Origin of the sequence: Streptomyces chattanoogensis (assembly GCF_001294335.1) — a bacterium.
Lineage (GTDB): Bacteria > Actinomycetota > Actinomycetes > Streptomycetales > Streptomycetaceae > Streptomyces > Streptomyces chattanoogensis.
Genome location: NZ_LGKG01000001.1, coordinates 113,328 through 339,671, shown reverse-complemented (window position 1 = coordinate 339,671; position 226,344 = coordinate 113,328). Strand labels below are relative to the sequence as shown.

Below are 226,344 nucleotides of genomic sequence, written 5' to 3'. Positions count from 1 at the left end.
CATTCCGGCGACGGCGAAGTTGGAACCGCCGAGGAAGACGCCCTCGGGCTTGCCGGCGGTCTCCCCGGGAATGGTGAAGAAGCCGATGTCCTTCTTGATGCCCGGGTTGGCCTTGACCGCCTCGGCGGCCTCGTAGCCCATTGCGATAACGGCGCCGGTCTTCCCCTTGGCGAATACCTCGGACTGCTGCGGAGTGGCTTCGTCCTTGTTCTTCGGGGCGGTGCTGAAGGACTGGTAGGTCTTGTAGATGTCCATGGCCTTGGCGACTTTGGGGTCGCCGAGGTTGGAGACCCACTTGCCGCCCTGCTTCTTCACCAGGTCGGCGCCGGTGCCGATGGTCAGGCCGTCGAGGAAGTACCAGTTCTGGCCGGGGAGATAGAGCGGTTCGGCGTCGGTCTTCTTCTTGATGGTGTCGAAGGCCTTGAAGAGCTCACTGCGGGTCCTGGGGGTGCCTTTGAGGCCCGCCTGTGCCCAGATCTTCTTGTTGTACATGACGACGCGGTTTCCGGCGAACCACGGGAGCGCGTACTGCTTTCCGTCCACCAGCGCCGCCTTGTTGAACGCATCGTTCCAGTCGGCGCCGATGGCCTTCTTCAGATCGCCGAGGTCGGCCAGGGCTCCCGCCTTGGCGTAGGCGGCGGTCTGGGTGTTGCCGATTTCGACGACGTCCGGCGGGGTGTCCTCGGACAGTGCGGTGCTCAGCTTCTGCTGAATTCCGTTCCACTGCTGGACCTTGAACTCGACGGTGGCGCCGGTCTTCTTCTTGAATTGCGCGGAGACCTGTTCGGTCCACTGCGCGGGATTCGAGCCGCTCATCACCCATACGGTGAGCTTCTGTCCCTTGAAGCCGTCCGCGCCGTCGCCTGAACCACAGGCGGCGACGCCCACCAGCATTCCCGCGACCATCGTCGCCGCTATGAGCCCACGCTTCATTGCGCTCTCCCCCAGAGGACGGGTGTGGTCTTGCATGGCCAACGATTAATGGTTTAGACCAGCGCCCGCAGCTTGGCCTAGACCTTTGGGGGTGTCAAGGGTGTATAAGAGTCGCTGTCAGGTCCGTTACCGGACCGACATCTGGCGGGCCGGGACCTGCGAGGGAGCGCGGGGGATCCACTCGTGCCACGATGTGAGCCGCTACGTACGGAGGAGCCGGTGACGGCAGCGCGAGACGAGTCGGAGAGGCGGGCCATGGAGACCGAAGGCGGCAGTGCCGAGAGCGGCGGCGGCGCACGCACCGCTCGGGTGCCCAAGTACTACCGCCTCAAGCGGCACTTGCTGGAGATCACCGAGACGCTGCCGCCCGGCACCCCGGTACCCCCCGAGCGCACCCTCGCCGCGGAGTTCGACACCTCCCGCACGACGGTCCGCCAGGCCCTCCAGGAGCTCGTCGTCGAGGGCCGCCTGGAGCGCATCCAGGGCAAGGGCACCTTTGTCGCCAAGCCCAAGGTCTCCCAGGCTCTGCAACTGACCTCCTACACCGAGGACATGCGCGCCCAGGGGCTGGAGCCGACGTCCCAGCTGCTGGACATCGGCTATGTCACCGCCGACGACCGGCTCGCCGGTCTGCTGGACATCGTCACCGGCGGCCGGGTGCTGCGCATCGAACGGCTCCGGCTGGCCAGCGGCGAGCCCATGGCCATCGAGACCACCCACCTGTCGGCCAAACGCTTCCCCGCACTGCGCCGCAACCTGGTCAAGTACACCTCCCTGTACACCGCGCTGGCCGAGGTCTACGACGTCCGCCTGGCGGAGGCCGAGGAGACCATCGAGACCTCACTCGCCACCCCGCGCGAGGCCGGCCTCCTGGGCACCGACGTCGGCCTGCCGATGCTGATGCTCTCCCGGCATTCGGTGGACGCCCAGGGGCAGCCGGTGGAATGGGTCCGCTCGGTCTACCGCGGCGACCGCTACAAGTTCGTCGCCCGGCTGCGCCGCCCCGCCGACTGAGTCCCCGCGGCCGCCGCGGCCCGGTCCGTGACACCGGTCCGTAACTCACGTATGCCATACCGATATACGGACACCTAGTGACGCGTGCCACGCCCCTGGCTTAGATTTCCAGCCCATTACCAGGAGAACTTGCCACGGACGGAGCTTCGCCATGTCAGAGCCGGAGTCGGCAGCCGAACCGCCGGAGCGGGGACCGATCGTCACGCCCACCCGTGTGGTGGCCGGGGTGTGTCTGCTCGCACCGTTCGTGGCGATGCTGTGGGTGAGTTCGTACGCGAGGATCGAGCCGAAGCTCATCGGGATCCCGTTCTTCTACTGGTACCAGATGCTGTGGGTGCCCGTCTCGACGGTGCTGACGGCGGTTGCGTACAAGCTGGTCCAGCGTGAGCAGCGCGCCCGCAAGGGGGGTGTGGCCAAGTGACCGCCCACTCCTCCTCCGCCGCGCTGGCGGCCCCCTCGGCCGAGGGAGTCAACGGCGTCGCCCTCGCCGTCTTCGTCTTCTTCTTCGTGGCCGTGACGGTCATGGGCTTCCTCGCCGCCCGCTGGCGCAAGGCCGAACAGTCCGCCAGCCTCGACGAATGGGGCCTGGGCGGGCGCAGCTTCGGCACCTGGATCACCTGGTTCCTGCTGGGCGGTGACCTCTACACCGCGTACACGTTCGTGGCCGTCCCGGCGGCGATCTACGCGGCGGGCGCCGCCGGCTTCTTCGCCGTCCCCTACACCATCCTCGTCTATCCCCTGATCTTCACCTTCCTCCCCCGCCTGTGGTCGGTCTCGCACAAGCACGGGTATGTCACCACCTCCGACTTCGTGCGCGGCCGCTTCGGGTCCAAGGGCCTGTCGCTGGCCGTGGCGCTCACCGGCATCCTCGCGACGATGCCGTACATCGCCCTCCAACTCGTCGGCATCCAGGCAGTTCTGGACGTGATGGGCGTCGGCGGCGGCGAGAACACCAACTGGTTCGTCAAGGACCTGCCGCTGCTGATCGCGTTCGCGGTGCTGGCCGCGTACACCTACTCCTCGGGGCTGCGGGCGCCCGCACTGATCGCCTTCGTCAAGGACGGGCTGATCTATCTGGTCATCATCGTCGCGATCGTCTACATCCCCATCAAGCTGGGCGGTTTCGACCATATCTTCGATGCGGCGGGCAAGGCGTTCGCGCAGCCCGGCGCCGTCCCCGGCAAACCGCGCGGCGAGCTGACCAGCGGCCCCCACGCCCAGTGGGCGTACGCCACCCTGGCGCTGGGCTCCGCGCTGGCGCTCTTCATGTACCCGCACTCGATCACCGCGACGCTGTCCTCGCGCAGCCGCAACGTGATCCGCCGCAACACCACGATCCTGCCGCTGTACTCCCTGATGCTGGGCTTCCTGGCGCTGCTCGGCTTCATGGCGATCACGGCCGGTACGGACATCAAGGGCAACCCGCAGCTGGCGATTCCGCAGCTGTTCGAGGACATGTTCCCGAGCTGGTTCTCCGGCGTCGCCTTCGCCGCGATCGGCATCGGTGCCCTCGTACCGGCGGCCATCATGTCGATCGCCGCGGCCAACCTCTTCACCCGCAACGTCTACAAGGACTTCCTCAAGCCGGGCGCGACCGCGGAGCAGGAGCACAAGGTCGCCAAGCTGGTCTCGCTGCTGGTGAAGGTGGGTGCGCTGGTCTTCGTCCTGACCATGGACAAGACCGTCGCGATCAACTTCCAGCTGCTGGGCGGTATCTGGATCCTGCAGACCATGCCCGCGCTGGTCGGCGGCCTGTTCACCCGGTGGTTCCACCGCTGGGCGCTGCTGGCGGGCTGGGCGGTCGGCATGATCTACGGCACGCTGGCGGCGTACGGCGTGGCCAGCCCCACCCAGAAGCACTTCGGCGGCTCGGCGGCCGAGATCCCCGGCATCGGCGAGATCGGCTACATCGGCCTGACCGCGTTTGTGCTGAATGTGGTGGTGACGGTCGTGCTGACCTTCGCCCTGAAGGCCGCGAAGGCTCCGGACGGTGTCGACGAGACCAGCCCCGGCGACTACACGGCCGACATCGGCGACAAGGGCGTCACGGCGGACCTGCCTCAGGCCCCTGCGGAGGCGCCGGCGGAGCACTGAGCCCGCCGGCCGGCTCACGGGTACGGGCCGTCGCATCCTTCGGGGTGCGGCGGCCCGTTCACGTTATCCACAGGCCCCGCCGCCGATCGGGCCCGCCCGGCACACTGAAGCGCATGGACATCACGATCAGGCCCGCGCGGCCGGCCGAGTTCGCAGCGGTGGGTGACCTCCTGGTGGAGGCCTATCTGGCCGATGGGCTGCTGGCGTTCGGGGAGAGCGATCCCTACGCCGCCGTCCTGCGCAGGGTCGCACACCGGGCGGAGCATGCCGAGGTGCTGGTGGCCGTGGAGCCGCGGCGCGGGGCGGTGCTCGGGACCGTGACGTTTGCCGCGTACGGGAGTCCGTACGCGGATCTGGCGGGGCCCGGGGAGGGGGAGTTCCGGATGCTGGCGGTGCAGTTCGAGGGGCGCGGGCAAGGAATTGGGGCGGCGTTGGTGACGGCATGTATGGAGCGCGCCCGCGCGCTGGGGCTGCGGGCGCTGGTGCTCTCCAGTCAGCGGCAACTGCTGCCCGCCCACCGGCTCTACCGCCGCCTGGGGTTCGAGCGCGCCGAGGAGCGGGACTGGGATCCGATACCTGAGGTCACGCTCTGGGCCTTTGCGCGGGAGCTGGTCTGAAGGGCGTTCCGGGCGTCGTTCCGGGCGGCACTCCCCGCGCGCCCGGGCCGTGATCCGGGCGACATTCCGGGCCTCACCGGGGCCGTTGGCCGTTCGCACACCTGTGGGAGTGGTATGGGAGAACATCAGGCAGCGACACAACATGTGGGGGTGCGCGCGGGGAGCAGCACAAGATGTATGCTCTTGCTCGCTGTCGCCGCAGGGGAATCCGGTGGGAATCCGGAACTGTCCCGCAACGGTGTACGAGTGCGCCCGGATTGCCGTACGGCCGTCTCGCGCGCCCCTGAAGTCCGAGGACCTGCCGACAGTACGCCCGCACCGCCATCGGTGCGGACGTCGATACGTCCGGGCCCCGAGGGTTGGGCTGATGGATGCCGCGCGGTGTGCCCGCGCACCCCTGACCGTCACGGGGTGCCGCACGCCCGCGCGCGCCCGTCGCGCGCCCCTCCCGGCCCCCGCCGAGTGAGGGAGAGCATCACGTGACCATCGCGCCAACGGAGCCCGCGTCAGACGCCGAGGTCGTGCAGCCTGCGGTGGCTGCGCCTGCCGCCCCCGCCGACGGCGGGAAGGGCGAGGTCGGGCAGGACGGTCCGGGCGTTGCCCTGCTGCGCACGCTGACCGACCTGACCGTGGACCTGACCGCGACCGACCCCGGAAAGGTGGCCGCCGCCGCGCTGCGCGGCCGGCACCCGGGCTCGGACGAGGCCGAGTTGCGCGCGCTGGCCATCGACGCCGCCGCCGGACTCATCGGTGACGAGCCGCAGTACTCCCGGCTCGCCGCCCGTCTGCTGACCCTCTCCATCGCGGAGGAGGCGGCCGGACAGGGGGCGGTCGCCTTCTCCGCCTCCGTCGAGGTCGGCCACCGCGAGGGCCTGATCGCCGACGCGACCGCCGAGTTCGTACGGACCCATGCGGAGCAGCTGGACGCCCTGGTCGAGAGGGCTCTCCAGGACGGCGCCGACGACCGGTTCGGGTACTTCGGACTGCGGACGCTGCACTCGCGCTATCTGCTGCGGCACCCCACCACCCGTCAGGTCATCGAGACGCCCCAGCACTTCCTGCTCCGGGTGGCCTGCGGTCTGGCCGAGGACCACTCCGCACGGGCGCTGGCGGATGTCGCGGAGCTGTACCGCCTGACCAGCACGCTCTCCTACCTGCCCTCCTCCCCCACGCTCTTCAACTCCGGCACCCGCCACCCGCAGATGTCGTCCTGCTATCTGCTGGACTCCCCGCTGGACGAGCTGGACTCGATCTACGGCCGCTACCACCAGGTGGCGCGGCTCTCCAAGCACGCCGGCGGCATCGGTCTCTCGTACTCCCGGATCCGCGCACGGGGGTCGCTGATCCGGGGCACCAACGGCCACTCCAACGGCATCGTGCCGTTCCTGCGCACCCTGGACGCCTCCGTCGCCGCGGTGAACCAGGGCGGCCGGCGCAAGGGCGCCGCCTGTGTCTACCTGGAGACCTGGCACGCCGACATCGAGGAGTTCCTGGAGCTGCGCGACAACACCGGTGAGGAGGCGCGCCGTACGCACAACCTGAACATCGCGCACTGGATCCCGGACGAGTTCATGCGCCGGGTGGAGGCGGACGCCGACTGGTCGCTGTTCTCCCCCTCGGACGTTCCGGAGCTGGTCGACCTGTGGGGCGACGAGTTCGACGCCGCCTACCGCAAGGCCGAGGCCGACGGCCGGGCGCTCAAGCAGATCCCCGCCCGGCTGCTGTACTCGCGGATGATGCGCACCCTGGCGCAGACCGGCAACGGCTGGATGACGTTCAAGGACGCCGCCAACCGCACCGCCAACCAGACCGCCGAACCCGGCCAGGTCGTGCACTCCTCCAACCTGTGCACGGAGATCCTGGAGGTGACCAACGACGGGGAGACCGCGGTCTGCAACCTGGGCTCGGTCAACCTCGCCGCCCACCTGGGTGACAACGGTGAGATGGACTGGGAGCGGCTGGACGCCACGGTCCGCACGGCCGTCACCTTCCTCGACCGCGTGGTGGACATCAACTTCTACCCGACCGAGCAGGCCGGGGCCTCCAACTCCCGCTGGCGCCCGGTCGGTCTGGGCCTGATGGGCCTGCAGGACGTCTTCTTCCGGCTGCGGCTGCCCTTCGACTCGCCCGAGGCGCGGGAGCTGTCGACCCGGATCTCCGAGCGGATCATGCTCGCCGCGTACGAGGCCTCCGCCGATCTCGCCGAGCGGCACGGCCCGCACCCGGCCTGGTCCGCGACCCGTACCGCCCGCGGTGTGCTGCACCCCGACCACTACCCGGACGCCGAGCCCCGCTGGGCCGACCGCTGGGCGGCGCTGCGCACCCGGATCGCGAAGACCGGGATGCGCAACTCCCTGCTGCTGGCGATCGCGCCGACCGCCACCATCGCCTCCATCGCGGGGGTGTACGAGTGCATCGAGCCGCAGGTCTCCAACCTCTTCAAGCGCGAAACGCTGAGCGGTGAGTTCCTGCAGGTCAACGCCTATCTGATCGAGGAGCTCAAGGCGCTGGGCCTGTGGGACGCGCGGACCCGTGACGCGCTGCGCGAGGCCAACGGCTCGGTCCAGGAGGTGAGCTGGATCCCCGAGGAGGTCCGGTCCCGTTACCGCACCGCTTGGGAGATCCCGCAGCGCGCCCTGATCGACATGGCCGCGGCCCGTACGCCGTACCTCGACCAGAGCCAGTCCCTGAACCTCTTCATGGCGTCGCCGACCATCGGCAAGCTCAGCTCGATGTACGCCTACGCCTGGAAGCGCGGCATCAAGACGACGTACTACCTGCGGTCACGCCCGGCGACCCGGATCGCCCAGTCCGCGCGCGCCGCGACCGTTCCCGCACAGCTGCCGGTGGCCGACTCCGAGGCCGTCGCCTGCTCCCTGGAAAACCCCGAGTCCTGCGAGGCCTGCCAGTAATGACCACCGAAACGAACACCGCCGCGGCCACGCACACCGCCACCACCGGTGAGAAGAACCTCCTCGACCCGGGCTTCGAGCTGACCCTGCGCCCCATGCGGTACCCGGACTTCTACGACCGCTACCGCGACGCGATCAAGAACACCTGGACCGTGGAGGAGGTCGACCTCCACTCGGACGTCGCCGACCTCGCCAAGCTCTCCCCCGGCGAGCAGCACCTCATCGGCCGGCTGGTCGCCTTCTTCGCCACCGGCGACTCGATCGTGGCGAACAACCTGGTCCTGACCCTCTACAAGCACATCAACTCCCCCGAGGCGCGGCTGTACCTGAGCCGTCAGCTGTTCGAGGAGGCCGTGCACGTCCAGTTCTATCTGACGCTGCTGGACACCTATCTCCCCGACCCGGACGACCGCGCCGCCGCCTTCGCGGCCGTGGAGAACATCCCGTCCATCCGGGAGAAGGCCCAGTTCTGCTTCAAGTGGATGGACTCGGTCGAGAGCATCGACCGGCTGGAGTCCAAGGCCGACCGCCGCCGCTTCCTGCTCAACCTGATCTGCTTCGCGGCCTGCATCGAGGGCCTGTTCTTCTACGGTGCCTTCGCCTACGTCTACTGGTTCCGCTCGCGCGGTCTGCTGCACGGCCTGGCGACCGGCACCAACTGGGTGTTCCGCGACGAGTCCATGCACATGGACTTCGCGTTCTCGGTGGTGGACACGGTCCGCCAGGAGGAGCCCGACCTCTTCGACGACAAGCTGGAGCAGCAGGTCACCGAGATGCTCGAGGAGGCCGTCGAGGCGGAGCTGCAGTTCGGCCGCGATCTGTGCGGTGACGGCCTGCCGGGGATGAACACCGAGTCGATGCGCGAATACCTCCAGTGCGTCGCCGACCAGCGGCTGCAGCGCCTCGGCTTCGCGCCCGTCTACGGCTCGGAGAACCCGTTCTCCTTCATGGAGCTGCAGAACGTCCAGGAGCTGACCAACTTCTTCGAGCGCCGGGCCTCGGCCTACCAGGTCGCCGTGGAGGGCTCGGTCTCCTTCGACGACGACTTCTAGCCGACGGCAGCACCCGTCCGGCCACCGGCCGCCCGCGGATTATGAGCATCCTGTTAGCGGGCGGCCGGTGCGGCAACCGGAGCGCCGTTTCCTACTGTCTACGGGAGCATGAAGGGGAACAGGGTGCGTCGCCTGCTGCGTCGCCTGCCGCGCCGTCTTCCGCGCCGTCTTCCGCGCCGCCGGATCATCGACTATCCGCGTCAGGGGCGAGCGGGGCTGCGCCGCTGGCTGCCGTCGTGGCGTCTGGTGCTCGGCACCGTCGGGACGTGCATCGGCGGCCTGGTCGGCCTGTTCGTCGTCGTCTACATCAGCGTCGACATCCCCAACGAGAACGAGCTGGCCGCCCAGGAAGCCTCCATCTACTACTGGGCGGACGGCAGTCAGATGGTCAGCGTCGGCGCCGTCAACCGCCAGAACGTCACGCTCGACAAGGTCCCCGATTCGGTCGAGAACGCCGTGATCGCGGCGGAGAACGCCACCTTCTACAGCGATTCCGGTGTCTCTCTCAAGGGCATCGGCCGCGCCGTGGTGAACATGCTGTCCGGCGGGGACACCCAGGGCGGCTCCACGATCACCCAGCAGTATGTGAAGAACACCTATCTTTCGCAGGACCAGACGGTCACCCGTAAGGCGAAGGAATTCATCATCTCGCTGAAGGTGAACAACCAGAAGTCGAAGCGGGAAATTCTGCGCGGCTATCTCAACACCAGCTGGTTCGGCCGGAGTTCCAACGGAATCCAGGCGGCCGCGCACGCCTATTACGGTATCGACGCCGAGAAGCTCAACCCGAGTCAGGGAGCGCTGCTGGCCGCGCTGCTGAAGGGTTCCGAGCAGTACGACCCGACGCTGAGCAAGGCCAATCACCAGCGGGCCGTGGCGCGCTGGAAATGGATCCTCGACCGGCAGGTCGCCACCGGCAAGATGAGCGCGTCGGAGCGGGCCAGGTACACCAAGTTCCCCGAGCCCCGCGCGCTGGCGAAGCCCACCAGCCAGGCCGGCCAGACCGGTTATCTCGTCGACGTCGCCAATAAATTCATCCAGAGCAGTACGGGACTGACCGACAAGGACCTGGCGAGCGGCGGCTACCGCATTCACACCACCTTCGACAAAACGCTCACCCGCCGCCTGGAAAAGGCGGTCACCAGCGTCCGTCAGCAGACCATCGACCCGAAGAAGCGCACGACCGACACCTTTGTGCAATTCGGCGCGGCCTCGGTACGTCCCAAGGACGGGGCGATCGTCGCGCTGTACGGCGGCGCGGATGCGACGAAGCACTTCGGCAACAACGCCGATACCAGCGCCGTTCCGGCCGGATCGGCGTTCAAACCGTTTGTGCTGGCGGCGTCGCTGGAGCAGCAGACCGAGGCATGGGGGGCCGAGGCGAATCCGGGCGACTGGGACAGCACCGTGGGTGATCTGCGCGGGGCCCTGATGAACGCCCAGAGCCCGCCCTTCGTGCAGGCCGGGCAGCGCATCGGGCTGGAGCGGATCCGGGACCTCGTCGTGAACGCCGGGCTGCGCGAGGAGAGCCTGGCGCAGCTGGAGCCGACCTTCCCGCTCGGCACCTCCGCCCCCAGCGCGATCCGGCTGGCGAGCGCCTACACCACCTTCAGCAACGGCGGGGTGCACGCGGAACCGTACGCGGTGTCCAAGATGACCCTCGACGGCAAGCCCCTCGACGGCTTCGACCACCCGGAGCCGGCGCAGGTCCTGTCGCCCGATGTCGCCCAGCAGATGACCGGGATCCTGGAGGGGCTGGGCTGGCGCACGCTGGGCACCTCCGACGGCCGGGGCCCCTTCCGGCCGGTCGCGGCGGGCGTCAGCGAACCCGGTGACCGGATGAAGTCGGCGTGGTTCGTCGGCAGCCCGTCCGGTGCCCCCTCCACCGGCGCCGCGCCAGGCGAAGCGGGGAGCTTCAGCAAGGGGAGCGCGGACGACGGGCCGACCACCGCCATCACGATGTTCCGCAACAAGCCGGGCGCGCCCGAACTGCTGCCGATGAACGGCGTGGGCGGTCCGGACTCGGGGCTGGGGACGACCATCCCGCCGAAGATCTGGACCGCCTACCAGGACACGCCGCCCCAGGACACGTCATCCCGGGACACGTCATCCCAGGACACATCGCCCCAGGCCACGCCCTGAGGCCCGCCGCGGGCCCCGTCCGTCAGTCGTTGGCGACGACGGGGTACCGCGGCTCCCGCTCCGCCATCTGCTTCAGCGCGTCCTTGCGGTCCCGCTTGGAGAGCCGGTCGATGTAGAGGTAGCCGTAGAGGTGGTCGGTCTCGTGCTGGAGGCAGCGCGCGAAGTAGCCGGTGCCCTCGACGGCGATCGGCTCACCCTTGGCGTTCCGGCCGCGCACGACGGCGTAGTCGGGGCGGGCCAGCTCGGCGTAGGCGCCGGGCACCGACAGGCAGCCCTCGTTGGAGTCGTCCAGCACCCGGCGCTCGGCCGGCAGCTCGTCCAGGACGGGGTTGCAGACCGCGCCGACGTGCCGCACGCCCGTGTCGTCCATGCAGTCGTAGACGAAGACCTTCAGGTCCACACCGATCTGGTTCGCGGCGAGGCCGACGCCCTCGGCGGTGCGCTGGCTGGCGAACATGTCGTCGATGAGCTGGGCGAGCTCGTCGTCGAACGCGGTGACGTCCTTGCACTCCTGGTGGAGCACGGGGTTGCCGACGACCGTGATCGGCCGCGAGGTGCCGCGCTCGCGGTGCGCGGCCTCACGCTCGGCCGCGTCCGTCACATCGTCGATGAACTCGCGGTCCACCTGCTGCTCACCGTCTTGATCAAACACAGGCTGCTGCGCCATGTCCGCCGTATGCCTTCCTGAAAACCCTGAAACCCTGAAAACCCTGATGAGTCGCCCTACAGCCTACGGGGACCGGGGGCGTCGCTCAGCAGACCTCTTCGAGATCGCGCCACTCCCGGGTGTCCGGGCTGTCCGCGACCCAGCCGTCGAGGAGGCCGCGGACCAGGGCGGCGGGCGCCGCGATACCGCATTCGCGCTCGGGGACCCACAGCGAGCCCGAGCCCGCGGTGCGGTGGCCGAGCGGGCCGGGATGGCCCGGTTCGCTGTGGTCGTGCGGGTCGAGGTGTTCGCCGTCGCCCTCGTCGCTGGGCATCCGGCTCTCCGAGCAGGTGCGGCACAGCAGGCGTACGGACGAGGACCAGTCCTCGGCGGCGAAGCCCGCATCGGCCGCCAGCCGCTCCAGGGCGTCCCGGTCGGCCTCCGAGGCGGCCTCCAGGAGGACCACCCACGTGGGGACCGGTGAGGGCGCCCACAGCTCGATCTCGTCGAAGACCGGATAGGCCCGTGTGGCGCCGTCGGCGCCCGCTGCGGTGGTCCGCTCGCCGTGCGGGACGCCGTCGTGCAGCACGACCTCGCCCCAGCGGCGCCCGGAGGACGGCAGCGGGATGGACAGCACCTCGATACGGGCCGGGTCCAGCCGGCGGCCCCAGACCACCTCGGCCTCGCCCTCCGGGGAGAGCCGCACGGCGGCGCTGCCCAGGGCCATCCCGACCGGCTCACCGGACGGCGAGCCCTCGCCGGGGACCCTGAGGCCGTACGCCTGCCAGGCGCGGCGGGCCAGCGGCCAGTCCTGCAGGGCGGTGGCGGCGATGCCGACGTTCCACCAGTCGGGCGCCCCGGTCCCGCGGTCCAGCAGGGCCACGGCGCGCAGACCGGCGGCCCGCGCCTGCTCCCAGTCGTGCCGGAACTTGTGCAGCAGCGCGAGGTTGAACCAGGACTCCGACAGCCACGGCTCCATGTCCGCGGCCCGGGTCAGCAGCGCCCCCGCGTCCTCGTAACGGCCGTCGCCGATCAGCGTGAAAGCGCGGTCGGTCGCCTGCCGCCACGAGGCGGAGGGCCGGTGCCGTACCTTGCCGAAGATCCTCACGATTCCCGCCTGCTGGTTGCTCTCGATGCCGCTGCCGGGGGTGTCCCGCGCGGCGCCCTGGGCCCTTGTGGGGGCCCACTCGACAACCTGCCACAGATTGCCGTCGGACTCAGCCCGATTGCTGCGCCCCCTGCGGCTCCCCTGCGGCTTCGTGCCCTGCGCCGGCCCCCTGAATCCCCCTGGGACATGTCCTATGGGGCTTCCTTCGCATCCAACCATGCCCATCTCACAGGGCGCTCATTACCCATGGGTTCCACGACGGACGACGGACCGCACCCGCCGCTTCTCTCACCTTGTGTGATGCCGTCGACACCGCGCGCACCGCACCGCGGGGTCCGCGCTCCCCGCTCTCGCCGGCACTCCCTCCGTCACCCGCCGCACGCTGCCCGCCCCGGCACCCGCCCCGCCGCCAGGACCCGGGCGAGCGCCTCGACGACCCGGGGCTCGTGGTCCTGCGCGGTGGACAGCCGCAGCCGCTCCAGGGCGCGCAGCGGTCCGCCGGGGCCCGCGGTCCCCCGCGCCAGGTCGTCGTAGGCGTTGACCGTACGGACGATACGGGCGGTGACCGGCTGGTCGCGGAACGGATCGGCCTGCCGCTCGACGATCACCGCGACCTGCGCCGGGGCGCCGGTCTGCCGGACAACGGCGCCGCCCAGCAGCGCGATCCGGCGCTGTTCGTCGGGTGGCAGCGGTGCGGTCGCGCCGGCCGGGACCGGGTCCAGGAGCGAGAGCTGGCCGATGTCGTGCATCAGCGCGGCGTATTCGAGGACATCCAAGTCCGGTTCGCTCAGCCCCAGTTCGCGGCCCACCGCGCGGCTGAGCGCGGCCACCCGGCGGGCGTGGCCGGGCGGGGTGTATCCGGCGATCTCGGTGGCGCGGGCCAGCGAGGCGATGGTCTGGCGGTAGGTGGCCCGTACGGCGGCGAAGCGGCGGAAGGCGAACTGCGTCAGCAGCAGCGGCAGGGCGCACACCGGCAGCGCCCAGAGGCCGGCGACGGCGGTGGTGAGCGAGATGACCACCCCGGTGGCACAGATGGCGGTGCCGATGCCGAGCAGCGCCCGCAACTCGTCGCGCAGCAGCGGACCGTACGGCCAGCCGGTACGGGCGCGGGCGAGGGCGGCGGCCAGCACCGCGTCGCACAGCATGGTGAGCACCAGCAGCCCGACCAGCAGGAGCGGGTGGAGCCGGCCGTCGGCGCCCCACTGCACCAAGGTGCCGGTGTGGTAGAGGGGTTGGAAGCAGGTGGCGGCGAAGCCGGCGGTCAGCACGCGGCGGGCGAGGTGGTCGCGGGCATGGGCCCGGCCGAGCGCGAGATGCGGGACGAGTCCCACCAGGACGGCGGCGAGCACGACCGAGACGGTCCCCGCCACACCGTGCGCCGTCGGCCGCCCGCCCGCCTCGCCGAGCAGCGCATACGCGAGCGCGCCGGCCGCGCCGAGGGGGGCGCTCTCCCGCTCGCCGGGGCCGGTGGTGCGGTCGGGCCCGCGGCGCAGCAGCTCGCCGGCGGCGATCAGCACCCCGAAGGCGAGCGCGGTCCCGGGCTGCGCCAGACCCTCCCACAGCGTCCGCCCGAGGCCCCAGACGGCGAGGACGGCGGCCGCGGTGTGGACTGCGGTGACGAGGGGGGCGCCTGCGCTGCGGGGGAGGGTCATGGCGCACCGTCCCGGCGGCCCGGGGGCGCCGCTTCGGGCACCGTCGCGCGCGGCCGCGGAGGAGTGACGTTTCCGCTCCCGGGCTCCGCCGCCGTCACCAGGCCGGGGTGCCAGCCGTGCCGCTCCAGCGACGCGGCCAGCGCCGCCACCATCCGCGGGTCGAAGTGCGTCCCGGCACATCTGCGCAGCTCCGCGACGGCGGCCGGGACCGGGCGGGCGCGGCTGTAGGAGCGGTTGGAGGTCATCGCGTCGAAGGCGTCGGCGACCGCGACCACCCGGGCGGACTCCGGGATGTGGTGGCCCGACAGGCCGTAGGGGTAGCCCCTGCCGTCCAGCCGCTCGTGGTGGTGCAGGATCGCCGCGCGGGCCTCGCCGAGGAAGCCGATGCCGCGGACGATCTCATGGCCGTACTCGGGGTGCAGCTCGATCACCCCGCGCTCCTCGGGCGTCAGCGGTCCGTCCTTGCGCAACAGCCGGGTGGGGACGCCGAGTTTGCCGACGTCGTGCAGGATCCCGGCGAACCGGAGCATCTCCGTCCGGTCCTCCGCCATGCCCAGCTCCCGGGCGATCATCACCGAGGCCCGGCCGACCCGTTCGCTGTGGCCGCGGGTGTAGCGGTCCTTGATGTCCACGGCCTGGACCAGGGCGCGGATGGTGGCCTGGTGGGCGGCGCGTTCACGGTGGTACTGGGCGAAGACCCAGCACGAGAGGTACATCGGCAGCAGCACGAGCAGCGCCGCCGGCGGTCCGTACGCGCTGCGCCACAGGACCGCCATCATCAGCCCGGCGAGCCCGTGGACCAGATACGGGCCCAGCGAGGAGGTCAGCAGTCCGCGCCAGGCGGTGCGGGCCGGGTGGCGCTCGGCGGCGATGAGGATGCCGCCGTCCAGTGCGGCGAGCACGGCGCAGAAGGCGAGGGCGGCGGCCGCGGCCGGGAGCAGGACGAGCGGGAACTGCGGCGCGGACAGCGGGTGGTGGCCGAGGGCGTCGGTGAGGACATGGCCGAGCCGGGAGGCCGCGCAGCAGGCCAGGGCGAGTTCGGCGGCGTGCCAGATCCTGCGGGCGAGCGCGGAGCGGGGACCGGCCGGGGCGGTCAGGGCTCCGGGGACGGCGACCAGCGCGGCCAGGTGCGGCGGCAGCAGCAGGGCTCCGGCCAGGAGGACGGGGCTGGCCCAGCCCGCGGGGAACGCGCCGGAGGCGGCCGTCAGGGGGCAGCGGCGCAGCTGTTCGCACAGTCCGTAGAGGGTGGTCAGGGCCAGGGTGCCGGCCCAGGGGGCTGCGGCGCCGGTCCGTAAGGCGGGGGCGGCACACAGCGCCGCGGCCAGGGCGGCGCAGCCGATATACCCTCGCGCGGCCGCCGGAAGTCCCCGCATCGCGCCTCCTCACGCTGCCCCGTGGCGCCGCGTCCGCGGCACGCCTGGGTTCGGTGAGGATAGAGGCGCCGGAGCGCCGGGGACGGCGCATCAGCGGATCGGGCGGGACGAATCACCCCGCCCCTCACCCCTTGGGGTGAGGTACCGCGTTATTCGCCCCGCGCGGCCTCGGCATGTGCATCGGCCGCATCGGCGGTGCCGGACGACGGCTCCCGCTGCGCCTGTTCCTTCCGGGCCTGTGCCTGCTCGCGCTCGGCCTGCTCGTTCTTGGCCTGTTCGAGCACGCTGACCTCGGGCACGGTCTCCCCGGCCCGGATCAGATCGATCCGGCCCATGACCTTGGAGCGCAGGTCGGTGGGGACGTCGTCATGGCCGCAGCAGCGCTTGACCAGCTTCTTGACGGCCTGCTCCAGTCCGTACTTCTCCAGGCACGGCGAGCATTCGTCCAGATGCACCTGGAACTCCGCGCACTCCCCGGCGGGCATCTCCCGGTCGAGATACTCGTAGAGGTGGTCAAGGACCTCTGAGCAGTCCTTCTCGTGCGGCTCTCCGCAGCTCATGATCCCGCGCCTTTCCGGTCGTGCGACCCCGATGTCCGCGCGGCCTGCGGGTCCGCGGCCGTCGCACCCGCGGGGACCAGCCCGCGTTCGCGGGCGTAATCCTCCAGCATGCCGCGCAGTTGGCGGCGGCCGCGGTGCAGACGGGACATCACCGTGCCGATGGGTGTCCCCATGATGTCCGCGATCTCCTTGTACGCAAAGCCCTCGACGTCCGCGAGGTAGACCGCAATGCGGAATTCCTCCGGGATCGCCTGGAGTGCGGCCTTCACGTCCGAGTCGGGGAGGTGGTCGAGGGCCTGGGACTCGGCGGACTGCAGGCCGGTCGACATATGCGACTCGGCGCGCGCCAGCTGCCAGTCCTCGATCTCGTCGGCGGCGCTGCGCTGCGGCTCCCGCTGCTTCTTGCGGTAGGTGTTGATGAAGGTGTTGGTGAGGATGCGGTACATCCAGGCCTTGAGGTTGGTGCCCTCCCGGAACTGGCGGAAGGACGCGTACGCCTTGGCGTACGTCTCCTGCACCAGGTCCTCCGCATCGGCCGGATTGCGCGTCATGCGCAGCGCGGCGGAGTACATCTGGTCCAGGAAGACGAGGGCGTCCCGCTCGAAGCGCGCGGTGCGCTCGGCGTCGCTCTCCTGCCGGCCCGCGGTCCTGTCCTCAGCCGTGCCGTCGGTCCCTGCGCCGGTACCGGTGACCGGACCCACCTCCTCCAACACCGTGACGGATCCGGATACGGACCCCCTCGAATCGGAGAATAGACGACGATCAGGGGCCGCCGCCGCTCCAGCCGGGGCAGGCTGTGTCACCTGCATCTGCGACCACGGCAGATCGGCGGCCGGGCGGGTGGCGCAGGCGATTCCCATGCGGCGGACTCCCATTCCTCGTGCTGCGTGCGCTGGACGTACTGGATCCATACGCCAGGCACAACAGCCGCGGGCGGCGCCGCATTCCCCGTTCGCGGAGTTGTTTCACAGATATCGATGCAGCCGCCGGCCCGCACGAGGCCACCGCGGCCTCGCCCTCAGCCGAACATCCCGTCGAGCCACTCCGCCACCGCGTCCGTGATCACGGCCATCGACGCCGCCTCGGCGACCCCCGCCGACTTGGGCACCGCGAACCCGTGGTCCCCGTACGCCACCTCGGTGATCTCCGTGTCCGGCGGGAACTCCTCCGGCCGGCCGAACGGGTCGCGGCCGCCCTGGACGACCAGTGTGGGCACCCCGGCACCGGTCAGCTCGTCCGCACGGGACTTCTCCGGCCGGCCCGGCGGGTGCAGCGGGAAGCTGAGGGCCAGGACGGCGTGCGCGCCCAGTTCGCGGGCCGTACGGCAGGCCACCCGGGCGCCGGCGCTGCGGCCGCCCGCCACCACCGGCAGGCCCGGCTTCTCCAGGGCGGGCCACAGGGCCGTCCATCCGGCGTCCAGCGTCCTGGGCGCGGGCGCCACCTTCTTCCCGGCCACCCGCCACGGCTGCTCGACCAGCGCCACGGGGTAGCCGCGGGCGGGCAGCACGGCGGCCAGGGCACGCAGGTCGCGGGCCTCGATGCCGCCGCCCGCGCCATGGCTGACGGCGATCACGGCCCGCGCCGGCTGCACATCACGGAACCAGGTGATGCGGGCGTCGCCCGCCGGGGTCGCGACCGTCTCGCTCTCGTTCGCCCTCGTACTCATACGTCCATCCTGCCCCGGCCGGGCGGCCGCTCCGGAATCGGCTCTCAGAACAGCGTGCCGACCTCCGGGGCCGCGAGCTCCTCGAGCAGTTCGGGCCCGTTGTTGCGGACGTTGCTGACCTCCGTCCGCACCGGGTAGGCGCGCATCAGCCCGGCCGGCGGCGGGGCCAGCAGGGCGCGCAGGTCGTCGGGGTCCGTACGGGCCGGGTCGAGCCAGGCGTCCCAGCGGTCCGGGGTCAGCACCAGCGGCATCCGGGGGTGGATGTCGGCCAGCGACTGCGGGCCCTCGCCCCCGGTGGCGCCGGCCAGCGGCGTGGTCTCGGCCTCCGTGGTGACGACCGTGCAGGTCACCCACCAGGCCAGCGAGTGGTCCGGCGGCAGCGTCGGGTCCCGCCAGAACTCGTACAGCCCGGCCATCGCCATCACGGAGCCGTCGGCGGGCGTCACGAAATACGGCTGCTTCCGCGGCCGCTTCTTCCTGCCCTGCTCCTCCAGCTGCCGCTCGGCGGCGGCGGTGACCCACTCGAAGTAGCCGTCACCGGGCAGCAGGCACCGGCGGGCGCCGAAGGCGCGCTTGAAGGACGGCTTCTCGTGCAGCGTCTCGGCCCGCGCGTTGATCATCTTCGCGGCGCCCTCGGGTGATTTCGACCACGACGGGACCAGGCCCCACTTGAGCGTGCGCAGCTGGCGCACCGGTCCGGGCGGGAACGCGGCCGCCGCCTCGCCCTTGACGGGCCGCTCCAGCACCGCGTGCACACCGGCCGTCGGGGCGACGTTCCAGCTGGGGGCCAGGGTCTCCTGCGGTTCCCACTGCCGGACACCGAAGGTGCTCACCAGGTCCTCGGGCTGACGACTCGCTGCATACCTACCGCACATGCGTGCCACACTGCCATGCCACACGAAGGGGAGACATGGATACCGACCACATCTCGGACGTCTGGGACCGCGTTTTCGGGGTCCAGCCCGACCCCTCCCTCTGGCTGGTGATCGCCACCGGGGTGGTGGCGCTGGGCGCCGTCGTCCCGCACACCGCCTGGCGGCTGTCGCGGAATGCCGTGACCATCGCGCACGAGGGCGGGCACGGGCTGGTCGCCCTGGTGATGGGCCGCCGCCTGCAGGGCATCCGGCTGCACTCGGACACCTCGGGGCTGACCGTCTCCCGCGGCAAGCCGACCGGGCTGGGCATGGTGCTGACCGCCGCGGCGGGCTACACCGCCCCGCCCCTGCTGGGCCTGGCGGGCGCGGCGCTGCTGGCCGCGGGGCACATCACGGCGCTGCTGTGGGGCGCCACGGCGCTGCTGATCGCCATGCTGGTCATGATCCGTAACGCGTACGGCGTGCTCACCGTCGTCCTGGCCGGTGCCGCCTTCCTCCTCGTCTCCTGGCTGACGACTCCGTACGTCCAGGCGGCGTTCGCGTACGCGGCGGTGTGGTTCCTGCTGCTGGGCGGCGTACGTCCGCCGTTCGAGCTGATGGGCAAGCGGCGACGGGGCGGAGCCGTGGACTCCGACCCGGACCAGCTGGCCCGTCTCACCCACGTCCCGGCGGCCGTCTGGCTCGGCCTCTTCCACGTGGTGTCGCTGTGCTCCCTGATAGGCGGCGGGCGCTGGCTGCTCGGGATATGACGAGCCCCCGAGAGCTCCAGCGCACTACCAGGGCCATGTTTCGTCTGGGTTGCGCCACTTTTGATCAAGATGGGAGTCCTTGCCCAGCCATTAAAGTAAGGGCATGACCGAGAGCCCCGCACTCCCTGCCCTGTGGCCCGCCCCGCTCGCCCCGGGGGCCGTCGATGCAACCGTCACCGTGCCCGGCTCCAAATCGGTCACCAACCGCGGCCTGGTCCTGGCCGCCCTCTCCTCCGAGCCGGGCTGGCTGCGCCGCCCGCTGCGCTCCCGCGACACCCTCCTGATGGCCGAGGCGCTGCGCACCATGGGCGTCGGCATCGAGGAGACCGCCTCCTCCAGCTCGGCCGGTTCCGCGGGCGCCGACGCGCTGCCCGGCGGCGGCGAGGCCTGGCGCATCATCCCGGCGGGGCTGCACGGCCCGGCCACCGTGGATGTCGGCAATGCCGGAACGGTTATGCGCTTCCTGCCGCCGGTCGCCGCGCTCGCCGACGGCCCCATCCGCTTCGACGGCGACCCCCGTTCGTACGAGCGTCCGCTGGGCGGCGTCATCGACGCGCTGCGTGCCCTGGGCGCGCGGATCGACGACGACAACCGCGGCGCGCTCCCGATGACGGTGCACGGCGGCGGTGCCCTGGAGGGCGGCGCGGTCGAGATCGACGCCTCCTCCTCGTCCCAGTTCGTCAGCGCCCTGCTGCTGTCCGCCCCGCGCTTCAACCAGGGCGTGGAGGTCCGCCACGTCGGCGCGGCGCTGCCGTCCATGCCGCACATCCGGATGACCGTCGACATGCTGCGCAGCGTCGGCGCGCAGGTGGACACCCCCGAGTCCGGTGGGGAGCCCAATGTGTGGCGGGTCACGCCGGGCGCGCTGCTCGGGCGCGATCTGGTCGTCGAGCCGGATCTGTCCAACGCCCAGCCGTTCCTGGCCGCCGCCCTGGTGACCGGCGGCCGGGTCACCGTCCCGGACTGGCCCGAGCACACCACCCAGCCCGGTGACGCGCTGCGCGAGATCTTCACCGCCATGGGCGGCTCCTGCGAGCTGACCGAGCACGGGCTGACCTTCACCGGCAGCGGCAAGATCCACGGCGTCGACGTGGATCTGGGCGAGGTCGGCGAGCTGACCCCGGGCATCGCGGCCGTCGCGGCCCTGGCGGACTCCCCGTCCACCCTGCGCGGCGTGGCGCATCTGCGGCTGCACGAGACCGACCGGCTGGCCGCGCTCACCAAGGAGCTCAACGAACTCGGCGGCGATGTCACCGAGACCGCGGACGGCCTGCACATCCGGCCTCGCCCGCTGCACGGCGGCATCTTCCACACCTACGAGGACCACCGTCTGGCCACCGCCGCGGCGATCATCGGCCTGGCGGTCGAGGGCGTGGAGGTGGAGAACGTCGCCACCACCGGCAAGACCCTGCCCGACTTCCCCGCGATGTGGACGGCCATGCTCGACCCGGCCGCCGTCCCCGCCCGGAGAGCTTGAGGGTTACGCCGCCATGCGCCGCTACGGCAAGAACCCCGACGAGGACGACATCCGTGTCCGCCCCAACCCCAAGGGCAACCGCCCTCGCACCAACATCCGCCCCAAGCATCTGGACGCGGGCGAGGGCCTGGTCCTGACCGTCGACCGCGGCCGGCTGACCTGTCTGGTCGAGGGCCGCACGGTCACCGCGATGAAGGCCCGCGAACTGGGCCGCAAGAGCGCGGTGGTCGGCGACCGCGTCGCCGTCGTCGGCGATCTGAGCGGCGCCAAGGACACCCTCGCCCGGATCGTCCGGGTCGAACCGCGCACCTCGACGCTGCGCCGTACGGCCGACGACGACGACCCGTACGAGCGGGTGGTGGTCGCCAACGCCGACCAGCTGGCGATCGTCACCGCGCTGGCCGACCCCGAGCCGCGCCCCCGTCTGATCGACCGCTGTCTGGTCGCGGCGTACGACGCCGGTCTGGATCCGCTCCTCGTCCTGACCAAGTCCGATCTGGCCTCCGCCGACACCCTGTTGGAGTCGTACGGCGCGCTGGGCGTCCCGTACGTCGTCACCAACCGCGAGGAACTCGCCGACGGCAGCGCCGCCGAACGCGTCCGGGAGCAGCTGACGGGCCGGATGACCGCCTTCGTCGGGCACTCCGGGGTGGGCAAGACCACGCTGGTCAACGCCCTGGTCCCGGAGCGCCGCCGGGCCACCGGGCATGTCAATGCGGTCACCGGCCGGGGCCGGCACACCACCACTTCGGCGCTGGCGCTGCCGCTGCCGGACGACTCGGGCTGGGTGATCGACACCCCAGGCGTACGGTCCTTCGGGCTGCACCACGTCGACCCCTCGCGGGTCATCCACGCCTTCCCCGACCTGGAGCCGGGCACCGAGGGCTGCCCGCGCGCCTGCAGCCACGACGAGAAGGACTGCGCGCTGGAGGAGTGGGTCGCCGAGGGGCACGCCGATCCGGCCCGCCTCTACTCCCTGCGGCGGCTGCTCGCCACCCGGGAGCGACGCGAGGGCGACTGATCCCGCGAATCGGCTGCCGCCCGTCCGGGGTAACTGCATAATCGCCCCGAGACGGCGGAAGAACAGGCGAAAAGGGCGGCCACACGGCCATTGGGCGTCACCGGGCCGAAGTGGTCAGCGACCTGACGGAGGCAATGGGACATGGCGTGGCTGCTGGTCGTGGTGGCGGGGATCCTGGAGACGGGGTTCGCGGTCTGCCTCAAGCTCTCCCACGGCTTCACCCGCCTCTTCCCCACCATCGCCTTCGCGGCCTTCGCACTGGGCAGCTTCGGACTGCTGACGCTGGCGCTGCGCCGGCTCGACGTCGGCCCGGCCTACGCCGTGTGGACGGGCATCGGCGCGGCCGGCACCGCGATCTACGGCATGGTCTTCCTGGGCGATGTGGTCTCCACCCTCAAGCTGGTCTCCATCAGCCTGGTCATCGTCGGCATCATCGGACTGCAGCTGTCCGGCTCCGCCCACTGAGCCACACCGCCCCGGCGGTGTCCCCGGCTCCCCGCCCCGCACCCGTACGAACGCCCCCCGCACGAGCCGTGCCACCGCCTCCGGCCCGGTCCGGTCCGCTGTGCCCGCGGGGGCGACGACGCAGGACAGGGCCAGCCGGGCGGCGGTCTCGCAGGCGGTGCCGAGGGCGGGCAGCTCCTCCTCGGGCCAGTCCGGCTCCAGTGCGGCGACGGCCCGGTCGCAGAAGCAGCCGACCAGTTCGGCGGGCCGCGGCCGCGGCGGGGTGGGCAGCCGGCCGCCCCAGCAGCCCGTCAAAGCGGCCCTGACCAGCGGATTCCTGCGTGCGGTACGGACCGTCCAGGCGGCCGCGGCCACCACCCGGCCCGCCGCGTCGCCGCCGGCGCCGACCGGGGGCCGCCGGGTCAGTGCCCGTTCCACGCCCGCCAGATAGTTGTCGGTCTCCCGCCGTACGAGCGCACCGGCCAGCCCCTCCTTGCTGCCGAACTCGTTGTAGAGGGTCTGCCGGGAGACCCCGGCGGCGGCCGCGACGTCCACCATCCGGACGTCGGCCCACGCCCGGCGCGTCAGCTCCGTGTACGCGGCGTCCAGCAGGCACTCCCTCGCTGCGGGCATCCGTCGCCTCCCCGGCAGGTGGCCCAAAGGGCCGTCGTGCGCACAGAATTGACGGGGCACCAGGGGCTGTCAAGGGTCGTCGCACACCCCATCGTCACGTCCTTCGTGCGCCGCGCGGGGGTCGCCCGGCGGCGATTGCGCGGCCAGTGGAATGACCCCGCGCGCGGGCCGGGCATGGCCAGGTGGCTCCCGCGTATACCAGTAGATACTGTTCGCACATGCCCGACTATCACGATGATCTCCGCCTCGGCCATGTCCTCGCGGACGCCGCCGACGCCGCCACCATGGAGCGGTTCAAGGCCCTTGACCTCAAGGTCGAGACCAAACCGGACATGACGCCGGTGAGCGAGGCGGACAAGTCCGCCGAGGAGCTGATCCGCAGCCAGCTCCAGCGGGCCCGGCCGCGTGATGCGGTGCTGGGCGAGGAATTCGGCAGCGAGGGCGCCGGGCCGCGCCGCTGGATCATCGACCCGATCGACGGCACGAAGAACTACGTCCGCGGGGTCCCGGTCTGGGCCACACTGATCGCCCTGATGGAGCGCGGCGAGGGCGGCGACCGCCCGGTGGTCGGCATCGTCTCCGCGCCGGCCCTCAACCGCCGCTGGTGGGCCGCCGAAGGCCTGGGCGCCTTTACGGGCCGCAGCCTGACCTCCGCCACCCGGCTGCAGGTCTCGCAGGTCGGGCGCATCCAGGACGCGTCGTTCGCGTACTCCTCGCTGACCGGCTGGGAGGAGCGCGGCAAGCTGCCCGGTTTCCTCGATCTGAGCCGGGACTGCTGGCGCACCCGGGCGTACGGCGACTTCTGGCCGTACATGATGGTCGCCGAGGGCACGGTGGACATCTGCGCCGAACCGGAGCTGTCGCTGTGGGACATGGCGGCCTGCGCGGTGGTCGTCCAGGAGGCGGGCGGGCAGTTCACCGGCCTGGACGGCAAGCCGGGCCCGCACAGCGGGAACGCGGCGGCGTCCAACGGCCTGCTGCACGAGGATCTGCTGACCTATATCGGCGACGCGCGTCACTGACCTGCGAAGGGGCAGTTTTTCGGACAGGCGTCCAGCACTTGCCCCTTGAAGCATCTTGTTGTGCCGGGCGAAGGCATGTGAACATGAGAATCCCCCCGTTTGTGAACTTGTGAATCCGTTCGCAAGGCGGATTCACAAGGCGCATGCGCAAGGCACATGCTTCAAGGAGGTGGCTCCGCTCCATGCCCATGCTCGTCAAAGACGCCATGAGCACGGTGGTCCTCACCATCGGGCCCGCTCACACCCTCCGCCAGGCCGCACAGCTGATGGCGGCCCGCCGGGTCGGCGCGGCCGTCGTCCTCGACCCCGATACCAGCGGGCTCGGCATTCTCACCGAGCGCGACATCCTCAACTCCCTCGGCGCGGGCGAGAACCCCGACCGGGAGACCGCCCAGCTACACACCACCTCCGACGTGGTCTTCGCCGCGCCGGACTGGACCCTCGACGACGCCGCGGATGCCATGGTGCGCGGCAACTTCCGCCATCTGATCGTGCTGGACGACCGCGAACCGGTCGGCGTCGTGTCCGTACGCGACATCATGCGCTGCCGGTCGACCGTACTGGTGCGGGCCGACGCCGTCCCCGCCTGAGCCCTCATCCGGGCACCACGAAGAGGCCGGAGCCCCTTGGCATCCGGCCTCTTCGCTTTTACGGCAGCGACGCTTGAGCAACCCCCACGGCGAGCAACCACGTCCGCGAGAGCGGCGGCGGTTCAGCCGCAAAAGGGGGCGGCGTTAGCCGCGCAGGGCCTGGACCGCGGCCTCGAGCCGCTTGCCGTAGTCTGCGTCCGCCTTGCGGAAGTTCTCGATCGCGCGCTGGGCGATGTCGTCGCGGGAGACCTGGGCGATGAAGCCCGCCAGGTTGCTGATCAGGCGGTCCTTCTCGTCCTCCGACATCAGGCGGTAGAGATTGCCGGCCTGGACGAAGTCGTTGTCCTCGGCATGCGAGGGCGCGGCGGTCTCGCCCGTGGCGCCGGTGACGGCGGCCGGCTGCCACAGCGGCCGGCCGGTCTCGACGGGCCCGCCGAAGCTGTTGGGCTCGTAGTTCTTCCGTCCCCCGTGGCGGCCGTCGTAGAGCGCACCGTCCCTGCCGTGGGTGCGCGCCTCGGTGGCGTGCGGGCGGTTGACGGGCAGGTGGTCGGCGTTGATGCCGACGCGGTAGCGGTGGGCGTCGCCGTAGGCGAAGAGGCGGCCCTGGAGCATCTTGTCGGGGGACGGGCCGATGCCCGGCACGAAGTGGTGCGGGGAGAAGATCGACTGCTCGACCTCGGCGAAGATGTTCTGCGGGTTGCGGTTGAGCTCCAGCTTGCCGATCTCGATCGGCGGGTAGTCCTCGTGCGGCCAGACCTTGGTCAGGTCGAACGGGTTGAAGCGGTAGTTCGCCGCCTCGGCCGCCGGCATGATCTGCACCTGCACGGTCCAGGTCGGGAACTCGCCGCGCTCGATGGCCGTCCGCAGATCGCGCTGGTGGCTGTCGGGGTCCTCACCTGCGAGCTTGTTGGCCTCGTCCTGGGTGAGGTTCTCGATGCCCTGGTCGGTCTTGAAGTGGTACTTGACCCAGAAGACCTCGCCCGCCTCGTTGTTCCACTGGAAGGTGTGTGAGCCGTAGCCGTTCATGTGGCGGTACGACGCCGGGATGCCGCGGTCGCCGAACAGCCAGGTCACCTGGTGGGTGGCCTCGGGCGACAGGCCCCAGAAGTCCCAGACGTTGTCCGCCTCCTGCGAGCCGGAGTACGGGTCGCGCTTCTGGGTGTGGATGAAGTCGGGGAACTTCATGGCGTCCTTGATGAAGAACACCGGGGTGTTGTTGCCGACGAGGTCGTAGTTGCCCTCTTCGGTGTAGAACTTCAGGGCGAAGCCGCGCGGGTCGCGCACCGCGTCCGCGGCGCCCAGGTTGCCCGCGACCGTCGAGAAGCGCAGGAACGTCTCGGTCTGCTTGCCGACCTCGGAGAGGAACTTGGCGCGGGTGTACCGGGTCACATCCGCGGTCACCGTGAAGGTGCCGTACGCACCGGCGCCGCGGGCGTGCACGATGCGCTCCGGGATGCGCTCGCGGTTGAAGTGGGCGAGCTTCTCGATCAGGAGCTGGTCCTGGATGAGGCCGGGTCCGCCGATGCCGGCCGTCTCGCTGTTCTGGTTGTCCGCGACCGGGGCCCCGGTCTCCGTGGTCAGCGGTCCGGTGCTGCTCTCTACCGACACGTGCGCCTCCTGAAGTGATCTCCACCTGTCCCTTGGCTTGCGCCGGTCACGATCCTACATTGGACATTGTCTAAGTCAAGAAGTACCCGAAACTCGTACCCGATCCGGTGAAGGACGGGTCGCTGCTACCCTGGCCTTATCTGACTGATAGGTGATTGGCATGAGTGACCTGCTGGAACGGCTCCGGGGACGCGGCTGGCGGCTGACCGCGCAGCGACGCGTCGTCGCCGAGGTCCTCGACGGGGACCACGTCCACTACACCGCCGACGAAGTGCACGCCCTGGCGACCGAGCGGCTCCCCGAGATCTCCCGCGCCACGGTCTACAACACGCTGGGCGAGCTGGTCTCACTCGGCGAGGTGCTCGAGGTGAGCACGGACGGCCGGGCGAAGCGCTACGACCCCAACGCCCATCACGATCACCAGCACCTCGTCTGCTCCCGGTGCGGCACGATCCGCGACGTCCACGTCCAGGGCGATCCGCTCTCCGCCCTCCCCGAGCCGGAGCGCTACGGCTTCGACATCTCCGAGGTCACGGTGACCTACCGGGGCATCTGCCCCCACTGCAGCGGCCATCACTCCTGAGCTCCGGGACACCCGAGCCCGCGCCCTCCATGGCGGCGGGCTCCTTCGCGTGCCCGCCTGACGGCCCGTCACCTCGTCGGTGAGCGACACCATCCGGCCATCGGCGGAGGGAAACGCAAGCACGACAAAGGCCCGGATCCTCAAGGAATCCGGGCCTTTGCCTTCAGTAGCGGGGACAGGATTTGAACCTGCGACCTCTGGGTTATGAGCCCAGCGAGCTACCGAGCTGCTCCACCCCGCGTCGTTGTGCCCTTACTCTAACCCCGCGCCGACGACCAGCGCAAATCCCTTTCCCGACCCCTGGGCCCGGCCCGTGGGACCGGCCCAGGACCGGGCTCATGGCCCCGGCCCTGGCCCCCGGGGCGCCACTACGCGCTGAGCTCCTCCTGGAGCACCGTACGCAGCCGGGCGGCGCGCTCGGCGACCTCGGGCGGGCCCAGCTCGACGGCGCGCGCACACCAGCTCTGCGCCTCGGCGAGCGCCCCGCGCCGGGCGGCGAGCAGCGCCAGGCGCAGCGCCGCGCGGCCGTGCCCGTCCTCGGCGGCTTGCTGCCACCACATGGCGGCCTCGGGGAGGCTGCCCTCCCGGGCCAGCAGCAGGCCGAGGTTGAAGGCGCCGTTACGGCTGCCGGCCTCCGCCGCCGCGCGGTACCAGGACGCGGCCTCGACCACATCGCCCTGGGCCGCCGCGAACATGCCAACCCGGACCTGGGCGCGGCGGTGCCCCTGCCGCGCGGCTCGCTCGTACCACTGGGTGCTCTCGTCCTCCGCGGTCCGGTCGCTGTCCGCCAGCCCCTCGCCCGCCGCCGCGGACCTGCGGTCCAGGAGATCCGCGAGCCGGAAGGCCGCCTCGGCGCTGCCGCCGCCGGCCGCACAGCGCAGATTGCGCTCCGCGTCCTGAAGTTCACCGTCGCGCAGCTGCACGATGGCGACCTGGAGCGCCGCCTCGGTGTGCCCGGCCGCCGCCGCCCGCTCGTACCAGGCGTGCGCGGTGCGCTCCTCGCCGCGCCCGGCGAAGAGGATGCCGAGGTTGAAGGCGGCGTCCACGCTGCCGGCCTCGGCCGCCTTGGAGAACCACGGTTCGGCGCCGGCGGCGTCGCCGCGCTGGAGCAGCAGGATGGCGAGGGCGTTGGCGGCCTCGCGGTGCCCGGCGTAGGCGGCGCGGCGGTACCACTGCTCGCCGCCTTCGGCCCGGCCCTGTTCGGCGCAGAGCAGGCCGATGTTGTAGGCGCCGTTGACGTCGCCGGCGTCCAGCGCGACGCGGTACCAGCGCTCGGCGGTCTGGAGTTCACCGCGGTCGGCGTGCAGCGCCCCCAGGGCGTTGGCGGCGTTGCCGTCGCCGTCCTGGGCGGCCCGGCGCCACCACTCGGCGGCGCTCTCCTCGTCCCCGGCGTCGCGCAGCAGGAATCCCAGCGCGCAGGCGGCCCGTGCCTCGCCGTCCTTGGCGGCGGACAGGTACCAGCGACCCGCCTCCTGGATGTCGCCCCGGTCCTCCAGGAGCGCGCCCAGCTGAAGGGCCGCCCGCCGGTGGCCGCGCGCGGCGGCCTGGCGGTACCACTGCTCGGCCTCGGCCTGCCGGGTCAGCTCGCCGTAGGCGGGCACCGTACGGCGGTCGCCCTCACGGCCGTCCTCGATGATCCGGGCGAGGCGGTAGGCGGCCTCGCGGTGGCCGCGCTCGGCGGCCGCGCGGAACCAGCCCTCGGCGCCGATGTCGCCGCGGTGCTCGAGGAGGTCGGCGAGGGCGTACGCGCCCAGGCAGTGGCCGGATTCGGCGGACTGGCGCAGCCAGTACTCGGCGGCCGGCTCGTCGCCGCGCTCGCGGTAGTGCCGGCCGAGGGCGTGGGCCGCGGCGGCGGAACCGGCGACGGCCGCGATCCGCCACCAGCCGGCCGCCTCGTCCCCGTAGCCCCGCTGGTGGAGCAGTACGCCGAGGTTGTTGGCCGCGGCGCGGTCGCCGGCCGCGGCGGCGGAGCGCAGATGCGGCTCGGCGCCGTCCAGGTCGCCGCGGCGCAGCAGCATCGCGCCGAGCGCGCTCATCGCGGCGGTGTCACCCGCCTCGGCGGCCCGGCGGTGGCCGGTCTCGGTGACCGCCTCGGATGCTTCGCCGGCCTCCGCGGCCTCCATCGCATCCATCGGCACCTCGGATTCGCGCCCGTCGTCGGGCGCATGCACAAACCGGTCCGTCTCCAACAACCTTGCCTTGTCCCCCATAACAGCCATCGTCGCATCACCTGTAACCCGCGTACACCTGGTATACCGCAGCCAGTGAGGTCACTTCAGCGGTTTGTCGACTTCCCGACACGGCGACTTGTCAAACTCAAGCACACAGGTTCGCCACATCGGTCGTTCGACGCGGCCTTGCCCAGCACCTACCGAAAACGCCCACATCACACATGACGAAGGCCCGGATCCTGAGATCCGGGCCTTCATCTTCCGTAGCGGGGACAGGATTTGAACCTGCGACCTCTGGGTTATGAGCCCAGCGAGCTACCGAGCTGCTCCACCCCGCGTCGTTGTGTCCTCACGCTATCACGATGCGGGTGGGGCGTTTCGCCACCGCTGTCGTGCGGCCGACCGGCATATTCACCGGCGGCCGCACGGACCGCAGTTGACGCGGGGCCCTTCGGCCGGGCGGTTCAGTCGCCCGATGTGCCGCCCTTGCGCGACGACTTCGCCTCCTCGGACGCCTTGGCCGCCCGGTCCAGCGCCGCCTTGAGCTTCTTCTTGGCCGCGTCGTACGCGCCCAAGTCCTTGCGCTCGAGGGCCTTCTCGCCGTCCTCGTAAGCCTTCTCGGCGTCGTTCAAGGCCTGCTGCACCGTCTGGTTGGCCGGCGGCTCCTCGCCCGTCCCGCCGCCGGGCGGCTTGGTGCCCGTGCCCGGCGCCTTCTTGCCGAAGACGACATCCAGCGCATCGTCGAGGGAGTCCCCCAGCACCGGCTTGTTGTCGCCGTAGCTGACCAACACCTTCTTCAGCAACGGGTAGTTGGTGCCGGCGCCGCGCAGATAGACCGGTTCGACGTACAGCAGCCCGCCGCGCAGCGGCACGGTCAGGAGATTGCCGTACTCGATCTCCGAATCGCCCTTCTTGAGGATGTTGAGCTCATTGGCGATCGTGGGATCGGAGTTGAAGTTCGACTGCGCGAGCTTGGGACCGGGCACCGGTGTCTGCGCGGGCAGTTTCAGCACTCTGATCTTGCCGTAGTCGGGACTCGTCGCATTGGCGTCGACGGCCATGAACGCGCCCAGGTTGTCCTTCTTACTGGGCGTGAAGGTCGTCGTCAGCGAGAAGGCCTGGCCCTTCTGGTCCGGCATCTTCATGCTCAGGTAGTACGGCGGCACGGCGTTGCCCGACTTGTTCGTCGGGTCGCTCGGGACCTGCCAGCGCTCCGAACCGGAGTAGAACGTGCCCGGGTCGGTGACGTGGTACGTGGTCAGCAGCTGCCGCTGCACCTTGAACAGGTCCTGCGGATACCGCAGATGCGCCTTCAGATCGGGGCTGATCTCGCTCTTCTTCTTGACCGTGCCCGGGAAGGACTTCATCCAGGTCTTGAGGACCGGGTCCTTCTCGTCCCACTGGTAGAGCTTGACCGAGCCGTCGTAGGCGTCGACCGTCGCCTTGACGGAGTTGCGGATGTAGTTGACCTGGTTCTGCTGGGCCACCACCGCCCGCTGCCCGTCGGTGAGCGAGTCGGCCGTGGTGTCGCCGAGCGTGGTGCGCGAGGCGTACGGATAGCCGTTGTTGGTGGTGTAGGCGTCCACGATCCACTGCAGGCGGTGGTTGATGACCGCGGGATAGGCGTCGCCGTCGATGGTCAGCCAGGGGGCGACGGCCTCGACCCGTTCCTTGGGGGTGCGGTTGTACAGGATCCGCGAATCCTTGCCGATCGCACCGGAGTAGAGGATCTGCGGCTCCCCGAACGCCACCGCGTACGCGGCGCGGTTGACCGGGTTGTCGAGGTTCACCCCGCTCTTGCCCGTGTAGCGGTAGCTCTTCTCCCCCTTGTCGTCGGAGTAGTCCAGCTCCTTCTGCGGACCGCCGACGATGGAGTACTGGGTGGTCTTCTCGCCGTAGTACACCCGCTGCTGGTACGTGCCCAGGTGCCCCTTGGCCGGGAGGTCCGACTCGCTGTACACCGGCGCACCGCCGGCGTCGGTCTCGGTGCCCTTCGCGGCGACCGCACCGTAGCCGTGGGTGTACTTGAAGTGGTCGTTGATCCAGTTGTGGTCCGGGATACCGGCGATGTTCAGCTCGCGCAGACCGATGACGGTGTCCTGCTCGGCACCGTCCTTGTCCTTGTACCGGTCGACGTCGAGGGTGGACGGGAACTGGTAGTAGGCCCGCACCTGCTGCTGTTGCTGGAAGGCCGGCGAGACCACATTCGGGTCCAGCATCCGCATGCTGGCCGTGCTGCCGGCCTCGTCCCGCAGCCGCTGGCTGTCCTCCTTGTCGGCGGGCTTGTAATTGCCCTTGTACGCCTTGACCTCGGAGTCCTGGATGTCGTACGCGTCCCGGGTCGCCTTGATGTTCTGCTTGATGTACGGCGCTTCCTTGCTGGCCTCGTTGGGCTGCACCTGGAACTTCTGGACGATCGCCGGATACAGCCCGCCGATCAGGACCGCCGAGAGCACCATCAGGCCGAAGCCGATCACCGGCAGCTGCCAGGTGCGGCGCCACAGGGTCGCGAAGAACAGCACCGCGCAGATCGCGGCGATGAAGAACAGGATGGTCTTGGCCGGGAGATAGGCGTTGGCGTCCACATAGCGCAGGCCCACCCAGTTGTCGGCCGACTTCAGACCGCTGGACTTCACCGCCAGGCCGTACCGGTCGAGCCAGTACGCGACGGCCTTGAGCGAGACGAAGAGGCCCAGCAGCACCGACAGATGACCGGTGGCGGCCGCCGTCGCGCGGGAGCCGGGGCTGGTCACCCGCAGCCCGCCGTAGAGGTAGTGGGTCAGGGCGGCGGCGACCAGGCACAGCACCGCGCAGGCGAAGCCGAAGCTCAGCAGGAAGCGGTACCAGGGCAGATCGAAGGCGTAGAACGAGACGTCCAACTTGAACTGCGGGTCTTTTTGCCCGAACTGCACACCATTGACCCACTGGAGCCAGGTGCGCCACTCACCGGACGCCGAGGCGCCCGCGATCAGCCCGACCACCGCGGTGATCGCGATCAGGGCCCATTTCTTGAAGGGCGCGATGCCCATCCGGTAGCGGTCCAGGCTCTGCTGTTCCATGGACATCGCGCTCAGCGGCGGTCGCAGCCGGTGTGCCAGCCAGATGTTGACGCCGACGGCGACCGCCATCACGGCGCCGAAGGCGAAGAACAGACCGATCTTGGTCCACAGAGTGGTGGTGAAGACCGAGGAGTAATGGACCGAGCGGTACCAGAGCCAGTCGGTCCAGAACCCGGAGAACATCACGAAGAGCATGGCCAGCACGGCCAGTGCGCCCAACGTCATGAGGAGGGTCCTGGCCCGCCTGGACGGTCGGCCGACTCTGATCCGTGGCCCGGAAGGGCCGGAGCCGCGGTCCGGCATCTGGAAAGCCAAGGTGCGCACCTCGAAGTTCGCTGTTGTGTGGAACAGGCCCGGCGATAGTAGGACCCAGTGATGCAACTTACGAAGGCTTTACTCGGTTCCCGATTTCCGGGACGGACAAGGCACGATGTGAGGCATGACCAACCTCCCCGTTGACGGCACCCCCCTCGCCGGCGACCCGCTGACCCGCGCGGTACTCGAAATCGACGAGTACGCCGCCGGGCTCGGCTGGGACCAGCCGGCCCGACTGTTCGCCCTCGTCGACACCGCCAAGCTGCGCGAGCAGGAGCCCTCGCTCGCCGCCCAGCTCGGCATCGACGACTCCACCACCGCTTCCCTGACCCCCGTCGAGCAGGACGAGATCCCGGCCGGCGCCCCGCTGGACGAGTTCCTCGCCACCATCGCCTGGCCGGACGCCGTCACCGGCTGCGCGCTGACCGTGGAGCGGCTGATGCTGCCGCCGTCCGCCGAGGACTCCGTGCCCGAGGGCATGGACGAGGCCCAGCTCGCCAAGTGGGTCGCCGAGCACCCGGACCGCCAGGAGGTCCGGATGACCGTGGCCGTACTGCGCGACGGCAAGCGGGAATCGGCGCTGCGGCTGCGCGAGAAGGACTCCACGTCCGAGGTGCTCACCGGCTCCGCCCTGGTGCCGGGCCTCGCGGACGCGCTGTCGGCGACCTTCGAGGCGTAGGCCCCCACCGCACCCTTGGGGTGCCCCCTACGACCGGCCTGCCGGGCTGCAGCTCGGCAGGCCGGCGGTGTCTCCCGAACTGATCTTTTTCAGCGCCTTGACGGCGTCGCCGATGGTGCCGACCTTCACCAGGGTCAGGCCCTTGGGAGTGTCCTTGGCGGCGGCAGCGCAGTTGGCCTTGGGCGTCAGGAAGAACTGCGCGCCGTTGTCCCGGGCGCCGACCGTCTTCATCGAGATGCCGCCGATCGGGCCGACATTCCCCTTGTCGTCGATCGTGCCCGTACCGGCCACGAACTTGCCGCCGGTCATGTTCCCGGGCGTGAGCTTGTCGACGATGCCGAGCGCGAACATCAGACCGGCGCTGGGCCCGCCGACATCGGCCAGCTTGATGTCGATGGGGAACGGGAAGATGTGGTCCACCCCGGCCTGGATGCCCACGACGGCCCGGCCGTCGTCCGCCTTGGCCGTGGTGATGGCGATCTGCTTCTGCCCGCCGGCGGGCTTCTTGCCCTTCTTCTCCGTGGCGGCCGCCACCTTGGCGGGGATGACCGTGAAGACCGTCTTCTCGCCCGGCTTGTGCCGGGTGACGAGCTTGGCGACATCGCCGGCCGCCTTGATCTGCTTGCCGTCCACCGCCTTGATCACATCGCCCGCGTGCAGCAGCCCGTCGGCCGGCTTGTCCTTCACGACGGAGGCCACCACCGTCTGGCTCCCCACCGGGATGTGCAGCTGCCCCAGCGCCGCGGCCTTGGCGCTCTCCTGGGACTGGCTGAATTCCTCGGCGTTCTCCTGGTCGGCCTGCTCGGCCGTCTGCCCCTCGGGGTAGAGCGTCTTGTGCGGCACCACGGTGGCGTCGTGGTCGAGCCAGCCGGCGAACGCCTCGAAGAGGTTCATGGTGTAGTCGGGGCCGGTGACCCGGACCGTGGTCATGTTGAGATGCCCGGTCGGCTGGCCGTGCTCCGGATACGTCGGGTGTCCGGAGATCTGCAGCACCGGCTCGTTGTCATGATCGCCGAGGGTGTTCACGGTCGGCCCGGGCGACATCTCGGCATACGGCACGGGGATCAGCACCCCCGCGCAGAGCAGCGCTATCAGCATCAGGGTCGAGGCGAGCAGCGTGGCGGTGCGGCGTGGCATGGAACGACAGTACGGGACGAGTATGACAACCGGCCCGCGGGGCCGTCCGTAAGGGGACGGGCACAGGCGGCGGTTGCTGGTGCGTATGCCCGGAGAGGGTCAGGCGGCGTCCGAGGCGGGGTCGGAAGCGGAATGCTCTCGCTCCATCGCCTCACGGAACCGGGCGTAGCCGGCGAGCTCCGCGCCGTCCCCGGATTTGCGGGTTCGTTGGGTCCAGGTGCTCCACACCGTGGCGATGAGCGCAGCCAGAACCGGAACCAGCAACCACAGGAGCGCACCCACAGCGACCTCCCAACCCCTTGTACGACCGCAAGCGACGATTAGCAGATTAACCATCCGATAGGTCAACGCTTACGCCAGGGGGCGGGTTACGCAACCGGAGCAATGGCGGCCGGCGCCCCCGTTAAACCCCTACCCACTCCTCTGCACCATCAGTGAACGTCTGGTGCTTCCAGATGGGAACCTGGTGTTTGAGGTCGTCGATGAGCCTGCGACACGCCTCGAACGCCTCGCCCCGGTGCGGGCAGGAGACCGCCACGACGACCGCCAGATCGCCGATGGCCAGATCACCCACTCGGTGTACGGCGGCCAGCGCCCGGACGGGGTAGTCGGCGACCACCTTCTCGGCGATACGGCGGATCTCCGCCTCGGCCGAGGGGTGCGCAGAGTAGCCGAGCCCTTCGACGTCCGCACCGCCGTCGTGCGAACGGACCGTACCGACGAACAGCGCCGTGCCGCCCGCCGCGGCGTCCCCGACGGCCGCGAAGACCTCGTCCACGGACAGCGCGGTGTCACGGAGCGCGATGAGCCGGATCGGGTCCGCGGCGGCCCGCTCGCCGGGGTGGTCGCGGCCGGTGGCTGGTGTATCGGCTGACATGCCCCCATCGTGCCGCACCGGGGGCACGCGCGGAAATGGCCGATTCCACCGGGCGTACAGGTCGGCGTATGGAGGCTCGCACAGGTGCGGACCGGCCGGCCGCGATCAGATACGGCGGCGGGCCTTGCGGGCGCGGCGGACCAGTGCGGCGGTGCCCAGGAGGGCGACGGTGGCGCCGGCGGCACCGGCGGCGGTCGCGTCCTTGCGGCCCAGGCGTCGGCCCGCGACGGTGTGCCGCCCGGAGACCTCCTCCAGGAGCTCGGCCAGTACCTCCTCGTTGGTCCACTTCGGCCGCCAGCCCGCCTCGTGCAGTCGGCTGCCGCTGACCACCCAGGGGTGCATGGTGTACGCGAGGTCCCCGGCGGGCGACGGGGTCAGCCCGATGCGGTGCAGCCGGGCGGCGGCCCCCAGGGCCACCGAGGACGGCAGCTCCATGCGCCGGATCCCGGACAGCTCCTCGACCTCCTCCTGTTCCAGCCAGCCGTCGCAGCCGACCGCCAGCTCGCCGTCGACCTTCTCCAGGGCGGCGTACTCCAGGGCGCTGACCAGGTCCTCGACATGGCAGAACTGCCAGGCGGGGCGGGATCCGGCGACGACCAGGAGGCGGGGCGACTCGAAGTAGCGGGTCAGCGCGGTGTCGGTGCCGCCCACCAGGACGGTCGGGCGCAGCACCGTGACGTTCAGGCCGGGGTGGGCGCGGGGCGCCCGGTGGGCCAGGTGCTCGATCTCCAGGAGGTCGCCGACACCGGTGGCGTCCGCGGTGGCCCGCAGCTCGGCGTCCTCGGCCAGCGGAACATCGTTGTCGGGCAGCGCGCCGTAGACCATGGCGGAGGTGCACAGCACCACCCGGTGGACGCCGGCGGCCGCGGCAGCGGTCAGGACGGTCTGGGTGCCGCGCACGTTGTAGGCGGTGCGGGCGGCGGCGTCGGTCTCCAGGTCGAGATCGAGCGCCAGGTGGACGACGACGTCGGCGCCGCGCAGTTTGTCGGCAATGGCCGGGTCCCGGACGTCGAGGACATGCCAGTGGGCCTCGGCGACGTCGCCGCGCCGCTCGTCGATGGCGACGACCTGCTTGATCTCGTCGGATGCCACCAGGGCACGGGTGAGCAGCGCGCCGACCCCGGAGGCGGCTCCGGTGACGGCCACGACGGGCCGCCGCAGCGGCCGGTCCGTGGCGCCGCCTGTGCCGTCGCCGGCCGGCTCGGGCTTGGCCGCAGCGTTTCGCGCTGCGCGAACGGTCGGATCTGGGGAACTCACCGGGCGTCTCCAGCGGTTGAATTCAGTACGCACGCGACATGACGCGTACGTACCAGGTGCGTCCATCCTGCCGCAGGCACCGCTCCGGCGAAGCACCGAGCCCCGAAGCGGGCGGGGTGTCTACGCTGGAGGTGATGTCGGGCAGCCGCCGTCGGCCCTGTGCCGGTGGCCCTACGAGCCGAGGAAACCCGTGAGTGACACCCCATTTGGATTCGGCCTTCCGCCGGAGGAGCCGGAGGACGGCGACAACGGCAAGAAGAAGGGCGGCCAGGGAGGTAGCCAGGGCCCCGCGGACCCCTTCGGGTTCGGCGGCGGGAGCGGCGGCGCGGACAATCCGTTCGCGGCGCTCTTCGGCGGCATGGGCGGCCCCGGCGGCGAAATGAACCCTGGCGATCTGGGCGCCGCCTTCCAGAAGCTCGGGCAGATGCTCTCGTACGAGGGCGGCCCGGTGAATTGGGAGATGGCCAAGGACATCGCGCGGCAGACCGTCGCGCAGGGCGCCGAGGACGGCAGCAAGGACGCGAGCCTGTCGCCGGGCGAGCGCTCCGCCGTCGAGGAGGCCGTCCGGCTGGCGGACCTGTGGCTGGACGGTGTGACGTCGCTGCCGTCGGGGTCCGGCACGGTGGTGGCCTGGAGCCGCGCCGAGTGGGTCGAGGAGACCCTGCCGGTGTGGCAGGACCTGGTCAACCCGCTCGCCGAGCGCGTCGGGGCGGCCATGGGCGATGTGCTGCCCGGCGAGATGCAGGCCATGGCGGGTCCGCTGCTCGGCATGATGCGCTCCATGGGCGGCGCGATGTTCGGCACCCAGATCGGGCAGGCGCTGGGCGTGCTGGCCGGTGAGGTCGTGGGGTCCACGGACATCGGGCTGCCGCTGGGCCCGGCCGGGAAGGCGGCGCTGCTGCCCGGGAACATCGCCGGGTTCGGCGAGGGCCTGGGCGTCCCGGAGGAGGAGGTGCGGCTGTATCTGGCGCTGCGCGAGGCCGCCCACCAGCGGCTGTTCGCCCATGTGCCGTGGCTGCGCTCGCATCTGTTCGGTGCCGTCGAGGGCTATGCGCGGGGTATCAAGGTCGACACGACCAAGCTGGAGGACGTGGTCGGCCAGATCGACCCGCAGCATCCCGAGGAGCTGCAGAACGCCCTCCAGCAGGGCATGTTCCAGCCCGAGGACACCCCGGAGCAGAAGGCCGCGCTGGCCCGTCTGGAGACCGCCCTGGCGCTGGTCGAGGGCTGGGTGGACGCGGTGGTGCACGCCGCCGCCAAGCCGCATCTGCCGTCGGCCGACAAGCTCCGCGAGACGCTGCGGCGCCGCCGGGCGAGCGGCGGACCGGCCGAGCAGACCTTCTCCACGCTGATCGGCCTCCAGCTGCGCCCGCGGCGGCTGCGGGACGCCTCGCGGCTGTGGGCGCTGCTGACCGACGCCCGGGGTCTGGACGGCCGCGACGGCCTGTGGGCGCACCCCGACATGCTGCCGACGGCGGCCGACCTGGATGATCCGGACGCTTTTGTCCACCACGAGCAGCTGGATTTCTCCGAGCTCGACAAGATGCTGGGCGAGGCCGCGAGCGGCGGAAAGCCGGATGCGGGCACTCCGGATGCGGGCAAGCCCGCCGAGGGTGAGACGGACTCCGGTGACGGCAAGGGTGACGGCGACAAGTGAGTCTGCGCGAGGACGCGGCGCGGGTGCTCAAGGAGTGGCCCGCGCCGTCGGCGGATCAGGAACGGCTGCGGCTGGCATATCTCGACCATCTCGCCGCCCATCAGGACGGTATGTGGAAGCCGTGCAAGGACGGGCACATCACGGCGAGCGCGCTGGTGATCGATCCGGCCGGCGGACGGGTGCTGCTGACGCTGCACCGCAAGCTGGAGATGTGGCTCCAGATGGGCGGGCACTGCGAGCCGGAGGACGCCTCTCTGGCGGACGCGGCGCTGCGTGAGGCGCGCGAGGAGTCCGGGATCGCCGAGGGGCTGACGCTGCTGCCCGGCGGTCCGGTGCGGCTGGACCGGCATCACACGCCCTGCGCCTGGCATCTGGACGTGCAGTACGCCGCGCTGGCGCCCGCGGGCGCGGTGACGGCGGTCAGCGACGAGTCGCTGGATGTGCGCTGGTTCCCGTACGACGAGGTGGCCTCCGTCGCCGACGGGTCGGTGGTGCGGCTCGTGGAGCGCACTCGCGCGCTCCTGTAGCAGTGCGCACCCGCGCACTGCTCTGAACGGCAGCCGACCGGCAGCGGTCTTACGCGTCCGGCGCCCGTCCCTTCCCGGGACGGGCGCCGGATGTCTGTCCGCGGCGGGTCAGTTGGTGAAGATGTTGCCCTGGTTGGCTCCGTGGGCACCGTGCTGGCCCATGCCGAACTGGGCGGCCATACCGGAACCGATCACGGCGTTCTGCGGCGGCAGCAGCTCGCTGGGCTGCACCAGCGCGTACCCCTGCCCGAGGAAGCTGAGCTCCCAGCCCTCGCCCGTGTTGCCGCGCCGCCGCCACACACCGGAGGAGTGCGTCTGCGCCTGCATCTGCACCCGCAGCGACTTGGACCAGGCGACCACCGCATCGGCGTCGGCGTTGACGTACTTGTCCGGCGTGACCTGCATCATCAGCGGCTGGCCGGAGGTCATCAGCACGACCTTGCCCTGCCCGGAGATGTTGAGCTGGTACTTGCCGGTGCCGGAGATGCCGTACTGGCTGTCGATGGAGACGACATCCCAGTGGAGGGCGGAGTCCAGCGCCAGGACGTAGCTGCCGTCGACGGTCAGGCCCTGGTGGTCGACGTCGACGACATGGATGTACTGGGCGAGGTTGGCCAGGTAGACCGTGCCCTGCCCGGAGACCCGCATGAGGTCGAGGCCCTCGCCGGACATGGCACGGGCGTGGTGCTGCCCCTGGGTCTGGTAGTTGCCCTCGAATTCGAGCAGTCCCTGGTAGGCGACCATGGTGCCCTTACGGGCGAGGAGGTCCTCGTGGCCCTCGAGGGTGACCCGCAGCAGCTGTTCGTTCTGCAGGGCGTAGCGGTCCTGGGTCTGTGTCTCGGTGAAGGCGAAAAGCGGACTCTGCATGACGGTTTCGGTCCTCCCCCTCAGCCCCGGGCCCGGAGCCGGTCGGTGCTGTCCTCGCTGGGCTGGACGACGACGAACCCCTGGCCGGAGAAGCCGAGTTGGTACGCCTCGCCGCTGCCGCGCCCGATCATCGAGGACGCCTTGAAGCTGCGCTTGCCCTTCATCTTCAGGTTGGTGGACCAGGCGACGAGGGCATCCGGGTCCACATAGGTCTCGTCCTCGCCGCGGCCGCAGTCGACGACGATGGGTGTGCCCCGGGAGGTCAGCGCGACCCAGCCGGTGCCGGCGATGCCGACGTTGAACAGGCCCTGGCCGGCGAACTTCGCCATCCCCTTGACGCGCTGCACGCCCCACTGGAGGTGGGCGTCGAAGGCCAGGATGTTGGTGCCGTTGACGGAGAGCGCGTCGTCGTTGAGGTTGATGCAGACCACGTCGGCGCCGTAGTCGGCGAGGAAGAGCAGGCCGTCGCCGGAGCACTTCATCAGCGGGGCGCCCTCGCCGGTGAGCCACTGGGAGGCCATCTGGCGCACTGCGGGCGGGTTGGGCTCGTACTGGACGAAGCCTTCGTAGGCGACCATCGAGCCGGTGCGGGCGAAGACGTCCTGGCCGCTCTGCATGGCGATCTTCACCATGGCGTTGCCGTGGTTCTCCATGCGGGCGGCGGGCGGGGTCGGGGCGTAGCCCGACAGCTGCTGCTGGGTCATGATTACGGGCTCCCTCAGACCTCGTAGGGCTGGACGACGATGAAGTTGCCGGGCGCACCGCGGAACTGGAGGTTCACGGTCTCGCCGGAGTGGCCGGGGTAGGCCTGCCGGCGCACGCTCACCTGGCTGGAAATGATCACCTGGGAGGCGGCGGACCAGGCCACGATGGCGTTGGCGTCGGCGAAGGTGGTCGGGGTGACCGGCAGCACGACGGGCGTGCCCTGGGTCTTGACGACGATGGTGCCGGTCCCCTGGAACTGCATGGTGAACAGGGCGCCGCCGGGGATGCCGTGGCCCTCGATCCGGCGGACCTCGTGCTGCAGCGACTCGTCGAAGGCGAGCACGGCCTCGGCGGAGACGCAGATGGCGTCGCCCTGCAGCTCGATGGGGTGGACATGGGCGCTGTTCTCGGCGAAGAACACCTGGCCCTGGCCGGTGCAGCGCATCAGCTGCATCTCCTGGCCGGTGGCGTTGCCGGTGATCCGGCCGCGGAAGCCGGCGCCCTTGTAGCCGAAGTCGACCTTGCCCTGGTAGAGGACCATGCTGCCCTGCTTGGCGAGCACCGGCTGGCCGTCGACGCCGAGGTCGACGCGGATCAGCTTGGCGTTCTGCGGGGTCCAGCGCTGGCCGTTGGGGGCTTCCTTGTACTTGTCCAGTACGACGCCGAGGCCGGGGCCGCCGCCCTGGGGAGCGGCGGGGGCCTGGCCCGGGTACGGGACGCCGGGGGGCTGCTGGCCCGGCTGGCCGTACGGGGCGGGCTGGCCGTAGGGGGCCTGCTGGCCGGGGAACTGGCCGGGGGCCGGCTGGCCGGGCGCGGGCTGGCCGTACGGCGGTGCCTGCGGGGCCTGCGGGGCCTGCTGGCCGGGGTAGCCGCCGGGCGCCGGCTGGCCGTACGGCTGCTGCGGTCCGGGCTGGCCGGGCACTCCGGGCGGCGGCGGCATCTGGCCACCGGGCGGGACCATGGGCGCGGCGATGGTCGGGGCGTTGTGCACCTGGGGGGCGACCGGCTGCTGGGGCTGCTGCGGGGCGGCCGGGGGCGCACCCTGGGGCGGGCCGAAGTCGGGCGCGGGCTGCTGCGGGGCCACGGGAGCGGGAGCCGGTGCGGGCGCGGGGGCCGCCGGGGCGGGGGCGCCGAAGGACGGTGCGGGCGCGGGTGCTCCGCCGCCGGGCGGCGCGAAACCGGGTGCGGCCTGGGCCGCGGCGGGCGCCTCGGGCTGGGCCGCCGCCTCTTCGGCGACCTCGCCGCCGAAGTTCTTCAGCAGCGCCTCCAGGCCGCCGTCGAATCCCTGGCCGACGGCGGCGAACCGCCAGACGTCCTTGAGATAGAAGTCGCCCAGCATCACGGCGCGTTCGGTGGAGAACTCGCTGCCGTTGAAGGAGTAGCGGGCGACCTCCTCGCCGCCGGCCACGATCCGGATGTAGCCGGGGCCGATCTGGGAGACCTGGCCCGCGCCGTCGAGCGCCGCCGTGAAGGACAGCTTCTGGATGTGCGGCGGGATCTTGTCGAGGGTGACCCGGAAGGACTCGGCGTCGCCGGCCTGCGCACCGAGCAGCTGGATGGACTCCTCGGGTGACTTGGGCTGGTTGAAGAAGATGAAGTAACGGTCGTCGGACAGCCGTTCCGCGGCGTCCAGACCGAAACAGCTGATGTCGAAGGTCAGCCCGGGACCGCCGATCTGCACGCCGACGTACAGATCCGTGCCCCCGGTCAGGTCACTGATCTTGGCCTTGTGGCCGCGCTGGAATTCCCTGGCCATACGTTACGACCGTCCCCCGCTCCCGCTGTGAGTTCGTCTCGCGCCAGGCTAACCGCTGTCACCGACAGCGGGCGATGCCGGGGCACCGGCCGGCTCACCGGGCGCGGGTCATTCACGGCGAGCGGCGGGCAAATGCGGCAACCTGTCGGCCGCGACCACGCCTTCGAGATAGCCACGGGCCCGTTCCGTACGCGGATAGGACTCCAACAGCTCCCAGAACCGCGGGCCGTGGCCGGGGACGAGGAGATGCGCGAGCTCGTGCAGCAGGACGTAGTCGATGACGTACTCCGGCATGCCCTGCAGCCGGTGCGACAGACGGATGCTGCCCTCGGCCGGGGTGCACGAGCCCCAGCGGGTGTTCTGGTTGGTCACCCAGCGCACCGACGCGGGCCGGGCCCGGCCCTCGAGGAACTGCCCGGACAGCCGCTCGGCCCGGTCGGCGAGCTCGCCGTCGCCCAGGATCCGTTTGCTTTCCTGAGCGGCCAGCTTGTCCAGCATGACGACGACCCAGCGCCGTTCCTCGGCCTCGGACATACGGGCCGGGATCAGGACCACCGTACGGTCGCCCTCGCGGTACGCGGAGACCGTTCTGCGCCGCCGTGAGCTGCGGCGCACCTCGACCGCGCTGGTCGCCGGCCGTCGGGCCTCCGGGCTCGGGGCAGCCCTTCGCGAGGTGTCTGCGGCGCGGCGCAGGGGGGTCTCTCCGGAGCCGCGTGGGGAGGGGTCGGCGGGCACGCGCCCGACGTTACCCGCTGGCACTGCGCGAAGTCCCGCCCGCCGGACGGTTCGCCACCGAAACACCCCATGGCGTGCACGACCGGTATGACCAACACCGCACCCTGTCCGCGGCCTGTGGATAACTCCCCGCCGGTTCCGCATCCACGGCATGCTGAGGGCAGGACGACGGACGACGGGGGCGGATCGTGCATCCGATGCTCAAGCCCGCGCTGCGGCGCGGCTGGCGGGACAGGGAAACGGTACGGATCGGTGTGGCGCCGGCCCATGCGAAGGTGGTGGGCCCGGTCGGCCCCGCGACCGGCTGCTTTCTGGACCTGATCGACGGCACGCGGAGCATACGGCAGCTGGTCAGGGCGGCCGGGGCGCTCAGGCTCGGGCCCGCGCACGCGCGGGGTGTGGTCGCACGCCTCGGCGCGGCCGGGCTGCTGGAGACCCCGGCGGCGGGGGGCCCGGCGGCCGATGCCGTGCGGGCGGACGGCCCGGGGTTCGACCGGCTGCGGGCGGATCTGGCGTCGCTGTCGGTACGGCATCCCGAAGCCGCGGGCGCCCTGGGGCGGATGGGGGCACGCCGGGCGGTCCGGGTGCGGGTGTGCGGGGCGGGCCGGGTGGGGGCCGCGGTCGCGGCGCAGCTGTCGGCCGCGGGGATCGGCGGGGTGGAGGTGCTGGACGGCGGCGTTGTCGCGGCGTGGGACGTCACACCGGGCGGGCTGTCTGCCGAGCGGATCGGTGAGCGGCGCGATGTCTCCGCGCGGCAGCTGGTGCGGCAGTCCTCGCCCTGGAGCCGCGCCCCACGTCCGCGGGGCGCGGGGAGCGGTTCCGGCGAGGCCGGACTGTCCCTGGTGGTGCTCGCCCCGCGCGACGGCCTCGGCGCATACGCCCCCGACCCGGTTCGCTCCGCGCCGCTGGTCACGGCCGGCATCCCGCATCTTTACGCCGGGGTGATCGAGGGCACGGGTGTGGTGGGTCCGCTGGTGGTCCCGGGCGCTTCGGCGTGCGCGCGCTGCGATGAGTTACGGCGTACGGATGCGGAGCCGGCCTGGCCGCGGCTGCTCGCCCAGTGGCGGTCCGGGCGCGCGTCCCGGGCGGTGCCGGCCTGCGACACCGCGCTGGCGGCGACGGTGGCCGGGCTCGCCGCCGTACAGGCACTGACGTTCCTCGACGGTGAACTCCCGCCCTGCACAGGGGCGCGGATGGAGCTCGCCCTGCCGTGTGCGAGCGTGCGCACAGCGGTGATCGCGCCGCATCCCGAATGCGGCTGCGGTGCCTCCGCCTCATCGATGGAGCGGGCGCCTCGGATTTTCGAATACGAGACGCCACAATGACGGAGTAACCCCGGTAGGGGACAGTGTGAGTTGGAGGGGCGCATGTCTGATCTTCCCCGCAAGGCGGTCACCCGCACCGCCAAGCTGGCCGCGCTGCCACTGGGGTTCGCCGGCCGTGCCACCTGGGGCCTGGGCAAGCGGATAGGGGGCCGATCGGCCGAGCTCGTCGGCCGTGAGCTGCAACAGCGCACCGCGGAGCAGCTCTTCAAGGTGCTCGGCGAGCTGAAGGGCGGTGCGATGAAGTTCGGGCAGGCGCTGTCCGTGTTCGAATCCGCGCTGCCCGAGGAGATCGCCGGGCCGTACCGTGCCGCGCTGACAAAGCTGCAGGAAGCGGCGCCGCCGATGCCCACCAGCACGGTGCACTCGGTGCTCGCCGAGCGGCTCGGTGACGACTGGCGGACGCTGTTCGAGGAGTTCGAGGACAAGCCGGCCGCCGCCGCGTCCATCGGGCAGGTGCACCGGGCCGTATGGCACGACGGCCGCGAGGTGGCCGTCAAGGTGCAGTACCCGGGGGCCGGTCAGGCACTGCTGTCGGATCTCGCCCAGCTCAGCCGGTTCGCGCGGCTGTTGGGGCCGCTGATCCCGGGCATGGACATCAAACCGCTGATCACCGAGCTGCGCGACCGGGTCTCCGAGGAGCTGGACTACGCCCTGGAGGCCGAGGCCCAGCGGGCGCATGCCGAGGAGTTCGCCGAGGACCCGGACGTGGTCGTGCCGGCCGTCGTCCATCAGAGCGACCAGGTGCTGGTGACGGAGTGGATGGAGGGCGTACCGCTGTCGGAGGTGATCAAGGACGGCACCGAGGAGCAGCGGGACCGGGCCGGTCAGCTCCTGGCCCGGTTCCTGTTCTCCGGCCCGGCCCGCACGGGCCTGCTGCACGCCGACCCGCACCCGGGCAACTTCCGGCTGCTGCCCGGGGACGACCCGGACGGGCCCGCCGGACAGTGGCGGCTGGGGGTGCTGGACTTCGGCACCGTGGACCGGCTGCCCGAGGGCCTGCCGCCGACCATCGGCACCTCGCTGCGGATGACGCTGGACGGCGAGGCGGACGCGGTCTATCAGCTGCTGTGCGAGGAGGGCTTCGTCAAGGAGACCATCGAGCTGGACCCGGACGCGGTCCTGGACTATCTGCTGCCGATCATCGAACCGGCGCAGGCGGAGGAGTTCACCTTCACCCGCGACTGGATGCGCCGTCAGGCGACCCGGGTCGGCGATCCCCGCTCCCCCGCCTATCAGTTGGGCAAGCGGCTCAATCTGCCGCCGGCGTATCTGCTGATCCACCGTGTGACCTTGAGCACGATCGGGGTGCTGTGCCAGCTGGGGGCGACGGTCCGGCTGCGGGACGAGCTGGAGGCCTGGCTGCCCGGGTTCGTGGCGGAGGAGGCCACGGCGGAGGAAGCGGACCCCGGCGCGGACATCGAGGCGGACCTCGACGGGAATCTCGACGGGGGTCTCGACGCGGAGACCATCGCGGAGACCGCCGGGGATAGCCGGGCCTGAGCGCGCCGGGCCACAGCAGCGGGCGGCGCGCCGGTCACCGCCCGCTCCGGCCGCCCGCACTCACCACCAGCTGGAGTCCAGGCGGCCCTCGATGGCCCGGATGTTCTCCCGCGCGCAGGCCTCGCAGAAGTATCGGCGCTCGCCGTTCTCGACGGAGCAGGTCCAGGTCGGCGGTGTGCCCTCGGCGACCGCGCCGCAGCCGGCGCACACGGTGTGGTCGCCGGTCAACTCCGCCCGTTCATGCGTCTTCTGTTCCACCATCCGACGATATCCCCGCGAGCGGCATCAACCGGGACACAACGCCGCACGGGGCCCGCCCTGTCGGACGGACCCCGTGCGAAGGATGCAGACCCCCGTTACTGCATCACGACCGTTACTGCATCACGGCCATGGCCAGCGCCCGGCGGGCACGCAGCGACGCGCGCTCGGCACGCCGCTGCATACGCCGCGCGGCGGCGAGCCGATGCGCCCTGCGTTCGGACTCGGCCTCCCGCAGGCGTTCATGCATATGCGCACGTGCCAGGGCTTCTGGGATGAGTTGCATGGCGTGGTTCCTGTTCTGACGCGACTCGATCGCGTCGGCGTTCACGGGGACGGGTGTGTGGGTGAAGGTGGGGTTCATCGTGGGGTCCTGCTTCTTGGGATCCCGTGTGACGGGACGGTCGATCGTTCCTGTGCCGGTGGTGTTCATGCCGCGACCGGGTTCTTGCGCGGACGGCCACGCGGACGCTTCCGGGGCACGACAACGCCCTGGACGAAGAGCTCGCCGCCCCAGACGCCCCACGGCTCGCGGCGGTCCTTGGCGCCGGCGAGGCAGGCCTCACGGACCGGACAGCTCTGGCACAGGGTCTTGGCGTACTCGACGTCGGCCGGGGACTCGGCGAAGAAGACCTCGGGGTCGTAGGTGCGGCACGGAACAGCGGCGCCGAGGCGGTCGATCTCGTCGTCGAGCTCGGTGAGGGGCAGCAAGGAGTTCTCCTGGGGGTCGGGCGGAGGGATCAGGTCGGTGGCTACGGACGGGGTGTGCGTCTGGAGTTGCACGGTGTGTGTTCCTCGTCTGTGGTGGCCCGCTGGTGGCAGGCGTGTGGGGCAAACAAAAGGGCCGCGGATCCCGGTGTGGGTTCCGCGGCCCTGGAAGGTGCCGACCTGATCTGCCGATCAGGCTGGATCTCTCCAGGGTTCGAGGCCGCGGTAGGCCCACATTTCATGCTGCTTCTGGTACTGCTTCCGGGATTCGGCACCGTTGGCCGCCGCGAAGGCAAAGGCATTCGCCCCAGCCGCCACTGCTACTGCCGCAGGTGCCTCGGTCGGTCGCTCGGTGCGCTCACTGCGCGTCAGCACAGGGAGAATCTCGGGGCGCGCGACCAGGGAGCCGGAAAGGCGGCCGGAGCCGGACAGACCGGTGCCCAGGAGCGAGGAGCCGAGGGTGCAGGTGGCGACGACCGAGAGATCGGTCATTTTGTTGGTCTCGATGAAGCTGATCACTGGGCTCGCCTCCTCTCGGCGTCTCGGTGGACCGGGAAATCCCGTTCCAGGCTTGTTCAAGTACAGCACGGATCCATCGGATCTCGGAAGATTCCGTTGTCTCCGTTGCTTGTGAAGGCTATGGGGCTGTGCTCCACACACGCAAACTATTTTTCCGACGAGTTTTCCGCGGCGCCTTCGGATGCCTCCTCCGGCACGTCCACGAGTTCCTCGCCGGCGCAGAGTGCCAGCACATCTGCCCCGTAGCGGTCCAGCTTTCGCCGTCCCACTCCTGAGATGCCGGCAAGCTCCGCTTCGGTTCCCGGAACCGCCTCGGAAATCGCCATCAGGGTCTTGTCGGTGAAGACGCAGTACGCCGGCTGCCGCGTTCGGGCGGCCTGTTGGGCGCGCCAGTCCCGCAGCCGCTCGTAGAGCTCCTCGTTCATCTCCGACGGGCAGTCCTCACAGCGCATCAGCTTCATCTCGCCGGCGTCCGTCAGGGTCTTGTTGCAGACCCGGCAGCGGGCCGGACGGCGGTCCCTGCGCCGGCTCGCCCCGGCCCCCGGCGCCGCGCCGCCGCGCTCGACACCGCCTGCGGCGCCACCGGGCGCCCGGCGCCCGGCCGTCGGCCCGGAGCCGGGCCGCAGCCCGCTGAGGAACCGGCTGGGGCGGCGCACGGCACGGCCGCCGGGCGAGCGGGCCAGCGACCACGACAGCGCGAGATGGCGGCGGGCGCGGGTCACTCCCACGTACAGGAGCCGGCGCTCCTCCTCCAGCTGCTCGTCGGTCTTGGCGTAGGTGATCGGCATCATGCCTTCGGTGAGGCCCACCAGGAAGACGGCGTCCCACTCCAGGCCCTTCGCGGCGTGCAGCGAGGCCAGCGTCACGCCCTCGACGGCCGGGGCGTGCTGGGCGGCGGCCCGCTCGTCGAGCTCGGCGACGAGGTCGGCGAGGGTGGCCCCGGGGCGCGCCGCGGCGAACTCCTCGGCGAGCCGTACCAGCGCCGCCAGGGATTCCCAGCGCTCGCGCACCGCCCCGGACCCGGCGGGCGGCTCGCTCGTCCAGCCCATGTCGCTGAGCACCGCCCGCACCTCGGACGGCAGGCCCACCGCGTCGTCGAGCAGCGCGTCATTGCCGCCGAAGCGGGCGGCGCCGCGCAGCTTGACCCCGGCCTCGCGCACCTCGGGCCGTTCGAAGAACCGCTCGGCCCCGCGCAGCTGGTAGGGCACGCCGGCGTCGGCCAGCGCCTGTTCGTAGACCTCGGACTGGGCGTTGATACGGAAGAGGACGGCGATCTCGCCGGCCGGGACCCCGGAGGCGATGAGGTCGCGGATGCGGCGGGCCGTGCCCTCCGCCTCGGCCGGCTCGTCGGCGTACTCCACATAGGCGGGCTCCGGTCCGGCCGCGCGCTGCGAGACCAGCTCCAGGCGGTGTTCGGCGGCGCGGCCCCTGGCCTGGGTGAGCAGGCCGTTGGCGAGGTGGACGACCTGCGGGGTGGAGCGGTAGTCGCGGACGAGCCGGACGACCGTGGCGTGCGGATGGCGGGTACGGAAGTCGAGCAGATGGTCCGGGGTGGCGCCGGTGAAGCTGTAGATCGTCTGGCTGGCGTCGCCGACCACGCAGAGGCTGTCGCGGTCCCCCAGCCACAGCTCCAGCAGCCGCTGCTGGAGCGGGCTGACGTCCTGGTACTCGTCCACCACGAAGTGCTGGTACTGCGCCCGGACCTGCTCGGCGATGTCCTGCCGGTCCTGCAGCACTCCGACCGTGAGAAGCAGCACATCCTCGAAGTCGATGACGCCCCGGTCGCGCTTGAGCTGCTCGTACGTCCCGTAGATCTGCCCGATCTCGGCCGGGTCGCGCGGGGCCTGGCGCCCGGCCTTGGCGACCGCGGCCGGATAGTCGGCGGGCACGGTCTGGGTGACCTTGGACCACTCGATCTCGGCGGTGACGTCCCGCAGCTCGCTGCGGTCGAGCCGGATGCGGCAGCGGGCAGCGGCCTCGGCGACGGACTGGACCTTGCGCTCGAGCAGCCGCGGGACCTCCCCGCCCACGGCCTTGGGCCAGAAGAACTGCAGCTGCCGCAGGGCCGCGGAGTGGAACGTCCGGGCCTGGACGCCGCCCGCGCCCAGCTGCCGCAGCCGCCCCCGCATCTCGCCGGCCGCGCGGGCGGTGAAGGTGACGGCGAGCACACTGGCCGGCTGCAGGATCCCGGCCCGGACGCCGTAGGCGATCCGGTGGGTGATCGCACGGGTCTTTCCCGTCCCGGCTCCGGCCAGCACGCACACCGGACCGTGCAGGGCCGTCGCGACCTCGCGCTGCTCGGGGTCGAGCCCGGCGAGCACCGCGTCGGCCCCCTCCGGCATCGCCGGAAACTGGGACGCCGCGGGGACCTGCGGGAAAAGAGACGAGTGCGTTGCTGGTGTCACCCCGCCATGCTGCCAGGTCCGCGAAGCGGTGCGGAAAGTTGTCCACAGGCCCCGGCACCGAGGGGGCGGGAATGGTTCGGGGCCCCCGAGCGTTGACCCCCCAGTCGCCGCCCTGGGCACCGGGTCCGGGGCGGCTTGCACGACGAGATGTGAGGAGCGCGGGGCGCATGGCGGGCACGGTGACGATGTACAGCACGACCTGGTGCGGATACTGCCGTCGGCTGAAGAGCCAGATGGATCGCGAGAAGATCGCGTACACCGAGATCAACATCGAGCAGGATCCGGAGTCGGCGGCCTTCGTGGAGAAGGCGAACGGCGGCAACCAGACGGTGCCCACCGTCCTGGTGGTCCCCCCGGGCGGCGGCGAGAACATCGTGATGACGAACCCGAGCCTGGCCCAGGTCAAGCAGGCCCTCGCGGTCTGACCCGCGCACGCCACGCCCCCTCCGGCCGGCTCACCGGAGGGGGCGGCGTCGTCAGGGCTTGGGCAGCGGCTTGCCGTACCAGAGCTCGATGAGCCGGGCGGCGATGGAGATGCCGTACGGCGGGAGGACCTCGCCGGATTCGAAGGCGGCGCGCAGGTCCTCGCGGGAGAACCAGCGGGCCTCCTCGATCTCCTCGCCGTCGACCTGGATCTCGGAGGACGTGGCGCGGGCCATGAAGCCGAGCATCAGGCTGGAGGGGAAGGGCCAGGGCTGGCTGGCGATGTACTCCACGTCGCCGACGACGACGCCCGCCTCCTCGAAGACCTCGCGGGCGACGGACTGCTCGATGGACTCGCCGGGCTCGACGAAGCCGGCGAGGGTGGAGAAGCGGCCCTCGGGCCAGTGGACCTGGCGGCCCAGGAGCGCGCGGTCCTCCTCGTCCGTCACGAGCATGATCACGGCCGGGTCGGTGCGCGGGTAGTGCTCGGCGCCGCAGGCCGGGCAGCGGCGGATATGGCCCGCGGCCGCGATGACGGTGCGCTCGCCGCAGCGTGAGCAGAAGCGGTGCAGACGCTGCCAGTTCTCGAGGGCGACGGCGTGCACGAGGAGTCCGGCGTCGCGGGGGGACAGCAGCAGTCCCGCCTCGCGCAGGCCCGCCGGGCGGGCGGACTGGTCCATCCGGCCGGGAAGGGCGTCCTTCTGGAGGGCGAAGTAGCTGACGCCGTCGTCGTCGGTGCCGAGGTAGTAGCGGTGGGCCTCGGTCAGCGGCGCCTCGAAGGACGGCGTCATGATCAGTTCGGTGCGGCCGTCGGGGGTGTCGTCGATCAGCGCCTGGCCTCCGGACACCACGAAGACACGGGTCGTCGGGTGGCTCCAGGCCGCCGCCAGCCACGCCTCGTCCAGGCGGTGGTGAGCGGCCCGGTCGATTCCGCTCGGTGCGCTGAAGGTGATCGGCCGGTCGGTGCTGTGGTCGGTCCAGGTGGTCACTGCTGTTTCCAACTCCCCCTGTGGCGTGGGTGATTGCTGCATACGGCGCGGAGCGGGGCGGCGGGGCGCGCGGTCAAGGCCTGCGCCAGGTCTCCGCCAGGTCGCCCCACAGGTGGGCGGCGGTCTCGACGCCCTTCATCAGCAGGTCGAGCTCGACCTTCTCGTTCGGTGCGTGCCAGCCGTCGGACGGGACGGAGATGCCGAGGAAGAGGACCGGGACGCCGAGGACGTCCTGGAGGTCGGCGGCCGGGCCCGAGCCGCCCTCACGGGTGAAGCGGATCTTCCGGCCGAAGGCCCGTCCCATGGCGCGGACGACGGACTGGAGCGCGGGGTGGTCGAGCGGGGTCAGACAGGGGCGGGTGGCGCCCCAGAAGGTGATCTCGTGGCGGATGCCGGCCGGGAGGCGGGCGGCGGCCCAGTCGCGTACGGACTGCTGGACGGCGGCCGCGTCCTGCCCGGCGACGAGGCGGAAGGAGAGCTTGAGCTGGGCGGCGGACGGGACGATGGTCTTGCCGCCGGGGCCCTGATAGCCGCCGGCGATGCCGTTGACCTCGGCGGTGGGGCGGGCCCAGATGCGCTCCAGGGTCGTGCTGCCGGCCTCGCCGAGGGCGGCGTGGGAGTGCGCGGTGCGCAGCCACTGCGCCTCGTCGAAGGGCAGCTCGGCGAAGAGTTCGCGCTCGCGGTCGGTGAGCTCGACGACGCCGTCGTAGAAGCCGGGGATCGCGACGCGGCGGTCATCGTCGTGCAGCGCGGCGGCCAGCCGGGCGGCCTCGGTGGCGGGGTTGGGCACCGCGCCGCCGAAGGAGCCGGAGTGGATGTCCTGGTCGGGGCCGTAGAGATCGATCTGGCAGTCCGTCAGACCGCGCATGCCGGTGCAGACCGTGGGGGTGTCCGCGGCCCACATGCCGGTGTCGGAGACGATCACGGCGTCGCAGGCGAGGCGGTCGGCGTGCTTCTGGACCAGGGCCGGGAAGTTCGGGGAGCCGGACTCCTCCTCGCCCTCGATGAGCAGCTTGAGGTTGACGGCGGGGGCACTGCGGCCGGTGGCGGCGAGGTGCGCGCGGACGCCCAGGGTGTGGAAGAACACCTGGCCCTTGTCGTCGGCGGCGCCGCGGGCGTAGAGCCGGCCGCCGACGGTCACCGGCTCGAAGGGGTCGGTGTGCCAGCCGTCCTCACGGGCGGCGGGCTGGACGTCGTGGTGGCCGTAGACGAGCACGGTCGGCGCGGCCGGGTCGCCGGAGGGCCACTCGGCGAAGACCGCGGGCAGGCCGTCGCCGTCGGTTTCCCAGATCTCGGCGACGGGGAAGCCCGTGCCGGTCAGCTTGGCGGCGAGCCATTCGGCGCTGCGGCGCACATCGGGGGCGCGGTCCGGGTCGGCGGACACGGAGGGGATGCGCAGCCAGTCGGCGAGGTCGTCGAGGAACGCTTCGCGGTGGCCGGCGATGTACGCGCGGACGGCGCTGTCCGGGGTGGTGCTCATACGGCCGAGCCTATCGGCCCTCCGGGGGAGGACGGTCGTCGGTCTCACCGAGCAGGATGCGCTCGAGCCCGGCCCGGCCGGGCAGCCGCCGGGGCCGGACGACCTCGCCGCTGCGGACATAGACGAAGGCGGCGCCCACGGCGGAGGGCGGCAGGCCGTGGCGCTCGGCCCAGGCAAGGCGGTAGATGGCGAGCTGGAGGGGGTCGGCGCCCGGGGTGCGCAGGGGGCCCCGGCCGCGGGGCTGGGCCCGGCTGGTCTTCCAGTCGACGATCTCGAAGCGGTCCCGGCCGCCCGCACCGCGCTCCTTGTAGACGGCGTCGATACGGCCGCGGATGACCCGGCCGGCCAGGGTCAGCTGGAAGGGGGCCTCGACGCGGTACGGGGTGCGGTGGGCGTACGGGGTGCGGGCGAAGGCCTCCTTCAGGGCCTCCAGCTCGTGTTCGTCGGCGATCTCGGCGTGGTCCGGTTCGTCGCCGGGGAGCTCGTCGGGGCCGAGCAGCGGCAGGGTGAGCTCCTCGAAACGGGACTCGACCCAGGCGTGGAAGCGGGTGCCCCGGCGGGCGCCGGGCTGCGGCGGGCGCGGCAGGGGACGGGCCAGCTCACGGGCGAAGCCGTCCGGGTCGCGGGCGAGGTGGAGCAGCTGGGTGGCGCTGAGGGAGGGCGGCAGCGGGACGTCGCGGACCGTGGCCCGGGAACGGCGCAGCTCGTCGGCGAGGGCGTCGAGATCGCGGTCCCAGGAGGCCACCGTCCGGCGCTCCTCGGGGAGGAGGGCGCGGGCGGTGTCCTCGAGGGCGGCCGGTGGGGCGGTGCGCTGGGCGATGATGCGGGGGGCGGGGTGTGGATCTTCGTACGGCCCGGCGTCCTCGCAGGGGTCGCGGGGAGCGTCGTACGGCTCGTCGAACGGCTCCTCATACGGCTCCTCATACGGCTCGTCGTACGGCGGCGGGGGCCACTCCGGGTCGTCGGCGAAGAGGGACCCGGGGGCGGGGACCGAAGGCACCGCTTGCTCCGGCCGCGCCAAGTGGCCCCGGACCCTGGCCGCCGCGGCCCGCCGCCGGGCGGTGGCGGCGGGGTCCAGGGGCAGCGGCCAGGCCTGTTCGGCGGCGGCCTCGGTGAGGGCGGGGTTCTCGGCGTCCTGCTCCGGGGCGTCGGCCCAGGCCTCGATCTCGCCGTGGCCGGCCTCGCAGTGGGCACGGAGGGCGTCGAGGAAGGCGGACGGGCCCCGGGGGCGCTTCTGGCTGGGGCCCCACCAGTGGCCGGAGCCCAGGAGGAGGGAGCGGGGGCGGGTGAAGGTGACATAGCCCAGGCGGAGTTCCTCGGTCTCCTGGTGGTCCTTCATCGCCTCCTTGAAGGTCTTCAGGCCGCGGGCGGCCCATTCCCCGACGTCGGGGAGGGTGGCGGCGTCGCCGCGCAGGGCGTGCGGCAGGACCTTGGGCTGGGTGATCCAGGACTCGCGGGACTGCTCGCTGGGGAACTGCTTGGCGACCAGCCCGGGGACGGCGACGACGTCCCATTCCAGGCCCTTGGACTTGTGGGCGGTGAGCACCTTGACGGTGTTGTCGCCGCCGGGGAGGGAGCTGTCGAGGCCCTTTTCGTGCTGGACGGCCGTGCGCAGGAAGCCCAGGAAAGCCAGCAGCGAGGCCTCGCCGTCGAGGGCCGTGCCGCCCTGTCGGGCGGCGAAACCGGCCGCGATGTCGAGGAAGGTGCCGAGGGTTTCGCGGCGGCGGGCGGCGAGGGCGTGCGGCGAGGCGGAGAGCTCGACCTCCAGGCCGGTGGTGGTCAGGACCCGGTGGAGGACGTCCATCAGCGGGTCGGCCAGACAGCGGCGCAGGTCGCGGAGCTCGGTGGCCAGGCGGGCGAAGCGGACCCGGGCCTCGGCGGAGAAGGGCAGGCCGTCGTCGGGGCCGTCGGCCTCCAGGAAGGTGTCGAGGGCGTCGGCCAGGGAGAGGGTCTCGGCCGGGTCGGTGCCCTCGACGGCTTCGGCGAGCCGCTGGTCGGGGTCGCCGGAAGGCGCGCCCTGGTGGACGAGCGTGCGGGCGCGGCGGCCCAGGAGGGCGAGGTCGCGGGGGCCGATGCGCCAGCGGGGGCCGGTCAGGAGGCGGACCAGGGAGGCGTTGGCGGTGGGATCCTGGAGCACCTCGCAGACGGCGACGAGGTCGGCGATCTCGGGGAGGTGGAGGAGTCCGGAGAGGCCGACGACCTCGACGGGGATGTCGCGGGCGACCAGTTCGCCCTGGATACGGGCGAAATCGCCGGCGGTGCGGCACAGGACGGCGATCTCGCCGGGCGGGGTGCCCGTCCGGACGAGGTGGGCGAGGGAGTCGGCGAGCCAGGCCAGCTCCTCGGCGTGGGTGGGCAGCAGGGCGCAGCGGACCGTGCCGTCGCGCTCGGCGCCGGGGGCGGGGCGCAGCGCTTCGACGCCTTCGTGCATCCGGCGCAGCGGAGCGGCGAGGCCGTTGGCGAGGCCGAGGAGGCGGCCGCCGCTGCGGCGGTTCTCGCTGAGGGCGAAGCGGCGGGCGGGGGTGCCGTCCCGGAAGGGGAAGTGGCGGGGGAAGTCGTCGAGGTTGGCGACGGAGGCGCCGCGCCAGCCGTAGATGGCCTGGCAGGGGTCGCCGACGGCGGTGACGGCATGCCCGGTGGGGCTGCCGCCGCCGGTCCCGGCGCCGAACAGTCCGGACAGCAGGAGCCGCTGGGCGACGGAGGTGTCCTGGTACTCGTCCAGGAGGACGACGCGGAAAGTGTCGCGCAGGGCCTGGCCGACCTCGGGGCGGGTGGTGGCGAGGGTGGCCGACAGGGCGATCTGGTCGCCGAAGTCGAGCAGATCGCGGCGGCGCTTCTCGTCGCGGTAGGCGCCGACGAGACCCAGGAGCTCGCGGCGGGCGCGGGCGGTTTCGGGGACCTTGCGCAGGTCGGCGTTGGTGAGCCGGATGCCGTCCAGGGTGGCGAGGAGGTCGCTGTCGTACGCATCGAGGCGGGCCGGGTCCACCAGGTGTTCGGCGAGCTCGCCGTCCAGGGCGAGGAGGTCCTCCACCAGCGCGGGCAGGGATTTGGTGAGGGCCGGATACGGGCCGGGGGCGGCGCGCAGGACGCGGGCGGCGAGCTGGAAGCGGGTGGCGTCGGCCAGGAGGCGGGCGCTGGGCTCGAGGCCGATGCGCAGGCCGTGGTCCTTCAGGAGCTGGCCGGCGAAGGCGTGGTAGGTGGAGATCCGGGGCTCTCCGGGCGGCTGGTCCGTGCCCGGGACGGCTTCGGGGTCCGTGACGCCCGCCTTGAGCAGGGCGGCGCGCACCCGCTCGGCGAGCTCGCCCGCGGCCTTGTTGGTGAACGTCAGCCCGAGAACTTCCTCGGGGGCGACCTGGCCGGTGCCCACCAGCCACACCACCCGCGCGGCCATCACCGTCGTCTTGCCGGATCCGGCTCCGGCCACGATGACCTGCGGGGCGGGCGGGGCGGTGATGCACGCCGTCTGCTCCGGAGTGAACGGGATGCCGAGGAGCTCCTTGAGCTGCTCGGGGTCGGTGATGCGGGCTGGCACATCCGAAACCGTAACGGGCGGCACTGACATTCGCGGCGGGCCGGGTCCCGTACGGCCTCCTCCGGCTCACTCCACAATGTGCCGGCCCTCCGGCTGGGCGCTGCACGAGGCCCGGAAGGCGCAGTGCGTGCAGTGCGTCCCGGTCGTAGGTGTGAACCGTTCCTCCAGGACCCGGCCGGCGGCGGTGGCGAGCAGCTCACCGACCCATTCGCCGTCCGGCGGCGGCTGCGTCTGTACGGCGGGCAGCGCGTCGCCGCCCTCCTTCTGGGGCGCGCCGAGGCGCAGATGGACCAGCTCCGCGCCACCGGGGTCGGGGGTGCGTCCCTCGAAGGCGTCGTCGACCGCGCCCTCGCGGACCGCGAGCTGGTAGACGGCGAGCTGGGGGTGGCGGGCGACCTCGGGGCCGGTGGGCTTCTGTTTGCCGGTCTTGAAGTCGACGACGTACGCGCGGCCCTGGGCGTCCCGCTCCACGCGGTCCATGCTGCCGCGGATGCGGACCTCGTAGGCACCGGCGGCGAGGGTGACGTCGAAGGCGTGCTCGCTGGCGACGGCGTCCCGGCCCTGGGTGTCGCGTGCCATGACGTGCCAGTGCAGAAACCGTTCGAGGGCGGCCCTGGCGGCGTCCTTCTCCTGGCGGGACTTCCAGGGGGCGTCGAAGGCGAGGGCCTCCCAGACGGAGTCCAGGCGCTCCATCAGGACGCCGAGGTCGGCGGGGCTGCGCCCGGAGGCGACCTCGTCGGCGAGGACGTGGACGACGTTGCCGAAGCCCTGGGCGGCGGTGGCGGGCTTGTCCGCCTTGACCTCGCGGCCCAGGAACCACTGGAGGGAGCAGGTGTTGGCGAGCTGGTCCAGGGCGCTGCCGGAGAGCACCACGGGCCGGTCGCGGTCGCGCAGCGGGACGCCGCTGTGGGTGGGCTCGTGCAGGCCCCACCAGCTGTCGGGGTGGGCGGCGGGCACCAAGGGGTGGCCGTCGTCGTCGGTCAGCGCGGCCAGTTTGGCGAGGCGCCGGGCGGCGGCGTCGCGCAGCGCCTCGGTGGCGGCCGGGTCGACGGTGGTGGCGCGCAGCTCGGCGACCAGGGCGGCGACCGAGAGGGGGCGGCGGGGGCGGCCGGTGACGTCCTGGGGGGTGACGCCGAGCTCGGTCAGAAAGCCGGAGGGCTGGTCGCCGTCGTCGGCGGCGGCCTTGACGGCGGTCACCACCAGGCGCTCGCGGGCGCGGGTCGCGGCCACGTAGAACAGCCGGCGTTCCTCGGCGAGCAGCGCGCCCGGGGTGAGGGGTTCGGCCAGGCCGTCGCGGCCGATCCGGTCCGCCTCCAGGAGCGAGCCGCGGCGGCGCAGGTCGGGCCAGAGGCCCTCCTGGACCCCGGCGACGACCACGAGGTGCCATTCCAGGCCCTTGGCACGGTGGGCGGTCATCAGCCGTACGGCGTCGGGCCGTACGGTGCGGCGCGTCAGCGTGTCCGCGGCGATGTCCTGGGCGGCCAGCTCCTCCAGGAAGTTGAGGGCGCCGCGGCCGCCGGTGCGCTCCTCGGCGCGGGCCGCGGTCTCGAAGAGGGCGACCACGGCGTCCAGGTCGCGGTCGGCGTTGCGGCCGGCCGCGCCGCCGCGCCGGGCGGCGCGCTCCAGACGGCCCGGCCACGGGGTGCCGTCCCACAGCTCCCACAGGGCCTCCTCGGCGGTGCCGCCGCCGGCGAGCAGCTCGCGGGCCTTGCGCAGCAGCAGGCCGAGCCGCTGGGCGCCACGGGCGTACGCCGGATCGTGCGCCACCAGGCGCTCGGGTTCGGCGAGTGCGCGGGCGATCAGCTCGTCGGAGGGGCGGGGCAGCGCCTCGCCGGCCGCCCGCTCCTCCTCGCGCAGCGCGCGCCCCAGGCGGCGGAGGTCGGCGGAGTCCATGCCGCCCAGGGGGGAGGTCAGCAGGTCGAGGGCGGTCTCGGTGTCGAGAGAGCCGACATGGACAGCCGGGTCGTCGTCCAGGACGGCGCGCGCCGCCGTCCGCAGCGCCGTCAGGAGGGGGCCGACGGCCGGTTCGTGGCGCAGCGGGAGATCGTCGCCGTCGATGTCGAGGGGCACCCCGGCGGAGGTGAGCGCCCGGCGCACGGCGGGTATCGAGCGCCCTCCGGCGCGGACGAGGACGGCCATCTCGCGCCAGGGCACACCGTCCTCCAGGTGGGCGCGGCGCAGGATGTCGGCGATGTTGTCGAGCTCGGCGCCCGGCGTCGGGTAGGTGTATGCCTCGGCCCGGCCGCCGTCGCGTACCGCGGTCAGCTCGCGGTGCGCCCGTACCTTCTGCGCGGGCAGGCGGGTGAGCGGCATCCGGTGGGTGAGCAGCCGCGTCGCGGCCAGCAGGGCGGCGCCCGAGCGCCGGGAGGTGCGCAGGACCTCCACCGGGGCGGGGGTGCCGTCGGCGCGCCGGAAGGCCTGGGGGAAGTCGAGGATGCCGTTCACATCGGCGCCGCGGAAGGCGTAGATCGACTGGTCGGGGTCGCCGAAGGCGAGGAGCGTACGGCCCGGGGAGCCCGGTGTGCCGGGCGCGCCCCGGTGGCCGGCCAGCGCGTGCAGCAGCCGTGTCTGGGCGACGTCGGTGTCCTGGTACTCGTCGACGTAGACCGCGTCGTAGGCCGCCGCAAGCTGCGCCGCGACGCGGGGTTCCTCGGCGAGCAGGACGGCGCGGTGCATCAGTTCGGCGTAGTCCAGCACGCCCTGGCCGTCCAGGACGTCGAGGTATTCGGCCAGGAAGGCCGCGGCGGCGCTCCAGTCGGGGCGGCCGGTGCGGCGGGCGAAGGCGCCGAGGGCGTCCGGGCCCAGGCCCAGTTCGCGGCTGCGGGCGAGCACCGCGCGGACCTCGTCGGCGAAGCCCCGGGTGGTCAGGCAGGCGCGCAGCTCGTCCGGCCAGCCGATCCGGGCGCGGCCGTCGCCGGCCAGCTCGGCCTGGCCTTCGAGGAGTTCGCGGACGACGAGGTCCTGCTCGGGGCCGGAGAGCAGGCGCAGCGGGTCGGCGAAGAGGTCGGCGTCCTGGTGGGCGCGGACCAGGGCGTAGGCGAAGGAGTGGAAGGTGGTGGCCTGGGGGGCGCGGCCGGCGCCCACCCGGGCCGCGAGCCGGTCGCGGAGCTCCACGGCGGCCTTGCGGCTGAAGGTCAGGACGAGGATCCGCTCCGGGTCGGCGCCGTCGCCCACCCGGCGGGCCACCGACTCCACCAGGGTCGTGGTCTTTCCGGTCCCGGGCCCGGCGAGCACCAGGAGCGGGCCGTGGCGGTGGTCAACCACGGCGCGCTGGGCTGCGTCCAAGGCAGGAGGGTCCACCGGCACCGGCGGGGTGCGCACCAGTCGGTACGCGCCGGGGGCATCCCGCCGTGCCGCCCGGTGCGGCGGCGTCGACGGGACGGCCGAGAACGCCGGGAAAGAGGAGCTCACGTGGATCGCCGGTCCTGGTGGGGTTGCTGATCTTGATGGGGTGGGTGACGGCAGTGCCGGACGACGCTACGCCAGACGGCTCAGGTGCCGTCCCATCGGGCCCGGCGCATGTCCAGCTTCGGTATGTGGCCCTCGGCCGCCGTCGACGCCGCCCGCAGCGGTGTGCCCTCCTCGCGGTAGTGCGCCAGCGCGCGCAGCTCATGGCCGGGCAGGAGCACGCCGTCCGAGCGGACCACCCGCCACCAGGGCACCGCACCACCGTAGAGCGCCATGACCCGGCCGACCTGCCTGGGGCCTCCCTCTTCGAGCCACTCCGCCACGTCCCCGTACGTCATCACCCGCCCGGCCGGGATCAGCTCGGCGACGGCGAGGACCCGTTCCGCGTATGCGGGCAGCTCCGGGGGTTCGCCGCCCGCTGCCGTATCTCCGGTCCCACTCATTCGGTCCATCCTGCCGCACGGCACCGACAATGGGATCGGACACACGCTCCGGGACCGCCGTGGAGGTCCGCCGGCACGGTGTCGGCGGCGCGGCGCAGGGCAGGGGCGGGGGAGGCCGTTCCGCTTCCCGTGCCCCCGAAATGCACCCTGATGCCCCCCGCCGCTGGTCGGCCGTGCCACCATCTTCCGGACGGTGACTGGTGATACGAGATCAAGAAGAGACGGCCGAGCAGCAGGGTGCGGCGCCTCCACGGGAGGCGGGCGCCCCTGACGCGCTGGCCGTCGGCGCCCCCAAGCCGACGGAAAAGGCGAGCACGATCAAGAAGGCCGAACCACCCGAGGCGTCCGAGAGGCCGGAAGAGCCCGCGGACCCCGCATCGCGCACGCGGCACGAGGAGGAGCCGCAGCCCAGGGACAAGGAGCGAGAGCACCACGAGCGCACGCAGACCGAGGGCACGCAGTCCGAGGGCGGCGGGCCGGCCGCCGGCGCGCCCCGCACGGGCTCGCACCGCGACGGCCTGACCGCCGACGAGCGCGGCGAGTTCCACGTCGACCGGGTCTCCGGCGACGAGCCGCTGCTGCCTGCCCGGGTGCACCGCCCCTCCGACCTGCTGCGGCTGCTGCTGGGCATCGTCGGGATCGCGGTGGTGCTGGCCCTTGCCACCTTCGCGCACGGCACCACCCAGGGCCTCAAGAGCGATATCGGCAAGGGCTTCGGGGCCGCCCCCGAGCTGCTGATCAACCTGGCGGGGCTGACGTCCAGCATCGCGGTGCTGATCGTCCCGGTGGCGTTCGCCGTCGAGCGGCTGATCAAGCGGGACGGGCTGCGGATCGCGGACGGTGTGCTGGCGGCCGTACTGGCGCACGGCGTCTCGCTGGCCACCGATCTGTGGGTGGCCGAGGCGGCGCCTGCGTCCATCAGGGCGGCGCTCACCCAGCCCCTGGAGAACGGCTCGCTGTCGGCGCCGGTGCACAGCTATCTGGCGCCCGTGATCGCCTATATGACGGCGGTGGGCATGTCCCGGCGGCCGCGCTGGCGGGTCGCGATGTGGGTCGTGGTGCTGCTGGACGTCGTCGCGGTGCTGGTCGGGCGGTACTCCACGCCGTTCGCGATCGCCACGACCCTGCTGATCGGCTGGACCGTCGCCTACGGCACGCTCTACGCCGTCGGCTCCCCCAACGTCCGCCCCACCGGCCAGAACCTCCTCGCGGGGCTGCGCCGGGTCGGCTTCCACCCGGTCAGCGCGATGCGCGCGGAGGACGCCGCCAGCGCGGAGCAGAACGAGCACACGGACCGCGGCCGCCGCTACCTCGTCACCCTGGAGGACGGCCCGCCCATCGACGTCACCGTCGTGGACCGCGAACAGCAGGCACAGGGCTTCTTCTACCGGGTCTGGCGGCGGCTGTCGCTGCGCGGCATCAACCAGCGCCGCAGCCTCCAGTCGCTGCGCCAGGCCCTCGAGCAGGAGGCGCTGCTGGCGTACGCCGCGATCGCGGCCGGCGCCAACGCCCCCAAGCTGATCGCCACCTCCGAACTCGGCCCGGACGCGGTGATGCTGGTCTACGAGCACATCGGCGGCCGCACCTTCGACTCACTGGCCGACGAGGAGATCACCGACGCACTGATGCACAGCGCCTGGCGGCAGGTCGCGTCGCTCCAGTCGCGGCGGATCGCGCACCGGCGGCTGGTGGGCGACGCGCTGCTGGTGGATCGTTCCGGCAATATCGTTCTGACCGAGCTGCGCGGCGGCGAGATCGCCGCCGGCGACCTCGTCCTGCGGATGGACATCGCCCAGCTGCTCGCCACCTGCGGGCTGCGGGCGGGGGCCGAGCGGGCGGTCGCCGCGGCCGTCGAGGTGCTCGGGCCGGACGCGGTCGCCGACAGCCTGCCGCTGCTCCAGCCGATCGCGCTCAGCCGCACCACCCGCGCCACGCTGCACCAGCTGGCCCGCGAGCGCTCCAAGCGGGAGCGCGAGGCCGTACTGGCCGCCTCGCAGGCCGCCAAGGAGGCCCGCGAGGCCCGCGAGGCGGAGGGCCCCAAGGACCGCAAGACGCTGCGGGCCGAGCGGCACGCCGCGAAGAACGCCGAGAAACGCGCCCTGGAGGAGGCGTCGGAGGAGGCCCGCGAGGAGGATCTGCTGGCCCAGATCCGCCGCCAGGTGCTGCTGATCCGGCCGACCGCGGTGATCGAACCGGCGAAGCTGGAGCGGCTGAGCCCGCGCATCCTGATCAGCTGGATCGCCGGTGCGGTGGCGGTATATCTGCTGCTGTCGCAGCTGGCCAACTTCAACATCGGCGATGTGATCAACAGGGCCCAGTGGATGTGGGTCCTGGTGGCGATGTTCTTCTCGGCGCTGACGTACCCCGCGGCGGCGATGAGCCTGCTGGGATTCGTCACCGAGAAGGTGCCGTTCGCCAAGACGGTCATCGCGCAGATCGCGGGCAACTTCGTGAAGCTGGTGGCGCCCGCGGCGATCGGCGGTGTGGCGCTGAACACCCGCTTCCTCCAGCGCGCCGGGGTCCGGCCGGGCCTCGCGGTGGCCAGCGTCGGCGCGTCCCAGCTGTTCGGGCTGGGAAGCCACATCACGCTGCTGCTGGCCTTCGGCTATCTGACCGGCACCGAGCACGCACCGCAGATCTCGCCGTCCCGTACGGTCATCGCCGGGCTGCTGACGGTGGCCGTACTGGTCCTGGTGGTGACCGCCGTACCGGCGCTGCGCAAGTTCGTCTCGACGCGGGTGCGGTCGCTGTTCGCCGGGGTGGTCCCGCGGATGCTGGACATCCTCCAGCGGCCGCGGAAGCTGATCATGGGGATCGGCGGAATGCTGCTGCTGACGGCGGCGAACGTGATGTGCCTGGACGCCTCGATCCGGGCGTTCGGCGGCGGCGACCAGATCAGTTACGCGAGCATCGCGGTCGCCTTCCTCGCCGGTAACGCACTGGGCTCGGCCGCCCCGACACCGGGCGGTCTGGGCGCCGTGGAAACCGCGCTGCTCGGTGCGCTGACGGTCGCCGGGCTCGCCGGCAGTACGGCGCTCCCGGCAGTGCTGCTGTTCCGGCTGATGGTGTTCTGGCTGCCGGTGCTGCCGGGCTGGGTGGCGTTCAACTATCTGACCCGCAAGGGTGAGATCTGAGGGAACATCTGCCCAGGCCCAGCACGGGGCACGCGAGGCGGAGCACCGCACGGTGGGTGCGTTGCACCGAACGAGCCGGCCGTGGCCGGCTCGCCATGGGGGGCGGCTGGTGGTCACTTCGATGCGGTGACGATCTGGCTCCAGATCGTCACCGCGGTCGCCAGTTGGGCGACGAGGAAGGCGATCTGCCCCGAGAGGCCGTGCACCTGGTAGACCGATGTCAGCAGGTTGAGGCGCTTTGTCTTGTAGTGCCTTTCACGGCGGAATGTGTCGGTGTCCATCCACATGCTCGTCAGCGTGAGCACCATGAGCATCAGGACGACGTTCAGGACCGCCAGGCCCAGTTCCGTGCGGTCGATGCCGCGCTTGACCACGGCAAGCACGCCGATCGGCACGAGCCAGGCGATGAAGAGGTTAAAGGCACGCACTGGGCCGCGCTCTCCGGGCAGTACGCGCCACAGCGCCCCCAGGACCAGCCCCGCACCAGCGAAGGAGATCTCACACGAGAGGAACGTCCCGACCATATCCGGAATTCCCGTCGGCGAGCTGAATGTGAACATCCACTTGTCACCGTATGCCTTGTCGTACCAGGCGGTGACCAGGCCGGGGAGAATTCCGAAGATGAAGGCCCAGCCCGCGGCTTTGACGCCGTTCTCCCACCAGTGCGTGCGCGGCCCCCAGCTGAGGGCGACATCGACCACGGAAACAGGGTCTGGCAGGCAGTCGTCGCGGCATCCGGTGGGCCGCCACCGGTGCAGCGAGTCAAGTTGTTTCTCCAGGCGCTGTCTCTTCTTTTCCTTCACGTGCCCGCGATCGACGAGGTGCAGCCGATGGAGCAGATAGCGGCAGCGGCGGGCATCCTCAAGCAGCTTCTCGCACTTTGCCGAGTTGCTCAGTTCTGTTACGACACAATGTGTCGCTGTCTTTCGATCCACTCGGCTCAGCACCGACCATCTACGCCCCGCCTGCACCATGCCATAGAGCGCGACCATATTCAGAGGGACCCAGAGGCCGTACACGGCTGCAGCATTTCCCGCAAAAGGCGCATTCCCCCTCACCGCCACGGCGATGGCGAAGATGGCGGCCACCAGCAGTAGATCAGCCCCCCGCGGCCCAAGGCGCTTTTCCGGTTCGTTTCGGCAGCTGATGTGGAGTAGCGCGACAAGGGCAATTCCCGCCAACGCCCATGTGTAGGCGTACACCCATTGTGGACCCCTGGAGGCGAAGTCCGCGAGCGCTTGCCCCAGGACGATTCTGTGATCGGCATCGAAAAACGCGGTTGCTTCCCTCATCCAGTTTGCACGTTTCCAAAGGGATTCAAAGGCCAACACACGGCAGGCCACCACCAGGGCCGCGACCACGGCAAACGCGAATCCGATGGCAGCGATGCGGCGGAGGGGATGCTCAGGTTCGCCTTCGCTCGATGGTTGAGGATGCTCGGGCTTGGTTCCGTTCGACGAACGGCCCAGCTCTCCCTCGCGCGCGAAGCGCCAGGCCCAGGCGACCACGGCAGCCAGCCACAACCACAGCATGGACAGGTCCAGCAGGGCCAGCCCGGCAATTCCCATGACTGACGGTGGGGATGTCGGCGCAAGATTCGGCGGCAGGCCGAAGAGGTCGTGCCCCAGGATCACCAGCAGGCCGCTCAGCGCCACTGCGGAGGCGACGACGACCATCACCTTCCTCTTCTGTTTTCTGCGACTTGCACCCTTCTGCTTTCTGCGACTCTCGCCGGAGTCCGGCACCAATGGACGCCACGGCCACGCGAGGAGGACGAGAGCAAGACCCGAAGAAATTCCGATGAAGGCACGCCAAGAAGTCGCACCGGGGGAGGGACGCAGCAGCAGCAGTAGCGTCAAGCCGAGGGCCACACTCATTCCGGCCCACAGAAAAGCCGTGAAGGCCAACAATCTGTTGGTACCCTTCTTGGAGTCGCCGGTGGCCTTCAGGCGGTCAAGGAATCGCCATGCTGATACGGCGATCACCACCGAGGCACTGACCCACCAGGAAATGACGCCCAGATAAGAAGCCCAGAGACGAGAAGGAGCCCGTGGTAGCTCTATTTTGACCCAAATTTCCTCCGGCCTGTATTCCCTCCATACTCTAATCCTGCCTTTATCTGTGCCCGTCACCCAAGGGTCGACGCTGCTGATTTTCAGATCACGTGGATCTACCTTGATTTCCCTCCACGAGAATTTACTCAGCGCACCCTTCAAGGGGAGCACAGCACGCCACCCATCTTGTGCGGTCCTGACCTCCCACGGACCCACTTCGAATACGCCGGGACCATTTGCATCGACTAAATTCTCCGACTCGTATCGCACCGTGACCAGGTCCCCATCTTTGGTGCCCCGAGTCACGCCCGACTTCCACTCCGGGTGCCACTGATCGAACTTTTCCCGCTGTTGTTTACTTTTCCCGTGCAGCAGGCAGTACATGGCATTTCGGAAGTTGGGGGCGTCGGCGCTGAGCGTCAAGTCGCCCGCGAGCGGCAACTGCCGCTCCGGCACCTTGATGATTGTCGTCTGTCGCACCTGGACGAAATCGCGATACTGATCATCGAAGATAAGCGTGGAAGTGACATCGGCTTTTGTGAGTGGCGCCGACGGGCAATCAACCACATCGGCGGCTTGTGCCTGCGCCGGTTGCGCGGCCCACCACCCGAGCGTCACGAAGGCGAGTACGATCCACCGCCATACCGCGGAAGTCATTTCCGAGGAGGGCATCCGCTATAGGGGTCGCACACCAGGATGACCTCATAGGGCTCGTCGGCGAATTCGGCGCGGCGCGAGCGGTGGGTGCCAGGCAGGAAGCGCCACTGGGAGGGCTTGCTGTGCCTGGTCCGACTCGCTTCCTCCACGCGGGTTTGGAATGCGCGGCTCTCCGCGTCAGTCGTCTCGACCAGGATCTCGTCCGCAGCCAGCGGGAAGTGCTCGTGCAGCAGGCACAGGCCGAAGCGCTCCAGATTGCCGTGCTTTTCCAGGACCGCGACCAGATCTTGGACGAATGCCGCGTCCCGCGGTCCGAGAGGTTCGGCCTCCTCGAATCGCGGGAGACTCGACCGCGGGTTCCTCTCGTGAGCATCCATCATTGCCTCCACCACTGAAAGTATCGACATGATCACCATAAGTGCCCATGTGGTGGTCGGCAACAGGAACGGAAGGCGTGAGTGCGTGGAGATATGCGCAGGTCAGAGGCCATGAGCCCAGACTCGGGCCCCAGAAGTCGCCAGCACCGCCGCCCACACGAGAAAGCCGTTCGTGAGCCGCTCAAGGAGCGCCGAAGACAACCAACGGCGACGGTCGGAAACCAGGCTCAGGCAGCACAACGGCGGACCACGACACATCGCCGCAGCCCGCCGAAGTGGTGGGAGGTAGGTGTCTAGTAGACCGGCTTCTCCGGCTCGACCGTGTTGACCCAGCCGATGACACCGCCGCCGACGTGCACCGCGTCCGCGAAGCCCGCGGACTTCAGGACGGCCAGCACCTCGGCGGAGCGGACGCCCGTCTTGCAGTGCAGGACGATCTTCTTGTCCTGGGGGAGATCCTGGAGGGCGTTGCCCATCAGGAACTCGTTCTTCGGGATCAGGCGGGCGCCGGGGATGGAGACGATCTCGTACTCGTTCGGCTCGCGGACGTCGATGATGTCGATCTTCTCGTCGGCGTCGATCCACTCCTTGAGCTGCTTCGGAGTGATCGTGGAGCCGGCCGCCGCCTCCTGGGCCTCCTCGGAGACGACGCCGCAGAAGGCCTCGTAGTCGATGAGCTCGGTGACCGTGGGGTTCTCCCCGCAGACCGCGCAGTTCGGGTCCTTGCGGACCTTGACCTGGCGGTAGGTCATCTCCAGGGCGTCGTAGATCATCAGGCGGCCGACCAGCGGGTCACCGATGCCGGCCAGCAGCTTGATGGCCTCGTTGACCTGGATCGAGCCGATGGAGGCGCACAGCACACCCAGGACGCCGCCCTCGGCGCAGGAGGGGACCATGCCCGGCGGCGGGGGCTCCGGGTACAGGCAGCGGTAGCAGGGACCGTGCTCGGACCAGAAGACCGAGGCCTGGCCGTCGAAGCGGTAGATCGAACCCCAGACGTACGGCTTGTTCAGCAGCACACAGGCGTCGTTGACCAGATAGCGGGTGGCGAAGTTGTCCGTGCCGTCCACGATCAGGTCGTACTGCGCGAAGAGCTCCATGACGTTCGTGGAGTCCAGGCGCTCTTCGTGCAGGTTGACCGTGACGTACGGGTTGATGCCCAGGACGGAGTCCTTGGCGGACGCGGCCTTGGAGCGGCCGATGTCCGCCTGGCTGTGGATGATCTGGCGCTGCAGGTTCGACTCGTCGACCTCGTCGAACTCCACGATGCCCAGGGTGCCGACACCGGCCGCGGCGAGGTACATCAGCGCCGGCGAGCCCAGGCCGCCGGCGCCGACACACAGCACCTTGGCATTCTTGAGCCGCTTCTGCCCGGCCATCCCGACATCGGGGATGATCAGGTGGCGGGAGTACCTGCGGACCTCGTCGACGGTGAGCTCGGCTGCGGGCTCGACCAGGGGTGGCAGCGACACGGAGACCTCATCAATGGGGTTGGTCGGTATTTCAGTACGGGGACCGTCCCCGCCGATGCGGGGAGCATCTCTCGTAACACTGCCACGCCCTTCTTCATTCCGAGACACCCATTCCGGTGTGCGAGACGAATGCGTCCCAGTAACCGGGCAGCGACTCCCAGGCATCACCGGCTGCCTCTGCCGCCCCGGCGGAACGGCGGTCGGTGAAGTACACCGTGCCCGCGCCCTGCCAGCGGGCGATCCGCAGCGCCTCGTCCAGATGCGTGCGGGGAACGCCGTGCACGAGGTGGCAGAACCGCTCGGGCGGATGGTCGGCGGTCCACTCGGCCACCTGGGAGAAGCGGTAGTCGGCCCAGGAGCCGGCGAACGTGACGAGCTGGTCGGCGGCCTCGGCGTAGCCGGGGCAGGGGTGGCTGCCGTGGCCGAAGACGAGGTAGGTGTGCTCGCGCAGGGTCCGCAGGCAGGTGGCGACCCGCCGGATCGCGGGCAGCAGTGTCCGGTCCGTGGGACAGCGGTCCAGCCAGAAGCCGTCGACCCGGTACCACTCCAGGAAGCGGTGCGCATCGGAGATGAGCTCGCCGAACGGACGGGTGCCGCGGCCCGTGTCCAGGTGGCCGAGCACCGCGGCGCCGGTCTCCCTCAGGCGGGCGACCGCGGGCATGCAGTGCGGGTCGGGACGGGCCCCGGGGCCGTTGGAGACATTGAGCACCGCCCAGTGGAGCGGCGCGGCTCCCCGGGGCCCGGCGCTCCGGGAGCAGCGCAGCAGTTCGGCCCATTCGGTGGGTGCGAGCAGCGGATGGGCGAAGCCGGGGACGCCGACGCCGAGGGGGGCGGCCCCGGTGGGGGCGCGGGTGAGGTCCCTGGGCGTGGTCAGATACGACATGCCGCCTCCATCCAGATGTCGGCGAGGGACTCCTCCAGGCCGATCCGCGGGCGCCAGCCGAGCCGGTCGCGGGCGGTGCGGACGTCGGCCTGCTGCCAGGTGCCGCAGCCGTCCGGGTACGGGTAGGTGGCGGGCCGGTCCACCGGGTGGTCGGGGCCGCTCCCGGGGCCGGGGATGACCAGCCGGGCGGGCGGCGAGTCGAGTTCGTGCAGCGCACCGCCGAAGCCGGCGACCCTGGCCAGTACGGAGGCGGCCTCGCGCAGCCGTACGGCGCGGCCGGTGCCGATGTTGACGACGCCCTGTGCCGCGGAGAGCGAGGCGGCGTGCACGGCCCGCGCGACGTCCCGGACGTCGACGAAGTCGCGCTGCACGCCGAGCCCGCCGAGCTTGAGCTCGCTGTCGCCGGACTGCATGGCCCGGCGCATCGCCTCGGCGAGCCGCCCGAGCGGGGAGCCCGCCGGGGTGCCGGGGCCGACCGGCGAGAAGATCCGCAGGACGACGGCGTCGAGGCCGGAGCCCAGGACCAGTTCGGTGGCGGCGAGTTTGCTGACGCCGTAGGGGCCTCCGGGGCGCGGCACGGCGTCCTCGGCGGTCGAGGAGCCGGGCTGGGAGGGGCCGTACTCGGAGGCGCAGCCCAGCTGGACGAGGCGGGCACCGCAGCCGCTGCGCCGCAGGGATTCGCAGATGGTGGCGACCGCGACGGTGTTGTGCCGGGTCAGCTCGCGGGCGCCGCCGCGGGTGGCGCCCGCGCAGTTGACGACGACGCCGGGGTGGACGGCGTCGAGGAAGCGGGTGAGCGCGCCCGGGCTGCCGGTGGCCAGGTCGAAGCGGACGTCGGCGTCGTCGCCCCGGCCGAGGGCGGTGAGCTGGACGGCGGGGTCGGCGAGCAGGCGGTCGGCGACATAGCGGCCGAGGTAGCCGTTGGCTCCGATGAGCAGCACCCTCATCGTGCAACCCCCCGGTGCCCGTGGTGTGCGGTCGGCTGGACGTTCATGGTCGTGCTCCTAAGACGGGTCGGGGGAAGTGAGTCGGCTTCGTCCGCGGGGGCGGCGTCCGCCCGGGGGGCGGGGGCCACGTGGGGGGTGGAGTTCGCGGCGAAGGGGCCGAAGTGGCCACAGGGTCCGAAGCGGCTCTTTCGGGGTGCCGCTGCGGGGGTGGTGCGTGGTGCGAGGGGGCTGTGAGGGGCGATGAAAGCTGCCGCGCGGAGCGTGCCGTTGAGGGGTGGTGGCCGGGCGACGGCTGGGCGGATATCCGGAGGGTCACGGCTGGTCCGCCTCCGGCTCCGCCGACAGGGCGGGCGAGTGCGCCCGGGCGCCGGTCAGTGCGCGCAGGCCGTACGCCAGGAGGCCGAGGGCCGGGGCCGCACAGGCGAGGGCGGGCACGGCGGCCGCGCCGGCGTGGCGGATCAGCAGCTCCACCGGGGCGCCGGCCGGTGCCAGGCCGGGGAGCCGGGCGATGAGGACCAGGGCGGGGGCGAGCGCCTCCAGGGCGGCGGCCGTGGCGAGACCGGCCGCCGCGGCCCCGGGGAAGCCGTGGACGGCCAGCAGCCGGGCGAGGAAGAGCAGCACCCCGAGGACGGCGGCCGCGGTCAGGTCCACTTCTCCCATGCCGCCGAGCATGGCACCTGCGCCGATCAGCACCGCCACCAGGGCGGCGAGGAACAGGGCGGTCGCTGCGAGCAGCAACGGCCGTACCCGGGCGGCGAGTTCGGCCAGTCCGCGGCTGGCGGCCAGGCCGCGCCGCCCGCGGACCGCGAACCAGCGGGCGCACCAGGCGGCGGGCGCGACGGCGAGGGCCAGCCCCACGGCGGTCGCGGCGGCGGCCCTCGGGTGCGGCGGCAGATCGGGGCCGCCACTGAGCAGCTCGGCCAGCAGCCAGTCGCCGTAGACCGCGTGGCCGACGATCCAGCAGACCCACGGGACCGGCAGACCGCCGGTCCGCGCCCGCAGCGGTCCGGTCCGTACGGCCAGCCGCAGGGCGAGGGCGACCAGAACGACGCCGGCGATGCCGACCGCCGGCCGGACCAGGGACGCCGGCAGGGCGATCGGCAGGACGGCCGACGCTCCGGGAGGCACCGGCTCGACGGCGGCGAGCGCGGCGACGGCCGCGGCGCACACCGCACCGGGCAGCAGCTGCAGCGCCGCCCGCACGCCCCGCGACCGCGGTACGGACTCGGGTGCGGGCGCGGCGCCCGGTTCCGGTTCGGCCCGCGGCACCCGGGCGTAGAGCTCCTCGGCCAGCGAGAAGACGTCCCGGTGGCGGAAGCGGGCGGCGGTGCGGTCGGTGACGCCGTGCGCCTCCAGGCCGGCGGCGATCTCCAGCGGGTCGACGGCGTGGGCGCACAGCTCCTGGTGGCGGTGCATCAGGGCCCGTACGGGGTCGGCGGGACCCCGGCGCACGGGGCGCGCGGCGGTCTCCTTGCGGGTGGGCGCGGTCATGATCCCTCTCCTCTCCCGGTACACGGGGCACCGGCCGCCGCGCCGGCCGGCACACCGGCGTCGTCGGGCCCGTCCCCCGCCGCCCAGCTGGGCGTGTGCCCCGCGGGTGCCGCGGCCCAGTGGCCGGGCACCTGGGACTCGGCGGGGCTGTCGAACGGCCGCGGCACACCGTCCGCGTACGCGGCGCCGGAGGCGGCCGGGCGGCCCGGGGCGTGGGAGATCAGCTCCAGGTAGATGCCACGAAATGCCGCGATGTTCTGCTCCACGGTGAACAGTTCGAGCGCCCGTGCACGGGCCGCCGCGCCCAGCCGGACCCGCCGGCCGGGGTCGCCGAGCAGCGCGCGGCAGGCCTCGGCGAGGGCGTGCGGATTGCGCGGCGGGACCACCAGCCCGGTGCCGCCGATGACTTCGCAGACCGCCCCGGCGTCGGTCGAGACCGTGGCGCGACCGCAGAACATCGCCTCCACCAGGGAGCGCGGGAACCCCTCGACGACGCTGGAGAGCACCAGGACGGCGGCCGAGGCGTAGGCGTCCTCCAGGGTGGGCACCTCGGGGCCGCCGATCTCCTCGAAGCTGACCGGGTTCTCGCCGACGGTGTGGTCGTCGGCGGCCTCGTCGGGGAAGAGCTGGGCGGCCAGCGCCCGGCAGTGGGCGCGGTAGCCGGGCGCCCGGGGATCGTGGCCGTCCCCGCCGATGATGCGCAAGGTGGCCGCCGGCTCGGCCCTGCGGATCTCCGCAAAGGCGTGCAGCAGGCCGATGAGGTCCTTGTCGGGCTCGATCGCCCCGACCCACACCAGGGTCTTGGGGTCGTCCGCCGCGGCGTCCGCGACGGCGGCGAAGGGAGCCGCGTCCATGCCCTCGTAGACCGTGCGCAGCCGGCCGGGGTCCGCACCGCAGCGCTGCTGCCAGCGGCGGGCATGGATGTTGCCGGGGGTGATCAGCGCCGCCCGCGCGTAGGTCTCGGCGGCCAGCGCCCCGTGGAAGGCGGCGAGCAGGGCGCGCACCGGCGCGGTCAGGGGTGCCGCGGCGTGCGCGAGGTAGTGCTCGCGCAGCCGTACGCCGTATTCGGTGACCAGCAGCGGGGTACCGAAGAAGCGTTTGGCCAGCAGTCCCGGGAGGGCGGCCGCACCACCGGAGGTCGCATGGCACAGGTCGGCGCCGCCCAGGCCGTCGGGCGTCTCCCCGTACCAGTCCAGCGACAGCGGCCGCAGCGCGCGTTCGAGCTGTTCGGTGACGGTGAGGAGGTCCCGTACCTGGGCGCCGTGGACGGCGGGCAGCGCGCGGGGGCCGCGGCAGGCGGCTTCCAGGATGCGCACGGCGTCCTCGGAGCACAGCAGCGCGGGCAGGCCGCCGTGGGTACGCGCGAGGTCGGCGAGCCCGTAGAGACCGGCGGCGAAACGGTCCGCCTTGTCGATCATGAAGCCGTCGGGGCCGGCCGTCCGGTCCGCGGTCAGCGCCGTCGCGAGGTCGGCGAAGTGCTCGGCGAAGCGGCGCCGTTCGCGGCGTGCGGCGGTGCGGGTCCGGCGCTCCCCGGCGGGGCGGAGGTGCGCGCCGGAGAGGGCGCCCCACAGCGGTGCGGTGTGCGCCAGGCGGACATGCGCGGGCAGTTCGGGCGGCTGCCCGGCCTCCTGGCGGGGGTGGGTGGTGAGGGCATGCACCGCGAATTCATGGCCGGTGAGCCCGCGCACGAGCCGGTCGCACCACGCGTGCGACTCACCTGTCGCATACGGATAGCCACCCTCGGTGAGCAAGGCGATGCGCACGAGTGCACCCCCGTCCTCTCTGTCGGCGTCCCTGGCGCGACGGCACAGCCGTCACCTGCAGGAAGAAGCTATGCAAAGCGCCCGGTGGCGCGATGGACGGTTGTCCATCGCGCCACCGGAAGGGGTGAACGCGCGTAACTTTCCACCCCTAGGGGCGTTTCGACGCGCTATGTGAGCCTCACGCGGCGCTGCGCACCCGTCGCATGTCCCCGGCAACCCGGGGGTCGAGCACCGGTACGGCCGCCAGGAGCCCCTTGGTGTAGGGGTGTTCGGGACGCTCGTACACGGTGTCGACCGGGCCCTCCTCCACGATCCGGCCGGCGCGCATCACCGCGACCCGGTCGCTGACCGCCCGGACGACGGCCAGATCGTGCGCGATGAAGATCATCGACAGGCCCAGCTCCCGGCGCAGCTCACCGAGCAGGTCCAGCACCTGCGCCTGGGTCGTGACGTCCAGCGCGGAGACCGGTTCGTCGCAGACCAGCAGCCTGGGCGAGGGGGCCAGCGCCCGCGCGATGCCGACCCGCTGGCGCTGGCCGCCGCTGAATTCATGCGGATAACGGTGGTACCAGGCCGGATCGAGCCCGACCCGCTCCAGCAGCTCTTTGGCCCGCCGTACGACACCCGCGTCGTCCAGTTCCCCGGCGGCGCGCAGCGGGTCGGCGACCGATTCGCCGATGCTGCGGCGCGGATTGAGGGAGGACACCGGGTCCTGGAAGACCATCTGCAGCTCGCCGCGCAGCGGCCGCAGTGCGCGTTCGCCGAGGGCGCCGAGATCGCGGCCGCGATAGCGCACGGTGCCCGCGGTGGGGCCCAGGAGGCGGACCAGCATCCGGCCGACGGTCGTCTTGCCGCTGCCGGACTCGCCGACCAGGCCGAGCGTCTCACCGGGCCGTACGGTCAGTGAGACGTCCTCGACGGCGCGGGTGCGCGCCCCGCGGCGTACGAACTCCCGCCGCAGGCCGCTGGCTTCGAGCAGCGGCGGCTCGTCGGGAGCGGCCCGTACGGCGGCGGCCGGACGGGGCTCCCGGACGGCGTCCACCCGCGGCACCGCCGCCAGCAGCTGCTGGGTGTACCCGGCCGCCGGCGCGCTCAGCACCTCCCCGACGGGCCCTTGCTCGACGGCCCGCCCGGCCCGCATCACCAGCACCTCGTCCACGCTCCCGGCGACGACCCCGAGGTCATGGGTGACCAGGATCAGCCCCATGCCGGTCCCCTCCCGCAGCTCGTGCAGCAGGTCCAGGATCTGCGCCTGGACCGTGACGTCCAGCGCCGTGGTCGGCTCGTCCGCGATCACCAGCCGGGGCTCGCACACCAGCGCCATCGCGATCAGGGCGCGCTGGCGCATCCCGCCGCTGAACTCGTGCGGCCGGGAGCGGGCCCGGCGGGCGGCATCCGCGATGCCGACCCGGTCCAGCGCCGCGACGGCGCGGGCGCGGGCCTCGCGCCGGGAGGCGTCCGGCCGGTGCACCCGGTAGACCTCGGCGATCTGGTCCCCGACGGCGTAGTACGGGTCCAGGGAGGAGAGCGGGTCCTGGAAGACCATCGCCGCCGTCCCGCCGCGCAGCCGGCGCAGCTGCGGCTCCGGGGCGGCGAGCACGTCCAGCCCGCCGACCCGGACCGTGCCCGCCACCCGGGCGCCGGTCCCCCGGTGGAGGTCCAGCAGGGCGGCGGCCACGGTGGACTTGCCGGAGCCGGACTCCCCCACGATGCCCAGCGCACGGCCGGGCGCGAGGGTGAACGAGAGCCCGTCGACGGCCCGTACGCCGCCGTCGCCGGAACCGGCGCCCGGGAAGGTGACCGCCAGACCGTCCACCTCCACCAGAGGTGCGGTCGCGGCCCGGCCCGGCGTCGCGTCCAGTTCTGTGGTCACGTGAGGGTCACCCTTCGGTCGGCGAGCGCGTACAGCACATCCGCGACGGCGTTGGCGAGGACGACGGCCGTGCCGATCCCGAGCACCGTGCCGACGACCACCGGCAGGTCCACGGTCCGCACCGAGTGGACCAGCAGCTGACCCAGGCCCGGCAGGCCGAAGAGGGTCTCGGTGAGCATCGCGCCGCCGAACATCGTGCCCAGGTCGATGGCGTTGAGGGCGATGACCGGCGGCAGCGCGCCGCGCAGGGCGTGCCGTCCGATGACCGTGCGCTCGCGCACGCCGTAGGCCCGGAAGGTACGGATATGGTCCTCGGCCAGCGTCTCCAGCGTCGAGGAGCGGGTCAGCCGGGCGTATTTGGCGGATTCCAGCAGGGCCAGCGCCGTCCAGGGCAGCAGCAGGTTCCAGGCCCACTGCTCGGGGTCCTCGGACAGCGGTACGTACGACGGGAACGGCAGCCACTGCAGATACGCGCAGAAGACCATCAGCAGCAACAGCCCGGTGATGAAGACCGGGGTGGCGGAGCCGGTGAGGGTGAACACGGTCAGCACCCGCTCGGTCAACCCGCCGCGGCGCAGCGCGGACAGCAGCCCGGTGCCGACGCCGAGCAGCAGCCACAGGACCATGGCGCCCCACGCGAGCGAGGCGGTGACCGGCAGCCGGGCGGCGAGCAGCTCGGTGACCGGCTGGTCGTTCTGGTACGAGAGCCCGAAGCAGGGCGCGTCGCAGTGCAGTACGCCGGTGCCGGTGGAGTAGTCGCGGCCGGTGACCAGCCCTTGGAGGAAGTGCAGGTACTGCGTCAACAGCGGCTCGTTCAGGCCCAGCTGACCGCGCACCTGACGGATCTGCTCCGCGTTGCAGCGCGGCCCGCACGCCAGCTTCGCGGGGTCGCCGGGGGCGACGTAGAACAGCAGATAGACGAGCGCAGAGAGCAGGAACAGCACGATCAGCGCGCCGCCCAGCCTGCGCAGGACGTAGCCGGTCATACGGCGGCACCTCTCGGCTCGGCGGCCCCCCGGGAGCCGTCCCGGGTGCCGACCCGCAGCCGGGACCGCTCGCGCGGGTCGAGGGCGGTGCGGACCGCGTCACCCGCCACGGTGAGGGCGAGCACGGTCACCAGCAGGAAGGCCGCGGGCAGCAGGACGTACAGGGGGTCCGCACGGAACCAGGTCGTGGCGGTGGAGAGCATCTGGCCCCAGGACGCGGTGGGCGGTTTCACGCCGATGCCGAGGAAGGACAGCGAGGCCTCGGCCACGATGTTGACGGGGACCCGGACCGCCGCATAGGTGATCACCGGGGCGGCGAGCGCGGGCAGCAGCTCGCGCCGGGCCACCCGCCAGGGCGGCGAGCCGCCCAGCCGGGCCGCGGCGACGTAGTCCAGCTTCTTCAGCGACAGCGTCTGGGCCCGCACGATGCGTGAGGTGCCGCCCCAGTCCAGCAGCCCGATGACGAGGATCAGCAGCAGCGGACGGGGGAAGCCGGCCGGGACGACGGCGGTCAGCGCGACGGCGAAGACCAGCGTCGGCAGGGACAGCATGACGTCGGTGAAACGGGACAGGACGGAATCGGCGAACCGGCTGCCGAAGCCGGCCGCCAGTCCCACCAGGACGCCGATCAGCACCTGCACGACGGTGGCGCCCAGGGCGACCAGCAACGAGACCTGCGCGCCGTACAGCAGCCGGGCGAACAGATCGCGGCCGGTGCCCGGTTCGACGCCCAGCCAGTGGTCGCCGCTGATGCCGCCGTACGCGCCCAGCGGCACCCCGCCGCGCGCCGAGTCGATGAGCCGGTCGTGATAGGTGGTGGGGTCCTGGCCCTCCAGCGCCGCGAGCAGCGGGGCGCCGAGGGCGAGCAGGGCGAGTACCGCAAGGACGGCGGCGGCCGCGACGGCCGACGGGCGCGCTCTCAGCCGCCGCCGGATCCCTGCCTCGTGCTGGTTCGTCACTTGACGGATACCTGCGAGATGTCGAGAACGCCGTCCCAGTCGCTGATCACGATGTTCTTGACGTCCTTGCCGTAGAGCCGCTTGTAGACGGGGTGGAAGAGCGGCACGGACAGCGCCTTCTCGCCGATCCTGTTGTCCAGGGCGCCCCAGCGCTTGGCGGCGGCCTCCAGGTCGGTCAGCTTGTTGATCTCGTCGATCTCGTGGTTGACGGCCGGGTCGTCCAGCTGGGCGTGGTTGAAGTTGGAGGCGTCCTTGACGATCTGCCGTCCGTCGAAGATCGGCGCCAGGAAGGGCCCGCCGGACGGCCAGTCGGCGCCCCAGCGGCTGATGAAGAAGCCGGGCTCGTCCTTGATGCTGTGGATCTTGTCCTTGTAGTCGTTGTCCTCCAGACCGGCCAGTTTGACGGTGATCCCGGCCTTCTTCAGGGCTTCCTGGACGGCGGTGGCGACTTCCGGGCTGGTCTCGAAGTTCTTGGCGGTGTTGTGCGTCAGGGTGACGGTCAGGCCCTTTCCGTACCCGGCCGCCTTCAGCAGTTCCCTGGCCTTGTCCGGATTTCCGGTCCGGCCGGCCGGGAAGGGGTCGGCGGGCGTATAGCCGAAGGACTTCTGGTTCGGCAGGAAGGTGGTCGCGGGCTCGGCGAGCGAGGAGCCGCCGGCCGCGTTCACCACGCTCCGCCGGTTGACGGCATAGGAAATGGCCTGGCGCACCTTCGGATTGTCGAAGGGCTTCACCTTCGGGTTGAAGGCGAGATAGGTGGTGTAGCCGAAGTGGCCGGTCCCGATCCGCTTCCCGAGTTCCCGGTCACTGCCGATCTGGGCGAGTTCGGCGGGTCCGAGATTGGTGTCGGTGGTGACCGCGGCGGAGTCCGCGCCCGATCCGGTGGACAGCCGCTGGTTGATGACGGCCGGGTCCAGCCCGGACTTCACGTCGATGGTGTCGGGATAGGCGTGCCGTTCCTTGTCGGTCTTCTCCGACCAGTGCGGATTGCGCTCAAGGAGGAGATGTTCGCCGTCACCGGTGTTCCTGACGACCTTGTACGGGCCGGAGGAGACCGGGTGTTCCTCGTATTTTGTGCCGGTGTCCTTCTTCCGCGGCACCGGCGCGAACTGGGTCTGCGTCGCCAGCAGCGGGAATTCGCCTTCGGGCTTGCGGAGATGGAAGACGAGGGTCTTCTCGTCGGGCGTCCGGATCGATGTCAGTCCGTCCTTGGACTTGTCCTTGTACGGCCCCTGATACGTGTCGCCGCCGACCAGCCAGTCCCGCAAATAGGGGGCGCCGCCGGAGAGTTCCGGGGCGAAGGACCGCTCGATACCGTATTTGATGTCGGCGCTGGTGATCGGCGAGCCGTCCTCGAACTTCAGCCCGTCCTTGAGGGTGTAGGTCCATACGGTGGCGTTCTTGCTGGGCCGTCCGGTGTCGGTGGCGAGATCCGGTACGGCCTTGGTGCCGGCCGCGCCGTTCTCCCGGTTGCGGGTGGTCAGCGTGCGGAAGACCAGGGTGGGGACCTTGCCGCCGCCGGAGGTGTAGAGGCGGGCGGGGTCGAAGTCGCTCTGCGGCTCGGAGTTCAGGACGGTCAGCGTGCCGCCCTTCTGCGGCGCGCCGCCGCTCTTGGCACCTTCGTCCTTGGGCCCGCAGGCGACGGCGCCGCCGGCGAGGACGACGCTCACCGCGGCCGCGGCCACTCTGCGGGCGGTGCGGGTGAGATGACGGGAGGGGCCCGGCTCAGCCATGACGGGGGTGCCTTTCGCAGCAGGATGCACCCGCACGAGGCGGCAGGGAGGGCGCGGGACCGCGCGAGGCCGCCCCCTGCGGACACGTAAGGAAGGTGAACTACGCGGAATGCGCGGGGGGACGTGACCCCGGTCCGGCGGAAGGCACTCTGGGCCGCGCCGCTACGGAACCGGGTGGGCCTCAGCGACAGTCGATGTCGGCGACGCTCTGCACGGACACGCCGATCAGCGCCAGCTCTATGGCGGCGAGATCGGTGACGTGGCGGTGCGGCATGCGCAGATGATGGAACGAAGGTTCGCCACCTGGCAAGAAATCTCAGGATGCGGGACGGCCTGTCTCACGGTTACCGGCTGCCGAGGGCCGCGGCGGCTCATCCCGCAGCGGGGAACGGCCAGGAGTTGGGCCGGCAGGTCACACCGTCCGTCGTCAGGAACTTCGTCTGCTGCATCATCACCGGGGCCAGTGCGCCCTGCTTGCTGCATGCCTCGTGGTTGTGCCCGAGGCGGTGGCCGACCTCGTGGTTGATGAGCATCTGGCGGTAGGCGTGCATCTTGTCGGGGCCGTACGTCTTGGCGCCCTGCGCCCACCGGTAGGCGTTGATCATGACGCGCTCGGTCGCCGCCGAGTCGCAGGAGACGTTGTCCTCGGTGGTGTCGAGACCGGACTTGGCACACCACGTGGCGGTGGTCCCCGGGCTGGCCAGCGTGATCACGAAGTCGGCGGGGCCGGAGGCCACCCTCTGGAAGGTCCGCTGCCCGTCGTGCGCCCAGCTCCGGTCGTCGTTGAGGGTCTTGTGCACCGCCTCGGCGAAGAGCTTGCCGTCCAGCGGCAGCCCCTCCTCGATGTCGACGCGGTAGCGCAGCACCTTGCCGTGCCCCGGCGCCTTGGCGTCCCCGCCGACGGGCCGGAACTTCCCACTGGCCGTCAGCTTGGCATCCAACGGGAAGACCTGCGCCATCTGCGCCTCGTACGAGGCGGGCTTGGCGTCCTGGGTGGGCCGCGGGTGCGACCGGGAGGCCTCGCCGTCGACGCCGTCCGCATGGTCGGGACCGCTGCGCGGCTGCGGCGAGGCGCCGTCCTTCTTCTGCTGGTCGGCGACCTGGCCCGCGATGACCACGGCCAGCACCGTCGTCACCGCCGCGGCGGCCGCGCCGGTGAAGGTACGGCCCTTGGTGCCCTTACGGGCGCCGTCCTCCGTCTCGGCGTCCGACAACTCGTCATATCCGTCGTCATACGCGTCGCCCTCGGCCGCGGGGCCGCCCTGCCGGTCCGGCTCGTCGATCCCCTCGCGGTCGAACACCACCGACCGCCCGGTGAAGCGGCCGCCGGGCGGTATCCCGGGCGGTATCCCGTCCGCCATGGCACCCGCCGGGGCGTCCGCGCCGGGGCCGTACGGTGCGCCTCCCTGGCCACCGCGTCCGGGCGCGCCGGCCCGGAAGACGTCATCGTCATCCAGGGCGCCGTCGAAAGCGCCGTCGAAGGCGTCCACATACTCCGGCCGCGGTCCCCGCCCGCCGGCCGGTCCGCCGAGGACTCCCTGGAACGTTCCGGTGCCCGGAGCACCCGGGCCGCCCACGGGCCCGCCGGCCGGCTCGGCCGCGCGCGGCCGGGGAATCCGCGCCCCGCCCGGCGGCGGCACCGGGGGGAACGCGCCCCAGGCACCGCCCGGTTCGCGCTGTTCCGGGTGGCCGCCGCGCACCTCGCCGGCGGGATCGCCGGTGGGTGCCTGGCGGCGACGGCGTCCGGATCCCGGTCCCGGCGGGGGGACCGCGCCGGGCGGAGCGGCCGTCCCCGGGAAATCGTCTGCGGTCTCCGGCCGGCCCCGGCGGCTATGGCGTCCCACGGTGCGTGTCAGCTCCTGCCCGCATCGGCGGTCACATCGGTCACTGCGGCAGCACCGGCCGCAGCGTCGGTATCGGTCGTGGTGTCCGTGTCCAGCAGCTCGCGGACGGCCCGCGCCACCGCCTCGGGGTATTCCATCATCGCCACATGCCCCGCCTCCGGCAGCGTCAGCAGCCGCGAACCACGGAACGCCGCGGCCGCCCGCCGCGCCATCCGGTAGGAGACCAGGCGGTCGCGCCCACCGTAGACGAGAAGCGTCGGTGCGAGTACCCGTTCGGCCTGACGCCACAAATTGTGCTGTCCGCCGAGCGTGTAGGCGTTCACCAGCCCGCGGGCGGAGCGCTCCATCACGTCCCAGAAATAAGGGAGTTGGAGCCGCCGCGCGTATTCCTCGGCCGCGGAGCGGAAACCTTCGACGGTGACCCGCGCGGGATCGCCGTAACACAGGGCCAGCACCTCGCGGGTGCGGCGCTCGGGCGTCCAGTCCTGGGTCAGTCGGCTGAAGAGCCGGGCCACCCCGGGCACCGCGAGCAGCGCGGTGGGCACCGCCGTCAGCTGCGGCCGCAGCTCGGGCAGGGCCGGTGAGATCAGAGTGAGGGTACGGACCAGATCCGGGCGGACGGCCGCCACCCGGGTCGCGGCGGCGCCGCCCATGGAGTTGCCGATGAGGTGGACGGGGCCGCGTCCGGCGGCGTCGAGATGGTCGAGATAGCGGATGACCGCGCGGGCCTGCGCGGAGACGGAGTAGTTGCCGTCGTCCGGGGGCGGCGACTGGCCGAAGCCGGGCAGATCGAGCGCCTCGCCGTCGACCCGGTCGGCCAGCAGCGCCATCAGCGCGGACCAGTTCTGCGAGGACCCGCCGAGGCCGTGGACGTAGAGCGCGGGCGCCCGGCCGGGGGCGTCCCGGCCGGCGCGCGGAACCGGCGTCCGCACCGTGAGCGTGAGGCCCGGCAGGGTCACGGAGCGCACCGTCTCCGCCGCCCCCGCGCCGCTTCCGGGGCCGGGCGGCGCCACCGGAAGGACGGTGGCGCGGGTGTCCGGCGAGTCGGTCGAAGACATGCAGTCGATGTTACGAGACGATCACGCCCCCGCTTGTGTGTTCGCGGTCACACACCGCATCGCGCTGCCGGTGCGGCTCTCCTAGGCTCGTATCAAGGGCAGCCGCCCCGGCCCCTGCCGCGAGAAAGGGAGCCACCATGCCTGCCGACCCGACCGAACCGGACACGTTTGAGGATGAAGCGAACGCCATGACGGAGATCGACGTGGAGGCGCCGGTGAACGACGCCGCGGAACAGCATGCCGAGGTCTCACCGCAGCACGACGACCCGATGACCGGCGTCGATCCCGGCGTCGCGAACGAGGCGGATCTCGTCGAGCAGGCCCGCGTAGTGGAACTCAACGAAGACGAATACCGATGACCTGGGCTGTTATGTCGGCTTCGGCCTGCGTTCCGGGGCAGAAATTCTCCCCTGGGACCACGCACAGCCGCGTTACCCAAAAGTACGATGGCGGGCGCGGTGCGCCACCTTGTGCGTATCGCGTACGGAACAACTTCTGGGAGGCAGCGTGAGCGCCATCGAGCAGACCGAGGCGACGCGCCCGCGGGGCACACGCCTGCCACGCCGTGCCCGGCGCAACCAGCTTCTGGGCGCTGCCCAGGAAGTGTTCGTCGCTCAGGGCTACCACGCGGCCGCGATGGACGACATCGCCGAGCGGGCGGGCGTCAGCAAGCCGGTGCTCTACCAGCACTTCCCGGGCAAGCTGGAGCTGTATCTCGCACTGCTGGACCAGCACTGCGAGGCGCTGCTGCACGCGGTGCGCACGGCACTGGAGTCGACGACCGACAACAAGCAGCGGGTGGCGGCCACGATGGACGCCTACTTCGCCTACGTCGAGGACCCGGGCGGCGCCTTCCGACTGGTCTTCGAGTCGGACCTGACCAATGAGCCCGCCGTGCGCGAGCGGGTGGACAAGGTCTCGCTGGAGTGCGCCGAGGCGATGGCCGAGGTGATCGCGGAGGACACCGGGCTGGCACGCGACGAAGCGATGCTGCTGGCGGTGGGCCTGGGCGGGGTCTCGCAGGTGGTGGCGCGCTACTGGCTGTCGTCGGGGAGCGCGGTGCCGCGCGACACCGCGGTGCAGCTGCTGACCTCCCTCGCCTGGCGGGGCATCGCCGGTTTCCCGCTGCACGGCGTCGAGACGCACTGACGGGACGCATCGGGCGTCGCACTCACGAGCGGCGCCGTCGCCCGGCGCCGATGATGTTCGCTGCGGGCGTGTTCCACGGCGGCCTGTCCGTCCCCGGGCCGGGCTAATGTTGCTCCGTACGGCGCGGACGGCCGCGCACCCTCCCCCTGGCCGGGCCAGGGGGAACCCCAGACCGTCGGAGGGACATAAAGCCGTGGAGGTCAAGATCGGCGTGCAGCACGCGCCCCGCGAGATCGTTCTGGAGAGCGGGCAGTCTGCCGAAGAGGTCGAGAGCGCGGTGGCCGATGCGCTGAGCGGTAAGTCGACGCTGCTGAGCCTGGTGGACGACCACGGCCGCAAGGTCCTGGTTCCTTCGGACCGGCTGGCCTATGTGGAGATCGGCGAGCCGACCGCCCGTAAGGTCGGATTCGGCCAGGCCTGAGCGGCGGGACGCCGCATGCGGCGTCCGCAGACGGTGAAGGGGCGGTGCCCGGAGTTTCCCCTCCGGACACCGCCCCTTCACCGTTCCCGCCCTCCGTCTTTCCGTCCGTCCGCTCACATGGCGCACGGGAGGGTTGCCAGAGGTGCCCTCTGGGTACGACCGTGGCAACCGACGCGTTCGTCCGGATTGTTCGTCCGGTCGGCCATGTCAGAGGTTGTCCGGCTTGTCACGCGGGAGGGAACGGCATGATCTGGGAAGCACTGGGCGCCGTCTTCATCGGACTCGTCATCGCCCTGTCCGCGACGCACTGGCTCGCCGACCGCTTCCCGTCGCGCACCCTGACGCTGGCCACGGGCCCGGTCGCCACGCTGTTCGGCGCGCTGCTGGCCCGCTCCATCCTGGGGCCGGGGTACTCCGTCCAGGTGATGGTCGCCGCGCTGGCCATGGGCACGGCCCTGCTCTCGCTGCTGGTCCGCCCGCCGCGCCGCCGGGTGCGCCGGCCGGCCGCCCCCCTCAAGGGGCACCGGACGGCCTGACGCAGCACCCGGAGGCCGGGCGGTGGCCGGATTCCGTGCGTTACGCCGCGAGCCCCAGCGCCGCCATCCGCTTGGTGTGCGCCTCGGTGATCCGCGAGAACATCCGGCCGACCTCGGCCAGGTCGAAGCCGTCGGCCACGCCGCCCACCAGCATCGTCGAGAGCGCATCACGGTCCGCGACGACCCGCTGCGCCTGCGAGAGGGCCTCGCCCATCAGCCGCCGCGCCCACAGCGCGAGACGCCCGCCGACCCGCGGCTCGGCCTCGATCGCCGCCCGGACCTTCTCCACGGCGAACGACGCGTGCCCGGTGTCGTCCAGTACGGCGAGCACCAGATCCCGGGTGTCGGAGTCCAGGCGGGCCGCGACCTCGCGGTAGAAGTCACTGGCGATCGAGTCGCCGACATACGCCTTGACCAAGCCCTCCAGCCAGTCCGACGGCGCGGTCTGGCGGTGGAACTCGTCCAGCGCCGCGGCGAACGGCTCCATCGCCTCGTTCGGCTCCGCCTCGATCTGCGCGAGCCGCTCCCGCAGCCGCTCGAAGTGGTGGAATTCGGCCGAGGCCATCTTGGCCAGTTCGGCCTTGTCGTCCATCGTCGGGGCGAGCTTGGCGTCCTCGGCCAGGCGCTCGAAGGCGGACAGCTCGCCGTATGCGAGCGCGCCGAGCAGGTCGATCACGGCGGCCCGGTATTGCGGGTCGGCGGATGCCTGCTCCCAGTTCTGGGCGGCGATCCCAGTGAGTGCTTGCGCGTCCGCGGCGGTGTCAGGCGTCTCCATGACCGGCACAATAGCCCGCTCGGCGGCCCGGGGAAGGGCCTGGTCAGCCACTGCGCGCCGAGGCGTTCGGGCGAGCCGCCCGACCCGTGCGCCCGGGGTACGCCGGGGGTGACGTATTTCTCACTCAGACAAGCCTTCGGATGCGGAGCAGTATCCGGGGTAGAGTGATAAAGGACCTGCCGAGGAGTCGGTGGGTCTCTCCACGAAAGCGGATGCCCGGTCGGTGGCCCGATCGGCTCCAACCGACCGCCCTCCCCCGCGGCGCGTACGCGATGGACGTACGCACAGCAGGAGGCACACCGCTCGCGGCATGAGTGCCTGAGCGTTGGCAGTGGTCCCGCGCCATCCGGCTTATCCAGGTCGGCCCCCGTACGAACAGGTACGACGGCACGGTACGACCCCCTTCGCCGCCTCACGCCGCGTCTCACAGAAGAGGCAAGATTCTGTCTACGTTCCGAGAGCTCGGGATTTTCCCCGAGACCGCCGAGGCCCTTGAAGCCGTCGGCATCGTTTCCCCCTTTCCCATCCAGGAGCTGACGCTCCCCGTCGCCCTCTCCGGCAGCGACGTCATCGGCCAGGCCAAGACCGGCACCGGCAAGACCCTGGGCTTCGGCCTGCCGCTCCTCGAGCGCGTCACGGTCCCCGCCGATGTCGAGGTGGGCCGCGCCAAGCCGGAGCAGCTGACCGAGGCGCCGCAGGCCCTCGTCGTCGTTCCCACCCGCGAGCTGTGCACCCAGGTCACCAATGACCTGCTCACCGCCGGCAAGGTCCGTAACGTCCGGGTGCTGGCGATCTACGGCGGCCGCGCGTACGAGCCCCAGGTCGAGGCGCTGAAGAAGGGCGTCGACGTCGTCGTCGGCACCCCCGGCCGTCTGCTCGACCTGGCGGGCCAGAAGAAGCTCAACCTCTCGCAGGTCAAGAGCCTGGTCCTGGACGAGGCCGACGAGATGCTCGACCTGGGCTTTCTGCCCGACGTCGAGAAGATCATCCAGCTGCTGCCGGCCAAGCGCCAGACGATGCTGTTCTCCGCGACCATGCCCGGCCAGGTCATCTCGCTGGCCCGCCGCTACATGTCGCAGCCCACGCACATCCGTGCCACCGCGCCGGACGACGAGGGCCACACCGTCGCCAACATCTCCCAGCACGTCTTCCGCGCGCACTCCATGGACAAGCCGGAGATGGTCGCCCGGATCCTGCAGGCCGAGGGCCGGGGCCTGGCGATGGTCTTCTGCCGTACGAAGCGGACCGCGGCCGATATCGCCGACCAGCTCGCCCGGCGCGGCTTCGCGTCCGGCGCGGTGCACGGCGACCTCGGCCAGGGAGCCCGTGAGCAGGCGCTGCGCGCCTTCCGCAACGGCAAGGTCGATGTCCTGGTCTGCACCGACGTCGCCGCCCGCGGCATCGACGTCGAGGGTGTGACGCATGTCATCAACTACCAGTCCCCCGAGGACGAGAAGACCTATCTGCACCGCATCGGCCGCACCGGCCGCGCGGGCAACAAGGGCACCGCGGTCACCCTCGTCGACTGGGACGACATCCCGCGCTGGAAGCTGATCAACAAGGCGCTGGACCTGAAGTTCGACGAGCCGGAGGAGACCTACTCCACCTCGCCGCACCTCTTCGAGCAGCTGAACATCCCCGAGGGCACCAAGGGCGTCCTCCCGCGCGCCGAGCGCACCCGGGCGGGGCTCGCCGCCGAAGAGGTCGAGGACCTCGGCGAGACAGGTGGCCGTGGGCGGGGTTCCCGTAAGGGCGCCGGCCAGGAGGCGACGGAGGAGCGCCCGCAGCGCACCCGTACGCCACGGCAGCGCCGCCGCACCCGCGGCGGTACGCCGCTCGACGGCTCGGCCACCTCGGAGGCGAAGGCGACCGAGTCGCTGAACGCCGCCGAGGGTTCCGCGGCCGCCGAGGACACCGCCGGGCCGCGCCAGCCCCGCCGCCGTCGCCGCACCCGCGGTGCGGCCGCCGGGACCGCGGTCGCGGGCACCACCGCCGCACCGGCCGAGGAGGCCGCCCCGGCGGCCGAGGCTCCGGCGGCTCCGGCCGAGGCTCCCGCCGAGGCCGCTGCCAAGCCGCGCCGGCGCCGCACCCGGGCCGCCCGGCCGGTGGCGGCGGAGGCCGCCGCCGAGGCCGTGGCGACGGCGGAGGGCACGGCCGTTGCGGCCGAGGCCGCCGCCGTGACGGAGCCCGTCGAGGCCACCGCTCCCGCCAAGCCGCGCCGTCGCACCCGTAGCGCGGCGAAGGCCGCAGTGGCACCGGCCGCCGGGCCGGCCGAGCCGGAGGCGTCGCCTGCCGCCGCTCCGGTGAAGACTGTCGCCACGGCCCCCTCAGCGCCCGCCGAGGCCGTGGCCCAGGCCGTCGACACGGCGGAGGCTGCGGACGCGGCCCCCGCCAAGCCGAAGCGGACCCGCAAGACGGCCGCCGCCAAGGCCGCCGAGGCCGCGGTGGACACCGCCGAGGCGACCGAGGCCAAGCCCAAGCGCACCCGCAAGGCCGCCGCGGCCAAGCCCGCCGCCGACGCAGCGGACACGGCGGAGGCTGCCGACGCGGCCCCCGCCAAGCCGAAGCGGACCCGCAAGTCCGCTGCCGCCAAGGCCGCCGACGCGGCCGAGGCGACCGAGGTCAAGCCGAAGCGCACCCGTAAGGCCGCCGCGGCCAAGCCCGCCGCCGACGCAGCCGGCGCGGAGGCGGAGGCCAAGCCGGTCCGCCGCCGTACCCGCGCCAAGGCCGCCGTCTCCGAGGCCACCCCGGATAGCTGACCCCCGGCACACCGACGGCCCGGCCCCGCACCGCGCGGGAGCCGGGCCGTCGGCGTTCACCGCACCGGGCCGTCCGTTAGCCTCGCGCCATGAGCACGCCACCCACCCTCAAGCTCCCCCCGTGCGCCCGTGCGTACCGCCTCGACACCGCACGCGGGGCGTTCGCCGTGCACGACGCCCGGCCCGACGGACACCCCGCCGGGACCGCCCTGCTGGTGCCGGGGTTCACCGGGAGCAAGGAGTGCTTCATCGGCCTGCTGGAGCCGCTGGCCGCGGCCGGCTTCCGGGTGCTCGCGGTGGACGGCCGGGGACAGCACGAGTCCCCCGGCCCGCGTGAGGAATCCGCTTACGCACAGCGGGAGTTGGCCCTCGACGTCCTCGCCCAGGCGGAGGCCCTCGGCGGCCCCGTACATCTGCTGGGCCACTCCCTCGGCGGCCTGATCACCCGCGCCGCCGTACTTCTCGACCCGGCTCCGTTCCGCTCGCTCACCGTCCTCAGCTCGGGACCGGCCGCCATCGACGAGACCCAGCAGGTGCGGGTCCGGATGCTGATCGAGGCGCTGGGCACGCTGGAGATGGAGGCGGTCTGGCAGGCGATGCGCGAGCTCGACCCGGTGGAGGCGGCGGACGAGTCGACCCCGCCCGAGATCGGCGCATTCCTGCACCGTCGATGGCTGAACACCGTCCCCGAGCAGCTGACGGTGACCGGCCGTCAGATGCTCTCGGAGCCCGACCGGGTGGCGGAGCTGGCGGCCGTGGCGCTGCCCAAGCATGTGATCTCCGGCGCCGTCGACTATGCCTGGCCGGTGCCGCTGATGGACGCGATGGCCGAGCGGCTGGCCGCCCACCGGACCGTCATCGAGGGCGCCGAGCACTCCCCCAACGCCGAGCAGCCGGCGGCCACGGCGGCGGCGTTGGCGGGATTCTGGCGCGGGGTGCGGTAGGTCTGGTCGTATGACGGAGAATCCTCAGCCCGGCATCGCGCTCACCCGCACCTTCGACGCCCGCCGTGAGCGGGTGTTCCAGGCATGGACGACGCCCGCACACTTCGCGTACTGGTTCGGCGGCGAGCTGACCGTCCCGGTCGACCGGATGACGATGGACGTCCGTCCGGGCGGCACCTGGAGCCTGGTACTGCTCACACCGGACGGCGGCGAGATGCCCTTCTCCGGCGCATACCGCGAGGTGGCACCGCCGGAACGGCTGGTGCTCACCCTCAAGGACGCCACCGCCCCCGAGGGCGCCGAGGGAGAGACCGTCCGCGTGACCCTCACCGAGCTCACCGGCCACCACACCGAGATGGCGTTCCGTCAGGACGGCGGCAACCTGACCGCCGAGCAGTACAAGCAGGCGGAGGCGGGCTGGGAGGGCTTCTTCGACCGCCTCACGGAGATGCTGGCGAGGGCGTGAGCGGGGCATCGCCCACGGGAGTTCCCCTACGGGCATTCCTCTAGGGGTTTTCCCCTAACGGTTGGGAGCGCCCCTGGCCTAATACTGCCCCTGGACGTGGTCCCAGAACCCGTCGCGCAGGACCCGGCGGAGGTCGGCGTGGCCGCGCAGCGAGTGGTGGAGCAGCGCCTCGGCGGCGGTCAGCAGTTCCTGGTCGACGGAGCCGGGCAGATACGGATGGCCTGGCAGCAGCGTCGCCACCCAGTCGCGGCCGCGTTCCGAGAGCCACTGGGCGGCGACCCGCGCCCCCACGAAGCGGACCTCGTCGCGGGCGGGCACCGGCGGCTCGCCCGCCACCGGTTCGAGGCATTCCGCACCGGTCCGCCGGGTCACATACGGCTTGCAGAAGTCCAGGTCGAAGGTGCGCTGGCTGTCGACCTCCCACAGCAGCGGCTCGGCCTGGTTGCGCCCCCCGGCGGCCTCGATGCCCCACAGGTGCACCCGCGCGCCGTACCCCTGTGCCGCCTCCACCGCCGACACCAGGTCCTCGTCGCCGCCGATCAGCACCGCATCGCTGATCGCGCGGTGCCGGGCCAGCGACTCCAGGTCGCTGCGTATCAGCGAGTCGACGCCCTTCTGCTGGTTGTTCGCGTTCAGATTGCCGAGCCGGACCTTGACGTCGGGCAGCTCGGCGATGCGCTGCTGCTCCTGGGTGTGGATACGGCGGCGGGCACCGTCGTACCAGTACACCCGCAGCAGCCGGCTGTCCGGGAAGATCATCCGCGCCTTGTCGATGAAGGCCTCGATGATCCCCTCCGCATCCAGATCGAACGCCCTGCGGTCCTCCGTTCCGGCGACCAGCCGCCCCGTCGCGGCGTACACATAGCCCGCGTCCACGAAGGCCGCATGGGTGGAGGGGGTCGTGGCGACCTCGGCGAGCACACGGGTGAGCAGCTCGTTGGTGCGCTCGATTCCGGCGGCGAGCGCGGCGAGGTCGGTGGGGCCCAGGGGCTGGACGTCGTTCATACAGGCCCATTGTCCGGGCGGTCACTCTGTGAGCACAAGCGCTCTACCAGCAAGTACTTAGTTCGGCGAAAATTTTCGTTAGCGTAGGGAATGACTGCAGGGTGCGGGTTGTTGTACCCATACGGAACACCGGCAACGAAGCCGCGTCATCCACACCACTCAGTTCTCCGCAGGAGGATCAGACGAAGGGAGAAGCCTTATGCGCTTCGAGATCATGCGCCTGGACGACGTCGACGGCAACGCCGTGGACAGCACCGTCGTGGACGCCGCCTCCGTCAACCGGATCGTGCAGCAGGCCGCCGCCATAGGCCAGCGCATCTACATCCGCCCGGCCGACACCGCCGCCCGGTAACACCGACGCCCGGTGGCACCGACGCCGTCGCCCGGACGGCCGGTGACACCGACCGAACGCCGCAGCGCCCCCGTACGAACACGTCGTACGGGGGCGCTGCGGCATTCCGGGCGGAGGGCTCAGGCCCCCTCGATCACCTGCAGCACACCGTTGATGATCTGCTGCACGGCCAGCGCGGAGAGCATCATGCCCGCCAGCCGGGTCACCAGGACCACCCCGCCGTCCTTGATCACACGGATGATCACCAGCGAGAAGCGCATCACCAGATAGAGCACCACATGGATCGCGACGATCGCCGCCCAGACGGAGAGCTGGGCCGCGGCCCCGTGCGCGTGCTGGACGGCGAGGATCACCGACACGATCGCGCCCGGCCCCGCCAGCAGCGGCATGCCCAGCGGCACCAGCGCGACATTGACGTCCTTGGTCTGGGTGGGCTCCTCCGACTTGCCGGTCAGCAGGTCCAGCGCGACCAGCAGGAGCAGCAGCCCGCCGGCGATCATCAGCGCGGGGGTGGAGATGTGCAGCCGCCCCAGGATCTGCTCACCGAAGAGGCCGAAGACGGCGATGACGCCGAAGGCGACGGCGGCCGCCTGCCAGGCCATCCGGCGCTGCACCTTGGCCGGGCGCCCGGAGGTCAGGGCCAGAAAGATCGGGGTGATCCCAGGGGGATCCATGATGACAAAAAGGGTGACAAAGAGCGTACTGAAGACGGCGACGTCGAACACGGTGATGGCCTTGCAGGAGGTGGTACGGACGAGCGGTCACGGGCCGGCACGGTGTGCGCAGGTCCGCAGGGAGAAAGGGGGAGCGGGGGAAGGGGAGGGAGCGGAGCGGCGCTCAGCCGCCCGCGCCGGGCACGGGGAAGGCGCCGGTCGCGCGGCGCACGATCTCGCCGTAGATCTCGGGGTCGGTGGTGCAGTCACCGAGGCGGCAGGTCTTGCGGCTGCCGTGGTAGTCACTGGAGCCGGTGGTCAGCAGACCCAGTTCGGCGGCCAGGCCGCGCAGCCGGGCGCGGGTGGGCGCGTCGTGGTCCATGTGGTCGACCTCGATGCCGTCGAGCCCGGCCGCGGCCAGTTCGCCGATCACCGGCTCCGGTACGCAGCTGCCGCGCTTGACGGCCAGCGGGTGCGCGAAGACGGTGACCCCGCCGGCGGCCTTGACCAGCCGGATCGCGTCGAACGGGTCCAGCTCGTGCTTCTCGACATAGGCCCGGCCGTCGTTGGCCAGCCACTGCGAGGTGAAGGCGTCGGACACGGAATCGATGACGCCCAGCTCGACCAGGGCGGTCGCGATGTGCGGGCGCCCCACGGCACCGTCCCCGGCTATCTCCGCGACCCGCTCCCAGGTGACGGGCACGCCGAGCTCGCGCAGCTTGCCGACCATGGCCTGCGCCCGCGGCACCCGGTCGTCCCGTACGAGCTCCCGCTCACGGGCGAGGCCGGGCTCCTCGGGGTCGAAGAGGTAGGCGAGCATGTGCAGGCTCACCCCGTCGATCCGGCAGGACAGCTCGGCGCCGGTGACCAGCGTCAGCCCCGCGGGCAGCGCGGCCCGCGCCTCGGCGTATCCGCCGACGGTGTCGTGGTCGGTCAGCGCGACGACGTCGAGACCGGCGGCCGCGGCGTTCCGCACCAGCTCGGCGGGGGTGTCCGTACCGTCGGAAGCGGTGGAGTGGGTGTGCAGATCGATACGCACGACGCGGACTCCAGACTGCTGCGGGACGGACGGGGGGCCAGGGCGGCCTCAGGATGCTCCCGAGGTGCTCCCGGGCTGTTCCGGGGGCGGCTCCCGGGGTGAACTCAGGGGGTGCCCCCAGAAGGATACCGGCCACCCGGACATGCCCCCGTCAGACGGCGTACGGGCCCGCCCCGGCCTCAGCCCAGGATCCGCGGCGACAGCGCCCCGCACGGCAGCAGGTCCACCTCCGCGCCCGCCTCGCGCAGATCCGTCAGCACCAGCTCGTCGTACATCATCAGCCCCGAGCTCTCGGGCCAGGCGATGGCCCACAGCCACAGCCCGCGCGCCTCGCCGGCGAAGACCGCGCGGTCGCCCGGAGAGCCGTCGACATGCCACATGGCGGTCGGGCGCCCGGCGGCCAGGACCTTGCCGTGCGGCGGTTTGTCCACGGACATATGGGGGCCGGGGTCGAGGCCGTCTATCCCGGCGTAGCGCGCGCCGAGGCCGACACCCAGCTCCTCGGCGATCAGCAGGAGTTCACCGGGGCCGCCCAGCGGTCCGGGCCCCGAGCAGGCCACCGCGGTCGCACGCCCGCCGCTGCGGTCGTCGCCCGCACACGCCACGCCGGTGAACAGCCAGCCGACGGGGAGCGGCCACGGCATCCACACGGGCACCTGCGCACGGTGCACGACGACGCCGAGCGCCTCAACGCTCGGCGGGACGACCGGCTGGAGTGGATGCACGACGCCGTGCATCGCGCACTGCCAGGAGTCGGAGAAAAGACCGGGCGCCCGCACCCGGCCTCCGCACTTCGGGCAACTGGGTTCGCCCCTCATAAGGACCAACGGTCCTCCAGGCCCGCGCCCGCGTCAAGGACGATCACCCGTCCGGTGTGCCCGGAGTCACGCACCCGGACGCCCGGCGGCCACTGCGCCTCCAGCGGTGAGGGGCCCGACGCGTGCGGCGCGTCCGTCCCGCGCCGGCCGACGGCGGTGTGGGCCATGGTTCGCCTTGCGCCGGGTTCCTGGTTCCGCCCCACGTCGGTGGGGCCCTCGGCCACGGCGGTCTCGCCGCCGGGTGGTCACGGCCGGTGCTGCGGTGCCCGGCGCGGGCATCATCGCCGTCCGCCGCCGGGAACGGCGTCACGGTTTCGCCGGATGCTGCCGTCTTCGCCAACCGGCGCCCCCCGCAGGCCCCGTCCCGCTTCTCTGACGCCTCGTCCGTTCGGACGGGGCGTCAGATCTGCCGGGCGACGGCACAGCCCGGCTCTTCCTTCTCCCCCATGCCCCTGCGGACGCCCTCCCGCGCCGCCCGGGTTCCCCGGCCCCTCAGTCGTCGAGCGGCACACCGCTGCGCAGCGGATCGCGCAGGTCCACGCCGTGCCGGAGCCAGCGCTCCTGGAGGGCCTCGGCGCCGTGCACCCGCTTCCAGGCGGCCTCGTTCGGCGTCATCGGCAGCAGGGGGAGGAACCGGACGGGGTCGCACGGCTCGTCCAGCTCCAGGTCCTCGACCAGACCGCCGGGCTCGGCGACCAGGACCGAGGTGAAGGGCGCGCCGGGCCACAGCGGCTCACCGACGTCCAGAGAGGCGCCCGGGGCCACGATCACCCCCTCGACCTGAGGGGAGGCGGCCAGCACCGCGAGCGGGCGCAGCACCTTGTCGGTGTCGGCGCGGCCGCCCCGTACGGTCAGGACGAGTTCGGCACGGGGGCCGCGCAGGGGGTCGGCGACCACCGCCGTGGGGTCCGACATCGGCTGGGCGGACATGCCGAGTGTGGCGTAGCGCACCACCTCGTTGTCGAGGTCGCCCACGAAGCGAAGTACCTCGATACGGTCGGTGCCCAGGAAGGTGACCGCGGCGCGCGCGTCCGGCTCCCCCAGGGTCGTACGCAAACGGGCTTCGACCAGCTCAAGAACGTCAGACATGCCGCGAGCATACGGCGGGCCCCTCGCCCGGCCGCCGCCCCTCGGCGGGTGGCTGCGCCGCGGATCTGCCGTTCGTATGGAAAGCGCAAGGCACGTATCGAACAGGCAAAGCGGCACCGTAACGCTTCAGACGGCTGATAGCCTTGCCGTCTGGTCAGGGAATGACGTCGTCCCCCAGCGGGGACCGGCCGGAGGAGGTGGGGCTGCGGTGGATCCGAGTCGACCGTGCAGTACCGATAGTTCTCCCGTCATCCCCCTCGCGCAGCGAATCTCCTGATCGAGAGCTTCCGTACCCCGCCGCTCAGCGGCGAAACCCGGGAAGTTCCTTTGCGTCGGATGTAGATGACGGAAGAGCGCCTTCGACTCTCAATTTCCGTGTTCTGCGAACTGCCGCCAGTACCACTGTGCGTCACCGCACGGAGCGCCGCCCGCTTTGCGGACGTACGGCCGACGATGCCTCGTACGTCCACGTTCCGGGCAGCGCTGCGCCCCGCGCCCGCCAACTGGCGGCCGGCCCGTGAAGGAGCCAGCCATGTCGATGATCCGCGACCTGCGCGCCGCCGTCCGCCCGTCCCGGCGCCGCGACGACACCCCCTACCGCTACGAGACCTCCGCCCCGGCCTGCGCGAACAGCGCCATCGTCGACTGCGGTGTCTACCGCGAGGGCCGCCGGGCGAGCGAGCACGTCACGCCGGCGCAGGCGATGGCGAGCGTCCGCGCCGACGGCGGCTTCGCCTGGATCGGGCTGCACGAGCCCACCGAGGCCGAATTCGCCGGTATCGCCCAGGAGTTCGGGCTGCACCCGCTCGCCGTGGAGGACGCCGTCCACGCCCACCAGCGGCCCAAGCTGGAGCGCTACGACGACACCCTGTTCACCGTCTTCAAGACGGTCCACTACGTCGAGCACGCCGAGCTGACCGCGACCAGCGAGGTCGTGGAGACCGGCGAGGTGATGTGCTTCACCGGCCGGGACTTCATCGTGACCGTGCGGCACGGCGGGCAGGGCTCGCTGCGCGCACTGCGACACCGGCTGCAGGACGACCCGGAGCTGCTGGCCAAGGGGCCGTCGGCGGTGCTGCACGCCATCGCCGACCAGGTGGTCGACGGCTACATGGCGGTCGCGGGGGCGGTCCAGGACGACATCGACGAGGTGGAGATCGACGTCTTCAGTTCGGGCACCAACGGCAAGGGAACCGGGGCGAAGGGGTCCTCCGCCAAGGGTGGCGACGCCGGGCGGATCTACCAACTCAAGCGTGAGGTACTGGAGTTCAAGCGCGCGGTGTCGCCGCTGCTGCGGCCGATGCAGCTGCTGAGCGAGCGTCCGATGCGGCTGGTCGACGGGGACATCCAGAAGTACTTCCGCGATGTCGCCGACCACCTGGCGCGGGTCAACGAGCAGGTGCTGTCCTTCGACGACCTGCTCAACTCCATCCTCCAGGCCAACCTCGCCCAGGCGGCCGTCGCGCAGAACGAGGACATGCGCAAGATCACGGCTTGGGCGGCGATCTTCGCCGTACCGACGATGATCGCCGGGATCTACGGCATGAACTTCACGTACATGCCGGAGCTGCACTGGAAGTTCGGCTATCCGGCGATGATGCTGGTGACGGTCGCCATCTGCTTCGGCATCCACCGGGGGTTCAAGCGCAACGGGTGGCTCTGACGGCCCGGTTGGGGCTGTCGGCGGGACCGGTGCGGCGGGGCGTTGTCAGACCCCCGTGTCATCCTCGGGACCATGACCGGTGAAGTGACGGCGGAGAGTCCCGAGGAACTGGAGTACCAGGACGCGCGGTCGGTGCCCGTCGAGGCGCCGGCCACGCCCGGCGAGTGGGATGCGCTGGCCGGTGACTGGGAGAGCCTCTACCAGGGCTACTACCTCAGCAGCGCACGGCATGCGGTGCTCGAGTGCGCACGGCACCTCGAGGCGAGCGTCGCGGCCGGCGGCGCGGAGACCGCCCTGTGGGCGCTCGGGCTCTACTACATCGGGACCTACGTCGTCTTCGCCTCGCCGCATGCGGAGTCCGAGCGCCGGGTCAGGGAGGTCATGTCCGGGGTCGTCCGCGCCCTGGGCGACGGCCCGTGCGGCCATCCGGCGCATCCCTGTGACGACGTCCCGGACGACGGCCACTTGGAGGGCTTCCCGGCGGCCCTGGAGATGCTGGCCCATCCGGAGCGGGACGCGGACCACGAGGCGGCTCTCGCCGGGCAGCTCGCCGACGAGGACGAGGACGACGAGTGGCGTCAGTCCTGGTACGAGGGCCGGCTCACCCGCGAGATATGGGCCTGCCCGCGGAATCTGGCCGGGTTCGCCCGCGCCTTCCTCGCCTGAGCCGGGGCATCTCAGCGCCTGGGCGGCCCCGGCTGCGTACGGCTGTGCCCATTAGGCTGGCAGGCATGACGGAGACCGTGTCGCAGGCCCTGCAGGATCGGGCGCTCATCGAAGAGGCCACCAAGAAGTCCGGTCTGATCTGGGTGCGGGGCACGACGGGCCCGGCGCGGGCGCTGTGGCACGTGTGGCACGACGGGGCGGCCTGGCTGATCGGGGAGGGCCCGGGCGAGCAGCCGCTGGCCGGCCTCGGGCTGGCCGACGGCGGTACGGCCACGGTCACCGTCCGCAGCAAGGACAAGGGCGGGCGGCTGGTCGTCTGGCACGCGCGGGTCGGTGAGCCGGCACCGGAGAGCGAGGCCTGGCAGGCCGCGGTCGAAGAGCTCAAGGGCAAGCGGCTCAACGCCCCGGACGCGGACCGCATCACGGAGCGCTGGGCGCGGGAGTGCCGGGTGCTGCGGCTGGAACCGGCGGACGGCGAGGCCCACCAGCGGCCGGGCACCATGCCCCAGGAATCCCACGCCGCCCCGCCGCTGCCCAGCCCCGCCATCACCCGGCAGCCCATCCCGGCCGCGCTGCCGAAGCTGCTGCGGCGGGGCCGTAAAGGCTAGGGCAGCCCCTGCCCCCTCAGCCCCGCCCCGAGATCCGCGACCCGTAGTCCACGACCTGGTCCTTGGGCGGGACCCGCAGATCCACGGTCTTGCCCCAGTCGTCGAGCCGGACCACGCCCGCGCCGCCCGCGCGCTGCATCCGCAGGGGGTACGGCGTGCTCTCCAGGGAGACGTCCAGGGTGCCGCCGGAGCCCCCGGCCGCGGTGAGGCGGATGGTGCGGACGCCGTCGATGTCGCTGCGTTCGCCGGTGGCCAGTTTGCCGTGCAGCGCGAGCAGGCTCCCCAGCAGCATGTTCTTGTCCGTGAAGCCACTGAAGCGCTTGTAGACCGGGTCGGTGGCGGGCACCTTGACGTACTTGCCGCCGAGTTTGGCGGCGGCGGAGTCGTCGTGGCCGGCGGACCTGCCGTTCTTCTCACCGGCCCAGAAGGCGGCGTCCGCCTTGAGGTAGAGCGATGTGCCGACCCGCAGCAGCGAGAAGGCCGCCGCCTTGGTGCTCAGCCGGCCCCTGGCGCCGTTCGGGGCGAGCCGCATGTCGAGCTTGTAGGTGCGGCCCTGGCTGACGACATTGCCGGAGAGCCGGACCGTATCGGCCGCCGCGGCGGCCGCCCGCGCCTTGGCCTCGATCTTCGCGGCGGGCAGTTTGCCGACGCCGTTGGTGCCGGCGTCCGGATCCTCGGCGCCGCAGCCCGTAAGCACTGCGGCCAGTCCCGCGCAGACCGCCCCGACGAGCGCGGCCCGTCCCGTACGACGGCGGCCGGCCAGGGGTCGGGAACGCGTCCCCGAGCGGGTAGCAGTCACGTCGGCTGTGCCTCCTGATGCGGGTGACCTCGACAGCAGTACGGCAGCGTACCCGGGCCGTGCGCGGTTTTCGGCGGGGTGCGCGGAGCACACCCGTACGACCGGGCGGGCGGTCCGTGCGGCCCCGGTGAGCGGCCGCCATACGGCCGTTCTCCCCGGGGCGCCGCAGCTCCGGGCGCGTTAGCCTGAAGCCGACCTGACGGGTCGTAACGGTGGTAAGCGCAAGGAAACGGGAGGAAGGGAGGCGCTGCGCATGGCGGTGGTGACTCCCCGGGTCTTCGTCTCCCATCTCTCCGGCGTCGCCGTCTTCGACCCGAACGGCGACCAGGTGGGCCGGGTGCGCGACCTGGTGGCGATGCTGCGGATCGGCGCGCGTCCGCCGCGGCTCCTGGGCCTGGTCGTCGAGGTGGTCAGCAGGCGGCGGATCTTCCTGCCCATGACCCGGGTGACCGGTGTGGAGTCCGGCCAGGTCATCACCACCGGCGTGGTCAACATGCGGCGCTTCGAACAGCGCGCCTCCGAGACGCTGGTGCTGGGCGAGCTGCTGGACCGCCGGGTGCGCCTGGTGGAGACCGACGAGGAGGTCACCGTCCTCGACATCGGCATCACCCAGCTGCCGGCCCGCCGCGACTGGGAGATCGACAAGGTCTTCGTACGGAAGGGGAAGGGCGGGGCGCTGCGGCGCAAGGGCGAGGCGCTGACCGTGGAGTGGTCGGCGGTGACCGGCTTCTCCCTGGAGGAGCACGGGCAGGGCGCGCAGAGCCTGCTGGCCACCTTCGAACAGCTGCGGCCGGCCGATCTGGCGGGCGTACTGCACCATCTGTCCGCCAAACGGCGCGCCGAGGTCGCCGCGGCGCTGGACGATGACCGGCTCGCCGACGTCCTGGAGGAGCTGCCGGAGGACGACCAGGTCGAGATCCTCGGCAAGCTGAAGGACGAGCGGGCCGCTGATGTCCTGGAGGCGATGGACCCGGACGACGCCGCCGATCTGCTCTCCGAGCTGCCGGAGGAGGAGAAGGAGCGGCTGCTGGACCTGATGCGGCCGGAGGAGGCCGCGGACGTACGGCGGCTGATGTCGTACGAGGAGCGGACGGCGGGCGGTCTGATGACCACCGAGCCGATCGTGCTGCGCCCGGACGCGACCGTCGCCGAGGCGCTGGCCCGGGTCCGCGACCCCGACCTCTCCCCCGCGCTCGCCGCCCAGGTGTACGTCTGCCGCCCGCCCGACGAGACGCCCACCGGCAAGTACCTGGGCCTGGTGCACTTCCAGCGGCTGCTGCGCGACCCGCCGTTCACCCTCTGCAGCTCCATCGCCGACACCGATCTGCCGCCCCTGCCGCCGGACACCGCGCTGCCGGAGGTGACCAGCTACCTGGCCGCGTACAACATGGTCGCCGCGCCGGTCGTGGACGAGAGCGGCGCCCTGCTGGGCGCGGTCACCGTCGACGACGTACTGGACCATCTGCTGCCGGACGACTGGCGGGAGGCCGAGCTGCACGGCGCGGGCGCGGCCGGCCTGACCGCGGGGCGTCTGGGGAAGGTCGCGGATGGGCGGTGAGGAGCGGGAGAGCAGGGAACGCCGGGCGAACGGCGCCTCGGCGGTGCGGCGGGGCGCCGCCGAGCGGCCGCGGGTGCGCCTGGACCTGCCGCGCGCACCGCGCCGTACGTTCTGGCCGGAGTACGACCCGGAGGCGTTCGGACGGCTGTCGGAGAAGATCGCCCGCTTCCTGGGGACCGGCCGGTTCATCGTCTGGATGACGGTCGTCGTCATCGTGTGGATCGGCTGGAACGTCCTCGTCCCCGGCCATCTGCGATTCGACGAGTTCCCCTTCATCTTCCTGACCCTGGCGCTGTCGCTGCAGGCCTCGTACGCCGCGCCGCTGATCCTGCTGGCGCAGAACCGCCAGGCCGACCGGGACCGGGTGACCCAGGAGCAGGACCGCAAGCAGAACGAGCGCTCCATCGCCGACACCGAATACCTGACCCGGGAGATCGCGGCGCTGCGGCTGGGACTGGGCGAGGTCGCCACCCGCGACTGGATCCGCTCGGAGCTGGAGGACCTGCTGCGGGACCTGGAGCTGCGGCAGATGGTCGAGGCGGAGAGTGACGAACGCGACCGCTGACGGGCTTTCCGGAGGCCCGCTCCAGCGCCGTACCATCAGGGCATGGCTACCGACACGCCCCCGCCCAATGGCGCCGCACCGAGCGAGGACGCGATCCGCGACGCGCTCGCGACGGTGAACGACCCCGAGATCCACCGCCCCATCACCGACCTGGGGATGGTCAAATCGGTGGAGATCGCGGCGGACGGCGCCGTGGCGGTCGTGGTCTACCTCACCGTCTCCGGCTGCCCGATGCGCGAGACGATCATCAGCAGTGTGCGCGAGGCCGTCGCGCGGGTCGAGGGCGTCGCCTCCGTCGCCGTCGAGCTCGAGGTGATGAGCGACGAGCAGCGCAAGGAGCTGGCGGCGTCGCTGCGCGGCGGTACCGCCGAGCGTGAGGTGCCGTTCGCCCGGCCCGGCTCGCTGACCCGCGTCTATGCGGTCGCGTCCGGCAAGGGCGGCGTCGGCAAGTCGTCGGTGACGGTCAACCTTGCCGCGGCGATGGCGGCCGACGGGCTGAAGGTCGGTGTGGTGGACGCCGACATCTACGGCCACTCCGTACCGCGCATGCTGGGTGCCGACGGCAAGCCCACCCAGGTCGAGAACATGATCATGCCGCCGTCGGCGAACGGTGTGAAGGTCATCTCCATCGGCATGTTCACCCCGGGCAACGCCCCGGTGGTCTGGCGCGGCCCGATGCTGCACCGCGCGCTCCAGCAGTTCCTCGCCGATGTCTACTGGGGCGACCTGGACGTGCTGCTGCTGGACCTGCCGCCCGGCACCGGCGATATCGCGATCTCCGTGGCGCAGCTCGTCCCGAATGCCGAGATCCTGGTCGTCACCACCCCGCAGCAGGCCGCGGCCGAGGTCGCCGAGCGGGCCGGTTCGATCGCCGTCCAGACCCACCAGAAGATCGTCGGTGTCGTGGAGAACATGTCGGGGCTGCCCTGCCCGCACTGCGACGAGATGGTCGATGTGTTCGGCACCGGTGGCGGCGAGCGCGTTGCCGAGGGCCTGACGAAGACGACCGGTACGCAGGTGCCGGTGCTCGGCGCCATCCCGATCGATGTCCGCCTGCGCGAGGGCGGCGACGAGGGCAAGCCGGTGGTGCTGACCGACCCCGACTCCCCCGCCGGTTCGGCGATCCGCACCATTGCGGGCAAGCTGGGCGGCCGTCAGCGCGGCCTGTCGGGCATGTCGCTGGGGATCACCCCGCGCAACAAGTTCTGAGGTCCCGGGGAGCGGTCCCCGGACGACGCCGAAGGGGCGGGCCCGTGCGGGTCCGCCCCTTTTCGCCTGCCGCAGGGCCGCTCAGCCCTCGTACGAGCTGATGTCCTTGACGACGGAGAACGCGAGGCCGTAGGCGCTCATCCCGCGCCCGTACGCGCCGATGTGCACGCCCCCGGGGCCGTCGCCCGACGACCCGGCCAGCACCCAGCCGTATTCGGACTCGCGGTAGTGGAACGGCATCGGCGCGCCGTCCACCGGAAGCATCAGCTCGCTCCAGCTCTCGCCGCCGAGGTCGTCGGCCAGCTCCCAGGCGAGCATCGTCTGCTGGTCCAGCCAGTCCTGGCGCAGCGAGCGGTCCATGTGGGACGGCCAGGTGCGGGCGAGCAGCCCGGAACCGGCGAGCCAGGCGGCCGTGGAGACCGAGGTGGCCTCCAGGACGCCGGTGCCGTCGGCGCTGCGCCGTACGGGGCGGCTGGCAACGGTGACCACGACGGCGAACCTGTCCTCGTCCTTGCCCGTCTCCACCCTTATGGTCGGCTCCTGGCCGTGCCCGGTGGCACCGTGTTCGACGGTGCCGTCCGCGGCCGCGCCGACCTGCATCAGCCAGCGTGGCCCGGTGAACGCCTCGTCGAGGCCGTACCACGGGAACGCGGCCAGCAGATAGCCGTCGACCTTCCGGCCGACGTCGGCGGACACCTCATGGGTCGGTGTCGGACTCGTCGTCTCCATCTGCGCGGCGCCTCCTTGTTGCCCTGCGTCGTGGGCGGCCCGCCCCCCTCAGGCGACCAAACCCCGGACACCGGGAGCATAGCCATAGGCGTCAACACAGCCGGGCATACGGGAGTATCAGGTGGCGTCCGCGTCGAACGGCGGACGCTCGGGTGCTTCGGCGCTCTGGGCCTTCTTGACCAGGTCGGGACGGCCGACGGGGACTTCCTTGGAGAGATTGGCGCGTGCGCCGTTCGAGGGGCCCGCGGAGGCATCGGCGGCGCCGTCGCGGCCGTGCACGGCGTCCCCGAGGTCGGCCATCTCCGACCGGAAGTCGAAGCCGTTACGGATCTCCTGGAGCTCCTTGAGGCCGTACTCGTCCTTCTCCAGGACGTGCTTGCGGACGAAGTTCTTCGGCTTGAGGTCCTCGAACTCGAAGTCCTTGAACTCCGGTCCCAGCTCGCTGCGGATGTCCTCCTTGGCGCTGTCGGAGAACGCCCGCACCTTGCGGATGAAGCCCATGACGTCCTGAATGACCTTGGGCAGTTTGTCCGGTCCGAAGATGAGCACCGCAAGGATCACGAGCGCTACCAGCTCGAGGGGTCCTATGTCGAAGAACACCTTGCAGCTCCTTGGATCAATCCGCGGCCTTTGCCGGCCGGACAGGGCACAGGGGCCAGGCCGACTATCACGGTACCTGGCCCGCAGCGGCGGGCGGGAGTCACCCGTGCCAACACGGGGCAAACGATCAGCCGCTGCTGGAGGATCCCAGCGTCAGCCGAACGGTCCTCTCCTTGCCGTCCCTTTGGAGGTTCAGCGTCAGCGTGTCGCCGGGCCGGTGGCTGCGGACCTTGACGATCAGCTCCTCGCCGCTGTGCACGGGGGCGCCGTCCACCTTGGTGATCACATCGCCGGCCTTGATCCCGGCCTTGGCGCCGGGGCCGCCCGGGGTGACCGACGCCTTCCCGTCCTTGCTGCGGTCGCTGACCCGGGCGCCGTCGCCCGCGTACTCCATCTCCAGCGTGACGCCGATCACCGGGTGTGTCGCCCGGCCGGTGTTGATCAGCTCCTCGGCCACCCGCTTGGCCTGGTTGATCGGTATGGCGAAGCCCAGGCCGATGCTGCCGCCCTGACCGCCGCCGCCGTCCGCTCCGCCGCCGGTGTCGGCCGCCCGGATGGCGCTGTTGATTCCGATCACCCGGGCCTTGGCGTCCACCAGCGGACCGCCGGAGTTGCCCGGGTTTATCGGGGCGTCGGTCTGCAGCGCGTCCACATACGAGACATCGCTCCCGTCGCCCGTCCGGCCGCCCGCGGTGATCGGGCGCTGCTTGGCGCTGATGATGCCGGAGGTGACGGTGTTGGCGAGGTCGAAGGGGGCGCCGATCGCCACGACCGGGTCGCCGACCCGCACCGAGTCGGAGTTGCCCAGGGTGAGCGGGCGCAGTCCGGTGACGCCCTCGACCTGCACCACGGCGAGGTCATAGCCCCCGTCCTGCCCGACGACCTTCGCCTTCGCGGTCTGGCCCCCGCTGAACGTCACCGATATCTCGCCGCCGGTCCCGGCCGGCTCGACGACGTGGTTGTTGGTGAGGATGTGGCCTTCGCGGTCCAGGACGAAGCCGGTGCCGGTGCCCTGCTCGGCGTTGCCGCGTACGTGGAGGGTGACCACGCCGGGCAGCGCCCGCTGGGCGATCCCGGCGACGCTGTCCGGGTTGCGGCTGCCGCCTTCGTCGGCCGCCTGCGGCAGCTTGATGTCGTTGATCCCGCCGTAGCGCTCGATGTACGCGCCGATCACGCCGCCGACCCCGCCGGCGAGCAGGGCCAGCGCCACCGCACCGGCCACCAGCGGCGCCCGTCGGCCGCGCCGGCCACCGGGCGGCGGGGGCACGGCGGGGCCGCCGTGCTGGGGCGCGCTCCAGGGGTCGTACTGCTGCCAGGCGCCGGCGGGGGCGGGTGCCGGTACGGGGCCGCCCGGCATACCCGCCGCCCGGCTGCCGGCGGAGCGGGGGCCGCCGTCGCCGGGGTCGGATGCCGGGAGCGCCCTCCCCGGCCGCGGCCCCGCCCCGGCCCCCCGCCGCCCCCGCCCGCGGGCCGGGCGGCATCGGCGGGCGGCTGCGGGGCGGGGGCGGCGGGCGGCTGGGACGGTGCCGCGCCCGGGTAGGACGCTCCCGGCATCGGGGCCTGCGCGGACATCGCATACGACGGGAGCCGGGTGCCCTGCGCCGGGGTCGCCATCGGCCGCTGTACGGGCGGGGCGGGCGCCCACGGCCCGGGACCGCCGTACGGAGGCGTGCCGTACGGGTCCTCGGGGTGCAGTGGGCGCGGGCGCTCCGGTGCACCCGGCGATACGGCGGCTCCGGCGGCGGTCCCGTCGGCGGACACCTCGGCCCGCGGGCCGGCCGGTGCCTCGTCCCGGTGGCCGACGGCCACCTGAGCGAGCGTCACGGTCGAGGGCGCGCCCGGGGCGTCGGCGCCCGGTATGCCGTCCCCGGCCGGGGAGGCTTCGCCCGCCGGCACCAACCCGGCGTCGGGTGCGGTCACTTCGGCCGATTCGGCCACTCCGGCCGCGTCCACGGCATCTCCTGGGGCCCCGGACACGGCTCCCGGGTCCTGAGGCGGCCTGACGGTCCAGTCCTCGTCCCCCGCGGCCGCCCCGGCCGGGCGGCCGGCGGAAGGTTCCGGTGCCTGCGGAGGGGCCTCGGTGGGTGGTTGCGGCACCGGGCGTCCCGGACGGCTCCACCACTTCAGCTTCGGCCCGGCGGCCTTACCGTCGTCCATGCTCTCCCCATATTTCGCCCGCGGCAGTCCGCGGGCCACCGCCACCTCGTGGCCCGCGCCCCCTGTGCGGGGGCGCGCGGGCCAACAGGGATTCAACCAGTTCTGCGCGGGCCTGCGCAGTGCCCGGTCAGTGCCGGTCGGGGGTGGGACCGGGAGCCGCGGGGCCGACCGGGGCGGCGGAGCCGATCAGCGGGCGCTTGGGCTCCAGCGGCGGCATCGGGTAGAAGGCGCGGGCGGGCCCCTGGCCGGGTCCGTTCACCACCGGGAAGAAGTGGTACGGCGAGCCCGGACCGGTCGTCGCCGTCAGGGGCGACCGGCCGAAGCGTCCGCCCGGATCCGGGGCGAGCGGGGAGCGGTGCCCGAACTGGGCGCCGGGGGCGTAGAGACTCATCGCACTGGGGGCCGGGGCCACGGTGGGCACGCCCTGCTGCCGGCCCGCGCCGCCGCCGGAAGCCCCCGCCGCGCGGACCTCGCCGGTACGCGTCAGCGGATCGCCGCCCGCCGCCGGGGTGGCGCTGAGCGGGGTGACGGCCGTACCGCCGGCGTCGTTGCGTCCGCCGGGGGTGTCGACGGCCGCCTCCAGGGGGAGGGCACCGCCGAGCGCGAAGGCCGCGAGCGAGACCGCACCGGCCGCGGCGAAGGCGAACCGGCGCCGCTGGGGAACGGGCCGCTCGGCCTCATGGACCCGGAAGCCGCGCTGCCGCGGCGGTCCGGAGATCCCCGACAGCGCCCGCTCGGCCTGCCGGCCATGGCCGGCAGAGGGGACGTAGCCGAAGGAGCCGCCGCCCCTGATGAAGTCGCCGCGCCCGATGCCGCCGTCGCCGAGCCGGCTGCCGGGACCGCTCGGATCGCCGCCGGGCAGCCCCTGAAGGCGCGCCAGCAGCCCCTCGGAGGGGCCGGGGGGCGCCGTCTGCGCGAAAACGTTCTTCAGCCGGCGCTGGGCGTCGGCTTCCGCCTTGCACTGTGCGCACGTCGCAAGATGCGCGAGCACCCGCTCGCGCGCGTCATGCCCCAACTCGCCGTCGACCAGGGCCGCGAGGCGGTCGCCGAGATGCTGCTCGGCGGGGGACGGACCGCCACTGAGGCTCACGCGATCCCGACCTCCCCGGTGGAGACCGATGCCAGCGCCAGCTGCTGCCGGCGCTCTTCGGCGCGCGCCGCCGGGGAGCGGTGCTGGAGCGCCTTGCGCAGATGGGAGCGCCCGCGGTGGATCCGGCTGCGGACCGTGCCGAGCTTGACGCCGAGGGTCGCGGCGATCTCCTCGTACGACAGGCCTTCGATGTCGCACAGGACGACGGCGGCGCGGAACTCGGGCGCGAGGGTGTCCAGGGCCTGCTGGATGTCGGCGTCGAAGTGGTGGTCGTCGAAGCGGTCCTGGGGGGACGGCTCCTCGCCGGCCAGCTTGTCGTCGGCGTCGTCACCGAGCGAGTCGAAGCGGATGCGCTGGCGGCGGCGGACCATGTCGAGGAAGAGGTTGGTCGTGATGCGGTGCAGCCAGCCCTCGAAGGTGCCGGGGGTGTAGGACGACAGCGAGCGGAAGACGCGGACGAACACTTCCTGGGTGATGTCCTCGGCGTCGTGCTGATTGCCGGAGAGACGGTAGGCGAGGCGGTAGACCCGTGCGCTGTGGGTACTGACGATCTCCTCCCAGGTGGGCGGGGTCCACGCCTGCGCATCCGCGCCCTCGGCGAAGGTCGCGGTGGTTGCGGAGTCGGTGGTGCGGAGACCTTCAGCAGTGTTTGTCACGGATTTCGGCTCGGCAAACGACCGTCTCAAGCGCCTTCGCGCCTTTCGGTCACCCGCCGCAGCCGCACCTCCCCTGGTGGCTCTGGTGGTGTCCAGTAGAGCCCCTACCATATCCACCTCGCCCGTTAGCTCCGGATAAGCAGATTTGACCTGCATTTGGCCGTGCTTCTCACCTGGCCTGTGGTCCTGCCGCGTACTCCGTGTGGTCCTCACCCGCACATCCCCCCGCTTTTCTCCCCTGTTTTCCGCCCTGCCTTTCTTAACGCCCGGTCCCATCTGCGGGTTCCCGCACACAGCGGATACAGTCACGGTTGCGTCAACTACGGGGACAGGAGAGGGCCATTACCGGCAACCGGCAGACGAACTTGGCATTCGCCGAGGCGTACGGCGCCGGAACCCTCGACGAGGCCGCCGAGGCCACCCTCGGCTGGTGCCGGGAGCGGGCGCGGGAGGCCGGTATCCGTACGGTGACGACCGGCACCGGCGCGGCCCTGCGGATGCTCGCCGCCACCGCCGACGCCAAGGCGGTCGCCGAGATCGGCACCGGCACCGGCGTGTCGGGCATCTACCTCCTGCACGGCATGCGGCCGGACGGCGTGCTGACCACCGTCGACCTCGAGCCGGAGCGGCAGACCTTCGCCAAGCAGGCGTTCCGCGAGGCCGGCTTCGCCGGGAACCGCGCGCGCTTCATCCCCGGCCGGGCCCTGGACGTCCTGCCCCGTCTCGCGGACGGCGGCTACGACCTGGTCTTCTGCGACGGGGACCTGATGGAGTGCCTGGAGTACCTCGCTGAATCGTTGCGTCTGCTGCGCCCCGGCGGCCTGGTGTGCTTCGCGGGCGTCTTCGCGGACGGCCGTACGGTCGACTCCGGGGTCCAGCCGGCGGAGGTGCTGCGGCTGCGCGAACTGCTGCGGACCATACGGGACAGCACCACGCTGGTACCGGCCCTGCTGCCGGTGGGCGACGGGCTTTTGTGCGCCGTCAAGCGGGGCTGAGGTTTCCTGCGCCCACCGGCCTCCTCACCCCCACCGTCGGGAGGGGACGGACCGCAGGACGGAGTCCGGAGGGCCGGCACCGCGGCCGACAACCAACCCCCGCCCGCCGCCAGGCGCACCAGAGAAACCCCCACGGCGGGACAGCCGAAAACGTGGGGAGAAACAAGCAAAGCGCAGCGAAGGGGCACCGCAGACGACAACGTACGGAGAAAAAACGGCCCCGGCAGGCGGCGCGCCTCTTCCTGCGCGCCGCCTGCCGGGGCCGGGGGTAATCGGCTGGGGTACCGGGGTCAGCCTCCGGGAAACCGCAGCGGTTGTTCCGCCCTCGTCAGACGGTGACCTTGTCCAGAGCCTCGCCCAGGGCCTTGGCCTCGTCCGGGGTCAGCTCGACGACGAGCCGCCCGCCGCCTTCGAGCGGAACGCGCATGACGATGCCCCGCCCCTCCTTGGTCACCTCGAGCGGGCCGTCGCCCGTCCGCGGCTTCATGGCCGCCATGCTCGTTCCCCTTCCTGAAACCAGCTCATTCGTCAGCCGACGGCCTCGATAGGCGCGTGTCACCGGCATCGAACACATTGCTTCCAGGCCATTATCCCGCATCGAACGACCCGATGACCAACATCGGGGAGCATCGCTTGCGCAACGCGCTCTGCCAAAACCACCCAATTCGGGGAGGGGGCTGCGATACTGCGCCACCCGCCGGCACCCGACGCGCCCCAGTTGTTTGATGTACGTCACATGCCGACGGCCGATGATCTCCGGCATCCTGAGCGCTGGCTGCCATTACCGGGCAGTTCGAGCCGCGACGGAGGGGACCCCAACCATGGCCGACACCGTGCTCTACGACGTGACCGACGGACTCGCGACGATCACTCTCAACCGCCCCGACGCGATGAACGCGATGAACATCGAGGCGAAGGTACGGCTGCGGGACACCCTCCAGGAGGCCGCCGCCGACCCGGCCGTACGGGCGGTGCTGCTGACCGCCACCGGGCGCGCCTTCTGCGTCGGGCAGGACCTCAAGGAGCACATCGGGCTGCTGGCCGAGGACCGGGCGACGGGCACGGGCGGCACCATGAACACCGTGCGCGAGCACTACAACCCCATCGTCACGGCGCTGACGGAGATGCCCAAGCCCGTGGTGGCAGGCGTCAACGGGGTCGCGGCGGGCGCCGGCGCGGGCTTTGCGCTGGCCGCGGACTACCGCGTGGTCGCCGACTCCGCGTCCTTCAACACCTCCTTCGCGGGCGTCGCCCTGACCGCCGACTCCGGGATGTCCTGGACGCTGCCCCGGCTGATCGGCCATGGCCGGGCCGCCGATCTGCTGCTCTTCCCGCGCAGCATCAGCGCCCAGGAGGCGTACGACCTGGGCATCGCCAACAAGGTCGTACCGGCCGGCGAGCTGGCTCAGGAGGCCGCGGCGATCGCCCGCCGGCTGGCCCAGGGGCCGACCGCCGCCTACGCCGCGATCAAGGAGTCGCTGGCCTACGGGGCCGGGCACTCGCTCGCCGAGACCCTCGGCAAGGAGGACGAGCTGCAGGTGCGGGCCGGGGCGTCGGAGGACCACCACATCGCGGTCGAGGCGTTCGTGAAGAAGGAGAAGCCGGTCTTCCTGGGCCGCTGACCGGCCGGGCCCGCCCCCTGCGGCCCGAGGCCTGCCCCCCGACGGGCCGGGGCCGGGCCCTCGGCCCGGCTCAGCCGGCTGCCGCCTCCACCTTCCGGCGCACATGGCAGCCGGCCAGATGGTCGTTGACCAGGCCGCACGCCTGCATCATCGCGTACGCCGTCGTCGGGCCGACGAAGCGGAAGCCGCGCTTCTTGAGGTCCTTGGCGAGCGCCGTCGACTCCGGCGTCACGGGCTGCACATCGCCGACGGTGTGCGGCACCGGGCGGCCGGCCCGGTCCGGGGCGTAGGACCAGATGAGGGCGTCGAGCTCGCCGGGGGCCAGCTCGGCGGCGACCCTGGCGTTGTTGATCGTCGCGGCGATCTTGAGGCGGTTGCGGATGATGCCGGGGTCGGCGAGCAACCGCTCGGCGTCCGCATCGGTGAACCGCGCCACCGCCGCGATCCGGAAGCCGGCGAAGGCGGCCCGGAACCCGGGACGGCGGCGCAGGATCGTGATCCAGGACAGCCCGGACTGGAACGCCTCCAGGCTCATGCGTTCAAAGAGTGCGTCGTCCCCGTGGACCGGCAGGCCCCACTCCGTGTCGTGGTACTCGCGGTAGTCGGCCATCTTCTCCGACTCCATCCCCCACGGACAGCGCGGAATCCCGTCCGGAGCCGTCACCACACCGCTCATGCCCGCCCCTCCCCCTTCTGGCCCTGCCCGCCCTGCTCTTCTTCCTTCTGGTCCTGCCCGCCCTGCCCGCCCTGCTCGGCCTGCCCGGCCTCCGCGTCCTTGCGGTCGTCCGCGTCGCCGTAACCGGCGGGCCCGGCGCCGGGCCGCGTGTCCTCGGCGGAGGGGGCCGCCGCGTCCCGTATCAGCCCCGTTCCGCCCATCGCGGCGGCATGCGCCCCGGCCAGCGCCGCCTCCAGCTCGGCGATCCGCGCGTCCCGCTCGGCGAGCTCGGCACCGAAGCGGTCCAGGGCGTCGTCGACGTCGTCCATCCGGTAGCCGCGGACGGTCACCGGGAAGCGGACGGCCTCCACATCGGCGCGGGCCAGCGGGCGGTCCGCGGGCAGCGGGTCGTGCAGCCGGTCGGGCTCGGCGTCCCGCAGGCCGCCGCCCTCACCGTCGCCCCCGCCCACGACGACGAGGGTGACCGCGGCCACCACCACGACCATCGCGATCAGCAAGAACCAGAACACGACCAACTCCCCGGACTTGTGCCTGCTACTGATCGTGCCATGCGGGTCCGACAGTTAGGGTCGCTCCCGGACCACGGAGAGGAAGAGCGGGAATGCTGCGGCTGGGAAATCGCGAGTTCGGCACGCATGAGCCGGTGATCATGGCCATCGTCAACAGGACCCCGGACTCCTTCTACGACCAGGGCGCAACCTTCCAGGACGAACCCGCGCTCGCGCGCGTCGAGCAGGCGGTGGCGGACGGCGCCGCGATCATCGACATCGGCGGTGTGAAGGCCGGTCCCGGCGAGGAGGTCAGCGCCGAGGAGGAGGCCCGCCGTACGGTCGGGTTCGTGGCCGAGGTCCGCAAACGCTTCCCCGATGTGGTGATCAGCGTGGACACCTGGCGGCACGAGGTCGCCGAGGCGGTCTGCGAGGCCGGTGCGGATCTGCTCAACGACGCCTGGGGCGGCGTGGATCCGGCGCTCGCCGAGGTCGCCGCGCGCCACGGGGTGGGCCTGGTGTGCACCCACGCGGGCGGCGCCGAGCCGCGTACCCGCCCCCACCGGGTGACGTACGACGACGTGATGGCCGACATCCTGCGGGTGACGCTGGGACTGGCGGAGCGGGCCGTGGAACTGGGCGTACGGCGCGACGGGATTCTGATCGATCCCGGGCACGACTTCGGGAAGAACACCCGGCACAGCCTGGAGGCGACCCGCCGGCTGGGCGAGATGACGGAAACGGGCTGGCCGGTGCTGGTCTCCCTCTCCAACAAGGACTTCGTCGGCGAGACCCTCGACAAGCCGGTCAAGGAGCGGGTGCTGGGCACCCTGGCGACCACCGCCGTCTCGGCCTGGCTGGGCGCCCAGGTCTACCGGGTCCACGAGGTCGCCGAGACCCGGCAGGTCCTGGACATGGTGGCCTCCATCGCCGGCCACCGCGCCCCCGCCGTCGCCCGCCGCGGACTCGCCTGAATCCGGCAGAACTCCGGCCGACGGACCGAGTCCGACGCAGTCGACCGAAGCCATGATGGCCGTCGGCGGTCGCCCCCCCGGGGACCGGTCCGACGGGCGCCTCGGGCCGGGGGCGTCACGGCAGCCGACTGCAGTCGGCTGCCGTCCTCGAACTCCGGATCGGGCAGACGCCGGCCACCCCACGGGCAGAAACGGATGCCGAAGCCTGCCGTACCGCTGCCATGGACGATCAGCCCGTACTCCTGGCTCCCGGAACTTCGCGCCGAAGGCGAGGAGCGTGTCCGGGCGGGCGAACGGCGAGGCCAGGGCCTGTCGAGCGGGTCGGGGCCGGGAAGGGCAGGGCCTAGACCCCGGCCTCCTTGGTGACCAGCGCGATCGCCTCGTCCACGTCGTCGCTGACGTGGAAGAGCTCGAGGTCGTGCGCGGAGGCCTTGCCCTGGGCGATGAGGGTGTTGCGCAGCCAGTCGATCAGGCCGCTCCAGTAGGACGAGCCGAACAGCACGATGGGGAAGCGGGTGACCTTGCGGGTCTGGACGAGAGTGAGCGCCTCGAAGAGCTCGTCCAGGGTGCCCAGCCCGCCGGGGAGCACGACGAAACCGCGCGCGTACTTCACAAAACACGTCTTGCGGACGAAGAAGTAGCGGAAGTCGACGCCGAGGTTCACATACGGGTTCATGCCCTGCTCGAAGGGCAGCTCGATGCCCAGGCCGACGGAGACCCCGCCGGCCTCGCTGGCGCCCTTGTTGGCTGCCTCCATGGCGCCGGGGCCGCCCCCGGTGATCACCGCGAACCCGGCCTTGACCAGGGCCGCGCCGATGCGCACGGCGGCGTCGTACTCCGCGGAGTCCCGGGGCGTACGGGCGGAGCCGAAGACGCTGACGGCCGGGCCCAGCTCGGCGAGCGCGCCGAAGCCCTCGACGAACTCCGACTGGATGCGCATCACCCGCCAGGGGTCGGTGTGCACCCACTCGGAGGGCCCTTCAGAGTCCAGCAGCCGCTGGTCCGTCGTGCCCGGCTGCACCTGGTCGTACCGGCGCAGTACGGGACCCAGCCGCTGCTCCTCGGGGGTCGGTGCTCCCTCGGGGTTGGCCATGACGTGCTCCCTCCGCTGACAGTCGTTGCCGCTTCAGCGTAGATCCACGGACGTGACGCGGAGGGGAATTCCGCCGGGATACGGGCAGGCGGCGGGCGGTCCCGGGGGCGCCGCGGTCAGGCCGTCAGCCAGGCGCGCAGCCGCTCCTCGCAGTGCAGGATGCGCGCCGCCTCGACCCGCTCGTCCTTCTTGTGCGCGAGCAGCGAGTAGCCGGGGCCGTAGTTCACGGCCGGCACGCCGAGCGCGCTGAAACGGGAGACGTCGGTCCAGCCGAACTTGGGCATCGCACTTCCGCCGACGGCCTCCATGAAGGCCTTGGCCGCCGGGTGGGAGAGGCCGGGGAGCGCCCCCGGGGAGTGGTCGTCGACGATGAACTCGTCCACCGGGCAGTCCGCGAAGACCTCCCGGACGTGCGCCAGCGCCTGCTCGGGGGTGCGGTCGGGCGCGTACCGGAAGTTGACGGTGACCGTGCAGGCGTCGGGGATGACGTTGTTGGCGACGCCGCCCTCGATGCGTACGGCGTTGAGGCCCTCGCGGTATTCGAGGCCGTCGATGACCGGGCGGCGGGGTTCGTACGCGGCGAGCCTGTCCAGGATGGGGGCGGCGGCGTGGATGGCGTTGGCGCCCATCCAGCTGCGCGCGGAGTGGGCGCGCTCCCCGGTGGTGCGCAGCAGGACCCGCAGGGTTCCCTGGCAGCCTCCCTCCACCTGGCCGTCGGAGGGCTCCAGGAGGACGGCGAAGTCGCCGTCGAGCCAGTCGGGGTGGGCTTCAGCGACCTTGCCGAGGCCGTTGAGGTGTGCGGCGACCTCTTCCTGGTCGTAGAAGACGAAGGTCAGGTCGCGGTTGGGCGCGGGCACGGTGGCGGCCATCCGCAGCTGGACGGCGACCCCGGACTTCATGTCGCAGGTGCCGCAGCCCCACAGGACGCCGTCCTCGTCGAGCCGGGACGGGACGTTGTCGGCGATGGGGACGGTGTCGAGGTGTCCGGCGAGCACCACCCGCTCATCGCGGCCCAGGCGGGTGCGGGCGACGACGTTGTTGCCGTACCGGTCGACCGTGAGATGCGGCAGCGTGCGCAGGGCGTGCTCGACGGCATCGGCCAGGCCCTTTTCCTCGCCGCTGACGGACGGAATGTCGACCAGCTGCGCGGTGAGCTGCGCGGCGTCGAGCGACAGGTCGAGGACGGGGTGGTGTGCGGAGCGCTCCATGGGTCCGACCCTATCGGCAGCACTCCAGTACGGTGGGCCCGTGTCCGCCCAGCCCAAAGCCCCCGCCTCCCGTAAGCGCCTGTGGCGTCTCACCGCTGCCGTCGCCGTACTGATCGGGCTGGCCGCCTATCTGGTCGTGCAGTACGTCACCGGCGGCCCTGGTGCGCCGCACTGCCTGGTGCAGGCCGAGGGTGACGGCGCACCGTACGAGGTGACCCCCGAGCAGGCCGCGAACGCCGCGACGATCGCGGCGGTGGCGTCCTCGCGCGGGCTGCCGGAGCGGGCGGTGACGATCGCACTGGCGACCGCGATGCAGGAGTCGGGGCTGCGCAACATCGACTTCGGCGACCGGGATTCGGTGGGTCTCTTCCAGCAGCGGCCGTCCCAGGACTGGGGCACGGTCAAGCAGATCATGGACCCGGTCTATGCGGCCGGGGAGTTCTACACGCATCTGGCGAAGGTGCCCGGCTATTCCCGGCTGCCGCTGACCGCCGCCGCGCAGAAGGTGCAGCGCAGCGGCTATCCGCAGGCGTATGCGAAGCACGAGGCGAATGCCGCGCGGCTGACCGGGGCGCTGACCGGCCGCGATCATGCGGCGCTGGTGTGCAGCCAGTCCCGCCCGGTGGACGCCAAGACCGGCGGTGCCGCCGAGGTGCGGGAGAAGCTGGTGCGCGAGTTCGGGCCCGGGGTGCTGCCGCGTTCGGGCGGCGCCGGGGGCCGGGCGGCGGCCGGTGAGCACCGGGTGACGGTGCCGGTGCAGCGGTCCATGACCGGCATGGCCGACGCCGGCGGCGACCGTACGCGGCGCGGCTGGGAGCTGGCGGCCTGGGCGATGGCGCACTCCGCGGAGTTGCGTATCGAACAGATCTCTTACGCGGGACGGACGTGGTCGGCGGCCGATGCGGGGAAGGGCTGGCAGAAGAAGCCGGACGCCTCCGGGCCGGGCGCCGGGGAAGTGCGCATCATCACCGCGCAATAGTCCGGCCGGTCCCCCGAACGGGTCACCGGCACCAATTCCCTTTCCCCGCCCGGGAGTTGCCCGGAGGAGCGCCGATTCTTCCGGCAATTCCCTTGGGCCGAAAGGGATGTGACGTTTCCGCATGCCCGCACGCGGTGTGCATATTTCCCCTCTTCCGCCAGGGCCGATTATGTGACCCGTTACTAATTCTTTACCTTAGTTCACCGCAACCTTCGGGGACCTGGCGCGGTAGTCAGAGCGTCCGCCCGGCGGACATGGCACATCTGTCAGAAGTTATGAGTCCCTCTCCGTAAAAGGAGCACCATGTCCCTCCCCGTTACGCGTCGGATCGCCCGAGCCGCCCTGCTCGTTGCCGCAGGTGCCGCTCCCGTGGTGGCGGCGGCCGGCTCCGCCGAGGCCGCGACCCTGCCCAAGGCACCCGACCTGAGCGGAGTGACCGCCCCGGACTCCGCGAGCGCCGGCCAGGCCGTGAACCACGCCGCCAAGTCCGCCGTCGGCGCGGCCAAGGAAGCCGGCCAGCAGGCTGCGACGAACCTCGCCCCGTCCGTGGTCACGACCCTCGTTCCGGTGGCCGGCAAGCTCGCGACCGCCGGCACCGAAGCCAAGGGCGTCGTCGGCAAGGTTGGCAAGGCCGGCAAGAAGGGTGTGGCCAACAAGGCGCTGGCCATGAAGGTGACCAAGGGTGCGCTCCACACGGGCGGCCTGCTCGGCGGCATGCCGCTCGGCGGCTGATTCCCTCCGCGCGAACGCGCCGGGGCCCGGGGAGTGCTTCGCTCCCCGGGCCCCGGCGCGTTCGTCTGCGCCCGCGGCTCAGTCCGCGAGGCGGCGTACCGCGGCGTCCACCCGCTCGTCGGTGGCGGTGAAGGCGATCCGTACGAACCGCTCGCCCGCGGCCCCGTAGAACTCGCCGGGGGCCACCAGGATGCCGCGCTTGGCGAGATCGCCGACGGTGTCCCAGCAGGGCTCGTCGCGGGTCGCCCAGAGGTAGAGCGAGGCCTCGCTGTGCTCGATCCGGAAGCCGGCCGCCTCGAAGGCGGTGCGCAGGGCGGCGCGGCGGCGGGCGTAGCGCTCGCGCTGCTCGGCGACATGGGCGGTGTCGCCCAGCGCGGCCACGGTGGCGGCCTGGACGGGCGCGGCGACCATCATGCCGCCGTGCTTGCGGATCTGCAGCAGCTCGCCGAGGACGGCGGCGTCACCGGCCAGGAAGGCGGCGCGGTAGCCGGCCAGGTTGGAGCGCTTGGAGAGCGAGTGGACGGCGACGATGCCGTCGTACGAGCCGCCACAGATGTCCGGGTGCAGTACGGAGACCGGGTCGGCCTCCCAGCCCAGCTCGAGGTAGCACTCGTCGCTGAAGACCAGCACGCCGTGCTCGCGGGCCCAGGCGACGGTGCGGCGCAGCTCCTCGGCGGTCAGCACGCGGCCGGTGGGGTTGGACGGCGAGTTGAGCCACAGCAGCTTCAGGCCGGCGGGGTCCAGGTCGGTCGGCTCGTCGTAGACGACGGGCTCGGCGCCGGCCAGGCGGGCGCCGACCTCGTAGGTCGGGTAGGCCAGGCGCGGGTACGCCACCTTGTCGCCGGGGCCCAGGCCGAGCTGGGTCGGCAGCCAGGCCACCAGCTCCTTGGAGCCGACGACCGGCAGCACGTTGGTGTGCTCCAGACCGCGGGCGCCCAGCCGCTCGGCGGCCCAGCCCGTGAGCGCATCGCGCAGCGCGGCCGTCCCCCACACCGTCGGATAGCCCGGGCTGTCCGCCGCGTCGGTCAGGGCCTGCCGGATCACCGCGGGCACGGGGTCGACCGGAGTGCCGACGGAGAGGTCGACGATGCCGTCGGAGTGTGCGGCGGCGGTGGTCTTGTACGGCTCCAGCCGGTCCCAGGGGAAGACCGGGAGACGGGATGAGACTGCGCCCACTGTTCGGTGCTCACTTTCTCGGGCGGGTGACGCGGGGCCGGCGGCGCAAAAATGCCTCGGTCCCGTAGGGCATCGGGGCCGTACGGGACCGGGCGGCGCCGTGCGACCGCGGATGAGCTCGGGGCGGGAGGGAGCGGACGGGCGCCCTCCCGGACCGGGTGTTACTGGTTCTGCGGCGGCAGCGCAGCGATGAAGGGGTGATCGCGCTCGATCAGGCCGAGCTTGCTGGCGCCACCGGGCGAACCGAGCTCGTCGAAGAACTCCACATTCGCCTTGTAGTAGTCCTTCCACTCTTCCGGAGTGTCGTCCTCGTAGAAGATCGCCTCGACGGGGCACACCGGCTCACACGCACCACAGTCGACACATTCGTCCGGGTGGATGTACAAGGACCGGGAGCCCTCGTAGATGCAGTCGACGGGGCACTCCTCGATGCAGGCCTTGTCCTTGACGTCGACACAAGGCTGCGCGATGACGTAGGTCACGCTGTCGTTCCTCCTCAGTAGGGCCGGCGGTCCGATAGGCAGTACCGCCGCTGGGCGCGCGGGAGCGCGGCGTCGTCGATGCCCGCCACCTAGTATCTCCGTTCCCGGGCACGAGACGAACAAGAGGGGCGGGAAGAGCGATGGAATTCATGGCCCGCGGTCGCGCGGAAGTCCGTATCACCCATGCTGACGTGGGTAAAAGGGTATCTGTTCGGCGCCTGTCAGGGGGCGGGCCGGGGGAAGCGGCGTTCACGGACGCGGTCGGCGTTCTCACATCCTGGAATCACGGTGTGCTGAGCATCACACGGCGCACCGGCGAGACCGTACGGATCGATGAGACCTCGCTGGTCGCGGGCAAGGTCGTGCCCGCGGCGCCGGCCCGCAGAAGGGTCCCGGCGGCCGGTACCCGCGAACTCCAGGAGGTCGCCGCGCGCGGCTGGCCGGCCGTGGAGACGGAACGTCTCGGGGAGTGGACGCTGCGGGCCTCCGGGGGCTTCACCCGGCGGGCGAATTCCGTGCTGGCCCTCGGGGACCCGGGGCTCCCCCTGGACGCGGCGCTGGAACGGATCCGGTCGTGGTACGGCCGGCGGGGACTCCCGCCCGTCATCGGGGTCACCACCGGCCGGGCGGACACCGCCGAGCCGCTGGCGGACGCGCTGGCGGAGCGGGGGTGGCCGGACGAGGCGCACACGGTGGTACGGATCTCCGCGCTGGCGCCGCTCGCCGACACCGACGTGGACACCGCCCGGGCCGTCCTGTCCCGGGAGCCGGACGCGGAGTGGCTGGGGATGTACCACCGGGCCGCCGCGGGCCCCGTCACCGCGGAGGTGCGGCAGGTGCTGACCGGCGGGCCCTCGGTCTGGTTCGCTACGGTGCCGGGGCCGGACGGGCGGGCCGCGGCGATCGGCCGGGTGGTGACCGACGGGCGCTGGGCGGGTTTCGCGGCCATAGAGGTGGCGCCGGAGCAGCGGCGCCAGGGGCTGGCCACGCTGGTGACTGCGGCGCTCGCCGGGCGGGCCCTGGAGGAGGGGGCCTCGGCCGCGTACCTCCAGGTCGAGGCGGACAACGACGGCGCACGCGCGCTCTACGACCGGCTCGGGTTCACCGACCACCACCGCTATCACTATCGGCGCCCGCAGCCGGGCACCGCGGACTGAACGGGTATCCCCTGCCATGGCCAAGGATGACGAGCCGGAGACGGACGGCGCCCGCGTCGCACGGCGGCGGCAGTTCGCCGAGGCCGCCCGCGCGGAGAAGCCCGACCTGGCACTGCTGTGCCTGCTGATCGGCGCGGAGGCCGATCCGGAGCTGGGCGAGGCGGGCATGGACGAGGCTCAGATCGAGCTGGACCGGCTGGCCGGGATGCTTCCCTACGCCCCGACCGGAGGTCCCGGCGCCTGGGCCCGTAATGTCGCCGAGCTGCTGGGCACCTGCTGCGGTTTCGGCGGCTCCCCCGCCGACTACCGGCGGCTGGAGTCGTCGCTGCTGCACGAGGTGCTGCGGCGGCGCCGGGGCCTGCCGATCCTGCTGTCCGTGGTGTGGACCGAGGTCGCGCGGCGGGCCGGGGCGCCGGTGTACGGGGTGGCGCTGCCGGGCCATTTCGTCGTCGGCTTCGGCGATCCCTACGGGGCGCATGTGCTGGTGGACCCGTTCGCGGGCGGGCGGCTGCTCGGTGCGGCGGATGCGGCGCTGCTGGTGCGGGGCGCCACCGGCGGGGAGCTGAGCGAGCAGATGCTGACGCCCGCCGATCCGCTGGAGGTCGTGCTGCGGATCCTCAACAACATCCGCGCCTGGGCGGCGGCCCGCCCCGAACACAGCGCCGTCCAGCTCTGGGCCCTGGACCTGTCCCTGCTGCTGCCCAGCCATCCGGCGCGGCTGCGCCATGAGCGCGCCCAACTCCTCGTCCAGCGCGGGGAGTTCACGGCGGGGGCGGAAGAGCTGGAGGAGTATGCACGCGTGGTGGAGGCGTTCGAACCGGCCGCCGCGACCACCATCCGCCGGCAGGCCGCGGCGGCGCGGGCCATGCTCAACTGACGGGCGGGGGCCGGTCCGCATACCCGGTACGGCGCACGATCAGTGCCGTCGCATCGTCCTTGAGGTCGCCGCCGGTGAAGTCCTCCAGGTCGGCTCGGAGGGTGCGGGCCAGTTCGGGGGGCGGCAGACAGGTCCAGGCGGCCAGCCGCTCGCGCAGGGGGTAGAAGGTGCCGTCGGCGCCGCGGGCCTCGGTCACCCCGTCCGTGCACAGGACGACCCAGTCGTCGGGCCGGGGGCGCACCCGTACGCTCCGCCGCGGCTCATCGCTCAGCGCGCCCAGGCCGAGCGGGAGCCCGCCCTCGCCGTCGCTGCGCTCGTGGACCACGCCGTCGCGCACCACGTAGTACGGGATATGGCCGCAGGAGAGCACCCGGCCCTCGTCCGTGCCGCGCACCTCCATCAGCAGCGCCGTCACAAAGCGTTCGTCGGTGCCCTGCTCGGCGGAGCGGGTGTTGTAGCGGGTCAGCGCCTGTTCCATGCGGTCGGCGACCGACTCCAGCGAGTCCTGGTAGTGGGCGGCTTCCCGGAACGAGGCCAGCACCTCCAGGCCCGCGCCGATGGCGGGCATGCCCTTGCCCTGGACATCGCCGATCATCAGCCGCAGCCCGTGCGGGGTCTCGACGGCCTCGAAGATGTCGCCGCCGACCCGCGCGCCCTCCTGGGAGGAGACATAGAAGCCGTATGCCTCGACCGGCCCGGCGCGCAGCGGCAGCTCGCGCAGCACCGCCCGTTGCACGGTGTCGGCGACCAGGCTCGTCCGGGCGTGCAGCGCCTCGCGCTCCAGCCTCGTACGGCACAGCACCAGCGCGAAGACGGCCACCAGGAACGCACCGAAGACGCCGACGACCCGGCTGGCCGGGGCCCAGTCGGGCACCGTGAGGAGGTCGATGTACGTCAGGCAGCCGACGTAGACGGCCGCCACCACGACCGTCCAGCGGTACGAGCAGCGCAGCGCGGCCACCAGCGGGGCGACGCCCAGGAAGGCGGAGATGTGCAGCTCCGGGCCGGTCGTCGCGTCCACCACCACGACGATCCCGATGGCGAGGATCAGCAGCAGGGCGGCGCCGCGGCCGCTCTCCGGCGGACGGGAATAGGGCATAACAGTTCAAGCCTGCGCGACGCGGGGCGGCACCGCACAGGGACGAAGGTCCTCAGGCGCCAGTCCTCAGGAGTTGCGGCCCCTTACCCGGGGGGCTAGAGCCAGCCCTTGTCGCGGGCGGTGCGGACCGCCTCGGCGCGGTTGCGGGCGCCGGTCTTCTGGATGGCGAGCGAGAGGTAGTTGCGCACCGTGCCCTGGGAGAGGTGCAGGGCCGCGGCGATCTCGGCGTTGGTGCCGCCGTCGGCCCTCCGCAGCACCTCGCGCTCCCGCTCGGTCAGCGGACTGGCGCCGTCGGCGAGCGCGGCCGCCGCCAGGGCCGGGTCGATGACCCGCTCGCCGCGCAGTACGCGGCGTACGGCGTCCGCGAGGCGGGCCGCCGGGGCGTCCTTGACCAGGAAGGCGTCGGCCCCGGACTCCATGGCGCGGCGCAGATAGCCGGGGCGGCCGAAGGTGGTGAGGATGACGATCTTGACGTCGGGGAACGCCTCCCGCAGCCCGGCCGCCGCGTCCAGGCCGCTGATGCCGGGCATCTCGATATCCAGCAGCGCGACGTCCACCGCGTGGGCGCGGGCCGCCGGCAGCACCTCGTCGCCGCGCGCCGCCTGGGCGACGACCTCCAGATCGGGTTCGAGGGACAGCAGCGCGGCCAGCGCCTCGCGGACCATCGACTGGTCCTCGGCGAGGAGGAGTCGTACACAGGTCGGGGGCCGCTCGCCGTCCGGATCAGTCATGCGCCCAGGGTAGCCAGCGTGCCGGACGGCCTTGATGTTGACGCCGGGGAGAGCCGTCACGGTGAATCCGGCCGTCGAAGAGGGTGAATGCGCGGGACGGGCCGCAGCACAAGCTTGGCGGGCGGGGGCCTGCCCGGTAGCAAGACCGCGGCGCACTACAAACCGCGAGGGGCAGGACCACACAGTGAAGAAATCGAGGCGCACCCACCACGTGATCGCATGCGCGTGTGGGGTGCTGATGGCTCTCGGCGGGGCGACACCGGCTCTGGCGCGGAGCGGGTACGACTGGGGCGGGGTGGCCAACGGCGACATCTGGATCGAGATGAACTCCATCCTGGTCTGCAAGGACCGGGCCAGGGTCTGCGTCAATGGCCCGGTGAACAGCGGGAACGTCAAGGATGCGCAGAACGTGTCCCTGTCCGGCACGGCGGGCCACAAGGTGGGCGGGATCCACAACGGCACCGCGTACACGGCCAACTCGGCCAGCGGCCATTCCTACGGAACCGGCGGCGACTAGGACCCCCGGCGCGCGGGCCGGGGGTCGGTCTGCCGGTGGTGGCCGCAGCAGGCCGCGTCACCACCGGCCCTGCCGCGAACCGGGTCTACCGGTGGTGGCCGTGGCCCCCGGGGAGACCGCCGAGGAGCCGCTGAATGTTGTTCTCGCTGCCCACCTCATTGCCGGAGGCGGAATTCTCGGAATTGGTCGACCCGTTGGTCTGGTCGAGGTTTCCGCTGTTGTTCGGGTTTCCGTGGTTGAGGAAGTTTCCGCTGTTCAAACTGTTGCCACTGTGTACCGGCCCGTTGACACAGGGGTGCGGCGATCTGATCCGCGGGGACTTGTAACTGAATTCGGCCAGCCGGTTGTTGCAGGTGACGCTGGAAACCATGCCGGTCACGTCGGCGAGATCGGCGCCCACCGTGGCCCCGAGCAGGGATGGCTCAGGGTCCTGGGCCTCGGCGGGTCCGGCGGCGAGCAGCATCACGCCGCACACCCCGACGATGCTTCCCGCCTGCACAAGTCTTCTCACGGCGCTCCTAGCCTTCGTCCTAGCGGATGTCGGACATATCGTCCTGCCGTTGTCCCCGCGCCACGCCGCCGAACCGCAGAAACTCAAACCCTTGTCGGGGAAATTCAGCCGGTCGGCCCAACGATTCCGGCGGCCGTCCCGGCCGTGTTTCCGCCGGACGCCGTCGGGCCGCTCAGGGGGACATACGCCCGCAGGACGAAGCCGCGGCCCCGTGCGGCGGGGCCCGTCTCCAGGCGGCCGTCGGCCAGGGCGAGGCGCTCGCGCAGACCGCTGAGGCCGTTGCCGTCGTGCAGGGCGCGGGGCGGGCCCGCGCCGTCGTCGAGCACCGTCAGACACAGATAGCGGCGCTCGTCGGACTCCCACTCCTCGGTGAGCAGCAGCTCGCACAGGCGGGCGCCGCTGTGCCGTACGACGTTGGTGACCGCCTCGCGCAGCGCCCAGGCCAGCGCGCTCTCCTCGTCCGCCGCGAGCCCGTGGCGCTCGCCCTCCAGGGCCGGATCCACGGTGGCCTCGATGCCGGCCGTACGGAGCGCCGCGCGCACCCCGGCGAGCTCCACGGCGAGCCGGGGTCGGCGGTATCCGGTGACCGCCTCCCGGACGTCGACCAGCGCCTGCCGGCTGACCCGTTCGATGTCGGCCACCTGCTTGGCGGCCTCTTCGGGGTCGGCGGGCAGCATCCGCCCGGCCAGCTCGCTCTTGAGGGTGATCAGGGACAGGGAGTGGCCGAGGAGGTCGTGCAGATCGCGCGCGAGGCGCAGCCGCTCGTCGTTGGCGGCGAGGCGGGCGACCTCCTCGCGGGCGGAGCGCAGCTCCTGGCTCGTACGGATCAGATACTGCACCCCGACCATGGTGAACCCGCTGCCCAGGGCCGGCAGGCCGTAGGCGAAGAGGTAGTAGCCGCGGATCTCCGGATAGTGCGCGCCGACGGCGAGCAGCGTCGCGGTGATCAGCGGGATGCACCAGCGGGACCACTGCCAGGGCAGCACGATCCCGGACGCCACGCTGGTGAAGATGAAGAGCACCAGCCAGGAGGGGTCCAGCGTCCACGAGAGGACGAGGGACAGCGCCAGCATCACGCCCAACGCGGCGTATATCAGCGCCCGGGGCAGCGCCCGCAGCATGTGCCCGAGGACCAGCAGGGCGTAGGTGAGGACGAAGAGGGTGAGGCCCAGGCCGCCCCAGACCCGCTCGGCGGTGGATGCCTGGGGGCGCAGCAGCTGGCCCACCGGACCGGCCAGATACAGCAACCAGACCACGATCCACATCATCTTGCCGAGCGCCTGGCGGCGGTTGCGCGGTGCCTGCCCCATCATCACGGGGTTGAAGCCCTCCGGCTTGTCCTTCGTCCTCAGCACGTTCATGTCTTCCGGGTGTCCTTGCGGTACAGCCAGGCCGCACCGCTCGCGAAGACCAGCAGATAGCCGGCCAGTATCGCCATGTCCTTGAGATGCGGCGCACCGCCGGCCTCCACGGCAGTGCCGAGGGCGGCGTAGGCGTGGGTCGGGAACCACTCGGCGACGTTCTGCACCCACTCGGGCAGGATCGTCAGCGGCATCCACAGGCCGCCCAGGAACGCCAGACCGAAGTAGAAGAGCATCGCGATCGGACGGACCGCGTCACCGGTGGCCATATAGCCGATGGCGACACCCAGTGCGGCGAAGACGAAGCTGCCGAGCCAGGTGGTGGCGGCAATGGTGACCCACTGCCAGGCCTCGAGCCGTACGCCCTTGACGGCCGCGGCGACGATCATGACGAGCAGGATGGAGGGGAGGCTGACCGTCGCGGCGGCGCCCATCTTGGCGGCGACATACCCGCGTCCGGGCAGGGCCGTCAGCCGCAGCTGGCGCACCCAGCCCTTCTCCCGCTCCTTGGCGATGCGCTCGCTGTTGCCGAGCAGGACGGCGGTCATGGCACCGAATGCTGCCATGGAGACCATGTAGTAGAGCCCCATGTCCAGCTTCATACCGGGGATCGGCCTGCTGTCCGCACCGCCCGCGATGATCAGATACAGCACCGGCGGATAGATCACCGAGAAGAACATGAACTTCTTGTTGCGCAGGGCGCGGACGATCTCGAGCTTGATCAGAGTGGTCATCGGGCCGCCTCCTCGGCGGTGGCGGGGGTGACGTCGGATGCCGTGGTCAGGGCGATGAAGGCCTGCTCCAGGCCGAGGCCGGAGACCTCGAGATGGTGCGGGTAGGCGCCGAGGCCGTAGAGCGCGTGCACCGTCGCATCGGCGTCCTGGGACTGGATGCGGACCGTGTGGCGGCTGCCGTCGCCCCGCCCGCCCCCGGAGATCTCCAGCGCGGTCAGGAAGGGCAGGCCGTGCAGCGCATCGCGGTCTATCGGCCCCTCGAGGTCGAAGGAGACCCGGCGGGCGCCGGCCCTGGCCTTGATCTCGGCCGCGGTGCCGTCGGCCAGCACGCGGCCGCGGTGCAGCACGATCACCCGGTCGGCGATCTCGTCGGCCTCTTCGAGGTAGTGGGTGGCGAACAGGACCGTACGGCCCTGCTCCGCCTGCTGCCGCATGGCGCCCCAGAACGTCTGCCGGGCCGAGACGTCCATGCCGGTGGTCGGCTCGTCCAGCACGATCAGGTCATTGGCGCCGGCGGTGGCGAGGGCGAAGCGCACCCGCTGCTCCTGGCCGCCGGAGAGCTTGTCGACCATGCGGTCGGCGATATCGGTGATGCCCGCGGTGGCCATGATCCGGTCGAGCGGATAGGCGCGCGGATGCAGATCCCGGGCGAGCCCCACCAGTTCCTTGACCTTGACGCCCTCCATCAGGCCGCCGCTCTGCAGCATGGCGCCGACCCTGCCCTGCTCTATCGCGCGCTGCGGGGTCGTCCCGAAGAGCGACAGGCTGCCCGAGTCGGGGCTGCGCAGCCCGAGGAGCAGATCGAGGGTGGAGGACTTTCCGGCGCCGTTCGGCCCGAGGAGAGCAACGGTCTCGCCCGGGTACAGCTCCAGGTCGAGATCGGCCACGGCGCGCACCGCGCCGTAACTCTTGCCGACCCCCCGGAAGCTGACCACGGGCGCCCGGTCCGCGCCCCGCGCGGCGATGGCTGTGGTGGTGGCTGTCGTCGTCATGCCGTTCAGCGTCGCGGATCCGCGACGCCGGCGGCAGTGTCGGATGTACGCAGTGCGGCATGACGTCTGTCATGGGTGAGACCCCCTAGGGGAATTCCCTGAGGAATCGCCCCGCGGGGGTCTCCACCTGCGGTTGTCCGGTAGACGAAGCGCCCTGCGGCGCCCCGCGCGATGCGCCCTACGGAGCGTCCGCGCCGATCGTCTGGATCCGCTCCGCGGGCGTACGGCCCTGCAGCGCCTTGCCCACCGCGCTCGCCACCGCCCTGACGTCGACCGGCTTCTTGGCGCCGCTGCCGGTGGTGATCACCACACCGTTGAAGGTGTCGCCGTAGAGCTGCTCGAGCGCCGCCAGGTCGTACTTCAGCGTCAGCTGACCCTCGGCGTCGGCCCTGAAGGACAGGAACTTCGGGATCGACTTCTGCGGGCTGAAGGAGACCTGGTGGCCGTTCGCACGGACCGTCACCAGGCCCGACATCGCGGGCTCGGCGTACAGCTTCATGGCCTTGTCCACCGCGGCCTTGCCGACCTTGGGCTGCTGGGTGGCAGCGGCCAGCGCCACGGGGGTGTCGGTGCCGTTCGAGACGCGGTCCTTGTAGGCGTCGGCGACCTTGGTCCTGGACGTCGCGGTGTCGACCGACTTGTACGGCACGCCGTAGTGCGGCACGGCCTTGCCGTTCTCGAAGGTGATCCCGCCCTCCTTGGACGCGGCCGCGGAACCGGCCAGATTCTGCAGCGCGACCTGCAGCTTCTCGTCGTCGACGAGCATCGCCGGTTTGGCGACCCGGGTGCCGCCGAACAGCGAGCCGATGACGGAGACCGGGTTGTAGTCCCGGCCGGCCGCGTTGCGGACCGTCTCCTGGAGGTCGATGCCCAGGCCTGCGGTGGCGGGCCGGAGGGTGGCGGTCCGGCCGCCGACGGAGAGCTTGAGCGGCGCGGTACGCCGGTCCCCCAGCTCCTTCTCCAGCTTCTTGACGGCGTCGTCCTTGGTCAGTCCGCCGATGTCGACCCCGAGCGCGGTGGTGCCGTTGGGCACATCGGCGTGGTCGAGCAGCAGACCGGCGCCGTAGGCGACACCGACCAGGGCCACGATGCCGACGCCCGCCAGGACGATCTTGCTGCGGCCCTTCTTGGGCGGGTTGATCGGCTCGGGGATCTTGCGGCGGGGCGCCGGGGTGGCGCCGTCGTCGCCGTCGGAGCGCCCGGCCGTGCCGGAGGCGAAGGGCGAGGGGGCCGACGGGCCGTCGGAGGTCGTCGGGATGCCGCTGACCAGGGTGTCGCCGGACACCCGGCCGCCGGGCGCGGACCTGCCGTCCGCGCCCACGGCACCGGGCACGCCACCCTTGCGGCCGCCCTTGCCGGTGGCGCCGGGCGGCGCGGCGGCCGCGCCGCCGGGCAGCCCGCCCGAGATGCCTCCGGTGACGCCGAGGCCGCGGCCCGGCCCGGCCAGCGGGGGCGCCGGGGGCTGCGGGGTGAGCTCGGCGGTGTCGTCGGGGCGGCCGGGCGTGCCGCCCGCCTCGGGGTCGCTGAAGCCGGGCGGGAGGTTGAGGGCGCTGTCGCCGCGCGCGGGGCCGGTGGTCGGGCCGCTCGGGCCCGCGGGCGTACCGCCCGTACCGCTCATCGGGGAGTCGAAGGGGCTGTGCTCACGCGCGGGCCCGTCGAACGGCGATCCGCCGGGCGCACCGCCGTCGAACGGGGAGCCGTCGAAGGGCGAACCGCCCTTCGGCACACCCGTGTCGAACGGCGATGCCGCCTGCTGTGCCCCGGTGTCGAACGGTGAACCGCCGCCCGGTGCACCGCCCTGCGGCCCCTGGCCGTCGGAGAAATAGGGCAGATCGGGACGCTGCGGGGGCGTTGCGCCGGAGGGACCGCGCGGCGGTGTCGTACCGGAGGGGGCGGGCGGCGCCGGGTGCGAACCGGTGGTCGACGACCCGCCGCCGGGGCCCGACTGCGGCTTGCGCGGGGCGAACCAGTCGCTGGTCTTCTCGGCGGGGCCGCCGGCGGGCGGCGCGTCCGCCGAGGCCTCGGGCCGCGGGGTGTTCCCCGTCCGCTCACCGCTGCGCTCGGCGCCGCGTGCGGGACCGGGTGTGCCCCGGGAACCGGCGGACGGGCCGGCTGCGGCCGATGCGTTCATGCCGGACTCCTCGCCGACAGGCTTGCGCACGACGACCGGCGGGATGGGGCGGGACCCCGGAATGTTGATCTTGATCCGCGTCGTCAGTGTGGTCTCGGTCTTCGGCTCCTCAGGCTGGACCGCGGCCTCGTCGGCGCCTCCCCCGGGCGAGCCGTACGGCTGCGTGCCCGAGGGGTACGCGGCTCCGCCACGGCCCTGGGGGCCGGAGGACGAACTGTCAGATTCACGACTCAAAGCAGGTTCTCCCGGTTGGCTCCGCCGCTCGTCAGAGATGATCCCCGGCCGCAGGCCAGGAGGTGCCCCCAGGGCGGCGCGGCGGCGCGCACCACCATACTGGCCGCCGCCGACGGACACCCGAAGAGCGTACGAACACCGCTGGCATGGGCGAACCCCCGGAACCCGAATCGTTCACCGGGGGACGCGCGGCTTCCGTCCTGGTATGGACCACGTCATCCGCCAACTCGGCCGTGCGGTACGCCCGCAGCGCGCCGCTGGGCGACGGTGGCGCAGATCACAGCGGCCACGATGCCGCCCGCCAGGAAGAGGTACGAACTGGTCCCGGCACCGAACAGAAAGTCACCTTCCGGCCGGACCTGGCTGAGCAGCACGAAGACGGCCAGCAGCCAGCCCGCGCCCGGGATCAGGGCACCGGCCAGGGTGCCGGTCGCGGTGGCACCCCCGTAGAAGAGGCCGCCGGTCCCGGCCAGCGCCAGCAGCAACCCGCCGGGGAACCAGGCCGCTTGGACGAGCGTCCCGGCGAGCGCGACCAGCACCCCCGCGATCAGCAGCAGCAGATACAGGCCCACCCGGCCCGGCGTCACCGGCGCGGACATCCCGTTGACGGCGGGGCGTCCGGGCGAGGGGCCGGCGCCGGAGGGGTTGCCGCCGCCGGCCCGCGAGCGGCGGGGGCCGCCGGTTCCGTTGGCGCCGTTGCCGGCGGCGCCGCTCTTTCCGGTGCTCATTCCGCCGCCTCCTCCATCCGGACGCTGCCGTCCTTGTCCCCGCGTGCCTCACTCACGCCGGTTGCACCGCTTGCCGCGCTTGCGGCAGTTCCGTCGATTCCGGCGAAAAGGTCGTCCTCGCGCCCGCCTTCCCCGGCCGCCGCCTCGCCGTGCACCAGCAGATAGTGCTCCCTGCCGAACAGCGGCTGCCCCAAGTCGTTGGAGAGCGCGAAGAACGGCCCGTCGACCGCGATCTGGGTGTAGTGGGCGCGCATCGCGGCGGTCTTGGCGGCCGTATGGACCGGGCCGCCGTTGACGGTTGCCGTGACCTCCGCGTCGGGCACCACGCCCGGGACGTCGTCCACGGAGGCGATCCCGGGGAAGCTGACGCCGGCCGCGGTCAGCCGCGCGAAGCCCTCCTCGACGTCCGAGCGGGCGTTGCAGTTCCAGTAGATCTTCTCGATTGCATACGCCGGGCCCAGGTCGGGCCGGAAGTCCGCCTGCCCGGCGAGCTCCGCGCCGCGCATCGCGACGCGGTGCGCCTGGATGTGGTCGGGGTGGCCGTATCCGCCGTTCGGGTCATAGGTCACCAGGACCTGGGGGCGGACCTCACGGATGACGGCCACCAGGTGGGCGGCCGCCTCGTCGAGATCGGCCCGCCAGAAGGCGTGCGGCCGGTCGTTCTGGGGCGCGCCCATCATCCCGGAGTCGCGGTAGCGGCCGGCGCCGCCGAGGAAGCGGTGGTCGGTGACGCCCAGGGCCGCCATGGCGGCCGCCAGCTCGCCGACCCGGTGCGCGCCCAGCGTGTCGTCGCGGTCGGGCGCGAGATGGGCCAGCTCGGCCGGGATGACCTCGCCTTCTTCGCCGAGCGTGCAGGTCACCAGCGTGACCAGGGCGCCCTCGGCCGCGTACTTGGCCATGGTCACGCCATTGTTGATCGACTCGTCGTCCGGGTGCGCGTGCACCAGCAGCAGACGGCGGGCGGGAAGAAGGCTCATGCGGACAGCCTACGAGTCGTCCACCGCGCCTTCATCACACGATCCCGGTGCCTGTCCATACACCCGATCGGAGTACGGACAGTCGGTGGCGCTTTTCACGGCGGCCCCGGTGGGACCGGAAGCGGCGCCGGGTCCGGACCGGAGCCGAGCCGGAAACGGACCGGCCCGGCTCGCGCTTCAGAACTTGATGTTGCCGAGCATGCTGGCAACGTTCGTCGTCAGCTGCTTGACCGTCGGGGCGATGGACGAGCTGGCCAGATAGAAGCCCAGCAGCATGCAGACAAACGCATGCGCGGCCTTCAGCCCGGACTTCTTGACAAGCAAGAAGACGATGATCGCCAGCAGCACCACCGCCGAAATCGAGAGTGCCACGGCGGCTCACCTCCAAGTACGCACGGACCGGACAGGGTTGGTGGCGCACGGACCGCCTCGACGGCCCGCACACCGGGGTATGCCATGGGCTCTTTACCCCGTACCCACTACGCGCAAGGGATCATAACTTTCCGTCCGAGCGCATAAGTCGGTGCACAGGAGCAGAGGAGGGGCGCACACGATCTTCACGAGTGCGACCACGATGAGTCCGCGCCCCTCTAGGCTCGGCCCATGACGACCGGACAGCCCTCTTTCCCCCGGCAGCATGCCCGTACACAGCGCTTCACACTGGGCGCTCCGCGCGGCTACTCCCTTTCGCCCGACGGCGCCCGCGTCGTCTTTCTCCGCTCCGCCTCGGGCACCGACCGCGCCCAGCGGCTGTGGGTCCTCGACCTGGACGAGGGACGGGAGTTCACCGCCGCCGACCCTATGACGCTGCTCGCCGGTGCGCACGAGGAACTCTCCCCGCAGGAGCGGGCCCGCCGCGAGCGTACCCGGGAGGGCTCGGCGGGCATCGTCGACTACGCGGTGGACGCGGCAGTGGAGTTGGCGGCATTCACCCTCTCGGGACGGCTCTTCGTTTCCGAACTGCGAGCCGGCACCACGCGTGAACTCCCGGCCCCGGGACCGGTGGTGGACCCCCGCCCGTCACCCGACGGGCGGCATGTGGCGTTCGTGGCCGAGGGCCGGCTGCGGGTGACCGCGGTGGAGGGGGGTGGTGCGGACCAGGTGCTCGCCGAGCCCGACGGCCCCGAAGTCACCTGGGGCCTGGCGGAGTTCATCGCCGCCGAGGAGATGGGACGCCACCGGGGCTTCTGGTGGTCCCCGGAGAGCGACCGGGTGCTGGCCGCGCGGGTCGACAACTCCCCGGTGCGGCGCTGGTGGATCGCCGACCCCGCGCATCCCGACCGCGAGCCCGCGCCGATCGCCTACCCGGCGGCGGGCACCGCCAACGCCGCGGTGACCCTGGCGCTGCTCGGCCTGGACGGCTCCCGTACGGACGTCACCTGGGACCATGAGCGCTACCCCTACCTGGCGCGCGTCCACTGGTCCGCGGCCGGACCGCCGCTGCTGCTGGTGCAGTCCCGCGATCAGCGCGACCAGCGCTATCTGACCGTCGACACCGCAACCGGCGCGACCCGTACGGTGCACGACGACGAGGACGAGGTATGGGTCGAGCCGTTCCCGGGGGCGCCCGGCTGGACGCCGGACGGCCGGCTCGTACGGATCGCGGACGAGGGCGGGGCGCGCAGGCTGTTCGTCGGGGACCGCCCGCTGACCGGTGCGCCGCTGCACGTCCGTGCGGTGCTGGACATCGGGGAGGACGATGTCCTCTTCTCCGCGAGCGGCACGGACATGAAGGACATCGGCGTCTATCGCGTCTGGTTCCGCGGAAGCGGTGACCAGGGCGGCTGGGAGCGGGTGGGCGAGCGGCCGTATCCGACGGTGTCCTCCGCGGTGCGCGGCGGGTCGGTGGTGGTGCTCTCCCAGTCGTCGGTGGACCGGCCCGGCGCCCGGGTGGAGGTCGTACGGCTGGCCGCGGACGGCGGCGAGACGACGCTGGCCACGATCGCCTCGTACGCCGAGGAGCCGCTGCTGACCGCCCGGCCCCGCTTCGCGCTCGCCGGTGAGCGGGAGATCCCGTGTGCGGTGCTGCTGCCCACCGGCTATACGGACGCCGACGGCCCGCTGCCGGTGCTGCTCGACCCGTACGGCGGTCCCCACGGGCAGCGGGTGGTTGCCGCGCAGAACGCCTATCTGACGTCCCAGTGGTTCGCCGACCAGGGGTTCGCGGTGCTGGTCGCGGACGGCCGGGGCACCCCGGGCCGGTCCCCCGGCTGGGAGAAGGCGGTGTCGAGGGAGCTTGCCCAGGTCGTCCTGGAGGACCAGGTCGACGCCCTCCAGGCGCTGGCCGGATCCTTTCCCTTCGACCTGGAGCGGGTCGCGATCCGCGGCTGGTCCTTCGGCGGCTATTTGGCGGGGCTGGCGGCGCTGCGCCGCCCGGATGTCTTCCATGCGGCGGTGGTGGGCGCGCCGGTCACCGATCTGCGGCTGTACGACACGCACTACCAGGAGCGGTATCTGGGGCACCCGGACGAGGAACCGGCCGTCTATGCCGCCAATTCGCTGGTCACGGACGAGGGGCTGTCGGGGGCGGTGGAGCCGCACCGGCCGCTGCTGATCGTCCACGGGCTGGCGGACGACAACGTCGTGGTGGCGCATGCGCTGCGGCTGTCCTCGGCGCTGCTCGCGGCGGGCCGTCCGCACGAGGTGCTGCCGCTGTCCGGGGTGACCCATATGACGCCCCAGGAGCAGGTGGCCGAAAATCTGCTGTTGCTGCAGGTGGACTTCCTCAAGCGGTCGCTGCGGATGAGGTGACCGGCGAAGGGTCCGGTGAGAGGTACCGGGTGAAGGGTCCGGCCCCTTACCAGCCGGGCGGGAGCGTGGACGGCGGGGGCGGTGCGTGCTGCGGCCGCTCCGCCTCCGGGGAGGCGCCGTAGCCCTGCGCCCCGTCCTCCTCCGGGCCCCCGTCCGGCACGCCGGGCCGGGCCGCGACGACCAGGGCGGCCAGCCCGGCCACCGCCACCAGGAGTGCGGTGCCGAGTTCGAGCCGGGCCTGTCCGGGCAGTGCGGGGAAGCGGTCCAGCTGCCCGGTGCCCCCGGCGAAGACGAGCACGCCGGCCGCCTGCGCGAACAGCAGCGCCCCGGCCGCCATGGCCGCGGGACGGGCCCAGGACGCCTGCCGCAGCGCCGCGGCGGCGGCCCCCAGGGCCAGCAGGGCGAGCGCCGCCATCTGCCAGTGCAGCGGCGGCTGCAGCAGCGCCCGGAAGACGGAGGCGTCGCCGAGCAGCCCCTTGCGGTAGGTGCCCCAGCCCAGCCGCAGCGACCAGTGGAGCTCCCAGGCGGCGATGGCCAGCCCGGCGGCGCCCAGGAGGAGGCCGAGCGCGACGGCCGGGCCCCGGCGCGGGCGGCCGGGCACCTCGTCGGGATCGTCGTACGGCAGCCGGTGGACCACGCCGTACGCCGTCCGGGTCACCCCGCGCAGCGCCCGGTCCTCGCTTCCGTCCGGCCGGCGGCCCGTGGCGACCACGACGGCCAGGATCACGGCGAGCGCGAGCTGGGCGCCGGCGGTCAGCCGGGCCCGCCCGGTCAGCCCGCTCTCCAGACCCTGCAGCCAGCCCGCGCCCAGCACCCACAGCAGCGGGAGCCGCAGCAGCGCCGTGCCGGCCGCCAGGGCGATCAGCGCGCCCGAGGCCACGGAGGAGGCGGCGCGCAGCGCGGCGGCCGCGGCGCCGAGCGCGCCGAGCACCAGCAGCGGATCGAGGGCCGAGGTGGCCCAGGCGGTGAACTCGGCAGGCCGCTGCGCCTCGCCCAGCCACGCCCACCACACGTCGGCGGGCTGCTCCGCGATGTTGAGGTCCCGGATGATCCAGGCGGTGCTCAGCAGCGCCATCAGTACACAGGCCAGCGCTCCGGTGCCCCGCGCACCGTCGCTGAGACCCCTCTTCTGCCTGGTGGACACGGCCCGCTCCCGTCCGCGTCGATGCGCCTGGTCGTCCTTGGCGCCCGCCGGAGCGCGGGCGTCTACCGCAGGTCTACTGCACCCCCGGGGCCGGGACAACACATACGCGCACGCAGGGCGGCGAACACCGGCGAAACGGTGACCGGCCGGGGCCCACTGGGGGTCTCCGGCCGGTCTACGGCACCCGCACGGCCGTACGTTGTTCATCATTCCGCGTCCGTATATCGGAGTTACTTCAGCGAAGTTGCCGTCTTGTTAAAGCAATTGGCTGGCATATGTCCCCCATGCCGTACATAACGGCGGCGTGTCAAGCACGCCTATGCGTCAATCTGCGCAATCTTCGCTCAAGAAGTAGACGACCGGTACAACAGCGCACCGCACACCCTTGACTACGCCATAAATCACTTGCGAAAGTCGCGCTCATCCAACGGCGCGAATCGGCGCCGCTTCATGTTCCAAGAGAACTCGGCGCGGGGGCACTTCGCGATGACTAGTCCTTCCCAGACCGCGGTGACCAAGACCGACACCCCTGGTCCGGACACCGAAGGCGCGGCCTCGGAGAAGAAAGGCAAGAGCGGTGCACTGACGGGCCGTTCTCCGGGCCAGCTGATGTGGGCCCGCTTCAAGCGTGACCGCACCGGCGTCATCAGCGCCTGCATCGTGCTGTTCTTCTTCGCGATCGGGCTGCTCGCACCGGTCATCTCCAAGCTCTACGGCAAGGACCCCTACACCCGCTACGGGACGCAAACTGAGGGCCTGCTGATCAACAACTACCCTGCCGGCCCCAATGGCGGCATGTCCTCGGACTTCTGGTTCGGCATCGAACCGGAACTGGGCCGCGACGTGTTCATGCAGCTGCTGTACGGCATCCGCAACACCCTGGGCCTGGCTGTGGCGATCACGTTGGTCTCGGTGCTCACCGCGATCGTGCTGGGCGTCGCCGCCGGTTACTTCGGCGGCCGTACCGACTACTTCATCGGCCGTGTCATCGACCTGCTGATGGCGTTCCCCAACCAGCTGTTCTATGTCGCGTTCGTCCCGGTCGTGGGCGCCATCTTCGTCGCTCCCCAGGACGAGATGCCCCTGTGGCTGCGGTCCACGATCCTCATCTTGGTGATGTGGTTCCTGGGCTGGATGAGCCTGGCCCGGCTGTTGCGCGGCCAGGTGCTGTCGCTGCGTGAGCGGGAGTTCATCGAGGCGGCCAAGATCAGCGGCGCCTCTCCGGGGCGGATCATCCGGCGCGAGCTGGTGCCGAACGTGATGACGCCGATCCTGGTCCAGACGACCTACATGCTGCCGAACTTCGTGACCTCCATCGCAGGGCTCTCCTTCCTCGGCGTGGGTCTCGTCGAGCCCACTCCGGACTGGGGCCGGATGTTCGCCAAGGCGGCGGACTACTACCACAACGACATCACGTACTTGTTCTTCCCCGGCGTCGCGATGGTCCTCTTCATCGTCGCGTTCAACCTGCTCGGGGACTCGGTCCGGGACGCCTTCGACCCGAAACGGGCTCGGTGAATCCGTTCCACAGGGGGTGCTGCCACCCCGGTGCCGCATCAGTCAGGCAGCAGCAACGGATCAACGACAGGCAGGTGCATCCATCACCATGAGCAATGTCCGTATGCGCAGAGCGCAGGCCGCGATCGTGGCCCTTACCGCCGGGGCGCTGGCCCTTACCGGGTGCAGCGCCGGTGCCAAGCAGGGCGCGTCCGACGACGACGCCCGCCGCAACGCCGAGAAGCAGCGCGCCCAGATCACCTTCGGCGACGCAGCCGCCTCCAAGGGTCCGGCCGAGCCGGTACCCGGCGCCACCCCGGGCGGCACCATCACGGTCTACCAGCGTGACACCTACGCGCACCTGGACCCGGCGCAGCAGTACGTCTCCGACATGGGCACCCTCTCGACGCTGCTCACCCGCCGGCTGACGACGTACCACCTGGACAACAAGGGCAAGTACACCGTCGTCGGCGACCTCGCCACGGACAGCGGCCAGAAGTCCGACGGCGGCAAGACGTGGACGTACAAGCTCAAGGACGGCATCAAGTTCGAGGACGGCAAGCCGATCACCTCGGACGACATCCGGCACACCGTCGAGCGGACCTTCGCGGACTTCATCTCCAGCGGCCCGACGTACCTCCAGCGCTGGCTGGCCGACTCGACCGACTACCGCAAGATCCTCAAGGGCGGCCCCTACGACGGGAAGCACCTGCCCAAGACCGTCCTGGACACGCCGGACGACAAAACCATCGTCTTCCACTTCAAGAAGCCGGTGGGTGACCTGCCCTACGCCCTGGCGATGGCGGGCTACGGCGCAGTCGAGAAGGCCAAGGACACCAAGGAGAAGTACGACAAGGCCCCGGTCTCCTCGGGCCCGTACAAGATCCAGCCCGGTTCGTTCAAGAACGGCAAGGGCATCACGCTGGTCAAGAACACCCAGTGGGACCCGAAGACCGACATCTCGCGTCACCAGTACGTCGACAAGTTCGACATCCAGTTCAGCGTGTCCTACCCCCAGTCCACCCAGCGACTGATGTCCGACAACGCGGACAACAAGACCGCGGTCAGCTTCAACAACCAGGTGGACGCGGCGAACATGCTGCAGGTCGCCAACGACCCGAAGATCAAGGCCCGTTCGACGTCCGGCTACCAGCCCTATGTCGGCGTGATGAACTTCAACATGCGGCGCCTGAAGGACAAGCGGGTCCGCCAGGCCATCGCCTATGCGATGCCGACGCAGGACATCCTCGATCAGTACGGCACCCCGGGCGGCGGTGAGCTCGCCGGCAGCTACATCAGCCCGACGCTGACCGGCTTCAAGGAGATCGACCCCTACGGCAAGCTCAAGAAGCCGCGGGGTGATGTCGAGAAGGCCAAGAAGATCCTGAAGGCGGCCGGCAAGGTCGGCATGAAGCTGACCTACGCCCACAACACGGCGACCGAGCCCGCGAAGTACTCCGTCGCGGTGGTCGACAACCTCAAGAAGGCCGGCTTCGACGTCCAGAACAAGGACCTGCCGGCGGACACGTACTACGACATCATCGGCAAGACGGACAACCAGTTCGATGTCTACCCCTCGGCGTGGGGCGCGGACTGGCCGAGCTCTCTGACCGTGCTTCCCCCGGTGTACGACGGCCGGCAGATCCAGGACGGCGGCACCAACTACTCGCTGTACAACAGCGCCGAGACCAACAAGGAGATCGACCGGATCTCCCAGGAGACCGACCAGAAGAAGGCCGCGGACGACTGGTTCGCGCTCGGCGAGAAGATCCTCAAGAACGACCTGCCGCAGATCCCGACCTTCTACTACAAGCAGATCCAGCTGCACGGTTCCAAGGTCGGCGGCGTCGTCAACAACGACATCATCTCCTCCGTCGACCCGACCAAGATGTTCGTCAAGAAGTAGCAGCAACCACGTGACCGCGTATCCGTAGCGGTCACCCCGGCACCGGTGTGCCCGTCCCCCAGGACGGGCACACCGTGCCCGCCCCCACCCTCCACACTTCCGCCGCCCCACGAGAGCTGCGATCTGCCATGCTTCGATTCCTCGTCCGCCGGTCTCTCGGCGCGTTCGTGATTCTGCTGCTCATCAGCGCCTTCACGTTCTTCCTCTTCTTCGCCGCCCCAAGGGACCCCGCGCTGCTGGCCTGCGGACGGAACTGCGGCCCTGACGCACTCGCGATCATCCACAAGAACCTGGGGCTCGACCAGCCGGTCCCGGTGCAGTACTGGCACTTCATGTCCGGCATCATCACCGGCCGCGACTTCGCGCAGGGTCCCTGCCCCGCCCCCTGCTTCGGCTACTCCTTCGCCACCAACGACGCGGTGTGGAGCACCATCGTCGACCGCTTCCCGATCACCCTGTCGCTGACCCTCGGCGCCGCCGCGGTCTTCCTGTTCGTGGGCCTGGCCACCGGCATGCTCGCCGCCTGGAAGCAGGGTTCGCTGCTCGACAAGGTCTTCAGCTCGGTCTCGCTGGTGCTCAGCTCGATGCAGATCTATTTCGTCGGCCCCATCGTGCTGGCGCTGCTCGTCTACAACACCAATCTGCTGGGACAGCCGGAATACGTGCCCATCACGGAGGATCCCGCGGGCTGGTTCATGGGTCTGCTGATCCCGTGGTGCGTACTGTCGATCATCTTCACCGCGCAGTACACGCGTATGGCGCGCTCCGCGATGATCGAGCAGCTGCAGGAGGAACACGTCCGCACGGCGCGCGCCAAGGGCATGTCGGCCGCGACGGTCTTCTTCCGCTACGCCTGGCGGGGCTCGCTCATCCCCATCGTCACCATCTTCGGCATCGACCTGGGCACGCTGTTCGGCGGCGCGATGATCACCGAGGTGACGTTCTCCCTGCCGGGCCTGGGCACCCTGTCGATGGAGTCGGTGCTCCACACCGATCTGCCCACGGTCATGGGCGTGATGCTCTTCGCGGCCACGTTCATCGTCCTGTTCAACATCATCGTGGATGCGACGTATGCGCTCATCGACCCGCGCGTGCGCCTGTCCTAGGAGAGTCTGAAGTGACCACATCCCTCACCAAGACCGAGGACGCGGCGGCCCCGGCCGGATCGGACCCCTTCCTCTCCGTCCGTGACCTGCATGTGCGGTTCTCCACCGAGGACGGCATCGTCAAGGCGGTCGACGGCCTCTCCTTCGACCTGGAACGCGGCCAGACGCTGGGCATCGTCGGCGAGTCCGGCTCCGGCAAGTCCGTCACCAACCTCGCCGTCCTGGGCCTGCACAACCCCAAGTCGGCCGAGATCACGGGTGAGATCACGCTGGACGGCCAGGAGCTGACCGGGGCCAGGGAGAAGACCCTGGAAAAGCTCCGCGGCAACAAGATGGCCATGATCTTCCAGGACGCGCTGACCGCGCTCTCGCCGTACTACACGATCGGCCGGCAGATCGCGGAGCCGTTCATCAAGCACACCGGTGCCAGCAAGCGCGAGGGCCGGCAGCGGGCGATCGAGATGCTGACCAAGGTCGGTATCCCGCAGCCGAATCTGCGGGTGGACGACTATCCGCACCAGTTCTCCGGCGGTATGCGCCAGCGCGCCATGATCGCCATGGCGCTGGTCTGCAACCCCGCGCTGCTGATCGCGGACGAGCCGACCACCGCACTCGACGTGACCGTGCAGGCGCAGATCCTGGACCTGCTCAAGGACCTCCAGCAGGAGTTCGGCTCCGCGATCATCCTGATCACCCATGACCTGGGCGTGGTCGCCAACACCGCGGACGACCTGCTGGTGATGTACGCCGGCCGGGCGGTGGAGCGCGGCTCGGTCAAGGACATCCTCACCCGGCCCCAGCACCCGTACACCTGGGGCCTGCTGAGCTCGATGCCGCGGCTCTCCTCCGACGTCAACGAGGCGCTGTACCCGATCCCGGGCGCCCCGCCGAGCCTGCTCGACCCGCCCACCGGCTGCGCCTTCAACCCGCGCTGCGGCTTCGTCGACCAGGTCAGCGGGGCGCGCTGCACCGACGACCGGCCGCCGCTGGCGCTCGGCCGCGCCGCCGCGTGCCATCTGACCGCCGAGCAGAAGCAGACCTTCTTCACTGAGCAGATCAAGCCCCGGCTGGGCTAGGGAGCCATCACCATGACCGACAACGTCACCCTCCCCACGCCGAGCGACACCGCGCCCGCCCTGGGCGAGCCGCTGCTCACCGCCGAGGGGCTGACCAAGCACTTCCCCATTTACGGCGGCTTCCCGTTCAAGCGGAAGGTCGGCGCGGTCCAGGCCGTCGACGGCCTGGACCTGACCGTGCACGCCGGCGAGAGCTTCGGCCTGGTCGGCGAGTCGGGCTGCGGCAAGTCCACCACCGGGCGGCTGCTCACCCGGCTGATGGAGCCCACCGCCGGCAAGATCACCTACGCGGGCCGGGACATCACCCACGCCGGCCGCAAGGAGCTGGCGCCGGTCCGCTCCGAGATCCAGATGATCTTCCAGGACCCGTATGCCTCGCTGAACCCGCGGCAGACGGTCGGCACCATCATCGGCGGCCCGATGGAGATCAACGGGATCAATCCGCCCGGCGGCCGGGAGAAGCGGATCCGCGAGCTCCTGGAGACCGTGGGTCTCAACCCCGAGCACTACAACCGCTTCCCGCACGAATTCTCCGGCGGCCAGCGCCAGCGCATCGGCGTCGCCCGCGCCCTGGCCCTGGAGCCGAAGCTGATCGTCGCCGACGAACCGGTCTCGGCGCTGGACGTCTCCATCCAGGCGCAGGTCGTCAACCTGCTCCAGCAGCTCCAGCGCGAGCTGGGCATCGCGTTCCTGTTCATCGCCCACGACCTGGCGATCGTGCGGCACTTCAGCGAGCGGGTCGCGGTGATGTACCTCGGCAAGATCGTCGAGGTGGGCACCCGTGACGAGATCTACCACCGGCCGCGGCACCCGTACACGCACGCCCTGCTCTCCGCCGTCCCCGAGGCCACGCTGGTGGAGGACGAGAGCGAGGGCCGCGAGCGCATCCGGCTCGCCGGCGACGTCCCCTCCCCCGTCAACCCGCCCTCGGGCTGCCGTTTCCGCACCCGGTGCTGGAAGGCCCAGGACAAGTGCGCGACCGAGGAGCCGCCACTGGTCCGGCTCTCGGGGAACGAGGCGGGGCATCTGACGGCTTGCCACTTCCCCGAGGAGCCGACAACTGCGGCGCGCGGGGAGGACATCGTCCTGGACCCGGCGCTGGCGGCGATCGAGGAGGGGACCGCCGGCTCCGACGAGGAGTCGGCCGGCGGCAAGAGCCTCTGACATCCGGGTTCACCTGGGGGTGTCCGGCCTTGCGGGCCGGGCACCCCCACTGCGCTGCCGGGACGCCCGGCTAGTCGCTCGGCACCACATGCCGCTCCTCCGCGAAATGGCAGGCGGAGGCGTGCCGAGCCGGGCTCTCGGTGTCCTGGAATTCCGCGGGCACCTCCAGCGGCGGAACGACCTCCGCGCACAGCGGCTGGGCCTTCCAGCACCGGGTGCGGAAACGGCAGCCGGACGGGGGATCGGCGGGTGAGGGGACGTCACCGGCCAGCAGGATGCGTTCCCGGTGTTCGCGGGCCTCCGGGTCCGGGACCGGTACGGCGGAGAGCAGCGCCTGGGTGTACGGATGCGTGGGGTGATCGTAGATCTGCTCGTCCGTACCGATCTCGGCGAGCCGGCCCAGGTACATCACCGCGACCCGGTCGGAGATATGCCGTACGACCGAGAGATCGTGCGCGATGAAGACATAGGAGAGGTCGAATTCGTCCTGCAGGCCCTCCAGCAGGTTGACCACCTGCGCCTGGACGGACACGTCCAGCGCGGAGACCGGTTCGTCGGCGACGATGATCTCCGGCCGGAGCGCGAGCCCGCGGGCGATGCCGATGCGCTGCCGCTGGCCGCCGGAGAACTGATGCGGATAGCGGTTGATGTATTCCGGGTTGAGCCCCACCACGTCCAGGAGTTCCTGCACCCTCTTGCGGCGGTCTCCCTTGGGGGCCACCTCGGGGTGGATCTCGTACGGCTCGCCGACGATGTCCCCGACCGTCATCCGGGGATTGAGGGAGGTGTAGGGGTCCTGGAACACCATCTGGATGTTGCGCCGTACGGATTTCATCGCGCGCCCGGAGAGCGTGGCGATGTCCTGTCCCTGGTAGCGGATCTGACCGGACGTCGGCCGTTCCAGCCCCACCAGCATCTTGGCCAGCGTGGACTTCCCGCACCCCGACTCCCCGACGATGCCGAGCGTTTCGCCCTTGCGCAGGTCGAACGAGACCCCGTCGACGGCCTTCACCGCGCCGACCTGCTTCTTGAAGAGCACCCCCTGGGTGAGCGGATAGTGCTTGACCAGGTCCCGGATCTCGAGAATCGGCTCGCCGAGCGCCGCCTGGCCGGGCTGGGGGCGCTGGGGGTCCTGAACGGCCTGGGGTCCGTCAGCGTGCGCCATCGAGGGTCTCCTTCCAGAAGTGGCAGGCGCTGGTCCGGCCGGGGCCCACGTCGTAGAGCGGCGGGGGATCCGTACGGCAGACGTCCCGGGCGAGCGGGCAGCGCGGGTGGAAGGGGCAGCCCGGCGGGATGGCGGCCGGATTGGGCGGCAGGCCCTTGATCGCGTACAGCTCCTGGCCCTTGTGGTCGAGGCGCGGGATGGATTCCAGCAGGCCGCGGGTGTACGGGTGCGCGGGCGCCTTGTAGAGATGGTGGACCGGTGCGGTCTCCACGATCCGTCCCGCGTACATCACCGCGATGGTGTCGGCGACATCCGCGACCACCCCCAGATCATGGGTGATCAGGATCAGCCCCATGTGGTACTCGCGCTGGAGCTCCGCGAGCAGATCCATCACCTGGGCCTGGACGGTGACGTCGAGGGCCGTGGTCGGCTCGTCGGCGATGATCAGGTCGGGGGCGAGGGCCAGCGCCATCGCGATCATGATGCGCTGGCGCATTCCGCCGGAGAACTGGTGCGGATAGTCCCCCACCCGCTGCCGGGCCGCGGGGATCCCGACCCGCTCCATCAGCTCGACGGCCCGCTCCCGCGCCTCCTTGCGGGAGGTCCCCTCATGGACGCGGAACATCTCCCCCAGCTGGGCCCCGACGCTGAGCACCGGGTTCAGGGAGGACAGCGCGTCCTGGAAGATCATCGCCATCTTCGCGCCGCGCACCTTGCGCCGTTCGTCCTTGCCCAGCTTGAGCAGATCGCGGCCCTGGAAGACGACCTCGCCGCCGGTGACGAACCCCGGAGGCGAGTCGAGAATGCCCATGACGGCCTGCGCGGTGACGGACTTCCCGGAGCCGGACTCCCCCAGCACCGCCAGCGTCTGCCCCGCCGCCACCCGGTAGCTGACGCCGTTGACGGCCTGGGCGACGCCGTCCCGGGTACGGAACTCCACCCGCAGATCGCGCACCTCGAGCAATGTCGCGTCCTCGCCGGGACCGGTCGTCTGCCCACTCATCTGCCCGCTCCTCAGCGCAACTTGGGGTCGAGGGCGTCGCGTACCGCGTCGCCGAGCATGATGAACGCCAGCACCGTGATGCTCAGCGCGCCCGCGGGCCACAGCAGCATGTGCGGGGCGTTACGGATGTAGGTGGAGGCCGCGGAGATGTCGATGCCCCAGGAGACGGTCGGCGGCTTCAGGCCCGCGCCCAGAAAGGACAGCGTCGCCTCCAGGGCGATGAAGGTGCCCAGGGCGATGGTTGCGACGACGATGACCGGGGCGACGGCGTTCGGCGTGATGTGCCGCAGCAGCAGCCGGCCGTTGCCGGCGCCCAGGGCCCGGGCCGCCTGGACGTAGTCGTTCTGTTTGGCGGTGACCACGGAGCCGCGGGCGATCCGGGAGATCTGCGGCCAGCCCAGCAGCACGATGAAGCCGACCACCGGCCAGACGGTGCTGCTGGTGATGACGGAGAGGAAGACGAGCCCGCCGAGGATCACCGGAATGCCGAAGAAAATATCCGCGAGCCGCGACAGCCCGGTGTCCCACCAGCGGCCGAAGAACCCGGCCAGCCCGCCCAGCAGACTCCCCAGGAGCGCCGCACCGGCTGTGGCGCAGACGCCGACGGTGATGGAGGCGCGGGCCCCGTAGACCACCCGCGTGTAGACGTCCCGGCCCTGGGTGTCGAAGCCGAAGGGGTGGCCGGGCGCGGCGCCCTGCTGCGCCTTGGCCAGGTCCCCGCGGTAGGGGTTGCCGGTGGCGATCAACTGCGGCCAGATCGCGATGAGCACCAGGAAGACGATGACCAGCGCGGAGAGCACGAAGACGGGGTTACGGCGCAGATCGTGCCAGGCGTCGCTCCACAGACTGCGCGGTTTGCCGGTGGGCTCGCCGCCGGGCGGGCCGGCTCCCGGGACCCGTTCCAGCGATTCGGCCTCGCCGATGGCCAGCGCGGCGGAGCCGCCGTCGCCGTGCCCGATGGCTTCCTTCGCCGCATAGGCCTCGTACGGTTTGGCGGCCTCGAACGGCTCGTAGGGCTCAGGCATAACGGATCCTCGGGTCGAGGACGGCATACAGCAGATCCACGAGAAGGTTGGCGACCAGGAAGACCAGCACCAGAATCGTCACAAAGCCGACCACCGTCGGCGAATTCTGCCGCAGGATTCCCTGGTAGAGCTGGAATCCCACACCGTGGATATTGAAGATGCGCTCGGTGACGATGGCGCCGCCCATCAGCGCCCCGATATCGGTGCCGATGAAGGTGACGACCGGGATCAGCGAATTGCGCAGCAGATGACGGGTGACGACGCGGTGCCGGGGCAGCCCCTTGGCGATGGCCGTGCGGACGTAATCGGCACGCGCGTTCTCCGCGATCGAGGTCCGGGTCAGCCGGGTGACATAGGCGAGCGAGACGAGCGCCAGCACCAGCCCCGGCAGCAGGAGTTCGTTCAGCGGGGCGTCGGTGGAGACGGTGGGCGCCGCCCAGCCCCACTGCACCCCGAAAAGAAACTGCAGCACATAGCCGCTGACGAAGGTGGGGATCGAGACCACGACCAGGGTGAGGAGCAGGACCGAGGTGTCCACGCTCCGCCCGCGCCGCAGTCCGCTGAACACCCCCAGCACCACCCCCACGATCATCTCGATGACAATGGCGACGATCGTCAGCCGGACCGTCACCGGGAAGGCGTCCGCCATCAGTTCGGTCACCGACTGGCCGTTGAACGCGGTGCCGAAATTCCCCTGGAAGATCTGCCCCATGTAGTGCAGATACTGCTTCCACAGCGGCTGGTCGAGAAAGAGATCGTGGCGGATCTGGGCGGCGGTGGCGGGGTCCGGCGCCCGGTCGCCGAACAGTGCGGCGACCGGGTCGCCGAGTGCGTACACCATGAAGAAGATCAGGAACGTGCTGCCGATGAACACCGGGATCATCTGGAGCAGCCGCCGGATCACATAGCGTCCCATGAGCGGGCCTCCGGAGCCTCACACCACCTTGATCTCATTGCGGCTGGATCTCATTGCGCCTGGATCTCATTTCACCTTGATCTCGTTGTAGACCGGCACGCTGAAGGGATTCAGCGACACATCGGTGATCCGGTCGGAGTAACCGCCGCTGCCGTTCTGGTACCAGAGCGGAATGGCCGGCATCTGCTGGGCGAGGATCTTCTCCGCGTCCTGGAACTTCCCGACGGCCTTGGCGACGTCCGTCTGTGCATTGGCCTCGTTCACCAGCTTGTCGAAGCCGGCATTGCTGAACTTTCCGTCGTTGGAGGACGCGCCCGTGTAGTACAACGGCTGCAGGAAGTTCTGGATCAGCGGATAGTCCATCTGCCAGCCGGCCCGGAACGGCCCGGTCATCTGTTTCGACTGGATCTTGTTACGGAAGTCCGCGAACGTCCCGACCGGCGCGCCGACGCATGCCCGGTCGCTGCCCAGCGTGTTGTTGATGCTGTTGCAGATCGCGTCGATCCAGTCCTTGTGCGAGCCGGCGTCCGCGTTGTAGCCGAGCGTCATCTTCCCGCCGGGCAGCCCGCCCGCCTCCTGGATGAGCTGCTTGGCCTTCTTGGGATCGAATGCACAGGCGCCGCCGCACAGCCCCGCCTTGTATCCCCCCTGTGCGCCCAGCACCGGCGAGGTCCAGTCCGTGGCGGGTGTGCGTGTCTTCCGGAAGATCTCGTCGGTGATCTGCTCCCGGTTGATCGCCATCGAGATTCCCTGCCGCAGCTTCTCCTTCTCCCCCGAACCGCCCCAGTCCTTTTCATACATGGGGAAGGTGAGGGTCTGGATGATCCCGGCCGGCTGATTGATGTACCGGTCCCCCAGGTCCCGTTTCACGTTCTTGAGCTGTGCGGCCGGCACATCGTCGACGAGGTCCAGGTTTCCCGCCTGGAGGTCGGTATAGGCGGTGTTGGTGTCGGTGTACACCCGCAGATCGATACCGTCGTTCTGCGCCGGATCCGGCCCCGGGTACTTGTCCCACTTGCGCAGCTTCAGCGCGGAGCCCTTGGTGTACGAGTCCACCGTGTACGGGCCGTTGCCGACCGGCTTCTTCAGCCAGGCACTGTGGTCCTTGTAAAAGGCCTGCGGCAGCGGCATGAAGGCCGAATAGCCAAGGGTGTCGGGCCAGCTGGAGAACTTCTGATTGAGCTTGACGGTGAAGGTCTTGTCGTCCTTCACCACCAGCCCCGACAGCGTCTTCGCGGTGGGCGTGCCACTGTCCGGGTGGACCTTGTCGTACCCGTCGATGTACTGGAAGAAGGAGGAGTTCTTCTGCTTGTTGCCGAGCGCCGCACCGTAATTCCAGGCGTCCACAAAGGACTTGGCGGTGACCGACTCGCCGTTGCTGAACGTCCAGCCGCCCTTCAGTTTCACCGTGAAATTCTGCGAGTCCGTGGTCTCGATCCTGTCGGCGACCACATTCTCCGCGGCGCCGGTCTTGGGGTTGTAGCGTTTGAGCCCCCGGAAGAGCATCTCCATGACCTTGCCGCCCTGCACCTCATTGGTGTTGGCCGGCTCCAGCGGATTCTGCGGGTCCCCCCAGGAGGAACTGACCACCCCGGAACTCTCCCCGCCGCCACCTCCACAGGCCGTGGCCGCGAGGGCGACGGCGATGGCACATACGGCCCACTTCGCGCGCCTGGCTCCACGCATGGGGTGCTGCCTCCTCAGGTCTTCCCGAAGCGCTTCCGCTCTATTCGAGGGCTCTATACGAGCGCAAAAGACGACATAATGCGGCCAGCGTTGGCCGTCGGCGCCCCGAAAACCCGAGAAATCCCCCGTATGGCCCCGGGCCGATGGCCGCATCCGTACAGTGGATTCACCCGGACGCACCCCTCTTCCGCACGGTGGCCCTCATGACCGACGCCTACTCCCCGATACCCGAGCTGAACCTGCTCAAGGAATTCGAGGAACGGGTGGGGGCACACCGGTATGCCGACGGCTTCTCGCTCCTCAACTTCGAGTACAACCGCAAGGATCACTTGGGGAGTTCCTCGCGGAACCCGGACGACGCCGAGCTCATCGACCGGCTGATCCCTTTCGCCGAGGCCACCGCCGGCGGCTCGGTCTGGGCACTGTGGCGGCACGACGACCGAAGCGATCTCGCCGCCCTTCCCGTCGTCTTCCTCGGCGACGAGGGGGACACCTGGGTCCATGCACGCGATCTGCGGGAATTCTTCCGCCTGATCCCGGTCAACCGCGAGTTCATGGACGAGGGCGAGGAAGAGGACCTGGACAGGCTCTTTCCGGACCGTCAGCAGTACCTCGCCTGGCTGCACCGGCACTTCGGGCTCACCGCGCCCGACGAGGAAGAGGAAGCGGCCCTCATCGAGGCGGCCATGGGGGAATACGGCCGGCCGTTCGCCGCATGGCTGCGGAGGTTCCCTTCCCACGAGGGCGTCGCGGAGGAAATGACCGGTCTCCTGGAGGACTACGGCATTCCGTCGTCGCCGGAACCCGCCTGACCACGATCCGCAATGCCGCTCGGCTCCGTCACCCGCCGGGTCACCCGCCGGCTTTTCCCTTCGGCGTCACCGGCGGATCGGCGGACAGCGCCCGCAGCACCCGCAGAAACCCGTCCCGCTCCGCGGCCGGGAACCGGGCCAGGAGTTCCTCCTCGCCCCGCTGAATATCCGCCTGGACGGCATCCCGCAGCCGGCGCCCCTCCGGGGTGACCGACAGCAGCCGCACCCGCCGGTCCGCCGGATCGGGCCGGCGCCGGATCAGTCCGCGCTCCTCCAGATCGTCGAGCACGGCGATGATCCGGGTCTTGTCCGCCCCGATGGCCCCGGCCAGCGCCGCCTGGGACCGGATCGGGGTCTCGTCGAGCCGCAGCAGCACGGCATAGGCCCACATGGCGAGCCCGTGCGCGTCGAGAACCGGCTGCTCGGCGGCCATCAGGGCGCGGCCCAGCGGCACGATCATCGCCGCCAGATCGGGACGGGGGGCCCGTCCCCCGGCCCGCTCGCCTCCGGCCGCCGCGTCATCCGCACCCGCACGCTCACCCATGCCAAGAAAATACCCCTTGACAGATCATAAGCTCACGCACATCGTAAGCGCATGCATATGAATTCCGGCCCGAGCCCTCAAGGCCTCCCCGAAGACGTCCCCCGGCCCCCTTCCCCGACCGCCTCGTCAACCACCTCCTCAACCACCTCCCCGACCGTCGAACTCCTGGCTCTCCTCAGGGACTTCGACGCCCGGGCCGTACGCACCAGCGTGGCCGTCGTACGCCAGGTGACCCGCTCCGACCTGCCCCGCCCCACCCCCTGCTCCGCCTGGACCCTGGCGGAACTGCTCGCCCATATGACCGTCCAGCACCGGGGCTTCGCGGCGGCCGCACGCGGTGACGGCCAGGACCCGGCGCACTGGAGGGCGGGCCCGCCGGCGCAGGACCCGGTGGCGGCCTACGCCGCCGCGGCCGATGACGTCATCGCCGCCTTCGCCGGGACCGACGCCCCCGACCGCCTTTTCGCCCTCCCGGAATTCACGGCCTCCCAGCGCTTCCCGGCCACCCGCGCCATCGGCTTCCACTTCATCGACTACGTCGTCCACGGCTGGGACGTCGCCAGGACGCTGGGCCTCCCGTACGCCCCCGACCCGGCGCTGCTCCGCGCCGCGCTCCCCATCGCCGAGGCGGTCCCCACCGGCGACGACCACCGGCTGGCCCCGGGGAGCGCCTTCCGCCCGGGGCTCCCCGCGGGCGAGGGCGCGGGCCTGCTGGACCGGATCCTGACGACCCTCGGGCGGTCACCGTCCTGGTCCCCGACCGCGCCGTGCTGAGGTCTTCTTGGGTGCCGGGACCGGTCACCGCCCACGACGGCCCGGTCCTGGTCAGCCTCACCGACTTCACCCTCACCCGGTTCACCGATCTGCCGGGCGTCTATCGCGCCGCCCGCCGCCTCACCACCGAATGGCCGGGCCTCGAGGGGGCGGTCGGCGTGTGGCTGTGGGCGGCCCCGACCGCCCGTCGCTGCGGTGCGGTCGCCGTCTGGCGCGACGAGGCGGCCCTGCAGGGCTTCGTCTCGTGGCCGCCGCATGTCGCCATCATGCGGCGCTACCGGGGGCGGGGGTCCCTGACCTCGGCCACGTGGACGGCGGACCGCTGCGATCCGTACGAGATCTGGGCCCGAGCGCGGGGCGTCCTCCGCCCGTATGCCCGCCGTCCGGCCGGCTCCCGGAGAGCCGGTCACTCGTAGGCGAAGGCGTGCGTGGCCCGGCGGTACGGCCGGGTGACGGCGGCCAGGCGGCGCGGGGGCCAGATGTCATCCTGCTCGCTCAGGCTGAGGTCGTCACCGCGCCGCAGCAGCCAGATCTGCTCGGACTGGAAGTGCAGCACGGCATCGCCGCGGACCCGGCCCAGCAGGCCGTCCACCAGCCGGATCATGGCGTCCTGCTGGTCGCAGCAGTCGTGCCACTTACCCAGCCGGAACATCACCCACACCGTCGGAGTGATCCCGAGATCGCTGATCACCGGATCCCACGGCCGCGGGCCCGGCTTCTGCCCACCCGCACGGATCCACGTGCCCGTCGCGCTCACCACCCCGTCGCCGAGCACCCTCCCGGGGATCTCCTGCGCACCGAACAGCCCGAGGGGACGGGCCACCTCACACAGCGCCCCGGCAACCTCCGCCGCAGGCACCGCGGTTGCCATTTCGAGGTGGTAGTCGAGAGCCATGACGCCCCTTCAGTTCGCTTCGCCCGGCGTCCCCTCGACGAGCAGCCGCTTGCTGTCGGTGTTACGGATACGCAGCGGGGCGATCTCCTGATACGCCGCCGAGTCGTTCCACGCCTGCGCCGCCTCGACGCTGGGGAATTCCACGACGACTATGCGACCGGGCTGCCAGTCACCTTCGAGAACCTGAAACTCTCCCCCGCGCACGAGAAACCGCCCGCCGTAGGGCTCAAGGGTGACGAGAACGTTGGCACGGTACTGCTCCACCTCCTCGGCGTCACCGGTCAGCTGGACATCCGCGATCACATAAGCAGTCATGAAGCAGAAGCTACCGGCAATTTCCGGCTCCCGGCGGGCACATGGCGCTCCCGGCGATCACGCAGCCGCCGCCAGGAAACCGGAAAGCCGAAGGGCGCCCCTCCCGGAGGAGAGGCGCCCCGTCAGGCAAAGGCGAAGGCTCAGCCGTGCTTCGCACGCGAGGCAGCGCGGGCGCGCTCGCGGGCGTCCAGGTTGACCTTGCGGATGCGGACCGCCTCGGGGGTCACCTCAACGCACTCGTCGTCGCGGCAGAACTCCAGCGACTGCTCGAGGGAGAGCTTGCGCGGCGGCACGATCGCCTCGAACGAGTCGGCCGAGGAGGAGCGCATGTTGGTGAGCTTCTTCTCCTTGGTGATGTTGACGTCCATGTCGTCGGAGCGGGAGTTCTCACCGACGATCATGCCCTCGTACACCTCGGTGCCCGGCTCGGTGAACAGGACGCCGCGCTCCTGGAGGTTGGTCATCGCGAAGGCGGTGACCGCACCGGAGCGGTCGGCGACCAGGGAGCCGTTGTTACGGGTCTGGAGGGCACCGAACCAGGGCTCGTGGCCCTCGTGGATGGAGTGGGCGATGCCCGTACCGCGGGTGTTGGTCAGGAACTCCGTACGGAAGCCGATCAGACCGCGGGAGGGGACGACGAACTCCATGCGGACCCAGCCGGAGCCGTGGTTGGACATGTTGTCCATACGGCCCTTGCGGGTGCCCATGAGCTGGGTGACGGCGCCCATGTGCTCCTCGGGCACGTCGATCGTCATGCGCTCGACCGGCTCGTAGGTCTTGCCGTCGACCTCCTTGGTGACCACCTGCGGCTTGCCGATGGTCATCTCGAAGCCCTCGCGGCGCATCTGCTCGACCAGGATGGCCAGCGCCAGCTCGCCACGGCCCTGCACCTCCCAGGCGTCGGGGCGCTCGGTGTCCAGGACGCGCAGCGAGACGTTACCGATCAGCTCGCGCTCCAGGCGGTCCTTGACCTGGCGGGCGGTGACCTTGCGGTCCTTTATCGCGGACTTGGCGTCCGCGCCCTTGCCCGTGCCGCCGCGGCCGACCAGCGGGGAGGTGTTGGTGCCGATGGTCATGGAGATGGCCGGCTCGTCCACCGTGATCAGGGGGAGGGCGATCGGGTTCTCCGGGTCGGCGAGGGTCTCGCCGATCATGATGTCGGGGATACCCGCGACCGCGCAGATGTCACCGGGGCCCGCCTTCTCGGCCGGCTTGCGGGTGAGCGCCTCGGTCATCATCAGCTCGCTGATGCGGACGTTGGCGATCGTGCCGTCGCGCTTGATCCAGGCGACGGTCTGGCCCTTCTTCAGCTCGCCCTGCTCGACGCGGAGCAGCGCGATACGGCCGAGGAAGTTGTCGGCGTCGAGGTTGGTGACGTGGGCCTGGAGGGGGGCCGTCTCGTCGTACTCGGGGGCCGGGACGTGCTCCAGGATCGTGGAGAAGAACGGCTCCAGGTTGGTGCTGTCCGCCGGGACGGTGCCGTCCTCCGGCTTGGTCAGCGAGGCGATGCCGTCACGGCCGCAGGCGTAGACGATCGGGAACTCGATCTGCTCCTCGTCCGCGTCCAGGTCGAGGAAGAGGTCGTAGGTCTCGTTGACGACCTCGTCGATGCGGGAGTCCGGGCGGTCCGTCTTGTTGATGCACAGGATGACGGGCAGACGCTGCTGGAGCGCCTTGCGGAGCACGAAGCGGGTCTGCGGGAGCGGGCCCTCGGAGGCGTCGACGAGCAGGACGACTGCGTCCACCATCGACAGACCGCGCTCGACCTCGCCACCGAAGTCGGCGTGGCCCGGGGTGTCGATGATGTTGATGGTGATGACGTCGCCGCCATCCTTGGGGTGGTACTTGACGGCGGTGTTCTTCGCCAGGATCGTGATGCCCTTTTCACGCTCCAGGTCGTTCGAGTCCATGACCCGGTCGTCGACGGACTCGAGCTGGTGGGCGGCGAACGCGCCGGCCTGCTTGAGCATGGCGTCGACGATGGTCGTCTTGCCGTGGTCGACGTGGGCGACGATGGCTACGTTGCGGATGTCGTGGCGCGTGGGCACTAGCGGTGCTTCTCCCGGAATCGTGGATGGCGGCGCGTACGGTCCGTTACGCGCGCCCGCCGGGCTTGGATGACGCCACGGCCTCACCCCATGGTACGGGGCTGCGGCGACATCGGCCGCCGCAGCCTGTGCGCATGCCCTCTGACCTGCGAAGTCTTACCGATTGTTAGCTCTGGCTCCACCCTTGCTTCGTGTAACCGATGTCCTGGAAGCGGGGCGAGGAGAAGCCGAACGCGCCGACGTTCTTGAGCGACTTCCTGGTGGCCACCAGCTCCGGGCGCTGGTAGAGGGGAATGGATCCGGCGACGGCCCAGATACGGGCGTCGGCCTGGGCCATCAGGCTGCCCGCCGCGTCCTCGTCCAGCTCCGCGGCGGCCTGGTCGAAGAGCTGGTCGATGTGGTCGGTGCCGACACGGGTGTAGTTCTGCTCGACGGTGAGCGAGCCGTCGGCGGCGGGCTCGGGCTTGGCGTAGATGGGGCGGGCGTCGGTCGCGGGGTAGGCGGTGCCGGGCCAGGAGTAGAGCGCCAGGTCGTAGTCGCCGGCGGCGATGTGGTCCTGGAAGTAACTGGCGTCGGCGACCCGCTGGACGGTGGTCTGGATGCCGATCTTGCCGAGCATGCCCGAGATCCGCTCCCCCACGGTCCGCAGCTGCTCCGAACCCACGCCGTCGGGGAGGACGAAGCGGAGGGTGAGCGGTTTGCCGTCCTTGCGCATGACGGGGACGGCGGCGGCCCTCTCCTTCGGCGCCCCCTTCGCCTCCGGGCCGGCGTCGGCGGGGACCTGGGCGGCGGCCACCGGGTGCGCGCGCTCCTCATCGGCCCGTGCCTCGCGCGCCTGCTCGGCGCTCATCGGGCGCGTCCCGCCGGTTGCCTCCTGCCCGAGGTCCTGCCCGGTCTCCACGCGCTCGGCGGCGACCAGCGCCCGCGCCGCGCGCCGCTGGTACGTCCGCGACGCCGTGGTGGCACCGCCGTCCGCCGCCTCCCGGGCCGCGGCCTCCGCCTTGTAGAGGGCTGCGCTCTGCCGCAGCAGCGCGGACTGCTGGACTTCGGAACCGACCGCGCCCGCGGCGGACAGCGGGGCTTCGGCGACGGCGGGCCGGGCACCGGCGTCGTGGTCCTGCGCGGCGGCCCGGGCGGCGTGGCCCGGCCGCTCCGGGTTACGGCCGTCCGAGGAGCCGCCCTTGGGGGACGAGGTGCCTCCCAGGCCGGTGGGCACCGCCTCGTGCGGCCGCTGCTTGGCCTGCTCGGTGGTGCCGCCCGGCTTCCAGCCCGCGTCCGCGAGCAGCGCTTTGGCCGCCCCGGCGTCCTGCCCGCCGACCGCGTCGCTGTGGTCCTGGTAACCCTCCTGCCCGGCCATCAGCAGATGGCTGCCGAGCGGCTTGGCGGGGAGCCGGAGCGGCTTGAGGACGGTGTCGGCGAGCGCCTGGCGGTCGATGGCGCGGGCCACCGCGCGGCGCACCCGTTCGTCGGTGAGCGGGCCGGTGCTGCCGTTGAGGGCGAGCTGGGTGTAGGCGGGTTCGAGGGCCTTGCGGACGGTGTAGCCGCGGAGCCCGGCGCGGGCCGCCGGATGGCCGGCCGCGGCGACCTTCTTGGCGGCCCCCGGATCGACCTCGGCGACATCCACGGAACCGTCGGCCAGGGCGGCGGCCCGCTTGTCCCGCGGCAGCTCCGTGAAGACGATCCGGTCGAGCTTGGCGCGGGCGCCCCACCACCTCGGGTTGCGGACCAGGGTCACGCGGTCGTTGCCCTTCTCCCGCTCCCCCACCATGAACGGCCCGGCCACGACCGCCAGCCGCTCCCGCGACCCGTCGTTGAAGGCATCGGCATCGCCCATCACGCTCTGCGGGTAGAGCGGGGTGAACAGGGACCGCCAGTCGGCGTACGGCCGGGCGAAGGTGACCTTGACCTCGTGGCTGTTCCTGCCCTGGGCGACCTTGGCGATCCGGTCGTACCCGGCGTTACGGGCGGTCCAGAACGCGTTGTCCTTGCCGCGCAGCGCCTTCCACTGGGCGATGAAGTCCGCGGCACCGATCGTGCGGCCGTCGCTCCACCGCGCCCGGCGGTTGATCTTGTACGTGACGACCTGTTTCGGGTCACGGGCGGTGATGTCGGCGGCGTCCAGATAGTCGGCGTTGCGCTGCGGGCGGCCGCGGTCGTCGAGGGTGAACAGGGCGGGCAGCACCGCTCCGGTGATCCGCGCGGTGGTGGAGTCGGCGTCGGCCTGGAAGGCGTTGAGGGTCCCGGGCATGGTGTCAACGGCCCACCGGACGGTGCCGCCGTCCTTCAGCCGTTCCCGGGCGGCCGGGGCGATGTCCTGGGAGGCGGCCGGGGCGTCCGAGTCGTCACCGCATCCGGCCAGGACCGGCAGCGGGAGCAGCACCCCCGCCGCGATCAGCGCGGCACAGCGGCGTCTGCGGCACGCTGAGCTGACTTGGTCGGTCATGGCAGTTACCTCCGAGGCTCGCCCGCGCCGCGCCAACCCGTCCGGCCGACTTTGCGGCTCATCACATCTATGGCTCCCCTACTGAAGGCGAGCGGTCCCGGCGCGGCCGTACGACACGTCGAGTGCCGTACGAAGGTCACCCGGGCGGCCCAATGCGCGCGCCCGCTGCCAGGGAAAAGCACCTCGAACGGCGGTGCGCGGACCGGCCCTTACGCGCCCCGTACGCAGTCCCTGCACACCGCCCCCGCACCCGCGTTCGACCCCCGCCGCGGCGCATGTTTGCCGAAACGCACCGGTTCGAGTCGGAATCACGCCGGACCCCTTCCCAACGCCTACTGTGACGCGCGACACTCGCGGGCGCATGAGATCGCCCACCACACCCTGCGGAGGTGAGGGCACGTTATGTCCCTTCAGGACGATTGGACGGCGGTTGATCGCAATCTGACCGAGCTCATCCGGTCCGTGGCGCGGCTGGAGGAGCAGGTCGGGACCGGGCTGGACATGCGGCGGGTGCGCAGCGATGCGCACCATCTGCGCGAGAGCCTGGACCTGTTGAAGGAGAGCATCGCGGGTGCGAAGGCGGGTCCGCCGGGTGTCGGCAAGGACGAGATGGTGCCGGTGCCGGACGCCCCGTACGACGCCGCGCTGTGGAAGGACGCCGAGGACGAGGGGCTCGGCGCCAAGGACCGGCATGCGCCTTAGAGGAACCCTTAGGGGGGAGGCCCTGGGGGAGATCCCTTAGGGGAGGGCCTCGCCCCACTCGGATCCCTGCCCCGTTCCCGCGGCGACGGAGCGTCCGTCACCCGAGCGCGTGACGCCGGCACCGAGAGCGCGTGACGGCGGATTCCGAGCCCCCGTCAGCAGAGCGCGCACCGTCTGCCCCGGAGCGCCCGTCGACGGAGCCGACGCCCCGCCGCAGCACCCCTCACGGCACCACGCCCCTCACCGAGCACCCTCACGGAAGCGCCCTCACACGGAGCGCCCTTTACGGAGACCGACGTTGGCCACTGGTATCGAACCCTCACCGCAAGCAGGCGCGACCGGCGTGCACGCCGCCTCGCGGGCCGCCATCCCCGCCCGTCATCTGCGGACCGACCGCTGGTGGCTGGCCCCGGCCTGCACCGCCGCCGGGCTGCTCGCGTTCGTCGTCTACTCGACATGGCGGGCCTTCGCGAACGCCGACTACTACCACGCGCCCTATGTCTCGCCGTTCTACTCGCCGTGCCTGGCGGAGAACTGCCACACCATGCGCGGCGGCCCGAACTGGGAGATCTTCGGCTCCTGGTGGGGCCTGTCCCCCGCCCTGCTGATCCTGATCTTCCCGCTGGGCTTCCGGCTGACCTGCTACTACTACCGCAAGGCCTACTACCGCGGCTTCTGGGCCTCGCCGCCGGCCTGCGCGGTCGCCGAGCCGCACAAGAAGTACACCGGCGAGACCCGCTTCCCGCTGATCCTGCAGAACATCCACCGCTACTTCTTCTACTTCGCGGTGCTGGTGGCCCTGGTCCTGACCTACGACACCGCGCTGGCCTTCCGCGACGAGCACTACGCCTGGGGTCATATGGGCCTGGGCACCCTGGTCTTCCTGGCGAACATCGTGCTGATCTGGGCGTACACCCTCTCCTGCCACTCCTGCCGGCACATCGTCGGCGGCCGGCTGCGGCACTTCTCCAAGCACCCGGTGCGCTACCGGCTGTGGGGCTGGGTCGGCAAGCTCAACGAGCGGCACATGCTGCTCGCCTGGTGCTCGCTGTTCAGCGTCGGGTTCGCGGATCTGTACGTCTATCTGCTGGCCACCGGGGCCTTCGCCGATCCGCGCTTCTTCTGAGACGGGGTTTCCCCATCAACTCCGTCAATTCCGTCAACTCCATCCAACGAAAGGTTTGTGTCTGCGATGGCACATGTGGACCGGCAGGCATGGGACGTGGTCGTGGTGGGCGCCGGCGGGGCCGGACTGCGCGCCGCGATCGAGGCCCGCGAGGCGGGTATGCGGACGGCCGTGATCTGCAAGTCCCTGTTCGGCAAGGCGCATACGGTGATGGCCGAGGGCGGTATCGCGGCCAGCATGGCCAACGTCAACGAGGGCGACAGCTGGCAGGTGCACTTCCGCGACACCATGCGCGGCGGGAAGTTCCTCAACCACTGGCGGATGGCCGAACTGCACGCCCGGGAGGCCCCCGACCGGGTCTGGGAGCTGGAGACCTGGGGCGCGCTCTTCGACCGTACGCCGGACGGCCGGATCTCCCAGCGCAACTTCGGCGGCCATGAGTACCCGCGGCTGGCGCATGTCGGGGACCGTACGGGACTGGAGCTGATCCGCACCCTCCAGCAGAAGATCGTCTCGCTGCAGCAGGAGGACGAGCGGGAGTTCGGGGCGCACGACGCCCGGCTGAAGGTGTTCCAGGAGTGCACCGTCACCCGCGTCCTCAAGGAGGGCGACAAGGTTGCGGGCGCCTTCTGCTACGAGCGCGAGTCCGGCCGCTTCTTCGTCCTCGAGGCCCCCGCCGTGGTGCTGGCCACCGGCGGTATCGGCAAGTCCTTCAAGGTGACGTCGAACTCGTGGGAGTACACCGGCGACGGGCACGCCCTGGCGCTGCTGGCCGGGGCCCCGCTGATCAACATGGAGTTCGTGCAGTTCCATCCGACCGGGATGGTCTGGCCCCCGTCGGTGAAGGGGATCCTCGTCACCGAATCCGTCCGCGGTGACGGCGGGGTGCTGCGCAACAGCGACGGCCGGCGCTTCATGTTCGACTACATCCCGGACGTCTTCAAGGAGAAGTACGCGCAGACCGAGGAAGAGGGCGACCGCTGGTACGACGATCCCGACAACAACCGGCGGCCGCCCGAACTGCTGCCCCGCGACGAGGTCGCCCGCGCCATCAACGCCGAGGTCAAGGCCGGGCGCGGCTCCCCGCACGGCGGAGTCTTCCTGGATGTCTCGACCCGGATGCCGGCCGAGGTGATCAAGCGGCGGCTGCCGTCCATGCACCACCAGTTCAAGGAGCTGGCGGATGTGGACATCACGGCCGAGCCGATGGAGGTCGGGCCGACCTGTCACTACGTCATGGGCGGGGTGGACGTGGACCCGGACACCGCGGCGGCCAACGGCGTGCCCGGTCTGTTCGCGGCCGGTGAGGTGGCCGGCGGGATGCACGGCTCCAACCGGCTGGGCGGCAATTCCCTGTCCGACCTGCTGGTCTTCGGACGCCGGGCGGGCCTGCACGCCGCCGAGTACGCCGCGGCGGTCACCGCGCGGCCGGACCCGGACGAGCGGGCGATCGACGCGGCGGAGGCGGAGGCGCTGCGGCCCTTCAGCGCCGAGGACCAGCGGCCGGGCGCCGTGCACGACGGGGGCCCGGCGGAGAATCCGTACACCCTCCATCAGGAGCTCCAGCAGGCGATGAACGACCTGGTCGGGATCATCCGCCGGGAGGGCGAGATGGCCGAGGCGCTCGACCGGCTGGCCGGACTGCGGGTGCGGGCCCGGCGGGCGGGTGTCGAGGGGCACCGTCAGTACAACCCCGGCTGGCACCTCTCGATCGATCTGAGGAACATGCTGCTGGTCAGCGAGTGTGTGGCGCGGGCGGCACTGGAACGCGAGGAGAGCCGGGGCGGGCACACCCGCGACGACCATCCGACGATGGACCGGCGCTGGCGCAACATCAATCTGGTCTGTGAGCTGGCCGACGGCCGGGCCGAGGGGGCCGAGGCGGACCCGGCGCTGGGCCAGATCCGGCTGACCCGCCGCGAGACCCCGCCGATCCGCCCCGACCTTCTCGAACTCTTCGAGAAGGAGGAGCTGATGAAGTACCTGACGGACGAGGAGCTGAGCCGGTGAGCAGCCAGATGGCGAACGGGCAGAGGACGGACGGGCCGGCGGCGGGCGGGGACACGGCGGACGCGCGGCGGACGGCGGTGCAGCAGGCGGACGGGCCAGGTTCCGCCGGGACGTCCGGCGCGTATCTGGCGCACTTCCGGGTGTGGCGGGGCGATGCGGACGGCGGCGGCCTGGAGGACTTCCGGGTCGAGGTGCACGAGGGCGAGGTGGTCCTGGACATCATCCACCGGCTCCAGGCGACCCAGGCGTCCGATCTCGCGGTGCGCTGGAACTGCAAGGCGGGCAAATGCGGTTCGTGCAGCGCGGAGATCAACGGTCGGCCGCGGCTGCTGTGCATGACGCGGATGTCGGTGTTCGGCCGTACGGAGACGATCACGGTCACCCCGATGCGGGCCTTCCCCGTCATCCGCGACCTGGTCACCGACGTCTCCTTCAACTACACCAAGGCGCGGGAGATCCCGTCGTTCGTCCCGCCGGCGGAGCTGGGGCCCGGCGAGTACCGGATGCAGCAGGAGGATGTAAACCGCTCGCAGGAGTTCCGTAAGTGCATCGAGTGCTTCCTGTGCCAGAACACCTGCCATGTGGTGCGCGACCACGAGGAGAACAAGCCCGTCTTCGCCGGGCCGCGTTTCCTGATGCGGATCGCCGAGCTGGACATGCATCCGCTGGACGCCGCCCCGGACAACGGCCTGGACCGCAGGCGCACCGCGCAGGACGACCACGGCCTGGGCTACTGCAACATCACCAAGTGCTGCACGGAGGTCTGCCCGGAGAACATCAAGATCACCGACAATGCGCTGATCCCGCTCAAGGAACGTGCGGTGGACCGGAAGTACGATCCGCTGGTCTGGCTCGGGAACAAGATCCGGCGCCGCGGCGAGTGACCGGTATGCCCGGGAGCACCACCCGACGGGCGGCCGCACAATCCCCTTAAGTGCCCATTGTTCAGCCCTTCCTGACGACACCTCATTTGACCGGAAGCGATCTCACGGCGCCGGCTCACCCCCGCGGTATAAGAACGGAATGAACTTTCCGTTCTTCCCGGAAGTGAGCCGGCGCAGGCTTCTGGCGGGTATCGGCAGCGTCCCGCTGGCCGCGGCCACCACCACGTCCACCGCGGGCCGGGAGAGACCGGGTCCGCCGCAGGAGATACGGGGCAGGCGGCGGACCACCGTGCTGCGCGGCGCCGGCCTGGTGCTCACCATGGACCCCGAGGTCGGCGAGGGACCGCTGGGCACCCTCGAGGGCGGCACCGACGTCCTGCTGCGGAACGGCAGGATCGCCGCCGTCGGCAAGGACCTGGACGTACCGCACGGCACCCGGGTGGTGGACGTGAGCGGACAGCTCGTCCTCCCCGGCTTTGTCGATCTGCACAACCACCTGTGGCAGTCCAGCATCCGCGGCGGCTGCGCCACCCAGGACCTGTACGGCTGGCTGGCCGGCTGCAACCGCGCCGTGCTGCCCAGGATCGACGCCCGGGACATGTACCGCTTCGTCCATCTGGCCGCCCTCGACGCCCTCCAGGCGGGCGTCACCACCGTCGTCGACTGGGTGCATCCGATCCCGTACGACACCAGCGAGCGCTATATCCGCGCGCTGGACGACGCCGGGCTGCGGTTCGTGTACGCCGCTGCCCAGAACGCGGCCGACATCCGCCTCCTCCCCGAGGTCAAGAAGGACTTCCTCGACCCGCTGCCGCTGGCCTCCGCCCAGGTGTCCGTACACGCCGGGATGGCGGCGCTCAGGGAGCTGCGGCAGTTCCGTGAGGTCGCCGACGAGCTCGGCGTGATGCTCAACTCCCATGTCCTCGAGCACCGCGACGATCGCAAGGACGACCCGGTCCGCGCGCTGCGCGAGGCCGGCGCCTTCGGTCCCCGTCTGCTGATGAACCACGCGATCCATCTCACCGACGAGGAGATCGCGCTGACCGGCGAGCACGATGTGCGGGTCGCGCACTGTCCGCTCAGCAATATGCGGCTGGCCTCCGGGATCATGCCGCTGCCCGCGCTGCACCGGCACGGCGTCCGGGCGGGACTCGGGCACGACGGCGGGACCAACGACACGTCGGACATGTTCAATGTGATGAAGGCGGCCGTCGGGCTGCAGCGGGCACGGCACGAGGACGCGGAGATCCATCCGACGATCCCGGCCGTGCTGCGCATGGCGACGCTGGGCGGCGCCGAGTGCATCGGCATGGACGGCCGGATCGGCTCCCTGACCCCCGGCAAGCGCGCCGACGTCCTGGTCCTGGACCCCGGCACCCTCAACTTCGCCCCGCGCTTCGACTGGACCAGCCAGATCGTCCTCAACGGCCAGCCGCCGAACGTCCGTTACGTCTTCGTCGACGGCCACCTGCGCAAGGCCGAGGGCGAGCTGGTGCATGTGGACACCGAGCGGGTGGTGCGGGAGGCGGAGCTGGCCGCGGACCATGTCCGCCGGGCCGGGGCGTAGCCGCCTCGCAGCGCCGCCCGCGGCCCGCGCCCGGCTCAGAACATGCTCAGCAGCGCCTCCGTCGGGTCCACCCCCGCCGACTCCCCGTCGGGGAGGGCGAGTTCGAACCACACGGTCTTGCCGCGGGGGGTGCGGCGGCTGCCCCAGCCGGCGCTGAGCAGCCCGACGAGCTGGAGGCCGCGGCCGCCCTCGTCGGTGTCGCGGGCGCGGCGGCGGCGCGGCTGGGCGAGGTCGGCGTCCCAGACCTCGCAGACCAGGGTGCGGTCCAGCAGCAGGCGCAGCCGGATCTCGCCGTGGCCGTGCCGCAGGGCGTTGGTCACCAGCTCGCTGACCAGCAGCTCCGTCGTATCGACCAGCTCCTGCAGGCCCCAGTCGGTGAGCTGGTCACGGGCCAGCTCACGGGCGCGGGCCACCGACCGGGCCTCCGGTGCCAGGCTCCAGTCGCCCACCGCGTCCTTGGGCAGCCCGTGCACCCGGGCCATCAGCAGCGCGATGTCGTCCTCTCCGTGCGAGGTGTCCAGGGCGCTCAGGACGTGGTCGCAGACGTCCTCCAGCGGGCGGCCGGCGTCCGAGAGGGCCGTACGGAACGCCTGCAGCCCCTCCTCCAGCGGATGGTGGCGGGACTCCACCAGGCCGTCGGTGTAGAGGGCGAGCAGCGCACCGTCCGGCAGATCGACCTCGATCTCCTCGAAGGGCTCGCCGCCGACACCCAGCGGCATCCCCGGCGGCACGTCCAGCATCAGCGCGTCCTCGCCCTCCTCCACCAGCACCGGCGGCAGATGCCCGGCGTTGGCGAAGGTGCAGCGCCGGGTGACCGGGTCGTAGACGGCGTAGACGCAGGTGGCGAGGTAGACCTCGGAGAGGTCGGCGGTACGGGCCGGGCGGCCCTGCTCGGGGATCCTCGCGGCGCCGGGGCGGCTGCCCGGCCCCCGGGCCGGGCGGCCGTCGCCCGTGCCGCCGAGGCCGCGGGCGATCTCGTCCAGGGCGGACAGCACCTCGGCGGGCTCGAGGTCGAGGAGCGCCAAGGTGCGTACGGCGGTGCGGAGTTCGCCCATGGCGACGGCGGCGCGCAGACCGCGGCCCATGACGTCACCGACGACCAGGGCCGTGCGGTGGCCCGGGAGTTCGATGACGTCGAACCAGTCGCCGCCGACCTCGGTGGCGGTGGTGCCGGGCAGATAGCGGCAGGCGATGTCGAGACCGGCCGCCTCCGGGTCGCCGGGCGGGAGCAGACTGCGCTGGAGGATCAGGGCGCGTTCGTGCTCGCGGCGGTAGAGGCGGGCGTTGTCGATGCACACCGCCGCGCGCGCCGCCAGCTCGACCGCGAGGGCCGTATCGCGCTCCCCGAACGGCTCGCTGCCCTTCGTACGGGAGAACTGCACCAGCCCGACGACGGTGTCCCGGGCGACCATCGGGACGGCGAGGGTGGAGTGCACCACCGCGCCCAGCTCCTGGCGGTCGTCGTTCTCGCGGCCCGGGATGATCTGCGCCTGGCCGGTGCGCAGGGCGCCCGCGCAGGGGGAGTTGAAGGGGTAGCGGTGGACGGCGCCGACAGCGACCGGGCCCGGTCCGTCGTCGGGGACGCAGCAGGTGGAGGTGGCGAGCGGGGCGTCGGAGACGGCGCTGGCGAAGGCCACCCGGCGCAGCTCCGCGCTGCCGTCGGTCATGCCGGGCGGGGCCTCGTCACCGGACAGCAGGCCCTGGTAGAGGTCCACCGAGGCCAGATCGCAGAACTGCGGGACGGCGACGTCGAGGAGGGTGCGGGCGGTGGTCTCCAGGTCGAGGGAGTTGCCTATGCGGGCGCCGGCCTCGTTCAGCAGCGCGAGGTTACGGCGGGCGTTGGCGGCCTCTCGTTCGGCGCGGCGGCGGCCGGTGACATCGGCGGCGAGGGCGGCGACGCCGATGGGGCGGCCGCTGGCGCCGTGCAGCCGGTAGAGCGAGACCGACCAGCGGCGGCGGTCCTCCTCACCGGGCACCGCGCCGACCAGCTGCATCTCGGTGACCGGCTCGCCGGTTTCCAGGACGCGGGCCAGTGCGGCGGTCATCCGCTCGGCCTCGGGGCGCGGCAGGAAGTCGTGCGGGGTGCCGCCGCGGTACTTGCCGGCCGGGCCGCCGAAGACCGTGGCGAAGCGTTCGTTGACCCGCAGCAGCTTGAGATCGGTGCCGAACAGGGTGAAGCCCATGGGAGATTGACCGAAAACGGCCTGCGAGGCGGCGAGGTCGGTCTCGATGCCGCGCAGCGCCCGGACGTCAACGACGAGACAGACCGCGGCGCGCTCGCCGGTCTCCGTCTCGGAGGGCATCACATAGATCTCGGCGAGGCCGTCGGTGCCGCCGTCCGGCTCCCTGCGGTAGGGCACCAGACCGGTCCATTCGCGGCCGTCGAGGATCTCGGACACCTTGCGGCGGCCGGTCTCGTGCAGCTCGCCGGGGACGAACGCCTCGACGGGGTCCTTGCCCACGGCGTAACGGGCCGGGATGCCGAGCATCTCGGCGGCGCGCTCGCTCCACTGGTCGATGCGTCCGTCGGGCCCCAGCGAGAAGGAGGCGACGCGGATGTAGTCGTAGATGGATCCGGGCTGGCTGCTCTGCCAGACGGGCAGGCCGTGCGGGCCGTGCGCATGCCGGTGTCTGCCTGGGTCACCGGGGCCGTCCACACCGCCCTGGCCCTCGGTCTGCGCGGATTCCGCCCCGCCACGTGACATCTCGCTCACGAGCCCCGTCCCCTCCAGCTCATCGTGCCCGGACCGGACCAGCCTGAGTATCCAGCACCCCGGCTATCCGGAACACGGTCTTCACGATCACAGCACAGTCTCGATCGCAGCCCATCTACAGGATGTCGATGAAATGGCAACGATCAGGACTCCACATCTCTCCTAACCAGCCACCGACAGCTCGAACCACACTGTCTTGCCACTCTTTCCCCGACGGGTGCCCCAGCGTCGCGAACTGCACGCGACCAGCTGCAAACCGCGGCCGCCCTCGTCGTCGGGGGCCGCGGTCCGTTCCCGCGGGGGGTCGGGCAGTGGATCGGAGACCTCGACGAGGAGGGCACCGCCGCCGATCAGCGCCATCCGGACGCCGATCGGGCCGGTGGCATGGCGCAGGGAGTTGGTGACCAGCTCGCTGACGAGGAGTACGGCCACATCGACGGCGCCGTTCAGACCCCAGTCGGAGAGCGTCTCGCGGACCCTGGAGCGGGCGCTGCGCACCGAGCCGGGGTCGGCGGGGAAGCTCCATTCGGCGATGGGTGAATCGGAGACCGTGCTGCGCCTGCGGACGTTCGGGGACGCCGGCTCCGGGACCCCTGCCGCTGCGCTGTCGCTCACGCCGATCACTTCCCAGCCTGAAGGGATCCCCGTCGATTCGCCTGCTCGGTAAGCCGATCCGTATGCCCGCCCTGGGTGCCTGTTCCGCGCCTGAGCCGATGGCTGGCCTATTCGCCTGCTCTGCCGGGGTTAATCAGGACATACCCGGTATCGGGACCTAAGTATCGCCTTCAACCGTGCACTGTGGCACAAATGGCGCATCTTCGCGCGGCGAGCGACGAGTCGGCCGTGGTGGGTATCGTCGCGCGCTCCGCCCGCCGCCCGCACGCCGCCCCGGGCATGCGCCTTGTTTGCGGTCGCGCACGCTGACCAGGGCTCCGCACTGCGTTACGACGGCGCGGTCCGCTGCTGGACGGGCACCGCCGACAGCCGGCGCATCGCCTCGGCGACGGCCGGGCGGTCCTGGTCGAGCCAGTCGACCTGTTGCTCCTCGCCGGGCAGCAGCCAGCGCAGCTCGTCATGGTCCTGGAGGGGCCGCGGCCGGCCGGACAGCAGCCGGGCCGTCCACACCCGCAGCACAAAGCCGGGCCGCAGCACCCATTCGCCCGGGATCCGGTCCTGCGCCACCGCCTCGACACCCAGTTCCTCGCGCAGCTCGCGTACGAGTGCCTGCTCGGGCGTCTCGCCGTCCTCCACCTTGCCGCCGGGCAGCTCCCAGCGGCCTGCCAGGGCGGGCGGTGCACTGCGCCGCGCGGCCAGCAGCCGTCCCCGGTCGCACACCGCTGCACCCACCACTACGCGCACGGTCGTCATGCGGCGCAGCCTACGTCCCCCGCCGTCGTCCCGCTTCTCCTTCCGCCTCCCTCAACCGGCCGCCCGGCCCACCCGTTCCACCACGTAAAGCTGCTGGTCGCCCCGGGTGTCCAGCCCGTCGGCCACCCGCTCCGCCTCCGCCCGGGTGGCATAACGGCCGACGCGATAGCGGTTGCCCCCTTCGTCCTGGCGGATGACGAGCCAGGGCAGTACGGCCCCACCGTCCGTCATCGCGCCCCTCCGTCCGCCGTGCAGTGCGCCGTGCAGTGCGCCGTCATGCACCCCTCCTGTGCTGATGCCGAAATCGCAATCCGCATATGCCCGAGCGTACGCCCGACCTTTACGCACCGCATACGGATTTGCACAAAGAGATACCGAACCGGCCACCCGCGGGCCCCCGGGAACCGGGAGAGGCCCGCGAGTGGCCGGTGAGAAACGGGGGGAGCGGGAGGCTCAGGCGCCCACAGGAGCCTTGTCCTGGGCCGACTCCGCCTCCGCTTCGGCCTGGAGCTCCGCCTCGGCCTGGACGAGCGACGGGTTGCGCCAGGCGCTGCGCACGCCCCAGAAGTAGAAGGCCAGACCCAGCGCCACGACCACCGCAAGGTCGACGCCCTCCGGGATGTAGCCCTTGCCGCCGAACTCCTTGCCGCCCGCCCACGACACGGCGGCCATGATCAGCAGGTAGGCGACCATCCAGGCACCGGCCTTCAGGTGCGGCGCCAGCTCGGCCCACGGCTTACGGCCCTGGGTGAGCGGCTTGCCGATCTCGTACCAGGCCCACACCGGCAGACCGACGGCCATGATCAGGATGACCTTGCCGGTGAGCGGCCAGCGGCCCCAGTAGAGGACCAGCGAGCCGAAGACCATCGCGACCGGCGCGACGACCGGCATCGCGCGCAGCTTCACCGGGCGCGTGAGATCCGGCGAGATCCGGCGCAGCGACATCACGGCGACCGGGCCGGTGATGTACGAGATGACCGTGGCGATCGAGACGATCTCGGCGAGCGAGCCCCAGCCGCGGAAGACCGCGAGGAAGAGGAACGCGATCACGAGGTTGAGCAGCAGCGCCGGACGCGGCACACCGGTCTTCTTGTCCACCTTGCCGAAGACGCCGGGCAGATGGCCGTTCTCCTGCACGCCGTGAATCATGCGCGAGGTGGTGGCCGCGTAGATCATGCCCGTACCGGACGGCGAGACGAACGCGTCGGCGTACAGCAGCAGCGCCAGCCAGTTCAGGCCCCAGGCGACGGCGAGGTCGGCGAGCGGGGAGTTGAAGTTCAGCCCGGCCCAGCCGTGGCCGGCGGCCAGGTTGTCGGCCGGCACCGCCATCAGGAACGCCACCTGGAGGGCGACGTAGATGACCAGCGCGATGATGATCGACGAGATGACGGCCTTGGGCAGCGACTTGCCCGGGTTGCGGGCCTCGCCGGCGAGGTTCAGCGGGGACTGGAAGCCGTTGTAGGCCCAGACGATGCCGGAGACGGCGACGGCGGTGAAGACCGAGCTCCAGCCGTTGGGGGTGAAGCCGCCGTTGTGGGCGACGTTGCCGGTGTCAAAGTGCGCGGCCATCAGCGCGCTCGCGGTCAGCACCGGCACGACGACCTTGAAGACCGTGATCGCGGTGTTCGTCTTGGCGAACAGCGAGATCGCGAACCAGTTCATGAAGAAGTAGAACACCAGCAGGACGCTGGCGAGCGCGACGCCGGTGCCGGTCAGCTCCTTGCCGTCGTACAGCGCGTGCGCCCAGCCGAACTTCCACGAGCTCATGTACTGGACGGAGGCGGTCGCCTCACCCGGGATGACCGAGACGATGGCGATCCAGTTGGCCCAGGCCGCGAGGTAGCCGGCGAGCGAGCCGTGCGAGTACTGGCCGTAGCGGACCATGCCGCCGGCCTTCGGGAACATCGCGCCGAGCTCGGAGTAGGTGAGCGCAATCGTGAGCGCGACCAGCGCCCCGATGACCCAGGCCACGATCGCGGCCGGTCCGGCAATGGCGGCGGCCCGCTCGGCTCCGAAGAGCCAGCCCGAACCGATGATGGACCCGAGACCAGTGGCGGTCAGGGCAATGGTCCCGAGGGACCGACGGTAATTCGCATGCGAGCCCTGCTCCGCATCCGTTGTCTTCGTCGTGGTCACGTGCTGGTCTCCTGGTCTTCCCCCGTGCCGTGCACAAACTTCGCCATCGTAAGAGCGAATCCGAAGATCGGGTTCCCGAACGGACCAAAAAGACCCGCCCAGTTGAGGCGGTGTGAGGTTTCCAACACCGATATTCGGACCACATTCGCGAAGAAATGCAGGCAAATGGGACACAAGGATGACGGAATACGGACCGTACGGGATCCGTTCCATGGACGGCCGGAAACCGCCCAGTGGCGCCCGCAGCGGCCCTCAGGCCAGAAACTCAGGGCCTAGCGCACCGGAAGGTGATAGCTGACCCGGTGGCGGTCCGCGAGCGTGACGACATCGGCCGTCTCGACCGGGCAGCGGCCCGCGAAGTAGGTACGGGAGATGACCAGCACGGCATGTCCCGGCACCCCGCCCAGTGCCATGGCCTCCTCCGCCAGGCCCGGCCGCGCCCCGATCTCCTCGATGACGTTGTCCACCACGACGTCGATGGCCGCCATCCGCTCCACCACCCCGCGCCCGGCCAGCGGCCCCTCCTCCGGCAGCATCACCGGCGTCCGGCCGGTGACCTCCAGCGGCTCCCAGGAGGTGGAGAGCATCGCCGGCTCCCCCTCGGCCCGGAAGAGATAGCGGGTCCGCATCACCCTGCCGCCCGCCGGGATGCGCAGCCGCGCCGCGACCGCCGTACTGGCGCCCTCCTGGCGGCTGCTGGACTCCCAGGTCCCCTTCACCCGCTCGTCCGTCTGCTCCTGCCGGAACGGGGTGGAGCAGATGCCCGACTGATGGCCGGCGCGGGCGATCCGGCGCGGCACGGGCTGCTCGCGCACATAGGTGCCGGACCCGGAGCGGCCCTCGACCAGCCCCTCGGCCATCAGGACCTTGCGCGCCTCCAGGGCGACGGTGTCCGAGACGCCGTACTCCTCGCGGATGCGGGCCTGGGAGGGGAGCCGGGAGTGCGGCGGCAGCAATCCGTCGACGATCTTCTGGCGCAGGTCGCCTGCGACGCGGAGGTACGCGGGCTGCTCACCGAAAGGCACGTGCCCCTCCCAACAGCTTGACAGTCAGCAACAGCGTGGCAACCGCGCGTTCATCACCGCAACCTTGGGCCAAAACTTGACGCGAGGCGAGGAAGTCCAGCTCAACCCCCATACGAAGCACCACAGCACCGTGAAATCGGGCCACAGCGCACCCCACCACCCCATACGCCCCGCGCATCCCTTGCGCCGCGCTTCCCAAACACGCCCCCATGCGCCCCCAGACGTGACACGATCACCTCGCGATACGACCGAAACCGCACGGCCGGCGCCGCGCGGCCGACGCGATACGACACGGCCGAAACGGCCCGGCCGACGCGACCCGGCCGATACGGCGCACCGACCCGCGAAAGGGAACCGCCATGCCCGACGAGCACGGTGCCGGCGAGGAACGGCGCCTGGCCCCCATGCCCGACACCTGGCAGCGCGCGCTCGCCATCGTCGCCCACCCCGACGACCTCGAGTACGGGGCCGCGGCCGCCATCGCCGAATGGACCGCCGCAGGGAAGGAAGTCAGCTATCTCCTGGTCACCCGCGGCGAGGCGGGCATCGACGGGCTGCCGCCGGCGGAATGCGCCGCGACCCGCGAAGCCGAGGAGCGGGCCGGCGCCGCGCTCGTCGGCGTGCACACCGTCGAATTCCTCGACCACCCCGACGGCGTCATAGAGGGCGGTACGGCGCTGCGCCGCGATCTGGCCGCGGCCATCCGCCGCCACCGCCCGGAGCTGCTGATCACCCTCAACCACCACGACACCTGGGGCGGCGTCCGGTGGAACACCCCCGACCACCGGGTCGTCGGGCGCGCCGCCCTGGACGCGGCGGACGACGCCGGCAACCGCTGGATCTTCCCCGAGCTCAAGGACGTCCAGGGCCTCGCCCCTTGGACGGGGGTGCGCTGGGTGGCCGTGGCGGGCTCGCCGTACCCCACGCATGCCGCAGAGGTCGGCCCCGGCATCGAGCGGGCGGTCGCCTCACTGGCCGCCCACGAGGCGTACATCAAGGGCCTGACCGGCCCGGACCAGGACCCGGCCGACTACGCCCGCACCTTCATCGAGCAGACGGTCCGGGCGGGCGGCGAACGCTACCGGGGCCGCCCGGCCACCCTCTTCCAGCTCTTTCCCCGCTAGCCACCCGCTGGCCAGAGGGTGGCGTCACACTCCCGCCCGGCCATGAACCCCGACACCAACTCGGCGATCTCCCGCGGCCGTTCGAGCAGCATCGCATGGGTCGCATCGACCCCCGCAACGGTCACCCGCCCCGCCGTCCGCGCCAGCTCGCCGAGATCCCGCCGCAGCCCCTCCCGGTACGCCGCCATCAGCTCGTCGAACCAGGGCGGGGCACCCGGCACCGGCGGGTCGGGCCGCAGGGCACGGGCGATGAGCAGCGGCCGTGCGACCCGCCGGTACAGCGCGAACAGGTCGAGCCCCGCCATCGCCTCCTGCGCCTGGCACGCCCGCTCGCGCCCCGGCCGCAGGAACAGCCGCCCGTCCGCGGTCTCCCCCAGCGACCGCCGTACCCCCGCCTCCAGCAGCTCGTACGGGATCCCCAGCTCCTTCGCCATGGCGGCCTGATAGCCGAGCACCCCCGCCAACGCCGCCGCCGGGAACGGCCGCCCGCCGGCCTCCTCCGCGAACTTCCGCGCCTCGGCCAGCCGTTCCGCCACATACCCGGCGTCCAGGCCCGCGTACTGCCCGGGCCGCCCCATTCCGTGCCCGTCCAGATTGACCGCGGCCGGCGCTCCCCGCTCCAGACACAGCGCGGCCACCATCCCGCCCATCGAGTGCCCGACGACCGCGGCACCCGGTATCCCGTACGCCGTCAGCACCGCCGCCACATCCGCGACGGCCACCTCGAACGTCCACGGCACCGCGCCGTCCCCGGAGCGCCCGTGCCCGCGCAGATCCATCGCCACGACCCGGTGCCGTACGGCGAGCAACGGCGCGACCAGCTCCCAGTCCAGCAGCGTCCGCCCCGCGCCGTGCAGCAGCAGTACGGCGGGCCCGTCGCCGCCGTGATCCCGTACGGCCAGCTCCACACCGTCGGCCGTGACGCACATGCCGTCCGTCGTTTCTTCCGTCATGCGTCCACGCTAACCACGCAAAAAGTGCCGTAAATCATCTCCACAGCCGATGATTTCGCGGCCGATTCCGGGCCATAATGAATCAACCCCCTTTTACTGTGGCCCATTTACCGCGGCCTGTTCGACCTGTCCGGTCCGTTCGGTCGGTTCGGCCTGTTCATTGCCGCAAGCCTTTGCCGAAACGCTGAGGACCGTGCCCCGGAGGAGAGGCACGGCCCGGTCAGCGGCGGCGCCAGGAGCGCCGGAATGTGGCTACTTCTTCGGCCCGAAGACCATGGCCAGCGGCTGCTTCTCCTTGTAGACGGTGGAGGGCTCGGTGACGTGGTCGGCGCCGATGTAGAGCCGCTCGCCGGCGAAGAGCACCCGGCGGTCCATCTCGAAGCGCGTCTCCGCCTTGGAACTGGCGTCGGGAATCTGCAGAACCTTGGTCTTCTTGTACGAGGCGGGGTCGATGCGCCAGACCGCGCCGCCCTTCTCCGAGAGGTCGTCGCCCTCCTGGTAGACGCTCACCTGGCCGTTCTCGTCGGTCCCGACCGGGAACAGCCGGCCCGCGTCGGTCCCTTCGACCGTGCCGGTCTGCTTGCCCGTCTTCAGGCTGAACGCCACGATGTCGTTCTTGGCCTCGGACGAGCCGTCGGCGGGATCGTTCGTCGGCAGGAAGAGCGTGCCGCTCTTCTTGCTGACCGCGAACTGCGAGCAGCCGGGGACGTTGGTGGCCGGGCAGTCGATGTCGTACTTCCCGTGCTTCCCGCCGCTGGTGCCGATCCTGCCGAGCAGCCTGCCCCGGGGCGCGCTGTCGTCGATCGAGAGGATCTCCGAGGCCCCGGAGCCGCCCTGCGCATGGCCGTTGTCGACGGCGACGACCAGCGGATCGGTCGACATCACATGCGCGTACTGGGTGCCGGCCGGCAGCTTGTAGCTGGACTTCACCGCCCGGGTCTTCGAGTCCACCGTCTGGAGATCCAGCCGGGGATGTTTGAGCTCACCGCAGTTGCGCACCGCGATCAGCTTGTCGTCGCTGCCCGCGTACCCCTGCTCTTCGCACTTCTTTCCGTACGCGCTCTGCCACAGCGGCTTGCCGTCGACCGTCCAGCCCGCGGATTCGCCGGTGCCGGACGCGGCGACGGTGCCGCCGCCGATGACCACCTCGTCGAACATCCGGGCGGTACCGTCCTTGCGCGACTGCTTGTGCCAGCGCATCGTGCCCTTGTTCAGATCGACCACGCCGATTTCCGTACAGACCGGGGTGTCGTCTTTTCCGTTCTTGAAGACGACGGCGATCAGGCCGTCCTTGGTGGGCTCCGGCGATGCCCAGCAGGTCTCCCCGCCGAGCGGTATCTGCCACTGCGCTTTTGCGCCATCCGGCGAGTAACCAACGATCTTCTTGAGCTCATTCTTGACGAAATTCTTTTTCGTCACCCACATCCCCATGGCGCCGCTCATCTCGCTCACCTCGGCCATGGGCACCTGACCGAGCATCGCCCCCTCGGCGGCCGTGGACTCCGACCCCTCGCCGCCCTTCCCGCCGCCGCTTCCCCCGTCCCCTCCCGAACCGCTACAGCCACTGAGCACCAGCCCGGCCGCGATCACCGCACCGCCGACGACCGCCATACGCGACCTGAACAAAATCAGCTTCCCCTTCATCTGCGCACGCACGGCCCGATGCGGCCAAGCGGTTTCCGCGCGACCAGATCCTTCCTTTTACGAATCCGGATTTCAACTCCGCATTACTGATCGCCAGGCCAGCTGAAATGTCCCGGAGATAATTTCGGTGATGACCTCGGAATCGATCCCGGAATGGTCCCGGAATGGTCCCGGAAAAGGGGATGAGCAGCGTGGCCGTTTCCTGTCCGACGGCGCGTTCCGGCAAACCCGTGACAGGTCAGCCGGCACCCGAGCCGGTCCCCCGGGCGCACCCGTTCCCGTTGTGTACACCTGGCACACTCGGTACGCTTGGGCGCATGACGCAGATGCCCATAGAGTCCATCCGTGACGTCCGCGCGCACCTGGCCGAGGTCGTCGAGCGGGCCGACCGCGACGACGTCCCCACCGTCATCACCCGCCGCGGCAAGGAAGTCGCCGCCGTGGTGTCGATAGAGGTGCTGCGCAAGTACCAGCAGTGGGAAGAGCGCGAGATCAACCGCATCATTGACGAGCGCATGGCGAACCGCTCCGCCGGCACCCCGATCGAGGACGTCATGAAGGAGACGCTGGCGCGCAGTGAGTAACTACGGCGTGAGTGACCACGGCGCGACTGCCTACCGCACCGTCTTCCGTCCCGAGGCCCGGGCCGAACTCCGCAAGATCCCCCGGGACGCCGCACTGCGCATCCTGGCCAAGCTGACCGAGCTGGAAAAGGACCCCTACGGCTTCAAGACCACCGCGCTCGTCTCCCAGCCGGAGCGCCGCCGCCTCAGGGTCGGCGACTACCGCGTCGTCTACACCGTCGACAACGGCGAACTGGTCGTCTGGGTGGTGCACATCGGACACCGGTCCACGGTCTACGGCAGCTGACGGCACACGGAAACGGCTCGCCCACCGGAAAGGCCCGCCGACCGCTCCTCTCGGGGCAGGTCGGCGGGCCTTCGCGGGTGCGTGGGGCGGTGATGCGTCAGACGTTGAAGCGGAACTCCACCACATCCCCGTCCTGCATCACATACTCCTTGCCCTCCATGCGGGCCTTGCCCGCCGCGCGGGCCTCGGCGACCGAGCCGGTTTCGACCAGGTCGGCGAAGGAGATGACCTCGGCCTTGATGAAGCCCTTCTGGAAGTCGGTGTGGATGACACCGGCGGCCTCGGGGGCGGAGGCGCCCTTCTTGATGGTCCAGGCGCGGGTTTCCTTGGGGCCGGCCGTCAGGTACGTCTGCAGGCCGAGGGTATTGAAGCCGACGTGGGCGAGGGTGGCGAGGCCGGGCTCGTCCTGGCCGACGGACTGGAGGAGTTCGAGGGCCTCGTCCTCGTCGAGCTCGGCGAGGTCGGCCTCGAGCTTGGCGTTGAGGAAGATCGCCTCGGCGGGGGCGACCAGGGCGCGCTGCTCGTTCTTGAAGTCCTCGTCGGTCAGCTCGTCCTCGTCGACGTTGAAGACGTAGAGGAACGGCTTGGTGGTGAGCAGGTGGAGGTCGTGGAGGAGCTCCTCCTTGCCCGAGCCCTGGACGATGCCCTGCGAGAAGAGGGTGTCGCCCTTCTCGAGGATCTCCTTGGCCGCCTCGACGGCCGCGACCTTCGGGGCCACGTCCTTCTTGATACGGGATTCCTTCTGCAGGCGCGGAAGGACCTTCTCGATGGTCTGGAGGTCGGCCAGGATCAGCTCGGTGTTGATGGTCTCGATGTCGTCCTTGGGCGAGACCTTGCCGTCGACGTGGACGACGTTCTCGTCCTTGAAGGCGCGGATGACCTGGCAGATCGCATCGGACTCGCGGATGTTCGCGAGGAACTTGTTGCCCAGGCCCTCGCCCTCGGAGGCGCCGCGGACGATGCCGGCGATGTCGACGAAGTCGACGGTGGCCGGAAGGATCTTCTGGGAGGAGAAGATCTCGGCGAGCTTGGCCAGGCGGGGGTCGGGGACGCCGACGACGCCGACGTTCGGCTCGATGGTGGCGAACGGGTAGTTGGCCGCCAGCACGTCGTTCTTGGTCAGGGCGTTGAACAGGGTCGACTTGCCGACATTCGGCAGACCGACGATTCCGATCGTGAGCGACACGGTGGCGACTCGACTTCCGAAGGGGAGGTGGTGGGGTGGGCGGCCGTTCCGGGGCCGGATCCGGAGCGCGGACACGGATCCCTGGAGGGCCGATCCACCAGTTTACGGGGCGGGGGCGCGGGCCGGTGGCCGCCACCGGGAGCTCCCGCCGCCCGCCGCGCCCCTCCCCCGTCCGAACGGACCGCCAAGCTCACCGAAAGCGCGTGTCCTGCAACCTATTAATCCCACTTAGCGGCCTACCGTTGGCGAGTGGAGCAACACGAAGCGCGCAGGCGCCAGCACAGTCCGCCACGGAGCGGCCGGGCCCCCGCCGTGGATCCCGATGCCCGGCTGCCCCGCCCCGCGGAAGCCGCCGGGCCGAGCGGACCGACCGGACCGACGTCGGGCGGGCCGGCCGGTCCGGGCGGCCCGCCCGGCGGCGAGACCGCGACCGTGTACCGCGCCCGGCCCCGGCGCCCACCGCCCCCCGCCCCGGTCGCGAGGCTGCTGCGCCGGATGCCGCGCCCCAAGCTCACCGGCCTGGGCTGCTGGCTGCTGGCCACCCTCGCGCTGCTCACCTTCGCCTTCCTCGACCAGCTGCTCCTGGGCGCCGCCCAGACCCCGTACGGCGTGTTCTTCGTGCTGGTCAGCCTGTGCGCGTCGCTGTGGGTACGGCCGTACGACCTGATCGCCGCGCCGGTCGCGCTGCCGATCGCGTTCGCGCTGGGGGCGCTGCCGATCCAGCGCGGCCCGGACGGCTTCGGCGGGATGGTGATGGGGGTCTTCACGGTCCTCGCGCTCAATGCGCCCTGGCTCTACGCCGGCACCCTGATCTGCGCGCTCGTGGCGCTGTTCCGCAAGGCGATGCTCATCGCGCAGCGTCGGGCCAGCCGACCGGTGAGTCCACTACCGGGCGGGCCGGTCGGGCGGGGGAAGGGGCACCGTCCGCGCGAGGTGGCGCAGCAGCCCGACCGGCATGGGCGGCCATCGCGGCGCCCACGATCCCCGCGTTGTTCCGAAGCCGGGCCGGCACGATCTCGGCCCTGATGCCCTCGATCAGCGGCAGGAATTTCTCCGCCTTGCGGCTCACCCCGCCGCCGATCACGAACAGGTCGGGCGAGAACAGCATCTCCACATGGGCGAGGTATTTCTGCAGGCGGTGCGCCCACCGCTGCCAGCTGAGCTCCTCGTCCTCCTTGGCCTTCGTCGAGGCCCGTTTCTCGGCGTCGTGGCCGTGCAGCTCCAGGTGGCCGAGCTCGGTGTTGGCGAGGAGGCGGCCGCCGGTGAAGACGGCGCTGCCGATGCCGGTGCCGAGGGTGAGGACGATGACGGTGCCGGTCGTCCGGTCGCGTCCGGCGCCGAAGCGCATCTCGGCCAGGCCCGCCGCGTCCGCGTCGTTGAGCAGCGTGACGGGCCTGCCGGCACCGAGCCGGCCGGTGAGCAGGGCGGCGGCGTCGAGGCCGATCCAGCCCTTGTCGACGTTGGCGGCGGTACGGGTCGTACCGCCGGTCACCACCCCGGGGAAGGTCGCGCCGACCGGGCCCGACCAGCCGAAGTGGTCCACGACCTGCCTGACGCAGTCGGCGACCGCCTCCGGGGTGGCCGGGTGCGGGGTCAGCACCTTGTAGCGCTCCTCGGCGAGGTCGCCGCGCTCGAGATCCACCGGGGCACCCTTGATGCCCGATCCGCCGATGTCCACACCGAAGACCCTCATGGGAAAAGGCTAGGCGGCCAGCGGGCCGATCGCCCCCGGGATGCGCGGTCCCGTCAGCCCTCGACGGCGGCCTGCGCCTCGGCGCGCAGGTCGCGGCGGAGCTCCTTGGGCAGCGAGAAGGCGATGGACTCCTCGGCGGCCGTGATGGTCTCGACGTCCTCGTAGCCGCGCTGGGCGAGCCAGTCCAGGACGCCGTGGACGAGGATCTCGGGGACGGACGCGCCGGAGGTGACGCCGACCGTGCGCACGCCCTCCAGCCAGGCCTCGTCGATCTCCTCGGCGTAGTCGACCAGGTGGGCGTCGCGCGCGCCCGCGCCGAGGGCGACCTCGACGAGGCGGACGGAGTTCGAGGAGTTCTTGGAGCCGACGACGATGACGAGGTCGGCCTCGGCGCCCATCTGCTTGACCGCGGTCTGGCGGTTCTGGGTGGCGTAGCAGATGTCGTCGCTGGGCGGCGAGAGGAGGTTGGGGTAGCGGCCCTTGAGGGCGTCGACGGTTTCCATGGTCTCGTCGACGGAGAGGGTGGTCTGGGAGAGCCAGACGACCTTGTCCGGGTCGCGGACCTCGACGTTCTCGACGTCCCCGGGGCCGTCGACGAGGGTGATGTGGTCGGGCGCCTCGCCGCTCGTCCCGATGACTTCCTCATGGCCCTCGTGGCCGATCAGGAGGATGTCGTAGTCCTCCTTGGCGTAGCGGATGGCTTCCTTGTGGACCTTGGTGACCAGCGGGCAGGTGGCGTCGATGGTGGCGAGCTTGCCGCGCTCGGCCTCTTCGTGGACGACGGGGGCCACGCCGTGCGCGGAGAAGATGACGATGTTGCCCTCGGGCACCTCTTCCGTCTCCTCGACGAAGATCGCGCCCTTCTTCTCGAGGGTCTTGACGACGTACTTGTTGTGCACGATCTCGTGGCGCACGTAGACGGGCGCGCCGTACTGCTCGAGGGCCTTCTCGACGGCGATCACAGCGCGGTCCACGCCCGCGCAGTAGCCACGGGGGGCGGCGAGCAGGACCTTGCGGCGGGAAGAGGGACCGGGCGTGGAAGTCATGGTGCCCATCGTAGGGCGTAGCCCGGCACCCTGAGATCGCGCCGGTGGCCCAGACTGTTGAAGGGCGTACGGAAGGGGGTACGAAGGAGGACGGATGCCGGGCACCGGCGGCGTGACCACGGGCGACGAGGCAAGCGGGAGCACGGTCGGGACGGCCGGGGAACTGCGGCGGACGCTGACGTTCCGGGACCTGGTCGTCTACGGGCTGCTGTTCATCGCCCCGATGGCGCCGGTCGGCATTTTCGGCACGCTGCTGGCCGCGTCGCACGGTGCGATCACCGTCGTCTACCTCGTCGCCACGGTCGCGATGGCCTTCACCGCGTATTCCTACGCGCAGATGGTGCAGGTCGCGCCGCGGGCCGGGTCGGTCTACACCTACGCCCGGGTGGGGCTGGGCGAGGGCGCGGGGTTCGTCGCCGGGTGGATGGCGATGCTGGACTATCTGCTGATCCCGGCGGTGGCCTATCTCTTCTCCGGGATCGCGATGCATGCGCTGGTGCCGTCGGTGCACCAGTGGGTGTGGACGGCGCTCGCGGTGGCCGTCACGACGCTGCTGAACCTGTGGGGGGTACGGGTCGCGGCCGTCGTCGGGTTCGCGGTGCTGGCGCTGGAGATCGTGGTGCTGGCGGTGTTCGTGGTGGCGGCGGTCGTGGCACTGGCCGCACAGGGGGCGCAGCGCGGCTGGGCGGTGCCACTGACCGGCGAGGGCGGGTTCTCGGTCAGCGCGGTGCTGTCGGCGGTGTCGGTGGCGGTGCTGTCGTATCTGGGGTTCGATGCGATCGCTTCGTTCGCGGAGGAAGCCGCCGGGGGAGCGCGGCGGGTGGCTCGGGCGGTGCTCACCTGCCTGGTGGTGGCCGGTGTGCTCTTCGCCGTGCAGACGTATCTGGCGGCGCTGCTGGCCCCGATGTCGGCGGCCGGGCTGGCGGCGGAGCCGGGTGAGCAGGGCGCGGCCTTCTACGCGACGGTGGATGCGGCGGTCGGCGGCTGGCTGCACGACCTGGTGGCGGTGAGCAAGGCGGTCGGTGCGGCGTTCGCGGCGCTGGCGGGGCAGGCCGCGGCGGGCCGGCTGCTGTTCGCGATGGCGCGGGACCGGCGGCTGCCGGGGGCGATGTCGAAGGTGGACGCGGGCAGCGGGGTGCCGCGCCGGGCGCTGCTGGGGGCGGCCCTGGTGACGCTGGTGGCGGCGGTGTGGGCGGCCCGCCGGGACGACGGGCTCGACCAGCTGTCGTCGATCGTGAACGTCGGTGCGCTGACCGCGTTCGCGCTGCTGCACGCCTCGGTGATCGGCTGGTTCCGGGTGCGCGGGCGGGCGGAGGTGCCGAGCGTGCTGCGGCATGTGGTGGTGCCGCTGCTGGGGCTGGCCGTGGTGCTCGCGGTGATCGTCGAGGCGTCGGCGACGGCGCAGGCCGTGGGCGCGGTCTGGCTGGCGGTGGGACTGGTGGTGCTGGCGGTGCAGTACGGGCGGCGGCGCCGGGCCACCTGACCGCGGACCTGAGCGGTGGGGCGCAGGCACGGGGGTGGCCGTTGCCGGGGTCACTGTCAGTGGCCGCCGCTACTCTCGCTCGTATGGCTCTCTCAACGTCTGCGGAAACGCCGATCCCGGTCGGCGAGGTGTCCCGGCTCATCGGCGGGTGGATCGACCGCCTCGGCGCGGTATGGGTCGAGGGCCAGATCACCCAGCTCTCGCGGCGGCCCGGTGCGGGGGTGGTGTTCCTGACGCTGCGCGACCCGTCGCACGACATCTCGCTGAGCGTGACGTGCTACCGCCAGGTCTTCGACAGGGTGGCCGACGTGATCGGCGAGGGCGCCCGGGTCGTGGTGCACGCCAAGCCGGAGTGGTACGCCCCGCGGGGCCAGCTGTCGCTGCGGGCCGCCGAGATCCGGCCCGTCGGGGTGGGTGAACTCCTCGCCCGGCTCGAGCAGTTGAAGAAGTCGCTGACGGCGGAGGGGCTGTTCGCGGCGGACCGCAAGAAGCCGCTGCCGTTCCTGCCGCAGCTGATCGGCCTGGTCTGCGGCCGGGCCAGCGCCGCCGAGCGCGACGTCCTGGAGAACGCCCGGCACCGCTGGCCCGCCGTCCGCTTCGAAGTGCGCAACGTCCCCGTACAGGGCGTGCATGCGGTGCCGAAGGTGATCGAGGCGGTGCGGGAGCTGGATGCGCTGCCCGAGGTGGACGTGATCATCGTGGCGCGGGGCGGCGGCAGCGTGGAGGATCTGCTGCCGTTCTCCGACGAGCAGCTCGTGCGGGCCGTGAGCGCGGCCCGGACGCCGGTCGTCTCCGCCATCGGCCATGAGCCGGATACCCCGCTGCTGGATCTGGTCGCCGATCTGCGGGCGTCCACGCCGACGGACGCCGCGAAGAAGGTCGTCCCCGACGTCGGCGAGGAGCTGACCCGGGTCCGCCAGCTGCGGGAGCGGGCCTATCGCGCGGTCAGCGGCTTCGTCGAACGGGAGGAGCGGGGGCTGGCCGCGGCGCTGCACCGGCCGTGCATACAGCGGCCGCACCGCATGGTGGAGGAGCGCGAGGAGCAGATCACCGCGCTGCTGGAGCGCGGGCGGCGGACCCTCGGCCATCTGCTGGACCGGGCCGATTCGGAGCTGACGCACACCCTGGCGCGGGTGGTCGCGCTCTCCCCCAAGGCGACGCTGGAGCGCGGCTATGCGGTGCTGCAGAAGGCGGACGGGACGGCCGTGCGCTCGCCGGAAGAGGTGGGCGCGGACGACGCGCTGCGGGCCCGGGTGGCCGAGGGCGAATTCCGGGTGCGGGTGGAGGGCGACCCGGCTCATACAGCCACCTCGTAGGGCCGATTCAGAGGGCCGGTTCAGAGGGCCGGTTCACGGCCGACCAGGGCGGCCGACTCATACGGTGGGAGACAAGGAAGACATGGCGAAGACAGAGGACGTGGCAGAGGACGTGACGGACGGCGCGGCGGCGGAGGCGGAGCCCGAGGTGGAGTCCGTGCTCGGCTACGAGCAGGCGCGGGACGAGCTGATCGAGGTCGTCCGCAGCCTGGAGGCGGGCGGCACGACGCTCGAGGAGTCGCTGGCGCTGTGGGAGCGCGGCGAGGAGCTGGCGAAGGTCTGCCGCCACTGGCTGGAGGGGGCCAGGGCCCGGCTGGACGCGGCGCTGGCGGAGGAGTCGCCCGAGACGTAGCGCGACCGCCGCGCGGGACCCCTGTATGTGAACCCGGTCACAACCACCCGGCATTTAGTTGAAAGTTCACATACCCGCTTTACAGTGGATTCCGTTGACCTGAAACGTTGACCCGACCCAGCCGACTCACGCCGACCCACCGAGGTGCCTTTATGTCTCTCGCCCTTGACGCCGCCGCTCAGGACCTCCTGTTCCGCGAGGCCCAGACCGCCAACACGTTCACGGACGAGCCGGTCACCGATGAGCAGATCCAGGCCGTCTACGACCTGGTGAAGTACGCCCCGACCGCCTTCAACCAGTCCCCGCTGCGGCTCACCCTGGTCCGTTCCGAGGAGGCCCGGCAGCGCCTGGTCAAGCACGCCATGGGCGCCAACGGCCCCAAGACGCTGTCCGCGCCGCTGACCCTGGTCCTCTCCGTCGACCTGGACTTCCACGAGAAGCTGCCGCACCTCTTCCCGGCCATGCCCGGCGTCAAGGACGCCTTCTTCTCCGAGGCCGGCTACCGCGAGGCCGCCGGGACGCAGAACGCCACCCTCCAGGCCGGCTACCTCATCGTCGGCATCCGCGCCGCCGGCCTGGCCGCCGGCCCGATGACCGGCTTCGACTTCACCGGCATCGACAAGGAGTTCTTCGGCGACGGCAAGCAGAAGTCCTTCCTGGTCATCAACGTCGGCAAGCCGGGCCCCGACGCGTTCTACCCCCGCTCCCCGCGCCTGGCCTTCGACGAGGCCGCCGCCACGGTCTGAGCCCCGCCGCTGAGCCCACAGCCGCAGGCGCCGTGAGCCCACAGCCGTAGGCACACAGCCCTGAGCAACACAGCCCCGGGCACACAGAGGCCGCCGCACCCCTGCCGGGTGCGGCGGCCTCGTACGTTCCGCGGGCGCTCAGCCCTTCTTCGCCACCAGGGCGGCCGCCAGATCGGCCAGCCTCCCGTACGGCGCGGTCCCCGTGACCACCGTGGTCACACCGGACTCCTCCCGCACCAGCGCCCGGTAGGTGTCGCCCTGGTAGCGGTCCCACTTCTTGCTGCCGACGGCCTGCTTGCCCTCGACCTTGGCCGCGCCCAGCGTGACCTCCTGGATGAACTTCTTCGCGGGCGCGTCGCTCTGCTCGACGGCCGCGTACTGCTGCTCGGGGTCGAGCATGCCCAGGTGCCAGGCGCCGCCCTTGCCGTCGCTGCTCGCCTTGTACGAGACGGAGGTGGCGCGCCAGGTCTTCGGCAGGCCCTCGGGAGCGGCGACCGCGTACGGCGCGGCCCGCCGGGCGGTCGTGACCTCGACCCGGTAGTCGACCGTCTTGACCGCGTTCTGCTGGGCGCTCTGACTGTCGTCGTGCGGGATGAAGAAATACACCGCCGCAACCACGACGCCGATCACCGCCAGCGACAGGACCATGTCCCGCACCGTTTGCCTGCCTCGCATACCTGCCACGCCCCTATCGTCCCCCATGGCCGCAGCAATCCGGACAGGCCCCCCGGGCACGGCCGCTACCTGCGCAAACGCAAGGTTCCGGCCATCCTTGACGCCGCTCATGCGAAGGGCCCTCTGCTCATTTTGGCGACGTGCGGATAAGGTCGTATCACCCTCATCCTTCACGGCCGTCGCCGTACAGAAAGGTGCGCTCGATGACCGAGCATCATCTCCCGTCCCAACTCGAGGTCAGTCCGGAGGCCCCGGACCGCAACCTCGCCCTGGAACTCGTCCGGGTCACCGAGGCCGGTGCCATGGCGTCGGGCCGCTGGGTGGGCCGGGGTGACAAGAACGGCGCGGACGGCGCGGCGGTCAAGGCCATGCGCGCCCTGATCCACACCGTCTCGATGAACGGCGTCGTGGTCATCGGGGAGGGCGAGAAGGACAACGCCCCGATGCTCTACAACGGCGAGCGCGTCGGTGACGGGACCGGCCCGGAGTGCGACGTGGCCGTGGACCCGGTGGACGGTACGACGCTGACCGCCAAGGGCATGGCGAACGCGGTGTCGGTGATGGCGGTCGCCGAGCGCGGCTCGATGTTCGACCCGTCCGCGGTCTTCTACATGGACAAGCTCGCCACCGGTCCGGAGGCGGCGGACTTCGTCGACATCACGGCCCCGGTGGCCGTGAACATCCGGCGGATCGCCAAGGCGAAGAAGTCCGCGGTCGAGGACGTCACCGTGGTCATCCTGGACCGGCCCCGCCACGAGGGCCTGGTCAAGGAGGTCCGCGAGGCGGGCGCGCGGATCAAGTTCATCGCCGACGGCGATGTCGCCGGCGCGATCATGGCGGCCCGCGAGGGCACCGGCGTCGATCTGCTGCTGGGCATCGGCGGTACGCCCGAGGGCATCATCGCGGCCTGTGCGCTGAAGTGTCTGGGCGGCGCCTTCCAGGGCAAGCTGTGGCCCAAGGACGACGAGGAGCGGCAGCGCGCGCTGGACGCCGGCCACGACCTCGACAAGGTCCTGGAGATCGACGACCTGGTCCGCGGCGACAACGTCTTCTTCGTCGCCACCGGCATCACCGACGGCGAACTGCTGCGCGGCGTCCGCTACCGCGCCGAGACCGCCTACACCCAGTCCCTGGTCATGCGCTCCAAGTCCGGGACGATCCGCCAGATCGACTCCCAGCACCGCCTGTCGAAGCTGCGCGCGTACAGCTCGGTGGACTTCGAGCGCCCCAGCTAGCGTCCTGCGCCGCGCCGGACCGGGGCAGGAGCCGTTGTCCGTTGCGGTGGTGTGTTCGTGCTCCAACGCTTCGCCCCCTTCGGAGATTCCGAGATCTCCGAAGGGGGCGAAGTGCGTACGGGTACCTGACTGTGCACGGGTACGGATGCGGGTACGCGCACGGGTTCACGAGCCGAAGCCGCCCGTTCCGGCCGCGCCGGCCGGCGCTCGTCCCGGCCGGACCGGCCGCGGGATCAGCCCGCCGCCGGCATCCGGGCCGCGCGCTGGAGGTCGGCCTCCCGGCGCCGGCGGCGGGCCAGGACGACCCGTCGCTCGGCGGCCGTCAGGCCGCCCCAGACGCCGTACGGCTCGGGCTGGAGCAGCGCATGCTCCCGGCACTCGACCATCACGGGGCAGCGGGCGCACACCCGCTTCGCGGCCTCCTCCCTGGCCAGCCGCGCGGCGGTCGGCTCCTTGGACGGGGCGAAGAACAGCCCGGCTTCGTCCCGGCGGCACACCGCCTCCGAATGCCAGGGCCCGGCCTCGTCGCGAGCGGCGGTCGCTCGCTGGGGCGGAATGACAACGGCATCCTGCAGGGGCTGATGCGGTAGCAGCACGGTCTACTCCTGACGACGGCTTCGGCGTAGAAATCACCCTTGCCCGCCTCGCTGCGTACGGCTTTTCGCACCCCGCAGCCGTACGAGAGACGATGCACCAGCCCTACCCGCTGTACGCACTCTTATGCACACCGTGGCGATCGTGCGGAAACCCGAAAAGCACAACCCGGAACGAAGGCTTCCGGGTCGGCAGCCGCATCCGCTAGCGGAACCGGTCCCGGCGCTCCTGCCGCTCACCCCGCCGCCGCTCCTGCCGTTCCCGGCGCTCCTCCCGCATCCGCTCGCGCCGGTCGGACCGCTCCTCGAGCAGCCGGCCATGCCGTTCCAGCCGTTTCTCCAGACGCCCCTGCCTCTCCTCGTGCAGCAGCTCGTGCCGCTCGCGCCGGTCGTCCCGCAGCCGTTTGCGCAGATCGCGGATCCAGGCGCCGCGCTTCGGCCTGGCGTCCACGCTGCCCAGCACCGCACACCCCTTGACCAGCACCTGCGGGGCGTTCTCGTCGTCCGCCTCGTTCGTCTCGATCTCGAAGGAGCCGAGCACGCCGGAGCCGCTGCTGCGCAGCGTCACGTTCTCCGGGACGCGGATGTCCACGCTGCCGAAGATCGACGTGGCGTTGATCTGCACCTGCTGCTGCGGGAAGACCGCCTCGGTGAGGTCGATCTCCACACTGCCGAAGACCGCGACGGCATTGATCCGTCCGGGCACCCGCCAACGCCCCTTGCGCAGCGAGGCGCTGAAGATCGCCACGAGGTTCTGCTTCGGGAGCTCGGCGGCGGGCCCGTACGCGTACGCTCCGGGCTCGGGCCGGGCGCGGATGCCGGCGCCCGCCGCGGGCAGGTCCCGCACGACGGGCTCCAACTCCCCCATGGTCTTGGCGCGGTACACGAGATCGATCCGCTCGGCGTGCTCCTCGGGATCCAGCCGGCCCTCCGCCAGCGCCTCGCGCAGGATCCCGGCGACGCGGTCGCGGTCCGCGTCGGAGGCCCTGATCTCCGCCTCGGCGGGCGGGGCCGGGGCGGCCTCGGCCTTGGTCAGCCGCACGGCCCCGGCGGGCCGCGGGCCCCTGTCGTCTGCTGCGTCCTCTACGTCCACGGCAGCAGCGTAGCGAAACGCGATAGATCGCGACTACCCCCGACGCGACCCGGTCGCCGGCGCCCACGTCAGAGGGGTGAGCCCTACCTCACAGCCATGAGCCTTACCTCACAGCCACCCCCGCCTCTCAGGGTTCTACGCTGTTGGGGCGCTGCCGTAGACGCCAGCCGGACCCCTCCGAGTAAGGAATCATCCCCAAATGCCGGAATTCGCCTATACCGACCTGCTGCCCACCGGTGAGGACAACACCCCCTACCGCCTGGTCACTTCGGAGGGTGTGAGCACCTTCGAGGCCGACGGCCGGACGTTCCTCAAGGTCGAGCCGGAGGCACTGCGCAAGCTGGCCGCCGAGGCGATGCACGACATCTCGCACTATCTGCGCCCGGCCCACCTCGCCCAGCTCCGCAAGATCCTGGACGACCCGGAGGCCAGCGCCAACGACCGCTTCGTCGCGCTCGACCTGCTCAAGAACGCGAACATCGCGGCCGCGGGCGTCCTGCCCATGTGCCAGGACACCGGCACCGCGATCGTGATGGGCAAGCGCGGCCAGAACGTCCTCACCGAGGGCGGCGACGAGGCAGCCCTCTCCCGCGGCATCTACGACGCCTACACCCAGCTCAACCTGCGGTACTCGCAGATGGCTCCGCTGACCATGTGGGAGGAGAAGAACACCGGCTCGAACCTCCCCGCCCAGATCGAGCTGTACGCGACCGACGGCGGCGCGTACAAGTTCCTCTTCATGGCCAAGGGCGGCGGCTCGGCCAACAAGTCCTTCCTCTTCCAGGAGACCAAGGCGGTCCTCAACGAGGCCTCCATGATGAAGTTCCTGGAGCAGAAGATCCGCTCCCTCGGCACGGCCGCCTGCCCCCCATACCACCTCGCCATCGTCGTCGGCGGCACCTCGGCCGAGTACGCGCTCAAGACCGCCAAGTACGCCTCCGCGCACTACCTGGACGAGCTGCCCGCCGAGGGCTCCCCGACGGGCCACGGCTTCCGCGACAAGGAGCTGGAGGACAAGGTCTTCGAGCTCACCCAGAAGATCGGCATCGGCGCGCAGTTCGGCGGCAAGTACTTCTGCCACGACGTCCGCGTGGTCCGCCTTCCCCGCCACGGCGCGTCCTGCCCGGTCGCCATCGCGGTCTCCTGTTCCGCGGACCGTCAGGCCGTCGCGAAGATCACCGCCGAGGGCGTCTTCCTGGAGCAGCTGGAGACCGACCCGGCCCGCTTCCTGCCGGAGACGACGGACGAGCAGCTGACCGAAGGCGCGGGCCCCGACCTGGACGCGGTCGCCATCGACCTGAACCGCCCCATGGACGACGTCCTGGCCGAGCTGACCAACCACCCGGTCAAGACCCGCCTCTCCCTCACCGGCACGCTGGTCGTCGCCCGCGACATCGCGCACGCGAAGATCAAGGAGCGCCTGGACGCCGGCGAGGCGATGCCGGAGTACCTCAAGAACCACCCCGTCTACTACGCGGGCCCGGCCAAGACCCCCGAGGGCTACGCCTCGGGCTCCTTCGGCCCGACGACCGCGGGCCGTATGGACGCCTACGTCGAGCAGTTCCAGGCGGCCGGCGGCTCCAAGGTCATGCTCGCCAAGGGCAACCGCTCCCAGCAGGTCACCGACGCCTGCGCCGCGCACGGCGGCTTCTACCTGGGCTCCATCGGCGGCCCGGCCGCCCGTCTCGCCCAGGACTGCATCAAGAAGGTCGAGGTCCTCGAATACGAGGAGCTCGGCATGGAGGCCGTCTGGAAGATCGAGGTCGAGGACTTCCCCGCCTTCATCGTCGTCGACGACAAGGGCAACGACTTCTTCCAGGACCCGGCCCCGGCCCCGACGTTCACGAGCATTCCGGTGCGCCAGGCCAACTGACGCCCGGCGCCTGCCCGCAGACGAACGGCCCTCACCCGCTGGGTGGGGGCCGTTCGCTCTTGATGAGGCGACCTCGTAGCCGAAGACCTGGGCACAGCCGAAGTGCCGGGCTTCGCACCGCCGTTCACCACTCTTCGAGGCGCCGGAGGAGATGACGCGCCCACAACTCCTGGACCGCGTTCATCACCGGACGGAAGGGTTGCAGCCGACGACAACTCTCGCCGTCGCGGGCATCACCTTCGCCGGTGTCGCCCCGGCCACCGCCGCGACAGCCAAGACCGCAGCCGCGAGCAGCCGCAACTGCGATGCGTACCTGCTGCGGTGGAAGCAGCACGAGAACGAGGCCGACAAGTACCGGACCCTTTACCGCGCAGAAGCGCGCAAGGCCCACCCGGACCCGGCCAAGCTCCGGCAGTACGAGGAGCTGGTGAAGCAGGAGGTCCGCACCGCTGACGTGCACCACGCGGAGTACAACAAGTGCCGGAAGGGCTGATGTCCAGGCGCCGCCGCTGAGCGATGCGGTGGTACACGCGGGCAGGCAGCTGCAGGGGCCCGGCTCCCCGGAGCCGGGCCCTCGCCCGTCCGTGCGGCGATCGGCGAGCCGGTGCCCGTATCCGGGAACAGAATCGCCGCCTCAGGTACTGAAACAGATATGAGCGAGAACAGCGATTTCGGCAGCGGTCCCGTCACCCCCGGAACCCCCGGCAGCCTCGGGAACCCCGGCCACCCCGGCGACTTCCGTATCGAGCACGACTCCATGGGCGAGGTCCGCGTGCCCGCGCGGGCGAAATGGCGGGCGCAGACGCAGCGGGCGGTGGAGAACTTTCCGATTTCGGGGCAGCGGCTGGAGCGCTCGCATATCGAGGCGCTGGCGCGGATCAAGGCGGCGGCGGCGAAGGTGAACGCGGAGTTGGGGGTGCTGGACAAGGAAACCGCGGTGGCCGTTCAGGAGGCCGCCCAGGAGGTGGCCGAGGGACGCTGGGACGAGCACTTCCCCATCGATGTGTTCCAGACGGGGTCGGGAACGTCGTCCAACATGAACGCCAACGAGGTCATCGCGACGCTGGCGAGCGAGCGGCTGGGCGGCGGCCGGAAGGTGCATCCCAACGACCACGTCAATGCCAGTCAGTCGTCGAACGATGTGTTTCCGTCGTCGATCCATATTGCGGCGACGGCGGCCGTCATCCGTGACCTGATGCCGGCGCTGGAGCATCTGGCGGTGTCGCTGGAGCACAAGGCGGCGGAGTTCGCCGAGGTGGTGAAGTCGGGGCGGACGCATTTGATGGATGCGACGCCGGTGACGCTGGGGCAGGAATTCGGGGGGTATGCGGCCCAGGTCCGGTACGGGATCGAGCGGCTGCGGGGTTCGTTGCCGCGGCTGGCGGAGCTGCCGCTGGGGGGTACGGCCGTGGGGACGGGGATCAATACCCCGCCGGGATTCTCGGCCGCGGTGATTGCGGAGGTGGCGCTGGCCACGGGTCTGCCGCTGACGGAGGCGCGTAATCACTTCGAGGCGCAGGGGGCGCGGGACGGCATCGTCGAAATCAGCGGGCAGCTGCGGACCATCGGGGTCGGGTTCACGAAGATTGCCAATGATCTGCGGTGGATGGCGTCGGGGCCCCGGACGGGGCTGGCGGAGATCACGCTGCCGGATCTGCAGCCGGGGTCGTCGATCATGCCGGGGAAGGTGAACCCGGTCATTCCGGAGGCGGTGTTGATGGTTGCGGCGCAGGTCACCGGTAATGACGCGACGGTGGCGGCGGCGGGCGCGGCCGGGAATTTCGAGCTGAACGTGATGCTTCCGGTGATCGCGCGGAATGTGCTGGAGTCGGTGCGCCTGCTGGCGAATGCGGCGCGGCTGCTCGCGGACCGGACCGTGGACGGGATCACGGCGAACGTGGCGCGGGCCCGCGAATATGCGGAGTCGTCGCCGTCGGTGGTCACGCCGCTCAACAAGTACATCGGGTACGAGGAAGCGGCGAAGGTGGCGAAGAAGTCGCTGGCGGAGCGGAAGACCATTCGGCAGGTCGTCATCGAGGAGGGGTATGTCGAGCAGGGGCTGTTGACCGAGGAGCAGTTGGATGCGGCGTTGGATGTGCTGCGGATGACCCATCCATAGCGGTGACCCGTTCACAGCGGTGACCCCTGGGGGGTTTGTGAACCGGGGCTCGTCCGCCTCCGCACCCCCGGTTCCACCCCCGTCCGCTCCCCCGCCCGTAACGTCCGGTGCGGCTCAGGTCACGGCGCGCGTAACGCCTTGGTCCTAAGCTCTGGTCATGACAGCGGACATGGTGGGGACGAGGGAAGGCGGGACGACTCGCGCGGCGGGGCGGGCCCGGCAGGCACGCTGGGCGCCCGGGGAGCAGATTCTGTGGCGTTACCGGGACAACGCCGATCCCCACCGGTTCCACATCGCCCGTCCGGTGACCGTTGTCCAGGACACCGATGATCTGCTGGCGGTGTGGATGGCGCCCGGCACCGCCGTCGTCAAGCCGGTGCTCGCCGACGGCACCCCGGTCCACCGCGAACCGCTGGCCACCCGCTACACCAAGGCCCGCCGCACCTCCCACGACCAGTGGTTCGGCACCGGCGTGCTGAAGCTGGCGCGGCCGGGCGATCCCTGGTCGGTATGGCTGTTCTGGGAGCGGGGCTGGCTCTTCAAGAACTGGTACGTCAATTTGGAGGAACCGCGGCGCCGTTGGAGCGACGGCATCGACTCGCAGGACCATTTTCTCGACATCTGCGTCTATCCGGACCGGCACTGGGAGTGGCGGGACGAGGACGAGTTCGCACAGGCGCAGCGGGACGGGCTGATGACCGAGGCCCAGGCGGCCGAGGTGCGGTCGGCGGGACGGGCGGCGGTGGCGCAGATCGGGGCGTGGGGCCGGCCGTTCGCGGACGGCTGGGAGAATTGGCGCCCCGATCCCGGCTGGCCGGTGCCCCGGCTTCCGGAGAACTGGGACCGTCCGCCGGACCCTTTGCGGTCGTGAGTACGTAAAGGCAGGCGGGGTAAGCGCGGGTGAGTGAAAGGGGCGAACCGTGGAAAGACGCGCCTATGGGTGCCGCCTTTTCCTGCGTGACGAGAAGCCGGGCCGAGCCCCCTTGCTGCGCCGGGGGTCGGCAACCGTAGGATCGTCCTCCGCAAGGCTGCACAGGCGCAACTCCAGAACGGGAAAACGAACTTGACCGCGGTCGCAGGAGGGGCGGGGTCGTGAGCGCGACAAGCTACGACGAATACGAGGGCCTGAACCGGTTAGCACTTGACCGGGCGGGACAGGCCGAGGCGTTCGATGTGGTCGGTGACCGGTACGACGAAGCCTTTCCGCACAAGGAAGGCCAGGTCGCATCGGGTGACTGGCTCGCCGGGGCGCTGCCCGACGGCTCGCGCATCCTGGATGCGGGATGCGGTACGGGCCTGCCGACCGCCCGTCAGTTGTCGGACGCCGGGCACCGCGTGGTCGGCATCGACCTCTCCCCCTCGATGGTCAAGCTCGCCCGGGACAACGCCCCCGGTGCGGAATTCCACCGGCTGGACATCGCCGATCTGCGCGGCGGCCGGCTCGGCGGACCGGGTTCCTTCGACGGAATTGCCGCCTTTTTCTCGCTGCTGATGCTGCCGCGTGCGGAAATCCCTTACGCACTGGGCCTGCTGCATGATCTCCTACGGCCTGAGGGGCTGTTGGCCCTGTCGATGGTCGAAGCGGATGTGGACGACTTCACGATTCCCTTCCTGGGCACCTCGGTCCGGGTATCGGGATACCTTCGGGACGACCTGCGCCGGGTCGTGTGCGACGCGGGTTTCGAGGTCGTCGGGGAGGATGCGTATGCGTATGCCCCGGCGAGTACGGACGTACCACCCGAGATCCAGCTCTTTTTGCACCTGCGACGCGTCTGACGCGCCTGATACCCGACGCGTCAGATATCAGGCATGCAGCCCCGGACGGATGGAATCCCACGCGTGACGGAGCACCCCACCTCCCACGAATCGCGGCGGCCGGCAGCGGCCGCCGCGCCCCCGGCGTCCCCTTTTCGGGGGGCTTCCGGGACGGCGCCGCTCGGCGCGGTTCCCGACCCGCGCAACGCCCTGCAGCGGCCCGCCGCTCCCGGGCTCGCGCCCCATCCCGGCACCGCCTTCGCGGTGCGCGGCGGTGACGACATCGGCATGGACATCGGTACAGCTTCCGGTACGGGCCTCGCTACGGGTCTCGGCATGGGTCTCGCTATGGGTGGTGGTGGCGTGCGCGGTGGCGCGCAGGACGAGCCGGCGGCGGATCACGGTCCGGCGGATCGGGACACGGCGGACGATGCGGAACGTTGTGCCACTGAGCACACGGCCGGGCGTCTGACCGGTCATCATGTGACTGACCACGCGGCCGGTCACGCCGCGGCGCGGGACGTGGCCCGTTCGTACGGGGACGCGTACCCGGATTCGTACAGGGAGGTGGCGATGCCCGTGGCCGGGCGGCCGGCCGGCGTGCCGGAGGAACGAACCGCGGCCCGCACCGTGCAGGCGGCGGGAGCGGGTGCGGTGGGCCGTGCCGAGGCGCCCGAGCCGGGCGAGGAACCGCGGGCGGGCCAGGAGCCGCGCCCCGGTGGCGACGGCATCGGCCGGCAGCGCGAGGGCGATGCCGGCTTCGTCGCCGCGGAGGCCGCCGGGGCGCAGGTGCCGCCTCCGGCGGGCCCGCCGCCCGCTCCCCCGGCCCGCTCGGCGCACCCGGGCGAGAGCATCGAGGTGGCGGCGGCCCGGCAGGCGGGCGGCGACCGGCTGCGGTTCATCGGGGCGGCGACGCGGCGGATCGCGCGCGGCATAGACCTGGACGAGATCGTGCTGGGCCTGTGCCGGGCCACGGTGCCGACCTTCGCCGACGCGATTCTGGTGTATCTGCGGGATCCGCTGCCGGTCGGCGACGAGCGGCCGACCGGGCCGGTGGTGCTGCGGCTGCGGCGTACGGACCGGATTCCGGAGGAGCCGGACACCAACGGCCACCGGATGCCCGTACTGCCCGCGCAGCCGGATCTGGGGCCCGCGATGGGCGGCAGTGCGGCGGAGCTGGCCGAGGTGCAGCCGGGCGGTCCGCTGGCGGAGGTGCTGCGGGGCGTGCGGCCGCTGTTCGGCGAGGCGCAGGCGGCGCGGACCGCGCTGCCGGAGCTGCTGGGGCCGGACACCCGGCTGCCGGGCGGGCACCGGGTGATTCTGGCGCCGCTGCGCGGGCGGCGGCGGGTGATCGGGGCGGCGGTGTTCCTGCGCCGCCCGGACCGGCCGGCGTTCGAGCCGGACGATCTGCTGGTGGCGGCGCAGCTGGCGACGCACACCGCGCTGGGTGTGGACAAGGCGGTGCTGTACGGGCGCGAGGCGTATATCGCCGATGCGCTGCAGCGCACGATGCTGCCGGACTCGCTGCCGCAGCCGACCGGTGTCCGGCTCGCCAGCCGCTATCTGCCGGCCGCCGAGACGGCGCGGGTGGGCGGCGACTGGTACGACGCGATTCCGCTGCCGGGCAGCCGGGTGGCGCTGGTGGTCGGCGACGTCATGGGGCACTCGATGACGTCGGCGGCGATCATGGGGCAGCTGCGGACGACCGCACAGACGCTGGCCGGGCTGGACCTGCCGCCGCAGGAGGTGCTGCACCATCTCGACGAGCAGGCGCAGCGGCTGGGCTCGGACCGCATGGCGACGTGCATGTACGCGGTCTACGACCCGGTCGCGCACCGGATCATCATCGCGAACGCGGGGCATCCGCCGCCGGTGATGCTGCACCGCGGCGGGCGTGCGGAGGTGCTGCGGGTACCGCCGGGCGCGCCGATCGGTGTGGGCGGGGTGGACTTCGAAGCGGTGGAGCTGGATGCGCCGGCGGGCGCGACGCTGGTGCTCTACACCGACGGTCTGGTGGAGTCGCGGATCCGGGATGTGTGGACCGGCATCGAGCAGCTGCGGGAGCGGCTGACCGAGACGGCCCGGCTGACCGGCCCCAACCCGCCGCCGCTGGAGCCGCTGTGCGACGAGGTGCTGGACATGCTCGGGCCCGGCGACCGCGATGACGACATCGCGCTGCTGGCCGCCCGGTTCGACGGGATAGCACCGAGCGATGTCGCGTACTGGTATCTGGACCCGAAGGCGCAGACCGCCGGACAGGCCCGCCGGCTGGCCCGCCGGGCGCTGGTGCGCTGGGGGCTGGACGAGCTGACGGACCAGGTGGAGCTGCTGGTCAGCGAGGTGGTCACCAATGCGGTGCGGTATGCGGAGCGGCCGATCACGCTGCGGCTGCTGCGCACCGATGTGCTGCGCTGCGAGGTGGGCGACGATGTGCCGCAGCTGCCGCGGCTGCGGCAGGCCCGGCCGTCCGACGAGGGCGGGCGGGGGCTGTATCTGGTCAACCGGATGGCCCGGCGCTGGGGTGCGACGCGGCTGAGCATGGGCAAGGTGGTCTGGTTCGAGCTGTCGATGCCGACGGGGGCGCGCGCCTGACGCCGGCGGGCGCCCGGCCCGCCGCCGTCCCCGTCCCCGCCCCCCGCACATTTCACATGCTGGACCCCGTCTGAGACCGGACGGGGTCCAACTCTTGCCGACATGCCCTCGGAGGCGTTGACTGCTTGGGTGGGACAAAAGGGACCTACCGTCCCCACCGCCCTCATCAGCACCGTCGAATGGAGGCGCTCCTCCGATGACCAGCACCGCTCGTGATGTCCCGCCCACGACGAACAACGCCGGGGTCCCGGTGGAAAGCGATGAGCACTCGCTCACCGTCGGGCGCGACGGCCCGATCCTGCTGCACGACCATTACCTGATCGAGAAGATGGCCCAGTTCAACCGCGAGCGGGTGCCCGAGCGGGTGGTGCACGCCAAGGGCTCGGGAGCGTACGGGACCTTCGAGGTCACCAACGACGTCAGCCAGTTCACCAAGGCGATCGTGTTCCAGCCCGGCAAGAGGACCGAGATGCTGGCCCGGTTCTCGACCGTGGCCGGGGAGCAGGGCAGCCCGGACACCTGGCGCGACCCGCGGGGCTTCGCCCTGAAGTTCTATACCGAGGCCGGCAACTACGACCTGGTCGGCAACAACACCCCGGTCTTCTTCGTCCGCGACACGATCAAGTTCCAGGACTTCATCCGCTCCCAGAAGCGACGGCCGGACAACGGCCTGCGCGACAACGACATGCAGTGGGACTTCTGGACGCTGTCCCCGGAGTCCGCGCACATGGTCACCTGGCTGATGGGCGACCGCGGCATCCCCAAGACGTACCGCAACATGAACGGCTACGGCTCCCACACCTACATGTGGATCAACGAGGGCGGCCAGCGGTTCTGGATCAAGTACCACTTCAAGACCGACCAGGGCATCGACTTCCTCACCCAGGAGGAGGCCGACCGCCTCGCCGGATCCGACGCCGACGTCCACCGGCGCGATCTGTACGAGGCGATCGAGCGCGGCGACCACCCGTCCTGGACGCTGTATGTGCAGGTCATGCCGTTCGAGGACGCGGCGGACTACCGCTTCAACCCGTTCGATCTGACCAAGGTGTGGCCGCACGGCGACTACCCGCTGATCGAGGTCGGCCGGATGACCCTCAACAAGAACCCGGACGACTACTTCATCCACATCGAGCAGGCCGCGTTCGAGCCCAGCAACCTGATCCCGGGCGTCAGCGTCTCGCCCGACAAGATGCTGCTCGGCCGGATCTTCTCCTACCCGGACACCCACCGGTACCGCATCGGCCCCAACTACACCCAGCTGCCGCCGAACCGGCCGCATGTGCCGGTGCACTCCTACGCCAAGGACGGCCCGATGCCCTTCGATCCGTCCCGCGCGGGCCGGCCGTACGCCCCGAACTCGTACGGCGGACCGGCGGCCGGCCCCGAGCGGTTCGATCCGTCCGCCGGCTGGGAGACCGCGGGCGACATGGTCCGCAACGCCTACACGCTGCGCCGCGACGACGATGACTGGGGCCAGCCCGGCACGATGGTCCGCGAGGTCCTCGACGACGCGGCCCGCGACCGGCTGGTCGGCAACGTCTCCGGGCATCTGCTGAACGGCGTCAGCCGGCCGGTGCTGGACCGGGCGCTCCAGTACTGGCGCAATATCGACAAGAACCTGGGCGACCGGATCGCCAAGAAGGTCGACGGAGGCTGATGCCGGGCCGGGTACACGGCACAGCGGCCCCCGCCTCGAGGCGGGGGCCGCTGTGCCGTGTACCGGTGGTGTGTACCGGTGCCTGTGTACCGGTGGTCGCGCGCGTCAGTTGAAGTCGCTCAGGCCGTTCTTTCCGCTGCCGCCGCCCGGTCCGCGGGTGGTGTCGCCTGTGGTGTCGCCCCCGGTGGTGCCTCCGGTGGTGGTGTCACCGCCGGTGGTCCCGCCGTCCGGGAAACCCGAATCGCTCGGCGACGGGTCGGTGGACTCGCTCGGGCGGCCGCTCGGCGTCGGCGGGCCGGTCGGGGTCGGGGTCCGCGACGGGGTACCGCTCGGCGTGCCGCTCGGGCTGGGGGTCGCCGACGGGGTGGCGCTCGGGGTCGGCGTGGGGGTCTGCGGGATCCCCATGTCCGCGTCCTCCAGGTCGAACGTGTCACCGGTGTTGTCGCCCAGCGCGGCCCGGGTGTAGTCGGCCCACACGATCGCCGGGTAGGTACCGCCGTTGACGCGGCCGCCGCCACCGGTCCCCTTGAGGGTGACCTGGGCGCCACCGGCCTTGGTGTCCTCACCGAACATGCCGACCGCGGTGACCAGCTTGGGGGTGTAGCCCACGAACCAGGCCGACTTGTCGTCGTCGGAGGTACCGGTCTTGCCCGCCGCCTCGTAGGCGGTGTTCTTCACCGACTGGGAGGCGGTGCCGTCGTTGACCACGCCCGTCAGCACCTTGGTGACGGTGTCGGCGGTCTTCCGGTCCAGGACCGGCTCGCCGATCGGCTTGCGCAGATCCACCTTCTCCTGGTTGTGCTCGGCGCTGACGACCAGGGCCGGGGTGACCTTCCTGCCGTGGTTGTCGAAGGTGGCGTACGCCCCGGCCATCTGGACCGGGCTGGCGCCCATGGTGCCCAGTGTCATGGCGGGCTGGACGTCCATCTTCTTGCCGTTCATGCCCAGCTTGACCGCGGTCTCCTTGACCTTGTCCAGTCCCACGTCCGCGCCCATCTGTGCGAAGACCGAGTTGACGGAGTTGTTGGTCGCCGTCTGGACGGTGATCTTCCCGTACTCGTGCTCGTCCTCGTTGGGCGGCGCGAAGGGTTTGTCGCCACCGACGACCGGACGGCGGTTGCGGCCGTCGTAGATCGTGCTCGGGGTGATCGGCAGCTTGTCCTGGGTGGTGGAGTCGTTCTCCAGCGCCGAGGCGAGGATCAGCGGCTTGAAGGTGGAGGCGGCCTGGTAGTCCTCGCGGGTGGCGTTGTTCGTCCAGTGCTCGGACTGGCCCGCACCGCCGTACATCGCGACGATATGGCCCGTTTTGGGGTCCACCGAGGCGGCACCGAGCTGGGCGTCCCGGTCGACCTTGCGCTTCTTCTTGTCGAGGTCGTCGAGCAGCTTGCGCTTGACGGACGCCTCCAGCGCCTTCTGCTTCTTCGGCTGGATGCCGAGCCTGACCGTCCAGCCGCCGGCCGCGAACTCCTTCTCGTCCACGCCCTGGGCGAAGAGTTCCTTCTTCGCCTCGGTGATGAGGTAGCCCTTCTGGCCGGTCACACCGGGCGCCGCCTGCGGCTGTTTGGGCTTTGGGAAGCGCTGCAGGAGCTCGTCGCGCTTCTCCTTGGAGAGCCAGTGCATCTCCACCATGTTGTTGAGCGTGTAGGCCCAGCGGTTCTTGACCAGCTTCTTGCCGGTCGGGGTCGCGGTCGACCAGTCGTACTGGCTCGGCGCCTGGAGCAGCGAGGCCAGATAGGCGCCTTGCGAGACGCTCAGATCCTTGGCGTCCTTTTGGTAGTACGCCTTGGCCGCGGCCTGGATGCCATAGGCACCGCGGCCGTAGTAGCTGGTGTTGATGTAGCCCTCGAGGATCTGGGACTTGGTGTACTTGTCGTCCACCTTGAGCGAGATGATGATCTCCTGGAGCTTACGGCTGACCGTCTGCTCGTCGCTCAGGTAGTAGTTCTTCACGTACTGCTGGGTGATCGTCGAACCACCCTGCTTGCCGTGTCCCATCAGGGTGTTGAGGATGCCGCGGGCGGTGCCGAACAGGTCGACGCCGGAGTCGTGGAAGAACGTCTTGTTCTCGGCGGCGACGAAGGTGTACTGGACCTTCTTGGGCACCTGGGCGAGCCGTACGACCTCGCGGTTGATGGTGCCGTCGCGGGCGAGCATGCTGCCGTCGGCGTACTGGAAGACGTTGCTCTGCTTGGCGGCGTCCTTGTTGCTCTTGTCGGGAATCTCCACATACAGGTAGAGGCCGATGAAGCCGAGCATGCCCAGCAGGATCAGCCCGAGAACGGTGCCGAGGATCTTCTTCCAGGAGAAGAGGCGACGTATGAAGCTCTTCTGCTGTTTCGGCTCAGTCTGTTTCCGCTTGGCCCGGCGGGCGCTCCCCTGCCGCGCCCGTCTCGCATCCGCTCGGCCCATTGCTCCAGCAACTCCAGTCGGTTCCGCCCCCAGGTCATTCAGCTGTTGAAGCTAACACCGCACCTGTCAACACTTACTCATCGATCACGGCTTTTTCTGGCGTGACAAACAGCACGGGACGTACGGGAACCGGAAGGGGGGTTTCGGGCATCCGGCTGGACCCGGCCAGTTCAGAGCGCTAAAGTGCTATCACTTTGATTCACCTTCGCTAGACCGGCGACATCACTTGGTGCGGCGGACATCACCCGCCGCACCCGAGGAACGGGGACCCCATGTCCGACCAGACAACCGCCGAGCCCACGGCAGACCCGGCCGTCGACGCTCCCGAGATGCCCGAGCCCCAGGTCCGCGAGACCGCGGCGCACAGCATCCCGGGCGGCCTCGCCCTGCTGCTGACCGTGTTGGGGGTGGGCCTCGGCATCGCCGCCATCAGCGTCGGCGGCGCCCTCAGCTCCGGCGACAACCGCTCACTGACCGCACCGTTCGCGATCGCCGGCGCCGTCCTGCTGATCGCCTCCTTCTTCTGCATGACCGGCGTGAAGATGGTCGCGCCCGGTGAGGCCCGGGTCATCCAGCTCTTCGGGCGGTACGTCGGCACCATCCGCACCGACGGCCTGCGCTGGGTCAACCCGCTGACCTCCGCCCGGAAGATCTCCACCCGGGTGCGCAACCACGAGACCGCCGTACTGAAGGTCAACGACGCCTACGGCAACCCGATCGAGCTCGCCGCCATCGTCGTGTGGAAGGTCGACGACACCGCCCGTGCCCTCTTCGAGGTCGATGACTTCCTGGAGTTCGTCGGCACCCAGACCGAGGCGGCGGTCCGGCACATCGCGATCGAGTACCCCTATGACGCCCACGACGAGGACGGACTCTCGCTGCGCGGCAACGCCGAGGAGATCACCGAGAAGCTCGCCCTGGAGCTGACCGCCCGGGTGCAGGCCGCCGGCGTACAGATCATCGAGACCCGCTTCAGCCACCTCGCCTACGCCCCCGAGATCGCCTCCGCGATGCTCCAGCGGCAGCAGGCCGGCGCGGTCGTCGCGGCCCGCCAGCAGATCGTCGAGGGCGCCGTCGGTATGGTCGAGTCGGCGCTGGACCGGATCAGCGAGCACGGCATCGTCGAGCTGGACGAGGAGCGCAAGGCGGCCATGGTGAGCAATCTGATGGTGGTGCTGTGCGGCGACCGGGCCGCCCAGCCCGTCCTGAACACGGGCTCGCTCTACCAGTAAAGGTCCTCTTGATGAGCACCGAACCAGGCAAGGTCCTGTGATGAGCACCGACACCCCGGAGGGCTCCGACACCGAGAGCCGGCGGCCCCCCGCGCGACGGCCGCAGCAGCGCAAGCAGGTGCTGCTGCGGCTCGACCCGCTGATCCACGACGCCCTCACCCGCTGGGCCGACGACGAACTGCGCAGCGCCAACGCACAGATCGAGTTCCTGCTGCGCAAGGCCCTGACGGACGCAGGACGGCTGCCGCGCGGGGCGGGGGCGATCCCGCGCCGGGGGCGGCCGCCCAAGCAGGCGGGCGACGGGGGCTGACCGTCGGCAGGCGGTTCGACGGCGGGACCACCCCGCCGGTCGTACGCGTCGCCGCGCTCAATGCCCCGGAGGATGGGACAAGGCGTCGGACACCCCGGTCAACGCAACACCCAGGCACCCGACCACAAGTGCCAGGCGCGGCGAGACGCGGCGGGAGAGCAGGCCCGTGGAAGCGGAGAGGGCGGCGCCCACGGCGCAGCAGGCGGTCCATACGCCGGGGTGGTCGCCTCTGCCGAGCCGGTAGAGGATCACGACCACACTCAGGGCGGCCATGACCGCGCCGATCACCGTGTGGGCCCGGTGTGTGCGCCGCTCGTCGCGGGCGACCGCCTCGTCGCGGGCCGCCGTGCCCTGCTGCTGGAAACCGGCCCGCAGTTGTTCGGTGCGGTCGGCCCCGTTCCCGTATTCCGTCATGGGCCAGGACCTTACGGTTTCCCGCGGTCGGCCGACCCGGGATTGCGTAGGATCGATGATCATGCCCATGCCACACGCATCCCACGCATCGCCGTCGCCCGACGCCATCGTGCTGCGCCGCAGCACGCTGAGGCTCGTTCCCCACTTGGTGTTCTGTCTGCTCCTGGTCGGACTGGGCCTGGCGGGGCTGGTCGGCCTGGTCGTGGCAATCGCCCAAGGGACCCTCGGCGAGGCCGAGGGCGTGGAAGTCATCGCCCTGGTGAAGGGTGTGCTCGGCGTGCTCTTCATGATGGCGCTCGGCGTGCTCGGCGCGGTGCTCGGCATGGCGATCTGGGCGGGCCGGCGCACGGCGGTCATCGTGGACCGGGCAGGCGTGTGGCTGGACAACGGCAAGGCGCGGCAAATCGTCCCCTGGGACGTACTGGCCGGAGTCGGCATGTACTGGAGCCGGATGAACCGGAGGGTGAAGCAGCACTCCATCGAGCTCTGCCCCAGAGGCCCGATCGACGACCGCGATCCGGTGCTCTGGACCACGGTCCGCGACGAGGAGCCGATCGGGCCCGGACTGCCCCGCCTGCGCTACCGGTTCCCGCTGCGGCCGGGGACCCAGGACCGGGCGAGGGCCGCGATCCAGCAGTTCGCCCCGGCGCACCTCTGGCTCGGTGAGGTGCAGCGCGAGCCCGGCCACATCGGCCGTCCGGATATGAGCCGCCGTCCCCCGCGCTGACGCGCCGCCCGTGGCGCCGTGGTGCGGCCGGAACCGCCCACCGGACGTTGCGCGGGAAGATCACGCCCGCTATACAACCCGCGTATACACGAGCGATACACCCACGACGTAAGGTGGTCGGCATGTCAATCGGTCATACGCTGCTGGGCCTGCTGGAGTCCGGCCCCCGCCATGGGTACGACCTCAAGCGGGCCTTCGACGCACACTTCGGGCACGACCGGCCGCTGCACTACGGCCAGGTCTACTCCACGATGTCCCGGCTGCTGAAGAACGGCCTGGTCGAGGTGGACGCGGTGGAGCCCGGCGCGGGACCGGAGCGCAAGCGGTACGCGATCACGGACGCCGGTGTCACGGACGTCGCCCAGTGGCTCGCCCGCCCCGAGAAGCCCGAGCCCTACCTCCAGTCCACCCTCTACACCAAGGTCGTCCTCGCGCTGCTGACCGACCGCAACGCCGCCGAGATGCTGGACACCCAGCGCGCCGAGCATCTGCGGCTGATGCGCGGACTGACCGAGCGCAAGCGCGGCGGCGACTTCGCCGACCAGCTGATCTGCGACCACGCCCTGTTCCACCTGGAGGCCGATCTGCGCTGGCTGGAGCTGACCGCCGCCCGGCTGGACCGCCTCGCAGAGACGGTCCGGGCATGACCCCCGAGGGATCCCTGCTCTCCGCCGAGGCGCTGCACAAGGCGTACGGGGCGACGCCCGCGCTCGACGGCGCGGAATTCTCCGTCCACCCGGGTGAGGTGGTCGCCGTCATGGGCCCCTCCGGCTCCGGCAAGTCCACGCTGCTGCACTGCCTCGCCGGGATCATCCGCCCGGACTCCGGCACGGTGCGCTACGGCCCGCACGACCTGACCCGGCTCAGCGACGCCCAGCGCAGCGCCCTGCGCCGCTCCGACTTCGGCTTCGTCTTCCAGTTCGGCCAGCTGGTACCGGAGTTGACCGCACTGGAGAACGTCGCGCTGCCGCTGCGGCTGAACGGCGCCAAGCGCAAGGAGGCCGAGCGGCAGGCCCGGGAATGGCTGGAGCGGCTGGAGGTCGACGCCGTCCACGGGCAGCGCCCCGGCGAGCTCTCCGGCGGTCAGGGCCAGCGCATCGCGGTCGCCCGCGCGCTCGTCACCCGCCCGCGGGTGATCTTCGCCGACGAGCCGACCGGCGCCCTGGACTCCCTCAACGGCGAACGCGTACTGACCCTGCTGACCGATGCCGCCCGCGACACCAGCGCCGCGGTCGTGCTGGTCACCCATGAGTCCCGGGTCGCCGCCTACTCCGACCGCGAGATCGTGGTGCGCGACGGCAAGGTCAAGGACATGCTGGCGGGCCTGATATGAGCCGGGTCCGCAGATGAACGCGATCCGCCGGGTCCGCAGCGGTCCGGCGGTCTGGGCCCGCGATCTTGCCATGGGCATGCGGTTCGCGGCCGGCGGCGGGCGCGAGGGCTGGATCCGTACGGCCCTGACGGCACTCGGCGTGGCGCTGGGAGTGGCCGTCCTGCTGCTCGGCGCGTCCGTACCGTCCCTGACCAGCGCCTGGCACGGCCGAGAGAAGGCACGCGAGAACCTCGGCCAGCGGCATGAACCCAGGCCCGCCGACCACACCCTGCGCTACGCCTCGGCCGACACCGTCTACCGCGGCGCGCAGATCCGCGGCCGCCTGGTGCGGCCCGACGGCGCGCATCCGCCCGTACCGCCGGGCATCCGGCGCCTTCCCGGCCCCGGCCGGATGCTGGTCTCGCCCGCCCTCAAGGAGCTGCTGGAATCCCCCGAGGGGAAGCTGCTGCGCGACCGGCTGCCTTACCGCGTGGCCGGTGTCATCGGCGACGAGGGGCTGCTGGGCCCGCAGGAACTCACCTATCTCGCCCGGCCGTCCGCGCTGCGCGAGAACGCCGGCTACCGCATCGACCACTTCGGCAAGGCATGGGACTCGCCGCCGATGCGGACGCCCGTGGTGCTGCTGGTGATCATGACGTGTGTGGCGCTGATGATGCCGGTCATGGTCTTCATCGGCACCTCCCTCCGTATCGGCAACGAGCGCCGCGAACAGCGGCTGGCCGCGCTCCGCCTGGTCGGCGCCGATGTCCGCACCACCCGCCGGATCGCCTCCGGCGAGGCGCTGTTCGGCTCGCTGCTGGGGCTGGCCGGGGGCGCCGTGCTGTTCCTGGGCGGGCGGCAGTTCGCCTCGCCGATCACCCTGTGGGACGTCAATGTCTTCCCGTCGGACGTGGCGCCGGGCCCGCTCGCCGCCGCGGCGATCGCCGTGCTCGTCCCGGCGGCCGCGGTCCTGGTGACGCTGATCGCCCAGCGCGGCATCACCGTCGAACCGCTCGGCATCGTCCGCAACCGCCCGGTGCTGCGCCGCCGGGTGCTGTGGCGGTTGGCGCTGCCCGCCCTGGGCGCCGTGCTGATGCTCCCGGCGGCCGGGGTGCCCTGGACCGACACCGGCCTCAACACCCTTCGCCTCGCCGTCGGTTCCATGCTGCTGCTGTTCGGGGTCACCGCGCTGCTGCCCTGGCTGGTCGATGCGGTGGTCGGGCGGCTGCGCGGCGGCCCGGTTCCCTGGCAACTGGCCGTCCGCCGCCTCCAGTTGAGCAGCGGCCCGGCCACCCGGGCGGTCGGCGGCATCACCGTCGCGGTGGCCGGCGCCATCGCCGTCCATATGCTGATGACGGGGATGCAGGCCGGCTACGCCCAGGCCTACGCCCGCTCCGGCAAACTTCCCCAGGTCGGCTACTGGTCCGGCGAGGACGACTGGCCGCGGGCCCAGCGGGCGCTCGGCGCGCTGCGGGCCACGCCCGGAGTGACCGCCGCGCGGGGTGTCATCGACGCGTCCGCCGGACGGCTGCCCCGGCACGACGCCTCCTCCGGGTACGACCCCTCCCGGCATGTGTCCCTGGCCGTCGGCAGCTGCGCCGAACTGCGGCGGCTGGCGCAGCTCCCCTCCTGCCGCGACGGCGATGTCTTCGTCACGCACGCCCGGGGCAAGGGCCTCGCCCCCGGAGCGACGGTCGACCTCGCCCCGCCGGCCGGCATGGGCCCCCCGCCGCCCCCCAGCCCCTGGAAGATCCCGGGAACGGCCCGTACCGCCCGCGTCCTTGCTCCCCCCGCACAGGACGCCGGCCCCTTCGTCGACACGGCGTACGACCTCCTGGCCACACCCGCCGCGCTCCCCCCGTCCCGGCTCCAGAACCCCCTCCTGGAACTCCGGATCGACTTCGACCGCGGCACCCCGGACGCCCTCGAGCACCTCCGCAACACCGCGGCCCGCATCGACCCGACCCTGAGCGAGTACTCCCACCTCGACAACCCCCATGACCAGCAGCTCTCCAGCGTCCGCAGCGGCATCTTCATCGGCTCCGTCATCACCCTGCTGCTGATCGGCGCGGGCCTGATCATCTCCACCGTCGAGCAGCTCCACGAGCGCCGCCGGCTGCTGTCCACCCTCGACGCCTTCGGCACCCGCCGCACCACCCTGAGCTGGTCGGTCCTGTGGGGGACCGCCATCCCGGTCGCGCTGGGGCTCGGCCTCGCCCTGGGCTGCGGGCTGGCGCTGGGGGCACTGCTGCTTACCCTGATCGACAGCGCGGTGGTCGTGGACTGGCCGGTGGTGGCGGGGATCACCGGTATCGGCGCCGGGGTGATCCTGTTCGTCACGGCGCTCAGCCTGCCGCCGCTGTGGCGGATGATGCGGCCCGACGGGCTGCGGACGGAATGAGCAGACGGAGTGAGCGGGGGGATGAGCGTGCCCGTGCCGTACGACCGGACGGCGCCCGGCCGGCGGGGACCGAAGGCCGTCCTCTGGTGCCGCGACCTGGCGATGGGCGCCCGGTTCGCCGTCACCGGCGGCCGTAAGGGCCTGCTCCGTACGGCCCTGACGGCACTGGGCGTCGGCCTGGGCGTGGCCGTACTGCTGCTCGCCGCCGCCATCCCGAACGCCATGAACGCCGCCTACGGCCGCGACCGGGCCCGCTCCACGGTGCCCGCGGCCGAGGGCTCCGGCCCGACGGACCGGACGCTGCTGATCACCACTCAGAACTCCGGGTACCGCGACCAGCCGGTCCACGGCCGGGCCGTCCGGGCGGAGGGACCGCACGCGCCCGTCCCACCAGGCCTGTCCCGGGTGCCCGCGCCCGGCGAGACGGCTGTCTCCCCCGCCCTCGCCGACCTCCTCGCCTCCCCCGAAGGCGCCCTGCTCAAGGAACGCTTCCCGGATCTGCGGATCAGCGAACGGATCTCCGACGCCGGCCTGGCCCACCCCGACGAGCTCCTCTTCTACGAGGGCACCGAAGCGCTGAGCGGACCCGGCGAGGACGTCGAGCGGATCACCGGCTTCGGGGAACGCAACGACGGATTCCGGTCCAGCCCCCTGGTGGTCCTGGCCATTCTCGTGGGCTGCGTCGCGCTGCTCGCACCCGTCGCCGTCTTCCTCGCCACCGCGGTGCGGTTCGGCGGGGAGCGCCGCGACCTGCGGCTGGCCGCCCTGCGCCTGGTCGGCGCCGACCGGGCGACCACACGCCGGATCGCCGCGGGCGAGGCGCTGGCCGGGGCGCTGCTCGGCCTGCTCACCGGCACCGCACTCTTCCTCGCCGTCCGCCTCCCGCTGTCCACCGTCACCCTCGGCAGCCTCGGCTTCTTTCCCTCCGACGTGGTACCGGACGCCGGTCTGGCGGCCTTCGTCGCCCTGGCCGTCCCGGGCTGCGCGGTGGGCGTCACCCTCTTCGCCATGCGACGGGTCGCCGTCGAACCGCTGGGGGTGATCCGCACGGCGCCGCAGCGGTGCCGCAGGCTGTGGTGGCGGCCGCTGCTGCCGGTGGGCGGGGTGGCGCTCCTGCTGCCGCAGGCCATCGGCGGGTTCCACTCCAACGATGCGGCCAACATCCAGGTGATGCTCGGCACCGCGCTGCTCCTCCTGGGCGTCGCGGCGCTGCTGCCCTGGCTGCTGGGCGCGGCGGTGGCCCGGCTGGGCCGCTCCGGGCGCGGCGGACCGTCCTGGCAACTGGCCGTGCGGCGGCTCGGGTTGAGCGGCACCACCGCCGCCCGCTCGGTCAGCGGGATCACCGTGGCGGTGGCCGGGGCCATCGCCGTACAGCTGCTGCTGGCCGGCATCGACGCCAAACTCCCGGCGGAACCCGTCCCGCACTCCCTGTGGACCACGGTCCTGGCCCGCGACGGCGTGCTACCCGCCGCCCGCGCCCACGAGATGTACGCCCGGCTCGCCGCGGCCGACGGCGTCCGCACCGCCCACGGCCTCATCACGGCGCAGGTGGGCCCGGCCGGGACACCGCCCGGCACCGACCCCCGGGACCCCGACGCCGAGCCCTACCCCCTGACCGTCGCCGACTGCGCCGCCCTGCGCGAACTGGCCCGCCTCGGCTCCTGCTCCGACGGCGATGTCTTCCTCGTCAGGGGCGGCGCCGACGCCGTCCCGCACCCCGGGGAACGCCTGACCCTCACCCCGCCCGCCGGCCACGGCGCACACCACCGCCCCGCCACCTGGACGGTCCCGGCCACCGCCCGCCACGTCGCCGCCCGCGACTCCGCCCCGCCCTGGCTCACCGGCCCCGGCCTCCTCGCGACCCCCAAGGCGCTGGACGCCACCCGGCTGGACCACTTCCACGTCGGCGCTTTCCTGCGCCTCGACCCGGACAGCCCCGACGCCATCGAGCACGTACGCAACGCCGCCGCCCGCATCGACTTCCGCATCGACCTGGTGAACTTCGAGGGCGGCGGCGCCCGCGACGACGGCATCCTGGCCCTCACCCGCCACGGCCTGACCGCCGGCGCCCACGCCGTCCTCCTCCTGATCGGCTGCGGCCTCCTCCTCACCACCCTGGAACAACTCCACGACCGCGCCCGCCTGTTGTCGGCCCTCGACGCCTTCGGCACCCCCCGCGCCACCCTCGCCCGCTCGATCCTGTGGCAGACCGCCGTCCCGGTGGCCCTCGGCCTCACCCTGGCCCTCGCCTGCGGCCTCTCCCTGGGCTGTCTCCTCCTCCACATGGCCAACGGCCCCTTGCAGCCCGACTGGCCCGCCATCCTCACCCTCACCGGCACCGCCGCCGTGGTCATCCTGGGCGTCACGGCCCTTTCCCTGCCGCTCCTTTGGCGACTGATGCGGCCGGAGGGCCTGCGAACGGAGTGAGCCGGTGTCCTCCGGAGCGGCGCGGCGTTCTTGACCTATGACGGCCCGGCCGCCCCGTAGCGAAGAGGATTTGTATGCGCACCCGCACCGCCCCGACCCTGCTGGACGAAGTCGACTGGCTGATGGAGCGGGTGCCGGGGGCGCGGTTCGAGGTGTTGGGGGGTGAGATTTGTGTGACGCCGTTGGCGGATGCGTCGCATGCGGGCGTACTGACCGACCTCGTGCTCCTCTTCATGGAAGCAGGCCTGCACGGCGAGACGACGCGAGTCGTCCAGAAGCTCGCAGTGTGGCTGCCCAGCGGCCCGTACGACTTCGCAGTCCCCGATCTCTCCATCGCCGAACCTTTCCGCGGCCACGAAGTCGAGTACAACTGCTGCGACCCGGCCATCTTCCGCTTGGTCCTGGAGGTGACCTCGAACAACTACGGCAATGAGCTGCGGTCGAAGGTCGTTGCGTACGCCGATGCCCGGATCCCCGTATACGTGATCATCAACCGGCGGGACGAGCGCATCCACGTGCTCACCGATCCCTCCGACGGCGAATACCGCAGCCACCACATCCACGCCCCCGGCGAGCGCATCACGCTCCCGGGTTCTATCGGCGCGGAGGTCGAGCTCGATGTGGCGGCGCTTCTCGAAGCCGCCCGTCGACGACTGCAGGCGCCTGACCCCACGCCGCTAACCCCCCACCACCCGCACCGGCAACAACCGCATCGCCTCCCGCAACGCCCCCGCGAACTCCTCGAATTCCGCCGACCGGGCCGCGCCCGTCCGCATCACGAGGGCGATTCTCCGCGACGGCTGCGGGTCCGCGAAATAGCCGGTCGTCAGCAGATCGTTACGGGCCGTCTCCACCCGTAGGGCCGTACGCGGCAGCAGTGTCACCCCGAGTCCGCCGGCCACCAGCTGGACCAGCGTCGACAGGCCGGCCGCGGTCGTGGTCACCGGGGCCCCCTCGTCCCGGCCCGCCTCGCGGCAGATGTCCAGGGCCTGGTCGCGCAGGCAGTGGCCCTCGTCCAGCAGCAGGAGATCGAGTTCCTTCAGCGCCTCCCTCGGGATGTCGGCGCGGCCGCCCAGCCAGTGCTGCTTGGGGGCGACCAGGACGAAGTCCTCGTCGAAGAGCGGGAGTTCGGTGACCTGGGGGACGCCCAGGGGGACGGCGAGGAGGAGGAGATCGAGACGGCCCTGGGTGAGGCCTTCGAGCAGCGAGGCGGTCTGTTCCTCGTGGACCTGGAGGTCGAGGTCCGGGTATGAGCCGTGGGTGAGCCGCAGGACCGTCGGCAGGAGATACGGGGCGACGGTGGGGATGACACCGAGGCGCAGGACGCCCGTGAAGGGGGCGCGGGCCGCCTCCGCCTCCTCCATCAGCTCCCCGACGGCCTCCAGGACGGTACGGGCACGGGCCGCCACCCGCTCCCCCGCCGGCGAGAGCAGCACCTTGCGCGTCGTACGCTCCAGAAGCTGCACGCCGAGCGCCTCCTCCAGCGCGGAGACCGCACCGGACAGCGCGGGCTGGCTCATACCGATCTCGGCGGCCGCCTCGCGGAAGTGCAGCTGCTCGGCCACCGCCACGAACGCCCGCAGCTGGGCCAGGCTGGGCTGGCGGGGCCGGCTGCCCGGACTCACCGGTTGCGCCACTGATAACCACCTCCGATCAACATCAACAAGTCTAGCTATTTCCCTTATCAATGTCTCCTGTGGCACTGTGTGACCCGTCCAAGCCCCAAGGAAAGCCGCCGATCCCCCAAAAGGGGAAAATCGCACGGCTTTTCCCCCGCTGCAAGGAGAGCGCGTGCTCACTGTCGGTGACAAGTTCCCCGAGTTCGACCTGACCGCCTGCGTCTCGCTCGAGTCCGGCAAGGAATTCGAGCAGATCAACCACAAGACCTACGAGGGCAAGTGGAAGATCGTGTTCGCGTGGCCGAAGGACTTCACCTTCGTGTGCCCCACCGAGATCGCCGCCTTCGGCAAGCTGAACGACGAGTTCGCCGACCGTGACGCACAGGTCCTCGGCTTCTCCGGTGACTCCGAGTTCGTGCACCACGCCTGGCGCAAGGACCACCCGGACCTGACCGACCTGCCCTTCCCGATGCTCGCCGACTCGAAGCACGAGCTCATGCGCGCCCTGGGCATCGAGGGCGAGGACGGCTTCGCGCAGCGCGCCGTCTTCATCGTCGACCAGAACAACGAGATCCAGTTCACCATGGTGACCGCCGGCTCCGTCGGCCGTAACCCCAAGGAGGTCCTGCGGGTCCTGGACGCCCTGCAGACCGACGAGCTGTGCCCCTGCAACTGGTCGAAGGGCGACGACACCCTGGACCCGGTCGCGCTCCTCTCGGGCGAGTGAAGACACCCCCACCCCTGACCGGAAGCCTGAACGGAAGGCCGATCTGAAATGGCTCTCGACGAGCTCAAGTCCGCCATACCGGACTTCGCCAAGGACCTGAAGCTGAACCTCGGCTCGGTCATCGGCAACAGCGCCCTGCCGCAGCAGCAGCTGTGGGGCACGGTGCTCGCCTGCGCGATCGCCTCGCGCTCGCCCAAGGTGCTGCGCGAGCTGGAGCCGGAGGCGAAGGCCAACCTCTCCGCCGAGGCGTACAAGGCGGCCAAGTCGGCCGCCGCCATCATGGCGATGAACAACGTCTTCTACCGCACCCGGCACCTGCTGTCGGACCCGGAGTACGGCAACCTCCGTGCCGGTCTGCGGATGAACGTCATCGGCAACCCCGGCGTGGAGAAGGTCGACTTCGAGCTGTGGTCGCTGGCCGTCTCCGCCATCAACGGCTGCGGTATGTGCCTGGACTCGCATGAGCAGGTGCTCCGCAAGGCCGGCGTGGACCGCGAGACGATCCTCGAGGCCATCAAGATCGCCTCGGTCCTGCAGGCCGTGGGCGCCACGCTGGACGCCGAGGACGCGCTGGCGGAGTAAGTCCCCGGCACGCCCCACACGGCGGCATACGCACGGAACCCCGCAGATTCTTCTGCGGGGTTCCGTGCGTTGAGAGGGATGGGAGCTGCCCTCGAGGCGGGAGCTATCCCTTGGGCTCCGTGGGCACCGCCCCGATCGCCGTGGCCCCGTGCGGCGCGGGCATCATCCGTAGCGCCTGCTCCTTGGAGTACGCGCGGAGGTAGCCGACGACCGTGTTGGTGACGGCCACCAGGGGGACGGCGACGACCGCACCGCCGACGCCCGCGATCAGGCTGCCGGAGGCCACCGAGAGGATCACCGCGAGGGGGTGGACCCGTACCGCGCGGCCCAGGATGAACGGCTGCAGCACATGGCCCTCGATCTGATTGACGGCCAGGACGATCGCCAGCACGACGAGCGCCGCGAAGACGCCCTGGGTGGCGAGCGCGACGACGCACGCCAGCGCCCCCGAGACCACCGCGCCCACCAGGGGGATGAAGGCGAAGAGGAAGATGAAGACGGCGAGCGGCACCGCCAGCGGGACATCGAGGATCCACAGGCCGATGCCGATGAATATCGCGTCGATGAGGGCGACTATCACCGTGCCTCGGACATACGCGGTGAGCGTGCGCCAGGCCCGCGGACCCGCGCCCGCCACGCCCTCGCGGGCCGCGCCGGGCATCAGCTTGAGCAGCCAGGTCCAGATGCGGCGGCCGTCGTAGAGCAGGAAGAGCGTGGTGAACATCGCCAGGAGGATGCCGGTGAACACCTCGAGGATGACGGTGACGCCCTCCAGACCGGCCGTCGTGATCGCCTCGGTGTTGTGGCCGACCGCGTCCTGCAGGTTCTTGGCGATCTGGTTGATCTGACTCTCGGTCACATGGAACGGGCTCTTGAGCAGCCAGCCCTTCAGTTCGGTGATGCCCTGCTGGATGCGGTCGGCCACCGAGCCGATGTTGTCCTGGACCTGCCACACCACGAACCAGCCGACCAGGCCCAGGACGACGAACCCGCCGATGAAGGTCAGCGCGGTGGCCAGCCCGCGCGCCAGCCCGCGGTTGCGCAGCCACGCGACGGTGGGCTGGAGCAGGGCGGTGATCAGCAGCGCGGCGATGAAGGAGAGGACCACCAGTTCGATGGTGGTGATGACCTTCGCCAGGACCCACAGCGTCCCCGCCAGGACGAGCAGCCGCCAGCCGGCCTCGGCGGCGACCCGTACGCCCCACGGCACCGCCGCGACGGGATCCGGGCGGGCCGCGACGGCGGGCGCGTAGGCGGGCGGCGCGGGGACGGAGTCGGGCGGGAGGGAAGCGGTGGCCGACGGTGCGTCCGTCGCGGCCGTGTGCGGCACGCCGTCGACGGTGTCCACGGTGTCCGCCCCGGCCGTACGGGTGGCGGTGAGCGTTCCGGCCGAGGCGACGGCCGGTGCGAAGGCGGGCCGCGGCGGGAGGCCGCCGGGCGTGGATGCGTCACGCCTCAGCTCTTCCGGATCGGCGTCCGCCGCCGCGGCCTCCGCCCGGCGGCGCTGTTCCTCCAGCCGCTGCGCGAGCCGCGTCAGACCGGCGCCGAGGCCACCGACCCACTGAGGCAATCTGGACATGTCGCTTCCTCTTCCCCTCCCCTGTGCCACACCTGACGGCACGACGTTACCTGTGGCAGATGCGCGAAACCCCCGACGCTGACGCAGTCGGGGGTTTCGAAGTGCGGTGGAGCCGCGGCGCTCCCGCCGGTACGGCCTAGTACCAGCTGTTGGCCTGCCAGAACGACCAGGCGCCGCAGGGGCTGCCGTAGCGGTCGTTCATGTAGTTCAGGCCCCACTTGATCTGGGTTGCCGGGTTGGTCTGCCAGTCGGAGCCGGCCGACGACATCTTGGAGCCCGGCAGGGCCTGGACGAGGCCGTAGGCGCCCGAGGAGGCGTTGGTGGCGCGGTAGTTCCAGCCGGACTCGTGGTCCACTATGTTGCTGAAGCACTGGAACTGGTCGCCCGCCATCATCTGGCGCGCGAGGGCCTGGGTCTCGGCAACGGTGTAGGAGCTCTTGCCGAGGAGGTCACCCACGTCGCGCGATGCGGAGCGGGACGCGGCCAGCGCCTTCTCCTTGCGCTCGTCGGCGGCCTTCTTCGCGGCCTCGTCCGCAGCGTCCTTCTTGGACTGCGCGGTCTCCGCAGCTGCCTTGCGTGCGGCTTCCTGTGCAGACTTCAGGGCCGCCGCATCCGCCTGGGTGGACGCGTCGTCCGCCTGCTGCGTAAGGGAGGCCGTCTGCACCTGGGCCTGTGCACCTGCGGGGATGTCGGCGATCGTCGCGTCGGCGGCGGTGGCTTCGGCGTTGACCGAGGCGGGCTGCCCTGCGGCGACGCCGACGACGGCGCCGACGGTGGTGACCGCGGTGGCGGACGCCACGGCGAATCCCCGGACCGAGATCCGGCTCACACGTTTTCCTTCCAGCGTCGCCCGCATAGGTGACCTCGCGGACGCAATCGTGCCCCTGGCGCTGGTCTCCCCTTGTTCCGGACCCTGTTGAGCGGGCGGGACCGGCTGGTCACGGGAGGCACTGGCCCGGTACGTCCCCCTCAGGGGTCCGCGTGGTGCTCGGGCGGCATACGGCGACTCGCTATGAAGTTCGGTTGTTCCGCACCTCTGGGGATGCTGGTGGTGCCGTATGCGGGGCCTGACAGGACCCAGACTCTGCCCGAACGGGCCGCCGTGAATCAATTCCCGGCCGGGTGTGAAAGCTCACACCTCGTTTACGCACCAGTATTCTCGGATATCCGCGCGCACAGACACGCCGCCCGGCTAAGCTCCTTCGCTTCTCCGGGCGGCGCGGTGGTTCACACCGGGTCAGATCCTGCCGTCCTCCAGCATTTCGGTCACCAGTGCGGCGATCGGCGACCGCTCGGAGCGGTTGAGGGTGACATGCGCGAAAAGCGGATGGCCTTTCAGTTTCTCGACGACCGCCACCACTCCGTCGTACCGGCCGACCCGCAGATTGTCCCGTTGTGCCACGTCATGCGTGAGAACAACCCGGGAGTTGGCGCCGATACGGGACAGAACCGTCAAAAGGACATTCCGCTCGAGCGACTGGGCCTCGTCCACGATGACGAACGCGTCATGCAGCGACCGGCCCCGGATGTGCGTGAGCGGCAGCACCTCCAGCATGCCCCGCCCCACCACCTCCTCGATGACCTCCTTGCTCGTCACCGCGGACAGCGTGTCGAAGACCGCCTGCGCCCAGGGGCTCATCTTCTCGGCCTCGCTGCCGGGCAGATACCCCAGCTCCTGCCCGCCGACGGCGTACAGCGGGCGGAAGACCATCACCTTGCGGTGCTGCCGGCGCTCCAGTACGGCCTCCAGTCCCGCGCACAGCGCCAGCGCCGACTTGCCCGTACCGGCCCGGCCGCCCATCGAGACGATCCCGACCTCCGGGTCCAGCAGCAGATCCAGCGCGATCCGCTGCTCGGCGCTGCGGCCGTGGATGCCGAACGCCTCCCGGTCGCCGCGCACCAGCCGCACCCCGCCGTCCGCGGTGACCCGGCCCAGCGCCTTGCCGCGCTCGGACTGCAGCACCAGTCCCGTATGGACGGGGAACTCCTCGACGCCCGGCAGATGGGCCGTCTCGGCGGCGAACAGGTCGTCCACCTGCTCGGCGGCGACGGTCAGTTCGGCCATGCCCGTCCAACCGGAGTCGGTGATCGCCAGCTCGGCGCGGTACTCCTCGGCCAGCAGACCGACCGAAGAGGCCTTGATGCGCAGCGGGAGATCCTTCGACACGACCGTGACGTCGTACCCCTCGGCCTGCAGATTGCGGGCCACGGCCAGGATCCGGGAGTCGTTGTCCCCCAGCCGGAAGCCCGCCGGCAGGATGCCGGGGTCCGAGTGGTTCAGCTCGACGCGGAGGGTGCCGCCGAGCCCTCCGATGGGGATGGGGGCGTCCAGCCTGCCGTACTGGACCCGGTACTCGTCCAGCAGGCGGAGCGCCTGCCGGGCGAAGTAGCCGAGCTCGGGGTGGTGCCGCTTGGCCTCCAACTCCGTGACCACGACGACCGGGAGGACGACTTCGTGCTCCTCGAAGCGGGACATGGCGCCTGGATCCGCCAGCAGGACACTGGTGTCGAGGACGTAGGTGCGCCGGCCGTTCTCACGGCGCTTGTTGCTGTTCACCACGGGTGGACGAACCCCCTCGGATGAGGTCGGGGTGCGACGGCGTCGCCGGGGACAGGACCGGGTTCAGGCCACGATGCGAGGGCCGAACGCCGGCCCTCCGCGTCGTCCGTGCGATCCGCACGATCGTCCGTGATCTGCAAAGGGCCTCCCGGGCGGACGGCCCCATGCCGTCCGCTGAGATACGGCGCCCGATGTCTGGTTCCGGACGCCGACCTGCCAGGGATATTCCCTTGATGCCCCGCCCCCATGCCACGGCATATGACACACGCTTGATGAACCTTTGGTTACGACTCCCGCGCCCCCACTACACGGACCGGGTGCCACCGGTCCCGCGATGCCCCCACTTGGGCCCCACTTGCCCCGCTTGGGCCGTCGTCCGTCCCCCGCCTGGGCCGTGGTCTGCCCCCACCAGGCACCGGGAATACCCCGCCCCCCGCCCCGTTGTGGCCTGCAAGGGGCGCTCGCATCCCCTAGGGGATCTGTTCGAACTCCCCCTAGGGGATCCGTTCCCCTGTCCCCTAGAAGCCGTAACGGCGATGCCGGGCCGCGTAGTCGCGCAGTGCGCGCAGGAAGTCGACCTTGCGGAAGGCCGGCCAGAAGACCTCGCAGAAGTAGTACTCCGAGTGGGCGCTCTGCCAGAGCATGAAGCCCGACAGCCGCTGCTCGCCGCTGGTACGGATCACCAGGTCCGGGTCCGGCTGGCCGCGGGTGTAGAGGTGCTCCGAGATCGCATCGACGTCGACGAGCTCGGCGAGCTCCTCGAAGGAGGTGCCGCGCCGGGCATGGTCGAGCAGCAGCGAGCGCACCGCGTCCGCGATCTCCTGGCGGCCGCCGTAGCCGACGGCGACATTCACCAGAATGCCCTTGTTGTCCAGAGTGGCCTGTTCGGCCTTCTTGAGGACCGTTTGGGTGGCTTCGGGTAGCAGATCGCGGTTGCCGACGTGGTGCACCCGCCAGCGGCCGTCGGCGGCCAGATCCCGGACGGTGTTCTCGATGATGCCCAGCAGCGGCTTCAGCTCGGCCTCGGGCCGGTCGAGGTTGTCCGTCGACAGCAGCCAGAGCGTGACGACCTCCACATCGGTCTCCGCGCACCAGCCCAGCAGCTCGCCGATCTTGGCCGCGCCCGCCTGGTGGCCCTGCTCGGTGGTCCGCCCGTCCGCCCGCGCCCAGCGCCGGTTGCCGTCCAGGATGACGCCGATGTGCTTGGGCACCTGGTCGTGGTCCAGGCGGCCCTCCACCCGACGCGCGTACAGCCGGTAGACCAGATTGCGCAGTGCGGGCGGATAAGGGATGCGCACTCCGGAAGATCGCGTCATATGTGGTCCAGCCCCTCCGTGCCGAAATGGCCCTCGCCCCGTCGCCTCAAGAGTGGGCAACTTTACTTCTCGGGTGTGTCGAGAGCCCAATCAGGTGTGTCACAAGTACGTGATAGGGAGATGAGCATGACTGGCACATCTGACTACCGCGCCGTTGATTCGCGCTATGACTCCATGGAGTACCGGCGCGCCGGCCGCAGCGGTCTGAAACTCCCCGCCATCTCTCTTGGACTGTGGCACAACTTCGGGGACGACCGCACCCTGACCTCCCAGCGGGCGATCCTGCGCCGGGCCTTCGACCTGGGCGTCACCCACTTCGACCTGGCCAACAACTACGGCCCGCCGCCCGGGTCGGCCGAGCTGAACTTCGGAAAGATCTTCGCCCAGGACTTCCGGCCCTACCGCGACGAGATGATTCTCTCCACGAAGGCCGGATATCTGATGCACCCCGGTCCGTACGGGGAATGGGGTTCGCGCAAATATCTCCTCTCCTCGCTGGATGCCTCACTGAAGCGGATGGGTGTCGATTACGTCGATATCTTCTACTCGCACCGTTTCGATCCCCACACCCCGCTCGAGGAGACGATGGGCGCGCTGGCCTCCGCCGTCCACCAGGGCAAGGCCCTCTACGCCGGTGTCTCCTCCTACTCCGCCGAGCAGACCCGCGAGGCGGCCGGCATTCTGCGTGAAATGGGCGTTCCGGCGCTGATCCACCAGCCCTCGTACTCGATGATCAACCGCTGGACCGAGGACGACGCCCTGCTGGACACGCTCGAGACCGAGGGCATGGGCTGTATCTCCTTCGCTCCACTGGCCCAGGGCATGCTCACCGACAAGTACCTGGACGGTATCCCCGAGGGCTCGCGCGCCTCCCAGGGCAAGTCCCTGGACCCGGATCTGCTCTCCGAGGACGTCGTACGGCGTCTGCGCGGCCTCAACGAGATCGCCGCCCGCCGCGGCCAGTCCCTTGCCCAGCTCGCCCTGACCTGGGTCCTCCGTGACGAACGCATGACCTCCGCGCTGATCGGCGCCAGCAGCGTGGCCCAGCTGGAGGCCAATGTCGCGGCGCTCGACGGGCCCGCGCTGGAGCCGGCGGAACTGGCCGAGATCGATCGGTTCGCCACGTCGACGGAGGGCGTGAACATCTGGGCGAGGCGGGGCTAGCGCCTGCGCCGCACGGCGTGGGGGGCCGGGGCGGGAGCCGTTGCCGGTTGCAGGGGTGGTGGCGGACCGGGTGTCCGGGTGTCCGCCAGGTCCTGCCCGGCGGCACAAAAAAGCGGGCCGGTCCGTGGGGGGGGAATACGGACCGGCCCGAGGGGGGGTTCCCACCATAACCCCGACCGGGGCGTGGTGCGTGCACCGTGTCGTATCGCGGCGTGGCTCGGCGCGGCGGCGGGCGGCCCGGCCGGGGTCCCGCGGGGCCGGCGGGTGCCGCTCGGGCCGCGGCGGCCCCCACGGGCGGCCCGTCAAACGCCCCAATGATCATGAATCGTCCGGGTGACATGATCGCCGGCCCGCCCCGTCGGCCCGCCTCCTTGGGTGGCCCCGGCCAGCACGCCTCCGCGCGTCCGGTGACGGCCGTACCACCCAAGGGCGACCCCCGGCACGGTCGCCGGCTTGACGCCGCTCGGCGCCGGGGCGGGGGGGGACGGCCGGGCTGGTCGCGCCGCGTCGCCAGGACCAGCAGCACCACCGGCAGGCGTCGACCTTGAAGCGGCCCGGCTGATAGAACGACGGGCATGGCACGTTGGCAGAACGGCCCCGGGGTACTTCGTGGTGCGGAATCCGGCATGGCTATCCCGGTGGAGATCGCGGCGTCCTACCGGGCCCGCACCCGTGGCCTGTTGGGCCGCGACGGCATCGAGGGGGCATTGCTGCTGACCCCGGCGAGCGGGGTGCACACCTTCAGGATGCGGTTCGCGATCGATGTCGCCTATCTGAGCCGGAACCTGACGGTGCTGGCCGTACGCACCATGCCGCCCGGCCGACTTGGCCGCCCACGCCTGCGCGCCCGTCATGTCCTGGAGGCGGAGGCGGGGGCAATGGGGCGGTGGGGGGTGCGGGCGGGGGTGCGCCTCGCGGTGGAGCCGGACAGCTCGACCGGCTGACTCCCTGCGTACGACGCGACCGGCTGACTCCCTGCGTACGACGCAAAGAACCCGCGGCGCGGAACAACTTGGTCCCGGACCGCGGGTCTCGGCTTGCGCTCGACTCACGGGGGCCGACTACCGCCCTGGGGGCGGGGCCGGGGGGCCGGGCGGGTAGTTGCCGGGGTAAGTGGGCGGCTGCTGGTAGGAGTTGGGCTGGGGCGGGTAGCCGGGGGTGGCACCGGGCGGCATATAGGCACCGGGTGCGCCGGGGCCGCCAGGGGGCGGGCCGTTGCGGTCGTTCTTGCGCCTGGAGGCCACGACGAGGCCGATGACGAGAGCGGCGACGGCGAGGACGCCACCGGCGATGGAGACGATGGCGACGGTGCTCAGGCCTCCTTCGTCCTTGCTGCTGGCCTGCTGGTTGCCCTCGTCGGGGGTGTCGCCGCCGTCGGAGCCGCTGGAGGTTGCGGGGGTGTCCGTCGGGGAGGCCGACGTGCCCTCGGGCATCCTGAGGGGGCCGTTCTTGGGGCCGGCCGGGATGTCCTCCGTCAGGGCGCGGAGCGGGCGGATGAAGCCGTAGCCGTAGTGCTCGTCCGGGGCTTTGGTGACGCCTGAGCCCGAGGGGATGAGGGCCGTCTTCGTCAGACGGTTCGCCACCTGACCTGCCGAGAGGTGGGGGAATTTGGCGCGGATCAGGGCTGCGGCGCCGGAGACGTAGGCGGCTGAATCGGACGTACCGTCCCCATAGCCGTACGGGGAAGTGGCGCCTGTCGACCTGATGTGCACTCCGGGCGCCGTCAAGAGAACCTGTGGGCCGTAGTTGGACTTCTTCCAGACCTTCCCATCCGATCCTACGGCGCCCACCGTAAGGACGCCGGGGGAAGATGCAGGGTAGCCAAGGCTGGTGCTTCCTTCGTTACCCGAAGCCGACACGAGAAGAACATCGTGCTTTACCGCGTATGCGATCGCGTCCTTCTCTTCGTCGCTGGTGCTCTGAACCCCAAACGACATGTTGACGATCTTCGCTCCGTGGTCCACGGCATATCGCAACGGCTGGGCGTAGGAATCATCTTTCGCTGATTCGCTACCGTCCATGTTCGACCATTTGATGGGGAGAATCTTCGCACTTGGAGCCAGCCCCTTGATTCCCGCAGATCCACCCGGCCCATGTCCGTGCCCAGCTATTTCCCCGCTCATCGTCGTACCGTGATTGTTCTTTGATTCCTTGTTAGCCGGTCCGCCAGCGGTGAAGTCCTTCCCTGGCAGGACGTTTCCCGCAAGATCTGGGTGGCTCCCGTTTACGCCGTCATCAATGACGGCAACGATTACCCCTTGACCGGTGGAGATTTTCTCAATCTCTTCGGCATTGAAGGACTTCAGAGGCCACTGGTCATCTCTGATCTGGTCTGCCGAAGCAGCCGACGCGGTTCCGAAGAGCAGCGCTCCGGACAAAACCGTGCCGCCCAACGCACGCAGCTTGCACGCGAAGCTCATGCTGTAACTACCTCTCCTTGACAGATTAGGGCCCGCAGCCTAAGACTGCGGGCCCCAAGTCGTTTCCGCCGACCGCACCCGGCAGCTAACTACTCGATGACACGGGGGACAACATTACGTTGCTTTATCCATGTCTCCTCTTCTTCCACGAGGTAGTCAGGGCGATTGCCGTTTCCGTTTTTCGCGTTCTTTTTGCCGTTCGCGCCGGGCGCGCCCTGAGCGCCCGCCATTCCGCCACGACCGCCTGACTTTCCGGCCTGGCTGCCTCCCCGGCTGCGGTGCAGGCCCGAACCGCCCTGCGCTCCGGCTCCGGACTTCGGCTTCGCGGCGCCCGCGACTCCACCACGCTGGCGAGCCATTGCGCTGCCGCGGCCGGCACCACCACCTTTGCCCTTTGCGCCGCCGGCTCCGGCGCCTCCGCCCATGCCGGGCATACCGGCACGACCGGTTCCTGCCCCGCGCCCGGCGCCGCCGGTACCCATACCGCCCGGCATACCAGGCGTTCCAGAAGATCCGCCGCTGTCACCTCCGACGCCACCGGACCCCGAACCGATCGAGCCGCCACCGCCGCCCAGGCCGGTGCCGCCGCCCCCACCGCCCAGACCGAGGCCACCGCCACCGCCACCGCCGCCGCCGCCACCGAGCCCCTCAAGGCCGGTCTTCACCGGCGGCATGTGCGGCCCTGCCGGCGGCAGATGCGGGCCTGCCGGCTGGGGATGTGTACCGATGCCGCCGCCGACACCGCCCGGATTGGGTGCGGGCATCGGCATGGGGGAGGTGTAGCCGGGCCCCCTGCCGCCAGGTGTGAGACCGCCCGGACCCGTGGGCCTGGGACCGGTCATGGAGGGGGGCAGGGGAGGAGTGACGCCCCCCGGCGGCCTTCCGTCGCCGTCGGGCCGATCCCCGGTCCAGCCACCCTTGCCACGAGGATCGCGCGGCTTCCCAGGCTCAGGCACAGTCGGCATCGACTGCCCAACCGAGTTGTACGCCGCCCCCAAGTACTCCATCGCAATGGCGCCCCGCAGCTGCGCTTCCCGGCCCGCCGACAACTGGCTGCCGGTGGAGTCGAGTACCTGCTTCGTCGGTACGCCCTGTTCGAGCGAGGCAAGAGCGACCGTGTCATCTCGTGCGTCATTGCCGCCGAGGAGACCCTTGACCTCGTCGCCGGCCCTGTCCAAGCCGCTGTCGACAGCATCCGGCTCCTCGATGGACAAGACGTACGGGCCGTACGCCTCCAGCGCGCTGGCGGCATTTTCCAAGGTATTGCCGGCCGCCCGCGTCCACTGCGCGGCGTGAGCGATGTTCTGGCTGATTTCGCGGGCCCTGGCTTCGAACATCTGGGCGGCCTTGCCGTCCCAGTGTTCCCGGACTTCCGCGATGGCACGGTCGAATGCGCCCTTTATTCCCCCGCCTTGGCCCATCGCCTGCCGGGCGGCCTCGACCGCACCCTCTGTTATTCCGGCGAAGAAGTCATTGGAGGAACCGCCGTCGAGGTCGTGGGCGACGTCGCCCCATGCCTCACCGACGCTCCGCACCGTATCGGGGTTGGACGTCGCCACCATGGCCTTCAGCTCAGGGAGCGTCTTCTTCCAGAACTTGCTGGTGTGCTGCGCCGTGAACTGGTGATCACTTTTGTAGGACTCGGCCCCGATGCCGGCGCCCCACTCACTGTGTGCCATCACCTCCTGATTGAAGTCCTTGTAATGCTTTTGATTCAACTGCGTCATTACCGACCACCCCCGTTTTCACGTCCCACTGTTGCTGACACCCTGCGACCACTCAACTCATATTGACGGGCGCCCCGTCACGGCGCCCCTGATTCATGGCATTGGCCGTCTCTTGTTCCTTGTCCTGATAACGGCCGTGGGTGGCAGCAGTCTTGTCGGTGAGGTCCTTGATGAAGGACTCGAGCTTCTTGAGGATCTGATTCTCGATGTAGTCCTTCAGGGCCTCGTGCTTCTTCCGAAGCTCGGCTTCCTCCTCGAACTGCGAGCCGAGCGCCCCGTGCGGCAGGTACGTGTTGCTCGTCGCCTTGCCCTTGGTGCACTGCATGTCGTTGGTGATGCCGTTGAGCTTCTTCACCACCTCGTCCAGCCGGTCGAGGTCGACCTTGTACTCATCAGCCATGGATGGCCTCTCCCCCTGAGTGTTACGTGAAGTCCTGCGACGCCGGTCGCGGTAGGCAACAGTCGACCCCACGAGCAGGCCGACTGCGGGCAGGCCGCCCGCGAAGACGGCCTGGACATTTTACCGACGGGCAGCCTGCCGGGTGAGAGCGGTTCGCGGTATGGGCGGGGAGAGGGCGGGCGGCGCCTTTGCCTACCTCGTCCGCCGCCGGGGTTACGGGCTACTGGCTACCTGATTTCCCCTCAACTCCTCGACATGCCCTGATTGTTTATAAAGACAGCGATCCGCCCCGCCCGTTGCGGGCCAATGCCGGACAAAATGGCGTTCCTCAAAAGGGGCCGGAAATCGACCCGGTGGCCGCGGAGTAGGCCGGGACCACCGGCCGCCGCTCCAAGGTCGCCGCCCAGCCCACGGCCACGAGGGCCAGCACGCCCGTGGCGGCGCCGACCCAGGCCACGGAGGGGAGGCCGAGGTCCGCGTCGATGGCGAGGCCGCCCAGCATCGGGGTGAGGGTGATGCCGGTGTTGAAGGCCGAGGTGTTCACGGCCCCCGCCAGGGTCGGCGCATCGGGGGCGATCCGGAACACCCGCGACTGCACGACCGGGTTGACGACCCATCCGGTGAAGCCGAGGACGAGGACCAGCACGATGGCGGCGCCGAGGCTTTCGGCCGTCAGCGCCAGCGCCGCGGAGGCGATGGTCAGCCCACCGCCTCCGATGAGGAGGGTCCGCAGCGGCGCGGTGTCGGCGACCCGTCCGCCGACCGTCAGCCCGGCCAGCCCGCCGGCGCCGTACAGCGCGAGCACCAGCGGCACCCAGCCCTCGGGCAGCCCGCTCACCTTCGTCAGCAAGGGTGCGAGATAACTGAAGGTGACCACCGCCGCGCCGAACGTCAGGGCCGTCAGGAGGTAGGACACCCACAGTTCCGGGCGGGCCAGACCCCTCAACTCACCGCGGATCGAGGGACGTTCGCGTACCTCGGCAGAATTCCGTGCCGCCGGCAGTGCGACCCGCAGCGAGATCGCGCTGAGTACGGTCAGCCCGGCCACGCCCCAGAATGCGGCGCGCCAGCCCGCGTGCTGGCTGAGGACCGTACCGGCCGGCACACCGACGATGGTGGCGAGGGTGAGCCCCATGGCGACAACCGACAACGCCTTCCCCTTGGCCCCCGGCGGCACCAGGCTCACCGCCGCCGCGGCGGCCACCGCCCAGAAACCGGCGTACGCGAAGGCGCTGACGATGCGGGTCGCGAACAGCACCCCGTATCCCGGCGCCAGCGCTCCGACCACATGCCCGGCGATGAAGACGGCCTGGAAGGCGATCAGTGCGGTACGGCGCGGTATGCGCAAGGTGGCGACCGCCAGCACCGGCGCGCCGACAAGCATGCCGATGGCGAAGGCGGACACCAGCAGACCGGCGTCGGGGATGGAGACGCCGAGGTCGGAGGCGATGTTGGTGAGCAGTCCGGAGATCATGAATTCGGAGGTGCCCTGGGCGAAGATGCCCAGGCCCAGGAGATATACGGCAAGTGGCATGAGGAGAAGCTCCGTTGGGTGGAGACATGGGTGAGGTAGTGGGTGGGTAAATGACTGGAATGTGGAATTGTTTTAGAACGAGCAGTTCAAAATGAAGGCAGAGGAGGGGCGGCACGCTGTCAGTGAAGGGAGAAAGCACCAGAAATGCGGCCGGGACGCGCAGCCCCGCAATCCCCCGCAAGGAATCAGAAAGCGCTCAACGCCGCATCCGCAACGCTCTCCAGCGCCCCGCGGCCGACCCCGGCCCGCGCCGAGACGCGCAGCCCGGCGACCGTGGCGATGAGGAGATGGGCGAGGGTGCGGGCATCCTTGTCGCGCGGGATATCGCCGTCGCGCTGGCCGGACTCGATCACGGCGCGGACCGCCTCCAGCCGGAGGCCGTAATCCCGCTCCAGCGAGGCGGCGACCGACGGGTCATGGGCCGCCACCTCGACGCAGGCGTTGACGACGAGACAACCGCGGCCGTCCGCATCCTTCGCGAACTCGTGGTCGATCACTCGCTGCAGCACCGTGCGGAGCTTCTGCCGTGCGGGCAGTTCGCTCTCCAGCAGCTCGAAGAGCTCACCGTTGCGGCACTCCATATAGCGGGCCAGCGCGCGCTCGAAGAGATCGTGCTTGCTCTTGAAGGTGTTGTAGATGCTGCTGCGCCCCAGGCCCGTGGCATCACACAGGTCCTGGGTGGACGTCGCTTCGTAGCCGGCGGCCCAGAACGCCTCCATCGCGGCGTCCACCGCCCGCCCCTCGTCGAATTTCCTGGGCCGTGCCATGACAGCGAAGCTAGCACGTATTGGATCGCTCAGTCCAATACGATGCGTACGATGTGGTCCGCCTGGCGGCGGCCTCACACAGGAACGGGAACGGCTATCCCCCGGCCCGCGGAAAGCTGACCTCGACCCGGCGGTTCTTCCTGCGCCCGGTCTCGGTGGCGTTGTCGGCGATCGGGTACTGCTCGCCGTAGCCGCGGATGTCGAACGTCACCGACGAGCCGAGGTCATTGGCCAGCTCCCGCTGGACGGCGTTGGCGCGTTGCTTGGAGAGGGTCAGGCCGTGGGCGGCGGAGCCGAGGTTGTCGGTGAAGCCGAAGACCCGCAGGCGGTGGGCGTTCTGCTTTCTGACCTCGGCGGCAATGGTGTCGATCCGCGACAGTGCCTCCGGTGAGAGCTTGGCGCTGTCCTTGCCGAAGAGGACCTCGGCCTGGAGCGAGAAGGTCACGTTGTCGTTGGTGTCCTGGCGGCGCTCGGAGCCGTCGTCGGACTCGACGATGGACTTGATGTTGAGGACCTTCGAGGGGGCGAGCCGGGCGCCCTGGACCATACGGAGATCGGGGTCGTGGGGGTCGATACGGACCGGAGGGGCGGAGTCCTCCTGGGTGCCGGGCGGATCGTCCGCCTGGGCCGGCGGCGTCAGCAGGGCGGCGGCAAGTATGACGCAGGCGGCGGCCGTCAGGGCCCTGGGCACGGTGCGACCTGTGGGCATGGGGTCACTCACCCGGTGATCTCGATGTTGGCGGAGGGGAAGGTCGGCAGCTGGAATTCCACATCGGTTGTGCTGGCCGGCGGCGACGGGAACTGCATGAAGACCGGCAGGGTCTCCCCCGCCTTGATGATCCGGATGCCGGTGGTCGCCAGCGGGCGCCCCTCGGTGTCCCGCAGGACGTAGTAGCGCTTGCGCTCCTTGGCGTCGATGAGGGTGGCCCCGCCCAGGTGGTTGCCGTGCTGCTGCATCTCCGTCTCGTCGCCGCGCCAGGCGGACGATTCGCTGAACGGCTCGGCGCTGGTGTTCTTCAGGACGCCCTGCACGGTGACGAAGCCGCCGGCGTCCCGCACCGCGGAGTTGAGGGTGAGGACTATGCCCTTCTTGCCCTTGAGCACCGCGATGACCTTGGTGGCGTCCGCGGCCGGTGCGGTCGCGGGGGAGCTGTGCGCGCCCGGCGGCTTCGGCTTCTTCGCCAGGTCCGGCGATCCGCTGTCGTGGCCGCAGCCGACCGCGCCGAAGGCCAAGCCGGCGGCAATCACGATCGCGGCCGCCGCCTTACGGCGCTTCGCGGTGCGTCGCATGCTCATGGGCGAGATTCCTTTGCTGGTCATCCGTGTTCGGTGGCGGAAGGGGCGGTCGGCGGGCGGTGGTGCGAGCGGCGGTCGTGCGGCCGGACCCGGCCAGTCGTGCGCCGGGTCGTTCGGCGGGGCGTTCGGCGGTTCATCCGGCGGGTCATTCGGCGAGTCGTACGGCGAAGAAGCCGGCCGGCTCGGGGAAGGGGTCGAGGTGCGCGGGGTCGAGCGTCAGCGGCTTGCCGTCGCAGGTCAGCTCGATCTTCCCCTTGCCCGGGGCCTTCCCCTTGTCCGGCCCCTGCCCCTTGCCCTTCTCCTTGCCCTTGTCCTTGCCCTTGTCCTTGCCCTTGTCCTTCTCCATGCCCTTGCCCTTGTCCTTGGCGGGCTCTTTCCTGTCGGCCGGGCCGCCGTCACCGGGCCCCCGGCCGCCCTCGGCGGGCCGTACGGTGCAGCGCGGGACGATGACCGCCTTGGCGCCGGCCGACGCATGCTTGTTCTCCGTACCCGGAACGATCGAATCGCCCACCGTGCCGCGCGTGGTGACCCGTACCGCGAAGGATGTCGGCCAGGAGTCTGGGGTGCAGCTGGTGGCATCGGCGTCGTTCTTCCCGGCGAACCACTGGGCGCTGTCGCAGGCGGTGCCCGTGGGGGAACCCATGGCCTTCAGCAGGTCCTCCCAGGCATCGTCGTCGCCTTCGACCGCCTTGCGCAGGGCGCGGTACAGGTCGTCGCGGTACGTCTGGGCGGCGCCCAGGGCCGCGGCGTCGGCGGCGGTCTGCGCGCTGTTGCGGGTGGCGGCCGCCTGGCCCACGGCGAAGAAGGCGAAGGCAAGGAAGAGCAGACCCGCCACGGCCACGATGTAGAGGGGGAAGGCCTGCCCTGCGTCTTGTCGTACGCCCTGCCGCACAGCGTCAATCAGCCGGTGAGCTGGGAGATCTTCGAGGTGATGGCGTCGTAGATGGACTGGCCGATGTCCGTACCGGCGATCGCGATGACGATCGCCACGACCACCGCGATGATGCCCAGGTACTCGATCGAGGTCTGTCCCCGGTCGTTCCCCAAAAACCGCTTCGCCATCGTCTTCCCCTCCATGGGCGGCCGGCCCGCTCTGGTCCGGCTGGTCTGCCCCCGTGGTGCCGGCGCGCTTGTCCGCGCTCAGGACACTTGAAAAGTACGCCGGAACAGCGTTCCCGGAACAGGGAATCCGAACCACTTCCTCGGTGAGGAAGATGTACGGACGGTGTGATGGCGCTATTCGGTCAGTCAGCCGCACCTTGACCACCCCCGCTCCCCCTCCGGGATTATCCGGCACTCCGACACCATTGGGACCGGCCGACCCGCTCGTACCGTGGTGCGAGAGGCGCCGCCGCGCACACCCACTGTGGCACAACTCGTTGCTCCTGCGAAGGCGTTGGCGAGAAGCAGGGTCCGCAGCGACCTCATCCGGCCGTGCGCAACAGCACCGCCGTGAGGGGGTGCGCCAGGCCCGAGCAGTCGTAGCCGCCGGACGGGTCGGGCTGGTACAGGAACCACACCCCGAAGGCGTTGAAGAGCAGTGGCAGCAAGCCCAGGAGCAGGAACGCGAGGGCGACGGCAGAGGCCGCGGAGGAGTCCGTCCGCCACCCCCGCCGGGCCGCCCCGACGCGCAGTGCGGCGTACAGCACGGGGGCCGCCAGACTGCAGCCGAGACCGGCCCAGGCGGCGATGTGCATCCGCAAGGACGGGCCGAAATAGTGGCAGTCGTGGAAGGTGTCGTGCTGGAAGACGGTGGAGAGGAGGGCGAAGAGCCCGGCGCCGAGGAGGACCAGGGCGGGGACGCCGAGGGCGGTGCAGCGGCGCCAGGCGAGGGACGGCTCGGTGCGGCCCACGGGTTCGGTGCGGTCCACAGGTCCGCGGGTCTCGGTCGTCTCTGCCGTCTCTGCCGTCTCTGCCGTCATGGAGGTCTCGGTCGGTCGCATCGCTCATCTGCCCATCAGGGAGCCGAAGTCGGTGCCCGAGCCCAGGAAGAAGCCGGCCACCAGCAGGATCATGGTGGCCGGGACCATGAAGGTGGTGATCACCATGGTGGCCTTGGGGACCGCGCGGGTGGCGCGGCGTCGGGCGTTCTGGGCGTCGGTGCGGCGCATGTCGTTGGCGATCTGGATGAGGGTCTCGACGATCGGGGAGCCGAGCTCCTCGCCCTGCTGGAGGGCCGTGACGAACTGCGCGACCTGTTCGGAGTCGTTGCGTTTGCGCAGCTCGTCGAAGGCCACCCGGCGGCTGACGCCCATGTCCATCTGACGGAGGGTGATCCGGAGTTCGTCGGCCCAGGGCCCCTCGTACTTCTCCGCGACCCGGTCCAGCGCCTGGCGGAAGCCGAGCCCCGCGCTGACGACGACGGCGAGGACGTCCAGGAAGTCGGGGAGGGTGCGTTCGATGGTGTCCTTGCGCTGGCGGATCGCGGCCCAGATGCCGACCTCGGTCCAGAAGAAGGCGAAGAGGATCATGAGGACGCCGAGGACGGCCTGGCCGCGCAGGAGCATCACCAGGGCGGCGACGAGGCCGAGCGCACCGTACACGGCGCGGCGGGCGGCGTAGCGGTCGACGGTGAGACCGCCGGGGTTGCCGGCCTGGTCGATGCGGTGCCGGACCCGGGCGACGCGTTTGTCGCCCATCAGGCGCAGGACGAAGGGCGCGTAGCGCATGCCCATGCGGTCGACGGCCGAGCCGACGGCCGTGGTGCGGGTCGCGCCGACCTCCAGGGACAGCGCGAGGTCGGGCGGGAGTCTGGCCTCGCGGCGGTAGAGCGCGATGCCGCAGCAGATGCCGACGACCGAGAGGGCGAAGGCGAGGGCCAGGAGGATTCCGATGGTCATGGGGTGCTCGCGTCCCGTACCTAGACGTCGATCTTGGCGAAGCGGCGGATGAAGGTGAAGCCGAGGGCGTAGAGGGCGAAGGCCACGACGACCGCGGCCTGGCCCAGGAAGGTGGAGGTCATCCGGTCGATGGCGCCCGGTGCGATGCGGTTCATCAGCAGCAGGGTGCCGATGCCGAGCAGCGGGACGACGTAGGCGGTGACGACCACTTGGGAGAGCTGGGTGCGGACCTCGCGGCGGGTTTCCTTGCGCTCCTCGAGGGTCTTGGTGAGGTTGCGCAGCGAGCCGACGACGGTGCCGCCGGCGCGGTTGGCGAGGACCAGGGTGGTGACCAGGACGACGAGTTCGCGGGAGGGGAGGCGTTCGGCGAGCTCGCCGAGGGCCTCGTCGATGGAGTGGCCGACGGCGAGTTTGTCGGAGACCTTGGCCAGTTCCTCGCCCGCAGGGGCCTCCAGTTCCTCGGCGGCCATGCCGAGGGCCGTGCGCAGGGCGAGGCCGGCCTGGGTGGCGTTGGCGAGGATCCGGGAGAGTTCGGGGAGCTGGTTGATGAACTTCTCGATGCGCTTCTGGCGCTGCCAGTTGAGGAAGGCGGCGGCGGCCCAGACGGCGACCAGTGCGGCGATCGGGCCGAAGAAGGGGGCAAGGGTGGCCTGGGCGATCAGCCAGAGGGCGATGACCGCGGCGAGGAGGTAGACGAGGAATTCGCCGGGGGTCACGTCCAGACCGGTGACGGCGAGCCGCAGTTCGAGGCGGCGGCCGAAGCGGGTGCCGCGCAGGGTGCGGTCGACGGAGGGGAAGCGGCGGCGACGGGTGACCGGGGGCAGGCCGCGCTCGTCCGCCAGACGGTCGACGATGGCCTGGCGCTGGGCGCGCCCGGCGGCGTAGACCCGTACGCCGACGACCGCCAGCACCCCGCACAGCACAGTGGCCCCGAGGGCGAGCAGGGGCAGGGCGGTGCCGCCGGTCATGAGCTGGCCTTCCGGGTGGCGAGTTGGTCGTCGGTGGCCGCCACGCCGAAAGCGGGCGGGGTGGGCTCGCCGGCCATGAAGAGGCGTTCGGCGACGCGGCGGGGCAGCGGGAAGTAGCGGAAGGCGCCGTGGACGACGCGGTCGGCGCCCATCGGCCGGGCGTCGAAGCGGCAGACGGTGGCGATCCGGTAGTCCTCGTGGCCGCGCGAGTCGAGGATGGCGATCTCGCTGATCCGGCGGGAGCCGTCGGCGTGCCGGGTGAGCTGGACGAGGCAGTCGACGGCGCTGTTGATCTGGTCCCGCAGTGCCTCGAAAGGGACCTTGACGTCCGACATGGAGGCCAGCGTCTGCAGCCGCATCAGGGCGTCCTCGGCGCTGTTGGCGTGGACGGTGGCGAGCGAGCCGTCGTGGCCGGTGGACATCGCCTGGAGCATGTCGAGGGTCTCGCCGCCGCGCACCTCGCCGACGATGATGCGGTCGGGGCGCATGCGCAGGGAGTTGCGTACCAGGTCGCGGATGGTGATCCGGCCCTTGCCCTCCACGTTGGGCGGGCGGGACTCCAGGCGGATGACATGGGACTGCTGGAGCTGGAGCTCGGCGGCGTCCTCGACGGTGATGATGCGTTCGCCGTCGGGGATCAGGCCGGACAGGGCGTTGAGCAGGGTCGTCTTCCCGGCACCCGTCGCGCCGGAGACCACCACGTTGAACTTGGCGCGCACCAGCCCCGCCAGCAGCATCAGCATCTGCTCGTCGAGGGTGCCCATGCCGATGAGTTCGGCGAGGGTGTAGGCGCGCGGGAAGCGGCGGATGGTGAGGGTGGCGCCGTTGAGGGCGAGCGGCGGGATGATGACGTTGACGCGTTCGCCGGACGGGAGGCGGGCGTCGACCATCGGATTGGACTCGTCCACGCGGCGGTTGACGGTGGAGACGATCCGCTCGATGGTCTGCATCAGCTGCTCGTGCGAGGCGAAGCGGACGGGCAGCAGCTCCACCCGGCCCGCCCGCTCGACGTACACCTGGTCCGGTCCGTTGACCATGATCTCGGTGATCGAGACGTCTTCGAGCAGCGGCTCCAGGACGCCCAGGCCCAGCGCCTCGTCCACCACCCGGCGGATGAGCTGGGAACGCTCGGCGGTGGAGAGCACCGGGCCCTCGCGGCTGATGATGTGGCCCAGGACGCGCTCCAGGCGCGAGCGGCGCTCGGCGGCGCTCAGCGACGACATCTCGGCGAGGTCGATCTCTTCGAGCAGCTTGGCGCGGTAGACGGCGACCAGATGGTTGTCGTGGCGCGCCTCGGCGGGCGGCTCGGGGGCGACGATCCGGGCTTTCAGACTCATCGCGGCGGTGCTCCTGGTCCTGTGGGTGGTACGTGCGCCGGCACTACGGGGCTCCTTCGTACGGGCCCGCCGCGGCCGGGTGGGTGGCGTGCGCGGGGCTGGGCATGGTGGCGCTGCGCGTGGCGGAGCCGAAGTCGGCGACGCCGGGGATGAGGGAGGGGATGCGGACGCTCACGGTGGCGTGCACCGCGCTCCCGTCGTCGCCCACCGAGATCTTGGCGCCCTCGGCGATCCAGCCGCTCATCGCGGCCAGGCCCGCACCCCGGGGATCGGTCTCGCCGTCGGCCTCGTCCAGGGACGCGGTACGGGCCGCGGCGCGGGCACCCGTACCGGCCTGCTGGACGGCGTACGCGCCCAGGCCCAGCTGGACCACGGCCAGCGCGACGGCCAGCAGGACCGGCAGGAAGCCGAGGAATTCGATGGAGACCTGGCCGCGGTCGCGGCGGCGGCCGCGCGGCCGGGCGGGGGTTCGCCGGGCGCCGCTCATCCTCGGGCCTCCTTCACCGCACCGGCCGAACCGGTCACCGTCCAGGGGAAGTCGGCCGCCCCGGGGAACAGCACCGGCACCTTGAGGCGGACCGTGGCCTGCCACAGCCCGGCCTCCGGACGGCAGGAGGTCGTGGCGGCGCTGCGCCAGGAGGCAGGCAGATCGCGGACGGCGGCGGTACGGCAGGCCCCCGCGCCGCCGGCCTCGATCGCGGTGGCGGCCCGCGCCCCGCGGTCGGCGGAGTTGGCCGCCAGCGAGTACGTGTAGCCGATCAGCACGAACTGCCACAGCAGGATCAGGACCACGCCGATCAGCGGCAGCAGGCCCAGGAATTCGACGGAGACCTGACCGCGGTCGGTGCCGCCCGGGGGGCGCCGCACGGGTCATCCCTCCTCGTACGGGCGGGCCGGGTCGAACGGCCCCGTCCCGCCCGCCGCCGTCGACGAGCCGCGCCGTGTCCCGAACCGC

The 226,344-nt window shown here is 71.2% G+C and carries 206 protein-coding genes, 2 tRNA genes, 3 pseudogenes and 1 riboswitch (2 of these 212 running past the window's edge); of the genes and pseudogenes, 85 read left to right on the top strand and 126 right to left on the bottom strand.

Annotation, left to right across the window (positions count from 1 at the left end):
* Positions 1-933: the 5' portion of an extracellular solute-binding protein gene (locus tag ADL29_RS01480; protein WP_053921960.1), read on the bottom strand. Its footprint begins 324 nt before the window's first position; only the first 933 of its 1,257 coding nucleotides appear in the window; it begins with the start codon at positions 931-933; the stop codon falls past the left edge of the window.
* A 255-nt stretch (positions 934-1,188) separates the two neighbouring features.
* Here ADL29_RS01480 and ADL29_RS01475 point away from each other — a divergent pair, with 255 nt between their 5' ends.
* The 7 genes from ADL29_RS01475 (at position 1,189) to ADL29_RS01445 (ending at position 10,764) form a co-directional block, all read left to right on the top strand.
* The gene (locus tag ADL29_RS01475) at positions 1,189-1,947 is read left to right on the top strand and encodes a GntR family transcriptional regulator (protein ID WP_053921959.1); all 759 of its coding nucleotides are present in this window, start codon (positions 1,189-1,191) and stop codon (positions 1,945-1,947) included.
* A 151-nt stretch (positions 1,948-2,098) separates the two neighbouring features.
* Entirely contained in the window at positions 2,099-2,368 is a 270-nt protein-coding gene (locus ADL29_RS01470) for a DUF3311 domain-containing protein (protein ID WP_046926075.1), read from the top strand.
* On the top strand, positions 2,365-4,041 hold the full coding sequence (gene mctP / locus ADL29_RS01465; RefSeq protein ID WP_425424187.1) for a monocarboxylate uptake permease MctP: 1,677 nt from the start codon (positions 2,365-2,367) through the stop codon (positions 4,039-4,041). Before ADL29_RS01470 ends, mctP begins: the two co-directional genes overlap by 4 nt.
* Before the next feature lie 113 nt (positions 4,042-4,154).
* On the top strand, positions 4,155-4,658 hold the full coding sequence (locus ADL29_RS01460) for a GNAT family N-acetyltransferase (RefSeq protein ID WP_053921958.1): 504 nt from the start codon (positions 4,155-4,157) through the stop codon (positions 4,656-4,658).
* A 177-nt stretch (positions 4,659-4,835) separates the two neighbouring features.
* Positions 4,836-4,978, top strand: a riboswitch (cobalamin riboswitch).
* A 159-nt stretch (positions 4,979-5,137) separates the two neighbouring features.
* Positions 5,138-7,570 carry a ribonucleoside-diphosphate reductase subunit alpha gene (locus tag ADL29_RS01455; protein ID WP_078970647.1) on the top strand — a complete coding sequence of 811 codons (2,433 nt, stop codon included), beginning with the start codon at positions 5,138-5,140 and terminating at the stop codon, positions 7,568-7,570.
* Complete coding sequence (locus ADL29_RS01450) at positions 7,570-8,622, top strand: ribonucleotide-diphosphate reductase subunit beta (protein WP_046926077.1); 1,053 nt, start codon at positions 7,570-7,572, stop codon at positions 8,620-8,622. Before ADL29_RS01455 ends, ADL29_RS01450 begins: the two co-directional genes overlap by 1 nt.
* Before the next feature lie 108 nt (positions 8,623-8,730).
* Positions 8,731-10,764: a transglycosylase domain-containing protein gene (locus tag ADL29_RS01445; RefSeq protein ID WP_078970646.1), complete on the top strand. Its 2,034-nt coding sequence runs from the start codon at positions 8,731-8,733 to the stop codon at positions 10,762-10,764.
* 22 nt (positions 10,765-10,786) lie between these two features.
* On the opposite strand, the gene def is transcribed toward ADL29_RS01445, so the two are convergent.
* The 8 genes from def to ADL29_RS01405 form a co-directional block, all read right to left on the bottom strand.
* The gene (def, locus tag ADL29_RS01440; RefSeq protein ID WP_053921957.1) at positions 10,787-11,431 is read right to left on the bottom strand and encodes a peptide deformylase; all 645 of its coding nucleotides are present in this window, start codon (positions 11,429-11,431) and stop codon (positions 10,787-10,789) included.
* 85 nt (positions 11,432-11,516) lie between these two features.
* Positions 11,517-12,518 (bottom strand): tetratricopeptide repeat protein, encoded by a 1,002-nt coding sequence (locus tag ADL29_RS01435; RefSeq protein WP_053921956.1) that lies wholly within the window; start codon positions 12,516-12,518, stop codon positions 11,517-11,519.
* Between the two features lie 368 nt (positions 12,519-12,886).
* Positions 12,887-14,170, bottom strand: coding sequence for an HD-GYP domain-containing protein (locus ADL29_RS01430; RefSeq protein WP_053921955.1), 1,284 nt, complete (start codon positions 14,168-14,170; stop codon positions 12,887-12,889).
* On the bottom strand, positions 14,167-15,543 hold the full coding sequence (locus tag ADL29_RS01425) for an HD-GYP domain-containing protein (protein WP_053921954.1): 1,377 nt from the start codon (positions 15,541-15,543) through the stop codon (positions 14,167-14,169). Before ADL29_RS01425 ends, ADL29_RS01430 begins: the two co-directional genes overlap by 4 nt.
* 149 nt (positions 15,544-15,692) lie before the next feature.
* Complete coding sequence (rsrA, locus tag ADL29_RS01420) at positions 15,693-16,103, bottom strand: mycothiol system anti-sigma-R factor (RefSeq protein WP_046926083.1); 411 nt, start codon at positions 16,101-16,103, stop codon at positions 15,693-15,695.
* On the bottom strand, positions 16,100-16,804 hold the full coding sequence (locus ADL29_RS01415; protein WP_211274235.1) for a sigma-70 family RNA polymerase sigma factor: 705 nt from the start codon (positions 16,802-16,804) through the stop codon (positions 16,100-16,102). The genes rsrA and ADL29_RS01415 overlap by 4 nt, the downstream gene beginning before the upstream one ends.
* A gap of 317 nt (positions 16,805-17,121) precedes the next feature.
* On the bottom strand, positions 17,122-17,769 hold the full coding sequence (locus ADL29_RS01410; RefSeq protein ID WP_053921952.1) for an alpha/beta hydrolase family protein: 648 nt from the start codon (positions 17,767-17,769) through the stop codon (positions 17,122-17,124).
* 44 nt (positions 17,770-17,813) lie between these two features.
* Positions 17,814-18,644, bottom strand: coding sequence for an SOS response-associated peptidase (locus ADL29_RS01405; RefSeq protein WP_053921951.1), 831 nt, complete (start codon positions 18,642-18,644; stop codon positions 17,814-17,816).
* Positions 18,645-18,679: 35 nt separating this feature from the next.
* Between ADL29_RS01405 and ADL29_RS01400 the strand changes: the two genes are divergently transcribed.
* The 4 genes from ADL29_RS01400 to ADL29_RS01385 all read left to right on the top strand — a co-directional run bounded on the left by ADL29_RS01400 (position 18,680) and on the right by ADL29_RS01385 (position 22,356).
* Positions 18,680-19,393 (top strand): M50 family metallopeptidase, encoded by a 714-nt coding sequence (locus ADL29_RS01400; protein WP_053921950.1) that lies wholly within the window; start codon positions 18,680-18,682, stop codon positions 19,391-19,393.
* 103 nt (positions 19,394-19,496) lie between these two features.
* Entirely contained in the window at positions 19,497-20,870 is a 1,374-nt protein-coding gene (gene aroA, locus ADL29_RS01395) for a 3-phosphoshikimate 1-carboxyvinyltransferase (RefSeq protein ID WP_053921949.1), read from the top strand.
* Between the two features lie 13 nt (positions 20,871-20,883).
* Positions 20,884-21,891: a ribosome small subunit-dependent GTPase A gene (gene rsgA, locus ADL29_RS01390; protein WP_053921948.1), complete on the top strand. Its 1,008-nt coding sequence runs from the start codon at positions 20,884-20,886 to the stop codon at positions 21,889-21,891.
* Positions 21,892-22,032: 141 nt separating this feature from the next.
* Positions 22,033-22,356: a DMT family transporter gene (locus ADL29_RS01385; protein ID WP_046926090.1), complete on the top strand. Its 324-nt coding sequence runs from the start codon at positions 22,033-22,035 to the stop codon at positions 22,354-22,356.
* A gap of 39 nt (positions 22,357-22,395) precedes the next feature.
* On the opposite strand, the pseudogene ADL29_RS40325 reads toward ADL29_RS01385, so the two are convergent.
* Positions 22,396-22,968: pseudogene (locus tag ADL29_RS40325) on the bottom strand (TetR/AcrR family transcriptional regulator); the annotation flags it as partial.
* 218 nt (positions 22,969-23,186) lie between these two features.
* On the opposite strand from ADL29_RS40325, the gene hisN reads away from it, so the two are divergent.
* Positions 23,187-23,990 (top strand): histidinol-phosphatase, encoded by an 804-nt coding sequence (gene hisN / locus ADL29_RS01375; RefSeq protein ID WP_053921946.1) that lies wholly within the window; start codon positions 23,187-23,189, stop codon positions 23,988-23,990.
* 188 nt (positions 23,991-24,178) lie between these two features.
* Complete coding sequence (locus tag ADL29_RS01370) at positions 24,179-24,580, top strand: CBS domain-containing protein (RefSeq protein ID WP_053922217.1); 402 nt, start codon at positions 24,179-24,181, stop codon at positions 24,578-24,580.
* A 144-nt stretch (positions 24,581-24,724) separates the two neighbouring features.
* Here the strand turns inward: ADL29_RS01370 and ADL29_RS01365 are convergent, their stop codons facing one another.
* A complete protein-coding gene (locus ADL29_RS01365; RefSeq protein ID WP_053921945.1) occupies positions 24,725-26,188 on the bottom strand; it encodes a catalase in 1,464 nt (487 codons plus the stop codon).
* A gap of 160 nt (positions 26,189-26,348) precedes the next feature.
* Between ADL29_RS01365 and ADL29_RS01360 the strand changes: the two genes are divergently transcribed.
* On the top strand, positions 26,349-26,771 hold the full coding sequence (locus tag ADL29_RS01360) for a Fur family transcriptional regulator (RefSeq protein WP_046926095.1): 423 nt from the start codon (positions 26,349-26,351) through the stop codon (positions 26,769-26,771).
* Between the two features lie 167 nt (positions 26,772-26,938).
* On the opposite strand, the gene ADL29_RS01355 is transcribed toward ADL29_RS01360, so the two are convergent.
* The 4 genes from ADL29_RS01355 to ADL29_RS01340 all read right to left on the bottom strand — a co-directional run bounded on the left by ADL29_RS01355 (position 26,939) and on the right by ADL29_RS01340 (position 32,304).
* Positions 26,939-27,012 (bottom strand) — tRNA-Met (locus ADL29_RS01355).
* Between the two features lie 127 nt (positions 27,013-27,139).
* Positions 27,140-28,990, bottom strand: coding sequence for a tetratricopeptide repeat protein (locus tag ADL29_RS01350; RefSeq protein ID WP_211274225.1), 1,851 nt, complete (start codon positions 28,988-28,990; stop codon positions 27,140-27,142).
* A 216-nt stretch (positions 28,991-29,206) separates the two neighbouring features.
* Positions 29,207-29,280, bottom strand: a tRNA-Met gene (locus ADL29_RS01345).
* 126 nt (positions 29,281-29,406) lie between these two features.
* Positions 29,407-32,304, bottom strand: coding sequence for a UPF0182 family membrane protein (locus tag ADL29_RS01340; RefSeq protein WP_078970697.1), 2,898 nt, complete (start codon positions 32,302-32,304; stop codon positions 29,407-29,409).
* A 136-nt stretch (positions 32,305-32,440) separates the two neighbouring features.
* Between ADL29_RS01340 and ADL29_RS01335 the strand changes: the two genes are divergently transcribed.
* The gene (locus ADL29_RS01335) at positions 32,441-32,995 is read left to right on the top strand and encodes a PPA1309 family protein (RefSeq protein ID WP_053921942.1); all 555 of its coding nucleotides are present in this window, start codon (positions 32,441-32,443) and stop codon (positions 32,993-32,995) included.
* A 27-nt stretch (positions 32,996-33,022) separates the two neighbouring features.
* Here ADL29_RS01335 and ADL29_RS01330 read toward each other — a convergent pair whose 3' ends face one another.
* The 4 genes from ADL29_RS01330 to ADL29_RS01315 form a co-directional block, all read right to left on the bottom strand.
* Entirely contained in the window at positions 33,023-34,132 is a 1,110-nt protein-coding gene (locus tag ADL29_RS01330) for a YlbL family protein (RefSeq protein WP_053921941.1), read from the bottom strand.
* Positions 34,133-34,231: 99 nt separating this feature from the next.
* On the bottom strand, positions 34,232-34,414 hold the full coding sequence (locus ADL29_RS01325) for a hypothetical protein (protein WP_046926100.1): 183 nt from the start codon (positions 34,412-34,414) through the stop codon (positions 34,232-34,234).
* 121 nt (positions 34,415-34,535) lie between these two features.
* Positions 34,536-35,009 carry a molybdenum cofactor biosynthesis protein MoaE gene (locus ADL29_RS01320; protein ID WP_046926101.1) on the bottom strand — a complete coding sequence of 158 codons (474 nt, stop codon included), beginning with the start codon at positions 35,007-35,009 and terminating at the stop codon, positions 34,536-34,538.
* 105 nt (positions 35,010-35,114) lie between these two features.
* On the bottom strand, positions 35,115-36,266 hold the full coding sequence (locus tag ADL29_RS01315) for an SDR family oxidoreductase (protein ID WP_078970644.1): 1,152 nt from the start codon (positions 36,264-36,266) through the stop codon (positions 35,115-35,117).
* A gap of 190 nt (positions 36,267-36,456) precedes the next feature.
* Here ADL29_RS01315 and ADL29_RS01310 point away from each other — a divergent pair, with 190 nt between their 5' ends.
* Both ADL29_RS01310 and ADL29_RS01305 read left to right on the top strand, forming a co-directional pair.
* Positions 36,457-37,923, top strand: coding sequence for a zinc-dependent metalloprotease (locus tag ADL29_RS01310; RefSeq protein WP_053921940.1), 1,467 nt, complete (start codon positions 36,457-36,459; stop codon positions 37,921-37,923).
* Positions 37,920-38,450, top strand: a complete 531-nt coding sequence (locus ADL29_RS01305; RefSeq protein WP_053921939.1) for an NUDIX hydrolase — start codon at positions 37,920-37,922, stop codon at positions 38,448-38,450. Before ADL29_RS01310 ends, ADL29_RS01305 begins: the two co-directional genes overlap by 4 nt.
* 108 nt (positions 38,451-38,558) lie before the next feature.
* On the opposite strand, the gene ADL29_RS01300 is transcribed toward ADL29_RS01305, so the two are convergent.
* The 4 genes from ADL29_RS01300 to ADL29_RS01285 form a co-directional block, all read right to left on the bottom strand.
* Entirely contained in the window at positions 38,559-39,317 is a 759-nt protein-coding gene (locus tag ADL29_RS01300) for an AIM24 family protein (protein WP_053921938.1), read from the bottom strand.
* 20 nt (positions 39,318-39,337) lie between these two features.
* Complete coding sequence (locus ADL29_RS01295) at positions 39,338-40,021, bottom strand: AIM24 family protein (protein WP_046926105.1); 684 nt, start codon at positions 40,019-40,021, stop codon at positions 39,338-39,340.
* A 14-nt stretch (positions 40,022-40,035) separates the two neighbouring features.
* Positions 40,036-41,778, bottom strand: coding sequence for a TerD family protein (locus tag ADL29_RS01290; protein WP_053921937.1), 1,743 nt, complete (start codon positions 41,776-41,778; stop codon positions 40,036-40,038).
* Positions 41,779-41,886: 108 nt separating this feature from the next.
* A complete protein-coding gene (locus tag ADL29_RS01285; RefSeq protein WP_107094862.1) occupies positions 41,887-42,513 on the bottom strand; it encodes a M48 metallopeptidase family protein in 627 nt (208 codons plus the stop codon).
* A gap of 197 nt (positions 42,514-42,710) precedes the next feature.
* On the opposite strand from ADL29_RS01285, the gene ADL29_RS01280 reads away from it, so the two are divergent.
* Positions 42,711-43,838 carry a TOMM precursor leader peptide-binding protein gene (locus ADL29_RS01280; RefSeq protein WP_211274224.1) on the top strand — a complete coding sequence of 376 codons (1,128 nt, stop codon included), beginning with the start codon at positions 42,711-42,713 and terminating at the stop codon, positions 43,836-43,838.
* Between the two features lie 42 nt (positions 43,839-43,880).
* On the top strand, positions 43,881-45,338 hold the full coding sequence (locus tag ADL29_RS01275) for an ABC1 kinase family protein (protein WP_053921936.1): 1,458 nt from the start codon (positions 43,881-43,883) through the stop codon (positions 45,336-45,338).
* A 60-nt stretch (positions 45,339-45,398) separates the two neighbouring features.
* Here ADL29_RS01275 and ADL29_RS01270 read toward each other — a convergent pair whose 3' ends face one another.
* The 5 genes from ADL29_RS01270 to ADL29_RS01250 all read right to left on the bottom strand — a co-directional run bounded on the left by ADL29_RS01270 (position 45,399) and on the right by ADL29_RS01250 (position 49,228).
* Positions 45,399-45,599: a hypothetical protein gene (locus ADL29_RS01270; protein WP_053921935.1), complete on the bottom strand. Its 201-nt coding sequence runs from the start codon at positions 45,597-45,599 to the stop codon at positions 45,399-45,401.
* 112 nt (positions 45,600-45,711) lie between these two features.
* The gene (locus ADL29_RS01265; protein ID WP_046926110.1) at positions 45,712-46,029 is read right to left on the bottom strand and encodes a hypothetical protein; all 318 of its coding nucleotides are present in this window, start codon (positions 46,027-46,029) and stop codon (positions 45,712-45,714) included.
* Positions 46,026-46,379, bottom strand: a complete 354-nt coding sequence (locus ADL29_RS01260) for a WhiB family transcriptional regulator (protein WP_030413462.1) — start codon at positions 46,377-46,379, stop codon at positions 46,026-46,028. The genes ADL29_RS01265 and ADL29_RS01260 overlap by 4 nt, the downstream gene beginning before the upstream one ends.
* 117 nt (positions 46,380-46,496) lie before the next feature.
* Positions 46,497-46,823, bottom strand: a complete 327-nt coding sequence (locus ADL29_RS01255; RefSeq protein ID WP_053921934.1) for a hypothetical protein — start codon at positions 46,821-46,823, stop codon at positions 46,497-46,499.
* A 146-nt stretch (positions 46,824-46,969) separates the two neighbouring features.
* Positions 46,970-49,228 (bottom strand): ATP-dependent DNA helicase UvrD2, encoded by a 2,259-nt coding sequence (locus ADL29_RS01250; protein WP_078970643.1) that lies wholly within the window; start codon positions 49,226-49,228, stop codon positions 46,970-46,972.
* A 167-nt stretch (positions 49,229-49,395) separates the two neighbouring features.
* On the opposite strand from ADL29_RS01250, the gene ADL29_RS01245 reads away from it, so the two are divergent.
* On the top strand, positions 49,396-49,653 hold the full coding sequence (locus ADL29_RS01245) for a glutaredoxin family protein (protein WP_053921932.1): 258 nt from the start codon (positions 49,396-49,398) through the stop codon (positions 49,651-49,653).
* A gap of 51 nt (positions 49,654-49,704) precedes the next feature.
* Here the strand turns inward: ADL29_RS01245 and nudC are convergent, their stop codons facing one another.
* From nudC to ADL29_RS01220, 5 genes are all read right to left on the bottom strand, one after another.
* Positions 49,705-50,640 (bottom strand): NAD(+) diphosphatase, encoded by a 936-nt coding sequence (gene nudC / locus ADL29_RS01240; RefSeq protein ID WP_046926114.1) that lies wholly within the window; start codon positions 50,638-50,640, stop codon positions 49,705-49,707.
* Between the two features lie 73 nt (positions 50,641-50,713).
* The gene (locus ADL29_RS01235) at positions 50,714-52,120 is read right to left on the bottom strand and encodes a dipeptidase (protein ID WP_053921931.1); all 1,407 of its coding nucleotides are present in this window, start codon (positions 52,118-52,120) and stop codon (positions 50,714-50,716) included.
* 10 nt (positions 52,121-52,130) lie between these two features.
* On the bottom strand, positions 52,131-55,682 hold the full coding sequence (locus tag ADL29_RS01230) for an ATP-dependent DNA helicase (RefSeq protein WP_053921930.1): 3,552 nt from the start codon (positions 55,680-55,682) through the stop codon (positions 52,131-52,133).
* Between the two features lie 36 nt (positions 55,683-55,718).
* Positions 55,719-58,973 carry an ATP-dependent helicase gene (locus ADL29_RS01225; RefSeq protein WP_245689115.1) on the bottom strand — a complete coding sequence of 1,085 codons (3,255 nt, stop codon included), beginning with the start codon at positions 58,971-58,973 and terminating at the stop codon, positions 55,719-55,721.
* A gap of 170 nt (positions 58,974-59,143) precedes the next feature.
* Positions 59,144-59,503 carry an MGMT family protein gene (locus ADL29_RS01220; RefSeq protein ID WP_053921928.1) on the bottom strand — a complete coding sequence of 120 codons (360 nt, stop codon included), beginning with the start codon at positions 59,501-59,503 and terminating at the stop codon, positions 59,144-59,146.
* A gap of 200 nt (positions 59,504-59,703) precedes the next feature.
* Here ADL29_RS01220 and ADL29_RS01215 point away from each other — a divergent pair, with 200 nt between their 5' ends.
* On the top strand, positions 59,704-62,637 hold the full coding sequence (locus ADL29_RS01215; RefSeq protein WP_053921927.1) for a lysylphosphatidylglycerol synthase transmembrane domain-containing protein: 2,934 nt from the start codon (positions 59,704-59,706) through the stop codon (positions 62,635-62,637).
* Positions 62,638-62,750: 113 nt separating this feature from the next.
* Here the strand turns inward: ADL29_RS01215 and ADL29_RS43270 are convergent, their stop codons facing one another.
* From ADL29_RS43270 to ADL29_RS01150, 14 genes are all read right to left on the bottom strand, one after another.
* Entirely contained in the window at positions 62,751-65,348 is a 2,598-nt protein-coding gene (locus ADL29_RS43270) for a DUF6185 family protein (protein ID WP_157878356.1), read from the bottom strand.
* Positions 65,345-65,725 carry a hypothetical protein gene (locus ADL29_RS01205; RefSeq protein WP_157878355.1) on the bottom strand — a complete coding sequence of 127 codons (381 nt, stop codon included), beginning with the start codon at positions 65,723-65,725 and terminating at the stop codon, positions 65,345-65,347. The genes ADL29_RS43270 and ADL29_RS01205 overlap by 4 nt, the downstream gene beginning before the upstream one ends.
* A gap of 293 nt (positions 65,726-66,018) precedes the next feature.
* The gene (gene moeZ / locus ADL29_RS01200) at positions 66,019-67,197 is read right to left on the bottom strand and encodes an adenylyltransferase/sulfurtransferase MoeZ (RefSeq protein WP_053921925.1); all 1,179 of its coding nucleotides are present in this window, start codon (positions 67,195-67,197) and stop codon (positions 66,019-66,021) included.
* A 94-nt stretch (positions 67,198-67,291) separates the two neighbouring features.
* Positions 67,292-68,080, bottom strand: coding sequence for a spherulation-specific family 4 protein (locus tag ADL29_RS01195; protein ID WP_046926121.1), 789 nt, complete (start codon positions 68,078-68,080; stop codon positions 67,292-67,294).
* Positions 68,068-69,027, bottom strand: coding sequence for an NAD-dependent epimerase/dehydratase family protein (locus ADL29_RS01190; RefSeq protein WP_053921924.1), 960 nt, complete (start codon positions 69,025-69,027; stop codon positions 68,068-68,070). The genes ADL29_RS01195 and ADL29_RS01190 overlap by 13 nt, the downstream gene beginning before the upstream one ends.
* A 312-nt stretch (positions 69,028-69,339) precedes the next feature.
* Positions 69,340-70,518 carry a hypothetical protein gene (locus ADL29_RS01185; RefSeq protein ID WP_053921923.1) on the bottom strand — a complete coding sequence of 393 codons (1,179 nt, stop codon included), beginning with the start codon at positions 70,516-70,518 and terminating at the stop codon, positions 69,340-69,342.
* Positions 70,515-72,281 carry a DUF3492 domain-containing protein gene (locus ADL29_RS01180; protein WP_053921922.1) on the bottom strand — a complete coding sequence of 589 codons (1,767 nt, stop codon included), beginning with the start codon at positions 72,279-72,281 and terminating at the stop codon, positions 70,515-70,517. Before ADL29_RS01180 ends, ADL29_RS01185 begins: the two co-directional genes overlap by 4 nt.
* A 178-nt stretch (positions 72,282-72,459) precedes the next feature.
* Entirely contained in the window at positions 72,460-74,154 is a 1,695-nt protein-coding gene (locus tag ADL29_RS01175) for a dipeptide ABC transporter ATP-binding protein (RefSeq protein WP_078970642.1), read from the bottom strand.
* Entirely contained in the window at positions 74,151-75,140 is a 990-nt protein-coding gene (locus ADL29_RS01170) for an ABC transporter permease (RefSeq protein WP_053921921.1), read from the bottom strand. The genes ADL29_RS01175 and ADL29_RS01170 overlap by 4 nt, the downstream gene beginning before the upstream one ends.
* Complete coding sequence (locus ADL29_RS01165; RefSeq protein WP_245689091.1) at positions 75,137-76,099, bottom strand: ABC transporter permease; 963 nt, start codon at positions 76,097-76,099, stop codon at positions 75,137-75,139. Before ADL29_RS01165 ends, ADL29_RS01170 begins: the two co-directional genes overlap by 4 nt.
* A complete protein-coding gene (locus ADL29_RS01160) occupies positions 76,096-77,829 on the bottom strand; it encodes an ABC transporter substrate-binding protein (RefSeq protein WP_053921919.1) in 1,734 nt (577 codons plus the stop codon). Before ADL29_RS01160 ends, ADL29_RS01165 begins: the two co-directional genes overlap by 4 nt.
* Positions 77,830-78,010: 181 nt before the next feature.
* Entirely contained in the window at positions 78,011-78,103 is a 93-nt protein-coding gene (locus ADL29_RS46200; protein WP_342671133.1) for an Ms4533A family Cys-rich leader peptide, read from the bottom strand.
* A 97-nt stretch (positions 78,104-78,200) separates the two neighbouring features.
* Entirely contained in the window at positions 78,201-79,673 is a 1,473-nt protein-coding gene (locus tag ADL29_RS01155; RefSeq protein WP_078970641.1) for a DUF3152 domain-containing protein, read from the bottom strand.
* Positions 79,674-79,681: 8 nt separating this feature from the next.
* Positions 79,682-80,731, bottom strand: coding sequence for an alpha/beta fold hydrolase (locus ADL29_RS01150; protein ID WP_053921917.1), 1,050 nt, complete (start codon positions 80,729-80,731; stop codon positions 79,682-79,684).
* A 137-nt stretch (positions 80,732-80,868) separates the two neighbouring features.
* Here ADL29_RS01150 and ADL29_RS01145 point away from each other — a divergent pair, with 137 nt between their 5' ends.
* From ADL29_RS01145 to ADL29_RS01130, 4 genes are all read left to right on the top strand, one after another.
* Positions 80,869-81,090 carry a hypothetical protein gene (locus ADL29_RS01145; RefSeq protein ID WP_053921916.1) on the top strand — a complete coding sequence of 74 codons (222 nt, stop codon included), beginning with the start codon at positions 80,869-80,871 and terminating at the stop codon, positions 81,088-81,090.
* Positions 81,091-81,238: 148 nt separating this feature from the next.
* Positions 81,239-81,880, top strand: coding sequence for a TetR/AcrR family transcriptional regulator (locus tag ADL29_RS01140; protein ID WP_053921915.1), 642 nt, complete (start codon positions 81,239-81,241; stop codon positions 81,878-81,880).
* A 193-nt stretch (positions 81,881-82,073) separates the two neighbouring features.
* Positions 82,074-82,301 carry a DUF3107 domain-containing protein gene (locus ADL29_RS01135; RefSeq protein ID WP_053921914.1) on the top strand — a complete coding sequence of 76 codons (228 nt, stop codon included), beginning with the start codon at positions 82,074-82,076 and terminating at the stop codon, positions 82,299-82,301.
* Positions 82,302-82,546: 245 nt separating this feature from the next.
* Positions 82,547-82,837 (top strand): hypothetical protein, encoded by a 291-nt coding sequence (locus tag ADL29_RS01130; RefSeq protein WP_046926133.1) that lies wholly within the window; start codon positions 82,547-82,549, stop codon positions 82,835-82,837.
* 40 nt (positions 82,838-82,877) lie between these two features.
* Here the strand turns inward: ADL29_RS01130 and ADL29_RS01125 are convergent, their stop codons facing one another.
* The gene (locus ADL29_RS01125) at positions 82,878-83,612 is read right to left on the bottom strand and encodes a ferritin-like fold-containing protein (protein ID WP_046926134.1); all 735 of its coding nucleotides are present in this window, start codon (positions 83,610-83,612) and stop codon (positions 82,878-82,880) included.
* Between the two features lie 314 nt (positions 83,613-83,926).
* Between ADL29_RS01125 and ADL29_RS01120 the strand changes: the two genes are divergently transcribed.
* From ADL29_RS01120 to ADL29_RS01110, 3 genes are all read left to right on the top strand, one after another.
* Entirely contained in the window at positions 83,927-86,371 is a 2,445-nt protein-coding gene (locus tag ADL29_RS01120) for a DEAD/DEAH box helicase (protein WP_053921913.1), read from the top strand.
* An 89-nt stretch (positions 86,372-86,460) separates the two neighbouring features.
* On the top strand, positions 86,461-87,315 hold the full coding sequence (locus tag ADL29_RS01115; RefSeq protein ID WP_053921912.1) for an alpha/beta fold hydrolase: 855 nt from the start codon (positions 86,461-86,463) through the stop codon (positions 87,313-87,315).
* 10 nt (positions 87,316-87,325) lie between these two features.
* Positions 87,326-87,781 carry an SRPBCC family protein gene (locus ADL29_RS01110; RefSeq protein WP_053921911.1) on the top strand — a complete coding sequence of 152 codons (456 nt, stop codon included), beginning with the start codon at positions 87,326-87,328 and terminating at the stop codon, positions 87,779-87,781.
* 78 nt (positions 87,782-87,859) lie between these two features.
* Here ADL29_RS01110 and ADL29_RS01105 read toward each other — a convergent pair whose 3' ends face one another.
* Positions 87,860-88,786 carry an NYN domain-containing protein gene (locus ADL29_RS01105; RefSeq protein WP_053921910.1) on the bottom strand — a complete coding sequence of 309 codons (927 nt, stop codon included), beginning with the start codon at positions 88,784-88,786 and terminating at the stop codon, positions 87,860-87,862.
* 199 nt (positions 88,787-88,985) lie between these two features.
* Here ADL29_RS01105 and ADL29_RS43935 point away from each other — a divergent pair, with 199 nt between their 5' ends.
* Positions 88,986-89,138, top strand: a complete 153-nt coding sequence (locus tag ADL29_RS43935) for a hypothetical protein (RefSeq protein ID WP_169795174.1) — start codon at positions 88,986-88,988, stop codon at positions 89,136-89,138.
* A 119-nt stretch (positions 89,139-89,257) separates the two neighbouring features.
* Here the strand turns inward: ADL29_RS43935 and ADL29_RS01100 are convergent, their stop codons facing one another.
* The 5 genes from ADL29_RS01100 to ADL29_RS01085 form a co-directional block, all read right to left on the bottom strand.
* Positions 89,258-89,863, bottom strand: a complete 606-nt coding sequence (locus ADL29_RS01100) for a MarC family protein (RefSeq protein ID WP_046926138.1) — start codon at positions 89,861-89,863, stop codon at positions 89,258-89,260.
* Between the two features lie 112 nt (positions 89,864-89,975).
* Positions 89,976-90,830: a PHP domain-containing protein gene (locus tag ADL29_RS01095; protein ID WP_053921909.1), complete on the bottom strand. Its 855-nt coding sequence runs from the start codon at positions 90,828-90,830 to the stop codon at positions 89,976-89,978.
* Positions 90,831-91,009: 179 nt separating this feature from the next.
* The gene (locus ADL29_RS01090; RefSeq protein WP_046926140.1) at positions 91,010-91,648 is read right to left on the bottom strand and encodes a DUF6758 family protein; all 639 of its coding nucleotides are present in this window, start codon (positions 91,646-91,648) and stop codon (positions 91,010-91,012) included.
* The gene (locus ADL29_RS43265; RefSeq protein WP_157878354.1) at positions 91,645-91,815 is read right to left on the bottom strand and encodes a hypothetical protein; all 171 of its coding nucleotides are present in this window, start codon (positions 91,813-91,815) and stop codon (positions 91,645-91,647) included. Before ADL29_RS43265 ends, ADL29_RS01090 begins: the two co-directional genes overlap by 4 nt.
* A 325-nt stretch (positions 91,816-92,140) precedes the next feature.
* On the bottom strand, positions 92,141-92,737 hold the full coding sequence (locus tag ADL29_RS01085) for a suppressor of fused domain protein (protein WP_053921908.1): 597 nt from the start codon (positions 92,735-92,737) through the stop codon (positions 92,141-92,143).
* A gap of 532 nt (positions 92,738-93,269) precedes the next feature.
* Here ADL29_RS01085 and ADL29_RS01080 point away from each other — a divergent pair.
* From ADL29_RS01080 to ADL29_RS01070, 3 genes are all read left to right on the top strand, one after another.
* On the top strand, positions 93,270-94,400 hold the full coding sequence (locus ADL29_RS01080) for a magnesium and cobalt transport protein CorA (RefSeq protein WP_046926142.1): 1,131 nt from the start codon (positions 93,270-93,272) through the stop codon (positions 94,398-94,400).
* Between the two features lie 72 nt (positions 94,401-94,472).
* Positions 94,473-95,066: a hypothetical protein gene (locus ADL29_RS01075; RefSeq protein WP_053921907.1), complete on the top strand. Its 594-nt coding sequence runs from the start codon at positions 94,473-94,475 to the stop codon at positions 95,064-95,066.
* Between the two features lie 65 nt (positions 95,067-95,131).
* The gene (locus ADL29_RS01070) at positions 95,132-95,674 is read left to right on the top strand and encodes a hypothetical protein (RefSeq protein WP_053921906.1); all 543 of its coding nucleotides are present in this window, start codon (positions 95,132-95,134) and stop codon (positions 95,672-95,674) included.
* A gap of 16 nt (positions 95,675-95,690) precedes the next feature.
* Here ADL29_RS01070 and ADL29_RS01065 read toward each other — a convergent pair whose 3' ends face one another.
* Positions 95,691-96,473, bottom strand: a complete 783-nt coding sequence (locus ADL29_RS01065) for a hypothetical protein (protein WP_425424186.1) — start codon at positions 96,471-96,473, stop codon at positions 95,691-95,693.
* A gap of 253 nt (positions 96,474-96,726) precedes the next feature.
* Here ADL29_RS01065 and ADL29_RS01060 point away from each other — a divergent pair, with 253 nt between their 5' ends.
* From ADL29_RS01060 to ADL29_RS01050, 3 genes are read left to right on the top strand one after another with little or no spacing between them, the layout of a single operon-like run.
* Positions 96,727-98,031, top strand: coding sequence for a magnesium transporter MgtE N-terminal domain-containing protein (locus tag ADL29_RS01060; RefSeq protein WP_053921905.1), 1,305 nt, complete (start codon positions 96,727-96,729; stop codon positions 98,029-98,031).
* Positions 98,021-98,596 carry a DUF1003 domain-containing protein gene (locus tag ADL29_RS01055; RefSeq protein WP_053921904.1) on the top strand — a complete coding sequence of 192 codons (576 nt, stop codon included), beginning with the start codon at positions 98,021-98,023 and terminating at the stop codon, positions 98,594-98,596. The genes ADL29_RS01060 and ADL29_RS01055 overlap by 11 nt, the downstream gene beginning before the upstream one ends.
* Before the next feature lie 42 nt (positions 98,597-98,638).
* On the top strand, positions 98,639-99,805 hold the full coding sequence (locus ADL29_RS01050) for an Mrp/NBP35 family ATP-binding protein (protein WP_053921903.1): 1,167 nt from the start codon (positions 98,639-98,641) through the stop codon (positions 99,803-99,805).
* An 81-nt stretch (positions 99,806-99,886) separates the two neighbouring features.
* Here ADL29_RS01050 and ADL29_RS01045 read toward each other — a convergent pair whose 3' ends face one another.
* From ADL29_RS01045 to sigE, 5 genes are all read right to left on the bottom strand, one after another.
* A complete protein-coding gene (locus ADL29_RS01045; RefSeq protein WP_046926147.1) occupies positions 99,887-100,534 on the bottom strand; it encodes a hypothetical protein in 648 nt (215 codons plus the stop codon).
* 117 nt (positions 100,535-100,651) lie between these two features.
* Positions 100,652-101,134 carry a sec-independent translocase gene (locus tag ADL29_RS01040; RefSeq protein ID WP_053921902.1) on the bottom strand — a complete coding sequence of 161 codons (483 nt, stop codon included), beginning with the start codon at positions 101,132-101,134 and terminating at the stop codon, positions 100,652-100,654.
* Positions 101,135-101,261: 127 nt separating this feature from the next.
* Positions 101,262-102,491: a S1C family serine protease gene (locus ADL29_RS46445; protein WP_425424185.1), complete on the bottom strand. Its 1,230-nt coding sequence runs from the start codon at positions 102,489-102,491 to the stop codon at positions 101,262-101,264.
* Between the two features lie 927 nt (positions 102,492-103,418).
* Entirely contained in the window at positions 103,419-104,381 is a 963-nt protein-coding gene (locus ADL29_RS01030; protein ID WP_053921901.1) for an anti-sigma factor family protein, read from the bottom strand.
* Positions 104,378-105,148, bottom strand: coding sequence for an RNA polymerase sigma factor SigE (gene sigE / locus ADL29_RS01025; RefSeq protein WP_107094858.1), 771 nt, complete (start codon positions 105,146-105,148; stop codon positions 104,378-104,380). The genes ADL29_RS01030 and sigE overlap by 4 nt, the downstream gene beginning before the upstream one ends.
* A gap of 200 nt (positions 105,149-105,348) precedes the next feature.
* On the opposite strand from sigE, the gene ADL29_RS01020 reads away from it, so the two are divergent.
* On the top strand, positions 105,349-106,032 hold the full coding sequence (locus tag ADL29_RS01020) for an O-methyltransferase (protein WP_053921900.1): 684 nt from the start codon (positions 105,349-105,351) through the stop codon (positions 106,030-106,032).
* A gap of 328 nt (positions 106,033-106,360) precedes the next feature.
* On the opposite strand, the gene ADL29_RS40320 is transcribed toward ADL29_RS01020, so the two are convergent.
* The gene (locus ADL29_RS40320; RefSeq protein ID WP_006603288.1) at positions 106,361-106,528 is read right to left on the bottom strand and encodes a DUF3117 domain-containing protein; all 168 of its coding nucleotides are present in this window, start codon (positions 106,526-106,528) and stop codon (positions 106,361-106,363) included.
* Between the two features lie 325 nt (positions 106,529-106,853).
* Here ADL29_RS40320 and chcB point away from each other — a divergent pair, with 325 nt between their 5' ends.
* Positions 106,854-107,654: a 2-cyclohexenylcarbonyl CoA isomerase gene (gene chcB, locus ADL29_RS01015; RefSeq protein WP_053921899.1), complete on the top strand. Its 801-nt coding sequence runs from the start codon at positions 106,854-106,856 to the stop codon at positions 107,652-107,654.
* 70 nt (positions 107,655-107,724) lie between these two features.
* Here chcB and ADL29_RS01010 read toward each other — a convergent pair whose 3' ends face one another.
* Together ADL29_RS01010 and ADL29_RS44785 are read right to left on the bottom strand one after the other, a co-directional pair.
* Positions 107,725-108,330 (bottom strand): DNA-3-methyladenine glycosylase I, encoded by a 606-nt coding sequence (locus tag ADL29_RS01010; protein WP_053921898.1) that lies wholly within the window; start codon positions 108,328-108,330, stop codon positions 107,725-107,727.
* Positions 108,327-108,839, bottom strand: coding sequence for a DivIVA domain-containing protein (locus tag ADL29_RS44785; RefSeq protein WP_078970640.1), 513 nt, complete (start codon positions 108,837-108,839; stop codon positions 108,327-108,329). The genes ADL29_RS01010 and ADL29_RS44785 overlap by 4 nt, the downstream gene beginning before the upstream one ends.
* Before the next feature lie 92 nt (positions 108,840-108,931).
* Between ADL29_RS44785 and folP the strand changes: the two genes are divergently transcribed.
* Positions 108,932-109,792, top strand: a complete 861-nt coding sequence (gene folP / locus ADL29_RS01000; protein ID WP_046926156.1) for a dihydropteroate synthase — start codon at positions 108,932-108,934, stop codon at positions 109,790-109,792.
* Here folP and ADL29_RS46440 read toward each other — a convergent pair.
* The 3 genes from ADL29_RS46440 to dapE form a co-directional block, all read right to left on the bottom strand.
* Entirely contained in the window at positions 109,690-110,022 is a 333-nt protein-coding gene (locus ADL29_RS46440) for a hypothetical protein (RefSeq protein ID WP_425424191.1), read from the bottom strand. The two genes, folP and ADL29_RS46440, sit on opposite strands and share 103 nt — an antisense overlap.
* A 113-nt stretch (positions 110,023-110,135) precedes the next feature.
* Positions 110,136-110,885 carry an LOG family protein gene (locus ADL29_RS00995; RefSeq protein WP_046926157.1) on the bottom strand — a complete coding sequence of 250 codons (750 nt, stop codon included), beginning with the start codon at positions 110,883-110,885 and terminating at the stop codon, positions 110,136-110,138.
* A gap of 116 nt (positions 110,886-111,001) precedes the next feature.
* Positions 111,002-112,093 carry a succinyl-diaminopimelate desuccinylase gene (gene dapE, locus ADL29_RS00990; protein WP_053921897.1) on the bottom strand — a complete coding sequence of 364 codons (1,092 nt, stop codon included), beginning with the start codon at positions 112,091-112,093 and terminating at the stop codon, positions 111,002-111,004.
* A 40-nt stretch (positions 112,094-112,133) separates the two neighbouring features.
* Between dapE and ADL29_RS00985 the strand changes: the two genes are divergently transcribed.
* Both ADL29_RS00985 and ADL29_RS44780 read left to right on the top strand, forming a co-directional pair.
* Positions 112,134-113,072 carry a VldE C-terminal domain-containing protein gene (locus tag ADL29_RS00985; protein WP_107094857.1) on the top strand — a complete coding sequence of 313 codons (939 nt, stop codon included), beginning with the start codon at positions 112,134-112,136 and terminating at the stop codon, positions 113,070-113,072.
* A 303-nt stretch (positions 113,073-113,375) separates the two neighbouring features.
* Positions 113,376-113,804: a hypothetical protein gene (locus ADL29_RS44780; RefSeq protein WP_063788366.1), complete on the top strand. Its 429-nt coding sequence runs from the start codon at positions 113,376-113,378 to the stop codon at positions 113,802-113,804.
* A 78-nt stretch (positions 113,805-113,882) separates the two neighbouring features.
* Here the strand turns inward: ADL29_RS44780 and dapC are convergent, their stop codons facing one another.
* Together dapC and fdxA are read right to left on the bottom strand one after the other, a co-directional pair.
* Positions 113,883-114,980 (bottom strand): succinyldiaminopimelate transaminase, encoded by a 1,098-nt coding sequence (dapC, locus tag ADL29_RS00975; protein ID WP_053921894.1) that lies wholly within the window; start codon positions 114,978-114,980, stop codon positions 113,883-113,885.
* A gap of 161 nt (positions 114,981-115,141) precedes the next feature.
* Positions 115,142-115,462, bottom strand: a complete 321-nt coding sequence (gene fdxA / locus ADL29_RS00970; protein ID WP_018089397.1) for a ferredoxin — start codon at positions 115,460-115,462, stop codon at positions 115,142-115,144.
* 140 nt (positions 115,463-115,602) lie between these two features.
* On the opposite strand from fdxA, the gene ADL29_RS00965 reads away from it, so the two are divergent.
* Together ADL29_RS00965 and ADL29_RS00960 are read left to right on the top strand one after the other, a co-directional pair.
* Positions 115,603-116,619, top strand: a complete 1,017-nt coding sequence (locus tag ADL29_RS00965) for a GNAT family N-acetyltransferase (RefSeq protein WP_053921893.1) — start codon at positions 115,603-115,605, stop codon at positions 116,617-116,619.
* A gap of 16 nt (positions 116,620-116,635) precedes the next feature.
* A complete protein-coding gene (locus ADL29_RS00960) occupies positions 116,636-117,496 on the top strand; it encodes a transglutaminase-like domain-containing protein (RefSeq protein WP_053921892.1) in 861 nt (286 codons plus the stop codon).
* Here ADL29_RS00960 and ADL29_RS00955 read toward each other — a convergent pair.
* On the bottom strand, positions 117,489-118,595 hold the full coding sequence (locus tag ADL29_RS00955; RefSeq protein WP_053921891.1) for a PP2C family protein-serine/threonine phosphatase: 1,107 nt from the start codon (positions 118,593-118,595) through the stop codon (positions 117,489-117,491). The two genes, ADL29_RS00960 and ADL29_RS00955, sit on opposite strands and share 8 nt — an antisense overlap.
* Before the next feature lie 95 nt (positions 118,596-118,690).
* Positions 118,691-119,326, bottom strand: coding sequence for a response regulator transcription factor (locus tag ADL29_RS00950; protein WP_046930809.1), 636 nt, complete (start codon positions 119,324-119,326; stop codon positions 118,691-118,693).
* Positions 119,327-119,564: 238 nt separating this feature from the next.
* On the opposite strand from ADL29_RS00950, the gene ADL29_RS00945 reads away from it, so the two are divergent.
* Entirely contained in the window at positions 119,565-119,843 is a 279-nt protein-coding gene (locus ADL29_RS00945) for a hypothetical protein (RefSeq protein WP_157878353.1), read from the top strand.
* A gap of 85 nt (positions 119,844-119,928) precedes the next feature.
* Here the strand turns inward: ADL29_RS00945 and ADL29_RS00940 are convergent, their stop codons facing one another.
* From ADL29_RS00940 to ADL29_RS00905, 8 genes are all read right to left on the bottom strand, one after another.
* Positions 119,929-120,306 (bottom strand): hypothetical protein, encoded by a 378-nt coding sequence (locus ADL29_RS00940; protein WP_078970692.1) that lies wholly within the window; start codon positions 120,304-120,306, stop codon positions 119,929-119,931.
* 152 nt (positions 120,307-120,458) lie between these two features.
* Positions 120,459-121,715, bottom strand: coding sequence for a sensor histidine kinase (locus tag ADL29_RS00935; protein ID WP_053921889.1), 1,257 nt, complete (start codon positions 121,713-121,715; stop codon positions 120,459-120,461).
* Complete coding sequence (locus ADL29_RS00930; protein WP_046926167.1) at positions 121,712-122,449, bottom strand: ABC transporter permease; 738 nt, start codon at positions 122,447-122,449, stop codon at positions 121,712-121,714. Before ADL29_RS00930 ends, ADL29_RS00935 begins: the two co-directional genes overlap by 4 nt.
* Entirely contained in the window at positions 122,446-123,441 is a 996-nt protein-coding gene (locus tag ADL29_RS00925; protein WP_078970639.1) for an ABC transporter ATP-binding protein, read from the bottom strand. Before ADL29_RS00925 ends, ADL29_RS00930 begins: the two co-directional genes overlap by 4 nt.
* Before the next feature lie 178 nt (positions 123,442-123,619).
* Positions 123,620-125,806 (bottom strand): hypothetical protein, encoded by a 2,187-nt coding sequence (locus ADL29_RS00920; RefSeq protein ID WP_053921888.1) that lies wholly within the window; start codon positions 125,804-125,806, stop codon positions 123,620-123,622.
* Positions 125,807-126,021: 215 nt separating this feature from the next.
* The gene (locus ADL29_RS00915) at positions 126,022-126,534 is read right to left on the bottom strand and encodes a DUF6113 family protein (protein ID WP_053921887.1); all 513 of its coding nucleotides are present in this window, start codon (positions 126,532-126,534) and stop codon (positions 126,022-126,024) included.
* The gene (gene mshB / locus ADL29_RS00910; RefSeq protein WP_053921886.1) at positions 126,531-127,511 is read right to left on the bottom strand and encodes an N-acetyl-1-D-myo-inositol-2-amino-2-deoxy-alpha-D-glucopyranoside deacetylase; all 981 of its coding nucleotides are present in this window, start codon (positions 127,509-127,511) and stop codon (positions 126,531-126,533) included. Before mshB ends, ADL29_RS00915 begins: the two co-directional genes overlap by 4 nt.
* Positions 127,512-127,688: 177 nt before the next feature.
* Complete coding sequence (locus ADL29_RS00905; RefSeq protein ID WP_046926170.1) at positions 127,689-127,883, bottom strand: hypothetical protein; 195 nt, start codon at positions 127,881-127,883, stop codon at positions 127,689-127,691.
* A gap of 231 nt (positions 127,884-128,114) precedes the next feature.
* Here ADL29_RS00905 and ADL29_RS00900 point away from each other — a divergent pair, with 231 nt between their 5' ends.
* Entirely contained in the window at positions 128,115-130,262 is a 2,148-nt protein-coding gene (locus tag ADL29_RS00900) for a S9 family peptidase (RefSeq protein ID WP_053921885.1), read from the top strand.
* 46 nt (positions 130,263-130,308) lie between these two features.
* Here the strand turns inward: ADL29_RS00900 and ADL29_RS00895 are convergent, their stop codons facing one another.
* The gene (locus ADL29_RS00895; protein ID WP_245689090.1) at positions 130,309-131,406 is read right to left on the bottom strand and encodes a hypothetical protein; all 1,098 of its coding nucleotides are present in this window, start codon (positions 131,404-131,406) and stop codon (positions 130,309-130,311) included.
* 486 nt (positions 131,407-131,892) lie between these two features.
* Here ADL29_RS00895 and ADL29_RS00890 point away from each other — a divergent pair, with 486 nt between their 5' ends.
* From ADL29_RS00890 to ADL29_RS00870, 5 genes are all read left to right on the top strand, one after another.
* The gene (locus tag ADL29_RS00890; RefSeq protein WP_053922210.1) at positions 131,893-132,924 is read left to right on the top strand and encodes an ABC transporter permease; all 1,032 of its coding nucleotides are present in this window, start codon (positions 131,893-131,895) and stop codon (positions 132,922-132,924) included.
* Between the two features lie 88 nt (positions 132,925-133,012).
* Positions 133,013-134,809, top strand: a complete 1,797-nt coding sequence (locus ADL29_RS00885) for an ABC transporter substrate-binding protein (protein ID WP_078970637.1) — start codon at positions 133,013-133,015, stop codon at positions 134,807-134,809.
* Positions 134,810-134,937: 128 nt separating this feature from the next.
* On the top strand, positions 134,938-135,915 hold the full coding sequence (locus ADL29_RS00880) for an ABC transporter permease (RefSeq protein WP_053921883.1): 978 nt from the start codon (positions 134,938-134,940) through the stop codon (positions 135,913-135,915).
* An 11-nt stretch (positions 135,916-135,926) separates the two neighbouring features.
* A complete protein-coding gene (locus tag ADL29_RS00875) occupies positions 135,927-136,991 on the top strand; it encodes an ABC transporter ATP-binding protein (RefSeq protein WP_053921882.1) in 1,065 nt (354 codons plus the stop codon).
* Positions 136,992-137,003: 12 nt separating this feature from the next.
* Positions 137,004-138,155, top strand: coding sequence for an ABC transporter ATP-binding protein (locus tag ADL29_RS00870; RefSeq protein WP_046926176.1), 1,152 nt, complete (start codon positions 137,004-137,006; stop codon positions 138,153-138,155).
* A 70-nt stretch (positions 138,156-138,225) separates the two neighbouring features.
* Here ADL29_RS00870 and ADL29_RS00865 read toward each other — a convergent pair whose 3' ends face one another.
* From ADL29_RS00865 to ADL29_RS00845, 5 genes are all read right to left on the bottom strand, one after another.
* Positions 138,226-139,320, bottom strand: a complete 1,095-nt coding sequence (locus ADL29_RS00865) for an ABC transporter ATP-binding protein (RefSeq protein WP_053921881.1) — start codon at positions 139,318-139,320, stop codon at positions 138,226-138,228.
* Positions 139,307-140,323 carry an ABC transporter ATP-binding protein gene (locus ADL29_RS00860; protein WP_053921880.1) on the bottom strand — a complete coding sequence of 339 codons (1,017 nt, stop codon included), beginning with the start codon at positions 140,321-140,323 and terminating at the stop codon, positions 139,307-139,309. The genes ADL29_RS00865 and ADL29_RS00860 overlap by 14 nt, the downstream gene beginning before the upstream one ends.
* Positions 140,324-140,334: 11 nt before the next feature.
* Positions 140,335-141,348, bottom strand: coding sequence for an ABC transporter permease (locus ADL29_RS00855; RefSeq protein WP_046926178.1), 1,014 nt, complete (start codon positions 141,346-141,348; stop codon positions 140,335-140,337).
* Positions 141,341-142,264: an ABC transporter permease gene (locus tag ADL29_RS00850; RefSeq protein ID WP_046926179.1), complete on the bottom strand. Its 924-nt coding sequence runs from the start codon at positions 142,262-142,264 to the stop codon at positions 141,341-141,343. Before ADL29_RS00850 ends, ADL29_RS00855 begins: the two co-directional genes overlap by 8 nt.
* A gap of 66 nt (positions 142,265-142,330) precedes the next feature.
* Complete coding sequence (locus tag ADL29_RS00845) at positions 142,331-143,950, bottom strand: peptide ABC transporter substrate-binding protein (RefSeq protein WP_053921879.1); 1,620 nt, start codon at positions 143,948-143,950, stop codon at positions 142,331-142,333.
* A 203-nt stretch (positions 143,951-144,153) separates the two neighbouring features.
* Here ADL29_RS00845 and ADL29_RS00840 point away from each other — a divergent pair, with 203 nt between their 5' ends.
* On the top strand, positions 144,154-144,762 hold the full coding sequence (locus ADL29_RS00840) for a hypothetical protein (RefSeq protein WP_053922209.1): 609 nt from the start codon (positions 144,154-144,156) through the stop codon (positions 144,760-144,762).
* A gap of 40 nt (positions 144,763-144,802) precedes the next feature.
* Here ADL29_RS00840 and ADL29_RS00835 read toward each other — a convergent pair whose 3' ends face one another.
* Positions 144,803-145,306 carry a MarR family winged helix-turn-helix transcriptional regulator gene (locus tag ADL29_RS00835; RefSeq protein WP_078970636.1) on the bottom strand — a complete coding sequence of 168 codons (504 nt, stop codon included), beginning with the start codon at positions 145,304-145,306 and terminating at the stop codon, positions 144,803-144,805.
* 51 nt (positions 145,307-145,357) lie between these two features.
* On the opposite strand from ADL29_RS00835, the gene ADL29_RS00830 reads away from it, so the two are divergent.
* Positions 145,358-146,080, top strand: coding sequence for a TIGR03086 family metal-binding protein (locus tag ADL29_RS00830; protein WP_245689089.1), 723 nt, complete (start codon positions 145,358-145,360; stop codon positions 146,078-146,080).
* Between the two features lie 11 nt (positions 146,081-146,091).
* The gene (locus ADL29_RS00825) at positions 146,092-146,496 is read left to right on the top strand and encodes a hypothetical protein (RefSeq protein ID WP_245689088.1); all 405 of its coding nucleotides are present in this window, start codon (positions 146,092-146,094) and stop codon (positions 146,494-146,496) included.
* Here the strand turns inward: ADL29_RS00825 and ADL29_RS00820 are convergent.
* From ADL29_RS00820 to ADL29_RS00805, 4 genes are all read right to left on the bottom strand, one after another.
* A complete protein-coding gene (locus ADL29_RS00820; protein ID WP_053921877.1) occupies positions 146,487-146,975 on the bottom strand; it encodes a SitI3 family protein in 489 nt (162 codons plus the stop codon). The two genes, ADL29_RS00825 and ADL29_RS00820, sit on opposite strands and share 10 nt — an antisense overlap.
* A 9-nt stretch (positions 146,976-146,984) precedes the next feature.
* Complete coding sequence (locus tag ADL29_RS00815) at positions 146,985-147,290, bottom strand: DUF1330 domain-containing protein (protein ID WP_053921876.1); 306 nt, start codon at positions 147,288-147,290, stop codon at positions 146,985-146,987.
* Between the two features lie 140 nt (positions 147,291-147,430).
* Positions 147,431-149,338: a translational GTPase TypA gene (gene typA, locus ADL29_RS00810; protein WP_053921875.1), complete on the bottom strand. Its 1,908-nt coding sequence runs from the start codon at positions 149,336-149,338 to the stop codon at positions 147,431-147,433.
* A 166-nt stretch (positions 149,339-149,504) separates the two neighbouring features.
* Positions 149,505-151,781: an ABC transporter family substrate-binding protein gene (locus ADL29_RS00805; RefSeq protein ID WP_053921874.1), complete on the bottom strand. Its 2,277-nt coding sequence runs from the start codon at positions 151,779-151,781 to the stop codon at positions 149,505-149,507.
* Between the two features lie 402 nt (positions 151,782-152,183).
* On the opposite strand from ADL29_RS00805, the gene ADL29_RS00800 reads away from it, so the two are divergent.
* The 5 genes from ADL29_RS00800 to ADL29_RS00780 all read left to right on the top strand — a co-directional run bounded on the left by ADL29_RS00800 (position 152,184) and on the right by ADL29_RS00780 (position 158,070).
* Positions 152,184-152,483, top strand: coding sequence for a hypothetical protein (locus tag ADL29_RS00800; RefSeq protein WP_053921873.1), 300 nt, complete (start codon positions 152,184-152,186; stop codon positions 152,481-152,483).
* Between the two features lie 298 nt (positions 152,484-152,781).
* Positions 152,782-153,609 (top strand): hypothetical protein, encoded by an 828-nt coding sequence (locus tag ADL29_RS00795; RefSeq protein WP_053921872.1) that lies wholly within the window; start codon positions 152,782-152,784, stop codon positions 153,607-153,609.
* Positions 153,610-153,675: 66 nt separating this feature from the next.
* Complete coding sequence (locus tag ADL29_RS00790; RefSeq protein ID WP_053921871.1) at positions 153,676-155,619, top strand: fumarate reductase/succinate dehydrogenase flavoprotein subunit; 1,944 nt, start codon at positions 153,676-153,678, stop codon at positions 155,617-155,619.
* On the top strand, positions 155,616-156,503 hold the full coding sequence (locus ADL29_RS00785) for a succinate dehydrogenase/fumarate reductase iron-sulfur subunit (RefSeq protein WP_245689087.1): 888 nt from the start codon (positions 155,616-155,618) through the stop codon (positions 156,501-156,503). Before ADL29_RS00790 ends, ADL29_RS00785 begins: the two co-directional genes overlap by 4 nt.
* Before the next feature lie 139 nt (positions 156,504-156,642).
* A complete protein-coding gene (locus tag ADL29_RS00780) occupies positions 156,643-158,070 on the top strand; it encodes an amidohydrolase family protein (RefSeq protein ID WP_053921870.1) in 1,428 nt (475 codons plus the stop codon).
* 35 nt (positions 158,071-158,105) lie between these two features.
* Here the strand turns inward: ADL29_RS00780 and ADL29_RS00775 are convergent, their stop codons facing one another.
* The 6 genes from ADL29_RS00775 to ADL29_RS00750 all read right to left on the bottom strand — a co-directional run bounded on the left by ADL29_RS00775 (position 158,106) and on the right by ADL29_RS00750 (position 165,313).
* Positions 158,106-160,775, bottom strand: coding sequence for a SpoIIE family protein phosphatase (locus ADL29_RS00775; RefSeq protein WP_245689111.1), 2,670 nt, complete (start codon positions 160,773-160,775; stop codon positions 158,106-158,108).
* A gap of 171 nt (positions 160,776-160,946) precedes the next feature.
* Positions 160,947-161,408 carry an ATP-binding protein gene (locus ADL29_RS00770; protein WP_053921869.1) on the bottom strand — a complete coding sequence of 154 codons (462 nt, stop codon included), beginning with the start codon at positions 161,406-161,408 and terminating at the stop codon, positions 160,947-160,949.
* Between the two features lie 318 nt (positions 161,409-161,726).
* The gene (locus tag ADL29_RS00765; RefSeq protein WP_179954528.1) at positions 161,727-162,152 is read right to left on the bottom strand and encodes a (deoxy)nucleoside triphosphate pyrophosphohydrolase; all 426 of its coding nucleotides are present in this window, start codon (positions 162,150-162,152) and stop codon (positions 161,727-161,729) included.
* A 51-nt stretch (positions 162,153-162,203) separates the two neighbouring features.
* Complete coding sequence (locus tag ADL29_RS00760) at positions 162,204-162,383, bottom strand: hypothetical protein (RefSeq protein WP_107094872.1); 180 nt, start codon at positions 162,381-162,383, stop codon at positions 162,204-162,206.
* Between the two features lie 222 nt (positions 162,384-162,605).
* Entirely contained in the window at positions 162,606-164,288 is a 1,683-nt protein-coding gene (locus ADL29_RS00755) for an APC family permease (protein ID WP_053921868.1), read from the bottom strand.
* A 272-nt stretch (positions 164,289-164,560) separates the two neighbouring features.
* Positions 164,561-165,313, bottom strand: coding sequence for a GntR family transcriptional regulator (locus ADL29_RS00750; protein ID WP_046926196.1), 753 nt, complete (start codon positions 165,311-165,313; stop codon positions 164,561-164,563).
* A gap of 359 nt (positions 165,314-165,672) precedes the next feature.
* Here ADL29_RS00750 and ADL29_RS00745 point away from each other — a divergent pair, with 359 nt between their 5' ends.
* Positions 165,673-166,437 carry a PIG-L deacetylase family protein gene (locus ADL29_RS00745; protein WP_053921867.1) on the top strand — a complete coding sequence of 255 codons (765 nt, stop codon included), beginning with the start codon at positions 165,673-165,675 and terminating at the stop codon, positions 166,435-166,437.
* Here the strand turns inward: ADL29_RS00745 and ADL29_RS00740 are convergent.
* Both ADL29_RS00740 and ADL29_RS00735 read right to left on the bottom strand, forming a co-directional pair.
* Positions 166,434-167,390 (bottom strand): alpha/beta fold hydrolase, encoded by a 957-nt coding sequence (locus ADL29_RS00740; protein WP_053921866.1) that lies wholly within the window; start codon positions 167,388-167,390, stop codon positions 166,434-166,436. The two genes, ADL29_RS00745 and ADL29_RS00740, sit on opposite strands and share 4 nt — an antisense overlap.
* A 252-nt stretch (positions 167,391-167,642) precedes the next feature.
* Positions 167,643-169,016 carry a hypothetical protein gene (locus ADL29_RS00735; protein ID WP_157878352.1) on the bottom strand — a complete coding sequence of 458 codons (1,374 nt, stop codon included), beginning with the start codon at positions 169,014-169,016 and terminating at the stop codon, positions 167,643-167,645.
* Between the two features lie 335 nt (positions 169,017-169,351).
* Between ADL29_RS00735 and ADL29_RS00730 the strand changes: the two genes are divergently transcribed.
* Both ADL29_RS00730 and ADL29_RS00725 read left to right on the top strand, forming a co-directional pair.
* A complete protein-coding gene (locus ADL29_RS00730; RefSeq protein WP_046926200.1) occupies positions 169,352-169,618 on the top strand; it encodes a type II toxin-antitoxin system Phd/YefM family antitoxin in 267 nt (88 codons plus the stop codon).
* Positions 169,611-169,904 carry a type II toxin-antitoxin system RelE family toxin gene (locus tag ADL29_RS00725; RefSeq protein WP_245689086.1) on the top strand — a complete coding sequence of 98 codons (294 nt, stop codon included), beginning with the start codon at positions 169,611-169,613 and terminating at the stop codon, positions 169,902-169,904. The genes ADL29_RS00730 and ADL29_RS00725 overlap by 8 nt, the downstream gene beginning before the upstream one ends.
* Before the next feature lie 97 nt (positions 169,905-170,001).
* Here the strand turns inward: ADL29_RS00725 and ychF are convergent, their stop codons facing one another.
* A complete protein-coding gene (gene ychF / locus ADL29_RS00720; RefSeq protein WP_053921863.1) occupies positions 170,002-171,090 on the bottom strand; it encodes a redox-regulated ATPase YchF in 1,089 nt (362 codons plus the stop codon).
* Positions 171,091-171,585: 495 nt separating this feature from the next.
* On the opposite strand from ychF, the pseudogene ADL29_RS46195 reads away from it, so the two are divergent.
* A pseudogene (locus ADL29_RS46195) lies at positions 171,586-171,924 on the top strand (DUF6542 domain-containing protein); the annotation flags it as partial.
* Between the two features lie 13 nt (positions 171,925-171,937).
* On the opposite strand, the gene ppgK reads toward ADL29_RS46195, so the two are convergent.
* Positions 171,938-172,783, bottom strand: coding sequence for a polyphosphate--glucose phosphotransferase (gene ppgK / locus ADL29_RS00715; protein WP_053921862.1), 846 nt, complete (start codon positions 172,781-172,783; stop codon positions 171,938-171,940).
* 53 nt (positions 172,784-172,836) lie between these two features.
* Positions 172,837-173,829 (bottom strand): 4-hydroxy-3-methylbut-2-enyl diphosphate reductase, encoded by a 993-nt coding sequence (locus ADL29_RS00710; protein WP_053922205.1) that lies wholly within the window; start codon positions 173,827-173,829, stop codon positions 172,837-172,839.
* Between the two features lie 94 nt (positions 173,830-173,923).
* Between ADL29_RS00710 and ADL29_RS00705 the strand changes: the two genes are divergently transcribed.
* The 4 genes from ADL29_RS00705 (at position 173,924) to ADL29_RS00690 (ending at position 177,726) form a co-directional block, all read left to right on the top strand.
* On the top strand, positions 173,924-175,312 hold the full coding sequence (locus ADL29_RS00705; protein ID WP_053921861.1) for an APC family permease: 1,389 nt from the start codon (positions 173,924-173,926) through the stop codon (positions 175,310-175,312).
* 83 nt (positions 175,313-175,395) lie between these two features.
* Positions 175,396-176,628: an exodeoxyribonuclease VII large subunit gene (gene xseA / locus ADL29_RS00700; protein WP_053921860.1), complete on the top strand. Its 1,233-nt coding sequence runs from the start codon at positions 175,396-175,398 to the stop codon at positions 176,626-176,628.
* An 82-nt stretch (positions 176,629-176,710) separates the two neighbouring features.
* A complete protein-coding gene (locus tag ADL29_RS00695) occupies positions 176,711-176,980 on the top strand; it encodes an exodeoxyribonuclease VII small subunit (RefSeq protein ID WP_053921859.1) in 270 nt (89 codons plus the stop codon).
* 152 nt (positions 176,981-177,132) lie between these two features.
* Positions 177,133-177,726 carry a malonic semialdehyde reductase gene (locus tag ADL29_RS00690; RefSeq protein WP_053921858.1) on the top strand — a complete coding sequence of 198 codons (594 nt, stop codon included), beginning with the start codon at positions 177,133-177,135 and terminating at the stop codon, positions 177,724-177,726.
* Positions 177,727-177,864: 138 nt separating this feature from the next.
* Here ADL29_RS00690 and ADL29_RS00685 read toward each other — a convergent pair whose 3' ends face one another.
* Positions 177,865-178,401 (bottom strand): DUF4245 domain-containing protein, encoded by a 537-nt coding sequence (locus tag ADL29_RS00685; RefSeq protein WP_053921857.1) that lies wholly within the window; start codon positions 178,399-178,401, stop codon positions 177,865-177,867.
* Between the two features lie 203 nt (positions 178,402-178,604).
* Here ADL29_RS00685 and glpX point away from each other — a divergent pair, with 203 nt between their 5' ends.
* On the top strand, positions 178,605-179,636 hold the full coding sequence (glpX, locus tag ADL29_RS00680) for a class II fructose-bisphosphatase (protein WP_046926208.1): 1,032 nt from the start codon (positions 178,605-178,607) through the stop codon (positions 179,634-179,636).
* A gap of 233 nt (positions 179,637-179,869) precedes the next feature.
* Here the strand turns inward: glpX and ADL29_RS00675 are convergent, their stop codons facing one another.
* The gene (locus ADL29_RS00675) at positions 179,870-180,232 is read right to left on the bottom strand and encodes a WhiB family transcriptional regulator (RefSeq protein WP_053921856.1); all 363 of its coding nucleotides are present in this window, start codon (positions 180,230-180,232) and stop codon (positions 179,870-179,872) included.
* 202 nt (positions 180,233-180,434) lie between these two features.
* Positions 180,435-181,265, bottom strand: coding sequence for a DUF1707 SHOCT-like domain-containing protein (locus ADL29_RS00670; RefSeq protein WP_425424190.1), 831 nt, complete (start codon positions 181,263-181,265; stop codon positions 180,435-180,437).
* 256 nt (positions 181,266-181,521) lie between these two features.
* On the opposite strand from ADL29_RS00670, the gene ADL29_RS00665 reads away from it, so the two are divergent.
* The 7 genes from ADL29_RS00665 (at position 181,522) to ADL29_RS00635 (ending at position 191,321) form a co-directional block, all read left to right on the top strand.
* A complete protein-coding gene (locus ADL29_RS00665) occupies positions 181,522-183,195 on the top strand; it encodes a fumarate hydratase (RefSeq protein WP_053921854.1) in 1,674 nt (557 codons plus the stop codon).
* Positions 183,196-183,346: 151 nt separating this feature from the next.
* Complete coding sequence (locus ADL29_RS00660) at positions 183,347-183,688, top strand: hypothetical protein (protein ID WP_157878351.1); 342 nt, start codon at positions 183,347-183,349, stop codon at positions 183,686-183,688.
* Between the two features lie 159 nt (positions 183,689-183,847).
* Positions 183,848-185,314 carry a class II fumarate hydratase gene (locus ADL29_RS00655; RefSeq protein ID WP_078970634.1) on the top strand — a complete coding sequence of 489 codons (1,467 nt, stop codon included), beginning with the start codon at positions 183,848-183,850 and terminating at the stop codon, positions 185,312-185,314.
* A gap of 157 nt (positions 185,315-185,471) precedes the next feature.
* Positions 185,472-186,185 carry a cytidylyl-2-hydroxypropylphosphonate hydrolase gene (gene fomD / locus ADL29_RS00650; RefSeq protein WP_078970633.1) on the top strand — a complete coding sequence of 238 codons (714 nt, stop codon included), beginning with the start codon at positions 185,472-185,474 and terminating at the stop codon, positions 186,183-186,185.
* A gap of 221 nt (positions 186,186-186,406) precedes the next feature.
* Positions 186,407-187,090 (top strand): class I SAM-dependent DNA methyltransferase, encoded by a 684-nt coding sequence (locus ADL29_RS00645; protein ID WP_053921851.1) that lies wholly within the window; start codon positions 186,407-186,409, stop codon positions 187,088-187,090.
* A gap of 315 nt (positions 187,091-187,405) precedes the next feature.
* Positions 187,406-189,661 carry a SpoIIE family protein phosphatase gene (locus tag ADL29_RS00640; RefSeq protein ID WP_425424189.1) on the top strand — a complete coding sequence of 752 codons (2,256 nt, stop codon included), beginning with the start codon at positions 187,406-187,408 and terminating at the stop codon, positions 189,659-189,661.
* Between the two features lie 196 nt (positions 189,662-189,857).
* The gene (locus ADL29_RS00635; RefSeq protein WP_053921849.1) at positions 189,858-191,321 is read left to right on the top strand and encodes a catalase; all 1,464 of its coding nucleotides are present in this window, start codon (positions 189,858-189,860) and stop codon (positions 191,319-191,321) included.
* A gap of 105 nt (positions 191,322-191,426) precedes the next feature.
* On the opposite strand, the gene ADL29_RS00630 is transcribed toward ADL29_RS00635, so the two are convergent.
* Positions 191,427-193,730, bottom strand: a complete 2,304-nt coding sequence (locus ADL29_RS00630; RefSeq protein WP_053921848.1) for a transglycosylase domain-containing protein — start codon at positions 193,728-193,730, stop codon at positions 191,427-191,429.
* A 272-nt stretch (positions 193,731-194,002) separates the two neighbouring features.
* On the opposite strand from ADL29_RS00630, the gene ADL29_RS00625 reads away from it, so the two are divergent.
* Both ADL29_RS00625 and ADL29_RS00620 read left to right on the top strand, forming a co-directional pair.
* A complete protein-coding gene (locus ADL29_RS00625) occupies positions 194,003-194,962 on the top strand; it encodes an SPFH domain-containing protein (RefSeq protein ID WP_053921847.1) in 960 nt (319 codons plus the stop codon).
* A 40-nt stretch (positions 194,963-195,002) separates the two neighbouring features.
* Positions 195,003-195,272 carry a type II toxin-antitoxin system antitoxin gene (locus ADL29_RS00620; protein ID WP_046926220.1) on the top strand — a complete coding sequence of 90 codons (270 nt, stop codon included), beginning with the start codon at positions 195,003-195,005 and terminating at the stop codon, positions 195,270-195,272.
* 57 nt (positions 195,273-195,329) lie between these two features.
* On the opposite strand, the gene ADL29_RS00615 is transcribed toward ADL29_RS00620, so the two are convergent.
* Positions 195,330-195,686 (bottom strand): hypothetical protein, encoded by a 357-nt coding sequence (locus ADL29_RS00615; protein ID WP_053921846.1) that lies wholly within the window; start codon positions 195,684-195,686, stop codon positions 195,330-195,332.
* Between the two features lie 67 nt (positions 195,687-195,753).
* Between ADL29_RS00615 and ADL29_RS00610 the strand changes: the two genes are divergently transcribed.
* The 6 genes and pseudogenes from ADL29_RS00610 to ADL29_RS44385 form a co-directional block, all read left to right on the top strand.
* Positions 195,754-196,413 carry a hypothetical protein gene (locus ADL29_RS00610; protein ID WP_245689085.1) on the top strand — a complete coding sequence of 220 codons (660 nt, stop codon included), beginning with the start codon at positions 195,754-195,756 and terminating at the stop codon, positions 196,411-196,413.
* A 122-nt stretch (positions 196,414-196,535) separates the two neighbouring features.
* The gene (locus ADL29_RS00605) at positions 196,536-197,060 is read left to right on the top strand and encodes a PadR family transcriptional regulator (RefSeq protein WP_053921845.1); all 525 of its coding nucleotides are present in this window, start codon (positions 196,536-196,538) and stop codon (positions 197,058-197,060) included.
* Positions 197,057-197,746 carry an ABC transporter ATP-binding protein gene (locus tag ADL29_RS00600; RefSeq protein ID WP_046926223.1) on the top strand — a complete coding sequence of 230 codons (690 nt, stop codon included), beginning with the start codon at positions 197,057-197,059 and terminating at the stop codon, positions 197,744-197,746. The genes ADL29_RS00605 and ADL29_RS00600 overlap by 4 nt, the downstream gene beginning before the upstream one ends.
* A 13-nt stretch (positions 197,747-197,759) precedes the next feature.
* Positions 197,760-200,126 (top strand): FtsX-like permease family protein, encoded by a 2,367-nt coding sequence (locus ADL29_RS00595; RefSeq protein ID WP_053921844.1) that lies wholly within the window; start codon positions 197,760-197,762, stop codon positions 200,124-200,126.
* A 21-nt stretch (positions 200,127-200,147) separates the two neighbouring features.
* Complete coding sequence (locus tag ADL29_RS00590) at positions 200,148-202,553, top strand: FtsX-like permease family protein (protein ID WP_078970632.1); 2,406 nt, start codon at positions 200,148-200,150, stop codon at positions 202,551-202,553.
* A gap of 74 nt (positions 202,554-202,627) precedes the next feature.
* Positions 202,628-203,116: pseudogene (locus ADL29_RS44385) on the top strand (Uma2 family endonuclease); the annotation flags it as partial.
* 114 nt (positions 203,117-203,230) lie between these two features.
* Here the strand turns inward: ADL29_RS44385 and ADL29_RS00585 are convergent.
* Positions 203,231-204,190, bottom strand: coding sequence for a LysR substrate-binding domain-containing protein (locus ADL29_RS00585; protein ID WP_078970631.1), 960 nt, complete (start codon positions 204,188-204,190; stop codon positions 203,231-203,233).
* A 154-nt stretch (positions 204,191-204,344) separates the two neighbouring features.
* Between ADL29_RS00585 and ADL29_RS00580 the strand changes: the two genes are divergently transcribed.
* Complete coding sequence (locus ADL29_RS00580; protein ID WP_053921842.1) at positions 204,345-204,899, top strand: peroxiredoxin; 555 nt, start codon at positions 204,345-204,347, stop codon at positions 204,897-204,899.
* A 48-nt stretch (positions 204,900-204,947) separates the two neighbouring features.
* Positions 204,948-205,481 carry an alkyl hydroperoxide reductase gene (locus ADL29_RS00575; protein ID WP_053921841.1) on the top strand — a complete coding sequence of 178 codons (534 nt, stop codon included), beginning with the start codon at positions 204,948-204,950 and terminating at the stop codon, positions 205,479-205,481.
* Between the two features lie 103 nt (positions 205,482-205,584).
* Here the strand turns inward: ADL29_RS00575 and ADL29_RS00570 are convergent, their stop codons facing one another.
* The 4 genes from ADL29_RS00570 to ADL29_RS00555 all read right to left on the bottom strand — a co-directional run bounded on the left by ADL29_RS00570 (position 205,585) and on the right by ADL29_RS00555 (position 210,936).
* A complete protein-coding gene (locus tag ADL29_RS00570; protein WP_053921840.1) occupies positions 205,585-207,060 on the bottom strand; it encodes an AI-2E family transporter in 1,476 nt (491 codons plus the stop codon).
* Between the two features lie 136 nt (positions 207,061-207,196).
* Entirely contained in the window at positions 207,197-207,889 is a 693-nt protein-coding gene (locus ADL29_RS00565; protein ID WP_046926230.1) for an aggregation-promoting factor C-terminal-like domain-containing protein, read from the bottom strand.
* 408 nt (positions 207,890-208,297) lie between these two features.
* A complete protein-coding gene (gene phoH2, locus ADL29_RS00560; RefSeq protein ID WP_046926231.1) occupies positions 208,298-209,620 on the bottom strand; it encodes an RNA 5'-3' helicase PhoH2 in 1,323 nt (440 codons plus the stop codon).
* Between the two features lie 518 nt (positions 209,621-210,138).
* Positions 210,139-210,936 carry an isoprenyl transferase gene (locus ADL29_RS00555; RefSeq protein ID WP_053921839.1) on the bottom strand — a complete coding sequence of 266 codons (798 nt, stop codon included), beginning with the start codon at positions 210,934-210,936 and terminating at the stop codon, positions 210,139-210,141.
* A 126-nt stretch (positions 210,937-211,062) separates the two neighbouring features.
* Here ADL29_RS00555 and mgrA point away from each other — a divergent pair, with 126 nt between their 5' ends.
* A complete protein-coding gene (gene mgrA, locus ADL29_RS00550) occupies positions 211,063-212,100 on the top strand; it encodes an L-glyceraldehyde 3-phosphate reductase (protein WP_046926233.1) in 1,038 nt (345 codons plus the stop codon).
* 575 nt (positions 212,101-212,675) lie between these two features.
* Positions 212,676-213,044: a DUF192 domain-containing protein gene (locus tag ADL29_RS00545; protein ID WP_053921838.1), complete on the top strand. Its 369-nt coding sequence runs from the start codon at positions 212,676-212,678 to the stop codon at positions 213,042-213,044.
* Positions 213,045-213,161: 117 nt separating this feature from the next.
* Here the strand turns inward: ADL29_RS00545 and ADL29_RS00540 are convergent, their stop codons facing one another.
* From ADL29_RS00540 to ADL29_RS00475, 16 genes are all read right to left on the bottom strand, one after another.
* Entirely contained in the window at positions 213,162-214,520 is a 1,359-nt protein-coding gene (locus ADL29_RS00540; RefSeq protein ID WP_053921837.1) for a S8 family serine peptidase, read from the bottom strand.
* Positions 214,521-214,609: 89 nt separating this feature from the next.
* On the bottom strand, positions 214,610-216,247 hold the full coding sequence (locus ADL29_RS45905) for a WXG100 family type VII secretion target (RefSeq protein ID WP_157878350.1): 1,638 nt from the start codon (positions 216,245-216,247) through the stop codon (positions 214,610-214,612).
* Between the two features lie 52 nt (positions 216,248-216,299).
* Positions 216,300-216,647, bottom strand: coding sequence for a hypothetical protein (locus ADL29_RS00535; RefSeq protein ID WP_053921836.1), 348 nt, complete (start codon positions 216,645-216,647; stop codon positions 216,300-216,302).
* A 328-nt stretch (positions 216,648-216,975) separates the two neighbouring features.
* A complete protein-coding gene (locus ADL29_RS00530) occupies positions 216,976-218,181 on the bottom strand; it encodes a Cmx/CmrA family chloramphenicol efflux MFS transporter (protein ID WP_053921835.1) in 1,206 nt (401 codons plus the stop codon).
* Positions 218,182-218,366: 185 nt separating this feature from the next.
* A complete protein-coding gene (locus ADL29_RS00525; protein ID WP_046926238.1) occupies positions 218,367-218,948 on the bottom strand; it encodes a TetR/AcrR family transcriptional regulator in 582 nt (193 codons plus the stop codon).
* Between the two features lie 94 nt (positions 218,949-219,042).
* Positions 219,043-219,657, bottom strand: a complete 615-nt coding sequence (locus ADL29_RS00520; protein ID WP_053921834.1) for an OmpA family protein — start codon at positions 219,655-219,657, stop codon at positions 219,043-219,045.
* An 8-nt stretch (positions 219,658-219,665) separates the two neighbouring features.
* The gene (locus tag ADL29_RS00515; protein WP_053921833.1) at positions 219,666-220,244 is read right to left on the bottom strand and encodes a hypothetical protein; all 579 of its coding nucleotides are present in this window, start codon (positions 220,242-220,244) and stop codon (positions 219,666-219,668) included.
* Between the two features lie 145 nt (positions 220,245-220,389).
* Positions 220,390-221,136, bottom strand: a complete 747-nt coding sequence (locus ADL29_RS00510) for a pilus assembly protein TadG-related protein (RefSeq protein WP_053921832.1) — start codon at positions 221,134-221,136, stop codon at positions 220,390-220,392.
* Between the two features lie 8 nt (positions 221,137-221,144).
* Positions 221,145-221,306: a Flp family type IVb pilin gene (locus ADL29_RS43930; protein ID WP_046930826.1), complete on the bottom strand. Its 162-nt coding sequence runs from the start codon at positions 221,304-221,306 to the stop codon at positions 221,145-221,147.
* A 362-nt stretch (positions 221,307-221,668) separates the two neighbouring features.
* A complete protein-coding gene (locus ADL29_RS00505) occupies positions 221,669-222,166 on the bottom strand; it encodes a hypothetical protein (RefSeq protein WP_157878349.1) in 498 nt (165 codons plus the stop codon).
* Positions 222,167-222,190: 24 nt separating this feature from the next.
* Positions 222,191-223,084, bottom strand: a complete 894-nt coding sequence (locus tag ADL29_RS00500) for a DUF5936 domain-containing protein (protein WP_053921830.1) — start codon at positions 223,082-223,084, stop codon at positions 222,191-222,193.
* 20 nt (positions 223,085-223,104) lie between these two features.
* Positions 223,105-224,052: a type II secretion system F family protein gene (locus tag ADL29_RS00495; protein ID WP_053921829.1), complete on the bottom strand. Its 948-nt coding sequence runs from the start codon at positions 224,050-224,052 to the stop codon at positions 223,105-223,107.
* On the bottom strand, positions 224,049-225,389 hold the full coding sequence (locus ADL29_RS00490; RefSeq protein WP_053921828.1) for a TadA family conjugal transfer-associated ATPase: 1,341 nt from the start codon (positions 225,387-225,389) through the stop codon (positions 224,049-224,051). The genes ADL29_RS00495 and ADL29_RS00490 overlap by 4 nt, the downstream gene beginning before the upstream one ends.
* 43 nt (positions 225,390-225,432) lie before the next feature.
* Positions 225,433-225,876: a TadE/TadG family type IV pilus assembly protein gene (locus ADL29_RS00485; protein ID WP_053921827.1), complete on the bottom strand. Its 444-nt coding sequence runs from the start codon at positions 225,874-225,876 to the stop codon at positions 225,433-225,435.
* Positions 225,873-226,256, bottom strand: a complete 384-nt coding sequence (locus ADL29_RS00480) for a TadE family protein (protein WP_046926246.1) — start codon at positions 226,254-226,256, stop codon at positions 225,873-225,875. The genes ADL29_RS00485 and ADL29_RS00480 overlap by 4 nt, the downstream gene beginning before the upstream one ends.
* A 3-nt stretch (positions 226,257-226,259) precedes the next feature.
* Positions 226,260-226,344: the 3' portion of a CpaE/TadZ family protein gene (locus ADL29_RS00475; RefSeq protein WP_053921826.1), read on the bottom strand. It continues 1,355 nt past the right edge of the window; only the last 85 of its 1,440 coding nucleotides appear in the window; its start codon lies beyond the right edge, outside the window; the stop codon is at positions 226,260-226,262.

What these genes read in the sequence shown, in the direction of transcription:
- ADL29_RS01475 (WP_053921959.1), top strand. Translation starts at nt 1,189, where the DNA reads ATGGAGACCGAAGGCGGCAGTGCCGAGAGCGGCGGCGGCGCACGCACC.
- ADL29_RS01470 (WP_046926075.1), top strand. Translation starts at nt 2,099, where the DNA reads ATGTCAGAGCCGGAGTCGGCAGCCGAACCGCCGGAGCGGGGACCGATC.
- ADL29_RS01460 (WP_053921958.1), top strand. Translation starts at nt 4,155, where the DNA reads ATGGACATCACGATCAGGCCCGCGCGGCCGGCCGAGTTCGCAGCGGTG.
- ADL29_RS01450 (WP_046926077.1), top strand. Translation starts at nt 7,570, where the DNA reads ATGACCACCGAAACGAACACCGCCGCGGCCACGCACACCGCCACCACC.
- ADL29_RS01445 (WP_078970646.1), top strand. Translation starts at nt 8,731, where the DNA reads ATGAAGGGGAACAGGGTGCGTCGCCTGCTGCGTCGCCTGCCGCGCCGT.
- def (WP_053921957.1), bottom strand. Translation starts at nt 11,431, where the DNA reads ATGGCGCAGCAGCCTGTGTTTGATCAAGACGGTGAGCAGCAGGTGGAC.
- ADL29_RS01430 (WP_053921955.1), bottom strand. Translation starts at nt 14,170, where the DNA reads ATGACCCTCCCCCGCAGCGCAGGCGCCCCCCTCGTCACCGCAGTCCAC.
- ADL29_RS01425 (WP_053921954.1), bottom strand. Translation starts at nt 15,543, where the DNA reads ATGCGGGGACTTCCGGCGGCCGCGCGAGGGTATATCGGCTGCGCCGCC.
- rsrA (WP_046926083.1), bottom strand. Translation starts at nt 16,103, where the DNA reads ATGAGCTGCGGAGAGCCGCACGAGAAGGACTGCTCAGAGGTCCTTGAC.
- ADL29_RS01410 (WP_053921952.1), bottom strand. Translation starts at nt 17,769, where the DNA reads ATGAGTACGAGGGCGAACGAGAGCGAGACGGTCGCGACCCCGGCGGGC.
- ADL29_RS01405 (WP_053921951.1), bottom strand. Translation starts at nt 18,644, where the DNA reads ATGTGCGGTAGGTATGCAGCGAGTCGTCAGCCCGAGGACCTGGTGAGC.
- ADL29_RS01400 (WP_053921950.1), top strand. Translation starts at nt 18,680, where the DNA reads ATGGATACCGACCACATCTCGGACGTCTGGGACCGCGTTTTCGGGGTC.
- aroA (WP_053921949.1), top strand. Translation starts at nt 19,497, where the DNA reads ATGACCGAGAGCCCCGCACTCCCTGCCCTGTGGCCCGCCCCGCTCGCC.
- rsgA (WP_053921948.1), top strand. Translation starts at nt 20,884, where the DNA reads ATGCGCCGCTACGGCAAGAACCCCGACGAGGACGACATCCGTGTCCGC.
- ADL29_RS01385 (WP_046926090.1), top strand. Translation starts at nt 22,033, where the DNA reads ATGGCGTGGCTGCTGGTCGTGGTGGCGGGGATCCTGGAGACGGGGTTC.
- hisN (WP_053921946.1), top strand. Translation starts at nt 23,187, where the DNA reads ATGCCCGACTATCACGATGATCTCCGCCTCGGCCATGTCCTCGCGGAC.
- ADL29_RS01370 (WP_053922217.1), top strand. Translation starts at nt 24,179, where the DNA reads ATGCTCGTCAAAGACGCCATGAGCACGGTGGTCCTCACCATCGGGCCC.
- ADL29_RS01360 (WP_046926095.1), top strand. Translation starts at nt 26,349, where the DNA reads ATGAGTGACCTGCTGGAACGGCTCCGGGGACGCGGCTGGCGGCTGACC.
- ADL29_RS01350 (WP_211274225.1), bottom strand. Translation starts at nt 28,990, where the DNA reads ATGGCTGTTATGGGGGACAAGGCAAGGTTGTTGGAGACGGACCGGTTT.
- ADL29_RS01340 (WP_078970697.1), bottom strand. Translation starts at nt 32,304, where the DNA reads ATGCCGGACCGCGGCTCCGGCCCTTCCGGGCCACGGATCAGAGTCGGC.
- ADL29_RS01335 (WP_053921942.1), top strand. Translation starts at nt 32,441, where the DNA reads ATGACCAACCTCCCCGTTGACGGCACCCCCCTCGCCGGCGACCCGCTG.
- ADL29_RS01330 (WP_053921941.1), bottom strand. Translation starts at nt 34,132, where the DNA reads ATGCCACGCCGCACCGCCACGCTGCTCGCCTCGACCCTGATGCTGATA.
- ADL29_RS01320 (WP_046926101.1), bottom strand. Translation starts at nt 35,009, where the DNA reads ATGTCAGCCGATACACCAGCCACCGGCCGCGACCACCCCGGCGAGCGG.
- ADL29_RS01300 (WP_053921938.1), bottom strand. Translation starts at nt 39,317, where the DNA reads ATGCAGAGTCCGCTTTTCGCCTTCACCGAGACACAGACCCAGGACCGC.
- ADL29_RS01295 (WP_046926105.1), bottom strand. Translation starts at nt 40,021, where the DNA reads ATGACCCAGCAGCAGCTGTCGGGCTACGCCCCGACCCCGCCCGCCGCC.
- ADL29_RS01290 (WP_053921937.1), bottom strand. Translation starts at nt 41,778, where the DNA reads ATGGCCAGGGAATTCCAGCGCGGCCACAAGGCCAAGATCAGTGACCTG.
- ADL29_RS01280 (WP_211274224.1), top strand. Translation starts at nt 42,711, where the DNA reads ATGCTCAAGCCCGCGCTGCGGCGCGGCTGGCGGGACAGGGAAACGGTA.
- ADL29_RS01275 (WP_053921936.1), top strand. Translation starts at nt 43,881, where the DNA reads ATGTCTGATCTTCCCCGCAAGGCGGTCACCCGCACCGCCAAGCTGGCC.
- ADL29_RS01270 (WP_053921935.1), bottom strand. Translation starts at nt 45,599, where the DNA reads ATGGTGGAACAGAAGACGCATGAACGGGCGGAGTTGACCGGCGACCAC.
- ADL29_RS01265 (WP_046926110.1), bottom strand. Translation starts at nt 46,029, where the DNA reads ATGAACACCACCGGCACAGGAACGATCGACCGTCCCGTCACACGGGAT.
- ADL29_RS01245 (WP_053921932.1), top strand. Translation starts at nt 49,396, where the DNA reads ATGGCGGGCACGGTGACGATGTACAGCACGACCTGGTGCGGATACTGC.
- ADL29_RS01235 (WP_053921931.1), bottom strand. Translation starts at nt 52,120, where the DNA reads ATGAGCACCACCCCGGACAGCGCCGTCCGCGCGTACATCGCCGGCCAC.
- ADL29_RS01230 (WP_053921930.1), bottom strand. Translation starts at nt 55,682, where the DNA reads ATGTCAGTGCCGCCCGTTACGGTTTCGGATGTGCCAGCCCGCATCACC.
- ADL29_RS01220 (WP_053921928.1), bottom strand. Translation starts at nt 59,503, where the DNA reads ATGAGTGGGACCGGAGATACGGCAGCGGGCGGCGAACCCCCGGAGCTG.
- ADL29_RS43270 (WP_157878356.1), bottom strand. Translation starts at nt 65,348, where the DNA reads ATGACTTCCGCGGTATGGCGGTGGATCGTACTCGCCTTCGTGACGCTC.
- ADL29_RS01205 (WP_157878355.1), bottom strand. Translation starts at nt 65,725, where the DNA reads ATGGATGCTCACGAGAGGAACCCGCGGTCGAGTCTCCCGCGATTCGAG.
- ADL29_RS01195 (WP_046926121.1), bottom strand. Translation starts at nt 68,080, where the DNA reads ATGTCGTATCTGACCACGCCCAGGGACCTCACCCGCGCCCCCACCGGG.
- ADL29_RS01190 (WP_053921924.1), bottom strand. Translation starts at nt 69,027, where the DNA reads ATGAGGGTGCTGCTCATCGGAGCCAACGGCTACCTCGGCCGCTATGTC.
- ADL29_RS01185 (WP_053921923.1), bottom strand. Translation starts at nt 70,518, where the DNA reads ATGACCGCGCCCACCCGCAAGGAGACCGCCGCGCGCCCCGTGCGCCGG.
- ADL29_RS01170 (WP_053921921.1), bottom strand. Translation starts at nt 75,140, where the DNA reads ATGACCGGCTACGTCCTGCGCAGGCTGGGCGGCGCGCTGATCGTGCTG.
- ADL29_RS01160 (WP_053921919.1), bottom strand. Translation starts at nt 77,829, where the DNA reads ATGGCTGAGCCGGGCCCCTCCCGTCATCTCACCCGCACCGCCCGCAGA.
- ADL29_RS46200 (WP_342671133.1), bottom strand. Translation starts at nt 78,103, where the DNA reads ATGCCGCACCGCCACGTCACCGATCTCGCCGCCATAGAGCTGGCGCTG.
- ADL29_RS01150 (WP_053921917.1), bottom strand. Translation starts at nt 80,731, where the DNA reads ATGTCTTCGACCGACTCGCCGGACACCCGCGCCACCGTCCTTCCGGTG.
- ADL29_RS01145 (WP_053921916.1), top strand. Translation starts at nt 80,869, where the DNA reads ATGCCTGCCGACCCGACCGAACCGGACACGTTTGAGGATGAAGCGAAC.
- ADL29_RS01130 (WP_046926133.1), top strand. Translation starts at nt 82,547, where the DNA reads ATGATCTGGGAAGCACTGGGCGCCGTCTTCATCGGACTCGTCATCGCC.
- ADL29_RS01125 (WP_046926134.1), bottom strand. Translation starts at nt 83,612, where the DNA reads ATGGAGACGCCTGACACCGCCGCGGACGCGCAAGCACTCACTGGGATC.
- ADL29_RS01115 (WP_053921912.1), top strand. Translation starts at nt 86,461, where the DNA reads ATGAGCACGCCACCCACCCTCAAGCTCCCCCCGTGCGCCCGTGCGTAC.
- ADL29_RS01110 (WP_053921911.1), top strand. Translation starts at nt 87,326, where the DNA reads ATGACGGAGAATCCTCAGCCCGGCATCGCGCTCACCCGCACCTTCGAC.
- ADL29_RS01105 (WP_053921910.1), bottom strand. Translation starts at nt 88,786, where the DNA reads ATGAACGACGTCCAGCCCCTGGGCCCCACCGACCTCGCCGCGCTCGCC.
- ADL29_RS43935 (WP_169795174.1), top strand. Translation starts at nt 88,986, where the DNA reads ATGCGCTTCGAGATCATGCGCCTGGACGACGTCGACGGCAACGCCGTG.
- ADL29_RS01090 (WP_046926140.1), bottom strand. Translation starts at nt 91,648, where the DNA reads ATGAGGGGCGAACCCAGTTGCCCGAAGTGCGGAGGCCGGGTGCGGGCG.
- ADL29_RS43265 (WP_157878354.1), bottom strand. Translation starts at nt 91,815, where the DNA reads ATGGCCCACACCGCCGTCGGCCGGCGCGGGACGGACGCGCCGCACGCG.
- ADL29_RS01085 (WP_053921908.1), bottom strand. Translation starts at nt 92,737, where the DNA reads ATGTCTGACGTTCTTGAGCTGGTCGAAGCCCGTTTGCGTACGACCCTG.
- ADL29_RS01080 (WP_046926142.1), top strand. Translation starts at nt 93,270, where the DNA reads ATGTCGATGATCCGCGACCTGCGCGCCGCCGTCCGCCCGTCCCGGCGC.
- ADL29_RS01075 (WP_053921907.1), top strand. Translation starts at nt 94,473, where the DNA reads ATGACCGGTGAAGTGACGGCGGAGAGTCCCGAGGAACTGGAGTACCAG.
- ADL29_RS01070 (WP_053921906.1), top strand. Translation starts at nt 95,132, where the DNA reads ATGACGGAGACCGTGTCGCAGGCCCTGCAGGATCGGGCGCTCATCGAA.
- ADL29_RS01060 (WP_053921905.1), top strand. Translation starts at nt 96,727, where the DNA reads ATGGCGGTGGTGACTCCCCGGGTCTTCGTCTCCCATCTCTCCGGCGTC.
- ADL29_RS01055 (WP_053921904.1), top strand. Translation starts at nt 98,021, where the DNA reads ATGGGCGGTGAGGAGCGGGAGAGCAGGGAACGCCGGGCGAACGGCGCC.
- ADL29_RS01050 (WP_053921903.1), top strand. Translation starts at nt 98,639, where the DNA reads ATGGCTACCGACACGCCCCCGCCCAATGGCGCCGCACCGAGCGAGGAC.
- ADL29_RS01045 (WP_046926147.1), bottom strand. Translation starts at nt 100,534, where the DNA reads ATGGAGACGACGAGTCCGACACCGACCCATGAGGTGTCCGCCGACGTC.
- ADL29_RS46445 (WP_425424185.1), bottom strand. Translation starts at nt 102,491, where the DNA reads ATGCCGGGCGGCCCCGTACCGGCACCCGCCCCCGCCGGCGCCTGGCAG.
- sigE (WP_107094858.1), bottom strand. Translation starts at nt 105,148, where the DNA reads ATGGTAGGGGCTCTACTGGACACCACCAGAGCCACCAGGGGAGGTGCG.
- ADL29_RS40320 (WP_006603288.1), bottom strand. Translation starts at nt 106,528, where the DNA reads ATGGCGGCCATGAAGCCGCGGACGGGCGACGGCCCGCTCGAGGTGACC.
- chcB (WP_053921899.1), top strand. Translation starts at nt 106,854, where the DNA reads ATGGCCGACACCGTGCTCTACGACGTGACCGACGGACTCGCGACGATC.
- ADL29_RS01010 (WP_053921898.1), bottom strand. Translation starts at nt 108,330, where the DNA reads ATGAGCGGTGTGGTGACGGCTCCGGACGGGATTCCGCGCTGTCCGTGG.
- folP (WP_046926156.1), top strand. Translation starts at nt 108,932, where the DNA reads ATGCTGCGGCTGGGAAATCGCGAGTTCGGCACGCATGAGCCGGTGATC.
- ADL29_RS00995 (WP_046926157.1), bottom strand. Translation starts at nt 110,885, where the DNA reads ATGGCCAACCCCGAGGGAGCACCGACCCCCGAGGAGCAGCGGCTGGGT.
- dapE (WP_053921897.1), bottom strand. Translation starts at nt 112,093, where the DNA reads ATGGAGCGCTCCGCACACCACCCCGTCCTCGACCTGTCGCTCGACGCC.
- ADL29_RS44780 (WP_063788366.1), top strand. Translation starts at nt 113,376, where the DNA reads ATGTCCCTCCCCGTTACGCGTCGGATCGCCCGAGCCGCCCTGCTCGTT.
- ADL29_RS00965 (WP_053921893.1), top strand. Translation starts at nt 115,603, where the DNA reads ATGGAATTCATGGCCCGCGGTCGCGCGGAAGTCCGTATCACCCATGCT.
- ADL29_RS00960 (WP_053921892.1), top strand. Translation starts at nt 116,636, where the DNA reads ATGGCCAAGGATGACGAGCCGGAGACGGACGGCGCCCGCGTCGCACGG.
- ADL29_RS00955 (WP_053921891.1), bottom strand. Translation starts at nt 118,595, where the DNA reads ATGCCCTATTCCCGTCCGCCGGAGAGCGGCCGCGGCGCCGCCCTGCTG.
- ADL29_RS00950 (WP_046930809.1), bottom strand. Translation starts at nt 119,326, where the DNA reads ATGACTGATCCGGACGGCGAGCGGCCCCCGACCTGTGTACGACTCCTC.
- ADL29_RS00945 (WP_157878353.1), top strand. Translation starts at nt 119,565, where the DNA reads ATGGCTCTCGGCGGGGCGACACCGGCTCTGGCGCGGAGCGGGTACGAC.
- ADL29_RS00940 (WP_078970692.1), bottom strand. Translation starts at nt 120,306, where the DNA reads ATGCTGCTCGCCGCCGGACCCGCCGAGGCCCAGGACCCTGAGCCATCC.
- ADL29_RS00935 (WP_053921889.1), bottom strand. Translation starts at nt 121,715, where the DNA reads ATGAACGTGCTGAGGACGAAGGACAAGCCGGAGGGCTTCAACCCCGTG.
- ADL29_RS00930 (WP_046926167.1), bottom strand. Translation starts at nt 122,449, where the DNA reads ATGACCACTCTGATCAAGCTCGAGATCGTCCGCGCCCTGCGCAACAAG.
- ADL29_RS00925 (WP_078970639.1), bottom strand. Translation starts at nt 123,441, where the DNA reads ATGACGACGACAGCCACCACCACAGCCATCGCCGCGCGGGGCGCGGAC.
- ADL29_RS00915 (WP_053921887.1), bottom strand. Translation starts at nt 126,534, where the DNA reads ATGAGCACCGGAAAGAGCGGCGCCGCCGGCAACGGCGCCAACGGAACC.
- mshB (WP_053921886.1), bottom strand. Translation starts at nt 127,511, where the DNA reads ATGAGCCTTCTTCCCGCCCGCCGTCTGCTGCTGGTGCACGCGCACCCG.
- ADL29_RS00900 (WP_053921885.1), top strand. Translation starts at nt 128,115, where the DNA reads ATGACGACCGGACAGCCCTCTTTCCCCCGGCAGCATGCCCGTACACAG.
- ADL29_RS00890 (WP_053922210.1), top strand. Translation starts at nt 131,893, where the DNA reads ATGACTAGTCCTTCCCAGACCGCGGTGACCAAGACCGACACCCCTGGT.
- ADL29_RS00885 (WP_078970637.1), top strand. Translation starts at nt 133,013, where the DNA reads ATGAGCAATGTCCGTATGCGCAGAGCGCAGGCCGCGATCGTGGCCCTT.
- ADL29_RS00880 (WP_053921883.1), top strand. Translation starts at nt 134,938, where the DNA reads ATGCTTCGATTCCTCGTCCGCCGGTCTCTCGGCGCGTTCGTGATTCTG.
- ADL29_RS00870 (WP_046926176.1), top strand. Translation starts at nt 137,004, where the DNA reads ATGACCGACAACGTCACCCTCCCCACGCCGAGCGACACCGCGCCCGCC.
- ADL29_RS00865 (WP_053921881.1), bottom strand. Translation starts at nt 139,320, where the DNA reads ATGGCGCACGCTGACGGACCCCAGGCCGTTCAGGACCCCCAGCGCCCC.
- ADL29_RS00860 (WP_053921880.1), bottom strand. Translation starts at nt 140,323, where the DNA reads ATGAGTGGGCAGACGACCGGTCCCGGCGAGGACGCGACATTGCTCGAG.
- ADL29_RS00855 (WP_046926178.1), bottom strand. Translation starts at nt 141,348, where the DNA reads ATGCCTGAGCCCTACGAGCCGTTCGAGGCCGCCAAACCGTACGAGGCC.
- ADL29_RS00850 (WP_046926179.1), bottom strand. Translation starts at nt 142,264, where the DNA reads ATGGGACGCTATGTGATCCGGCGGCTGCTCCAGATGATCCCGGTGTTC.
- ADL29_RS00845 (WP_053921879.1), bottom strand. Translation starts at nt 143,950, where the DNA reads ATGCGTGGAGCCAGGCGCGCGAAGTGGGCCGTATGTGCCATCGCCGTC.
- ADL29_RS00840 (WP_053922209.1), top strand. Translation starts at nt 144,154, where the DNA reads ATGACCGACGCCTACTCCCCGATACCCGAGCTGAACCTGCTCAAGGAA.
- ADL29_RS00835 (WP_078970636.1), bottom strand. Translation starts at nt 145,306, where the DNA reads ATGGGTGAGCGTGCGGGTGCGGATGACGCGGCGGCCGGAGGCGAGCGG.
- ADL29_RS00830 (WP_245689089.1), top strand. Translation starts at nt 145,358, where the DNA reads ATGCATATGAATTCCGGCCCGAGCCCTCAAGGCCTCCCCGAAGACGTC.
- ADL29_RS00820 (WP_053921877.1), bottom strand. Translation starts at nt 146,975, where the DNA reads ATGGCTCTCGACTACCACCTCGAAATGGCAACCGCGGTGCCTGCGGCG.
- ADL29_RS00815 (WP_053921876.1), bottom strand. Translation starts at nt 147,290, where the DNA reads ATGACTGCTTATGTGATCGCGGATGTCCAGCTGACCGGTGACGCCGAG.
- ADL29_RS00805 (WP_053921874.1), bottom strand. Translation starts at nt 151,781, where the DNA reads ATGACCGACCAAGTCAGCTCAGCGTGCCGCAGACGCCGCTGTGCCGCG.
- ADL29_RS00800 (WP_053921873.1), top strand. Translation starts at nt 152,184, where the DNA reads ATGTCCCTTCAGGACGATTGGACGGCGGTTGATCGCAATCTGACCGAG.
- ADL29_RS00790 (WP_053921871.1), top strand. Translation starts at nt 153,676, where the DNA reads ATGGCACATGTGGACCGGCAGGCATGGGACGTGGTCGTGGTGGGCGCC.
- ADL29_RS00780 (WP_053921870.1), top strand. Translation starts at nt 156,643, where the DNA reads ATGAACTTTCCGTTCTTCCCGGAAGTGAGCCGGCGCAGGCTTCTGGCG.
- ADL29_RS00775 (WP_245689111.1), bottom strand. Translation starts at nt 160,775, where the DNA reads ATGTCACGTGGCGGGGCGGAATCCGCGCAGACCGAGGGCCAGGGCGGT.
- ADL29_RS00765 (WP_179954528.1), bottom strand. Translation starts at nt 162,152, where the DNA reads ATGACGACCGTGCGCGTAGTGGTGGGTGCAGCGGTGTGCGACCGGGGA.
- ADL29_RS00760 (WP_107094872.1), bottom strand. Translation starts at nt 162,383, where the DNA reads ATGACGGACGGTGGGGCCGTACTGCCCTGGCTCGTCATCCGCCAGGAC.
- ADL29_RS00745 (WP_053921867.1), top strand. Translation starts at nt 165,673, where the DNA reads ATGCCCGACGAGCACGGTGCCGGCGAGGAACGGCGCCTGGCCCCCATG.
- ADL29_RS00740 (WP_053921866.1), bottom strand. Translation starts at nt 167,390, where the DNA reads ATGACGGAAGAAACGACGGACGGCATGTGCGTCACGGCCGACGGTGTG.
- ADL29_RS00730 (WP_046926200.1), top strand. Translation starts at nt 169,352, where the DNA reads ATGACGCAGATGCCCATAGAGTCCATCCGTGACGTCCGCGCGCACCTG.
- ppgK (WP_053921862.1), bottom strand. Translation starts at nt 172,783, where the DNA reads ATGAGGGTCTTCGGTGTGGACATCGGCGGATCGGGCATCAAGGGTGCC.
- ADL29_RS00710 (WP_053922205.1), bottom strand. Translation starts at nt 173,829, where the DNA reads ATGACTTCCACGCCCGGTCCCTCTTCCCGCCGCAAGGTCCTGCTCGCC.
- ADL29_RS00705 (WP_053921861.1), top strand. Translation starts at nt 173,924, where the DNA reads ATGCCGGGCACCGGCGGCGTGACCACGGGCGACGAGGCAAGCGGGAGC.
- xseA (WP_053921860.1), top strand. Translation starts at nt 175,396, where the DNA reads ATGGCTCTCTCAACGTCTGCGGAAACGCCGATCCCGGTCGGCGAGGTG.
- ADL29_RS00695 (WP_053921859.1), top strand. Translation starts at nt 176,711, where the DNA reads ATGGCGAAGACAGAGGACGTGGCAGAGGACGTGACGGACGGCGCGGCG.
- ADL29_RS00690 (WP_053921858.1), top strand. Translation starts at nt 177,133, where the DNA reads ATGTCTCTCGCCCTTGACGCCGCCGCTCAGGACCTCCTGTTCCGCGAG.
- ADL29_RS00685 (WP_053921857.1), bottom strand. Translation starts at nt 178,401, where the DNA reads ATGCGAGGCAGGCAAACGGTGCGGGACATGGTCCTGTCGCTGGCGGTG.
- glpX (WP_046926208.1), top strand. Translation starts at nt 178,605, where the DNA reads ATGACCGAGCATCATCTCCCGTCCCAACTCGAGGTCAGTCCGGAGGCC.
- ADL29_RS00665 (WP_053921854.1), top strand. Translation starts at nt 181,522, where the DNA reads ATGCCGGAATTCGCCTATACCGACCTGCTGCCCACCGGTGAGGACAAC.
- ADL29_RS00660 (WP_157878351.1), top strand. Translation starts at nt 183,347, where the DNA reads ATGACGCGCCCACAACTCCTGGACCGCGTTCATCACCGGACGGAAGGG.
- ADL29_RS00655 (WP_078970634.1), top strand. Translation starts at nt 183,848, where the DNA reads ATGAGCGAGAACAGCGATTTCGGCAGCGGTCCCGTCACCCCCGGAACC.
- fomD (WP_078970633.1), top strand. Translation starts at nt 185,472, where the DNA reads ATGACAGCGGACATGGTGGGGACGAGGGAAGGCGGGACGACTCGCGCG.
- ADL29_RS00640 (WP_425424189.1), top strand. Translation starts at nt 187,406, where the DNA reads ATGGGTCTCGCTATGGGTGGTGGTGGCGTGCGCGGTGGCGCGCAGGAC.
- ADL29_RS00635 (WP_053921849.1), top strand. Translation starts at nt 189,858, where the DNA reads ATGACCAGCACCGCTCGTGATGTCCCGCCCACGACGAACAACGCCGGG.
- ADL29_RS00630 (WP_053921848.1), bottom strand. Translation starts at nt 193,730, where the DNA reads ATGGGCCGAGCGGATGCGAGACGGGCGCGGCAGGGGAGCGCCCGCCGG.
- ADL29_RS00625 (WP_053921847.1), top strand. Translation starts at nt 194,003, where the DNA reads ATGTCCGACCAGACAACCGCCGAGCCCACGGCAGACCCGGCCGTCGAC.
- ADL29_RS00620 (WP_046926220.1), top strand. Translation starts at nt 195,003, where the DNA reads ATGAGCACCGACACCCCGGAGGGCTCCGACACCGAGAGCCGGCGGCCC.
- ADL29_RS00615 (WP_053921846.1), bottom strand. Translation starts at nt 195,686, where the DNA reads ATGACGGAATACGGGAACGGGGCCGACCGCACCGAACAACTGCGGGCC.
- ADL29_RS00610 (WP_245689085.1), top strand. Translation starts at nt 195,754, where the DNA reads ATGCCACACGCATCCCACGCATCGCCGTCGCCCGACGCCATCGTGCTG.
- ADL29_RS00605 (WP_053921845.1), top strand. Translation starts at nt 196,536, where the DNA reads ATGTCAATCGGTCATACGCTGCTGGGCCTGCTGGAGTCCGGCCCCCGC.
- ADL29_RS00600 (WP_046926223.1), top strand. Translation starts at nt 197,057, where the DNA reads ATGACCCCCGAGGGATCCCTGCTCTCCGCCGAGGCGCTGCACAAGGCG.
- ADL29_RS00595 (WP_053921844.1), top strand. Translation starts at nt 197,760, where the DNA reads ATGAACGCGATCCGCCGGGTCCGCAGCGGTCCGGCGGTCTGGGCCCGC.
- ADL29_RS00590 (WP_078970632.1), top strand. Translation starts at nt 200,148, where the DNA reads ATGAGCGTGCCCGTGCCGTACGACCGGACGGCGCCCGGCCGGCGGGGA.
- ADL29_RS00575 (WP_053921841.1), top strand. Translation starts at nt 204,948, where the DNA reads ATGGCTCTCGACGAGCTCAAGTCCGCCATACCGGACTTCGCCAAGGAC.
- ADL29_RS00570 (WP_053921840.1), bottom strand. Translation starts at nt 207,060, where the DNA reads ATGTCCAGATTGCCTCAGTGGGTCGGTGGCCTCGGCGCCGGTCTGACG.
- ADL29_RS00555 (WP_053921839.1), bottom strand. Translation starts at nt 210,936, where the DNA reads ATGACGCGATCTTCCGGAGTGCGCATCCCTTATCCGCCCGCACTGCGC.
- mgrA (WP_046926233.1), top strand. Translation starts at nt 211,063, where the DNA reads ATGACTGGCACATCTGACTACCGCGCCGTTGATTCGCGCTATGACTCC.
- ADL29_RS00545 (WP_053921838.1), top strand. Translation starts at nt 212,676, where the DNA reads ATGGCACGTTGGCAGAACGGCCCCGGGGTACTTCGTGGTGCGGAATCC.
- ADL29_RS00540 (WP_053921837.1), bottom strand. Translation starts at nt 214,520, where the DNA reads ATGAGCTTCGCGTGCAAGCTGCGTGCGTTGGGCGGCACGGTTTTGTCC.
- ADL29_RS45905 (WP_157878350.1), bottom strand. Translation starts at nt 216,247, where the DNA reads ATGACGCAGTTGAATCAAAAGCATTACAAGGACTTCAATCAGGAGGTG.
- ADL29_RS00535 (WP_053921836.1), bottom strand. Translation starts at nt 216,647, where the DNA reads ATGGCTGATGAGTACAAGGTCGACCTCGACCGGCTGGACGAGGTGGTG.
- ADL29_RS00530 (WP_053921835.1), bottom strand. Translation starts at nt 218,181, where the DNA reads ATGCCACTTGCCGTATATCTCCTGGGCCTGGGCATCTTCGCCCAGGGC.
- ADL29_RS00525 (WP_046926238.1), bottom strand. Translation starts at nt 218,948, where the DNA reads ATGGCACGGCCCAGGAAATTCGACGAGGGGCGGGCGGTGGACGCCGCG.
- ADL29_RS00520 (WP_053921834.1), bottom strand. Translation starts at nt 219,657, where the DNA reads ATGCCCACAGGTCGCACCGTGCCCAGGGCCCTGACGGCCGCCGCCTGC.
- ADL29_RS00515 (WP_053921833.1), bottom strand. Translation starts at nt 220,244, where the DNA reads ATGAGCATGCGACGCACCGCGAAGCGCCGTAAGGCGGCGGCCGCGATC.
- ADL29_RS43930 (WP_046930826.1), bottom strand. Translation starts at nt 221,306, where the DNA reads ATGGCGAAGCGGTTTTTGGGGAACGACCGGGGACAGACCTCGATCGAG.
- ADL29_RS00505 (WP_157878349.1), bottom strand. Translation starts at nt 222,166, where the DNA reads ATGACGGCAGAGACGGCAGAGACGGCAGAGACGACCGAGACCCGCGGA.
- ADL29_RS00500 (WP_053921830.1), bottom strand. Translation starts at nt 223,084, where the DNA reads ATGACCATCGGAATCCTCCTGGCCCTCGCCTTCGCCCTCTCGGTCGTC.
- ADL29_RS00495 (WP_053921829.1), bottom strand. Translation starts at nt 224,052, where the DNA reads ATGACCGGCGGCACCGCCCTGCCCCTGCTCGCCCTCGGGGCCACTGTG.
- ADL29_RS00490 (WP_053921828.1), bottom strand. Translation starts at nt 225,389, where the DNA reads ATGAGTCTGAAAGCCCGGATCGTCGCCCCCGAGCCGCCCGCCGAGGCG.
- ADL29_RS00485 (WP_053921827.1), bottom strand. Translation starts at nt 225,876, where the DNA reads ATGAGCGGCGCCCGGCGAACCCCCGCCCGGCCGCGCGGCCGCCGCCGC.